The organism is Metabacillus sp. SLBN-84 (assembly GCF_053629595.1).
In genome coordinates, this window is the sequence record NZ_JBRJIP010000001.1 from 1952232 (window position 1) to 2182917 (window position 230686).

General features: G+C 43.2%; 232 protein-coding genes, 2 pseudogenes, 1 riboswitch and 1 other annotated feature (1 of these 236 running past the window's edge). Of the genes and pseudogenes, 193 read left to right on the forward strand and 41 right to left on the reverse strand.

Annotated features, from left to right (window positions below):
* The first annotated feature begins 838 nt into the window (after positions 1-838).
* The 3 genes from RKD52_RS10050 to RKD52_RS10060 all read left to right on the forward strand — a co-directional run bounded on the left by RKD52_RS10050 (position 839) and on the right by RKD52_RS10060 (position 3302).
* Entirely contained in the window at positions 839-2032 is a 1194-nt protein-coding gene (locus RKD52_RS10050) for a processed acidic surface protein (protein WP_454099605.1), read from the forward strand.
* Positions 2029-2634 carry a class D sortase gene (locus tag RKD52_RS10055; RefSeq protein WP_454099606.1) on the forward strand — a complete coding sequence of 202 codons (606 nt, stop codon included), beginning with the start codon at positions 2029-2031 and terminating at the stop codon, positions 2632-2634. Before RKD52_RS10050 ends, RKD52_RS10055 begins: the two co-directional genes overlap by 4 nt.
* 272 nt (positions 2635-2906) lie before the next feature.
* Positions 2907-3302: a hypothetical protein gene (locus RKD52_RS10060; RefSeq protein WP_454099607.1), complete on the forward strand. Its 396-nt coding sequence runs from the start codon at positions 2907-2909 to the stop codon at positions 3300-3302.
* A gap of 10 nt (positions 3303-3312) precedes the next feature.
* Here the strand turns inward: RKD52_RS10060 and RKD52_RS10065 are convergent, their stop codons facing one another.
* A complete protein-coding gene (locus RKD52_RS10065; RefSeq protein ID WP_454101184.1) occupies positions 3313-3888 on the reverse strand; it encodes a citrate/2-methylcitrate synthase in 576 nt (191 codons plus the stop codon).
* A 22-nt stretch (positions 3889-3910) separates the two neighbouring features.
* Here RKD52_RS10065 and RKD52_RS10070 point away from each other — a divergent pair.
* The 7 genes and pseudogenes from RKD52_RS10070 to RKD52_RS10100 all read left to right on the forward strand — a co-directional run bounded on the left by RKD52_RS10070 (position 3911) and on the right by RKD52_RS10100 (position 8918).
* A pseudogene (locus RKD52_RS10070) lies at positions 3911-4597 on the forward strand (substrate-binding domain-containing protein).
* A gap of 14 nt (positions 4598-4611) precedes the next feature.
* Positions 4612-5676: an undecaprenyldiphospho-muramoylpentapeptide beta-N-acetylglucosaminyltransferase gene (locus RKD52_RS10075; protein ID WP_454101185.1), complete on the forward strand. Its 1065-nt coding sequence runs from the start codon at positions 4612-4614 to the stop codon at positions 5674-5676.
* A gap of 57 nt (positions 5677-5733) precedes the next feature.
* On the forward strand, positions 5734-5979 hold the full coding sequence (locus tag RKD52_RS10080; RefSeq protein WP_454099608.1) for a hypothetical protein: 246 nt from the start codon (positions 5734-5736) through the stop codon (positions 5977-5979).
* Between the two features lie 176 nt (positions 5980-6155).
* Positions 6156-6692 carry a sigma-70 family RNA polymerase sigma factor gene (locus RKD52_RS10085; protein ID WP_454099609.1) on the forward strand — a complete coding sequence of 179 codons (537 nt, stop codon included), beginning with the start codon at positions 6156-6158 and terminating at the stop codon, positions 6690-6692.
* Positions 6693-7100 carry a PadR family transcriptional regulator gene (locus RKD52_RS10090; RefSeq protein WP_454099610.1) on the forward strand — a complete coding sequence of 136 codons (408 nt, stop codon included), beginning with the start codon at positions 6693-6695 and terminating at the stop codon, positions 7098-7100.
* A gap of 4 nt (positions 7101-7104) precedes the next feature.
* Positions 7105-8364 (forward strand): FtsW/RodA/SpoVE family cell cycle protein, encoded by a 1260-nt coding sequence (locus RKD52_RS10095; protein ID WP_454099611.1) that lies wholly within the window; start codon positions 7105-7107, stop codon positions 8362-8364.
* 425 nt (positions 8365-8789) lie between these two features.
* Entirely contained in the window at positions 8790-8918 is a 129-nt protein-coding gene (locus tag RKD52_RS10100; protein WP_267881646.1) for a hypothetical protein, read from the forward strand.
* Positions 8919-9115: 197 nt separating this feature from the next.
* Here the strand turns inward: RKD52_RS10100 and RKD52_RS10105 are convergent, their stop codons facing one another.
* Complete coding sequence (locus RKD52_RS10105) at positions 9116-9445, reverse strand: cyclic-phosphate processing receiver domain-containing protein (protein WP_454099612.1); 330 nt, start codon at positions 9443-9445, stop codon at positions 9116-9118.
* 226 nt (positions 9446-9671) lie between these two features.
* On the opposite strand from RKD52_RS10105, the gene RKD52_RS10110 reads away from it, so the two are divergent.
* The 5 genes from RKD52_RS10110 to brnQ all read left to right on the forward strand — a co-directional run bounded on the left by RKD52_RS10110 (position 9672) and on the right by brnQ (position 15740).
* Positions 9672-10718 carry an ArsR/SmtB family transcription factor gene (locus tag RKD52_RS10110; RefSeq protein ID WP_454099613.1) on the forward strand — a complete coding sequence of 349 codons (1047 nt, stop codon included), beginning with the start codon at positions 9672-9674 and terminating at the stop codon, positions 10716-10718.
* Positions 10715-11947, forward strand: a complete 1233-nt coding sequence (locus RKD52_RS10115) for an MFS transporter (RefSeq protein WP_454099614.1) — start codon at positions 10715-10717, stop codon at positions 11945-11947. Before RKD52_RS10110 ends, RKD52_RS10115 begins: the two co-directional genes overlap by 4 nt.
* Before the next feature lie 110 nt (positions 11948-12057).
* Entirely contained in the window at positions 12058-13458 is a 1401-nt protein-coding gene (locus RKD52_RS10120) for an alkaline phosphatase (RefSeq protein WP_454099615.1), read from the forward strand.
* A gap of 47 nt (positions 13459-13505) precedes the next feature.
* A complete protein-coding gene (locus RKD52_RS10125) occupies positions 13506-14219 on the forward strand; it encodes a DUF4352 domain-containing protein (protein ID WP_454099616.1) in 714 nt (237 codons plus the stop codon).
* 201 nt (positions 14220-14420) lie between these two features.
* Positions 14421-15740 carry a branched-chain amino acid transport system II carrier protein gene (gene brnQ, locus RKD52_RS10130; protein WP_454099617.1) on the forward strand — a complete coding sequence of 440 codons (1320 nt, stop codon included), beginning with the start codon at positions 14421-14423 and terminating at the stop codon, positions 15738-15740.
* Here the strand turns inward: brnQ and RKD52_RS10135 are convergent.
* Complete coding sequence (locus RKD52_RS10135; protein WP_454099618.1) at positions 15737-16948, reverse strand: phospholipase D-like domain-containing protein; 1212 nt, start codon at positions 16946-16948, stop codon at positions 15737-15739. The two genes, brnQ and RKD52_RS10135, sit on opposite strands and share 4 nt — an antisense overlap.
* Before the next feature lie 182 nt (positions 16949-17130).
* On the opposite strand from RKD52_RS10135, the gene RKD52_RS10140 reads away from it, so the two are divergent.
* Entirely contained in the window at positions 17131-18021 is an 891-nt protein-coding gene (locus RKD52_RS10140; RefSeq protein WP_454099619.1) for a foldase protein PrsA, read from the forward strand.
* Positions 18022-18046: 25 nt separating this feature from the next.
* Here the strand turns inward: RKD52_RS10140 and RKD52_RS10145 are convergent, their stop codons facing one another.
* Entirely contained in the window at positions 18047-18538 is a 492-nt protein-coding gene (locus RKD52_RS10145; protein ID WP_454099620.1) for a hypothetical protein, read from the reverse strand.
* Between the two features lie 181 nt (positions 18539-18719).
* On the opposite strand from RKD52_RS10145, the gene bioB reads away from it, so the two are divergent.
* Positions 18720-19718 (forward strand): biotin synthase BioB, encoded by a 999-nt coding sequence (gene bioB, locus RKD52_RS10150; protein WP_454099621.1) that lies wholly within the window; start codon positions 18720-18722, stop codon positions 19716-19718.
* Between the two features lie 211 nt (positions 19719-19929).
* Here bioB and RKD52_RS10155 read toward each other — a convergent pair whose 3' ends face one another.
* Complete coding sequence (locus RKD52_RS10155) at positions 19930-21072, reverse strand: M14 family zinc carboxypeptidase (RefSeq protein ID WP_454101186.1); 1143 nt, start codon at positions 21070-21072, stop codon at positions 19930-19932.
* 364 nt (positions 21073-21436) lie between these two features.
* Here RKD52_RS10155 and RKD52_RS10160 point away from each other — a divergent pair, with 364 nt between their 5' ends.
* Positions 21437-22306, forward strand: a complete 870-nt coding sequence (locus RKD52_RS10160) for a cation diffusion facilitator family transporter (RefSeq protein ID WP_454099622.1) — start codon at positions 21437-21439, stop codon at positions 22304-22306.
* Between the two features lie 19 nt (positions 22307-22325).
* Positions 22326-22610 (forward strand): hypothetical protein, encoded by a 285-nt coding sequence (locus tag RKD52_RS10165; protein WP_454099623.1) that lies wholly within the window; start codon positions 22326-22328, stop codon positions 22608-22610.
* A 35-nt stretch (positions 22611-22645) separates the two neighbouring features.
* Here the strand turns inward: RKD52_RS10165 and RKD52_RS10170 are convergent, their stop codons facing one another.
* Both RKD52_RS10170 and RKD52_RS10175 read right to left on the reverse strand, forming a co-directional pair.
* Positions 22646-23227 carry a DUF6944 family repetitive protein gene (locus RKD52_RS10170; protein ID WP_454099624.1) on the reverse strand — a complete coding sequence of 194 codons (582 nt, stop codon included), beginning with the start codon at positions 23225-23227 and terminating at the stop codon, positions 22646-22648.
* Positions 23228-23334: 107 nt separating this feature from the next.
* Positions 23335-24249, reverse strand: coding sequence for a LysR family transcriptional regulator (locus RKD52_RS10175; RefSeq protein ID WP_454099625.1), 915 nt, complete (start codon positions 24247-24249; stop codon positions 23335-23337).
* A gap of 195 nt (positions 24250-24444) precedes the next feature.
* Here RKD52_RS10175 and RKD52_RS10180 point away from each other — a divergent pair, with 195 nt between their 5' ends.
* Together RKD52_RS10180 and cysI are read left to right on the forward strand one after the other, a co-directional pair.
* Complete coding sequence (locus RKD52_RS10180; protein ID WP_454099626.1) at positions 24445-26265, forward strand: assimilatory sulfite reductase (NADPH) flavoprotein subunit; 1821 nt, start codon at positions 24445-24447, stop codon at positions 26263-26265.
* Between the two features lie 25 nt (positions 26266-26290).
* A complete protein-coding gene (gene cysI, locus RKD52_RS10185) occupies positions 26291-28009 on the forward strand; it encodes an assimilatory sulfite reductase (NADPH) hemoprotein subunit (protein ID WP_454099627.1) in 1719 nt (572 codons plus the stop codon).
* Positions 28010-28310: 301 nt separating this feature from the next.
* On the opposite strand, the gene RKD52_RS10190 is transcribed toward cysI, so the two are convergent.
* Complete coding sequence (locus RKD52_RS10190; RefSeq protein WP_454099628.1) at positions 28311-28589, reverse strand: hypothetical protein; 279 nt, start codon at positions 28587-28589, stop codon at positions 28311-28313.
* A 159-nt stretch (positions 28590-28748) separates the two neighbouring features.
* On the opposite strand from RKD52_RS10190, the gene RKD52_RS10195 reads away from it, so the two are divergent.
* The 4 genes from RKD52_RS10195 (at position 28749) to RKD52_RS10210 (ending at position 32103) form a co-directional block, all read left to right on the forward strand.
* The gene (locus RKD52_RS10195; protein WP_454099629.1) at positions 28749-28973 is read left to right on the forward strand and encodes a helix-turn-helix domain-containing protein; all 225 of its coding nucleotides are present in this window, start codon (positions 28749-28751) and stop codon (positions 28971-28973) included.
* A gap of 119 nt (positions 28974-29092) precedes the next feature.
* Positions 29093-30511 (forward strand): PstS family phosphate ABC transporter substrate-binding protein, encoded by a 1419-nt coding sequence (locus RKD52_RS10200; RefSeq protein WP_454099630.1) that lies wholly within the window; start codon positions 29093-29095, stop codon positions 30509-30511.
* Between the two features lie 169 nt (positions 30512-30680).
* Positions 30681-31724 (forward strand): serine hydrolase domain-containing protein, encoded by a 1044-nt coding sequence (locus RKD52_RS10205; RefSeq protein WP_454099631.1) that lies wholly within the window; start codon positions 30681-30683, stop codon positions 31722-31724.
* A 64-nt stretch (positions 31725-31788) separates the two neighbouring features.
* Positions 31789-32103, forward strand: coding sequence for a hypothetical protein (locus RKD52_RS10210; RefSeq protein ID WP_454099632.1), 315 nt, complete (start codon positions 31789-31791; stop codon positions 32101-32103).
* Between the two features lie 48 nt (positions 32104-32151).
* On the opposite strand, the gene RKD52_RS10215 is transcribed toward RKD52_RS10210, so the two are convergent.
* Positions 32152-33117, reverse strand: coding sequence for a DMT family transporter (locus tag RKD52_RS10215; RefSeq protein WP_454099633.1), 966 nt, complete (start codon positions 33115-33117; stop codon positions 32152-32154).
* A gap of 114 nt (positions 33118-33231) precedes the next feature.
* Between RKD52_RS10215 and RKD52_RS10220 the strand changes: the two genes are divergently transcribed.
* The 12 genes from RKD52_RS10220 to RKD52_RS10275 all read left to right on the forward strand — a co-directional run bounded on the left by RKD52_RS10220 (position 33232) and on the right by RKD52_RS10275 (position 41221).
* Positions 33232-33591 (forward strand): n-acetylglutamate synthase, encoded by a 360-nt coding sequence (locus tag RKD52_RS10220; protein WP_454099634.1) that lies wholly within the window; start codon positions 33232-33234, stop codon positions 33589-33591.
* A gap of 69 nt (positions 33592-33660) precedes the next feature.
* Positions 33661-33912, forward strand: coding sequence for a DUF2164 domain-containing protein (locus tag RKD52_RS10225; protein WP_454099635.1), 252 nt, complete (start codon positions 33661-33663; stop codon positions 33910-33912).
* A 141-nt stretch (positions 33913-34053) separates the two neighbouring features.
* Positions 34054-34839 carry a transporter substrate-binding domain-containing protein gene (locus RKD52_RS10230; RefSeq protein WP_454101187.1) on the forward strand — a complete coding sequence of 262 codons (786 nt, stop codon included), beginning with the start codon at positions 34054-34056 and terminating at the stop codon, positions 34837-34839.
* A 15-nt stretch (positions 34840-34854) separates the two neighbouring features.
* Positions 34855-35532: an amino acid ABC transporter permease gene (locus RKD52_RS10235; protein ID WP_454099636.1), complete on the forward strand. Its 678-nt coding sequence runs from the start codon at positions 34855-34857 to the stop codon at positions 35530-35532.
* Between the two features lie 131 nt (positions 35533-35663).
* On the forward strand, positions 35664-36512 hold the full coding sequence (locus tag RKD52_RS10240; RefSeq protein ID WP_454099637.1) for a GAF domain-containing protein: 849 nt from the start codon (positions 35664-35666) through the stop codon (positions 36510-36512).
* A 37-nt stretch (positions 36513-36549) separates the two neighbouring features.
* Positions 36550-36993, forward strand: a complete 444-nt coding sequence (locus tag RKD52_RS10245) for an NUDIX hydrolase (protein ID WP_454099638.1) — start codon at positions 36550-36552, stop codon at positions 36991-36993.
* Between the two features lie 38 nt (positions 36994-37031).
* A complete protein-coding gene (locus RKD52_RS10250) occupies positions 37032-38522 on the forward strand; it encodes an amidase (RefSeq protein ID WP_454101188.1) in 1491 nt (496 codons plus the stop codon).
* Positions 38523-38683: 161 nt separating this feature from the next.
* Positions 38684-39274, forward strand: a complete 591-nt coding sequence (locus RKD52_RS10255) for a GNAT family N-acetyltransferase (protein ID WP_454099639.1) — start codon at positions 38684-38686, stop codon at positions 39272-39274.
* Positions 39275-39294: 20 nt separating this feature from the next.
* The gene (locus tag RKD52_RS10260) at positions 39295-39465 is read left to right on the forward strand and encodes a hypothetical protein (RefSeq protein ID WP_454099640.1); all 171 of its coding nucleotides are present in this window, start codon (positions 39295-39297) and stop codon (positions 39463-39465) included.
* Positions 39466-39611: 146 nt separating this feature from the next.
* Positions 39612-40019, forward strand: coding sequence for a transcriptional regulator Spx (gene spx / locus RKD52_RS10265; RefSeq protein WP_369733472.1), 408 nt, complete (start codon positions 39612-39614; stop codon positions 40017-40019).
* A 41-nt stretch (positions 40020-40060) separates the two neighbouring features.
* Positions 40061-40771 (forward strand): GTP pyrophosphokinase, encoded by a 711-nt coding sequence (locus RKD52_RS10270; RefSeq protein ID WP_454101189.1) that lies wholly within the window; start codon positions 40061-40063, stop codon positions 40769-40771.
* A 21-nt stretch (positions 40772-40792) separates the two neighbouring features.
* Entirely contained in the window at positions 40793-41221 is a 429-nt protein-coding gene (locus tag RKD52_RS10275) for a MarR family winged helix-turn-helix transcriptional regulator (protein ID WP_369733471.1), read from the forward strand.
* A 424-nt stretch (positions 41222-41645) separates the two neighbouring features.
* Here RKD52_RS10275 and RKD52_RS10280 read toward each other — a convergent pair whose 3' ends face one another.
* Complete coding sequence (locus RKD52_RS10280; RefSeq protein WP_454099641.1) at positions 41646-42305, reverse strand: phosphatase PAP2 family protein; 660 nt, start codon at positions 42303-42305, stop codon at positions 41646-41648.
* Positions 42306-42505: 200 nt separating this feature from the next.
* Between RKD52_RS10280 and RKD52_RS10285 the strand changes: the two genes are divergently transcribed.
* Positions 42506-43216: a nucleotidyltransferase domain-containing protein gene (locus RKD52_RS10285; protein WP_454099642.1), complete on the forward strand. Its 711-nt coding sequence runs from the start codon at positions 42506-42508 to the stop codon at positions 43214-43216.
* A 17-nt stretch (positions 43217-43233) separates the two neighbouring features.
* Complete coding sequence (locus RKD52_RS10290) at positions 43234-43677, forward strand: N-acetyltransferase family protein (protein WP_454099643.1); 444 nt, start codon at positions 43234-43236, stop codon at positions 43675-43677.
* A gap of 37 nt (positions 43678-43714) precedes the next feature.
* Here the strand turns inward: RKD52_RS10290 and RKD52_RS10295 are convergent, their stop codons facing one another.
* Positions 43715-43909 (reverse strand): DUF6954 family protein, encoded by a 195-nt coding sequence (locus RKD52_RS10295; RefSeq protein ID WP_029280706.1) that lies wholly within the window; start codon positions 43907-43909, stop codon positions 43715-43717.
* A gap of 224 nt (positions 43910-44133) precedes the next feature.
* Between RKD52_RS10295 and RKD52_RS10300 the strand changes: the two genes are divergently transcribed.
* The 17 genes from RKD52_RS10300 (at position 44134) to RKD52_RS10380 (ending at position 61131) form a co-directional block, all read left to right on the forward strand.
* Positions 44134-45474: an aspartate aminotransferase family protein gene (locus tag RKD52_RS10300; RefSeq protein WP_454101190.1), complete on the forward strand. Its 1341-nt coding sequence runs from the start codon at positions 44134-44136 to the stop codon at positions 45472-45474.
* Between the two features lie 6 nt (positions 45475-45480).
* Positions 45481-46188, forward strand: a complete 708-nt coding sequence (locus RKD52_RS10305) for a CoA transferase subunit A (protein WP_454099644.1) — start codon at positions 45481-45483, stop codon at positions 46186-46188.
* Positions 46167-46805, forward strand: coding sequence for a 3-oxoacid CoA-transferase subunit B (locus RKD52_RS10310; protein WP_454099645.1), 639 nt, complete (start codon positions 46167-46169; stop codon positions 46803-46805). Before RKD52_RS10305 ends, RKD52_RS10310 begins: the two co-directional genes overlap by 22 nt.
* 22 nt (positions 46806-46827) lie before the next feature.
* On the forward strand, positions 46828-48096 hold the full coding sequence (locus tag RKD52_RS10315; RefSeq protein ID WP_454099646.1) for a peptidase: 1269 nt from the start codon (positions 46828-46830) through the stop codon (positions 48094-48096).
* A gap of 66 nt (positions 48097-48162) precedes the next feature.
* Positions 48163-49593, forward strand: coding sequence for an aldehyde dehydrogenase family protein (locus tag RKD52_RS10320; protein ID WP_454099647.1), 1431 nt, complete (start codon positions 48163-48165; stop codon positions 49591-49593).
* 75 nt (positions 49594-49668) lie between these two features.
* Positions 49669-50523 (forward strand): putative beta-lysine N-acetyltransferase, encoded by an 855-nt coding sequence (gene ablB / locus RKD52_RS10325; protein WP_454099648.1) that lies wholly within the window; start codon positions 49669-49671, stop codon positions 50521-50523.
* A gap of 39 nt (positions 50524-50562) precedes the next feature.
* The gene (locus tag RKD52_RS10330; protein ID WP_454099649.1) at positions 50563-51963 is read left to right on the forward strand and encodes a sigma-54 interaction domain-containing protein; all 1401 of its coding nucleotides are present in this window, start codon (positions 50563-50565) and stop codon (positions 51961-51963) included.
* Between the two features lies 1 nt (position 51964).
* Positions 51965-52129 carry a hypothetical protein gene (locus RKD52_RS10335; RefSeq protein WP_454099650.1) on the forward strand — a complete coding sequence of 55 codons (165 nt, stop codon included), beginning with the start codon at positions 51965-51967 and terminating at the stop codon, positions 52127-52129.
* Between the two features lie 378 nt (positions 52130-52507).
* A complete protein-coding gene (gene kamA / locus RKD52_RS10340; protein WP_369733459.1) occupies positions 52508-53920 on the forward strand; it encodes a lysine 2,3-aminomutase in 1413 nt (470 codons plus the stop codon).
* Positions 53913-54194: a YokU family protein gene (locus RKD52_RS10345; protein WP_454099651.1), complete on the forward strand. Its 282-nt coding sequence runs from the start codon at positions 53913-53915 to the stop codon at positions 54192-54194. Before kamA ends, RKD52_RS10345 begins: the two co-directional genes overlap by 8 nt.
* An 84-nt stretch (positions 54195-54278) precedes the next feature.
* A complete protein-coding gene (locus RKD52_RS10350) occupies positions 54279-54512 on the forward strand; it encodes a YozE family protein (protein WP_369733457.1) in 234 nt (77 codons plus the stop codon).
* Between the two features lie 522 nt (positions 54513-55034).
* A complete protein-coding gene (locus RKD52_RS10355; RefSeq protein ID WP_454099652.1) occupies positions 55035-55460 on the forward strand; it encodes a MarR family winged helix-turn-helix transcriptional regulator in 426 nt (141 codons plus the stop codon).
* 10 nt (positions 55461-55470) lie between these two features.
* Positions 55471-57099, forward strand: a complete 1629-nt coding sequence (locus RKD52_RS10360; protein WP_454099653.1) for an MDR family MFS transporter — start codon at positions 55471-55473, stop codon at positions 57097-57099.
* A 169-nt stretch (positions 57100-57268) separates the two neighbouring features.
* On the forward strand, positions 57269-57562 hold the full coding sequence (locus RKD52_RS10365) for a DUF3817 domain-containing protein (RefSeq protein ID WP_454099654.1): 294 nt from the start codon (positions 57269-57271) through the stop codon (positions 57560-57562).
* 136 nt (positions 57563-57698) lie between these two features.
* Positions 57699-59222, forward strand: coding sequence for an alpha/beta hydrolase (locus RKD52_RS10370; protein ID WP_454099655.1), 1524 nt, complete (start codon positions 57699-57701; stop codon positions 59220-59222).
* Between the two features lie 61 nt (positions 59223-59283).
* Positions 59284-59751, forward strand: coding sequence for a GNAT family N-acetyltransferase (locus tag RKD52_RS10375; RefSeq protein ID WP_454099656.1), 468 nt, complete (start codon positions 59284-59286; stop codon positions 59749-59751).
* 222 nt (positions 59752-59973) lie between these two features.
* Positions 59974-61131, forward strand: coding sequence for an MFS transporter (locus RKD52_RS10380; protein ID WP_454101191.1), 1158 nt, complete (start codon positions 59974-59976; stop codon positions 61129-61131).
* A 46-nt stretch (positions 61132-61177) separates the two neighbouring features.
* Here the strand turns inward: RKD52_RS10380 and RKD52_RS10385 are convergent, their stop codons facing one another.
* Together RKD52_RS10385 and RKD52_RS10390 are read right to left on the reverse strand one after the other, a co-directional pair.
* A complete protein-coding gene (locus tag RKD52_RS10385; protein WP_454099657.1) occupies positions 61178-61726 on the reverse strand; it encodes a GNAT family N-acetyltransferase in 549 nt (182 codons plus the stop codon).
* A gap of 80 nt (positions 61727-61806) precedes the next feature.
* Positions 61807-64869, reverse strand: coding sequence for an efflux RND transporter permease subunit (locus RKD52_RS10390; RefSeq protein WP_454099658.1), 3063 nt, complete (start codon positions 64867-64869; stop codon positions 61807-61809).
* Positions 64870-65132: 263 nt separating this feature from the next.
* Here RKD52_RS10390 and RKD52_RS10395 point away from each other — a divergent pair, with 263 nt between their 5' ends.
* The 5 genes from RKD52_RS10395 to RKD52_RS10415 all read left to right on the forward strand — a co-directional run bounded on the left by RKD52_RS10395 (position 65133) and on the right by RKD52_RS10415 (position 71043).
* The gene (locus RKD52_RS10395; RefSeq protein ID WP_454099659.1) at positions 65133-66974 is read left to right on the forward strand and encodes an LTA synthase family protein; all 1842 of its coding nucleotides are present in this window, start codon (positions 65133-65135) and stop codon (positions 66972-66974) included.
* A 228-nt stretch (positions 66975-67202) separates the two neighbouring features.
* A complete protein-coding gene (locus RKD52_RS10400; RefSeq protein ID WP_454099660.1) occupies positions 67203-68198 on the forward strand; it encodes an ABC transporter ATP-binding protein in 996 nt (331 codons plus the stop codon).
* Positions 68199-68211: 13 nt separating this feature from the next.
* A complete protein-coding gene (locus RKD52_RS10405; RefSeq protein WP_369733447.1) occupies positions 68212-69000 on the forward strand; it encodes an ABC transporter permease in 789 nt (262 codons plus the stop codon).
* Between the two features lie 12 nt (positions 69001-69012).
* Positions 69013-69807, forward strand: a complete 795-nt coding sequence (locus RKD52_RS10410) for an ABC transporter permease (protein ID WP_454099661.1) — start codon at positions 69013-69015, stop codon at positions 69805-69807.
* Between the two features lie 516 nt (positions 69808-70323).
* Positions 70324-71043: a YwaF family protein gene (locus RKD52_RS10415; RefSeq protein WP_454099662.1), complete on the forward strand. Its 720-nt coding sequence runs from the start codon at positions 70324-70326 to the stop codon at positions 71041-71043.
* A gap of 274 nt (positions 71044-71317) precedes the next feature.
* On the opposite strand, the gene RKD52_RS10420 is transcribed toward RKD52_RS10415, so the two are convergent.
* Complete coding sequence (locus tag RKD52_RS10420; protein WP_029280747.1) at positions 71318-71440, reverse strand: DUF4023 family protein; 123 nt, start codon at positions 71438-71440, stop codon at positions 71318-71320.
* Positions 71441-71602: 162 nt separating this feature from the next.
* Between RKD52_RS10420 and RKD52_RS10425 the strand changes: the two genes are divergently transcribed.
* Positions 71603-72277 (forward strand): hypothetical protein, encoded by a 675-nt coding sequence (locus tag RKD52_RS10425; RefSeq protein ID WP_454099663.1) that lies wholly within the window; start codon positions 71603-71605, stop codon positions 72275-72277.
* Here RKD52_RS10425 and RKD52_RS10430 read toward each other — a convergent pair.
* Positions 72274-72444, reverse strand: a complete 171-nt coding sequence (locus RKD52_RS10430; protein ID WP_454099664.1) for a hypothetical protein — start codon at positions 72442-72444, stop codon at positions 72274-72276. The two genes, RKD52_RS10425 and RKD52_RS10430, sit on opposite strands and share 4 nt — an antisense overlap.
* Before the next feature lie 141 nt (positions 72445-72585).
* On the opposite strand from RKD52_RS10430, the gene RKD52_RS10435 reads away from it, so the two are divergent.
* Positions 72586-72762, forward strand: a complete 177-nt coding sequence (locus tag RKD52_RS10435; RefSeq protein WP_081414131.1) for a YozD family protein — start codon at positions 72586-72588, stop codon at positions 72760-72762.
* Between the two features lie 23 nt (positions 72763-72785).
* Here the strand turns inward: RKD52_RS10435 and RKD52_RS10440 are convergent, their stop codons facing one another.
* Positions 72786-73877, reverse strand: a complete 1092-nt coding sequence (locus RKD52_RS10440; protein ID WP_454099665.1) for a DUF2515 family protein — start codon at positions 73875-73877, stop codon at positions 72786-72788.
* 111 nt (positions 73878-73988) lie between these two features.
* Between RKD52_RS10440 and RKD52_RS10445 the strand changes: the two genes are divergently transcribed.
* The 10 genes from RKD52_RS10445 to RKD52_RS10490 all read left to right on the forward strand — a co-directional run bounded on the left by RKD52_RS10445 (position 73989) and on the right by RKD52_RS10490 (position 80543).
* Positions 73989-74153 carry a hypothetical protein gene (locus tag RKD52_RS10445; protein WP_454099666.1) on the forward strand — a complete coding sequence of 55 codons (165 nt, stop codon included), beginning with the start codon at positions 73989-73991 and terminating at the stop codon, positions 74151-74153.
* Positions 74153-74968, forward strand: coding sequence for a serine/threonine protein kinase (locus RKD52_RS10450; protein ID WP_454099667.1), 816 nt, complete (start codon positions 74153-74155; stop codon positions 74966-74968). Before RKD52_RS10445 ends, RKD52_RS10450 begins: the two co-directional genes overlap by 1 nt.
* Complete coding sequence (locus RKD52_RS10455) at positions 74955-75725, forward strand: sporulation protein (protein WP_454099668.1); 771 nt, start codon at positions 74955-74957, stop codon at positions 75723-75725. Before RKD52_RS10450 ends, RKD52_RS10455 begins: the two co-directional genes overlap by 14 nt.
* A gap of 173 nt (positions 75726-75898) precedes the next feature.
* Positions 75899-76189: a hypothetical protein gene (locus RKD52_RS10460; protein WP_454099669.1), complete on the forward strand. Its 291-nt coding sequence runs from the start codon at positions 75899-75901 to the stop codon at positions 76187-76189.
* 37 nt (positions 76190-76226) lie between these two features.
* Positions 76227-76448 carry a hypothetical protein gene (locus tag RKD52_RS10465; protein ID WP_454099670.1) on the forward strand — a complete coding sequence of 74 codons (222 nt, stop codon included), beginning with the start codon at positions 76227-76229 and terminating at the stop codon, positions 76446-76448.
* 782 nt (positions 76449-77230) lie between these two features.
* Positions 77231-78265: a class I SAM-dependent methyltransferase gene (locus RKD52_RS10470; protein WP_454099671.1), complete on the forward strand. Its 1035-nt coding sequence runs from the start codon at positions 77231-77233 to the stop codon at positions 78263-78265.
* 88 nt (positions 78266-78353) lie between these two features.
* Positions 78354-79223: a sulfite exporter TauE/SafE family protein gene (locus RKD52_RS10475; RefSeq protein ID WP_454099672.1), complete on the forward strand. Its 870-nt coding sequence runs from the start codon at positions 78354-78356 to the stop codon at positions 79221-79223.
* Positions 79224-79387: 164 nt separating this feature from the next.
* Complete coding sequence (locus RKD52_RS10480; RefSeq protein ID WP_454099673.1) at positions 79388-79534, forward strand: hypothetical protein; 147 nt, start codon at positions 79388-79390, stop codon at positions 79532-79534.
* A gap of 24 nt (positions 79535-79558) precedes the next feature.
* Positions 79559-80182, forward strand: coding sequence for a phosphatase PAP2 family protein (locus tag RKD52_RS10485; protein WP_454099674.1), 624 nt, complete (start codon positions 79559-79561; stop codon positions 80180-80182).
* Between the two features lie 52 nt (positions 80183-80234).
* Positions 80235-80543 carry a hypothetical protein gene (locus tag RKD52_RS10490; protein ID WP_454099675.1) on the forward strand — a complete coding sequence of 103 codons (309 nt, stop codon included), beginning with the start codon at positions 80235-80237 and terminating at the stop codon, positions 80541-80543.
* 38 nt (positions 80544-80581) lie between these two features.
* Here RKD52_RS10490 and RKD52_RS10495 read toward each other — a convergent pair whose 3' ends face one another.
* A complete protein-coding gene (locus tag RKD52_RS10495) occupies positions 80582-80725 on the reverse strand; it encodes a hypothetical protein (protein ID WP_454099676.1) in 144 nt (47 codons plus the stop codon).
* 180 nt (positions 80726-80905) lie between these two features.
* Between RKD52_RS10495 and deoD the strand changes: the two genes are divergently transcribed.
* The 3 genes from deoD to RKD52_RS10510 all read left to right on the forward strand — a co-directional run bounded on the left by deoD (position 80906) and on the right by RKD52_RS10510 (position 83113).
* Entirely contained in the window at positions 80906-81610 is a 705-nt protein-coding gene (deoD, locus tag RKD52_RS10500; RefSeq protein WP_029280764.1) for a purine-nucleoside phosphorylase, read from the forward strand.
* A gap of 151 nt (positions 81611-81761) precedes the next feature.
* The gene (locus tag RKD52_RS10505) at positions 81762-82583 is read left to right on the forward strand and encodes a M15 family metallopeptidase (protein ID WP_454099677.1); all 822 of its coding nucleotides are present in this window, start codon (positions 81762-81764) and stop codon (positions 82581-82583) included.
* Positions 82583-83113, forward strand: coding sequence for a mismatch-specific DNA-glycosylase (locus RKD52_RS10510; RefSeq protein WP_454099678.1), 531 nt, complete (start codon positions 82583-82585; stop codon positions 83111-83113). The genes RKD52_RS10505 and RKD52_RS10510 overlap by 1 nt, the downstream gene beginning before the upstream one ends.
* Positions 83114-83143: 30 nt before the next feature.
* Here RKD52_RS10510 and RKD52_RS10515 read toward each other — a convergent pair whose 3' ends face one another.
* Together RKD52_RS10515 and RKD52_RS10520 are read right to left on the reverse strand one after the other, a co-directional pair.
* Positions 83144-83404 (reverse strand): hypothetical protein, encoded by a 261-nt coding sequence (locus RKD52_RS10515; RefSeq protein ID WP_454099679.1) that lies wholly within the window; start codon positions 83402-83404, stop codon positions 83144-83146.
* A gap of 79 nt (positions 83405-83483) precedes the next feature.
* The gene (locus RKD52_RS10520; protein WP_454101192.1) at positions 83484-84263 is read right to left on the reverse strand and encodes a class I SAM-dependent methyltransferase; all 780 of its coding nucleotides are present in this window, start codon (positions 84261-84263) and stop codon (positions 83484-83486) included.
* Positions 84264-84360: 97 nt separating this feature from the next.
* On the opposite strand from RKD52_RS10520, the gene RKD52_RS10525 reads away from it, so the two are divergent.
* From RKD52_RS10525 to RKD52_RS10535, 3 genes are all read left to right on the forward strand, one after another.
* Complete coding sequence (locus tag RKD52_RS10525) at positions 84361-85764, forward strand: S41 family peptidase (protein WP_454099680.1); 1404 nt, start codon at positions 84361-84363, stop codon at positions 85762-85764.
* Positions 85765-86534: 770 nt separating this feature from the next.
* On the forward strand, positions 86535-87146 hold the full coding sequence (gene wrbA, locus RKD52_RS10530) for an NAD(P)H:quinone oxidoreductase (protein ID WP_029566379.1): 612 nt from the start codon (positions 86535-86537) through the stop codon (positions 87144-87146).
* 61 nt (positions 87147-87207) lie between these two features.
* The gene (locus RKD52_RS10535) at positions 87208-87813 is read left to right on the forward strand and encodes an alpha/beta hydrolase (RefSeq protein ID WP_454099681.1); all 606 of its coding nucleotides are present in this window, start codon (positions 87208-87210) and stop codon (positions 87811-87813) included.
* Positions 87814-87854: 41 nt separating this feature from the next.
* Here the strand turns inward: RKD52_RS10535 and RKD52_RS10540 are convergent, their stop codons facing one another.
* From RKD52_RS10540 to RKD52_RS10550, 3 genes are all read right to left on the reverse strand, one after another.
* A complete protein-coding gene (locus tag RKD52_RS10540; RefSeq protein ID WP_454099682.1) occupies positions 87855-88631 on the reverse strand; it encodes a 3-hydroxybutyrate dehydrogenase in 777 nt (258 codons plus the stop codon).
* Positions 88632-88652: 21 nt separating this feature from the next.
* Positions 88653-89939 (reverse strand): GntP family permease, encoded by a 1287-nt coding sequence (locus RKD52_RS10545; protein WP_454099683.1) that lies wholly within the window; start codon positions 89937-89939, stop codon positions 88653-88655.
* A 102-nt stretch (positions 89940-90041) separates the two neighbouring features.
* Positions 90042-90665: a nitroreductase family protein gene (locus tag RKD52_RS10550; protein WP_454099684.1), complete on the reverse strand. Its 624-nt coding sequence runs from the start codon at positions 90663-90665 to the stop codon at positions 90042-90044.
* Between the two features lie 147 nt (positions 90666-90812).
* Here RKD52_RS10550 and RKD52_RS10555 point away from each other — a divergent pair, with 147 nt between their 5' ends.
* The 4 genes from RKD52_RS10555 to RKD52_RS10570 all read left to right on the forward strand — a co-directional run bounded on the left by RKD52_RS10555 (position 90813) and on the right by RKD52_RS10570 (position 92693).
* Positions 90813-91136 carry a winged helix-turn-helix transcriptional regulator gene (locus RKD52_RS10555; protein WP_369733415.1) on the forward strand — a complete coding sequence of 108 codons (324 nt, stop codon included), beginning with the start codon at positions 90813-90815 and terminating at the stop codon, positions 91134-91136.
* The gene (locus RKD52_RS10560) at positions 91133-91861 is read left to right on the forward strand and encodes an SDR family NAD(P)-dependent oxidoreductase (RefSeq protein ID WP_454099685.1); all 729 of its coding nucleotides are present in this window, start codon (positions 91133-91135) and stop codon (positions 91859-91861) included. The genes RKD52_RS10555 and RKD52_RS10560 overlap by 4 nt, the downstream gene beginning before the upstream one ends.
* A gap of 122 nt (positions 91862-91983) precedes the next feature.
* Complete coding sequence (locus tag RKD52_RS10565) at positions 91984-92364, forward strand: DUF2188 domain-containing protein (protein ID WP_454099686.1); 381 nt, start codon at positions 91984-91986, stop codon at positions 92362-92364.
* An 89-nt stretch (positions 92365-92453) separates the two neighbouring features.
* Entirely contained in the window at positions 92454-92693 is a 240-nt protein-coding gene (locus RKD52_RS10570; RefSeq protein ID WP_029280784.1) for a hypothetical protein, read from the forward strand.
* Between the two features lie 71 nt (positions 92694-92764).
* Here the strand turns inward: RKD52_RS10570 and RKD52_RS10575 are convergent, their stop codons facing one another.
* A complete protein-coding gene (locus RKD52_RS10575; RefSeq protein WP_454099687.1) occupies positions 92765-93232 on the reverse strand; it encodes a spore gernimation protein GerT in 468 nt (155 codons plus the stop codon).
* A 106-nt stretch (positions 93233-93338) separates the two neighbouring features.
* On the opposite strand from RKD52_RS10575, the gene rarD reads away from it, so the two are divergent.
* From rarD to bshB2, 4 genes are all read left to right on the forward strand, one after another.
* Positions 93339-94301 carry an EamA family transporter RarD gene (gene rarD / locus RKD52_RS10580; protein ID WP_454099688.1) on the forward strand — a complete coding sequence of 321 codons (963 nt, stop codon included), beginning with the start codon at positions 93339-93341 and terminating at the stop codon, positions 94299-94301.
* A gap of 86 nt (positions 94302-94387) precedes the next feature.
* Complete coding sequence (locus RKD52_RS10585) at positions 94388-94660, forward strand: hypothetical protein (RefSeq protein ID WP_454099689.1); 273 nt, start codon at positions 94388-94390, stop codon at positions 94658-94660.
* Between the two features lie 12 nt (positions 94661-94672).
* Positions 94673-95023 carry a YojF family protein gene (locus RKD52_RS10590; RefSeq protein ID WP_454099690.1) on the forward strand — a complete coding sequence of 117 codons (351 nt, stop codon included), beginning with the start codon at positions 94673-94675 and terminating at the stop codon, positions 95021-95023.
* Positions 95024-95039: 16 nt separating this feature from the next.
* Positions 95040-95705 (forward strand): bacillithiol biosynthesis deacetylase BshB2, encoded by a 666-nt coding sequence (bshB2, locus tag RKD52_RS10595; protein ID WP_454099691.1) that lies wholly within the window; start codon positions 95040-95042, stop codon positions 95703-95705.
* A gap of 40 nt (positions 95706-95745) precedes the next feature.
* Here bshB2 and RKD52_RS10600 read toward each other — a convergent pair whose 3' ends face one another.
* Positions 95746-96504, reverse strand: a complete 759-nt coding sequence (locus RKD52_RS10600; protein WP_454099692.1) for an MBL fold metallo-hydrolase — start codon at positions 96502-96504, stop codon at positions 95746-95748.
* 116 nt (positions 96505-96620) lie between these two features.
* On the opposite strand from RKD52_RS10600, the gene RKD52_RS10605 reads away from it, so the two are divergent.
* The gene (locus RKD52_RS10605; protein ID WP_454099693.1) at positions 96621-97028 is read left to right on the forward strand and encodes an Lrp/AsnC family transcriptional regulator; all 408 of its coding nucleotides are present in this window, start codon (positions 96621-96623) and stop codon (positions 97026-97028) included.
* Positions 97029-97106: 78 nt separating this feature from the next.
* On the opposite strand, the gene RKD52_RS10610 is transcribed toward RKD52_RS10605, so the two are convergent.
* Positions 97107-98468 carry an MATE family efflux transporter gene (locus RKD52_RS10610; protein ID WP_454099694.1) on the reverse strand — a complete coding sequence of 454 codons (1362 nt, stop codon included), beginning with the start codon at positions 98466-98468 and terminating at the stop codon, positions 97107-97109.
* Between the two features lie 299 nt (positions 98469-98767).
* On the opposite strand from RKD52_RS10610, the gene cdaS reads away from it, so the two are divergent.
* The 5 genes from cdaS (at position 98768) to RKD52_RS10635 (ending at position 104747) form a co-directional block, all read left to right on the forward strand.
* Positions 98768-99370, forward strand: a complete 603-nt coding sequence (cdaS, locus tag RKD52_RS10615) for a sporulation-specific diadenylate cyclase CdaS (protein WP_454099695.1) — start codon at positions 98768-98770, stop codon at positions 99368-99370.
* Between the two features lie 126 nt (positions 99371-99496).
* The gene (locus RKD52_RS10620) at positions 99497-100831 is read left to right on the forward strand and encodes an NCS2 family permease (RefSeq protein ID WP_369733403.1); all 1335 of its coding nucleotides are present in this window, start codon (positions 99497-99499) and stop codon (positions 100829-100831) included.
* A gap of 131 nt (positions 100832-100962) precedes the next feature.
* On the forward strand, positions 100963-102159 hold the full coding sequence (locus tag RKD52_RS10625) for an MFS transporter (protein WP_454101193.1): 1197 nt from the start codon (positions 100963-100965) through the stop codon (positions 102157-102159).
* A gap of 412 nt (positions 102160-102571) precedes the next feature.
* A complete protein-coding gene (locus RKD52_RS10630) occupies positions 102572-103600 on the forward strand; it encodes a LysM peptidoglycan-binding domain-containing protein (protein WP_454099696.1) in 1029 nt (342 codons plus the stop codon).
* A gap of 592 nt (positions 103601-104192) precedes the next feature.
* On the forward strand, positions 104193-104747 hold the full coding sequence (locus RKD52_RS10635; protein WP_454099697.1) for a superoxide dismutase family protein: 555 nt from the start codon (positions 104193-104195) through the stop codon (positions 104745-104747).
* Between the two features lie 42 nt (positions 104748-104789).
* Here the strand turns inward: RKD52_RS10635 and RKD52_RS10640 are convergent, their stop codons facing one another.
* Positions 104790-106724: an LTA synthase family protein gene (locus tag RKD52_RS10640; RefSeq protein ID WP_454099698.1), complete on the reverse strand. Its 1935-nt coding sequence runs from the start codon at positions 106722-106724 to the stop codon at positions 104790-104792.
* Positions 106725-106963: 239 nt separating this feature from the next.
* Here RKD52_RS10640 and RKD52_RS10645 point away from each other — a divergent pair, with 239 nt between their 5' ends.
* The 4 genes from RKD52_RS10645 to RKD52_RS10660 all read left to right on the forward strand — a co-directional run bounded on the left by RKD52_RS10645 (position 106964) and on the right by RKD52_RS10660 (position 110777).
* Entirely contained in the window at positions 106964-107836 is an 873-nt protein-coding gene (locus RKD52_RS10645) for a VanW family protein (protein WP_454099699.1), read from the forward strand.
* Between the two features lie 96 nt (positions 107837-107932).
* Positions 107933-108505, forward strand: a complete 573-nt coding sequence (locus tag RKD52_RS10650; protein ID WP_029566368.1) for a YitT family protein — start codon at positions 107933-107935, stop codon at positions 108503-108505.
* 143 nt (positions 108506-108648) lie between these two features.
* The gene (locus RKD52_RS10655; RefSeq protein WP_454099700.1) at positions 108649-109671 is read left to right on the forward strand and encodes an LLM class flavin-dependent oxidoreductase; all 1023 of its coding nucleotides are present in this window, start codon (positions 108649-108651) and stop codon (positions 109669-109671) included.
* 107 nt (positions 109672-109778) lie between these two features.
* A complete protein-coding gene (locus RKD52_RS10660) occupies positions 109779-110777 on the forward strand; it encodes an LLM class flavin-dependent oxidoreductase (RefSeq protein ID WP_454099701.1) in 999 nt (332 codons plus the stop codon).
* A gap of 39 nt (positions 110778-110816) precedes the next feature.
* Here RKD52_RS10660 and RKD52_RS10665 read toward each other — a convergent pair whose 3' ends face one another.
* On the reverse strand, positions 110817-111410 hold the full coding sequence (locus RKD52_RS10665; RefSeq protein ID WP_454099702.1) for a hypothetical protein: 594 nt from the start codon (positions 111408-111410) through the stop codon (positions 110817-110819).
* Between the two features lie 170 nt (positions 111411-111580).
* Between RKD52_RS10665 and RKD52_RS10670 the strand changes: the two genes are divergently transcribed.
* The 4 genes from RKD52_RS10670 (at position 111581) to odhB (ending at position 118971) form a co-directional block, all read left to right on the forward strand.
* The gene (locus RKD52_RS10670; protein ID WP_454099703.1) at positions 111581-112471 is read left to right on the forward strand and encodes an ATP-binding protein; all 891 of its coding nucleotides are present in this window, start codon (positions 111581-111583) and stop codon (positions 112469-112471) included.
* 12 nt (positions 112472-112483) lie between these two features.
* Positions 112484-114409 (forward strand): vWA domain-containing protein, encoded by a 1926-nt coding sequence (locus RKD52_RS10675; RefSeq protein ID WP_454099704.1) that lies wholly within the window; start codon positions 112484-112486, stop codon positions 114407-114409.
* Between the two features lie 453 nt (positions 114410-114862).
* On the forward strand, positions 114863-117703 hold the full coding sequence (gene sucA / locus RKD52_RS10680; protein ID WP_454099705.1) for a 2-oxoglutarate dehydrogenase E1 component: 2841 nt from the start codon (positions 114863-114865) through the stop codon (positions 117701-117703).
* Positions 117704-117705: 2 nt separating this feature from the next.
* Positions 117706-118971: a 2-oxoglutarate dehydrogenase complex dihydrolipoyllysine-residue succinyltransferase gene (odhB, locus tag RKD52_RS10685; RefSeq protein WP_454099706.1), complete on the forward strand. Its 1266-nt coding sequence runs from the start codon at positions 117706-117708 to the stop codon at positions 118969-118971.
* 347 nt (positions 118972-119318) lie between these two features.
* Here odhB and RKD52_RS10690 read toward each other — a convergent pair whose 3' ends face one another.
* Positions 119319-120455, reverse strand: coding sequence for an NADH-dependent flavin oxidoreductase (locus RKD52_RS10690; protein ID WP_454099707.1), 1137 nt, complete (start codon positions 120453-120455; stop codon positions 119319-119321).
* Between the two features lie 134 nt (positions 120456-120589).
* Between RKD52_RS10690 and RKD52_RS10695 the strand changes: the two genes are divergently transcribed.
* From RKD52_RS10695 to RKD52_RS10720, 6 genes are all read left to right on the forward strand, one after another.
* On the forward strand, positions 120590-121633 hold the full coding sequence (locus tag RKD52_RS10695; RefSeq protein ID WP_454099708.1) for a C45 family autoproteolytic acyltransferase/hydolase: 1044 nt from the start codon (positions 120590-120592) through the stop codon (positions 121631-121633).
* Between the two features lie 76 nt (positions 121634-121709).
* Positions 121710-122465, forward strand: coding sequence for an STAS domain-containing protein (locus RKD52_RS10700; RefSeq protein ID WP_454099709.1), 756 nt, complete (start codon positions 121710-121712; stop codon positions 122463-122465).
* 130 nt (positions 122466-122595) lie between these two features.
* Positions 122596-124383, forward strand: coding sequence for a S9 family peptidase (locus RKD52_RS10705; RefSeq protein WP_454099710.1), 1788 nt, complete (start codon positions 122596-122598; stop codon positions 124381-124383).
* Positions 124384-124398: 15 nt separating this feature from the next.
* Positions 124399-125169: an SDR family oxidoreductase gene (locus tag RKD52_RS10710; RefSeq protein ID WP_454099711.1), complete on the forward strand. Its 771-nt coding sequence runs from the start codon at positions 124399-124401 to the stop codon at positions 125167-125169.
* A gap of 17 nt (positions 125170-125186) precedes the next feature.
* A complete protein-coding gene (locus tag RKD52_RS10715; protein ID WP_454099712.1) occupies positions 125187-126338 on the forward strand; it encodes a GNAT family N-acetyltransferase in 1152 nt (383 codons plus the stop codon).
* A gap of 29 nt (positions 126339-126367) precedes the next feature.
* On the forward strand, positions 126368-126682 hold the full coding sequence (locus RKD52_RS10720) for an RNA polymerase alpha subunit C-terminal domain-containing protein (RefSeq protein ID WP_454099713.1): 315 nt from the start codon (positions 126368-126370) through the stop codon (positions 126680-126682).
* A 72-nt stretch (positions 126683-126754) separates the two neighbouring features.
* On the opposite strand, the gene RKD52_RS10725 is transcribed toward RKD52_RS10720, so the two are convergent.
* A complete protein-coding gene (locus RKD52_RS10725; protein ID WP_454099714.1) occupies positions 126755-128629 on the reverse strand; it encodes a terpene cyclase/mutase family protein in 1875 nt (624 codons plus the stop codon).
* 117 nt (positions 128630-128746) lie between these two features.
* Here RKD52_RS10725 and RKD52_RS10730 point away from each other — a divergent pair, with 117 nt between their 5' ends.
* On the forward strand, positions 128747-128950 hold the full coding sequence (locus RKD52_RS10730) for a DUF6501 family protein (protein WP_029280830.1): 204 nt from the start codon (positions 128747-128749) through the stop codon (positions 128948-128950).
* 121 nt (positions 128951-129071) lie between these two features.
* Here RKD52_RS10730 and RKD52_RS10735 read toward each other — a convergent pair whose 3' ends face one another.
* Positions 129072-130559 (reverse strand): aldehyde dehydrogenase family protein, encoded by a 1488-nt coding sequence (locus RKD52_RS10735; protein ID WP_369733380.1) that lies wholly within the window; start codon positions 130557-130559, stop codon positions 129072-129074.
* A 212-nt stretch (positions 130560-130771) separates the two neighbouring features.
* Positions 130772-130975 carry a hypothetical protein gene (locus RKD52_RS10740; protein ID WP_454099715.1) on the reverse strand — a complete coding sequence of 68 codons (204 nt, stop codon included), beginning with the start codon at positions 130973-130975 and terminating at the stop codon, positions 130772-130774.
* 183 nt (positions 130976-131158) lie between these two features.
* Here RKD52_RS10740 and RKD52_RS10745 point away from each other — a divergent pair, with 183 nt between their 5' ends.
* The 9 genes from RKD52_RS10745 (at position 131159) to RKD52_RS10785 (ending at position 140398) form a co-directional block, all read left to right on the forward strand.
* The gene (locus RKD52_RS10745; protein WP_454101194.1) at positions 131159-132010 is read left to right on the forward strand and encodes a GRP family sugar transporter; all 852 of its coding nucleotides are present in this window, start codon (positions 131159-131161) and stop codon (positions 132008-132010) included.
* Positions 132011-132025: 15 nt separating this feature from the next.
* Entirely contained in the window at positions 132026-132811 is a 786-nt protein-coding gene (locus RKD52_RS10750; protein WP_029280834.1) for a glucose-1-dehydrogenase, read from the forward strand.
* A gap of 143 nt (positions 132812-132954) precedes the next feature.
* Positions 132955-133746, forward strand: coding sequence for an STAS domain-containing protein (locus RKD52_RS10755; RefSeq protein ID WP_454099716.1), 792 nt, complete (start codon positions 132955-132957; stop codon positions 133744-133746).
* A gap of 106 nt (positions 133747-133852) precedes the next feature.
* Positions 133853-134344, forward strand: a complete 492-nt coding sequence (locus RKD52_RS10760; RefSeq protein WP_454099717.1) for a YhcN/YlaJ family sporulation lipoprotein — start codon at positions 133853-133855, stop codon at positions 134342-134344.
* Positions 134345-134456: 112 nt separating this feature from the next.
* Entirely contained in the window at positions 134457-135896 is a 1440-nt protein-coding gene (locus RKD52_RS10765; protein WP_454099718.1) for a phospholipase D family protein, read from the forward strand.
* Between the two features lie 102 nt (positions 135897-135998).
* On the forward strand, positions 135999-136859 hold the full coding sequence (locus RKD52_RS10770; RefSeq protein ID WP_454099719.1) for a GNAT family N-acetyltransferase: 861 nt from the start codon (positions 135999-136001) through the stop codon (positions 136857-136859).
* Positions 136860-137159: 300 nt separating this feature from the next.
* The gene (locus tag RKD52_RS10775) at positions 137160-138485 is read left to right on the forward strand and encodes an FAD-dependent oxidoreductase (RefSeq protein WP_454099720.1); all 1326 of its coding nucleotides are present in this window, start codon (positions 137160-137162) and stop codon (positions 138483-138485) included.
* The gene (locus tag RKD52_RS10780; protein ID WP_454101195.1) at positions 138485-139492 is read left to right on the forward strand and encodes a class I SAM-dependent methyltransferase; all 1008 of its coding nucleotides are present in this window, start codon (positions 138485-138487) and stop codon (positions 139490-139492) included. Before RKD52_RS10775 ends, RKD52_RS10780 begins: the two co-directional genes overlap by 1 nt.
* Positions 139493-139660: 168 nt before the next feature.
* The gene (locus RKD52_RS10785; protein WP_454099721.1) at positions 139661-140398 is read left to right on the forward strand and encodes an SDR family NAD(P)-dependent oxidoreductase; all 738 of its coding nucleotides are present in this window, start codon (positions 139661-139663) and stop codon (positions 140396-140398) included.
* Here RKD52_RS10785 and RKD52_RS10790 read toward each other — a convergent pair.
* Positions 140395-141585: an alanyl-tRNA editing protein gene (locus RKD52_RS10790; RefSeq protein ID WP_454099722.1), complete on the reverse strand. Its 1191-nt coding sequence runs from the start codon at positions 141583-141585 to the stop codon at positions 140395-140397. The genes RKD52_RS10785 and RKD52_RS10790 overlap by 4 nt on opposite strands.
* Before the next feature lie 226 nt (positions 141586-141811).
* Here RKD52_RS10790 and RKD52_RS10795 point away from each other — a divergent pair, with 226 nt between their 5' ends.
* From RKD52_RS10795 to recQ, 5 genes are all read left to right on the forward strand, one after another.
* A complete protein-coding gene (locus tag RKD52_RS10795; protein ID WP_454099723.1) occupies positions 141812-142504 on the forward strand; it encodes a cobalamin B12-binding domain-containing protein in 693 nt (230 codons plus the stop codon).
* Positions 142479-143588: an ATP-binding protein gene (locus RKD52_RS10800; RefSeq protein WP_454099724.1), complete on the forward strand. Its 1110-nt coding sequence runs from the start codon at positions 142479-142481 to the stop codon at positions 143586-143588. The genes RKD52_RS10795 and RKD52_RS10800 overlap by 26 nt, the downstream gene beginning before the upstream one ends.
* Positions 143589-143711: 123 nt before the next feature.
* Entirely contained in the window at positions 143712-143921 is a 210-nt protein-coding gene (locus tag RKD52_RS10805; RefSeq protein WP_029280847.1) for a cold-inducible protein YdjO-related protein, read from the forward strand.
* Between the two features lie 256 nt (positions 143922-144177).
* The gene (locus RKD52_RS10810) at positions 144178-144375 is read left to right on the forward strand and encodes a cold-inducible protein YdjO-related protein (RefSeq protein ID WP_029280848.1); all 198 of its coding nucleotides are present in this window, start codon (positions 144178-144180) and stop codon (positions 144373-144375) included.
* Between the two features lie 119 nt (positions 144376-144494).
* Entirely contained in the window at positions 144495-146612 is a 2118-nt protein-coding gene (recQ, locus tag RKD52_RS10815) for a DNA helicase RecQ (protein WP_454099725.1), read from the forward strand.
* 40 nt (positions 146613-146652) lie between these two features.
* On the opposite strand, the gene pepF is transcribed toward recQ, so the two are convergent.
* A complete protein-coding gene (pepF, locus tag RKD52_RS10820; RefSeq protein WP_454099726.1) occupies positions 146653-148470 on the reverse strand; it encodes an oligoendopeptidase F in 1818 nt (605 codons plus the stop codon).
* A gap of 168 nt (positions 148471-148638) precedes the next feature.
* On the opposite strand from pepF, the gene RKD52_RS10825 reads away from it, so the two are divergent.
* From RKD52_RS10825 to thiE, 15 genes are all read left to right on the forward strand, one after another.
* Positions 148639-149208: a YtxH domain-containing protein gene (locus RKD52_RS10825; protein WP_454099727.1), complete on the forward strand. Its 570-nt coding sequence runs from the start codon at positions 148639-148641 to the stop codon at positions 149206-149208.
* A gap of 158 nt (positions 149209-149366) precedes the next feature.
* Complete coding sequence (locus RKD52_RS10830) at positions 149367-150140, forward strand: SDR family NAD(P)-dependent oxidoreductase (RefSeq protein WP_454099728.1); 774 nt, start codon at positions 149367-149369, stop codon at positions 150138-150140.
* Between the two features lie 141 nt (positions 150141-150281).
* Entirely contained in the window at positions 150282-151568 is a 1287-nt protein-coding gene (locus RKD52_RS10835; RefSeq protein ID WP_454099729.1) for a MerR family transcriptional regulator, read from the forward strand.
* Positions 151569-151590: 22 nt separating this feature from the next.
* Complete coding sequence (locus RKD52_RS10840) at positions 151591-152049, forward strand: DinB family protein (protein WP_454099730.1); 459 nt, start codon at positions 151591-151593, stop codon at positions 152047-152049.
* 132 nt (positions 152050-152181) lie between these two features.
* Positions 152182-152544 carry a hypothetical protein gene (locus tag RKD52_RS10845; protein WP_454099731.1) on the forward strand — a complete coding sequence of 121 codons (363 nt, stop codon included), beginning with the start codon at positions 152182-152184 and terminating at the stop codon, positions 152542-152544.
* Positions 152487-153317, forward strand: a complete 831-nt coding sequence (gene yidC, locus RKD52_RS10850; protein WP_454099732.1) for a membrane protein insertase YidC — start codon at positions 152487-152489, stop codon at positions 153315-153317. Before RKD52_RS10845 ends, yidC begins: the two co-directional genes overlap by 58 nt.
* Before the next feature lie 134 nt (positions 153318-153451).
* Positions 153452-154114 (forward strand): carboxylesterase family protein, encoded by a 663-nt coding sequence (locus RKD52_RS10855; RefSeq protein WP_454099733.1) that lies wholly within the window; start codon positions 153452-153454, stop codon positions 154112-154114.
* 205 nt (positions 154115-154319) lie between these two features.
* Positions 154320-154586, forward strand: coding sequence for a hypothetical protein (locus tag RKD52_RS10860; RefSeq protein ID WP_029565796.1), 267 nt, complete (start codon positions 154320-154322; stop codon positions 154584-154586).
* A 73-nt stretch (positions 154587-154659) separates the two neighbouring features.
* Positions 154660-154879 (forward strand) — a binding site (T-box leader).
* A 61-nt stretch (positions 154880-154940) separates the two neighbouring features.
* The gene (locus RKD52_RS10865; RefSeq protein ID WP_454099734.1) at positions 154941-156293 is read left to right on the forward strand and encodes a sodium-dependent transporter; all 1353 of its coding nucleotides are present in this window, start codon (positions 154941-154943) and stop codon (positions 156291-156293) included.
* 102 nt (positions 156294-156395) lie between these two features.
* Complete coding sequence (locus RKD52_RS10870; protein WP_454099735.1) at positions 156396-157874, forward strand: spore germination protein; 1479 nt, start codon at positions 156396-156398, stop codon at positions 157872-157874.
* 10 nt (positions 157875-157884) lie between these two features.
* A complete protein-coding gene (locus RKD52_RS10875) occupies positions 157885-159063 on the forward strand; it encodes a Ger(x)C family spore germination protein (RefSeq protein ID WP_454099736.1) in 1179 nt (392 codons plus the stop codon).
* A gap of 23 nt (positions 159064-159086) precedes the next feature.
* Positions 159087-160208, forward strand: a complete 1122-nt coding sequence (locus RKD52_RS10880; protein WP_454099737.1) for a GerAB/ArcD/ProY family transporter — start codon at positions 159087-159089, stop codon at positions 160206-160208.
* 201 nt (positions 160209-160409) lie between these two features.
* On the forward strand, positions 160410-161222 hold the full coding sequence (gene thiM / locus RKD52_RS10885; RefSeq protein ID WP_454099738.1) for a hydroxyethylthiazole kinase: 813 nt from the start codon (positions 160410-160412) through the stop codon (positions 161220-161222).
* Positions 161219-162046: a bifunctional hydroxymethylpyrimidine kinase/phosphomethylpyrimidine kinase gene (thiD, locus tag RKD52_RS10890; RefSeq protein WP_454099739.1), complete on the forward strand. Its 828-nt coding sequence runs from the start codon at positions 161219-161221 to the stop codon at positions 162044-162046. Before thiM ends, thiD begins: the two co-directional genes overlap by 4 nt.
* Entirely contained in the window at positions 162027-162668 is a 642-nt protein-coding gene (gene thiE, locus RKD52_RS10895; RefSeq protein ID WP_454099740.1) for a thiamine phosphate synthase, read from the forward strand. The genes thiD and thiE overlap by 20 nt, the downstream gene beginning before the upstream one ends.
* 43 nt (positions 162669-162711) lie before the next feature.
* Here thiE and RKD52_RS10900 read toward each other — a convergent pair whose 3' ends face one another.
* Positions 162712-164361, reverse strand: a complete 1650-nt coding sequence (locus tag RKD52_RS10900; RefSeq protein WP_454099741.1) for an alkaline phosphatase — start codon at positions 164359-164361, stop codon at positions 162712-162714.
* Positions 164362-164813: 452 nt separating this feature from the next.
* On the opposite strand from RKD52_RS10900, the gene RKD52_RS10905 reads away from it, so the two are divergent.
* The 9 genes from RKD52_RS10905 to RKD52_RS10945 all read left to right on the forward strand — a co-directional run bounded on the left by RKD52_RS10905 (position 164814) and on the right by RKD52_RS10945 (position 174944).
* Positions 164814-166166, forward strand: coding sequence for a diaminobutyrate--2-oxoglutarate transaminase (locus RKD52_RS10905; protein WP_454099742.1), 1353 nt, complete (start codon positions 164814-164816; stop codon positions 166164-166166).
* An 11-nt stretch (positions 166167-166177) separates the two neighbouring features.
* A complete protein-coding gene (locus RKD52_RS10910) occupies positions 166178-167689 on the forward strand; it encodes a pyridoxal phosphate-dependent decarboxylase family protein (RefSeq protein ID WP_454099743.1) in 1512 nt (503 codons plus the stop codon).
* Entirely contained in the window at positions 167670-167957 is a 288-nt protein-coding gene (locus RKD52_RS10915; RefSeq protein ID WP_454099744.1) for a hypothetical protein, read from the forward strand. Before RKD52_RS10910 ends, RKD52_RS10915 begins: the two co-directional genes overlap by 20 nt.
* Positions 167893-169452, forward strand: a complete 1560-nt coding sequence (locus RKD52_RS10920; protein ID WP_454099745.1) for an IucA/IucC family protein — start codon at positions 167893-167895, stop codon at positions 169450-169452. The genes RKD52_RS10915 and RKD52_RS10920 overlap by 65 nt, the downstream gene beginning before the upstream one ends.
* Positions 169449-170000 (forward strand): GNAT family N-acetyltransferase, encoded by a 552-nt coding sequence (locus tag RKD52_RS10925; RefSeq protein WP_454099746.1) that lies wholly within the window; start codon positions 169449-169451, stop codon positions 169998-170000. Before RKD52_RS10920 ends, RKD52_RS10925 begins: the two co-directional genes overlap by 4 nt.
* 37 nt (positions 170001-170037) lie before the next feature.
* Complete coding sequence (locus RKD52_RS10930; protein WP_454101196.1) at positions 170038-171297, forward strand: lysine N(6)-hydroxylase/L-ornithine N(5)-oxygenase family protein; 1260 nt, start codon at positions 170038-170040, stop codon at positions 171295-171297.
* Between the two features lie 13 nt (positions 171298-171310).
* Complete coding sequence (locus RKD52_RS10935) at positions 171311-173095, forward strand: IucA/IucC family protein (RefSeq protein ID WP_454099747.1); 1785 nt, start codon at positions 171311-171313, stop codon at positions 173093-173095.
* A 215-nt stretch (positions 173096-173310) separates the two neighbouring features.
* Positions 173311-174081: a DeoR/GlpR family DNA-binding transcription regulator gene (locus RKD52_RS10940; RefSeq protein ID WP_454099748.1), complete on the forward strand. Its 771-nt coding sequence runs from the start codon at positions 173311-173313 to the stop codon at positions 174079-174081.
* Entirely contained in the window at positions 174078-174944 is an 867-nt protein-coding gene (locus RKD52_RS10945) for a Cof-type HAD-IIB family hydrolase (protein ID WP_454099749.1), read from the forward strand. The genes RKD52_RS10940 and RKD52_RS10945 overlap by 4 nt, the downstream gene beginning before the upstream one ends.
* Before the next feature lie 438 nt (positions 174945-175382).
* Here the strand turns inward: RKD52_RS10945 and RKD52_RS10950 are convergent, their stop codons facing one another.
* Entirely contained in the window at positions 175383-176630 is a 1248-nt protein-coding gene (locus RKD52_RS10950; RefSeq protein WP_454099750.1) for an ATP-binding protein, read from the reverse strand.
* A 120-nt stretch (positions 176631-176750) separates the two neighbouring features.
* Here RKD52_RS10950 and RKD52_RS10955 point away from each other — a divergent pair, with 120 nt between their 5' ends.
* Both RKD52_RS10955 and metE read left to right on the forward strand, forming a co-directional pair.
* Complete coding sequence (locus RKD52_RS10955; protein ID WP_454099751.1) at positions 176751-177530, forward strand: GNAT family N-acetyltransferase; 780 nt, start codon at positions 176751-176753, stop codon at positions 177528-177530.
* A gap of 70 nt (positions 177531-177600) precedes the next feature.
* A riboswitch (cobalamin riboswitch) is annotated at positions 177601-177791 on the forward strand.
* A 147-nt stretch (positions 177792-177938) separates the two neighbouring features.
* The gene (gene metE / locus RKD52_RS10960) at positions 177939-180203 is read left to right on the forward strand and encodes a 5-methyltetrahydropteroyltriglutamate--homocysteine S-methyltransferase (RefSeq protein WP_454099752.1); all 2265 of its coding nucleotides are present in this window, start codon (positions 177939-177941) and stop codon (positions 180201-180203) included.
* A gap of 43 nt (positions 180204-180246) precedes the next feature.
* Here metE and RKD52_RS10965 read toward each other — a convergent pair whose 3' ends face one another.
* Positions 180247-181740, reverse strand: coding sequence for a peptide MFS transporter (locus RKD52_RS10965; protein ID WP_454099753.1), 1494 nt, complete (start codon positions 181738-181740; stop codon positions 180247-180249).
* Positions 181741-182175: 435 nt separating this feature from the next.
* Here RKD52_RS10965 and RKD52_RS10970 point away from each other — a divergent pair, with 435 nt between their 5' ends.
* Positions 182176-182787 (forward strand): TetR family transcriptional regulator, encoded by a 612-nt coding sequence (locus tag RKD52_RS10970; protein WP_454099754.1) that lies wholly within the window; start codon positions 182176-182178, stop codon positions 182785-182787.
* 72 nt (positions 182788-182859) lie between these two features.
* Here RKD52_RS10970 and RKD52_RS10975 read toward each other — a convergent pair whose 3' ends face one another.
* Both RKD52_RS10975 and RKD52_RS10980 read right to left on the reverse strand, forming a co-directional pair.
* Positions 182860-184116 carry a 3D domain-containing protein gene (locus RKD52_RS10975; protein ID WP_454099755.1) on the reverse strand — a complete coding sequence of 419 codons (1257 nt, stop codon included), beginning with the start codon at positions 184114-184116 and terminating at the stop codon, positions 182860-182862.
* Positions 184117-184245: 129 nt separating this feature from the next.
* Positions 184246-185472 (reverse strand): MFS transporter, encoded by a 1227-nt coding sequence (locus tag RKD52_RS10980; RefSeq protein ID WP_454099756.1) that lies wholly within the window; start codon positions 185470-185472, stop codon positions 184246-184248.
* A 212-nt stretch (positions 185473-185684) separates the two neighbouring features.
* Here RKD52_RS10980 and RKD52_RS10985 point away from each other — a divergent pair, with 212 nt between their 5' ends.
* Entirely contained in the window at positions 185685-187046 is a 1362-nt protein-coding gene (locus RKD52_RS10985; protein WP_454099757.1) for an aspartate kinase, read from the forward strand.
* 224 nt (positions 187047-187270) lie between these two features.
* Here RKD52_RS10985 and RKD52_RS10990 read toward each other — a convergent pair whose 3' ends face one another.
* Entirely contained in the window at positions 187271-187645 is a 375-nt protein-coding gene (locus RKD52_RS10990) for a hypothetical protein (RefSeq protein WP_454099758.1), read from the reverse strand.
* Between the two features lie 285 nt (positions 187646-187930).
* Here RKD52_RS10990 and RKD52_RS10995 point away from each other — a divergent pair, with 285 nt between their 5' ends.
* The 7 genes from RKD52_RS10995 (at position 187931) to RKD52_RS11025 (ending at position 194395) form a co-directional block, all read left to right on the forward strand.
* Positions 187931-190144: an AAA domain-containing protein gene (locus tag RKD52_RS10995; RefSeq protein WP_454099759.1), complete on the forward strand. Its 2214-nt coding sequence runs from the start codon at positions 187931-187933 to the stop codon at positions 190142-190144.
* A gap of 51 nt (positions 190145-190195) precedes the next feature.
* Positions 190196-190687: a GNAT family N-acetyltransferase gene (locus RKD52_RS11000; RefSeq protein WP_454099760.1), complete on the forward strand. Its 492-nt coding sequence runs from the start codon at positions 190196-190198 to the stop codon at positions 190685-190687.
* On the forward strand, positions 190684-191886 hold the full coding sequence (locus RKD52_RS11005) for an iron-containing alcohol dehydrogenase (protein ID WP_454099761.1): 1203 nt from the start codon (positions 190684-190686) through the stop codon (positions 191884-191886). Before RKD52_RS11000 ends, RKD52_RS11005 begins: the two co-directional genes overlap by 4 nt.
* The gene (locus tag RKD52_RS11010; protein ID WP_454099762.1) at positions 191867-192262 is read left to right on the forward strand and encodes an acyl-CoA thioesterase; all 396 of its coding nucleotides are present in this window, start codon (positions 191867-191869) and stop codon (positions 192260-192262) included. The genes RKD52_RS11005 and RKD52_RS11010 overlap by 20 nt, the downstream gene beginning before the upstream one ends.
* Before the next feature lie 98 nt (positions 192263-192360).
* A complete protein-coding gene (locus RKD52_RS11015) occupies positions 192361-193536 on the forward strand; it encodes an acyl-CoA dehydrogenase family protein (RefSeq protein WP_454099763.1) in 1176 nt (391 codons plus the stop codon).
* 14 nt (positions 193537-193550) lie between these two features.
* Positions 193551-194000 carry a MaoC family dehydratase N-terminal domain-containing protein gene (locus tag RKD52_RS11020; RefSeq protein WP_454099764.1) on the forward strand — a complete coding sequence of 150 codons (450 nt, stop codon included), beginning with the start codon at positions 193551-193553 and terminating at the stop codon, positions 193998-194000.
* Positions 193997-194395 (forward strand): MaoC/PaaZ C-terminal domain-containing protein, encoded by a 399-nt coding sequence (locus tag RKD52_RS11025; RefSeq protein ID WP_454099765.1) that lies wholly within the window; start codon positions 193997-193999, stop codon positions 194393-194395. Before RKD52_RS11020 ends, RKD52_RS11025 begins: the two co-directional genes overlap by 4 nt.
* A gap of 38 nt (positions 194396-194433) precedes the next feature.
* On the opposite strand, the pseudogene RKD52_RS11030 reads toward RKD52_RS11025, so the two are convergent.
* Positions 194434-194806, reverse strand: a pseudogene (locus tag RKD52_RS11030) (helix-turn-helix domain-containing protein).
* Positions 194807-195151: 345 nt separating this feature from the next.
* On the opposite strand from RKD52_RS11030, the gene RKD52_RS11035 reads away from it, so the two are divergent.
* The 36 genes from RKD52_RS11035 to RKD52_RS11210 all read left to right on the forward strand — a co-directional run bounded on the left by RKD52_RS11035 (position 195152) and on the right by RKD52_RS11210 (position 230477).
* Positions 195152-195889 (forward strand): YveK family protein, encoded by a 738-nt coding sequence (locus RKD52_RS11035; protein ID WP_454099766.1) that lies wholly within the window; start codon positions 195152-195154, stop codon positions 195887-195889.
* Positions 195873-196529, forward strand: a complete 657-nt coding sequence (locus tag RKD52_RS11040) for a CpsD/CapB family tyrosine-protein kinase (RefSeq protein ID WP_454101197.1) — start codon at positions 195873-195875, stop codon at positions 196527-196529. Before RKD52_RS11035 ends, RKD52_RS11040 begins: the two co-directional genes overlap by 17 nt.
* Positions 196530-196751: 222 nt before the next feature.
* Positions 196752-196889, forward strand: a complete 138-nt coding sequence (locus tag RKD52_RS11045) for a hypothetical protein (RefSeq protein ID WP_454099767.1) — start codon at positions 196752-196754, stop codon at positions 196887-196889.
* A gap of 3 nt (positions 196890-196892) precedes the next feature.
* Positions 196893-198713, forward strand: coding sequence for a polysaccharide biosynthesis protein (locus RKD52_RS11050; RefSeq protein WP_454099768.1), 1821 nt, complete (start codon positions 196893-196895; stop codon positions 198711-198713).
* A gap of 56 nt (positions 198714-198769) precedes the next feature.
* Complete coding sequence (locus tag RKD52_RS11055; RefSeq protein WP_454099769.1) at positions 198770-199936, forward strand: glycosyltransferase family 4 protein; 1167 nt, start codon at positions 198770-198772, stop codon at positions 199934-199936.
* Complete coding sequence (locus tag RKD52_RS11060; RefSeq protein ID WP_454099770.1) at positions 199899-200966, forward strand: glycosyltransferase family 2 protein; 1068 nt, start codon at positions 199899-199901, stop codon at positions 200964-200966. Before RKD52_RS11055 ends, RKD52_RS11060 begins: the two co-directional genes overlap by 38 nt.
* Positions 200967-200976: 10 nt before the next feature.
* Positions 200977-202092 (forward strand): glycosyltransferase family 1 protein, encoded by a 1116-nt coding sequence (locus RKD52_RS11065; protein WP_454099771.1) that lies wholly within the window; start codon positions 200977-200979, stop codon positions 202090-202092.
* The gene (locus RKD52_RS11070; protein ID WP_454099772.1) at positions 202089-202970 is read left to right on the forward strand and encodes a glycosyltransferase family 2 protein; all 882 of its coding nucleotides are present in this window, start codon (positions 202089-202091) and stop codon (positions 202968-202970) included. The genes RKD52_RS11065 and RKD52_RS11070 overlap by 4 nt, the downstream gene beginning before the upstream one ends.
* Positions 202971-203012: 42 nt before the next feature.
* Entirely contained in the window at positions 203013-204080 is a 1068-nt protein-coding gene (locus RKD52_RS11075; RefSeq protein WP_454099773.1) for an EpsG family protein, read from the forward strand.
* A 37-nt stretch (positions 204081-204117) separates the two neighbouring features.
* Positions 204118-204870 carry a glycosyltransferase family 32 protein gene (locus RKD52_RS11080; protein WP_454099774.1) on the forward strand — a complete coding sequence of 251 codons (753 nt, stop codon included), beginning with the start codon at positions 204118-204120 and terminating at the stop codon, positions 204868-204870.
* Positions 204871-204884: 14 nt separating this feature from the next.
* Positions 204885-206081, forward strand: a complete 1197-nt coding sequence (locus tag RKD52_RS11085) for a glycosyltransferase (protein WP_454099775.1) — start codon at positions 204885-204887, stop codon at positions 206079-206081.
* 18 nt (positions 206082-206099) lie between these two features.
* Positions 206100-207065 carry a glycosyltransferase family 2 protein gene (locus RKD52_RS11090; RefSeq protein WP_454099776.1) on the forward strand — a complete coding sequence of 322 codons (966 nt, stop codon included), beginning with the start codon at positions 206100-206102 and terminating at the stop codon, positions 207063-207065.
* A gap of 79 nt (positions 207066-207144) precedes the next feature.
* A complete protein-coding gene (locus RKD52_RS11095) occupies positions 207145-207786 on the forward strand; it encodes a lipopolysaccharide biosynthesis protein (RefSeq protein WP_454099777.1) in 642 nt (213 codons plus the stop codon).
* 109 nt (positions 207787-207895) lie between these two features.
* On the forward strand, positions 207896-208696 hold the full coding sequence (locus tag RKD52_RS11100; protein ID WP_454099778.1) for a lipopolysaccharide biosynthesis protein: 801 nt from the start codon (positions 207896-207898) through the stop codon (positions 208694-208696).
* A 116-nt stretch (positions 208697-208812) separates the two neighbouring features.
* The gene (locus tag RKD52_RS11105) at positions 208813-209409 is read left to right on the forward strand and encodes a sugar transferase (protein WP_454099779.1); all 597 of its coding nucleotides are present in this window, start codon (positions 208813-208815) and stop codon (positions 209407-209409) included.
* Positions 209402-210100, forward strand: coding sequence for an acetyltransferase (locus tag RKD52_RS11110; protein WP_454099780.1), 699 nt, complete (start codon positions 209402-209404; stop codon positions 210098-210100). Before RKD52_RS11105 ends, RKD52_RS11110 begins: the two co-directional genes overlap by 8 nt.
* Positions 210054-211214 (forward strand): aminotransferase class I/II-fold pyridoxal phosphate-dependent enzyme, encoded by a 1161-nt coding sequence (locus RKD52_RS11115; protein ID WP_454099781.1) that lies wholly within the window; start codon positions 210054-210056, stop codon positions 211212-211214. The genes RKD52_RS11110 and RKD52_RS11115 overlap by 47 nt, the downstream gene beginning before the upstream one ends.
* Before the next feature lie 192 nt (positions 211215-211406).
* Complete coding sequence (locus tag RKD52_RS11120; protein ID WP_454099782.1) at positions 211407-213743, forward strand: right-handed parallel beta-helix repeat-containing protein; 2337 nt, start codon at positions 211407-211409, stop codon at positions 213741-213743.
* Between the two features lie 188 nt (positions 213744-213931).
* Positions 213932-214963 carry a UDP-glucose 4-epimerase GalE gene (galE, locus tag RKD52_RS11125; RefSeq protein ID WP_454099783.1) on the forward strand — a complete coding sequence of 344 codons (1032 nt, stop codon included), beginning with the start codon at positions 213932-213934 and terminating at the stop codon, positions 214961-214963.
* A gap of 113 nt (positions 214964-215076) precedes the next feature.
* The gene (locus tag RKD52_RS11130) at positions 215077-217014 is read left to right on the forward strand and encodes an asparagine synthase-related protein (RefSeq protein WP_454099784.1); all 1938 of its coding nucleotides are present in this window, start codon (positions 215077-215079) and stop codon (positions 217012-217014) included.
* Between the two features lie 4 nt (positions 217015-217018).
* Positions 217019-217141 (forward strand): paeninodin family lasso peptide, encoded by a 123-nt coding sequence (locus RKD52_RS11135; RefSeq protein WP_454099785.1) that lies wholly within the window; start codon positions 217019-217021, stop codon positions 217139-217141.
* A 96-nt stretch (positions 217142-217237) separates the two neighbouring features.
* Positions 217238-218173: an aldolase gene (locus RKD52_RS11140; RefSeq protein WP_454099786.1), complete on the forward strand. Its 936-nt coding sequence runs from the start codon at positions 217238-217240 to the stop codon at positions 218171-218173.
* Entirely contained in the window at positions 218170-218466 is a 297-nt protein-coding gene (locus RKD52_RS11145; protein ID WP_454099787.1) for a lasso peptide biosynthesis PqqD family chaperone, read from the forward strand. Before RKD52_RS11140 ends, RKD52_RS11145 begins: the two co-directional genes overlap by 4 nt.
* A 45-nt stretch (positions 218467-218511) precedes the next feature.
* The gene (locus RKD52_RS11150; protein ID WP_454101198.1) at positions 218512-218985 is read left to right on the forward strand and encodes a lasso peptide biosynthesis B2 protein; all 474 of its coding nucleotides are present in this window, start codon (positions 218512-218514) and stop codon (positions 218983-218985) included.
* Positions 218933-220129, forward strand: a complete 1197-nt coding sequence (locus tag RKD52_RS11155) for a nucleotidyltransferase domain-containing protein (RefSeq protein WP_454099788.1) — start codon at positions 218933-218935, stop codon at positions 220127-220129. The genes RKD52_RS11150 and RKD52_RS11155 overlap by 53 nt, the downstream gene beginning before the upstream one ends.
* Positions 220126-221928: an ABC transporter ATP-binding protein gene (locus tag RKD52_RS11160; RefSeq protein WP_454099789.1), complete on the forward strand. Its 1803-nt coding sequence runs from the start codon at positions 220126-220128 to the stop codon at positions 221926-221928. Before RKD52_RS11155 ends, RKD52_RS11160 begins: the two co-directional genes overlap by 4 nt.
* A gap of 27 nt (positions 221929-221955) precedes the next feature.
* Positions 221956-222072: a paeninodin family lasso peptide gene (locus RKD52_RS11165; protein ID WP_454099790.1), complete on the forward strand. Its 117-nt coding sequence runs from the start codon at positions 221956-221958 to the stop codon at positions 222070-222072.
* Between the two features lie 78 nt (positions 222073-222150).
* Positions 222151-222801 carry a GNAT family N-acyltransferase gene (locus RKD52_RS11170; protein ID WP_454099791.1) on the forward strand — a complete coding sequence of 217 codons (651 nt, stop codon included), beginning with the start codon at positions 222151-222153 and terminating at the stop codon, positions 222799-222801.
* A gap of 165 nt (positions 222802-222966) precedes the next feature.
* Positions 222967-223725: a hypothetical protein gene (locus RKD52_RS11175; protein ID WP_454099792.1), complete on the forward strand. Its 759-nt coding sequence runs from the start codon at positions 222967-222969 to the stop codon at positions 223723-223725.
* Positions 223722-224579 (forward strand): DUF3307 domain-containing protein, encoded by an 858-nt coding sequence (locus RKD52_RS11180; RefSeq protein ID WP_454099793.1) that lies wholly within the window; start codon positions 223722-223724, stop codon positions 224577-224579. Before RKD52_RS11175 ends, RKD52_RS11180 begins: the two co-directional genes overlap by 4 nt.
* A gap of 16 nt (positions 224580-224595) precedes the next feature.
* Positions 224596-225300, forward strand: coding sequence for a Type 1 glutamine amidotransferase-like domain-containing protein (locus RKD52_RS11185; RefSeq protein ID WP_454099794.1), 705 nt, complete (start codon positions 224596-224598; stop codon positions 225298-225300).
* Between the two features lie 116 nt (positions 225301-225416).
* On the forward strand, positions 225417-225902 hold the full coding sequence (locus RKD52_RS11190) for a CBO0543 family protein (protein WP_454099795.1): 486 nt from the start codon (positions 225417-225419) through the stop codon (positions 225900-225902).
* A 201-nt stretch (positions 225903-226103) separates the two neighbouring features.
* A complete protein-coding gene (locus tag RKD52_RS11195) occupies positions 226104-226787 on the forward strand; it encodes a FadR/GntR family transcriptional regulator (RefSeq protein WP_454099796.1) in 684 nt (227 codons plus the stop codon).
* Positions 226788-226804: 17 nt separating this feature from the next.
* Positions 226805-228118, forward strand: a complete 1314-nt coding sequence (locus RKD52_RS11200; protein WP_454099797.1) for an MFS transporter — start codon at positions 226805-226807, stop codon at positions 228116-228118.
* Between the two features lie 26 nt (positions 228119-228144).
* Positions 228145-229128 (forward strand): ornithine cyclodeaminase family protein, encoded by a 984-nt coding sequence (locus RKD52_RS11205; protein WP_454099798.1) that lies wholly within the window; start codon positions 228145-228147, stop codon positions 229126-229128.
* 239 nt (positions 229129-229367) lie between these two features.
* Complete coding sequence (locus RKD52_RS11210; RefSeq protein WP_454099799.1) at positions 229368-230477, forward strand: histidine kinase N-terminal domain-containing protein; 1110 nt, start codon at positions 229368-229370, stop codon at positions 230475-230477.
* A 21-nt stretch (positions 230478-230498) separates the two neighbouring features.
* On the opposite strand, the gene RKD52_RS11215 is transcribed toward RKD52_RS11210, so the two are convergent.
* Positions 230499-230686: the 3' portion of a hypothetical protein gene (locus tag RKD52_RS11215; RefSeq protein WP_454099800.1), read on the reverse strand. It continues 325 nt past the right edge of the window; only the last 188 of its 513 coding nucleotides appear in the window; its start codon lies beyond the right edge, outside the window — the gene reads right to left on this strand; its stop codon occupies positions 230499-230501.

Consider the following 230686-nt stretch of genomic DNA (forward strand, 5'->3'; position numbering starts at 1 on the left):
GTTTTGGGAAAGCAAGGGCAGGGAGGTGTGATTGTGTAAACCTTTGCAAGCCGCAGTGAACAGAAAGTAAACGGGAGAAGCGTAGCCTTTAGAACGTGAAAAAGAACCATGCCTATTATAACGAGCTGTTTTTAAAATTTTAGATGTATCCGAAGTAAAGATTGTTTGGGAGAGGCGCGATTCTGTGGAATCGCGTTTTATCTAGTGGATTCGTTGATGAATACCTCTTTTTCTAGCAAGATCTTAGGCATTTGTAAGGTGATTTGCGGTCCTGGACTATGTAAGTCAATTATATCCGTAACGGCACGGATGCGCTTATCCTGACGGGGTTCGTTACTACCGACAATCCGGCGAATACATCCAGCTTCAATCGAATTACAACCAACAATTCTTGCGTTACAACCAACTTTCCTTGTTTTACTACCAACCCCCTTTTTAACACATAAATACCTCTTTTTCTAGCAAGATCCTGAGCATTTGTCAGTTAATTTGCGGTCCTGGATTATGTAAGTCAACTAAATTCGTGACGGCACGAATCCGCACATCCGGGCAGGGTGCGTTACTACCGGTAATCCGACGAATACATCCAGCTTCATTCGATTTACTACGAACTATCATTGCATAACTACCAACCCCTCTTTTCAGTATTAGAGGGCAGTGAAAATGCATCCCTATAAAACAGAGTTCGTGAATTACAGGTGAAAAAAGTCACAAGAAGTCCATGTAACATGAAAAAGCAACCAGTTAAGGGAAATTATACAGATACTCTTTTTCATCTGCTGAGATTATACTATTCTAGTTGATCTCATACTATTTTACTAGGACTGGGGAAGAAGCCATGAAAATCATATTATCGTTCTTATTGACTATAGCTGCAAGCTTTTTTCTGGTGCCGGCAGGAGCATTTGCGATAGAACCGGATGAACCTGATTTCGAAGCGCATTTGAAAGAGATCGGATGGGAGAAAAAGGACTACTTAAACTATCTTCAAGGCAAAGGGTGGTCACTTGCTGATTTTGAATCGGCTGATGAACTGGGGACACCTCTTACTGTAGAATCAATTTTGGAAATGATGGATACATATGAATTGACCCGCGGGCAGCTGAACGAGCTGCTTAGTGAAAACGGTGACATCGAAGAGGGGCAGGATGTTCTGGAAGGGACGTATCTTATTTTTGCTGAAGATGTGGACATGTATGTTGATTTTTACATGAATGGATGGGAAGGAACGCCTATAGATGAGAAGAATCTGGCAGAACTTCTGGGCGTTTACGGATTCCAATCAAGAGAAGAACTTGAGCAGTTTTTAAGAGAACATGATGACTCAATCGAACACTATGAGTACATTGAAGATCTTGATTATTCGCTTGATTTTTATATTAACGGTTCCGAAGCGGAGGATGCCATTTCGGATCTGTTTTCTGAAATAGGGTTGACCCATGAAGAGATAGAAGCGATTTTCAACTTTCTTTCTACGTTGGAACTTGATGATCCTGTGATTGAAGAGGAAATGATTGAGCTCAGCGAGAGAATGATGGAATTTGAAGAGTTTGAGTCATTGAACGATCTGTCGGCTGAGCAAATGGCGGAGCTTCTGGACATTTTTAAAAGCATGCTTGATCTTCTGCAGATCAATTCAGATTATTATATAGTGAAGGACGGCAACATGAAGCCGGTATCTTTAAAAAGCATTCTTACAGTTAATGTAGAGAAAGGCTCCCGTCTGCTTATTAAACTTTCAAACCTGCAGGAGGAATTACTGGCAGATATTCTTGTAACGGCTGAAATGTTCGGTTCAGATTTGATTCAGGAAACAGGGGAAGATTTAATGAAAGCCAATCAAATCGTAAATGAACATCCAGCATATTCAAAACCTGTCAGTGAAAACAAGCCAATAAGCAAGACCGTAAAAGGCGGAGAGCTCCCTGAAACCTCAACCGGTGCTGCAGGATACGTACTTGCAGGTATGGCGCTGATTCTTGCAGGAAGCTGGTTTTTACGCAAATACAACATGCAATCCAGGCAGTCATGAAAAAAAGAAATCTCTTCCTGCTTGTTTCTGCTCTTCTAATAAGCAGCGGAATATGGCTTATGACCACAAATGCCGGCACCATGGCAAAGGGGTATTTTCTTTATAGAACCAGTTTAGAACCAAAGGCAGAGAATTTCCCGAAAAACAAAGCTGAAAAACAGACAGCTGCAGCTGAGAATCTTCTCTATCCCAAAAGACCTGAAGCAGGCGAGCAGATAGGTAATCTTTCCATTCCAAAGCTTGAAGCAAATCTCCCCATTTACCACGGAACAGCTGAAGAAGAATTAGAACAGGGAGTTGGTCACTACGCCGGAAGTGTACTGCCTGGTGAAAAGGACAACTCTGTTCTATCCGGCCACAGGGATACTGTCTTTCGAAATCTCGGAGAAGTTGGAAAAGGGGATCTTCTCATTGTGACCACATCTGCAGGAGAATTCACTTATAAAGTGAGGCAGGTCCGGATTGTTGACAAAGATGACCGCACCGTCATTGTGCCGAAACCAAAAGCAGTCCTTACGCTTTCAACCTGCTATCCGTTTGCCTTTACAGGTCCAGCACCTGAGCGTTATATCCTAATTGCAGACCTGCTTGCTGCAAAATAACATGTGAATGGCGCGCCTCCACGAAAAGGCGCGTCTTTTTTGCATTCCAACTGAACATAAAAGCTGAATGTATGGTATTGTTTAGGAGAATAAGGAGCAAAGGAGAATCCTCATGCTTACTATAAAAAAAATTCTCCGTTACTTAAAGGGCTCTGGGAGAGGGCGCTGACGAACGTCACCCGGAACTATGGAAATAAGAATTATATATTTTCTGCCTGCTAATTTGTAACGATATCCTTCTTAAAAACGTCATATGTTTGAGGGGGATTTACATGAAGAAACTCTTATTGGCAATTGTTTTGTTTCTATCCGGCTGCTCTATGGAGCCAAAATATCTGACCGAATTTTATACAGGAACGCTGGATGAAGTAACAAAAGCCGTCATCACAGACGGCAGTTCAGGATATAGAAAAACCATCAGCGATCAAAAAGAGATAAAAGAATTGATGAACAGGATGCAAAATGTCACCTTCATTCAAGAAGAGAATCAGGAGGACCGCTCAGGATTCAGGTATGCCATTGCATTCTTTGAAGGCGAAACACAAACGTTTCATTTCTCTTTAAATGAAGTAGATGGAACCTATTATCAAACAGAGCCTGATCTCTATCCTCTTATTGATGATTTTTATAAAAAGCTTCCAGAAGAAGAGGAAACTATTTTCCACTAGAACTTCAGAATTAGGGTGAAGATTGCCCGTTCGGCACACGCCAAGGACCAGTATACTGCGCTTCCGGTCTGAACAAAGTGTTGTTGTCTGCCTGCTCAAGAATATGTGCAGTCCAGCCGGTCATCCGGGCAGCAGTGAAGACCGGCGTAAAAAGATCAGCCTTCATGTTCATGGATTTCATGATGGCTGCAGCATAAAATTCAACATTTGTATATAACGCTCTTCCTGGTTTCAGCTCCGACAGAATGTTTATCGATGCTTCCTCCACTTTCAAAGAAAGATTCAGCCATTCATCATCTCCCGCTTCTGAAAGCAAAACCGCTTTCAGTGCTTCTGCCCGGGGATCCCGGGTTTTATAGCCTCTGTGCCCAAACCCCATTAACCGTTCTCCTCTGCACACTTTCTGCCTGATTAATTCTTCAATATCGCTGCTATTTGCCGCTTCAGCCAAAAAGGATAGAACCTCAGAAGGCGCTCCTCCGTGAAGAGGCCCTTTCATCGTGCCGATTGCAGATGTTACGGCTGAATGGAAGTCTGACATCGTTGATGCCGTGACCCTGGCAGAGAAAGCTGATGCTTGTTTCAGCTGCCGTTACTCCTTTTAAACCATGATAAATCATGAATATCTCCCCGCTGTTTATCAGGAGGGTATCCTCAAGCTTAACTCGTTTCAGCAGGGATATACTTCACACCTTTCACTTGCGATATCTCCCTTGATTGCAGATACGATTCTGCCGTTTGTATTAAAAAGATATACTTCCACGTATCCACAGGTCGAAATTTCCGTTAAAATAGTAGAATCGGCAGAAATTGAACATGCAGTGCTGAGTGAGAGCGCAGATCTTGGCCTGTTCTGCATGGACAGCTATCACAGTGAAATCACTTCGCAGATCCTTTACAGAGACAGGGTTATTCTTGCAGCTCCTCATGACGGTGCGGATTCAGAGAGTGCGCTGCCGCTTGACCCGGAAGAGCTCTTGACATCAAATTACCTACTCACACATAATCATCCTGTATACTGGGATTCTCTGTGCCGAGCCGTTAACATGATATTTCCCGGAGTACGGATGATGGAAGTCACTCAGATCCACATCCCATAACGTTTTATTGCAGAAGGGCTTGGCGTTTCCTTTCTTCCTGCCTCAATGGTGCGCAGAGAATTGCTTGAAGGAAGACTGCTTGAAGTGGACTGTCCATTTCTTCCATTGCCTGAAGCCTGTACATATGCCATTATGAAAGACGTTCATAAAAAACAAAAAGAATTTCTTGCTTTTTTAGCGCAATTCAGAATTTGAAGGAGGGCTTACGCCTGATGAAAAAAACGATTGTCTTTACAGGAGGCGGCTCTGCAGGCCACGTGACACCGAATATGGCCATTATTGATGAGCTTGACCGCAGTGCCTGGGACATCCAGTACATTGGTTCAAAAAAAGGAATCGAGAAGGAACTGATTGAAAATATCCAGATTCCGTACCACGGCATTTCAAGCGGGAAATTAAGACGCTACATTGACCTTGAAAACGTGAAGGACATCTTCCGGGTTATGAAGGGCTGCCTTGATGCCAGAAGAGTCTTAAAAAAGCTGAAGCCGACAGTTGTCTTCTCTAAAGGCGGCTTTGTTACCGTTCCGGTCATTATTGCAGCGAAATCTCTCAACATCCCGGTTTTCATCCACGAAAGTGATATGACACCAGGTCTAGCCAATAAAATTGCCCAGCGCTTTGCGACAAAAATTTTCACATCATTTGAAGAAACACTGGCCTATTTCCCTAAAGAAAAAACCGTATCGATCGGCTCTCCGATTCGCCGCGAAATGTTAAAGGGATCACCTGGCAAGGGAAGAGAACTTCTCGGCTTTGATGGAAGAAGACCAGTTCTAACAATCATGGGCGGAAGCCTTGGCGCCAGAAAAATCAACGAAACGGTAAGAGCGGCACTGCCTAAGCTGAAAGACTATCAGATCATCCATCTATGCGGAAAAGGAAACGTGGACGAATCCCTGATCGGCAACAAGGATTACAGACAGTTTGAATATGTACACGGCGAGCTTTCCCACTATCTTGCAGCCACTGACTACGTCATCACAAGAGGCGGCTCTAACTCAATCTTTGAGTTTTTGGCACTGAAGATCCCGATGCTGATCATCCCGCTGACAAGAAGCCAGAGCAGAGGAGACCAGATCATGAACGCCAAATCGTTTGAGAAAAAAGGCTATGCGATGATGCTCGAAGAAGAAAACCTGACAGAAGAATCTCTTCTTACCCATCTGGCCGATCTGAAAACGAACAAAGTTGACATGAAAGATACGATGAACAGGCTGAATAAAAAAGATGCGATCGGCATCCTTGTGGAAGAAATCAATAAGATTGGATAGCTGAACAAACACGTCATACAAATGGCGTGTTTTTTAACAGGGACGAGGGATGTTTTCATGAGTGAAAAAAAGCAAACCGGCGTTGACAAGCACAATCAGCTGGATAAACTCCCATTCAGCTTCAGCAGTACGAAAAACGGCAGCGTGTTTATAAACTATTTTCACAAGCAGGTAAAAACCTTAAAAGGAAAAGAAGCAGAGCAATTCCTGAAAAAGGTGGAGGCTGCAGCAGATGAAAAAGCAAAGCAGCTGATCATGGCTAAAATAACAGGGAATTTTAAACGGGGAAATGAAAAGGGGTAAGCCAAAAAAGGCCAAAGCCGTTTGATTTCAAAAAATTTTTTTACAGAGTAATTGAATGCTCAGCGAGGCAGCTGAGCATTTTTTTTCGGTTTCAGGCAAATGCGGCCACTATTTTTACATGATCAAAAACCAAGTCGCATCCAGAATCGTCTAAGTAAAGGAAAGGAGGGGGATAAATGGAAGAGTGGGCAGCAGATTTCATAGAAACAAAAGACTATGAAACTCTCATAGATGAAATTATGCACGAATACGGAACTGAAATTCTGAAGCTTGTTTACACTTACGTCCGAAATCAGCAGACAGCTGAAGACCTGACTCAGGACATATTTGTTAAATGCTACAGGTCGCTTCATACATATAACGGAAAATCGAAGCTCAGAACATGGTTATGGAGGATTGCAATCAATAAGTGCAAGGATTATTTAAAGAGCTGGGATTATAAACATATAACTCCGTCAAATGATCACTGGACAGATGCACCTTCAAGTGAGGAAACAGAATACGCCGTCATAAAAAAAGAAGAAGAGTCTGAGCTCTTTTCTGCTGTAATGAACCTTCCTGTAAATTACCGGGAGGTCATCTATCTTTATTATTTTGAAGAGCTTTCCATAGATGAAATCGCCAGGATAACAAGCTGTGCGCCAGGCACGGTAAAAACAAGAATGCGACGTTCAAAACAGCTTTTAAAAGCGGGCCTGAAGGAGGAATTGTAGGTGGAAGAACAATTAAGAAAGCTGAGTAAAAGTTCCGGGAACCAGAATTTTGACAAATTGACGTTTACAGAAAAACACAGAGCAGGCGTATGGAAACGCATCAGCAAACAGGAGAAATCACCATCCTGTCTCCTGAAAGATGTTCTGCAGCTTCTGATTCATGAGAAAACAGGGTATGAACTGAGCGTTCTTCTAAGAGCAAGAGGCAATTCTGTTTTTGATGAAAATGAGGGAGCCATCTACACCTTTCTTCACGAGCTTGAAAAAAAAGAATGGATTCAGGCGTCCTGGCATGGAAACCAATCAAAATTTTATGTGATTACTTCCCGGGGAAAGAAGATATTAAAGCGTGAAGAAAGAAAAGCCGCAGGTACTGAAATTTCCCTCAGTGAACTATTGGAGGGATAAAAATATGATAGAGACAAGGGATTCTTACCTTAGTAAAGTAAAAGAACAAATAAAGTCAAAAGATGCAAGAATGATGGTTGAAATGGAATTAAATGCTCATATAGAAAGCATAAAGGAAGACTGGGTGAAGAATGGTCTCACCGCAGATGAAGCAGAAACAAAAGCAATTGCTCAAATGGGGAATCCTGTAGGAATCGGAAAAGATATGAATAAAATTCACCGGCCAAAAACAGATTGGGTCCTGATTCTTTTATTCACATTTTGTATGGGAGCAGGATTTCTTCCGGTTTTTATTGGAGAGCAGGTTATGCTTATTAATAAAATCCTAATCTCTATAATCGGAGCAATCACTCTATTCGCGTTTATGATGGTCGACTACCGCAGATTGGAAAGGGTTGGCTGGGTTTTTTACATACTGGGAATAGGTTTTTTACTTGTGATACCACCTTTTGCAAACCAAATTATTAATGGGAGTTTATCCATACAGATTGGTTTCTTCAATTTGGAAAGTCTTATAAGCATCCCATTTCTTTTAGTGGGGTGGGCGTCTTTTCTGAATAACCTCAGATTAAAAGTTTGGCAAGCCATTCTTTTGTATATCGTGCCAATACTTCTTTTAGCCCAGCTGCCTGCTGTATCAACCGCTGTATTATATACGGTCATGGTCAGTGCAATGATTTGCTTCAGCAAGTTTTCAAAAAAGGTCATACTATCATTATTGACAGCGGGGAGTGTTCTCGCAGGCCTTTTACTTTTTTCCGTATTTGTCTTCTCATCACCTGAACGAAAAAGCCGTCTTGACGCTTTTCTTAATCCGGAAAAGCATTCACATGAAGGAGGTTTTCCCATCCTTTATATCAGAGACTTGATTCGGGATGCAGGCTGGTTTGGTCAGCCGCAAAATGAATTTCTAATGGGTGATTCACTGACAAATCTTGTCTTTGTTTCCATTACAGCAAGCTTCGGCTGGCTGGTTGCCGGCGCAATTGTCATCCTGCTCTTCCTTTTCAGCTTCCGTCTTGCGGTTTATGTGCCGAGGATGAAACATTCATTTGGAAGATTGCTGTTGGCAGGAGCAATCTCACTTTTTACGATGCAGGTTGCCGTCAATATTGGTATGGCTCTAGGGCTCCTTCCATTGATGACAATGTCTCTTCCGTTTATCAGCTATGGACTGATGCCTGTCCTTTTAAATTCAGCTCTAACCGGGATTGTGCTTAGTGTATATCGGCGAAAAGATCTTATAGGTTTCGAATCCAGGTAATTTAAAGAAAAGAATAAATCGATCGTGCGAAAAAATTCCAGTTGAAGAAACTGGAATTTTTTTATTGGGAAAATAGGCATAGCTGCAGTGCGGCTTTTTCAAATTAAAATATGTTCTAAAAGCAAATAGAGTGAATTCTATTCAAATTGAAGGCATGTTACTTTAAATAAACTATGTTCTAACGAAAACATTCTCTAAAAACTTGAATGCTGATTTAAAACACTAAGTTCAAAATAATGAACTAAAAAAACTATGTTCCAAATAATCATATTAGAAAGAAACAAACCAGTTGCCAAGAAAAGTTAAATCTATCACTTTCAACAAATTGGTTTACATAAGAAGGATACAATCAACAAGGGGATATTTTAATGAATCTCTACCAAGGAGTATGAGCATCATACTCTTTAGAGGGGAGGTGGAGACACATGCCAAACCGCAATGACAATAAGTTCAGAAAGATTGAGTCAGAAAGCCAGAAACAAGGAAAAACGCAGGAAGAATATGCTGCTGAGCTTGACAGCAACCGTGCAAAAAGCCAGCAAAAGAAGAAATAAGCTTTGGAAGGACTGCTGATGGCAGTCTTTTTTTATGGAGCGCTTACGGTTTGTTTTAAAGCGTTGAATGCCCAAAACCTTCTTCGAACAGTGCACCTTTCTATCAAAAAGGCAGCTGGAAGCTTTCTTGAGACAAAACAAAAGAGGCACCCCGGAGGGTCCCTCAATAATTTAGTATGTTATCGCATTTTTCTATCCTAAGCATGGAGAGGCATGGGTTTGAGAATCACTTTTATTGATTTTGGCATTTCGAAGTCTTCCTGTGCCTGTTTAAAATACCTGTACATCGCCTTGCTTCCGGCTGCATTGGCCGAGTGGATGGTAATGCGGTTTGCATAAAGATGATGCCTGACCATGTAATGTACCAGCATGAGCCCGTTTCTGGTCTTGCTGACCAGATCGTGATCAAGGGACAGATGGTCTACGCGATTAGTTTCTAAAAGCGCAATGCATTGGTCTATATCTTCCGCCAAAACATATCCGCTGGGGCAGGTCCGGTAATCATCCATAAAGACACTGATTGTCATGATGATTTCCTCCGATCTCATGTGACCTGACTTCAGTGTAACATACTTGCGTCTATTTAACAGGAGAAGAATTTCCATTCGAGTGAAAGAGACAAAGAAAGTCAAAAAGCCCGCCAATCTGCAGTAAAAGGTATAGTATCACCTTTTTTGCAAGGGAATTTATTCAAAATATATTGAATTATACATTCTAATTATTTAGAATGATAAGAAAGGAGTTGGAAAAAATATGAATCTGTTGAATACTTCATTTGAACGGTCATCATACGGTGTTCAGATTAAAACATCATTGCTGTTTGAAAGTGCTCTTGGCATCGCCATGATTACCTATCCAAAGCTTCATGATCAGCTTGAAATGAAGAGGGTGGAACTGGATGAGCTCAAGAAAAGCCTTTCGATTGAACTGACAGCAGAGCTGGACTACTGCCACGAGCACAACACGTGGAAAATGCTGCTTCAGCTGCTTCATGTTAAGGATTTCTCAAGTCCCGGTGAATTTTATCAGTTTTTAAGGTCACTTTCAGAGAGTGAGCTTAAGTATTACGCACTGCCTTTTGTGGATATCATGCAGGAAAATAACCGTCTTGCAGCTTCTAAAGGGGATAAGGAAGCTGAAAATGATTTGGTTCTGGCCTGCAAGGGACATGCCTTTTTTCCGCAAATGATTCATTTTGTATGCAGCAGCAGGCAAGCTGAACTGCTAAAACATCTTCATGCGCTATTGGATGGGTGGTATAACGAAGTCATTCTCCCTAAAAAAGAATGGACCAGCGGTGTTCTGGAACGGGATGTTTTTGAAAAGAGGCGCATCAGCAAATTGGAAAGTCCTCATAAAACGGTCCTGAAAGCTGCTGGAATTGATTATAAACCCGAACAGGGGATTGCCGATGTGATCTTAATTCCTCACGTGGCTTACAGACCCTGGACGATACAGGCAGACCTGCCTGCTGCAAAAGTTTTTTACTATCCTGTAAGCGACAGCAGTTTGATGAAGAGCACGGATCCTTTTGAACCGTCAGGGCAGCTTGTGCAGAAGCTGAAAGCAATTGGGGATGAAAAAAGGCTCAGGATCCTCAAACTTCTTGTTAAGAAAGAGCTGACTTTAAAAGAAGTGACAGCTCTTGTCGGAATGGGGAAAACGACCGTCCATCATCATTTGACCCTCTTAAAAGCAGCTGGACTTGTTCACGTAAAAGGCAGTGTTTATAAAGCAGCTGAAGACTCAATTAAAGGGATAGAAAAGGAAATCTTCACTTTTCTGCACAAGGAAACATGAAAGGGGTCAAGCTGCTTTTTTATAATCAGCTTCTGTCGGTCTTTGCAAGTACGTTCGGAACGTTCCTCCTGTCGTGGATTTTATATGAAGAGACCGGTTCAAAGCTTGCGATGGGAACCTTGTGGCTCGTCAGTATTTCGGGCCAGCTGATCGTTCAGTTTATAGCCGGACCCTATATAGACCGGTTTAAAAGAACATCAGTAATGAGAGGGTCAGAGGCGTTGAGAGCTTCCGTATACTTGATGCTTCTGATTTTAATTTCAGCAGGATTCAATGAAGAGGCCCTGCTATATGCGGCTGCTTTCTTAACCTCCATTACTGCATATGATCCTGCTGCTGCAGCTTTTGTTCCAAAGCTTGTGCAAAAGGAGGATTTGGTAAAAATAAATGCAGGAATTTCAGGCGGCGTGCAATTCATGAGGTTCTTGGCGCTTCCCGCATCAGGGTTTCTGGTATCTGTTTTAAATGATAAAAGTTCTCTTATTCTTGTTGTCAGTGCATTTTCTGTTTCCTTTATCATGATAGGTTTCTTAAGAGAAAAGCCTGCAGAATTTGAGAATAAATCACCATGGATAAAGAAATTCAAAGAAGGCACGCTCATTTACCGGAAACATAAAATACTCCTGTTCCTCGGCGGGCTTGTTTCCATCACTAGCTTTGGCGTGTTTGCTGCCCAGACCATGTATATTCCATTTGTCGCAGAGGTTCTGGGAGGGTCATCTTTTGAGTATGGCCTGTTTGCCGCTTCTTTTCCTCTTGGTTACATAGCCGGCAGTTTTGCGGCGTCCAGGATAAAAGTAAAGGAAACATCCATCTATCAAATCATGATGCTGGCACTGTTTATCGGAGGCTCTACTTACTTGGCACTTGGTGCTGCAGAGTCACTGGCAGCGGCGATGGTCATTGAAATCGCAGCAGGTGCAGCTATGCCGTTTTGGAATGTTTACAGCACTACGCTTTATCAAAAGCTTGTGCCGCAGTCCATTCTTGGGCAGGTTTTCTCAGTCAGGTTCCTCCTGACAAAAGGCAGCTGCGCCGCTTGGAATTGTTTACGGTACGGCATGTGCGTCCCAATTTGGCATAGAGGCACTCTTTCTTTCGATTGGTGCCATCATTTGCACAGTTTCGGGGGGAGGACTTCTTTATCTGGTATTCAGAAGGCGGTCAGCTCCACCACAAACTATAATAAAAGATTAATTATGCAACCGTTTTGTATTTATTTGTTGTAAAAAAACTGTAAACAACGGACAGACATACTTTACAATCTCTCAAAACTTCCTTAAAACTCATCCCATAGACTAGTACTTGTAAACAAAACATTCTATAGGAGGTTTTTTGATTGTTTAATAGGAAGATTGGAAAAATTGCTGTTCCGGTTGCAGTACTTTCAGCTGTAGTTGCGGCAAGTGTCATTGGAAATTTTCCAAATGCTAAGGCAAGTGAAGCGGAAGCTGCTGGAAAAAAACCGAATGAAATAAAAAACGTTATTTTCCTGGTCGGAGACGGAATGGGCGTATCCTATACATCAGCATACCGCTATCTAAAAGACGACCCTTCTACACCGCAGGCTGAGCGTACAGAATTTGATCAGCACCTTGTCGGCAATCAAATGACCTACCCTGAAGATCCTAAGGAAAATGTAACAGATTCAGCATCGGCTGCAACAGCGATGTCAACAGGATACAAGACATTCAACGCTGCAATTGGCGTAGACAATGACGGTACAGAGCTGAAAACCGTTTTAGAATCGGCAAAAGAAAAAGGAAAGGCGACAGGTCTTGTTGCTACGTCGGAAATCACTCATGCTACACCTGCTTCATTCGGTGCACATGATATGAACCGAAAAAACATGAACGCTATTGCAGATGATTATTACGATGAACTGATCAACGGCAAACATAAAGTGGATGTCATGCTGGGCGGAGGCTTAAGCAATTTTGAGCGAGCTGACCGCAATCTTGCAGAAGAATTCCAGAAAGACGGGTACAGCTATGTGACATCCAAAGAAGAAATGATGAAGGATAAAAATCAGCAGGTTCTTGGATTGTTTGCTGATGGAGGCCTTCCAAAAATGATTGACCGCGAAAAAGAAACACCTTCTCTTGAAGACATGACAAGTTCAGCTCTTTCAAGACTGAATCAAGATAAAGACGGGTTTTTCCTGATGGTCGAGGGAAGCCAGGTTGACTGGGCTGGACATGACAACGATATTGTAGGAGCTATGAGTGAAATGCAGGATTTTGAAAAAGCCTACAAAGCAGCGATTGAATTTGCCAAAAAGGACAAGCATACACTTGTTGTGGCTACTGCAGACCATTCAACAGGCGGTTATTCAATAGGAGCTGACGGCGATTACAACTGGTTTGGAGAGCCGATCAAAGCTGCAAAGCGCACACCTGACTTTATGGCAGCCCAAATCGTTGAAGAAGGCGCAGATCCTGAAAAAACGTTAAAGCAGTATATCGATCTTGAATTAACGGCTGAAGAAATCAATTCTGTCAAAGATGCAGCAGAAAAAGGCAAAGCAGACAAAGATAAAGGAATTCTCCGTGTTGATAATGCGATAGAAGCCATCTTTAATAAGCGCTCCAATACTGGCTGGACAACAGACGGACATACAGGTGAAGACGTTCCTGTCTTTGCTTACGGACCAGGGAAAGAATTGTTCGCAGGTCATAAAGACAACACAGATCACGCAGAAATCATCTTTGATATATTAGAAAAAAGCAAAAAGAAATAACCAGGCTGTATCATGACTCTGCTGCGAAAGCGGCGGAGTCTGTGATCATGCCGGCAGATTGGCAAATAGAGAAAGGGGACAACATGATGAAACATGCATGGCTTATGCTATCTTTGACAATCGTACTTTCTGCTTGTTCTGCACAGGCGACAGAACCTGACCAAAACGAGAAGAAACAGGAACAGAAGACTGAAACATCGGCATCATCACCCTCAAATCAAAATGCCACTGAAGACAGCTACGTGCCAAATCCCCAGATAACGGATGACCGTTCACTCCTTGAACCGGGTCAAACCGTGAAAGATGACAAAGGCGCAGCTGAGCTGAAAGCCATCAGCAGCCTGAATCAAACCTACAAAGCAGGGGATGTAGAACTGACGATAAAAGATGTGAAAATGATCGAGCATACACCTGCCTACAGCATGATTGATTTTTTTCACACATTCACCCATGAAGAAACGTTTGACATCATCAAAGCTGAGGTAGAGGTGAAAAACACGTCAGATCAGCCCGTCTACTTCTCTCCTGTTGCTATGCTAGAGACAGACAATGGTCAGCGAATTGACTGGGAATCAGATATTTACCTTGAGGATTTGAATGGAGAACTAGGCGCGAATCAGACAAAAAAGGGTAATATCGGATTTATTCTGAAACATTCCGAAGAGCCTGTTAAAAGTGTCACGCTGCTGACAAGCGATGTGCTGAATGCCGAACAGAAAACAGAGAGCAAAGCTCAGAAAATAACGGTTCCATTCAAATGAGACAATACGATGATGTATTGTCTCATTTGAATGGAAAAAAATTAATGAATGGTTGGTAAACGCATTCATTGCCTTTAGAACAGGGTTTGAAAAAACGTGCTTAAAAATGCTGAAAAAAGGAACTAGTCAATCAATTTTTTAGCTGTTATACTTTGAACTATTATTTTCATCATAGAACCTTCATTCTAAAGGAGTTTTTGTATGGCAAAGGAATTTTCGTCAAAACAGATCATGTTAATCAGTCTTATGCTCTTTTCCATGTTTTTTGGAGCAGGGAACTTAATCTTCCCGGCTTTTCTCGGACAGGCAGCAGGGGACAATCTCTGGCCTTCTCTTGCAGGCTTTATTCTTTCCGCGGTTGGTCTTCCGATTCTCGGGGTTATCGCGGTTGCTAAAGCAGGGAGCTTTCATGAATTAAATTCAAGGGTCCATCCGGTATTTGCTCTTATTTTTCCGTTTATAATTTACGTTTCGATCGGACCAGGACTCGCGATTCCAAGAGCCGGGAGCCTGGCCTTTGAAATGGGGGCAGCGCCTTTTCTTCCCGCTGAGGCTGCGGGTTCTCCTGCAGCGCTGTTCATTTATACAGCGGTCTTTTTTGGCTTAGTGTATTGGCTCAGCATGTCCCCGTCTAAGCTTGTAGACTTATTCGGCAAACTGCTTACGCCAATTGTGCTTACGCTGATTCTGGTTATTTTTGTGAAGTCTTTGATTACACCAATTGGAGAAAGTGGGCAGGCATCAGGCAATTATGGAACGAGTCCTGCTTTTCAGGGGTTTCTTGATGGATACTTGACGATGGACGCACTTGCAGCGCTTGCTTTCGGAATTGTAATTGCAACTGCTATCAGATCACAGGGTGTAACAAATGAAAAAGCACTGTCCCGTTATATGATGTATGCAGGAATTGGAGCAGGCTTGCTTTTAACCATTATCTACATTCTTCTTGGCACAATGGGTGCAGCGAGCGCATCTCTTGGAACATCTGAAAACGGCGCCCAGATTCTGACAAACATTATGACGAGCCTCTTCGGTACAAGCGGGAGCGTCATCCTTGGGCTTGTCTTTACATTGGCTTGTTTTTGCGTATCCATTGGCCTTGTTATATCGTGCAGCCAGTTTTTTGCAGGGGCTGTGCCTAGAGTGCCGTATAAGGTCTGGGTATTGATTTTATGTCTGGCAAGTACAGCCGTTGCAAATCTTGGACTAACGCAGATTTTGACGGTTTCTGTGCCGATACTGGGCATGATTTACCCAATCGCCATCGTCCTGATTATTCTTGCATTGGTTCATTCTTTCATCCAAAATAGCCCATACATTTATGCAACTTCGGTTCTTTTTACCGGCCTTTTCAGTCTGGCAGATACGATAAATAAAACGTTCCTCAGTGAAGCACTGACACCTGCCCTGAGCTTCCTTCCGCTTTACGGGGAAGGCATCGGCTGGCTTGTTCCGGCATTACTTGGAGCTGCTGCGGGGCTTGCTTTTGGAAAAAGAAAACCATCACGTGTTCCGGCTTAAAAATAATAATAAATCCATTCTGGGGTCTTCATAAATGAACGCTCCCAGGATGGAATTTCTTTTATAATCGCTTCATTCAGCTTCCGGCTGTTTTTTTTATCCTCTTCAATTTCAGCTGAAATGGTCTTGATGACTTCTGTGTCATAGATCAGGCAGCTTGCTTCATCATTTAAATAAAAGCTCCGCGGATCCCAGTTTGCTGTGCTGATATTCGCCGTTTCACCATCAATCAGCATCACTTTCCCATGAAAAAATCCTTTTGTATACAAATAAATATCAACGCCGCGTTTTAATAGTTTTTCCGTTTTCGGATAGCTAGGAGGCTTTGTAAACCATGCATCTGTGTGGTCAGGGACGAGGATCTCAACTTTGACGCCATTTTTCCGCGCATCAATAAGCGCATCCATCATCTCATTGTTTGGTATGAAATAGGGAGTTGCAATAACCAGCCGCTTTCTTGCACTTCTTATTAAAGATAGGAGTTCTTTTTCCCATTCTCCTCCGGTTGAGAAAAACAGCTGATATTCAGAACCGTCCGTTCGTAGAGGCTGATGTTTTTCAGGAAGCCTTTTCTGCCCGGTGTCTTCTTCCCAGTCCTTCAGAAATTGTTCCTCCACTTCATACGCTCCTTCACCGGCAATCCGCAGGTGATAGTCCCGCCAGTATCCAAAGCGTTTATCCTGGCCCAGATACTCTTCTCCCATATTAAATCCGCCTAAATAAGACACCTTGCCGTCAATGATGGCGAGCTTTCTGTGATTCCGGTGATTCATTCTGTAAAAAGGATGAGTGATGCCGTTTTTTCTGCTGAACGTGAAGTGCACACCGCTCGCTTCTAGACGTTTAATGAGTTTTCTTTTGATCTCTTTTCCGCCGATACGGTCGACTGAAAGCATAACATCTGTTCCGCTTTCGGCCTTTTTTTGAAGAAGGGACAAAAAATTCAGGCTGACAGGGTCGTCCCGAATGATAAAGAAATGAATATAAATGTAGTCTTGAGCTTCTTTAATATCTTGAAAGAGTGATTTATATAGGCTGTCACCTTCGGGAAACAGGGTCAAATCCCCGTGGTAGACGGGGGTCTTAATCATGCCGTGTTCATTGGTGTAATCTTTATATCCGCTTTTTACATCCCACTGCAGAACCAAAAGCGTGCAGATCATCAGTGTCATGCATAATCCAAACAAAATGATCATTTTTCTCAGCATAGAAAAACTCCCGGAACGTTATTATCTCTTAGGGTTTGATACTCTCCTGCTAAATAAAGAAGGGAATCTTTGGAATGTTCCTTTCATATCTTCTTCTCGCTTTGTTCATAGTTTATTCATATCTGCCCGTTATACTGGAATGTGTTCAGCAAAAGAAGGAAGAAAAAAAGTCAGGAGTTTTGATGATGAAAAATATACTTGCAAATAAACTTACTTATGCTTTTTTAATGACCGGTCTCCTCAGCGGCGGAATCGGCTGGGCAGTCGGTTCAGCAGAAAATGATGGGGCAGTAGCCAGTGTGAATGGCGAAAAAATCAGTCAGGACAGGCTTTTCGGCCTGCTTGCAGATCAGGGCGGAACGGAGCTTGTAGACTATTTAATTACAGAAGAAATCATTAATCAGGAGTCAGAAAAAAAGAAAATAACAGTATCTGATGCAGATGTTGACAAAGAGTATCAATCAATCGCGGAATCATACGGAGGGGAAGAGGCTTTTATCCAGCAGATCGAGGCTTCCGGCGGTTCAGCTGAGGCAGTCAAAGACGAATTGAAAACAAATTTAAAAATTGAAAAGCTGCTTGAACCTGAGATTGACATTACAGAAGAAGAGATGAAAACCTATTTTGAAGAAAACAAAGAAAGTCTTTCTGAGCCAGAACAGGTTAAAGCCAGTCATATCTTAGTGGAGGATGAGGCGACGGCAAAAGAAGTCAAAGGAAAGCTTGATGGAGGAGCTGATTTTGCAGAGCTTGCCAAAGAATATTCAACAGATACATCTAACAGCGGGAACGGCGGAGAGCTTGGCTACTTTGGAAAAGGTGAGATGACTGCCGCATTTGAAGAAAAAGCGTTCTCAATGAAAGAAGGGGAAATCAGCGATCCCGTAAAAACAGAATTTGGATATCACATAATCAAATTCGAAGACAAAAAAGCGGCAGTTCCGGCTGTATATGCTGAGAAAAAAGAGGAAATCAAAGAAGCTCTTTTTGATCAGAAAATGCAGACAGCCTACACCGGATGGATGGAAGAGAAAAAAGAAGAATATGAAATTGAGACTTCAATGGAGAGCTGAAAGAGAGGGGGGAAACCTCTCTTTTTTATGCATTTTTAATAAGTAAATAAAGCAGTACATGAATAAGCACAGCCGAGGCGATCATGTTTTTCCAATTAATGATGTAGCGGCTCCCTGAGGGCTGAATAACACCCATTGCTGCAATGGTCCAAAACCATTTACTGTCCCGCCATCTTTTTTTAGTCGAAACATCCTGATTCTCATCCATTCGTCTGTTTTCTCTTCTTGCCCACCATAAAACAACCAGGATATCTGCAATTGCTCCAGCTGTAACGGCGATAATGGCTGTTCGATCAGAGACTTCCCAAAGCGGCTTTTCCTCCCGCTTTTTTTCTTCTTCTCTTTTAGCTTCTTGTACCTTGATTTGCTCTGCAAATTCTCGTGCAAAATCAGTCTTCTGTTCTTTGACTGTGGTGAAATTAACGGCCATAATAATCAGGCATGCCATCAGAACTGCGTATAGAGCAAAAAAAGCTGCCGTTTTTTTCTTTGGAGTATCCATCATTCTTTTTAGCACGATCTTCTTCCTCCTAATGACTGGCTGTTTTAATCGTACCATTTAAATAAATGTAATAATTTGTATGAAATGAACATTTCGAGAACGTTTACACCAATTTGTTAACCTCAATAAAAATAAGTTGACATAAATCCTTGCTATTCTTTACCATGGAAGAGAACGACGAGATGGAGGGAATGCAATGAAATGGTCCGCACTGGCAAATGAAGTCATAAACGGCAAGGTATTAACAGAGGAAGAGTCACTTGAAATTTTAACAAGCGAAGATGATGAGATTCTGAGTCTTCTTCATGGAGCATTTTTGATCAGAAAGCATTATTACGGGAAAAAAGTAAAACTGAACATGATCGTAAACACGAAATCAGGACTTTGTCCTGAAAACTGCGGCTATTGCTCTCAGTCAAGCATATCAACCGCCCCTATTGAAAAGTACCGGATGATGAACAAGGAAAGCATTTTAGAAGGAGCAGAACGCGCCTATAATCTCAAGGTCGGAACCTATTGCATAGTTGCAAGCGGAAGAGGTCCTTCTGAAAAAGAACTGGACACAGTTGTATCTGCCGTAAAAGACATTAAAGATCAATTCGGTCTGAAGGTGTGTGCGTGCCTAGGGCTGTTGAAACCGGGACAGGCTGAACGGCTCAAAGAAGCCGGAGTCGACCGCTATAACCACAACATAAATACATCAAAAGAGCACCACGAATCGATTACAACATCGCATACATACGATAACCGCGTACAAACCATCGAAGCTGTAAAGGCGTCCGGCATTTCTCCATGTTCGGGCGTAATCATCGGCATGAGAGAAACAAAAAAAGATGTCGTCAATATGGCATTCAGCCTGCGCGCACTTGACGCAGACAGTATCCCTGTAAACTTTCTTCACGCCATTGACGGTACTCCGCTTGAAGGGACGGACGAACTTGACCCAAGGTATTGCCTGAAGGTGCTTGCACTCTTCCGCTACATCAATCCGACTAAAGAAATCCGTATTTCAGGCGGAAGAGAGGTCAATTTAAGATCCCTTCAGCCGCTTGGACTCTATGCAGCCAACTCAATCTTTGTGGGAGACTATTTAACGACCAGGGGACAAGAAAGCACGAGGGACCATGACATGCTGAAAGACCTCGGTTTTGAAGTGGAATTTGACTTTGGGAATCAGGAGGCTGTGACGGTCTGATTGCTGACTATTGGGCATGGGTGCTGAGAAAGAGCCATTCATGCAGGGCTGAGTGAGCTGAAGGGTCATAAGCATGCGTGAAATAACCCTTTACGCAGGGCAGAGTAAGCTTGAAGGGTCATAAACATACAACGCGGGAATCAAAACCCCGTTTTCAAATAAAAAAATCCGAACTTCATAACGAAAAGTTCGGATTTTTCTTTTGCATATATTAATAAGTGGATTCCGGAATTTCTTCATATTTTTCAGGATCGAGAGAGTAAACGGTGCCGTCAGTTACGCCGTTAATTACACCCATTAATCCGGTTTCAACTGTTTTAACTAGCATGCCTTTTTGTTTTTGACCAAAGTTTTGTGTTTGGCCTTTGACTTCAAAAAGAACGGTTCCGCTTCCGTTTAATGCAAAGGAGCCAAGTGCTGTTCCAGGAAGGTCGAGATCCTGCTGGTAGAGTGAAATGTTTGTAAATACGGAATCTCCTTTTGCCTGCAGGGCATCATAGACGGCAACATTCAGCTGTCTTGAAAAATCATAATCGTACCCATTAGCATATTGGGCATATTTTTCTCCTTCAGGAGTTGCCGGATCTGGTACAAATTGCGCGGAAATGGACATTGTAGCTACTTCACCTGTATCCCCGACATACGGGAATCCCTGATGATGCATGTCCATAAAGACATCCACTTTTCCGAATTCCGCCATCAGATCTTTATATACGTCTCTGACAGTTTGAGCCTCTGGCGTGATGTACCAGCCGGGTTTGTTGGAAGCTCCGGGAAAGTCTGAAGCAGCAGGTACATAATCTAAATCCGGGTGGAAGTCCCGGTTTACATCGAATCCCGGATTCGCTCCATAGTCATCACCCTGGAGAACCCTTGTATAGTAATTCCAGGAAGGGGTTGCTGAGCTTAATTGCGGGAAGCGCTCCGTCACCTCCGACCAGCTCAGGTCATTTCCGCGGCGGTCGAGCTCAGATGCATCTGCATTCATCATCGGAATGGCAACAATCGTAACCTCTTCACGTATTTTCTTAGCTGCCTCCGAATTGCTTGAGCCGATTTTTTGAAGGATGTTCAAAAGCGCTACTGTACCGGTCTTTTCATTGCCGTGAATTTCACTTTGAACAAGAAGCACTTTCTCTCCGGTGCCAACCCTGGCTGTGTAGATTTCACGTCCCTGGTTGGTATATCCGGCAACATCAACTGAAATTTTTCCTCCGCTTGTCTGTTCTAACTGTCTCAGTTTTTTCTGGAGCTCTGCATAGCTAATAAATCCTTGTGTCTCAAGCGTTTCTGCTGCAGCTGGTGAAGGCGGTGCGAAACTGCCTGGCTGCGGAAATAGGAGTGCAGCCGCCATCAATGCTGTACCTGCTGCTTTAACGAATGTTCTCTTCTTCAAATACGCTCACCTCTTCATTTTTTTGGTTCAACAATCAGAATTTTCTGCAATAAAAGAGGGGATTCCTTGTTTTTTGACAGAAATGGCGCTATAGGTTCAGAAAAATAGTGGATTTAAAAGGGATTGACAACCTTTTGCCTAGATTTGAGAAAGTTCTTTCGGCTTACGAAATAAATAGATGCGTACAAGAAGAAAAGTTTGTCTGAGCAAACTTTTTTAGACATTTGTTACTCTTGTTGAACCGCGAAAAAAGGTTGCTGTAGACTCACTCAAACCTTGACTGGTAAGATGTTCAAGGAATGAAAACGCGGAGGTTCAATAGATGGAACAACAAAAATATGCGGACTTAAAAAAAGGCGAGCGTGGAGCAATCATCAGCATTGCTGCATACCTGTGCTTATCGGCTCTTAAATTGCTTATTGGATATTCAGCGAACTCCGAGGCACTTAAAGCGGACGGGTTAAATAATGCGACAGACATCGTTGCTTCAGTCGCTGTGCTGATAGGGCTGCGGCTGTCACAAAAGCCTGCCGACAAGGATCATCCATACGGCCACTGGAAAGCGGAGACCGTTGCGTCGCTTGTCGCATCCTTCATCATGATGGCTGTCGGACTTCAAGTATTATACGGGGCTGTTTTGTCTGTGTTTGAAGGGAAACAGGAATCACCTGACATGATCTCGGCATGGACCGGTTTATTCTGTGCTGCCGTTATGTATCTTGTTTACCGCTACAATAAACGGCTTGGAGAAAAAATTAACAGCCAGGCAGTGACTGCGGCTGCGAAAGATAATTTGTCAGATGCATGGGTCAGTATCGGCATTGCTGTCGGCATTATCGGCTCGCAATTCTCCCTTCCATGGCTGGATCCGGCTGCAGCCGTCATCGTCGGATTACTGATCTGCAAAACGGCATGGGATATTTTCAGGGAAGCTTCGCACCATTTAACGGATGGATTTGACGAAGAGGAAATAGAAGCTTTTAAAGAAACGGCCCTCTCTCTGTACGGGGTAAAGGGGGTAAAGGAAATTAAGGCAAGAAATTATGGGAACAATACAGTTGTAGACATTGTGATCCTGGTGAATTCCACCCTTGATATCCGTGATGCCCATGATATTTCAACTAAAGTCGAAACGATTTTAATGAAGAAGCATGAAGTGTACAATGTACATGTACACGTTGAACCTAATTAACTGAAAGGAGGGTGTACAAGTGGATTCTGAACTCATGTCAAATTTTATACGCATAGGCCTTCCGCTTGTGGTGATGGCGGCTTCGGTCTTTCTTACAATGAAACTGCCTTATACCAGAAGATTTATACCGCCTGTGACACTCGCCATTTTAGCAGCTCTTGTATACGTCATTCCAACCTTTTTGCAGGGAAATGACAAGGATCTGAATGATGTGCTGGTGACGCTTTATTTTACAATGACACTTATGCTCAGCTGTGTGCTGAGTCTTATAGCTGCTTTGTTTTTCAAGAAAAAGAAGAAGTAGCGAAAAAGGCTCAGACATGCTGGGCCTTTTTTTGTTTACGGTTGTTTCAGTGCAGACCCATGTTCTTCTGTTTCCTCCAGCACCTGCCCAATAAAAGAAATGACAGAGCCGGCTGCTTGTATCCAGCTTCCAATCGCATCTAGAGACACTCCGTCAATGTCTGCACTTCGATTTTTATACTCCTGTATTCCGCTGACAGCCTGAAGGGAGTTGCCGGTAATCTGCAGTATGTTGCCGATAATCAGATAGATTTCAAACTGATTTGACGTATCCTGCAGCTCATCTCCAAGTGCAGTCGCCCCGCCAAGTGCCTGTATGAAATTTCCGTCAATGATCAGTTTCTGGCGAATTTCTTCTGAAGTGTTTAATAAAAGACCTGCGATGACTGTAACGTTCCCGGCAGACTGGATTTCGTTCCCTATTTTTTCAAGGGAGATCTCACCCTGACCATCTGCTTCAAGTGCATTGCCTGTCGCCTGCAGGACATTTCCCCATAAACTTAAATCGTTTCTTCTGTTTTCACTTAAAAAAGGAAATGGCGTGCTGCCTACAGCTGCAGTCACAGTTCCGATTGCGGCTATCGCCGCTCCGGTTATTTCTTTTATTTGATTTTCCACAAGAAATCAATCCTGTCATAAAGTTAAAGGCTTTCGTCTGAAGTTTTACCTTATCATATGCCATTAAAGAACTTTGGTCACATGCCTATATTCGAAGCAGTGCCCTGTCATTTCAGCTTTTTTGCCAGACTCATCTCATCCGGCCACTTTTTCTTAAGTGAATCAATAAACGTTTTCACAATCTTCTTATCTTCAATGACCGGCGAGTACAGGTAGGAAAGGGTCCTTGTAAACCGCTGATTTTCCATATGAATAATCGAAAGGTCTTTATTGGCAACATCCCGTTCAATGACGCTTTTTGAAAGAAAGGACAGGCCCGTTCCGTGCATAAGCGTTTCTTTTATTCCCTGATTGCTGCTGATGGTAAGCAGTGATTTTACTTTGAGGCCGTTCGTCCGTATAACATGGTTTAAATACTCTCGTGTACCGGAACCGACTTCGCGGGTAACCCACGGCTGATTGTGCAAATCAGCAAAAGTGACCTCTTTCTTTGAAGCGAGCTCATGATCCAGGGAGGCAACGATAAAAAGCTCATCCTGCATAAACGGGTGGACCGAAAGTTCACTCTCGTTCGTTTGACCTTCAATGAGACCAATATCGACACCATGCATGCGCACACTCTGTACAATTTCCTCTGTATTGCCGATCAGGACCTCCAGTTCAAGTTCCGGATAATCTTTTTGCAGATCAAGCAGCAGGGAAGGGAGGATATACTCTCCAATCGTAAAGCTTGCGCCAATCTTCAATTCCCCGCGGATGGCATTCTGGTGTTCGAGAATATCCTGTTTGGATTGTTCATATAAAGAAATCATTCGTTTTGCACGGTCATACAGGATTTCACCGGTTGGGGTAATCTGCAGAAACTTGGGAGACCGAAGAAAAAGCTTTGTCTGAAATTCTTTTTCAAGATTTTTGATATGTAGACTAACGCTCGGCTGGGACATGCGGAGCGTTTCTGCCGTTTTCGTAAAGTTTTTCACCTCTGCAAGAGTGACAAATGTTTTCAAAGCATCATAGGACAAAATAGAAAGCCACCTTATCATTAGAAATCTTAATAATCGTCATAAATTAAATGTATTTTACTAATTTTCTGTTTTCAGGTAAAGTAGAAATAGTATTTTTATCTATAGGTTTATTAAAGCAGAGTCATAAAACCGACTTTGCGTATAGGGTTAATTATATTGGCAGTTCTAAATTCGTTTGCGAGGTGGGTATCGTTGCAACTTCAGGTAAGTAACAGTCCGTTTAATCAGGAGCAGGCAGAGCTTCTTAACCGCCTTCTGCCAACATTATCAGAAACCCAGAAGATCTGGCTGACGGGATATTTGACAGCCGTACAGGCTGCTGGACCTATTGGCGTTCTGGCGCCCAAGGCAGGAGAGGCGGCACCTGTTCAAAGCGCATCCGTTTCAAAAGAAATAACGGTTCTCTATGGCTCACAGACGGGAAATGCTCAGAGTCTTGCTGAAAACGCAGCAAAAACACTGTCCGAACAAGGCTTTCAGGTAACCATTTCTTCTATGAACGATTATAAACCGAATCTACTGAAAAAAGAAAAAAACCTCTTGATTGTCGTCAGCACCCATGGTGAGGGAACACCTCCTGACAATGCTCTCTCATTCTATGAGTTTTTACATGGAAGAAGGGCACCTAAGCTTGAGGGCATGAATTTTTCCGTCCTGTCCCTGGGTGACAGTTCATATGAATTTTTCTGCCAGACCGGCAAAGATTTTGATCAGAAGCTTGAAGAACTGGGCGGAACGAGAATCTATCCGCGTACCGACTGCGATCTTGATTTTGATGAGCAGGCTGCAGAATGGATCAGCGGTGTGATTACTAGTTTAAAAGAGACGCAGGGGGACAATACGGCTCCTGCTGCTGAAGTGTCTGCTGAGTCAGCGCAGCCGTCTTCCTACTCGCGCACAAATCCATTCCGTGCTGAAGTCCTTGAAAACATCAATTTAAATGGCCGGGGGTCAAATAAAGAAACCCGTCACCTTGAATTGTCCCTTGAAGGCTCAGGTCTTACATATGAACCGGGAGACAGCCTTGGCATTTTCCCAGAAAATGATCCGGTGCTTGTTGATCTTTTGCTTGAAAAAACAGGATGGGATCCTGAAAGCAGTGTGACGATCAATAAACATGGAGATCGTCTGTCTTTGCGGAACGCCCTTTTGACTCATTTTGAAATTACCGTGCTTTCTAAGCCGCTGTTGGAAAAACTGGCAGGAATATCGGATCACAGCGGGCTTAAGGAACTTGTTTCACCTGGTAAAGAAGATCAGCTGAAAGTGTACATTGAAGGCCGCGACCTTGTTGATCTGATTGAAGACTTTGGCCCTTGGAGTGCTTCGGCAGAGGAGTTTGTTCATAACCTCCGCAAAATGCCGGCGCGCCTTTATTCTATTGCGAGCAGTCTGACGGCAAATCCAGATGAAGTGCACTTGACCATCGGGGCAGTCAGATATGAAACTCACGGACGAAAGCGCAGCGGGGTTTGCTCCATTTTAACAGCCGAGCGGCTTCAGCCCGGCGACACCCTGCCTGTTTACATACAGAAGAACCAGAATTTTAAGCTGTCTGAAAATCCTGACGTTCCAATCATTATGGTTGGACCCGGAACAGGCATCGCCCCGTTTCGTTCATTCATTCAAGAAAGAGAAGAAACAGGAGCAGGCGGGAAGTCATGGCTATTCTTTGGCGATCAGCACTTCGTCACAGACTTCCTTTATCAGACCGAATGGCAGAAGGCCCTTGAGAATGGAAGTTTGACACGGATGGATGTCGCTTTTTCAAGGGATACGGCAGAAAAAGTGTATGTTCAGCACCGTATGCTTGAGCAAAGCAAAGAGCTGTACGAATGGATTAAAGAAGGGGCTTATGTCTACATCTGCGGAGATGAAAAACACATGGCCCATGATGTTCACAGCACGCTTATCAGCATTATTGAAAATGAGGGCGGCATGAGCCGCGCGGCAGCGGAAGAAGTTCTTGCCGGCATGCAGCAGCAAAAACGCTATCAGCGTGACGTCTATTGAGAACGATTGAAAGGGGTATACCATCATGTCAAATAAAGTACTGAGTGCGCCTGAAGGCCCTCCAAGTGATGTAGAAGATATTAAACAGCGAAGCAATTATCTGCGCGGGACACTTTCAGAAGTGATGCAGGAACGCATTTCCGCCGGCATTCCTGACGATGATAATCGCCTGATGAAGCATCACGGCAGCTATCTTCAGGATGACCGCGATCTTCGGAACGAACGCCAGAAGCAAAAGCTTGAGCCTGCCTATCAGTTTATGCTCCGCGTCCGCATGGCAGGGGGAGTTGCAAGGCCGGATCAATGGCTGGTGATGGATGAGCTTGCCCAAAAATACGGAAACGGCACGCTTAAGCTGACAACACGCCAGACATTCCAGATGCACGGGATTCTGAAATGGAACATGAAAAAGACGATTCAGGAAATCCATGCTTCCATGCTGGATACGATTGCAGCCTGCGGAGATGTAAACAGAAACGTCATGTGCAATGTCAACCCTTATCAATCTGATCTTCATGCCGAGGTGTATGAACTTTCAAGAAAACTGAGCGATGATCTTCTGCCGCGCACAAGAGCCTATCATGAGATCTGGCTTGATGAAGAAAAGGTGGCAGGCACACCGGATGCAGAAGAAGTCGAGCCGATGTATGGCCCGCTTTATCTCCCGAGAAAATTTAAAATCGGGATTGCAGTACCGCCGTCAAATGATATTGATGTCTATTCGCAGGATCTTGGATTTATCGCGATTGTTGAAGATAATAAGCTTTCAGGCTTCAATGTTGTCATTGGCGGCGGCATGGGGATGTCACATGGTGATAAAGCAACCTACCCGCAGCTTGGAAAAGTAATCGGTTTTGTTGCACCGGATAGAATTGTTGATGTGGCTGAAAAGATTATTACCATTCAGCGTGATTACGGAAACAGGTCTGTCAGAAAATATGCCCGTTTCAAATATACGGTCGACCGCTTAGGTCTTCAAAATGTAAAAGAAGAACTTGAGAGCCGTCTTGGCTACAGTCTCGGCGCAGCAAAAGATTTCCGTTTTAACAGCAATGGCGACAGCTACGGCTGGGTAAAAGGCGGGAACGGCAAATGGCATTTCACGCTGTTTGTAGAAGGGGGCCGCATCGCAGACTTCGACGGATACCCGCTGATGACGGGCCTGCGCGAAATTGCAAAAGTGCTTAAAGGCGACATTCGTCTGACGCCAAATCAAAACCTGATCATTTCAAACGTTTCATCTCAGCAGAAGAAAAAAATAAATGACCTGATTGAAATGTACAACTTAACAGACGGCAAACACTATTCTGCACTGCGCCGCAGCTCCATTGCCTGCGTGGCCCTTCCAACTTGCGGACTTGCCATGGCAGAAGCAGAGCGATATTTGCCGAGATTGATTGATAAAATTGAAGAAATCGTGGATGAAAACGGACTGCGCAACGAAGAAATTACGATCCGCATGACAGGCTGCCCAAATGGATGTGCCCGCCATGCCCTAGGTGAAATTGCCTTTATCGGAAAAGCGCCAGGAAAATACAATATGTATCTCGGTGCCGCATTCGACGGCAGCCGCCTGAGCAAATTATACCGGGAAAACATCGGAGAAGAAGAAATTCTCAGCGAGCTTCGCGTCCTGATTGCACAATTTGCAAAAGAGCGGGAGCCGGGAGAACACTTTGGAGACTTTGTTGTCCGGACCGGCGTTGTACGTGCTGTGACAGACGGAACCAATTTTCACGATTGATGAAAAGACAGGGGAGACCCTGTCTTTTTTGCGTGAAAGAGGATGGAGCAGAGAGTTTTGGTGGGTCATCAAAATGGAAATAGAACCCAATAATTCAGTTGGACGGAAATACAGAGCACCAAAGAGGGTGAAATGCTGTCTTATAAATCGACCGGACTGAAATACAGGGCCACAAAAAGAGAAAATGCTGTCCTATAAATCGACCATACCAAACTAAAAGGCACCAAAAGAACATTTCCACAGTTGATCATCCCAAAATCAGCCACCAAAAAAAGCCTTCAGCAGAAGGCTTTTGCCAGACTCAGTCGTCTTTGCGGTCTTTATCGTTCATATCTTCCGGATCTTCAATTGGATCTTCAGGATCCGGATCTGCGTCTTTTTCATCGTCTTTCATCATTGTGTCGTCTTCTTCCATGCCTGGTGCAGGTTCATCTTCGTTGTTTTCATCCATTTGATTCTGCTCTTCTTCCTGCTGGTTTTCTGGCGGTGCCGGATCCTGGTCGTCATTTGCATTGCAGCCTGCCATCATAAACGCTGAAAAAAGGACACCCATGATGAGAATTAGCCATTTGTTTTTCATCGTAAACCTCCTGTATTGTTTATTCCCAAATAGATTGCCCCTAAAGCGGAATATTATTAGTGCATTTTAGTAACATAATGTTCACGTTTACAATGGTGCAAATGGCTGCAGCAGTGATACACTAAAAGTATAAAATTGGATGATTTTAGGGAGGAATGGATGATGGCTGCTTTTCACCAGCAATTAAAGCATTACCGCGAACAGAAGAATATGAGTCAGGAGGAGCTTGCTATTAAAGCGAGACTTGGGCGGCAGACCATTGAAAAGTATGAAGCAGGAGAAAAAATCCCTGACACGCAAACCATCTTAAAACTCTCTACCGTGCTGGATGTACCGGCTTCGGAATTAATCAGCAAAGAAGAACTTGCAAAAAAACAAAGCTGAAATACTATGACGGTGTCCTTCAAAATGAAGGACATTTTTTATATTCTGAAAAAAGATATTGTAAAAATTAGGATTAAAGTGTAAAATTACACTAAATACAGGAAGGTGAGGAGAAAAGATTGAAAGCTGCAAAGCTGATTTTGTATTTTGGGCTTATCCCATTTAGTTTATCACTGCTGGTGGTCATTTCCATGATGGCCATCGCTGTTTTTTCAATTGGAGGACTCGTCTTTGGGTATAGGTGGTTTAAAAATCGAGTGCAAGGACAAGAATTTCTCGCCTTTGTTCCGCTTGCTTATACAGCTTTGCTTTGGGCAATCTTTATGTGGATCAGCGGAGGCTTTTACGGACATGACAGCTGGGTAATCTATGGGATTTTGCACTTGCCGTATGCACCGGGATTTTTCATGTCAGCTTTTGCTGGTGAACTGAGTACTCTTTTTTGGGCTCCAATTGCATACGGATCGGCATTCAGCATCCCATGCATTCTTTTGATGCTGCGGAATCATCAAAACAATTTGCTTCCTGCTGCAAAAAAAGCATTTACTCTGTTTGCCGTTATTGTAATCAGCTTAAGTGCAGGCACTTACATAGATGCCGAAAGAAGCAAAAAAGTGCTTCCTACATACGGGTATGAACATGGAGGGGGCTATTCGACTACAGATTTGACGCCTTATGAAGTAACCAATCCTTATCACAAACTGCCTACTTTAAAAGGTGAGTCAACGTTCATCATTGAGAACTCAGATGAAATGCCGGTTCTTGACGGAGCTGAGGCAGCTTTTCCGGTTTATTCTGCTTTTGCGAACGCAGTCTACAAAAATGTCAGCAGCGTCATGACATCTGAGAAAGAGGTTGTCAGCTTTACGAACACGATCTATGCATATGAGCGGCTGCTTTCCGGAGAAGCTGATATTTACTTTGGTGCCGAGCCTTCTAAAGAGCAGCAGATGATGGCTGAAAAGGCCGGTAAAGAGCTTGTCATGACACCAATTGGGAAAGAAGCATTTGTTTTCTTTGTTCATCCAGACAATCCGGTGGAAAACCTGGATGTTGAACAAATACAGAAAATCTACTCAGGTGAAATCAACAATTGGGAAGACGCAGGAGGCAATAAGGAAGAAATCATGCCCTTTCAGCGCCCGAAAAATTCAGGAAGCCAAACGTTGCTTGAGAAAATTATGGGCAACACTCCCATTCAAAAACCGCTGAAAGAAGAGGTTGTACAGGGGATGGGGGGGATTATCGAACAAGTGGCAGATTACAGAAATGTTGAAAATGCCATCGGCTTTTCCTTCCGCTATTTTGCGACAGGGATGAGGAAAAATGAAGGTATCAAGCTCCTTGGAGTAAACGGGATCAAGCCGGATCCTGAAAACATCAGCAATGAAACCTATCCATTTACCGCTTCCCTTTATGCCATCACTCTTAAATCCAATCAGAGCAAACAGATTGAGCCATTCCTCCAATGGATGCAGGGGCCGCAGGGACAGGAACTGGTTAAAGAGGTTGGGTATGTAAAACTTACGGAACAATAAAGGTCAAAAAAGGGCATCTCCATGTAAAGGAGGTGCCTGCTGTGATATTGGCATCGTTTGCATGTCTCCCGGACAAGGAAAGAACCATCTTACAGCACGGTAAGGACATGTATTTACGATAGTATTGTATAATTGGGAATTAGAGGTATTTTCTATCGGGGGGATTATTGTGAAGCCGCTAAGTGTCAACATTAAAAATCGTATGGTTGATTATCAGATAACTGGATTAAGCTTGGCATCTATTGATCAGGGCCGTATAAGCAGCACCGAATGCTTCGGTTTGCTTGAAGCCGGAACAGATAAAATGGTCAAAAGGAATACGATTTTCAGTGCTTGTTCCATCAGTAAATTTGTGACATCAATGCTTGCGATGATCCTGACAGAACAAGGCATACTTGATTTAGATGAGGATGTAAATGACAGACTTGCTTCATGGAAAGTTCCTGGAAATAAATTTAATAATAAGAAAAAAGTGACGTTAAGAAATTTACTTTGTCACCAGTCTGGCGTGATTGATCCTCCAGATAGTTTTTCCGAACGAAATTCGATGACAGGCAGCCCTGAGACAGCAGAATTATTGGCAGGAAGGACTCCCTATTGTAAAGCTCCAATTGAACTGAAGTATGAACCTTGGAGCGACTTCAGCTATTCGGACGCAGGTTACTGCATTATACAGCTCGTAATAGAGGACGCTGCCGGCATACCTTTCACAAAGCTGGTACATGATTTTATTTTCCGTCCATTAAATATGTCTGACAGCACATTTGATCTACCTGTATCATCCGCAGATAAAGGGAATTTCTCATGCGGTCACAGCAAAAGCGGTGATCTTGTTGATGGGAAATATCCTGTTTATCCTTTTCCTGCAGCTTCAGGGCTGTGGACAACACCTGCAGATTTAGCTCTTTTAGTGATAGAACTAATGAACTCCATTAAAGGTGAAAGCAGCCTTAAGCTTTCTGCAAATAAAGCAATGGAAGTGATTGAATCCCAGGGATGCAAGGAATGGACTGGGCTTGGTGTTTTCCTGGATAAAAACCAAACGGGAATTGAAATCTCATCACTTGGCTGGGGAGCAGGTTTTCAATGTGTGATGGTGGCATATCCGTTACTAGGAAAAGGTTTAGTGATTATGACTAATACGGATACCGGTATACATCAACTGGAAGGGATAATCGGAGAAATCTGCAGGGATTGGGCTGTGAATTTTTAGAAAAATGAAACTTTTAATAAATCCGCTTCGTATATAAAGTCATTCAAAGACTGCGGGGTGCAAAATGAAAAAATACCTGTTTTTTGTTCTGTTGACAGTGATCATCGAGTCTTTATTGATAACCGGCACAATTGTTATATGGAACACCGCTTTTCCTGAAACCATGTTTTTCGGCTCCTTCATATTTCTGTTTATTTCTTTCATCATAAGCTCTTCGGGTGGATTCCTGTCCAATAACGCTGAGTTCTCCGTTTTTACAGCGATGGCAGGAAGCTATCAGCCAAGGCGCGAGGAAAGTTATTTGATTGTCAGCCCGTTCTTAGTAGGTTCTGGCCTGTTCTTTATTAGTTATTTTGTCATTTATTATTTTGTTTATTGAGTCAAAAAAACACCGCAAAAAGCGGTGCAAAGTGAATTTCTATTCAGCTTAAAGGTTTTTAGCTGCACGTGAGTAGAAGGTTTTTTTCAAACGGCCTTCATTAAAGTAACTGTGCATAAACATTCCGGCTATAATCAGGCCGATGCCGGCGAGGGTAATGCCTCCGGGAAAAGGACTTGAAAAAAGAACCATTTCTCCTGCAAGAACGAAGAGGACCTGGGTTGATTGGGTAGCTTCAACAGATGCAAGCTTGCCTTCATCATGGCGTGACCTGTCCGTAGCAATGAAAAAAAGTGTCGTTGCGATTACACCTGAACTGACGGCCACGATAAAGGATTGTACGACCTGAACGGATGAGGGAGGGCCGGTGAAAACATACCCGCATACAGCCAGGATGACCCAAAATGGAGTGCTTGCGAGTGTCATCCCGAGCACTCTTTGAAATGTATCCAGCCTACCTCCGCAAACCTCCATCATCTTCCTGTTCCCGAGCGGATAAGCAATCGCTGCTGCAGCCACCGGAAGAACACCCGCCAAAAGGGCCCAGCCTCCAGCTCCCGATGCATGCTTCATTTGGATGAGAACGACTCCTGAAAAAATGATGACAGAAAAGAGCAGAGCAGGCAGAGGGATTTTCCTCCTGCTTTTCACACCTCCCGTGCTTTCATAAAAAAGCGGGGCAAGCAATGTGCCGGCTACGATGGTCAGCTGCCATGTACCCGCTACAAGCCAGCCGGGCCCGTATGCAGCCGCAAATGTGATGGGTGCATAAAAAAGGACAAACCCTGTGAAGCTCCAAAGAACCCACTTAGAAGGCTGAGCCTTCATTTCAGTGAAAAGCTGTCTGCTGTTTTTTCTCAGAAAAACGATCAGAGCCAAAAACGGAATCATAAATAAAAACCTCAGCGATGAACTCCAGAGCCAGCTGCCGCCCGCAAGCTCCATGGACCTGTTCAAGATAAACGTTACAGCAAAAAACATGGAGGCAATGATGCCTGTTCCAATTTCTTTCATAGCTTCCCCCTATTAAAACGTGTGCCTCTATTATACAAATATCCAGACGGAAAATTCAGTTAATACGAAAGAAATATGTTACGATAGCAAAAACATGCTGAAAGGATGCTTCTAATGATAAATTACAATAACCGCCGTTTTGCGGCTGTATCAAACTCTGATAATGGGGAAGTTTCATCAAAGACGATTTTTATTTACAAGCAGGAAGGAAACATTCTGTCAGGGTCATATGAGGGAGGGGAAATCCTGAAAGGGTCGCTGATGGGGCTCGTAAAGGAAGACGGATCCCTTGAGTTCAGCTATCATCATATTAATGATAAGAATCAGATCAGGGGAGGCCGCTGCTTTTCTGCACCTGAAAAGCTGGCTGACGGAAGAATCCGTCTTATGGAAAGATGGCAGTGGACGGATGAGGAGCGGACTGAGGGAGAGTCTGTCATTGAAGAATTCCTTCCTTGTACACAAAATTTCTGAAAAATACAGTCTGACAATCTGCTTTATTTTCTGATATCCTCAGGCTTGAATCTATAACAGGAAAGGCTGATGAACGTGTTTATTCAATTTACGAAAGAACAGAAGATGATGATGATTGAAGATATACAGCGTTATTATTATCAGGAAAATGGAGATGAAATTGGTGAACTAGCAGCTGAAAATCTGCTCGAATTCATTAAAGAATCCATCGGTCCCCATTTTTATAATCATGCTGTCAAAGATGCGAAAAATCTTGTCGAACAGAGAATGCAGTCTATGGAGGAGGATTTGTACGCTCTTGAACGGTCTGTGAAAAGGTAGACGTTCAATCATAAATATTGCGAATTTCATCCTGTAATGCTATCTTTTATAGGATTATAGAAAAAAAGGTGGATTTGCATGAAGAATATTTTTTCACTAAATAAAACAGGCGCCATTTTCGCCATAATGGCATTTGCATTTATGCTTGCCGGCTGCGGCAGTTCTCAGGATAAACAGGAAGAAAAAACAGCCTGGGACACAATTAAAGAAGAAGGCAAGCTGAAAGTAGCAACTTCCGGCACTCTTTATCCTGCTTCCTATCATGATTCAGAAACAAATGAGCTGACTGGATTTGAAGTGGAAGTGGTCAAAGAAATGGCGAAACGCATGGATCTCGAAGCTGAATTTTCAGAAATGGCGTTTGACGGTATGCTGACTTCTGTTCAAAGCGGCAAAGTTGATCTTGCTGCAAATGATATTACGATGACTGATGAGCGGAAAGAAAAGTTCGACTTCTCAGTACCTTATAAACACTCATACGGGACAGCTATGGTACGGAAGGATGACCTTTCCGGCATAAAATCGCTAGAGGACCTGAAAGGGAAAAAAGCAGCAGGAGAAGCAACAACAACTTATATGGCTGTAGCCCGCGAGTACGGAGCTGAGGAAGTCATTTATGACAATGCAACAAATGATCAGTACTTGCGTGATGTGTCAACCGGAAGAACGGATGTCATTTTAAATGATTACTATCTCCAGCGCCTGGCTGTTGCTGCTTTTCCGGATTTGAACATCACCATTCATCCTGACATCAAATTCAATCCTGTAAGCCAGGGCATCATTATGAAAAAAGACAGTGACGAGCTGAAAAAAGAGATAGATGCCGTTCTGAACGAAATGCTTGAGGACGGAACGATCGCCAAAATCTCGAAGCAATTTTTTGATGGAGCAGATGTTTCAAAAGAAACAGATGCTGATTTTAAGTAGCGGCAGGTGACGGCAATGGATGCGATCCAATGGGAATACCTCTTTGACTGGGAGCTTGCCGTCAAGTCCTTTCCTTTTGTTATAAAAGGAATCTGGAACACGCTGCTTATTTCCCTTCTCAGCATGGGCATTGGCTTGGTGCTCGGTTTTTTTCTCGCATTAGGAAGAACGTCCAAGTCTCCTGTCCTAAGCTTGCCTGCGAGAATCTACATTTCATTTATGCGCGGCGTTCCGATTCTGGTGATTCTGTTTATCCTGTATTTCGGATTTCCGATTATCGGAATTGAATTTACAGCAGTAACCGCAGCGCTGATCGGCTTCAGTCTGAACAGTGCTGCCTATATGGCTGAAATCAATCGCTCAGCACTTGCATCTGTGGACAAGGGGCAGTGGGAAGCAGCTAGTTCTCTTGGAATGTCGTACTGGCAGACAATGAGAGGCATCATTCTCCCTCAAGCGTTTAGAATAGCGCTTCCGCCTCTGTCGAATGTGCTCCTCGATTTAACAAAAGCCTCATCTTTAGCAGCTATGATTACGGTGCCTGAGCTGTTCCAGCAGGCAAAAATTGTAGGAGGAAGAGAGCTTGATTATATGACGATGTATATTCTCGTCGCATTCATCTACTGGGGGATTTGCTCCCTGCTTACTCTGTTTCAAAATTATCTTGAGAGAAGATATGAATACCTGCTTTAATCAGAAACCAGATTGCTGCAAATGCGGCATCTGGTTTTTCTTTTTTTTTACATTCCTGAAAATGTTGAGCAGAGGTTTTCCATGCTATACTTATCGAAAGAGTCCACATTGTATCCTTTAGGAGGGTTTATTTGAAAACTGGCAAAGATCAATTGAAGTCAGGCTATTCTTCTCTCGGCACTGTCTCAAAAAAAATGTTTGCAATGATTTGTGACCGGCTGAATGTACCTGTTGCTTATGTGACGAAAAGAGGGCATACAGCTATAACCGTCCTTAGCTCCTACAACCATACAGAAGAAATTATTCCAGAAGGATACATTGTAGAATACAGCAGCACCTATTGCAGGCACATTATTGAAAATGGGATGATGACGACATCAAATCTCATGCAATACGGCATGACAAAGGACCTTTCTGTTACTGGGGACCTTAAGATGAAAGGGTTTTTAGGTGTCACCCTGAAAGATGTGAACGGAAACGTATTTGGGACGCTGTGTGTTATGGACAGGAATGAAAAAGAGTTCTCAAAAGAAGATGCTGAATACCTTTCTTCGATGGCTGAATTGCTCTCGCACATCATTGAGCTTGACCGAGCGAAATATGACCTTGGTTTTTTAAGTGTCCCCATTATCCCAATAACAGATGGTGTATCTATTCTCTCCCTCCAGGGAACGGTGGATGAAATCCGCTCAGAAAAAATCATCTCGGATGTGCTTGAAAATGCTTCTATTCACAGCATTTCCTGCTTCATCATTGATTTGTCAAAACTCTTCGTTCAGGACGATTTATTTTCAAATCTTCTTTTTACTCTGACAGAGGCATTAAAGTTAATTGGTACCGACACAATTATAACCGGAGTAACTGCCGATTTTGCAATCGAGCAGTACAGACACAGAAGCTTTGATCAGATCAAAGCTTCATTTGCAAAGGATATTAGCACTGCGCTTGAATCCATCGGGTATCAATTGACAGAAAAATAGGACCCGGCTTGGAATTTAAAAAGAATGGGGGATCGGGATGCAGCCGCCAAAACATATTGTTTCCGCAGCGACTATTGTACTTAATGAAAAGAGAGAAATCTTACTTATAAAAGGTCCGAAAAGAGGGTGGGAGATTCCCGGGGGACAAGTAGAAGAAGGCGAATCACTGAAAGCAGCAGCCATCAGAGAAACACAGGAAGAATCGGGAATCATCATCGAAGTGACGAAATTCTGCGGAATTTTTCAAAATGTAGACCGTTCAATCTGCAATACACTTTTTATGGGTAAGCCGGTTGGAGGAAAGCCCGAGACAAGTCCTGAGAGTTTAGAAGTGGGGTATTTTCCAATTGAGCAGGCCCTTGAAATGGTCACCTGGAAAAATTTCAGGCAGAGAATTGAATATTGTTTAAACGATGAAATACAGCCTTTTTATGTTGAATTTAAAGGAAGCGAGACAGAAGAGCTGATTGGAAAACTATGAGAGTCGGACAGCTGAAAAGACAGGAGATGAAAAAAATGATGGATTTGCATACATACGCGTCCTTCGATGCAACCGGTCTTGCAGAATTGGTTAAAAAAAGAGAGGTTTCCCCTCAGGAACTGGCAGATGCTGCATTTAAGCAGATTGAAAATGTCAATCCGCTAGTAAACGGTGTTGTCCGAACCAGGCAGGAGAAAGCACTGAAGGAAATACAGGAGCTGAAAGTGGATTCCCAGCCGTTTGCAGGAGTTCCGATGCTGCTGAAAGACATTTCACAGGCTGTTGAAGGAGAACCTCTGACTGCGGGTTCAAAGCTTTTGACAAACAATACAGCGAAAAGAGATTCCCATTTTGTCACGCGTTTAAGAAAAGCAGGTTTTACTTTGATCGGCCACACAAACACACCGGAATTCGGTTTGAGAAACATTACGGAACCTGAACTGCACGGTGCGACTAAAAATCCGTGGAACACAAAGTTTTCAGCCGGCGGTTCAAGCGGCGGTTCAGCGGCCGCTGTGGCATCAGGAATGGTGCCGATAGCCGGTGCCAGCGACGGCGGAGGCTCCATCCGGATTCCGGCCTCTTTTACCGGCCTTTTCGGATTAAAACCTACAAGAGGAAGAACTCCAGTCGGGCCAAGTGTGGGCAGGCAATGGCACGGGGCATCCATTGATTTTGTCCTGACAAAATCAGTGCGGGACAGTGCTGCGATGCTTGATCTTCTGCAGGTGATCCAGCCGGAAGCAGCCTTTCATACGCCTTTGTTTGAAGGGAAATATACGGACACTCTTAAATCAGGAATGAAAAAGCCGCTGCGGATTGCTTTTCAGACCCAGTCACCAGTTGGGACAAAAGTAAGCAGCGAAGCAGAAGAGGCCGTTCATCGCATGGCCGGCTGGCTTGAAAGTCAGGGGCACCAAGTAGAGGAACGCGGAAATGGTATAGACGGAGTCAGACTGATGGAGAATTATTATACGATGAACAATGGAGAGATGTCGGCAACGATTCTTGACTTGGAGAAGATGCTTGGGCGGCCGATTGCGGCAAATGACGTGGACATTGTGACCTGGGTTCTGAGTACGGCCGGGCATTCTGTAACAGCTGCCGAATTTTCTAAGAGTCTTGCAGAGTGGGATTTTGCAGCAGCTCAGATGGCCGCTTTCCATGAGACGTTTGATTTGTATCTGACACCTGCGACTGCCTTTGCCGCACCGGAAATTGGAGAATTAATGCAAAAGGAAGAAGAAATTCAGACGCTGCTGAAAATCAGCGAACGCCATAAGGACGAGCATCTTCCATTTGTCTATGACATGTTCCTGAAAAGCCTGACGTACACGCCGTTTACCCAGCTGGCCAATTTGACGGGACAGCCGGCAATGAGTGTGCCGACGCATATGACAAAACAAGGACTCCCGCTTGGAGTTCAGTTTATAGCGCCTAAAGGAAGAGAAGACTTGCTTGTTTCACTTGCAGGAGACATTGAACAAACGCAATTGTGGATTGGGATGGAAGGGAATCCGTTTTTTTGACCAGCAGAACTTAGAAATAGAGAGAAAAAGAAGGATAATTGTAAAAACATGGCGAATAATTCCGTATCAAAGAGACTGCTGTATGTCTGAATGCTGAAAAAACCTTTTAATATCCGCTCTGCCGGCATTTGTGAACAGTTAGAAAATGGAGATGCATCACAGTGGAAACATCATTTCCTGTTATTGAAACAGAGAGATTGCTTTTGAGAAAGGCTGTTCAAGAAGATGCAGCGGACATGCTCCGCTATTTGTCTGATGAAGAAGTTGTCCGGCATATGGGTCTGAATCCATTTACATCTTTACAGGACGTTTACGGCGAATTGGATTGGTACCGGGAAATTTTTCAAGAAGGCACTGGCATCAGATGGGCAATCTCTCTTAAAGAATCAGGCATCATGATTGGAAGCTGCGGCTTCTTAAACAGAAAACCAAACCATTTCCGCGCTGAAATTGGCTATGAATTAAGCCGAGAGTGTTGGAGAAAAGGGATTGCGGCTGAAGCTCTTCAGGCCATTATCAGCTACGGGTTTGATCATTTAAAGCTTGAACGAATCGAAGCCTTAATTGAACCTTCCAATTCACCTTCCATAAAGCTCGCGGAAAGGCAAGGGTTCATCAGGGAAGGCCTGCTTAGACATTATGAATACACTTGCGGGAAATTTGATGATTTGTATATGTATTCACTTTTAAAAATGGATTGGCGCAGTAAAGAAAATAGAACATCAGCCGATAATACCAAGAAAGATATCTAAGCAGGAGGGAAGCATATCCTATGGAAGAACAAAAGCATTGTCCTAAATGCAAGTGTGAGCAGCAGCACGAAGACAGCAAGTGTCTGGTGTGCGGACACAGCGTGATGGATTCCATTCTGGCTCTATACCCGGATAAACCCCTTAGAACAAGCAGCCGCAGAAGGCCTGTAAAGTCATCCCTTTTTAAGTGATGGCTTTTTTCTTGCATAAAAACACATAAAACAAGAAAAAGCATATTAGTTGATTTATATATATCTTACTTGTAAGATATATATATCGTACATGTTTTACAAACAGGTGGGACTTATGATCAATCTTTGAAGGAGAGGAATCATTTATGGCCATTACGTTGTTTACATCATGCAGCTGCTCATCCTGCAGAAAGACAAAGCTTTGGATGGAAGAGCACGATATTTTATATACAGAAAGAAATCTTTTAACTGAACCTCTGACAATGAAGGAACTTAAACAGATATTGCGTATGACAGAAGAAGGGACAGATGAAATTCTTTCAACCCGGTCGAAGCAGTTTCAGGAGCTTGACGTTAACCTCGATTCTTTGCACATGCACGAATTGCTTGAGCTTCTTAAGTCTAAACCAGGGTTGCTGCGGTGCCCGATTGTCATGGATGAAAAAAAATTTCTTGTAGGATTTAATGAAGATGAAATCCGCAAGTTTTTGCCAAGAAATATCAGGGCATACTTACTTAGACTGCTTGAAGCAAAAACGATGCTTCCAAATTAACTGGAGGAGTTTATACGGTGGAAGATTTTAAAGTGCCGGAAATGAGTGCAGAGAAGCTTAAGACAATCAAGAGAGAACTCACGCGCTTTATGATGTCCTACAAGTTTGCACTTGAAGAAATGAATACGAAAATAAATATTTTAAAACAGGAATTTCAGTATATTCACGATTACAGCCCTATTGAGCACGTAAGCTCGAGGCTAAAGTCGCCTGAAAGCATCATGAAAAAAATGCATCGTAAAAACTATGTTTTTTCACTGGAAGAAATCAGAAAAAATATGAAAGATATAGCGGGAATTCGTATAACATGCTCGTTTTTATCTGATATTTATCAGATCAGCGATATGATTCAAAACCAGAAAGACATCCATATCGTCGAATGCAAGGATTATATTAAGAACCCAAAGCCGAATGGCTACCAAAGCCGTCATTTATTGGCAGAAATTCCTGTTTTCATGTCTGACAGACAGGAGAATGTGATGGTTGAGGTTCAAATCCGAACGATAGCCATGGATTTCTGGGCAAGTCTTGAACATAAAATTTATTATAAATATAACCAGGCGATACCTGAACATTTGACTGATGAACTCAGAGAAGCGGCATTATCGGCAGCCGAGCTTGACCGGAAGATGGAAAGGCTGCACAATGAGATCACCGATTTGAAAAAAAACGGAGAAGAACAGCATCCTCTTGAGGAACAAATGCTGCTTCCTTTAGAACTGCTCGCTAAACTTAGGCAGACAAGAGTATAACGCATGCTGGAGATGACCCCTATGAATACGAAAAGAAACGAAAATATCGTCTCCCTGTTTGAGATTTTTGTTTCTCTGGAACGCAAATGGATGAATGACTGGAACCATGTGAATCAGGTGGGACTTTCCAAAACCCATATTCTGATTCTGCAGATTCTCGAGACAGAAGGGCTCAAGCGTCCTTCGCTGCTTGCAGAGCAGCTTCAGATAACGACGGGCGGAGTCACCGTACTGACAAGCAAGCTGATTAAAGACGGCTTTGTGCAAAAGTGCCAGAGCGAAAGGGACCGCAGAGCTTATAACCTTGAAATAACAGAGACAGGAAAGGAACTGCTCCATTCCGCAAGAAAGCAGATCAACCAGCAGATTGAAAACATGTTCGGCATGCTTTCAGATGAGGAAATTCAAAATTTGCGGGACATTTTCCACAAATGTCTGATGGGTCAATAAACAAAAAGCCGGAAAATTCCGGCTTTTTTGTTTATTATTCTTCCGATGCGCAGGATTCACACAGCCATAACTCTTCTTTTTCTGAAAACGTCAGCTTTTTGTGAAAAGAACACTCATCACAAAGGTCTTCTCTTTCATTTTCGTTAGTCATCCTAAAAGCCTCCTTCATTCAAAGTCCCCATCCGAGCAGAAGCCATATTAATACCTATGATTATGATGGTAAATATACCCCTCCTTAATGGAATGGAAACCTTCCCACATTTGTCCCTGTGCCGCTTTGCAGTGTACTAATAAGTGATGGATAGTAATTCGACAGATGAGATGTAAATGCCTTTCTTCAGAAAAAAATTTTTTTCAATCATCTGGATTGATTAAAAAAAATAGACAGCTTATATAAAAAAAGAACCCATTCAGGTTCTTTAAGTCAGCCGGCATTCCTTTCAGACACTCTTTCTTTGATAACGGAAGGCAAACGTGCCGGAGCGCGCTTTAATTCAAAAAGAATATACCAGAGTGAGAGGCCAAGGGCAATCGATGCAATCACATCATAGATCACATGCTGTTTTACAAACAACGTTGACAGAATAATCAAAACCCCCGTCAGCTGAGAGATAAATGCAACCATTCTGCCAAGCTTGAATTTTGGAAGAACGAGCATAATGATGAAGGTAGTCAGTACATGAATGCTTGGGAAGCAGTTAAACGGCTGGTCGTTCTGATAAATCACCGAAACAAGATGGATAAGGAAACCGTCTCCCGTCAGCTCTGGTCTCGGAACAGTTGACTGGAAGAAAAAATAAACACCGAAGCAGATTAATTCTCCTGCTGTCAGGGCAATTACAGTTTTCCAGTAAACAGCTGAATCTTTCCACCAGAAAAACAGGAGAAACCCAAACATATACACATACCAGATGATATAAGGAAGAATGAAAACCGGGACAAATGGAATATAAGCATCTGCCGGAGCGGTCATGTCAACCGCATCTGTCTGCCTTTCATTTAAAAATTCATACATCAGTCCGAGAAGGGGGAATACGAGAAACCCGGATAAGTCTCTTATTTTAAGAAAATAGTTTTTTGTCATAAGAAAACGCTCCTGCAATAAGTTTGATAAAAATGTTATACCCGGCCAAACGTCAAGTTAATCTGTCTCTAATTGGAAATCACAATCTTACTTTCTGCCAGATTATGAGTATAATGGAAGAAAGACAGAACATTCCTACTATACCTGCTGCGGTGAAAAAAAGGAATCTATTTTTTAAAAAGAGAGAGGGGGGAAACAAAATGAGGCTTCAGCCTGCAGAGGCAGCAATGAAAATTGTTGAAAAAAGGTTTCCTTCATGTTCCGCAGCTGTGCTTGCGGGAAGTGTAGTGAGAGGGGAAGGCACTCATACATCAGACTTGGATCTTGTCATATTTGACGCGAGCATTGAAGAGTCTTACAGAGAATCGTTTGTCGATTTCGGCTGGCCTGTAGAGGCATTTGTACATAATTTTTCATCTTATCGTTATTTTTTTGAGGAAGACTGCAAACGCGGAACACCATCAATGCCGAGAATGACAGCAGAAGGAATTGTGCTGAGGGGTGAGGAACTGCTTGCCCCGATTAAAAAGGAAGCATCAGCTCTGCTTGAAAAGGGTCCTGAGCCCCTGACACAAGAGGAAATTGACAGCAGACGCTATTTCATTACCGATGCTTTGGACGACTTTACCGGCTGTACAATTCGTGCGGAGGGCATTCATGTTGCAGGGAATCTTGCTGAACTCCTCCATCAATTTGTTTTGCTTACAAACGGAAGATTTATAGGCAAATCAAAATGGATACATAGATCGTTAAAACAATTTGACGACCAGATGGCTGAATCATTTTTTGACGCATTTGAGGATTACTACCGCCTTGGAGAAAAAGAGAGCGTAATCCGTCTGGCCGAGGACATTTTAAAGCCGTATGGAGGAAGATTTTTTGAAGGGTTTTCATTAGGGAAAAACGAATAAGAAGGGGATGGATCATTTTGAAGACCATCGTAAGGCATCCGGAGAAGAAAGACACAGAAGCATTAATGGGGCTGATGTATGAGTACATTGTAGATTTTTATCAATGTGAAAAACCTGCTGAAGACAAGCTGACAAAGCTCATTGAAACGCTTTTTAAAGGAGAAAGAGGTATTCAGTTTGTTGCAGAAGCAGGAAATAAACTTGTCGGGTTTGCAACCCTTTATTTCACGTACAGCACAACAAGAGCAAGCGAGATTGCAGTAATGAATGATCTATATGTAAAGGAAGAATTCAGGGGGAAAGGTGCTGCTGAACAGCTTTTTAAAAGCTGCCATACATACTCGGTGGAGCATCATTTTGCTGCGATGACGTGGGAGACCGCTGAAAGCAATATAAGGGCTCAGCGTTTTTATGCCAGAATGGGCGGGAAAAAAGGTGAATTCCTGACCTATTCCATATAAAAGTGCAGATAAAAACGCTTGGAGGATTTCCAAGCGTTTATTTGAAAAAATGCCTGCAAAGAGAATGGTAGACCATTCCGAGAAAAGCTGCTGTCATTATGACAAAAAAAGCCGTAACGACGCGTTCCCCTGTCTCCCCGTCTGCAAACAGGACTGATCCGCCTCCAAAATAGGCAAGCAGAATAAACATCGCGAAAAAGACACCGTGAAACAGCCACTTCAGCACAACCATCACCTGACCCTTCAATAAGATATGGTATGCAGGTGAGAAGAAATTTGTTTATGAACTAATGATAGCGCTTACAAAAAATACAGCCTTCTTTTGTGTGGATACTGAAGGCATCAGGCAGAAACAGGTTTGTCGATGGCTTTGATCGCTAATGAGAAATAACCGCTTTGTCTTCCACATATGTATTAATGAGCAAGATACATTAGAAGGTTGGGGTGAATGGCGGGGTGGAGAGGGACTATTTAATCAAACCCATGCTTGATGAGAGCTATAAAATAGTCAGCCATGGACAAGGTGTTTATCTCTTTGATACTGAAGGAAAAAAATACATGGACGCTTCTTCAGGAGCAGTTACATGTTCAATAGGCCACGGGGTACCGGAAATCATTGATAAAATGGGTAAGCAGGCAAATGCCGTTTCTTTTGTATACAGATCCCAGTTTTCAAGCCATGCAGCAGAAGGACTTGCAAAAAAGCTTTCAGAAATCACGCCGGGTGACCTTAACTGGACATTTCTTGTTAACAGCGGGTCAGAGGCAATTGAGACGGCTATGAAGACAGCCATTCAGTATTTTCAGGAGCAGAACCGTCCTCAAAAAACGAGGATCATATCGAGATGGATGAGCTACCACGGAATTACGTTAGGAGCCTTATCCCTTTCAGGCCATCCTGAAAGGCGGTTCCGCTTTCAGCAGCTGCTTGAGTCAAATCCGGAAGTTTCCCCGCCATACTGCTACCGGTGTCCATTTGGACTAAAGCCCGCATCCTGCAAAGCAAAATGTACAGGCGAACTTGAAACAGCAATCAGAAGGACCGGAGCAGAACATATAGCCGCATTTGTGGCAGAGCCTCTTGTAGGTGCAGCAGGAGCGGCGCTAACTCCCCCTGAAGGCTACTATGAGAAAATCCGGGATATTTGTGACAGGTATGATATCCTCCTGATTGCGGATGAAGTCATGACCGGCATTGGAAGAACAGGGAAAACTCTGGCAATAGAGCATTGGGGAGTATTACCGGATATTGTGGCCCTCGGCAAAGGAATGAGCGCAGGGTATGCCCCGATAGCGGCAACCCTTGTAAGCGACAAAGTGATGAGGCCGATTCAGCAGGGATCTAAACTGATCATGAGCGGACATACCTACAGTGCCAATCCACAATCTGCGGCAGCAAGTCTTGCTGTTTTGCATTACATCGAAAAAAACAGCCTGAATGACGCATCGGCGGAAAAAGGGAAAATACTGATGAAACAGCTTCAGAAATTGCAAAAAAAGACTTCCATCATTGGGGATGTCAGAGGGATGGGACTTATGATCGGCATTGAGTTTGTAGCAGACAAAGCGACAAAGAAGCCTTTTTCAAAAGCCTATCACCTGACAAGCCGCATTATTAAGAAAGCCCAGGCAAATGGACTTCTTGTTTATCCCGCTGCGGCAGGAATCGAAGGGGGAGACGGAGACGCCATTTTAATTGCTCCTCCGCTTACGATCAGTGAGGAAGAACTAAACGAGCTGGTCCGGCTATTTTCCAAAACCATTTCGGAGATAGAGGCTGAAGTCCTCCCGGTATAAAGGAGAATGTGTATGATTTCAAACGCTTTTCAGAAGATCAGGCAAATAGACGAAGTACTGTCCAAAGTAAAGGATGGCTGCACTCTCATGGCCGGAGGATTTGGAGGAGTAGGCACTCCTCCTACACTTGTAGATGCCATTCTTGAAAAAGGGGTTCGGGACCTTGAAATCATCTGTAATGATGCCGGTTTCCCCCATATCGGCATTGGAAGAATCGTCTCTTCGGGAAGAGTCCGAAAGCTGATTGCTTCACATATAGGATCAAATCCTATTGCAGGGGCTCTGATGTCAGAAGGGAAGCTGCATGTTGAGTTTTCTCCTCAAGGGACGCTTGCAGAGAGAATCCGCGCAGGAGGGATGGGCCTTGGCGGGATCCTGTGTGATGTGGGCATAGGCAGCGAGATTGCGGAAAGAGGAAAAGAAAAGTTAACCGTAAACGGGAAGACCTATTTGCTTGAAACGGCCCTGACGGCAGATGTAGCGATTATCTGCGGCAGGACAGCGGATGAGTTTGGGAATATTGTCTATGAAAAGAGTGCCCGAAACATGAATCCTTTGATGGCGATGGCAGGCGATTATACGATAGCAGAGGTGGACCAGATCGTAAGCTCAGGAGAACTCGACCCGGAAACGATTATTACGCAGGGCGTTTTTGTTCAGGCAATAGTCCAAAGTGAAGGGGTGAACTGGAAATGGGTATGGGAGCCGAAGTGAGAGAGAAAATTGCCAGAAGGGCTGCACTGGAAATTGAAAACGGCATGATTGTCAACCTCGGAATTGGCATTCCTTCGCTTGTACCAAATTTTTTAACAGGAAAGCCCCAGGTCATGATTCAGGCTGAAAACGGAATACTCGGTATAGGCCCGACACCTGCAGCGGGTGAAGAAGATGGCACTCTGTGCAATGCAGCAGGCTATCCGGTCACTGCAGGCAATTGGGCCTCTTACTTTGATTCTGCAGCGGCATTCGGCATGATCCGCAGGGGCTGCGTGGATATGACGATTTTAGGCTCTCTTCAAGTAAGCGGAAAAGGGGATCTTGCAAACTGGATTGTACCGGGAAAAAGAGTGCCTGGAATGGGAGGAGCCATGGAGCTTGCTGCAAAAGCCAAAAAAGTCATCGTTGTGATGAACCATGTGAATAAAAACGGTGAACCGAAAATACTTGAAGAGTGTACGCTGCCTCTCACTTCAAAACGATGTGTCAATATGATCATTACGGACATGGCCGTGCTCGAAGTGCAGCCGGGTGGTCTGAAGCTGCTTGAGGTCATGCCTCCTTTCACAGTGGAGGATGTGATCAAACACACAGGGGTGAAGCTTGAAACCTGAAATTTAGTGAAGAGGTGATGGAATGGAAGACTCACAAAAGCTAGTTTGCGCCTGGATCAATGACAACCGGCACCGCCACGTTAAGCTGCTGAAGAAAATGGTGGAACAGCGGAGTGTTCAGGGGAATGAAGCATCAGCACAGGCTGTCGTCCTTGAGAAGTGCCGGCAGCTCAGCCTGGACATCGATTTATGGGAACCCGGGGGGAAAGCATTAAAGCAGCATCCCCATTTTGTTGCGACAAGAACATCCTTTAAGGACAGCCCGAATATCGTTGGGGTGATGAAAGGAAAGGGCGGCGGCAAGTCTGTTATTTTAAACGGCCATGTAGATGTTGTTCCGGAAGGAGATCTGAAGCAGTGGGAAGTTGATCCGTATCAGGCAGCTGTTAAGGATAACCGTCTTTACGGGAGAGGGTCAACGGATATGAAAGGAGGGAATGTCTGTCTGTTAATGGCAATAGAAGCCATTAAAGCATCAGGCATTTCACTGAAGGGAGATGTGATTTTTCAAAGTGTGATAGAGGAAGAAAGCGGAGGAGCAGGAACACTTGCAGCTATACTGCGGGGCTATAAAGCGGATGCTGCGATTGTTCCGGAGCCTACTAAAATGAAAATCTTTCAAAAACAGCAGGGGTCCATGTGGTTCAGGCTTAAGATTAAAGGCCGCTCAGCACATGGCGGAACAAGATATGAAGGCGTGAGTGCCATTGAGAAGACCAGCCTCGTTGTTCAGCATGTGCTTGAGCTTGAACAAAAAAGAAATAAACGGATTACAGATCCTCTCTATCAGAAAATTCCCATTCCAGTTCCTATTAATATCGGTAAAATAGAAGGAGGCACATGGCCTTCATCGGTAGCTGATCTTGTGACACTTGAAGGCAGATGCGGAATTGCACCGAATGAGAACATTGAGGATGTACAGGCCGAATTTCAAGGATGGATAGACGAATTGTCATCTAAAGATGAATGGTTTAAAGAACATCCTGCTGAGCTTGAATGGTTCGGGGCAAGATGGCTGCCGAATGAAATTGACGGAACGCATCCGCTGACAGAGGCTTTGTCAAAAGCATATGTCGACATTCTGGAAAGAGAGCCTGTGGTTGAAGCATCCCCATGGGGGACGGATGCCGGTCTCCTTTCGCACGCCGGCGGCATACCCTCAATTGTCTTTGGTCCCGGAGAAACAGAAATGGCGCATTTTCCAAATGAATATATCGACATCGATCAGATGATCTCCTGCACAAAAGTGATTGCTGCGTTCTTATTAGACTGGTGCGAAGTGTCTGAGTGATGTTTTCAGGGCTTAGGAGAGGGGAAACAAGTACAGGAAAAGACTTACTAATAGAGGTGACCGGAAATGAAGCAGCATTTGTGGATCAATGGTAAATACGAAGAATCAGAAACATATGTGGAACTGACATCTCCCTACTCAAAAGAGAGGCTTGCAGAAGTCGCCATCGCAGACGGCAGCATGGTGAAAGCAGCCGTGGATGCTGCATTTGAAGCATTCTTTGAAATGAAGGAGCTTCCTGCGCACAAACGGGCAGATATTCTTAAACGAACAGCCGAGCTTCTAGCGGAACGGAAAGAGGAAGCGGCACAAATTATCTCAAAAGAGGCGGCAAAGCCGATCAAAACGGCACGGGCAGAGGTAGACCGCACAGTCATGACCTATACATTTGCGGCAGAAGAGGCAAGAAGACTCGACGGTGAGACGATCAGAATGGATGCAGCACCCGGAGGGGAAAACCGCACAGCCTATACGGTGCGGGAACCAATTGGCGTCATTGGTGCCATCACACCGTTTAACTTCCCAATGAATCTAGTGGCTCACAAGCTGGGTCCTGCATTTGCCTCAGGAAATACGGTTGTTTTAAAACCCGCAACCCAAACCCCTTTAAGTTCCTATTTTATTGGAGAACTTTTTCATGAAGCGGGTCTGCCTGCGGGCGCACTGAACATTGTCACAGGCAAGGGCAGCGAGGTAGGGAAGCATTTTACATCAGATGACCGGATAAAAGCCCTGACATTTACAGGCAGCCCAGAGGTAGGAAAAAAGCTGAAGCAGGAAGCCGGCATGAGAAAAACCCTTCTTGAGCTTGGCTCTAACTCGGCAGTAATCGTAAATGAAGATGCAAATGTTTCTGAAGTGGCAGCAAGATGCGTCACTGGAGCATTTGCATTTGCAGGGCAGGTATGTATCTCGGTGCAGCGTATTTATGTGCATGAGGACATATTTGATGAATTCGTGTCCCAGGCTGTTGAACAAACACGGAAATTGAAAGTCGGGAATCCGCTTGATGAGCAGACGGATGTATCCTCACTCATTTCAGGAGATGATGTGGATCGCGCCATCGCCTGGATTGAGGAAGCCGAAGCAGCAGGTGCAACGCGTGCGTGCGGAGGAAAAGAGTCAGAGAATCAGACAATCGAACCGGCCATTTTGCTGAATGTGCCTTCTGACACCAGTCTTTCCTGCCAGGAGGCATTCGCACCTGTTGCCATCATCAATTCCTTTCGGACATTTGATGAAGCCATTGAAGAAGTCAATAACTCCCGGTACGGACTTCAGGCAGGCGTATTTACAAACAGAGTGGACCTTGCATTTAAAGCGGCAAAAGATCTCCATGTCGGCGGGGTGATGATCAATGACATCCCGACGTTCCGCGTTGATCATATGCCGTACGGCGGCGTTAAAGACAGCGGGTTTGGAAGAGAAGGCATCAAATATGCAATGGAAGAACTGACCGAGTTGAAACTGATTTCATTCAATCATGCAAACATGTAATACAGCTGGGAAAAAAGAGTGAGTGCAATTCCTGCACTCTTTTTTTCTGGATTGAACAAAAGGGGGAGGAAAAGTGTGAACGAATATAAAACAGAGGAAAAAGAACTGAAAGGCAGGTCGTACAGGGCGACTGCGGTTTTTGACCATTTTAACAGCCGGATGAGAATTGATGATTACCGGGGAAATATGGAAGAACTACTCGCTGGTGCAGAAAAAGCAGCATTGGACAGCGGTTTCACCAAGCTCATTATTAAGGGGAAAAGCTCGGATATTCATGAGCTTTTAAAAAGACAGTATCAGCTTGAAGCAGTCATTAAAGGGTATTTCCACGGTGATCATGCCTGCTTCTTTACAAAATACTTCAGCGAGGACAGAAGAACGACGACTGAGTGGACGGAGCAGGACAGAATGATCAATGCCATTTATGAGAAAGAAAAAACGGCCTTTCCGGATACTTCAGGTTTTACCTTCCGAAAAGCAGAAAGAACAGATGCAGAAGGGCTTGCGTCTCTTTACAAAAAGGTATTTGAAGTGTATCCGACGCCGCTTCATTCTTCAGATTATATTGTGGAAACGATGAAAGAAGGGACGGTTTACTTTCTGGCTGAAAAAGATCAACAAATCGTCAGTGCAGCATCAGCGGAAATAAATTATTCCTATCATAATGCAGAGCTGACAGACTGTGCAACGCTTCCTGAAGCTAGACAGCACCGGCTGATGAGAACACTTTTGCTGAAGCTTGAAGACGTGCTCAGGAAAGAAGGCATTTACTGTGCCTATTCCATTGCAAGGGCAGCCTCTTTTGGGATGAATGCAGTTCTTTATCAGCTTGATTATGAATATACCGGCAGACTCACAAATAACTGCATCATCAGTACAAATCTTGAAAATATGAATGTCTGGTGCAAAGATTTGTCTGCCGAAAAGTGAGCGTTTGCTGCTGGAAAACCGGCACTAAGGGGGATTGCTATGGCGGACCAAACTAGAGATAAGCTCATCCATCATATTTTAGAGACAATTGATGAAGGCATTCATGCGGTTGATGAAAACGGGATGACGGTGTTCTACAATGAGATTGCAGCTTATCACGACGGACTGAAACCGGAAGAAGTCCTGGGAAAACATTTATTTGACGCCTTTCCATCTCTGTCAGAAGACACAAGCACACTTCTTAAGGCGATCAGGACGAAAAAGCCGATTTACCATCACACGCAGACCTACATAAATGTAAAAGGCGAAAAAATTGAAACGGTGAATACGAGTCTTCCTATTTTATCAGGAAACACTGTCATCGGAGCAGTCGAAATTGCAAAGGATTTTTCTGCCATCAAGCAGCTGACAGAGAGACTTGCAGACCTGCAGTCAAGAATATCGTCACCAGCTAAAGCAAAAGCGGTCAATGGAACCGTCTACAGGCTTGAGGACATTCTCACAGTCAGCAGCAATCTGCTTCATGTGAAAGAGCTGATAAAAAAGGTAGCAAGAACTTCTTCCAATCTGCTGGTCTACGGGGAAACGGGTACAGGGAAAGAACTTGTTGTTCAGGCGGTGCATAACGAATCTGCGAGAAGACAGGCGCCGTTCATTGCCCAAAACTGTGCCGCCCTTCCGGAAGCCCTTCTTGAAAGCCTTCTGTTTGGCACGGTGAAAGGAAGCTATACAGGCGCCGCAGACCGGGCAGGTTTATTTGAACTTTCCCACGGCGGCACTCTCTTTTTGGATGAACTTCAGTCGATGCCCATTAACCTTCAGGCAAAGCTTCTTCGCGTCATTGACGACGGGGCAATCAGAAGAATCGGCAGCAGCCGGGCGGTAAACGTTGATGTCAGAGTGGTTGCCGCCATGAATATCCTGCCTGAGCAATGTTTAAAAGAACATAAGATAAGAGAAGATCTTTATTTCAGGCTCAATGTGTTCGGGCTCAGCCTTCCTCCTCTCCGGGAAAGACCAGCTGACATCCCGCTCCTTGCGGCTGCTTTTATCAAAAAATACAATCAGGAATTTGGCAAACGGGTAACCGGCCTTTCAAAAGAGACTGAGAGCCTGCTGAGCAGTAAGCGCTGGCGGGGGAATGTGCGGGAACTCAAGCATTGCCTGGAATTTGCCATGAACATGTGTGATGAAGGGCAGATTCTGCCGAGCCACCTTCCTCCGTACTTAATGAATGAGGAAGAATCAGATGAAAGGGGCGGTTCCCTGCAAAGCAGGCTGTCAAAATATGAACGCGAGCTGATCCTTGATGCTATGCAGCAAACAAAAGGAAATGTCCTGAAAGCTGCAAAGCTTCTCGGCATTCCAAGACAAACCCTGCAGTACAAGCTCAAAAAATATCGTACTGACCAATATTCGGCACTGGAGTCAGAAGGATAGGGTGGGATTTGGATGGTTTATTCTTGACAGGTCAAAAAAACCGAAAAGAACAAAGCCGGATTTTCCGTGGATTTACTATCTGACTGAAAGGGTTGAACAGTCGGCTCCGCTTTTCTGGATTGTCCAGCTCCATCAGCCAACTCCTCTGTCAGAACAAAATCCCTGAAAAAGTCAAAACCGGACTATTCCGGGGATTTCTTATCTGACTGAAAGGGTTGAACAGTCGGCTCCGCTTTTCGAATTGTCTAGCTCCAGCGCTCAACTCCTCTGTCAGAACGGAACTGTCGGTAAAGGCAAAAAGCGCCTTTTCCGCCATTTCCTTATCTGACTCCCGGAGCTAAACGAGCGCTTCCGCTTTTCTAGATTGTCCAGCTCCATCAGCCAACTCCTCTGTCAGAACAAAATCGCCCAAAAAGGCAAACCCGGCCTTTCTGGTCGATTTCTTTTCTGCCTATCGGAGCTAAACGGCTGATTCCGCTTTTCTAGTCACCTTGGCACGCTTTTTGCATGTAATAGTGGTAAAGACCGAAATGGGGGAACTGCTGTGAAATACAACTTGTATAAGCCGAAACGCCATTGGAAAGATATTGAGCTGTGGAAAGATGTGACGGAAGAGCAATGGAATGACTGGCTGTGGCAGCTGACGAACACAATCCGGACACTCGGAGATTTGAAAAAAGTTGTGAACTTGACACCAGATGAAGAAGAAGGCGTCAAAATCTCTACGAAAACCATTCCTTTGAATATAACTCCATACTACGCGTGGCTGATGAACGAAGATGATCCGAGGTGCCCGATCCGCATGCAGTCGGTGCCGATTTCACAGGAGCTGAATAAAACCAAGTATGACCTGGAAGATCCGCTGCATGAAGATGAAGATTCTCCTGTACCCGGCCTGACCCACCGCTATCCGGACCGCGTTCTTTTCCTGGTGACAAATCAATGCTCCATGTATTGCCGTTACTGTACAAGAAGACGCTTTTCAGGACAAATCGGCATGGGAGTGCCAAAGAAGCAGCTTGACGATGCGATCGCTTATATTGCTCAAACACCGGAAGTGAGGGATGTTCTCATTTCAGGCGGTGACGGGCTTTTAATCAATGACACCATTTTAGAGTATATTTTAAAAAACTTGAGAGCTATTGATCATGTTGAAATTATCCGGATTGGAACGCGTGCTCCGGTCGTATTTCCGCAGCGCATTACTGAAAATCTCTGCAATATCCTGAAAAAATACCATCCGATCTGGCTGAATACCCATTTCAATACATCCATCGAAATTACAGAAGAGTCCAAAAAGGCCTGTGAGATGCTCGCTAATGCAGGTGTGCCTGTCGGCAATCAGGCAGTTATCCTTGCCGGCATCAATGACAGCGTTCAAATTATGAAAAAACTCATGCACGACCTCGTAAAAATCAGAGTCCGTCCGTATTACATTTACCAGTGTGATCTATCTGAAGGCATCGGCCATTTCCGTGCACCTGTTTCAAAAGGACTCGAAATTATTGAAGGCCTAAGAGGTCATACAAGCGGTTATGCCGTACCGACATTCGTAGTGGATGCACCGGGAGGCGGAGGGAAAATCGCTCTGCAGCCAAACTATCTGATTTCCCAAAGTCCGGGGAAAGTGGTTCTTCGAAATTTCGAGGGTGTGATCACAACGTATCCGGAGCCGGAGAATTATGTCCCGGGACTTGCTGAAGATTATTTCAATGAAATCTATCCGGACTCAGATTCGAAAAAATCATTGTCAGGCATTGCAGGTTTATATGAAGATGCACAGTTTAACCTGATTCCTGAGGGCATCGGACGCATCAGCCGAAGAAAAACGTTTGAAACCAATCCAGAGCATGCGAGCTTAAAGAACAAGCGGGAAAAGCGGGACGAATTAAAAGAGAAGAAATACCGTGCCCAGCTTTTAAAATCCGAAGATAAGAAGGCGGCGGAAAATGAGTGAGCGCTGCGAGTGGTGTGAATCGCAAAATGCCGTAAAAACAAGCAACCTTGTTCACTGGGAGCTGCCGGATGGATCACGCGCCATCGAAATTTCTGAAACGCCCTGTACGGAATGTCCGGATTGCGGCATCAGCTATCAGAGTGAGGATACAATCAATGAAATCGAAAATCAGCTCCTTCTGATCAATGTTAAAGAACTGCCAAACCGAGTGAATTTTGATGAGCTCATGAAATGGAAGCGCCATTTAAAGCGAAACTATTTTGACTTTACGTGAAACCTCAGACGATTCTGAGGTTTTCTTCTTGTCCAATCCGCGTTATAATAGGGGCACTTTACAAACCCAACGGAGGGGACCCGCATGAAATCTTTTTATCACTACCTGATGAAATACCGTCATCCGAAGCCTCAGGATGACATCAGCCGTTTTGCCAATGATGCTTACGATGATCACAGTTTCCCAAAATCATCCGACGATTACCATGAAATCAGCTCATATCTTGAGCTCAACGGCTCGTACTTGCCGGGTCTTGTCGTATTTGATGATGCCTGGGACTTGTATGAAATGGAAATCTTAAAAAAATCAGCACTTTGAGAGCAGTCCTGGCCAGGGCTGTTTTTTTGTTTTTTTATCTCAGAGAGAGGTGCTTTAACTTATATGCAGTGTAATTAAATATGGCATCTCTTAGCAGCGTATTGCCATATTTAGGTGATAATACGGGCAATAAATGGCGTCACTAAGGAGAGAAACACCACTTCATGATGCTGGCGGGATGGAAAAGTGGCGTCACTAAGGAGAGAAGCGCCACATCTTGATGCTGGCGGGGTAAAAAAGTGGCGTCACTAAGGACAGAAGCACCACTTTTTTATGCTGGCGGTGTGAAAAAGTGGCGTCATTAAGGAGAGAAGCGCCACATCTTGATGATGGCGGGACGAAAAAGTGGCATCACTCAAGGGAATTCGTTCACAATCGTGCTAGAAATAATAGGGGATGCATCTTTCTCCTTTGCAAGTATGCTTTATTCCTTGACAACTTTTCACCTCCGTCATATAGTTAATAAAGTTAATAGTTAAGTAAGTTAAGTATTAAATTGATTTGGAAAAACGGGAGGGGAACATGAATACACGTCAGGAGCTCACCTACGAATTTCTCTCGAATTACAGAAAGCTGAACAAGATGACCAGGGCACATTTGAATGAAATGCTTGAACCGATGCTGCCGTTTAATGAATTTATGGTGCTTAGGCTCGTGCATGAACAGGATCATCCGAATGTCAGCCGGATTGCAGATCTGCTGAGCGTTTCGTGCAGCCATATTACTTCAGTAAGTGAACGGCTGATAAAAAAAGGCTACTTAACACGTGGCAGGGCAAGCGACGACAGACGAGTTGTCCTTCTCCAGCTGACGGAAGAAGGCGAGAGAGTGGCGAAAACAGTAGAGGCGACCATCACAGAATACTTTCACCGGAAACTGGAAAACGTAACCGATGATGAAATGATTGTATTTAATCGCCTTTTAAAAAAATTATTAGAAGAAAACTAGAGGTGGAATCATGGAACATTTAAGTCACAAAGAAAAAATAACCATTATGATTGCCATCATTGCAGCAATGTTTTTTGCGGCAGTTAATCAGACAATTGTAGGGAATGCTCTTCCAAAAATCATTTCTGATCTTGGGGGGCTTGATTATTACAGCTGGGTATTTACGATTTACATGCTGACAAGTGCGATTACAACCATTCTTGTCGGAAAGCTTTCAGATATGTATGGAAGGAAACCGTTCATTATTATCGGGATCATCATTTTCTCTATTGGTGCCTTTCTTGCAGGTACATCAACTGACATTATTCAGCTGATCAGCTACCGCGGTATCCAGGGCTTTGGAGCAGGTATGATCATGTCGACTGCCTTTACGGCTGTAGGGGATTTATTTGCTCCAAGAGAACGGGGAAAATGGCAGGGAGCCATGAGTGCCGTGTTCGGGGTTTCAAGTGTATTCGGACCGACGCTCGGCGGATACATTGTCGATAACCTTGAATGGAAGTGGGTATTCTGGGTTTTCCTTCCGCTCGGAATTGTCGCGCTCGTACTTATCTGGAAGCTTTTCCCGTCCACGGAGAAAAAGCCTGGCCAAAAAGTTGATTACCTGGGATCGTTATTTCTTTCATCAGCCATTGTTGCAGCGCTTCTCGCGTTCTCCTGGGCAGGAACGAAATATGACTGGGGTTCAGCACAAATCCTTTCTCTTTTCGCGGCTGCAGCTGTGTCAGTGATCATTTTTATTTTAGTTGAAAGAAAAGCTGTTAGCCCGATTCTGCCGCTTGATCTGTTTAAAAACAGCATCTTTACCATTTCAAATATCATAGGGTTTGTCATTGGGGTCTCCATGTTCGGCGGTGTCATGTATGTTCCTTATTTCATTCAGGGCGTGCTCGGCTACTCGGCTACTCATTCAAGCTTCCTGACAATGTCCATGACGCTGGGCCTTGTGTTTGCAAGTGCTCTTGGCGGACAGATTATCTCTAAAACAGGGAAGTACAAATTGCAGGCGATCATCGGACTGTGCATTTCTGCAGCGGGCCTTTATCTGCTGTCAACCATGACGGTAGACACCTCGCAGTATTTGCTCGTATTTTACCTGACACTTGTCGGCTTTGGAATCGGAATCGGCATGACCGTGTTTACACTTACTGTGCAAAATGCAGTAGAACAGAAACTGCTTGGTGTTGCAACCGCATCCTCGCAGCTGTTCCGTTCAGTAGGGGGAACAGTTGGTGTTGCCATCATGGGCACACTTCTTAATTCTCGCATGCAGGATAAGATGGCTTCTATGGGCAGCGCAGGTGACACAAATCAGATGGCTGCATCGCCTGAACTTGCGGGAAAACTGGAATCTCTGCAAAACCCTCAGCTGCTGCTTGATCATGAGAAGCTTGACGGCTTAAAGAACACACTTCCTCCTGAAGCGGTGCCTTTCTTTGAAAATGTCATCCGTCAGCTGCAGGATTCACTCAGCTACGCATTATCCGGTGTTTTCATCTTTGTGACGATTACAATGGCGCTTGCGATTCTCTTAACCTTCTTTATTAAAGAAATTCCATTAAGAAGTGCAAAGGATCAGCCTTCAGTAAAAAAGGAAAAAACATTAAAAACCGGAGAACTGCAGGGCAGCGAAAACTAATGTAAACCAAGGTGCATGAGCACCTTGGTTTTTCCTGCGTGAAAAGGTATAAAACGGGGCAGTGGACATACATATAGAATTGAACATTCTATGACGTCTGTCCGCGAAGAGTGGTTTTTGCTAAAATCCTGCATTATAATGAAGAAAAAAGCTGATGGAGGAACACCTTATGCCTCAAACACCGATTGACCGTTTCAGATTTATGGGATTCATTGAAGGAGCTTCACTGCTTATCCTTCTGTTTATTGCCGTGCCGCTGAAGCACTTGGCGGGTATTCCAATGGCCGTTACGATTGTCGGCTCATTGCACGGATTCTTTTTTATTGCCTACCTCCTGATCATTGCATATACCACGTATAAAATCAGATGGTCTTTTGCCTGGGTATTCAGTGCAGTCGCTGTTGCATTCATTCCATTTGGAAATTTAGTTCTAGATTCAAGACTTAAAAAAGCTAATTTATAATCCAAAAAATAACCCAGTCACGGGTTATTTTTTTTGATCTTTCATAGTTGCATCTTTCGTCCCATGCCGGGAGATTTCAAAAGGAGTAAACTGAAAATGTTTAGTTTGCAGAAAATTCTAATAAAGGTGTGATTTCGTGAAGAGAAAAATGTTAACGGTTACATTGGCGGCATCACTGCTTGCCCCTGTTGTCCCTGTGACCAGCGAGCATGGAAGAGTGACGGCCGAACAAGAAGTTTCTATTCCTGGTGCACACGATTTAAAAGAGGTTTATTTTGACGGCGTAAATGAACATTTTTTAACAACTAAGAATCCTGTCCAGTATCAGCAGGCCACTCTTTTTGGGAATCTCGGACTGACGCCTTATCTTTGGGGCAGTGCGGCAGAGGAAACAGGCTGGCACCAAATGTACAATCCGGCCCCGGTCACAGGAACTCAGGTTACTGGAGCATTTGAGGATGCGAAGTTTGTGATTCGTATACCCGATTACTGGAACGGGAAACTGGTATCTGCGGGAATTCCGGCAACGCGCAATGAAACCTCGACAGATTTGCTCTTCAGTGATTTTGTATTAGAAAAAGGATACGCTTTTGCGGCCATTGATAAGGGAACTCAGGGGACAGCAGATCCTGCTGATCCATTTGCAAAAGCGAAAAATGCTCTCGCCAAAGAGGATGATTCAGTTGCCGAGTGGCACAAAAGGTACAGGCAGATAACGGCGGCAGCTCAAGCCTACCTCCAAACAAATTATGCGGACAAGCTCATCTCTCCTGAAGACAAGTCAAATGCTGCACATCACCTGATTAGAAAAAATCACCGCGTGCCTACATATGCAATCGGAATTTCAAATGGAGGGTATGTGGTCAGGTACGCGCTTGAGCATGACGGACGGCAGAAAAAAGAAGACAGGCTTTTTGATGGCGGCGTAGACTGGGAAGGCGTACTGTGGACAGAAAAGCAGCCCAACCTGATTTCCTCTTTGACAGCGGTTGTCAACCATGCCGAGCCTGCCATATACGGCAGCGGAAAAGAGAAAGAAAAAGCGGTTAAAGAGCTGTATAAAGCAGGGGTTCCAAAAGGATCCGAAGCATTGTGGAGCTATCATGACCAGGTGTACTGGTTTATTACCGCAAATATTTACCGCGACCACTTTGATCCCAATGCACCTGAACGCATTGACTGGAGAAATTACTTGAATTTTGTAAGCGAAATAAGGGACCGCAGCTATGACTCTATTTTTGAAAACTACCGCTACCCATCCCGCCCTAAAAGCGTGAAAGAAAACATTAAAGAGGTTGCAAATACGGGAGATATAGATGTTCCGCTTATCAGTTTCACGGGTACCCTTGACGCTCTGATTTTCCCTGACATTCATGCAAAGGGTTATGAGAAGCTTGTTAAAAAAGCAGGCAAGGAAAAGCTGCACCGCATGTACTACATCGAAAACGGCAATCACGTGGACAGCCTTGTCTGGAATGGTGCAACGGATCCAGATAAAAACCTCCAGCCGCTCTTGCCGTATGCCCATCAATCCTTTGATTTGCTTGTAGACTGGGTAGAGAATGGTGCAAAGCCTCCAGAAAGCAAGGACATTCAGACACCTGATAATCCAATAAAAGTGATTGATATCAAGACCGGAAAAGAGATAGATCCGTTTTAAAAATGAGAAATCCCGTTTCAGTACGGGATTTTTTTGATTTAATAGATAAGAGGTGAAAACAATGGCGTTTATTTTAGTTAAAGCTGTAATCGAGGATTCGGAAATGCTCCACAGTGGACAAGTCAGTGCTTTCAAACCGCTGCTCGAGAGATACAGGGACTTTGACACAAGCCCTGCGAATGAACCGATCTCTAAAGTTCGAAGCCGAATAAGGGAAGGACACTTTTATAAGGTGATGGCAGACGGCCAGTTTGCAGGAGCCATCAGAATTAAACGTGGTGAAGAAACTGAGAGCCATTGGATCAGCCCGATGTTTATTCTGCCGGAGTGGCAGGGACGCGGATTTGCCGCCAGGACCATTCAGCTTGCAGCAGAAAAATATCCAGAGGCAGGTAAATGGGAACTTGCGACTATTCTTGAGGAAGAGAAGAATTGCCGTGTTTATGAAAAAGCAGGTTTTACGCGAACTGGAGTAAAGAAAAAGCTGAATGATGCAGCCACACTGGTGTACTTTGAAAAAAAACGGTGAGCGTGCCTGATTCTTTTTCCGATGTATGAATAGCTGTGGATCATTTCTTTCTTTCCGTTCTAAATTTTCTGTCTTTAATTTACGGTGCCAAATCAGTATAATCCTGGTGTTGTCTGTGCTATTATTTAGGAATGCGAAATATATTGACAGATACACAGATAACTTAGGAGAGATAAAGTGAGTACATTAGTAAAAGCACCGCTGTGGACAAAGTCGTTTGTGATGCTCATGGTTGGAAATTTGTTTATTTTTATGTCGTTTCAGATGCTGATTCCGACGCTTCCGCCCTACATAAAGTCTCTTGGGGCCTCAGGTCTTGAAATCGGGCTTGTGACTGCACTGTTTTCAATAGGAGCTGTATTAAGCAGGCCGTTTATAGGTTATATGCTCGAATACAGGACACGCAAGCCGCTCGTGCTTGCCGGAGCTTTAGCCCTTCTTGCCATTACCATCGTATATCCGTTATCAAGCATGATTTTCATTTTTCTGCTTTTTCGGTTTGTTCATGGTCTTGCCTGGGGGTTTTCTACAACAGTAAACGGTACGGCTGCCGTAGATGTGATTCCGAAATCGCGTCTTGGTGAAGGCATGGGCTATTTTGGCCTGTCCGTTACGCTTGGAATGATTATTGCGCCAAGCCTTGGGATTTATCTTTTTGGCGTTACTTCATTTAACAACTTAATTTATATTTCATGTGCTCTTGGCCTGATTGCGTTTGGGCTGCTTGCAGCAGTCCGGTATCACACGCCCGAGTCGGTAAAAACGACTAAAAAGGAAGACTTGTCTTTTTCATATATGGGATCTCTAGTTGAAAAGTCTAGCTGGTATCCTGCATTCATTACGATGATTGCAACTTTTGGATATGGTTCAGTTGTCACATTCATCGTGATATTCGGTGAGGAGCGGGGGATAGACCAGATTTTTCTTTTTTACTTGTTTAATGCCATTATGGCATCTGTTTCAAGGCCGGTTTCAGGGAAATGGTTTGATCAGAATGGACCTAAGGGTTTAATTATTGTATGTTCGGCCTTAACCTTTGCAGGACTCTGGGTTCTGTCACTCTCCCATACAAATGCAGGAATAGCTGCCGCCGGAATTCTGTTTGGAATCGGCTTTGGTTCCCTGCTTCCGACGCTTCAGTCTTGGACGCTCTCCATGACCCCTGACAACAGAAGGGGAGTAGCGAACGGCATGTACTTTTCTGCGATCGATTTTGGAATCGGATTAAGCGGAATTGTCTTCGGAATTCTCGCCCAGTTTGTTGAAACGGCTGTGCTCTTCCAAATTTCGAGCATTTTTCTGCTTATTCCGGTGGTGTTGACGCTTCTTGAAGGAAAACTAAGCAAAAGAGAGCATTTGGTTTTAAAAGAGAATACGTGATAAAAAAGCAGGTCTGACCATCCAATCAGACCTGCTTTTTCGTCGATTATTTTTTTTGCTTCCATTCACGTGCAAGCATTCCGTAAACAGCATGATCCACAAAATGATCATAAAGCCATTCTGCCTCTCGGATAGTGCCTTCATGTTTATAACCGAGGCGTTCTGGAATGCTTCTGCTCTTCGTGTTTTCTGCTGCCGCCCTGATTTCAACTTTGTTCAGTCCGTATTCATTAAAAGCAATCTCTGTCAGTGCTTCGGCGACTTTTGTCATAATGCCGTTTCCTTGAAAATCTTTACCGAGCCAGTATCCGATATAGGCGGTTTTGTTTGGCCAGCTGATGGAATTGAATCCTGCTGTACCCGCTATTTTTCCTTTGTAAAGAATGACTGTGCTTAAGCTTTTATTATCGGCAAATCCACGGAGAGTGCCTTCAATAAATGCCTTTGTATCTTCTTCCTTGACTGTGAAATCAAGCCAGGGAAGCCATTCTTTCAGATGACTTCTGGATGAATCAGTGAGTTCGAACAATTCCTTTGAATCTCTGATTTCCGTTAATTTAAGTGAGAGTTCATCATTAATCTTATGTATAAACATTGAAATTCCCCCAATCTTTGTCTATTTATCTACTATACAGAAAAAGAAAAAGGCTGCCAATCCCGGCAGCCTTACTTAAATTACGCTTTTTTCTTTCTTGAACGGAGTTTATCAACCGTTATAAACAGGGCAGGCACAATCAGCAGGGTCAGGATCGTCGAGAAGAGAACCCCAGAAACGATGCTGATGGCGAGCGGTTTAAAGAGCGGATCGTTGCTGAATGCAACAGGCAGAAGGGCAACAAGCGCCGTGAATGCTGTCAGCAAAATCGGGCGGATTCTTGCGCGTCCGGCTTCAATAACAGCTTCGGCACGGTCGTAACCTGCTCTCATGCGCTGTTCGATAAATTCAAAGAGAACAACAGAGTTCCGGACGACGATTCCAGCAAGAGAAACGATTCCCATTGTGGCCATGAAGCTGAACGGTGTCTGAGTGACGAATAATCCTGCAACAGCACCGGCAACTGCAAGATAGACTGTTCCAAGCACCAGCATTGGAAGAGAAAGAGAGTTAAACTGAAAGGCAATCGTGATGTAGATCAGAACAAGTACAACTAAGAACAGAAGACTGATTTCAATGAAGAATTTCGTCTGATCGTCGTTTTCTCCGCCGAGAATCAGCGTATATCCTTCACTTGAATAGTTCTCCTTATAGTCATCTACGATGGATGCGACATCCTCTTTGAACGTTTCTGATTCACCAGGATATGCTTTAAGTGTAATCGTGCGTTCCCCGTTTTCACGCGGAATGGTCTGATACTGCTCTACTGTTTCTGTTTCAATAAATTGACTTAGAGGAGCCGTCTGAGGCACGGGACCTTCAGATTGAAGAGGAACCAGAATTTCATCCAGCTTGATGCCTTCTTCATGTACAGCAGGATCCTGTTTGATCAATAAGTCTATATTTTCACTGTTATTTTTGAAGGTTCCCATAGGTACGCCTTCAGTTACTAAACGAATCTGATCACTTACAAATTTCGGATCAAGGCCGCTTTCTGTTAATGCTGTGCGGTCAAGCTTATATTGAACAGAAGCAACAGGCTCTTTCACATTATCAATGATCAGTCCGCTGTCTGCATTTTTAATGTCAGAAGCGAGTTCGTTTTTAATCTCGTTCAGTTTGTTGAAATCCTCGCCGCTTAATTTCACGGTAACAGGTGCACCAGTTGGAGGACCCTGAACAATCGTTGTTAAGAAAATTTCGGCTTCAGGATATTTTTCCCTGAGTGTATCTGTATGTTCTTCAATAAATCCATCAGCTGTAACGGCTTCGTTGTCGATGCGTGTGACAATCTGTCCGGTATTTGGACCTGCATTTTCAACCGTTTCACTAAAGAGACCGGGTACTCCCGAGCCTGTAAAAATAGCTGTCTCTTCTGTTTCTTCAATAGCGAGAAGATCGGTTTCCATTTCTTCAAGGACAGTATTCGTTTCTTCGAGGGTATAATCTGTCGGCATTGTAACCGTAACAGTAATTTCTTTCTTGTTTGCTGACGGGAAAAACTCGAACGGGACAAAGAACGCCAGCAGGAAGATAAGCGTCGTTCCGATAATACCGGTTATTCCTATTAAAACCGGACGCTTAACAATTTTTTTAAGCAGCGTGTCAGCATAAAAATCAGACAGCTTCTTCAGTGGGCCTCCCAAAAAACCAGGCTCCTTTTCACTGACGCGGATTTTCCGCTTGTTCACGGCGTACTGGTAAACAGGCACCAGTGTAAGCGAAATAATCATGGAAGCGGCAACGGTCAGGATCAGCACAGATGGCAAAGAACGGATAAACGAACCATTTGCACCTGACAAAAGAGTAAGCGGCAGGAAAGCAAAGATTACGGCGAGTGTAGAAGTCACAATGGATCCCCAAACCTCTTTTACGCCATCTTTGGTTGCCTGCAGGGCATTTCCATTTTTCTGAAGCTTATATTGTCTTAAAATATTGTCATTGACGACAATCGCGTCATCAACAAGAATTCCCAGGGCAATGATCAGCCCAATGACCGAAATCTGATTCAAATCCACATCCAGAAACGGCAGCGGAAGGGTTCCGAGCGTAATGGAAAGCGGAATAGCAAGAGATACGATAAAGGCTCCGCTCAGAGTAAGCCCGAGGGTAGTAATTAGGATAACTGCAAGTACAGCAATGGCAGCCTCTTTGATCAATTCATCAAATATTTTATCTACATCCGCTTTTTGCGAGTAGTAGGTTTTCAGTTCCACATTGTCAGGAAGGCTGAGCTCGTCTTTTAATTCCTTATCGACCTTTTTAAAAGTGGCAGGAATATCAAGACCGGATTCGATGTTTACGGTGAATGAATAGGCAGGTTTGCCTTCAAAAGAAACGATATCTTCCTGCTTTTTTTCCGTCAGCACAAGGTTTGCCGCATCTCCGATTTTGACAGCTTCCTTAGTGATTGGAGACAGTACAGTTAGGTCTTCGATTTGATCAATATCCTTGAACTGATCGAGAGTCAGACGGATCGTTTCACCGTTTTGTGACGTTTCGCCAAGCGGTGTTGTCTTGTATTCGTTGTTGATGGCTTCAATAATGTTAGAAACATTCAGGCCATTTTCTGCAAGAGCTTCACTGTCAAGTTCCAGGACAGCCTCTTTTTCTTTGAATCCTTTTATGGTGACGCCTGATACGCCATCAAGGTCCTGAATCTTCTCTTTTAAACGGAGTATTTCTTCTTGGCTCTGTTTAAGTGTATCTGTGCTTTCTGCTGTAAACATGTACGATGCTACAGGCAGCCCTGTCTGAGCCTGTTTGACCTCAGGATCAAATGCTTGCTCAGGAAGTTTGGAAGCGGCATCCGATACTTTTTGCTTTAGGTCGGATGTGATTTTTTCTATATCCTCGTCATCTTCAACTTCAACTATGACATTTGAGAATTCTTTTGCCGAAACAGAATTCAGGCTCGCAACGCCATCAGAGTTATTAATGGCATCTTCAAGCACTTCTGTTACATCACTTTCAACGACCGCTGCTTCTGCACCCGGATAAACCGTTGAAATGGTTACGATGTTGGCCGAGAACTCGGGCAGTTCGCGTTTAGGAAGCTGATAAAATAAATAGCCTCCGACAAGAATAATAACGAAAAATAAAATGATGATTAATTTTCCGCGTTTGAGAAAGCTCTCGAACATAAATAAGTTCCTCCTTCAATTAGGTCAAATTTGACTATTTAAACTATAGCACACTTGAAGCGTGATTTTCATTTCCGAATGTGTTAAAAATTTGTGAACGGAAAGAAAGAAGATAAATGTAAACTTAAGATTACAAAAATTAATTTTTTGTAAATTTTTTTGTTGTTTCTAGCAGTCATTTTGATATGATGGAGTGAACATTATGTAATTATTTGATAAAGGTGAGTGTAGGATTGTCATATTTTAATAGGAATAAAAAAAGCATGTTTCTCTTTTTTACCATTGTCTTTACAATCAGCGGATTCTGGTTTTTGAAATCATTGTATTTCGTACATGAACTGGGAATGTCCCCGCACAAAAAGTTTATTCTCACAGCATCGGCTGGTCTGGCATTATGTCTGGCTGCCCTCCTTTCCACAGGCAGATCCATTGTAAAATTCACATCTGTCTTTCTCATTTATTTTTTACTCTCGCTTTTGCTGTATGCAGACGTGCTGTATGAACGTTATTATGACGGTATTCTGAATTTAAAGCTTGCAGGGCAGGCGGGTCAGCTTGGAGATGTTAAAGACTCTATTCTATCTTTGGTTTATCAGACCGACTATCTTTACTGGGCTGATGTTCCGGCAGTTGCTTCAGTTCTGATATTCTGTTACTGGCTGAAAACAGAGGAAGTGCGGAAATGGCAAAGCAGGGCAATTTTTGCAGCTGGTGCAGCTGCCCTTATTTTTACTTCTTTCTTCCCGTTTAAAGACACTTTTTCAGATCAGTACAAAGTTTCACTGACTGGAATTCTGCCTGCACATATTTATGACTTTAAACAAATGACTGTAAACGAAGCATTTGCCTATGAAACGTTTATTGGGGATAAAAAGAAGACTGAAAAGCTTCAGGCATATTTCAGGAAGAACTACGAACTGCAGAAGAAGTCACCTTATTTCGGCAGATTCAAAGGCAAAAATGTCATTATGGTCCAGGCAGAATCCCTTAACGTATTTCCCGTGGGACTGACCATTGACGGGGCAGAAATTACACCTAATTTGAATAAGCTGATTAAGGAGAGTCAGTATTATCCCAATACGTATCTTCAAATTGGCCGCGGAAATACGTCGGACGCCGAATTTGTAGCCAACAATTCAATCTACCCGATGGCGCCAAAAGGAGTTTACAATGCTTTTCCTGAAAACAAATTTCTTTCGCTTGGAAACATTCTGAAAAGCGGAGGCTATACAACAAGTGCCACCCACGGCAATATCCCGGCCTTCTGGAACAGGGAAGCAGCCTATGACAATCAAGGCTACGAAACGTTTTATCATAAAAATCATTCAAACATAGAATCTGATGAAATCATCGGAATGGGCATATCAGACGAGAGTATCTTCAGACAAATGACCGAAATCTATGCAAATGAAACGAAGCCATTCTATAGTTTTATTGTTTCCCTCACGAACCACAGACCGTTTGTTATGCCAGAGAAATACCGAGAACTTGAACTTCCGGCCAGATTTGACGGGACCAATACAGGGCATTATCTGCAGTCTGTCCATTATTTTGACAAAGCATTGGGTCTCTTTATTCAAGACCTCAAAGAAAAGGGGCTTTGGGACGAGTCCATTTTTGTCGTCTATGGTGACCATTACGGACCTCTCCCGATGGATGAAAAAGAGATTAATAACCTGCTTGGAGTTCCGTTTGATGAAAAAGCACAATTTAATATCCCTTTGATTATTCATCATCCGGATCAAAAAGAAGGCACTGTCAATGAAGTGACTGCCAGTCAGATGGATATTGCCCCGACAATCACTTCGCTTCTTGGAATTGAACAGCCGTTAATTCAATTCGGCAGGCCGCTGGACTCAGTTACAGAAGGCTTTGCGGGCTTTGCATATGAAACAACGAGATATTCATTTTATTCCGATAAGTATGATTATGCAGCTTCGCATACCGGCAACTTTAAATCAGGAAAATGCATAGATAACAGTTCAGGAAAAGTAACGGATGTTGAAGCATGCAGAGAAAACTATGAAAAACTTGTCCAGGATATTGAGTGGTCATCTATGTTCCTTGAAAATGACCTCCTTTTAGAGCTTTTCAATAACTATTGACTGTGACGCCAGATTGATGGGCAGCAAGAGGCCTTGAGCCGTCCAAAAACCGTGTATCCAAACAGATGCACGGTTTTTTATTTGAAAGGACGTTTTTAATAAAGGAAGGCTGAAATGCTTGAATGAATTTTTTTGAAAGCGCATTAAAAAGTGATTTACAAAATTTTCTATCAGTTTTATAATTTTATAGTTGCAAAAAAATACAGACAGCAAAGGGGGAACATCAGATTGATCGAAGTGCGGGATTTAAAAAAGGAATACAAGCTGGTAAAGAGAGATCCAGGTTTAAGAGGAGCAGTGAGAGCACTCTTTAAACGTACATACGTGACGAAAACAGCTGTCAAAGGAGTTACTTTCAAAATTGACCGCGGGGAAATGATTGGGTACATCGGTGCAAATGGTGCCGGAAAGTCAACAACCATCAAAATGCTGACGGGAATTTTGACACCATCTTCTGGGGAAGTAAAGGTTGGCGGAATTGTTCCCTATAAAAACAGAAAACAAAATGCAAAACAGATCGGTGCGGTTTTTGGCCAGCGGACACAGCTGTTCTGGGACATACCGGTATCTGAGTCGTTTGATCTGCTCAAACATATTTATGAAGTGCCTGAAGAGCAGTTTAAAGAAACACTTGATTTGTTCACAGAGGTCCTGCAGCTGAAACCGCTCCTTTCGATACCGGTAAGGCAGCTTTCGCTGGGGCAGAAAATGAGATGTGAGCTTGCAGCAGCATTTCTCCACAGACCGAATGTCGTCTATTTAGATGAACCGACAATCGGGCTTGATGTGGCAGTGAAGGTGCGGATCCGGAAATTTATCAAAGAGATGAATGCCCGGTTTGGAACGACGGTGCTTTTGACAACGCATGATATGCAGGATATTGAAGAGATCTGCAGCCGGATCATCATCATTGACAATGGTTCCATCTTATATGACGGCGGCCTTCATGAAATAAAAGACACGTTCGCGGCCAAGCGGGAAATCCACTTTGAAGTCGAAAATGTGCAATCGTTCTCATACCCGGCCGCTATAAAGGCCAGAACAGAGCTTAAAGTAGTCGATGAAGACCAGCAGCAAAAGGTCATCCTTGCATTTTCTCAAAAGGATGTGGCTGCTTCAGAAGTGATTTCTGCGGTTTTATCTGAAAATGACATTATTGATTTATCTTTAAACGATCCAAAAATCGAAACCATTGTAGAAGAAATTTATAACCGCGGACTATAGGGGGTTTTAGGAAATGACGAAATACCTGATGTTTGCAAAATCCCAAATGCAGATCAACACTGCATACTCCGCGTGGTATTGGGCTGGAACAGCATCATCCATCATGCGTCTGATGATCATGTTTTATTTTTGGCATGCCGTTTACGACGGAAAGGACACCATTCAGAACCTTACTCTGCAGGATATGCTGACGTATATTGTGGTGGCCATGTTTATTCAGGGGTATGTTTCCGGTGTTGGGAATGAGCTGGCACACGATATCAGGGACGGGAACATTGCCATTGAACTGATGAGGCCTTATGATGTGATTTTTAAACTGATATTCATGGATTTTGGCGGAAAGATCACACATTTTTTCAGGGAAACCCTGCCTTTGATGGTGATTGCCTTTTTGTTCATCGATCTGTCTCTTCCCGGCTCGGCGGAAGCGGCACTCCTGTTTATCATCAGCGCGGCACTTGGAGTCTGGATTGGCACGTTCTTTGATTTGATGATAGGCATCATTGCTTTTTGGACGGTAAACGTCTGGGGTCTGAGAGTCCTGAAAGAGGGAGTCATCACGTTTTTCTCCGGAGCTCTTGTTCCGATTACGCTTTTTCCCGGATGGCTTGAAACATTGAGCTCTTATTTGCCGTTTCAGGCGATGGTATTTACGCCTGTTTCTATATATACAGGTATTCTGAAAGGCAGTGATGCATATCTTGCTCTGCTGATTCAGCTTGGCTGGTGCTTCGGAATGTTTCTTATCATGAAACTGATTTGGTCCCAGGCGATCAAAAAAGTGACCATTTTCGGCGGGTAAGGGGGTAATACAATGCTCAAACGGTATACAAAGCTGTATTATATTTTTGCGAAAAATCACATTAAGGTCATGATGGAATACAGGGTGGATTTTTTCATTGGGGTGATCAGCGTGATGCTTCAGCAGTTCGCAAGCATCTTTTTTGTTAAAGTAGTGTTTGATCACATTGAGCAAATTAATGGCTGGACGTTTTATGAAATTCTTTTTATTTACGGAATTGCCGCAACGGGAAGGTCCCTGCATCATATATTCTTTGATAATTTATGGACGCTGGGGTGGCAATATGTAAGGCCGGGGCAGATGGACCGGCTTCTTATCAGGCCGATCAATCCCCTGTTTCATGTATGCGCAGACAGGCTGCAGCAGGATGGACTGGGTCAGCTTGTGATCGGGATACTTATTCTTGCAGCAGCCTTTCCGCAGCTGGATCTGGCATTCGGATTTGCCGATTGGCTGATGCTCGTTGTGATGATTGTTTCGAGCGGTTTGATTTACATTGCCATAAACCTGTTTTTTGCCACATTCTCCTTTTGGATGATCGACAGCCTGCCTATTGTATACGCTGTTTTTAATCTGAGTGAGTTTGCTAAATACCCGATGACGATCTACAACAAAACCATTCGTGTCTTTTTAACGTGGGTCATTCCGTACGGGTTTACGGCCTTTTATCCGGCGGCATGGTTCCTTGACAGAGAAGGGTATGCTTTTGTCGGGATTCTGTCCCCATTAGTCGGTTTAGTCAGCATCGCTCTTGCCTATGTTTTCTGGCTGTATGGATTGCGGGCTTACGCAAGTACCGGAACGTAAGGAAGGAAGCCGCCGGCACAGAAATACAGGGTGAATTTGACCACGTGCGGATCAAATTCACCCTTTTTTTGTCATCTGTTTGTTTTATAGCTGCTTTGTACGGTATAAAAGCGGCCGGTGTTCAGATAGCATAAGATTCACGTGTTATCGTACGTTATAATCTCCGGCATGTGTTCAAATAGCATAAGAATCACGCGTTATCGTACGTTATAATCTCCAACATGTGTTCAAATAGCATAAGAATCACGCGTTATCGTACGTTATAATCTCCGACAGGTGTTCAAATAGCATAAGAATCACGCGTTATCGTACGTTATAATCTCCAGCACGTGTTCAGGTAGCATAAGATTCACGCTCTTTCGAACGATACAATCAGCGGAGGCATTAATTTAGCGTATGGAGCATCTCAGTATAATTTTAAGATTCAACGCTCTCATGTATTGTCCGCGCCTCTTTTTTTCGCGGATAGACTTTCTATTAAAGTGAAATCTAATAAAAAACATGAGAGGTGAGGGCGTGGAAGAGTACCTTCAGTATCGTCCAGGTGGAGACAAATTTAGTCTGTTTTCTGCAGAGCACATATGGACGCTAGTTATCATATCTGTATTTATTCTTGGAATAATGCTGTTAAAAAAGAGCTGGATGCCTCATCAGCATCCCATCAGGCTGGCTCTGGCAGCTGTGCTGTTTATTGCGCTGATCACTCACCAGATATGGCTGCTGAGTGAACATGCGTGGTCTGCAGCATCTGCCCTGCCTTTGCATTTAAGTGATCTGTCCGTCATACTCGCTTTCATCATGCTCATAAACGGGCCGGAAAAACTCTTCCAGTTATTATATTTTGCAGGAATTGCAAGCTCTGTGCAGGCTCTTTTGACTCCGGACCTCGGCACCTATCATTTTCCGCACTTTCAGTACCTTGTCTTTTTTATCTCGCATGGGACTGTTATTCTGGCAGTGCTGGTCATGCTGATGGCTTTTTCCTATAAAATAACATTCCGGACAGTATGGGTATGCGTTCTGATTGTTAATTTGTATGCTGCCATCATTTTAGCCGTAAACAAGTGGCTGGGGTCAAACTATATGTTCCTTATGAAAAAGCCTGAGGGTGTGTCTTTGCTTAACGTGCTTGGCAAATGGCCGTGGTATTTAATCTGGGCGGAGCTCATCATGATTGTCAGTTTTCTGCTGCTGTTTTGGATGTATAAGAGAGGAAGACTGTATGACCAATCATAAGAAAAGCGGAGCCTAAAGGCTCCGCTTTTCTTATTGTCCAGCTGCGCCTCCTAGTCCTTCTGTCAGAACAAAATCCCCGAAAAAGTCAAAATCGGACTTTCCCGGTGATTTCTTATCTGACTGAAAGGATTGAACAGTCGGCTCCGCATTTCTTATTGTCTAGCTTCACCGCTCAGCTCCTCTGTCAGAACGGAACCGTCGGCAAAGGCAAAAAGCGCCTTTACCGCCGTTTCCTTATCTGACTCCCGGAGCTAAACGAGCGCTTCCGCTTTTCTTACTTATTCGTCTTATTAGGCTTCTTCTTCCCCGGGTTGCTGCTGCCCTGGTGCTCGCGGTTGTATTCGTCTTTTTGCTGTTTTTGCTGCAGGCTGTTCACGAAGTTTGATGTGTTTTCCACGGTGAGTCCTCCTTGAATTGATTTTTAGGTTCTTACTATTTCCTTCTTGATGAACATTCATGAGTCCAACTCGGAATCCTTTGCTGTTTTGCCCATTACTTATTTTGCGCTCCGGCATATACTATTTTATCTTTTATGAATCGCGGCAAAGGAGGATCAATCGTGAACAAAAAAATACCAAAGTACAAAGTCGGGGATATTGTCGTGATTGTTATGTACAGTACGGTCGGGACAGTGACGAACGTTCATCAGATCGATCAGCATTATCTTTACGAAGTGAACCACAGCGAGATTTTGTACTTTGAAAACGCGATACAGCTATACTCTGAGTACACCGGGAAGGTGATTGATTCAGAGAAGATTGAAATTGAGTTTCAATACCATATCGGGGATATTGTTCAAGTGAAGGGTTATGAAGAAGAGCTTTTCAAGGTGGTTGGATTCCGGACTGAAATCTGGAGATACACAGAAGATGGCTGGGAAGACATCATTTATGAACTGATGAGAATCAACGACGGGGAATGGCTTGAAGCATCCGAAGAAGAGCTTGTTTTCGTCATGGGGAAAAAGCAGGCAGGCACATTTGTCCAGCAGCTTAGCCTGATGCATATTGTTTCGCAGGAAACAAATGGGATTGAGCAGCTTCTGGCAAAAGAAAAGCTGCCTAAGCAGGAACTCCCCGCCAAGAAAGTCAAGCGCAGCAAACGTGATATCGTTGATGAACTTTTAGATATCTATAATGACTATTTATTTATGTATGAACTGTTTGGTGATCTGGAATACAAGGAAATGATGGATTTTATCATCGACAGTTTAAGAAAATATACGAACACTTAATGAAAAAGAGATATGAGAACGTAAATAAAAAACGGAATACATCCATAAAGCATGATCGTTTGAAGACATGCAATTATCTGTTTGTGAACGCATTCAAATCCTTCTCCGTCTAAAAATACAAGAATTTTATTCGTTTCCTGTTTTGCAGCAGCTTGTCCATTTTTCATTTTCAGCATCTCCTTTTCCTGTTGATCTATTTATTCCATCGTATGCACCGTGAAAAAAGAATATGAAAAGAAAAATGTTTGATTTGCAAGACATAGATGATACAAGTTGGACATATAAACAATTACTAAGGGGGCGATGTTGTGAAAGAAATTGAAGTAATCATTGATACCGAAGAAATGGCTGAATTCTTTTACAATGAGCTGACAAAGCGGGGATATGTTCCCTCGGAATCGGAGCTTGATACGATCGCGGATATTGCATTTGATTATCTTCTTGAAAAGTGCATTATTGACGAAGACCTGGAAGACGTTGATTAAACGGCGAGATTTCTCGCCGTTTTTTACATGCCGCGTTTTAAGAATGGTTTTGTCAGAAGCTTCATCGACCCCATTTTCAGGAGATCCATTTTTACGTTTTTTGTCATGTCCCTGTACGTTTTCTTCTTATCAAAGCAGTCAAAGCCAGACACCATCTCCGGATCCTTCAGCCAGTCAGGCCACAGGTAATATTTATGGGATACATCATTCCACACATCTGTCAGCTTCGGGCTGTATATTTTTTGACGTGGATCAGATGCAAACAGGTTCGGCCAGTAATCCTCCCGTGAGCCGGAATGGGGAAATGTTTTTGCAAATAAAAAAGCTGACGGGAAAACCGCAGGATGAAACAAGGTGCTGTAAAGGGATTTGCCAATGCTGATCCTTTCTTTCGGATCGATAAACTGTCCTATTTCAATTCCTGCCAGTGAAAAATGCTGATCATACCCTCTTTTTTTAAAGGGGAAAATAACGTTTGTAAAACCGCATCTTTCTTGAAGCAGATAAGGAATGGACTTTAATATGTCTGATGATTTTGATACAAGCTGCTGCTCAACATACTGCTGTTCATTCGTAATCAGCGCAAGGGTAAGCAAATCCGATTGCTTCGTTTCATAAAACTGCGCCCAGACTGGCTCCATAAATTTCGAAACATGTAAGGCGGGGAGCAGCCGGAACAAAGACTTTCCGCTTTTCTTGCTCTCCTCATAAAGCAGTAGCTGAGGATAAGCATCGTGGAAAATCAGGGCATTTGCAGATTCAAGAAAATGAAACAGAGAGTTTCGTTCATTTTCGGATAGAAAGTGGCTCACCAGACTGTTTTTCAAATCAGTCATGCTGTAGCCGCCGTTACGGGAAACCATGTGGGCTAAAAAAGCCCAATGAATCTCCGGATGTTTTATATAGAAGGAAAGATAAGCTTTTGTCCTCGTTACATTATTCAGGTTGTAAGATGCCGTAACAGCCCGGATGTTCCGGATGATCTTCGATTCTTCACCGTACACAATAGATGGACCCGGCTGATCAGCCATCAAGTAATCTTTAAATGCTTTTTTCTCTGCGTGATTCATAAGAGATGCGATCGTTGGTTTTTTAAATAGGGGGAGGAATGTCATTTGTGCCAGCTCCTAAAACCTTGCCTCTTACTTACATATGAAAAACCTGAAACTTTTGTTCTCGCGGAACGTATGAAAAGAGCAGGAACTTTTAACGAAAGAGGGATTGTCATGCTGAAAAAATTGATTAAATCGTTTCTCGGAAAAAAATCGCACCGCAGATACAGCAGCAGCGACCGAAGAAGCAGACCATACGGAAATCCTTCAAAATACGGCTATAAGCACTACAAACGCAAATCAAAATCGAGCAGATTTTCAGGATCCTACAGCAGCTGATGAAGAACCTTCTCCTAAAATACGGAGAGCGGCCACTAAAGGCCGGTGATGTAATTGATCATCGATATACCATACAGAAAGTTCTTGGAAAAGGAAGCTACGGCATCACATATCTTGCTTTAACAAAAAGAGATGAGCCGCTTGTGCTCAAACAGCTTAGGGCATATAAGGCTGCAACATACAGCGGCCTGTTGTCATTCAGGCTTGAAAAAGAACTGCTGGCAGAACTCAGCAGTCGGTATTTTCCGGCTTATTCAGGCTCATTTTTTTGGAACAACAAGCATTTCATTGCAATGGAGTATATGGGGGGAGATACGTTTGAAGATTTAATCTTCCTGAAAAAAGAATCATTCGGAGAGAAGGAATCTTTCCGTATTTTGTTGAAAGTAATAGAGGCTGTAGAGGTTCTTCATGCAAAAGGGATTGTGCACAGGGACTTGAGGATTCCAAATATCCTCTTGAAGCATGACTCCATCAGAATCATTGATTTCGGACTTGCGGCAAGAATTGGTGAGGGACCGGATCCGGCAGAATTGGGAAAGTCTTTTTCCCGTGAAAAAAGACTTTACAGAGAACGTTCTTTTCAAAGCGACTTTTATGCGCTTGGCCACTTTGTTCTTTTTCTGCTGTATTCGCAATATGTTCCTGTTACGAAAAAGAACAGAAGCTGGGAAGAAGAACTTGCAATAACTCAGCACTCAAAAGATACGATTAAACGGATGCTCAAGCTTCAGCAGCCATATGACAGGATTGAAGACCTGAAAGCTGATGTTTTGAAGTGTGCAGATGGGGGAGAAGAAAATGTCATTTTTTAATAAAATTTTATCAAGTGTAGGAATTGGGGCTGCAAAAGTGGATGCAAGACTTGCATCTGACAGGATTGCTCTTATGGATGAAGTAAAAGGCATCATTCATGTTCAGGGGGGAAATGTTGAACAGCAGATTGATGAGATTTATCTGTCCCTCCAAACAAGTTACTTAAAAGAGACAGATGATAAAAAGTATTATCAAAACGCCACAATCACCAAAATCAAAATCAATGAGCCATTTGTCATCATGGCAAATGAAGTGAAAGAAATACCGTTTGCGTTTCAGCTTCCTTCGGATACGCCGATTACTCTCGGTTCATCAAAAGTGTGGCTCGAAACAGGGCTGGATATTAAAGGGGCCGTTGATCCAAGTGATAAAGACCGGATTGAAGTCCTTCCACCCGCTATTGTTCAAACCGTATTTGCCGCTTTAAGAGATCTCGGATTCAATTTGCGCAAAGCAGAAAACGAGGCAGCTCCATATCATTTGAGAAAAAGGCTGCCGTTCATACAGGAATTTGAATTTTATCCGACTGCAGGTCCGTTCAGAGGGAAATTAGATGAACTGGAGGTCGTGATTTCAAATATCAGTCCGCAGGGAGTAGAGCTAATGCTTGAGATCGACAGGAGAGCAAGAGGTCTGGGAGGATTTTTGTCAGAAGCGCTTGAAATGGATGAGTCTCTTGTTAAAGTGATGATTCCAAATGCGGATCAGCAGGCCATCCGCAGAACATTGGAAGATGTTATCCATAGATACAGCTGATTTTAAAAGCGGCAAGTTCATCTTGCTGCTTTTTTTATTTGATGAAGACATTTTTTAACCAGACAGGTATCAGTTACTGCATAAGGTTTCAGGACAGTCAGAAAATGACCATGCCCGTTCGAATAGTATAGCGAAAAATCGGTCAGAAAAGAGAGAAATGAGGAGGATGCAGCATGATTTACGAAATAGAAATAGGCACGGATAAGGGAAAACTGTCATTAATAACCCTTGGAAAAGAAAAAGAAGAAGTCATTGAATGTCTGCAGACAGACCGCTTCTTTATCGGATACACCTATACTGGCCTTACATTCGGCCTTAATGCAAATGAAATCGTTTCATTTGATATTCAAAAGCGGGAAACACTGCCGTCAATGCTAGTTGAAGCATTAAAAGATGAGTACGGAGAAGGAATGACTGAAAAGTTTCCATTTTTGACTTCTTTGCTTTATGAAGAAGTGAACTAAACATATTGGCTAAGAAAGAGGGAAGGGATGGATAGATATGAACGAGAATCTCTGGATAAAAAAGTATACAGTCCTGGATAAAACAAGAGAGCAGCTGATTCAAGATCTGGAAATACCGGCTTCTTATTTTCCATACATAGATGCTGCAAAATTAAGGATTCAGGAAACGGGAAATAATGGACCCGTTTATGATGCAGGAGATCAATTTCTGCAGTTTTTGAAGGATGAGTATTATTCTTCGGAGGGCACAGCAGGCTGAGAGCACAGAAAGGCGTTTCCTATGAAGCGTCTTTTTGTATAAAAGAGGCCGGAACACAACAAAACGCTGTCTATGTATACCGGACATAAACAGCGTCTTATTTCAATCCAAACATATTCACTTTTAAGTTCGATCCTTTCTTACTAAAACCCATTCGCTGCTTTCCATCAATTGATTTGTTTCAATTAACATAGTGCACGATGAATCAGTTTATTCCCATTGCTCTTTAACTCAAGTCTAACGAATTGCGTTACCATCACACTTTTGAATCAGATTTCTTTTCTTACTAACTCATCCTGTTATATTGCTTTCCTGCTCTGGCTTCCCCGCATATCCACATGCGCCGAAAATAGTTTTCACCGGCTATTTTCCTGCGGCAGCATGATTACAATATGCTTCGCTAACGGCAGTCATTGGAATCATCCCCTTTAATAAGTCGGATTCACTGATATCCCGCATATCCACACATCTCAAAATCAGTTTTCACGGACTGATTTTTTCCGAGATGGGCTACTGATATGCTTCGCTGACCGTCTTCATTGGAATCACGCCTTCCCTTGATTGAGTAAATTCATCTTAACAAAGTCTTTACATAATTTAAAGATTCAGAATTATCTGTATAAGGCTTAATATAGTCATTTTACCTACCTCATCTCTCTCTCACTCGTTTTTTCGAAGTATTTCAGCTTTTTTCAAAAAAGCATAATTGGACAAAGTGATTGATTCAGCAGATAATCGTTGTTAGAATGAATGTAAAATTCTGACTAAAAAGAGGTGCTGCAATGATCACCGCACATCGGCCGTTTACAGAAGAGGATCTGGGTAAAACAGCTTTAACAGAAAGCTTTAAAATTGACTTGCGCACATATACAGATGAAGAGAAAGATGCGTTCTTTACGTCAAATGTCGTAAGTGACTGGTCGCAGCTCTCCTGGAAAGAGACAGGAAAACCTTATGAAGTTAAAACCGTATCAAAGGACCGGAAGGAATGGGAAAAAGAAAACGGGTTGTCCATGCCGGTGCACACATCTTGGGAATATTTCAATAAATCATTTCACGAGTGGTTCATAAAAGATGTGCCGGGAGAAATGGAGGAGCTCAGCCGGGAATTAAGGATGCATTTTTCTGCTTTTCGTCCTGCAGAGGTCAGGGAAGTACTCGGCCGGTCATTTAAACTAAGGCTCTGGAATTACATCCACAGGATGGAGGACGGCATTTGGGATCCTCGGGGAAAACGCGCATTGTTTGAAGGGCTGGATGTAAGCAAACCAAAAATACTGTTTCTCGGCGCGGCAGAAGGGTATGAGGGTATGCAGCTTGCAGCCATGTATCCTGGTGCAGAAGTGGTTATGGTGGATTATGATGCGTACTGCAGGGACAGCAGGTTTGCCGAATTTCCGGAGCATTATCCTTTTTTAGGTCAAAACCCTCAGACGGGCAGCCACAGAGTCTATTACAAAAATGACTTTAACATCACCTATTTGGTCGATGATATCCGCAATCTTTCCTTCGGCAAAGAATTCGACATTGTGATCAGCGTTGGAATGATTGAGCATTTCCCCGATGAGCAAAAGCCAGAAGCCATCGACTGGCACAGGAAGTTTTTAAAGGACGGCGGTTATGCCATTCTGACAACGCCAAGGGCACAGGCTAAATCAAAACTGTACTATCAGATTATGGCGGATGTCATGAATCATACGTACAGAGAATTAATGACGATTCAGCAAATGGGACTGTATATTTATGAAAGCGGTTTCGATATCCTGCGCCACGGCTTTATTAAAGTTCATAATGGTATAATCGCACGGCCAAGGTGAAGTTGAAAGATTCTGATTACAAGGCATACCTTTTATTTTCTCCCCAGGACCGATAAAATAGGAATTGACGGCTATTTTTACCAGAGGTGTGATTCTTATTTTTATCTTATACGCAGGACTCGGTTTACTGATTGGTGTTTTGTCTGGGTTCTTCGGCGTTGGAGGCGGATTTATCCTTACTCCGGTACTCCTGCTGCTCTCAGTTGATCCGATTACTGCCATCACCATAAGTTTGATGTATACAATCGGAACATCGGTTTCCGGTGTATTCGCACATTTGAAAATGAAAAATGTCAAATGGAAGGAGGCAGCCCTGATTGGCGCGAGCGGAGCGGCAGCTACACAGGCTGCCAATCCATTTGTTTTCTTTTTAAGTGATCATCAGTTGGATGAAACAGTGATTCCGCTTGCTTATGTTATTCTCCTTGGTTATTTTTCATGGAGTCTACTTCTCAGGAAGGATAAGAAAGCACCATCAGGCAGAAAAAAGGGCATGAAATTGCTGATTCTGGTGTTTACAGGCGCGACCGGAGGTTTTGTTTCAACTCTTCTAGGGGTTGGAGGGGGCTTTATACTTGTGCCGCTTTTGATTTCACTGTCCGGATTTAAACCGAGGGAAGCAGTGGGGACAAGTCTTATGAGTGTTCTTTTCATTGTTACGGCCGGTTTTATCACATATTTCGCAAAATCACCGATTAACCTGTCAGTTGGTGCCATGCTGATAGCAGGGGGACTTGCAGGTGCGCAGGCTGGAGCATACTTGACATCGAGGTTTGAACAGGCGGAGATCAGGACGCTTCTTGGAAGTTTGTACATCATTACCGCAATGAGCACCGGATTGAAGCTTGCTGGCCTTGAATATGTGGGGATGATTGTTCTTATTGTTTTTATAGGAGGACTCTATGTGAAAATGGGTCTTAAAATTGGAAAACAGCTTAAGGAAATCCGTTCAAGGTGAACGGATTTATTTGCTGTATGAAAAAGGAAAATCAGAATGACCCGCGTCTTTTTGAGAGACAGGCAGCATATTTATGGAAAGAATGGCTCCGGAACATATGAATGGATGCCCTTTTTTTCAGTAAAAATAAGAAGGCATCTATTTATGATATGGAGGAATGATTCATGGCACATAAACATCAGAACAGCGCTGAGCAAAAAGCAAAAAAACAAGCTCCGGGTCAATATAAAGAAGAATTCTCAACCGAAGTCGCACATAAACCCCAGCCTGCTCCAGGGCATAAGGAACATAAAAGAAACAAAATGAATTAAGCAGTCCGTGGGAGGGGAGAAGCCGTGAAAAAGATAGCCGCCTTTTTTCTCCTGTTTCTTTTACTTGCATGTATTTACAGGATAGATGGTGTTCAGCATGCTGAAAACTTCGTCGTCCAAAAGGCTGAAACATGGCGGTCAGAACCGGCAACTGCTGTATTTCTGGCAGTCAGCGATGCCGGTTCCATAAAAGCCGAATACCCTGTGCTTTTATTTGCAACCTTTCTTCTTTTGCTGAATAAAAACGTTCTAGCTCCTGTCTTTTTATGGATTGCGTTTTATTCTGCACGCTATCTCAACATCGGGCTTAAAGATCTGTTTGAAAGGGAAAGACCATCCTTTCATGCGGTCATTGATGCAGCACATTACAGTTTTCCAAGCGGCCATGCAATGAATTCCACCGTTTTCTATGGATTTATTTGCTACCTTTTGCTGGCAAACACATCAGCAGCGAGCCGTACAAAAAAGAAAAGGTTTTGGGCGGCTGTTTTTTTTATAGGATTTATTGGGTTAAGCAGAGTGTATTTAGGCGTTCATTATGCCATTGATGTAGCAGCAGGATTTTCTGCAGGCATTGTGGTGCTCTTAATACTGATCAGGCTGTATGAATGGATTAAAATGTTAATCGACAAAACTAGTGCAGCTTAGACGAAGGAATTAAGGCAGCAGTCACCTAATATGTAATATGGGGGTGGCATGTATGGGATTAAGTCTTTTTGCAGCGAGGCCTCAGACATATGAGGTTACCATCTTTCAAACGCCGGAATATGGACAAAAAAATGGATACAAAGAAGTATACAGGATGAATCTGGAGGCAGCGGGCCACATTGATGCCATGCATCACATCTTTTGCATGTTTAATGTGAAAGACAGAGTCCCAAAAGACTACAGGGCAAGGTTTATTGCCACAGGGGATATTTTGCTGATTGATGAGCCAAAGAGGGGACAGACCTTTTATAAGCTGTTTTCAGGCGGCTGGAAGAAAATAAGCAGAATGCAGGTAAGGTAAGGGCAGCGACAGTGGCTGCCCTTTCTTATTGATTTTCTTTATATGTGGTTTCCAGGACCGTTTTTGCGTTTTTTGGGGGAAGCTTCTTTTCCATGTGCATTATGCTCAGCTTCAATAGCTTCGGCCGGAATATGATTGTTTTTTTTCTGTCCATTGACTCTGTTTCGATGTTTTTTGCCCATCAGTATCCCTCCTTTTCCCACCTATTTTTCTCGAAATAAGCCGTTTTCACACCAGTAAATAAGTATCATGTATAGAATTGATAGGAATCCCGAAAAATGTAGAAAGGGAAAAGATTTTTTCAGCAGGATTATGGTATATTGAAAAAGCACCTTTTTTACATAGAAACTGGAGGTATGAAAATGAGTGTTCATATAGGAGCAAAACCAAATGAGATTGCGGAATCTATTCTGCTGCCTGGAGATCCGCTGCGCGCAAAATATATTGCGGAAACGTTTTTAGAAGATGCTGTCTGCTACAATGAAGTGCGCGGTATGTTAGGATACACAGGAACTTACAAAGGCGAAAGAATTTCCGTCCAGGGTACTGGCATGGGCGTGCCATCCATCGCGATTTATGTAAACGAACTGATTCAAAGCTATAACGTGCAAAAGCTGATCCGCGTTGGAACTTGCGGTGCGATTCAGCAGGATGTAAAGGTCCGTGACGTTATTCTTGCGATGAGCGCATCAACAGATTCGCAAATGAACAGATTGACATTTGGCGGAGTTGATTATGCTCCGACGGCTGACTTTGACCTTCTGCGCTTTGCTTATGAAGCAGGAAATGAAAAAGGCTTGAAATTGAAAGTAGGCAACGTGTTCACCGCCGATATGTTCTACAACGACAATTCAGAGCTTGAGAAATGGGCGAAATACGGCGTACTGGCCATCGAAATGGAATCCGCCGCCCTTTACACACTTGCTGCTAAATTTGGCCGCCAGGCACTTTCTGTTCTTACAGTAAGCGATCACATTCTTACTGGGGAAGAAACGACATCTGAAGAGCGTCAAACAACATTCAATGAAATGATGGAAATTGCGCTTGAAGCAGCGATCAAAAAGTAAAATAAATGTACAAAAAAAACGCGCGAAATTTTTTCGTGCGTTTTTCTCATTTTTCGACAAAATCTGTCACAAATGACAGATATAGTTTTCCTCATTTTAGGCAATAGTGATAAAATAAAAACTATGAAATGTCAAAATGCAGGTAAGGTGAATGAAATTGAGTGCAACTAAAAAAACAATGGCTGCTGTTTTGCCGCTGACACTGATGCTTTCAGCATGTTCCGGCTTGGATTTTTCCAAAAGCCTGAACCCTTTTAAAGAAGGACAGGCAAAGACACAGGAGCATCAAGAAAAAATAGAGCCGGAAAAAGAAGTTAAAGAAGAAATTATGACATTAGAAGAGCCGTTTTTCAATCAAATTAAGGAGGTTAATGGAAAGCAAACGATTGCGAACCCCGAGAACAGGATGGTACTCGTAAATAAAGAGTTCTCCCTGCCGGCTGACTACGAGCCTGCTGATCTGGTCTCCCCGAATGTTCCATTTTCTTTTGGCGATGCAGAGGTTCCGCAGCGCTATATTCGAAAAGAAGCAGCTGCAGCCCTTGAACGATTGTTCGCACAGGCAGCTTCAGAGGGAGTAGAATTATTTGCAGTCTCCGGTTACCGGTCATATGAACGCCAGACCGGCATCTTAAATGTAGAAAAGGAACGAAAAGGAGACACAACAGCACTTGAGACGGTTGCGCTTCCGGGCCAAAGCGAACATCAAACAGGACTTGCGATGGATATTACAAGCAAAAGCGCCGATATGGATATTACGGAAAAATTCGGAGATACTCCCGAAGGAAAATGGGTACAGGCGAACGCGCATAAATTCGGATTTATCATCCGCTATCAAAAAGGCAAAGAAGAGATCACAAAGTTCTCATATGAACCTTGGCATCTGCGTTATGTAGGGGTAAAAGAAGCGACAGAAATAGTTGAAAACCAGCTGACTCTTGAAGAATACTTTAAAAAAGTGAAGAAAATCTGATGAGCGGGCCTGAGCTCGACCGAATCAGACACGGACTGGATCTTTTGTTCATTGGCTTCAATCCAAGTCTGTATTCAGCAGAGGTCATGCATCATTATGCGGGCAAAAACAACCGTTTCTACCGGATTCTATATGAGGCGGGAATTACAGACAGACTGTTTTCCCCTTTTGAAGACAAGGATCTGCTTGACCAGGGAATCGGTTTCACAAACATTGTTCACCGTCCGACTAAAACGGCTGCTGAAATTACTCCAGGCGAATACAGAGCAGGCAGAGTGCAGCTGCTTAATAAGCTCCAAACCTATCAGCCCAAGCTTGCCTGTTTTGTTGGAAAAGGAGTTTACCTCGCATACAGCGGCAAGAAAAAAGCCGCTTGGGGCCTCCAGCCCGATCCGCTTGCCGTGGGTGTACTTGAATTTGCGGCACCATCTTCCAGCGGACTTGTCAGGATGAAAAACAGCGAAATTGTTGAAATATACAATGAAATCCCAATCATTATGAAGAAAAAGCAGGCCATCTCTGAAATGTGATGAACTGCTTTTTTAATTACCTTAATTTGTTTACCAGAACAGCAAACCGCCAAGAACAACACCTGTTACAAATGCCAGACCGATCCCGTATGGGTATCCGTAGCCTGGTCCGTATCCGCCATAATAGCCCATGCCGAAGCCGCCGCGTCCGCGTCCGCCAAGCGGCTGGATAAATACACGCTGTCTTGTAACATTTGTAATTCTTCCAACGTGCTGTCTGCCGAAACGATCGCTGATGCGTACTACCTGCCCGTTATATTGGCAGCATAGATTATAATGATTTTGCGACATTTTTTTTCCTCCCTTCACCTGCTTCACCATAAACTATGAAAAAACAGCAGGAAGGGTTTGTACGAATACCCCGGTGCCTTTATTTTACGCACCTGAAAATGCGAAATTGGACGGCGCGGTGAAAGATTTCCCTGAGGCTTTCATGCTTTGCAAGCATATCAAAATAGGTTTCTGGAATATTCTCCGACATATCAAATTCGGTTGTTGGTTCATTCTCTTCTATTAAAAAGTCTTCTTGAGATTTTACGGTTATGCTTGTGAATCCTGTGTTTTTAAAAAGATTGATCCACTCATTTTCAGTTAACAGCGATTTGAATCCATAAAACGCTTCAATTTCTTCTGCCATCAGCTTCTCGGCACTTTCCGATTTTACAATTTCAATGGCAAGAAGAATGCCTTCTTCTTTTAAAGCCCTGTATGCTTCCTTGATGGAAGTTTCTGCATCAGTAAAGCTTAAAACCGATTCGCAAAAAACATAATCAAATTTGCGGCTCTTAAAAGGCAGCTCCTCGAGCGATCCTTTGATGAGGCAGGAAGAATCGTTTAACCTTTTTGCTGCTTTTTGAAGCATGACAGGATCAGGATCAAGTCCTTTAACATCCTTAATCATGGACTTTAAAAACTGCATGGTCTGCCCCGTTCCGCATCCGGCATCAAGAACAGCTGCTGATTCGGGAATTATCTCAAGTTCAATGATTTCCTTTGTCAGCAAAAAACCCCCTGGGTGGGCGCCGCCAACGCCGAGCTGTGCTAGCAGATCCAGATAAGTCGGCATCTTCAACCACTCCTTTCTGATTAGGATATGATGGCTTTGCTTTTGGTGTGAGAAGGCATGCCGAAAGAATGGATTTTCATATATAGAGCATACTGTTTGAGGGAATCTGTTTCATGGTGATTTTAGTTGACGTTTTTCTCTCTGTTACTCATAATGATTACATAACGAGGGTGGTGTTACTTTGTCCAATAACAAACTGAAATTTTTGTTCGCAATCCTGCTGACGGCTGTCATCAGTGCCGGAATTACGTTTGCCGTAGTTCAAAAAGGCACAGGAGTAAGCGGGGCTGAGAGAACCGGCGATGATCCGTTTGAAAAGCTCTATTCTACATACGACACGCTTCAGGGCGAATTTTATCAGAATACTAATGAAGAAAAGCTTGTAGACGGAGCCATTAAAGGAATGCTTCAGTCACTTGGAGATCCATACTCAGCCTATATGGATCAGGAAGAAGCAAAAGGCTTCAATGAAAACATTTCATCCTCTTTTGAAGGAATCGGGGCAGAGGTTCAGGAATCTGACGGCAAAATCATGATTGTTTCCCCAATTAAAGGTTCCCCTGCTGAAAAGGCGGGACTTAAGCCAAAAGATAAAATTCTTAAAGTGGATGATAAAAGTGTGGAAGGAATGACAGTCAATGAAGCTGTCATGCTGATCCGCGGCGAAAAAGGGTCAAAGGTTCAGCTTGTCATTGAACGCGACGGAGTCGGACAGCTTGATTTTAATTTGACGAGAGATACCATTCCGCTCGAAACGGTTTACACGGAAGTAGAAGATGGTATCGGGAAAGTTCAGATTACCAAGTTTTCTGAAACAACCGGAAAAGAGCTCGCAGATGCATTAAACGAATTAAATGACCAAAACGTTAAGGGTCTTGTTCTCGATTTGCGTCAGAATCCTGGCGGACTGCTTGATCAAGCCATTGCCATGAGCGATATTTTCGTTCCAAAAGGCAAAACGATTATGCAGATTGAAAATAAGGATGGAACAAAAGAGGTTCAAAAATCACAAAACGATTCAGCCGTTAACGTACCTGTTGTCGTAGTCGTCGATAATGGAACAGCAAGTGCAGCTGAAATTATGGCAGGAGCCCTTAATCAGTCTGCAGGCATCCCGATTGTCGGAGAAAAAACGTTCGGCAAAGGAACGATTCAGACTGCCAAAAGCTTTGAAGACGGATCTTCTATTAAATACACGATCGCAAAATGGCTGACGCCGGATGGGTCCTGGATTCATGAAAAAGGGATAGAGCCCCAGCACAAAGCATCACTTCCGGCTTACGCCAATCTCCCATATCTAAATCCTGAAAAAGAACTGAAACAGGGAGACTCATCAGCAGAAGTAAAAGCAGCACAGCAGATGCTGCAGGCACTGGGCTATGAGGACATTAAAACAGAAGGATTCTTTGAGGAAACAACCAAAAAAGCAGTTACCAGGTTCCAGACTGAAAACAACCTCAGCCAAACAGGAACAATAAAAGGAGAAACCACCATTAAAATGCTGGAACTCCTGCAGGCAAAACTGAAGGAAAACGACACGCAGATGTCTAAAGCGCTTGAAGTGCTGAATGAACAAATGAAGTAAAGAAACGAATATGAAAAAGAGAAACCGGACTATTCATTAGTTCGGTTTTTTCTATGTGAAGAATTTTGCTGACTGACAGGGGTTGTGCTTCACTTGATGAAGGGGAGAAAGTGTTAAAGGAGGGGTTAACAGCATTTCGTCATGGTTTAGAACAGGAGAAAGTGTTCTGAGAAGGAGTTAGCAGCACTAAGTTATGGATTCGGCCAGCAGAAAGTGTTCTTAACTTGAGTTAGTAGCATTTTGTCAAGGCTCTGAACAAGAGAAAATGTTCTAAACCTGAGTTAGCAACACTTAGTTATGGATTCGGCCGGCAGAAAGTGTTCTTAACTTGAGTTAGCAGCACTTTGTCAGGCATTTGAAAAGCAGAAAGTGTTCTAAACTTGAGTTAGCAGCATTTAGTAATGGATTCTATCGGCAGAAAATGCTCTTAACCGAAGTTAGCAGCACTTTGTCAGGCATTTGAACACGAGAAAATGTTCTAAACCAGAGTTAACAACATTTAGTTATGTATTCTGCCGGCAGAAAGTGTTCTAAACCGAAGTTAGCAGCACTTTGTCAGGAATCCCAACCTCAGAAAGTGTTTTAAACCATAGCTCGCCAACTTAACCCTAACAAACTGCAAAAAACACGTTTTCTCCCTGTATTCATGGGTATATTACCTATAGAAACTGTTAATTGTTGACTTTTTTATGCGGTCAGCATATAATTAATTCGACTTCGAGATATATTACTTAAAGATAAAAATCGAACCGAAATGAGGAGAGACCGGAATGTCAAATGTAAAATTAGCCGTCATCTACTACAGTTCTACAGGTACAAATTACAAGCTTGCTTCATGGGCTGAAGAGGGAGCAAAGGAAGCGGGAGCAGAAGTAAAAGTGTTAAAAGTTCCTGAACTGGCTCCGCAGTCTGCGATTGAGTCCAATGAAGCATGGAAAGCGCATCTCGAAGCTACTCAGCATGTACCTGAAGTTACGCTTGACGATCTTGAATGGGCAGATGCCATCATCTTCAGCGTTCCGACCCGGTTTGGAAACGTACCTGCTCAAATGAAGCAGTTTCTTGATACAACTGGAGGACTATGGTTCCAGGGGAAGCTTGCTAATAAAGTAGTAAGTGCAATGGCATCGGCAAGTAATCCTCATGGCGGTCAGGAAGCAACCATCTTAAGCCTTTATACAACGATGTACCATTGGGGTGCAATTGTTGCTGCTCCGGGATACACAGACCAGGTTCTGTTCGAGGCTGGAGGAAATCCGTACGGCACTTCTGTTACAGCAGATCAGGACGGGAATTTAAAAGAGAATGTTGAACCGGCCGTTAAGCATCAGGCTAAGCGGACAGTTATGGTAGCTGATTCTATTAAAAAAGGAATGCAATAATTTTCAAAAATAAGGGGTTTGGCGTGCAGCCAGACCCTGTCATCATGGAAGGGGACACATCATGAAACATCTTTTTGAAAAAGGAAAGAACCGAAACAGAACTCTTCTGCTGCTTCACGGCACTGGCGGAGATGAAAATGATCTTATTCCGCTCGCCAAACATATTGATTCTGATGCAAATATACTCAGTGTAAGGGGAAACGTGCTCGAAAATGGCATGCCGAGGTTTTTTAAAAGACTGGCAGAAGGTGTATTTGATGAAGAAGATTTGATTTTCAGAACGAACGAACTGAATGCCTTTTTATCTGAAGCAGCAGAAACATATTCATTTGACCGTGCAGAAGTAACAGCAATCGGGTATTCGAATGGGGCAAATATAGCAGGGAGCCTGTTATTTCACTTTGAAAAGCCGTTAAAAGCTGCGATCCTCCATCATCCGATGGTGCCAAGACGTGGCGTAGCCATTCCTGAACTGAATGATATGCCAATTTTTATCGGGGCAGGCATGAACGATCCGATCTGCCGTCCTGAAGAAACAGAAGAGCTTTCGGATCTCTTGAAAGGTGCAGGGGGAAATGTCTTGGTGCACTGGGAAAACCACGGCCATCAGCTGACATCTTCTGAGGTGGAAGCAGCGGCTGCATGGTATAAGGAAAACTTGAAATGAAAAATGCCTGGATTCAAACAGAATCCAGGCATTTTTTCTTGTTACTGAGCCGTATAACCGCCATCAAGAAGCACGGCCTGTCCGGTCACGCCTTTCGCTTTATCACTTGCCAGGAAGACGGCATAATCGGCAATTTCATCAACTGAAAGCAGACGTTTTTGAGGAACGAGAGGGTAGATGACTTCTTCCAGCACCTTTTCCAGTTCCACGTTTCTTGTTTTGGCAAGATCCTGAAGCTGGTTGCGTACGAGAGGAGTGTCAACATATCCTGGGCAAAGGGCATTGACGGTAATGCCATCTGCAGCTCCTTCAAGCGCTGAAACCTTTGTAAGTCCGATGACTCCGTGTTTGGCTGAGTTGTAGGCAGCTTTTCCGGCAAATCCGATGACTCCGTTAATGGATGCCATGTTAATGATGCGTCCGTATTTTTGTTTTTTCATATGCGGAAAAACATGCTTTGTAGCAAGAAACGGTGCCGTCAGCATAATTTTGATCAACAGCTCAAATTTTTCTGTAGGGAATTCCTCAATTGGTGATACATATTGAAGACCTGCATTATTAATAAGGATGTGAAATGCGCCAAAATGGGCAACGGTGTCATCAATAGCCTTTTTGATTTCGTCTTCGTTTGTCACATCACATTTCAGGCCGAGTGTTTCATAGCCTTTTTGCGCAAGCTGTTCGGCCGCTTTTTTTACGCCTTCTTCATTTACATCTGTTAAAACAACTTTTGCTCCGTTTTCAGCAAATCGCTCGCCAACCTCATAGCCGATTCCCTGTGCAGCTCCTGTAATAAATACAACTTTATCCTTTAACATAGTCAACCGCTCCTTTATTCTTTAATATAATCCCATGGATGCAAGTGCAATTGCTGCAATGACAGCTATGATCGGAATGATTAGTCCTACTACGGCAACATCCAGGTAGGTTTGTTTGTGTTTGAGTCCTGTAACCGCAAGGAGTGTAAGCAGAGCTCCATTATGCGGAAGGATTGAGGCGCCGGAAGCAACTGCTGCAACCCTGTGAAAAGCTTCAGGGGAAATACCTGTGCTTTTGGCAAGTTCCATATATTGACTTCCCAGAGCCTCAAGAGCAATTCCCATTCCTCCGGAGGCTGAACCGGTTATACTGGCCAAAAGCTGAACGGCAATTGCCTCTGAAATAAGCGGATTCCCTTTCACTCCAAGAATTAGATCAGTAAGCTGTTCAAAGCTCGGTACAGCTGTCACTACTGCTCCGAAACCAACTGCAGCGCTTGTGTTGACAATGGCCATCACAGAACCTGCAGCTCCGCCGTTAATTGATTTGATAAACATCTTAAATTTAGTAATGGAAAGAAGCATGATGGATAAAATCCCAATGACAAGTGCAAGCAGAATATCCAATTTAAACACATTCAGAACGACTACAACAACAATCAGGGGGATAATCGAAAGATAGGCGTTTGGAAGCTGTGACGGATCAATGTCCTTTACTTCGTCGCCGCCATTGGGCTCTGTAAATTTCTCACCTTTGTTTTGGAGCTTTTTGCCTCGCCAGGCTAAATAGAAATAGCCTCCCGCAGCCATGATGAGACCGGAAACAATCCCCATAATCGGACCTGCGGTCGGAGTTGTGCCGAAATAATCGGTTGGAATGATATTTTGAATCTGCGGTGTTCCCGGCAGGGCAGTCATCGTAAAGGTAAATGCACCTAACACAATCGTTGCAGGTATCAGGTTTCTGGACACATCTGCAGAACGGAAAAGGGCGATTGCAAGCGGGTAGATGGCAAAAACGACGACAAACAGACTGACACCGCCGTATGTAAGAACGGCTGCTCCGACTAAAACGCCTAACACAGCTCGTTTCTTTCCGATGAACTGCGTGATTTTAAAGGCGACAGACTGCGCCATGCCGGTTTCTTCCATCAGTTTTCCGAATATAGCCCCAAGCAGGAAAATAGGAAACCATTTAAAGGTAAAATCGACAAACCCTTTCATATACGTTTCCGTATAGGCAGGAAGCAGGTCAACTCCTTCAAGGCCGGCTACAACTAAAGCAATAAGCGGCGCAATCCAGATGATGGACCAGCCAAGATAGGCAAGCGCCATCAGCAAAACCAATCCGATGATGATGTTTATCATGCTGCATTAGCTCCTTAAGTAGATTTATCTGACCTTACTTTCCCCAAAAGAAGCTGAAAAAAACGAAAAACCGGCAAGTTTTTATAACCGCCGGTCTTTTCCTTATAAAAATGTGCTTAGTTCATCAATGCTGATTCGCGAGCTTTGGTGAGCTGGCTTAGCTGCTTTTCCGATTGTAATCAGCATAACAGGAACGTAACGATCCTCAATTTTAAATGTTTCTGAAAGCTGAGATGCATTAAAGCCTCCGATAGCACAAGTGTCATACCCTTTTGCTTTAGCCGTCAGCATGAGCTGCATGGCTGCAAGAGACGCGTTGCTGAACGCTGCATCGCGTGCGAATACAGGATTTTGATATGCTCCGTGAATCTGCCCTGCCAATGTATCTTTAATTTCTTCTTTCATGAAACCTGCTGATACAAGAGGATTATATACTTTATCTGTGTTTTTGTTTGCTTCAAGGTCGCCGAGAATGGCAACTACAGCAGACGCTTCTGTGATCTGGCTTTGATTGTATGCAATTGGAAGAAGTCTTTCTTTCGATTCATCGCTGTGGAAAACCATGAACTTCCAGTGCTGCAGGTTCCATGCAGATGGAGCTTTTCCCGTCAGTTCCAGAATTTCTTTTAACTCGTCCTTGCTGATTTTTGCGGATGGATCATATTTGCGCACAGAACTGCGTTCAGACATAATAGATAAGATGCTTTCAGTTGTTGCTGCTGTCATGTGAAAAACCTCCAAAGTTGAATAAGTATTTTAAATAAGGTATAATATACAAAAAGTTACAAACTAACTTTTAGTAAGTGTTGATAGTAAAATCATAATATGGTGATGAATAGATGTCAAGAAATAAGCTGGTAAAGGAGATTCGCTATGGAATCTAACTTGTGCCCAAAAATGGAAAAAGCTTTCGGTTTTTTAGGCAAGCGGTGGACAGGCTTAATTGTCCACGTGCTGCTTGACGGACCTAAACGGTTTAAAGATCTGACAGATACTATTCCTAGTATTAGTCAAAAAATGCTTGTTGAAAGGCTGAAAGAACTGGAATCGGCTGGCATTGTCGAGAGAGTTGTCATCCCCGATACTCCTGTAAAAGTGACATATAAGCTCACAGAAATGGGCTATTCTCTTGAAAAGGTTATGGATGAGGTAAAAGAATGGGCGGATAAATACTGTCTTGGGGAGGAAATGAAATGAGCCGAACTGTTATCATTACCGGTGGAGCAAATGGAATTGGCGAGGAGCTTGTCAGGCAATATGCAGAAAAAGGAGACCGCGTTTTTCTGGCAGATTTTGACGCAGCAAAAGGGAAAGCCATTTCCGACAGCTCTGATAACATTCACTTTGTTCAAACAGATGTCAGAAAGATTGAAGATATTCAGATACTGGTGAAAACGGCTGTCCGTGAAACCGGCAAAATCGATATCCTTATAAACAATGCCGGTGTCTCCCGTTTTAAGCCATTTTACGAATTAACCATTGAAGACTGGGATGATGTGCTGAATACAAATTTAAGAAGTGTTTTTCTCGCTTCTCAGGAAGCTGCCAGAGTGATGAAAAAAAATGAAGCTGGCGGGTTTATTGTGAACATAGCATCGACAAGAGCGCAAATGTCTGAGCCGAATTCAGAGGCATATGCAGCGACAAAAGGAGGCATCGTGGCCATTACTCATGCGCTTGCCGCCTCGCTTGGCGATGACCGTATCAAAGTAAACTGCATCTCACCCGGCTGGATTGAGACAAAGGAATACGATCAGCTGAGATCTGTTGACCACGAGCAGCATTTATCTAAAAGGGTAGGAAAGCCTGCGGATATTGCGAAAGCCTGCTTTTATCTGACAGACCCCGAAAATGATTTCGTCACAGGAGCAAACCTGGTGGTCGACGGGGGCATGACCCGAAAAATGATCTATGAGCATTAAGGGACTGTGTTAAACAGTCTTTTTTTTATGTTCTTTTATAGAGAGTGAAATTGAAGGACTCTGTTTGCAATCAAGCAGGGCGGGTAATAGATAAGAAAAAATAACAGAAAGGAATGAAGAATATGCCATGGACAAAAGAGGATTATCCTCAATCAATGAAAAATTTACCCGCAAAGACGCGTGATAAAGCAATTGAAATTGGAAATGCACTGGTAGATGACGGGTACGATGAGGGCCGCGCCATACCGATTGCCGTGTCGCAGGCTGAAAAATGGGCTGACGGCAGCAGTTCGGATAATAGCAATTCAAAAGAAGAATATCATGTTGTTTCAGACGAACAAGGATGGATGGTTAAAAAAGAAGGCAGCAAGAGGGCAAGCTACAGATTTGACACCAAGCAGGAAGCTGTTGAAAAAGGCAGGGAGCTTGTTAAGAACAACGACTGTTCATTGGTTGTACACAAAATGGACGGCTCTGTTGAAAACACCGTAAACAGCAGATGATTATTTTCGTTTTTTTAAGACATGCGCCCACTCCAAAACCTTTTAGGTGAATACCCTTATAAGGTAAGCAATAAAGAGGAGGGGAATGCATGTACCCGTACTATCCAGCCAGAGGCTACCGAGGCGGAGGCAACAGAGGACCATTCTTTTTTGGATTTGGAGCGCCGCTTGTAGGAGGATTGCTAGGAGGATTTCTTGGCAGTGCCTTGTTTAACTATCCTAGACCCTATTATTATCCGCCACCGCCGCCGCCATTTTATGGAGGATACCCAGGACCGGGCGGCTATCCAGGCTATCCGGGAGGACCTTACCCGGGAGGGCCATACTGACGAAATCGATTCTGCAGATAAATAATGGACCAGAGAGCCTGTATTCTCTGGTCCATTATTGTGCAGTGATTTTAGTTTTCTGGCACAACATCAATTTCCGACATTTGAAGATCTTCATTTTTTTGCAGACGGATCTCCAGAACACCGTTTTTGTAGGAGGCTTTTGTGCCTTTTCTCCTGACAAGTGACGGCAGGATAATTTTCTCCTGCTTTCCATTCTCCGGGTAGTTCATAATAAAGAGCTGATTGCTGTTGTGCTGTATTCTGAGGGTTGAAGCCTGTTCTTCAGATGCGCTGATTTTTACAAAAATGTGATCGTTCGTTTCAAACAGTTCAGGCTTCCGGGAGACAGTCTGCTGTGTTTTTGCCGGCGCTACATTGCCCTGATAGGGAAATTGAGTTTGAAATCCTTCGCCAAAAACGTTGCCCATAATGGTTTGAATATAATCCTCCACATTTTTCGGGTTCATGTTTTTAAAGGCATCCGGCATCTGTCCGTCTGACTGATTGAAGGGGAATTTCTTATTCCAGGGAAACATGCTTGTCACGCCCTTTTTTGCAGGTATAGTTCACTATATGAATGATTCAGGGCAACGGTTAAGATTTTTTTCTTGTCGCAATCCTTGTTTCAGGATTATAATGGGCATGTTGCTTGTAAAGGAAGGTGCTGTAAAAATGAAGCAAAAACAATATGATGCATACCACACAGGCTTGATGCATACGGCACTCGCCTATTTTTTATGGGGGATTCTCCCTGTTTACTGGAAGCTGATTGAGCATGTTGGATCTGAGGAAATTCTGGCACACCGTGTTTTCTGGTCGTTCTTGTTCATGATGTTCCTCATTCAGATGAAAAAGCAGTGGGGACAGCTCGCAGATGTGATCAAACGCATGCTGAGAAAACCGCTCCTGCTCCTGTCTCTCGTTCTTTCGTCTGTACTGATCAGCATAAACTGGTATCTCTATATTTGGGCTGTGAACCACAACCATATTCTTGAAACGAGCCTCGGTTATTATATTAATCCTTTAATAAGCGTCCTCCTCGGAATGATTTTCCTGAAAGAGCGACTGAATAAGTGGCAATATGCTTCATTTGGCCTTGCAGCGGCAGGAGTGCTGTTTATGACGCTTCAGTACGGGAAGTTTCCATTTGTTGCTATTGTACTCGCTTTAAGTTTTGGTTTTTACGGCCTGACGAAAAAAGTAACCAAGCTTGATGCGTCGATCGGGCTTACACTTGAAACAATGATGGTGATGCCGGCAGCTCTGATCTATATTTTCTCGATTGCGGCAAAAGGCAATTCAGCCTTTTTTGACTGGTCGCCTGCAACAAATGCCTTTTTAATTGGAGCGGGCATCGTCACGGCTGTTCCGCTTTTGCTGTTTGCAAAAGGAGCACAGCACATTCCTTTATTCATGGTCGGTATTCTGCAGTATATCGCCCCGACAATTACACTGCTTCTCGGGGTGCTTGTTTACAATGAATCATTTTCTGGAACGGAAATGATTACTTTCTCACTCATTTGGTCTGCGCTTGTTCTGTTCTCTTTTTCACACGTGAAGGGAAGCGCATGGAAATGGAAGAAAAAGAAAACAATGGGATTGTAGGAAAGCCTGCCCTTGTGCGAGGCTTTTTTCTTTCATTGAAATGATTTTTAGGTATACAATAAGACATGCAGGAAGGGTTGAAGAAGATGAGTTTTGACAGAAGCTTGCTTGAAGCATACAGAAACCTTTGGTCAAACCGGAGTCTTGAGGCGTCATCAGACGAAATGAAGACTCTTTGTGACGCCATTGAAAGAGACCTTAAGGATGAACACACTCATCCCAGGCTCCGCAAAAAGCCGGAGCAGAAATTCTTTTCTGCTATGAAGCGCATTTCAGCATCCGGACTCAGTGATCAGGAGAAAATCGCCCTGATGGACCTGCATGTAAAAGTAGCAGAAGAACGGATAGTACTTACATAAAGGAGCAATCACATGGTCCCAATTTCCAAAGAAGATATTCAGAAATACCTGGATGTTTTAGTAAACAAAGAAGTTTATGTGCATCTTGAAACAACAACCGGCGCATATTCTGCCCATATGAATGAAAATAACATGACGGTCGTTGCTTTTATCCGAAATGCAAAAGTCTCGTTTAACCAGGCAAAAATTACAGGACAGGGCCCATACCGGGTCGGACTTAAAATGGATAATGGCTGGATTTATGCAGAAGGCCTGACAGACTGGGTATACAATGAAAACAATCAGCTGCTGATGGCTGGGCATGACCGCGACGGAAAGCTTGCCATCGCGCTTCAGATCAGCGAAACACCGTTTGCTGAGTAGAAGGAGAGAAGAAAAGATGAGAGAACATGTATTAGTTGTCCTGCCTCATCCCGATGATGAATCATTCGGCGTAGGGGGATTAATGTCGTTAAAACGAAAAGAAGGAATTCCGGTTACTTATGCTTGTGCAACACTCGGGCAAATGGGCCGGAATATGGGAAGTCCTCTCTTTGCCAACAGAGAAGTGCTGCCAGAGATCCGCAAAAAAGAATTGAAGGATGCATGTGATGCACTCAATGTGCAGGATTTAAGAATGCTTGGCCTTCGCGATAAAACGCTTGAATTTGAAGATATTGACACTTTTGCTGATATCATTGAAAACATTATCGATGAAGTAAAACCGACGCTTGTTGTGACATTTTATCCCGGTCATGGGGTTCATCCGGATCATGATGCAACTGGGGAAGCAGTCATTCATGCCCTGAAGAGAAAGCCGATTGAAGAAAGGCCGGAAACTTACTGCATCGCCATAACCCGCAACCGTACGGAGGTTCTTGGCGAGCATGATGTGACAATCGATATTACAAGTGTTGCTGACATGAAGCTGAACGCGCTGCGTGCTCACCGCAGCCAGACAGAGGGTATGCTGAAGCAAATGGAAGAGAAATTCAAAAACAAAGATCCTGAAGTTTCACAATGGATTGAGAAGGAAATCTTCTGGACATATAAATGGAATGACTAAAAACGAGTGCGGATTTCATTCCGCACTCGTTTTTCTGTACTTAGAATTTCAGAGTTTTCCCGTCCTCCGGCACAAAAACAGTGCTGCTGAGGTTTTTCTCTGTAATCAAACGGTTAAGCTCTCTTCGGGATAAAAGGCAGTGATTTAAAGACTCCATGTGCGAAACGACGATCTCAGCCTGAGGAGCTGCTTCCTTAACGGTAAAAATGTCCTCAGCTGTCATTGTAATCGGACCGCCTTCAAGGAACCTCGCTGCGCCACCGTTTACAACCACAACATCCGGCTGATGGAGATCAAGCGCTTCTTCAACCTCGCTGCACCAGACTGTATCTCCGGCAACATATAATGTCGGCTCTTTATCATTTTTAAAGACAATCCCCGAAACGGGTCCTGTCATTTTGGTGATGTCTCCTCTTCCGTGCTGTCCTGATGTCCGTATCAGCCTGATGCCTTCGAAAAGCTGAACATCATCAAACGCTGAACAATCAGTAAAGCCATATTTACGGATTTCTTCTGCATCTTCCGTACTCTGCGCGAGAATGGTCATGTCTTTAGACAAAGCTTCCGCAGCAGCTTGATCAAAATGATCAGGGTGCAAATGTGTAACAATAACGGCATCGGCTTGAGTGAGTTCTTCAACCGGTACAGGAAGATCAACAAGCGGATTTCTCACATCCTGATTTGGTGTGTCAGGGAACGGCGGCATTGCATGTTTTTCTGCGAAAAATGGGTCAATCAAAAAGGTTTTACCCGCATATTGGACTTTTAAAGTGGCGTTTCGTATTTGCTGAATGTACATTGTGTTCCTCCTTCTCAACTTTTCTTTCTTAGTATAAAATACATGCAGAAGGTAATACATAGATGAAATCAAGTCTTAAAGCCATTTGGCTTGATTATTGAAAGGATGTTTGCCGCATGCCGGATGCAACAGACCTTAAGATTATTGAGGAGCTAAGAAATAACGGAAGAATGACCATGAAAGAACTGGGCAAAAAAGTCCATTTGACTGGTCAGGCAGCATCAGCCAGAGTACTCAAGCTTGAAGAAGAGGGCATTATTGAAGGGTATACCATCAATGTAAATGACCAGAAAACAGGAAAAATGATTCATGCATTTATCAATGTTTTCACAAGAAACCATAACCATAAACCTCTGCTTGAGTTTATAGAAAAAAAGAATGTCGCCAAGCTGTATAAAATAAGCGGGGAAAGCTGTTACTTAATTGAATGCAAGTTCGATAAAAATGAGGACCTGGATGAATTTTTAAATGACTTGAATTTATATGCGAACTATAAACTTTCAATCGTCATCAGGTCCAGCTGATAAAAATGGTTTCCTGAAGATAGACAAAAACCCCCGGTGCACCCGGGGGTTTTGTTTTTTGTATAAGAGCTGTAATGTTCAGCCCCGCTGTCTTTTACCATAAACTCTGTTTTGAATGAACCATAGTCTGGCGGAGAGTGCTGCAGCAGCAGCTGCAAGTCCCGCAATCAGTCCAATCCAGTATCCGAAAGCCATGAAATCTGTGTTGTTTGCAAGGTAGTATCCCGTTGGCAGCCCTATCACCCAGTAAGAGACAAGAGCCATGATAAGCGTGACATTTACATCTTTATATCCCCTCAAGGCTCCCTGAATTGGAGCAGCAATCGCATCAGAAAGCTGAAAGAAGATGGCGTAGATTAAAAACTGCGCAGACAGGCCAACGACAATCCCGTCATTTGTGTAAATTCCGGCAATTTCACTTCTGAAGAAGTAGATGACTGCTGCTGTAAGCAATGACAGGATAACAGCAAGCACAATCCCGAGGTAACTGTATATTTTTGCATCTTTATAGCGTTTGGCGCCAACCTCAAACCCGACTACAATGGTAAGGGCCATTGAGATGCTGAGCGGCAGCATATACAGAAGGGAGGCAAAATTAATAGCGATTTGGTGAGAAGCAATGGTCACCGTGTCATAGTTGCTCATGAGCAGAGTGACAGCAGCGAAAATGCTTGTTTCAAAGAAAATCGCAATGCCGATAGGGATCCCGATTTTAAGCAGATCGAGCCATGCCTTGACAGAAGCCTTATACCACCTGCTGAAAATGCCGTAGTCTGCAAAGGGAACTTTTTTATAAACGACATAAACCGAGATCAGCATAATCGACCAGTACGTTATCGCTGATGCTACCCCTGCCCCCACACCTCCGAGAGCGGGAAATCCAAATTTACCGAAGATAAGCAGATAGTTAAAAACAACATTAATAGGAAGGGAAAGCAGAGTAATAAACATAGAGACTCTCGTAAAGCCAAGTGCGTCTATGAAGCAGCGCAGAACATTATATGAAAAAAGAGGAAGTATTCCAAAAGCCAGCGCTGCAAGATAGTACTTGGCTGTTTCCCGGACATGGTTTTCCAGGTTCATGGAATTCAGAATCGGATCAAGAGCAAAGAATCCCGCTATTGCAACTGCCGAGGCAAGGAGAACCGACAAATAGAGGCCCTGAATGACCGTGAAAGGAATTTTATCCTTTTGTTTGGCTCCTGCATACTGAGAGACGATAGGAGTGACAGCAAGCAAGATTCCGCTCAGTCCTGTATATACCGGAACCCATACGCTTGAACCGATTGCAACGCCTGCAAGATCTCCCGGGCTGACCTTTCCGGACATCGTCGTATCAAAAAAATTCATCGAATAAAGCGCTACTTGTGTAATTAAAATTGGAAGAAGAATATGGAAGAACTGTTTGCTTTTATCCCATAACGTATATGTTTGTTTCATGGCTGCTTTCTCCGTTTCTGTAGAGTAACGAAAGAATTATACCACGAAAAGAGAATGGCAAGTCACTATTTCGGTTTCTGTTCCACCTCTTTTTTTTGCGGCTTAAACATTTGATAGTAGAAGAAACTTAAAATGACAATACCCATTCCAGAGAACAAATATTGAACGATTTTCATTACAGTCACTATAGACCCTCCCAGAAAATTTTTATTAGTATTAACCGTTTTTGGGAATTTCTTGCATGAGATGACTCTTCGTTTCAAACACTAAAAAAGATTTGCCGGAGAGGAGAGTGCGGAGTGGAACAAGAACCGCTGGACCCGATTAAAAATCATATTTATCATCAGCTTGGCATGATCATAAAAGAATCAGAGCAGCTTATGTCATCGCTGCATGTGAAAAATTATTGCCTTCTTTGCGAACTCGATGAGCTGCATAAAACCTTCCAGCAGCTGCAGGCACAGGCATCGTCCTATTATCTACAGGCCTACTTGTCAGCATACACGCCGCACTATGAGGTGCTTTCCAAAGTCATCCAGGAGCTTGCAAAGCACAAGCACGGCGGATTAATCGTAATTGAACGGGAAAATCCGCTGCAGGGGCTTCTCCAAAACGGAGTTCAGATAAATGCAGAGCTCACAGCGTCACTTCTTGAGAGCATTTTTTATCCCGGAAATCCTCTTCATGACGGGGCAGTGCTTATTTCGGGCACAAGGATCGTTTCAGCAGCAAATGTGCTCCCTCTATCCATTAAAAATTCCGGAACAAAGATTGGGACAAGACACCGTGCGGCAATCGGCATAACAGAAAAAACAGATGCCATCGCTTTAGTTGTATCAGAGGAAACGGGGAAAATGTCCTTTGCGATTGACGGGGGGCTGTATCCGTTCAGCTCGGATTAAGGCTTTTCTTTTTTCAGAAAAAAGCATATAATATAGTTTTTAATTGACGAGCTTTGCCTTTATTCTTTGATTGAACTTTCATCATAGTAAGACAGCGCTCTTCAAAATTTGAGGAGGAGAATAGACATGAAAGACAGCAGCAAATCCCGTTCACTCCTGAATGATTACTTCAAGCTTGATGAACGGAATACATCCGTTAAGACGGAATTTCTGGCAGCTTTGACTACTTTTATGACTGTCAGTTATATCATTTTAGTCAACCCGATTATTCTGTCAGAAGCGGGGATGCCGAAAGAGGCAGCACTTGCGGGTACCATTTTGGCTATCGTCTTAACAACAATGCTCATGGGTCTATGGGCTAATTTGCCGATCGTCATCGGCCCGGGGATGGGGCTCAACGCCTTTTTTACATACACGGTGGTGCTTGGACAGGGCCTGTCGTGGGAAACAGCACTTGGCGCTGTGTTTATATCGGGACTCGTTTTCTTTTTGCTTTCGGTTACCGGGGTAAGTTCTAAAGTCGTTTCGGCTATCCCAAAAACGCTAAAAGCATCGATAACAGCCGGAATCGGCCTTTTTGTCGCGTTTATAGGCCTGAAAAACGGAGGAATTATTGTACCTGATGAATCTACTTATGTTGCACTGGGAAACATCGCGGATAAAGGTACATGGCTTTCACTTCTTGGACTTATTCTCGCTGCCGCTCTCGTTTCGAGAAACATTAAAGGCGGTTTGATCTTGAGCATTTTTGTCATTACCATTCTTTCAATGGCAACCGGCCACTCGCCTGTTCCGGCATCAGCTGGCGACATTTTTTCGACGGACTGGCCCTCTGTTGAACTGACGTTTTTAAAGCTCGATATTATGGCAGCCATCGGATACGGCATTTTCTCTGTCATTTTTTCATTCACGATTGTTGAACTTTTTGACACGCTCGCTACGTTAATCGGGCTGACGAAAAAAGCCGATCTGAACGATGAAAACGGTGAAACACCGCATATGAAGCGTGCCCTTACAACTGGTGCACTCGGCACAATGATAAGCGCCGTTTTCGGCAGCACAGCCATGAACACCTATATTGAAAATGCGACCGGAATCGCTGAAGGCGGAAGAACGGGTCTGAAAGCAGTCTTTGCCGCGCTGCTGTTTTTGCTGACACTGCTGTTCACACCGCTTATTCAGTTCATTCCAAATGCGGCAACTGCTCCTGTACTTGTCATCATCGGTGCCTTCATGCTGACAGAGCTAAAGGAAATTCGCTTTGATGATCTGACAGAATTGATACCTGCATTTTTAACAATTATTATGATGCCTCTTACATTCAGCATCGCAGAAGGGGTGGCTTTCGGATTTATTTCCTATACGCTGCTTAAAGTATTTACAGGCAGGGTGAGAGAGCTTCACTGGATGATGTATGTCATTACGGCTGCGTTCCTAATCAACTTTTATACAATGATTTAAAGGAGACCGAATAAGGTCTCTTTTTTTCGTATGAAAAGCAGCTTTTTTCGTGTGGCGAAATAAATCAGCCGGTGCTATAGTATAGATAGAGAAAATTCAGCTGGTTCAGCTAAGAAAACGGGGACAATATGATGTGGAAAAATAAAAATGTCTGGATTGTGCTCAGCGGGGAGTTCGTTGCCGGACTTGGACTTTGGTTCGGAATTATTGGAAACCTTGAATTCATGCAGAAAAATGTGCCATCCGACTTTATGAAATCGCTTATTCTGTTTACTGGTCTGCTTGCCGGAGTGCTGGTCGGTCCTTTGGCGGGAAGGCTGATTGACAGCTGTTCAAAAAAAACGGTGCTGATCTACTCCGGACTTGGGCGAATGGTAAGTGTCGTGTTTATGTTTATCGCAATCGGGCTTGATTCTCTTTTGTTTATGGTTCTGTTTATGATCAGCATTCAGCTGTCGGCTGCTTTTTATTTTCCTGCTTTGCAGGCTGTTATTCCGATTATCGTCAAGGATCAGGATCTGATACAGATGAACGGGGTGCATATGAACGTTGCGACCATTGCAAGGGTCATTGGAACGGCACTGGCAGGGGCACTGCTCGTCTTTATGAGTTTAACATCCATCTATGCTCTTTCTATGGCTGCCTATGCCATACTATTCGGAGCAACGTTCCTGCTTGATTTCGAGGAAGAGAAAAAAGAAAAGAACGGTACGGGAAGTTCGGGTTCCTTCAGAGAAGTGCTTCCGGTGCTGAAGGCCGCGCCTATAGCGATCACAGCGCTTGTCCTGACAATCATTCCAGTGTTATTTATCGGCGGTTTTAATCTAATGGTCATCAACATCAGCGAACTGCAGGACAGTACATCCATTAAAGGACTGCTGTATACGGTAGAGGGGATTGCTTTTATGATCGGCGCTTTTTTCGTGAAGAAAATTACGCACCTCTTTTCATCTGTTCACATGCTGTTTGTCTTTGCGCTCATCATCTCCATTGCTCATTTAAGTTTATTTTTCAGCGATATCATGTGGATGTCACTTGTTTCGTTTGGGGTATTCGGACTTGGTGTCGGCTGTTTCTTCCCGATTGTTTCAACCATCTTTCAGACAAAAATACCAAAAGAGTATCATGGACGCTTCTTTTCATTCAGGAATATGCTCGACCGGGTCATGTTTCAGATCGTATTGCTCGGTACTGGGCTGTTTCTTGATACGATTGGACTGCAATTTATGGTCCTTATATTCGGCACGCTCTCGCTCCTGCTCGTCATTTTGTACGGTATGAAGTATTTTCAGAGAAACGAGATTGCTGGTTTAAGTGAAAGCAAGTAAAAAGAGAGGGGATACCTCTCTTTTTTTTTCGGTTTATTTATTTCTGCATTTTTTGCAGACTGTTACCTTCTGCCCGTCCTGAAGGCTCGGGTAAAGGAGCTTTATACGCTGTGTTCCGCATACAGGACACGTTCCTCTGGCCCGTGATGCCATTCTCCATAAAGTCTTGCCTCTTGATCTTTTCGCCATCCAAAACACCCTGTTTCCTTTTAAATAGTATATGTACTTGAGACAGAAGGTGCTCCAGGGAAAAAAGCATCAGTATGTCATTTTACGGGGATTTTTCGGGATAAAATTGACATTTTCCGTCGTAAAAAGTAAGAAAATCATACTATTTTTAGAAATTTGTAGTAATTAATGCCCTAATCTATTAAAATAGTGAAGTAAGAAAAAAGGAGGTACATAGCAGAAGATGAAAAAGAAGATTCTCGGGTTGACTGCTTCAGCTGTCATAGGCTCAGGCCTCATTGGTTCTGCAGCTTCAGCAGCAAGTGTAACCATACAAAAAGGCGATTCGCTGTGGAAATTGTCACGTGACTATAAAACAACGATTCAAACAATTAAACAAACAAATAAATTAACGAGTGAAGTGATTTACCCTGGACAAGTCCTTCAAATCTCAGGTGCTCAAAATGCAAAACCGTCAGCCCCAAAACCTGCATCAGTAAAAAAGCCAGCGTCTGCCGCTGCATACACTGTGAAGTCAGGTGATTCACTCTGGGTTATTGCGTCAAAACATAAAGTATCGGTAAATGAACTAAAAAGCTGGAACAGCCTTAAATCAGATTTGATCCGGCCGGGTCAGGTTTTAAAAGTCAGCAAAGCATCATCAGCACCTGCACCGCAAGCTCCTGTGCAAAGTCCAAAACCAGCAGCCCAGACACCTCAAACGTCTACATATAAGGTTCAGCTTGGCGACTATCTTGGGAAAATTGCGAATAAGTTTGATTTAACGGTCTCTGAACTGAAAGCAATGAATAATCTGAAATCTGATACCATATATGCAGGACAGGTTCTCAAAGTTAAAGGTTCAGGAGCACAGCCGCCTAAAGAAGTGGAAGAAACAAAGCCATCTGCAAGCAGTAAAATAGATACAATGATTGCCGAAGCTAAAAAACACATCGGAGTTCCGTACCGCTGGGGCGGAAATACCCCGTCAGGTTTTGACTGCAGCGGCTATATGTACTATGTACTGAACAAAGTAACGTCCGTATCCCGCTTGAGCACTGCAGGCTACTGGGATATTATGACGTCTGTAAGCTCTCCGCAAAAAGGTGACTTCGTTTATTTCACTACTTATAAAGCAGGTCCATCCCATATGGGGATCTACCTTGGCAATGGTGAATTTATTCACGCAAGCTCATCGGGTGTAACGGTTTCGAAGATGGACAACTCCTACTGGAAAGCAAGGTACCTGGGAGCTAAAAGATATTTGAAATAAGAAGCCGCTGTGGTTCATGAAATCCGTTCCTTTTAAAAGAGGGAGCGGATTTTTTGTTTTTATTAATGTGATGTTTACAAAAGATGTTATATTTATGCATTTCAGCAATAAATTATGACCCTTCAGTATGGGGGAGAGTGTGTGAAGGGTCAAAAGCAGCCGTGATATGACCCTTTAGCATGGGGGAGAGCGAGTGAAGGGTCATAAGCAGCCGTGATATGACCCTTCAACATGAAAGAGAGTGAGTGAAAGGTCATAAATAGCCGTGATATGACCCTTTAGCATGAGGGAGAGCGAGTGAAGGGTCATAAGCAGCCGTGATATGACCCTTCAATATGGAAGAGAGTGAGTGAAAGGTCATAAGCAGCCGTGATATGACCCTTCAGTATGAAAGAGAGCGAGTGAAAGGTCATAAGCAGGCGATACATAACCCTCCAGCATAAAAGAAGCCATACAAAAGGTTCTCTCTATAACCCCGCACATCTCCAAAAAGAAAAAGCAAACACTTATGTTCACATAATCACTTCCTCCGTTTTAAATTTCCTCCATTATGCACAACCTACTAGAGAATTTTTGAAATGGAGGCTGAATCATGAAAAAACATATTGTATCAGCGGTTATACTGTCTGCTGTCACGGCGCTTAGCGGCTGCACAGCTTCAAGTGAAGAGTCAGCACCGGCGAGCGGGAGTGCTGCTGCTCCGGTTACAGCAGAAATGATTAACAGCGAGGGAATTAAAATTGGAACGGCTGTATTTACTGACACGGGAAAAGGCGTATCAATCAGGCTGAAGGCCGAAGGGCTGCCGCCCGGCATAAAAGCCATTCATATCCATGAAACCGGAAAGTGCGATAAACCGGATTTTAAAACTGCAGGAGGACATTTTAATCCGAAGAAAAAACAGCATGGATTCGATAATCCGAAAGGTTATCATGCAGGGGATCTTCCTAACATTGAAGTTAACGAGAAGGGGAAGGTGGATGTGGAACTGCAGACTGCAGATGTTACCTTGGTGCAGGGGAAAAAGAATTCCCTGCTTGATGAGGATGGAAGTTCGCTGATTATCCACGAGTCGAAAGACGATTATCAGACGGATCCGGCTGGAAATGCAGGAAACCGGATTGCCTGCGGAGCTATCGTGAACTGAATACAAAAAAGCTGATGAGAAAAAGTTCTCATCAGCTTTTGATTATTCTTCTTTTTCATCAGGACCCATGTAGCGGTACTGATTAGGATCAACTTTTTTAAAGCCTTCAGGAGTGTGGAAACGGAGAAGGTCACCGTAGACGATTTTATCTGAGATCGTCAGCTTTTTGTCTACCATTTCTTCCGTTTGTTTAATTTCTTCGTTCTCTTTTACAAGATCTCCTGTTTTTGTATCATAAAACTTGCCGTCAACAGAAGTGAATTCAGGAGTAACGAAATCACCGTTCCTGAACGGTACTACTTGCTGGTGGTCTTTTGACATCAAGTCTGTACCCATTTGGATATAGTCTTTTGTATCAACGCCAAGCAAGTTCAGAACAGTAGGACGAATATCAACTGTGCCGCCAAATTGGTGCTGCTGTCCGCCTTTTAAGCCAGGGGCATGAATGAAGAGCGGAACTCTCTGCAGCTGAGCGTGCTCAAAGCCGTTGATTTCTTTTCCCATTACTTGAGACATCGCTTTGTTATGATTTTCTGAAATTCCGTAGTGGTCACCGTACATGACGATCATTGTATTGTCATACATACCTGATTTCTTCAGGTCTTCAAAGAACTGCTGAAGAGATTCATCCATGTAGCGTGCCGTCTGGAAGTAGCGGTCAACTGACCCGTCTCCGGTTGTATGAGGGTCAATGGTAGCCTCATCTTCTTCAATCGGATAAGGGAAATGGTTCGTTAATGAAATGAACTTCGTGTAAAACGGCTGCTCCATTGATTTTAGGAGCGGAATGGACTCTTCAAAGAATGGTTTGTCTTTTAATCCGTAGTTCACAACATCTTCTTCTTTCATTGAGTAATACTCAGCGTCGAAGAATTGTTCATATCCCAGTGATTTATACATGACATCGCGATTCCAGAACGATTTGTAGTTGCCGTGGAATACGCCGGTTGAATAACCCTTTTGATCCATGATTGCCGGTGCTGCCTGATACGTGTTTTCAGCTTTTGTTGTAAAAACAGCTCCCTGCGGAAGAGGGTATAATGAGTTTTCTACCATAAACTCGGCGTCAGATGTTTTACCCTGGCCGGTTTGATGGAAGAAGTTATCAAAGTAAAGAGTATTTTTGTCTTTCGTCAGTGAGTTTAAGAACGGCGTTACTTCTTCGCCGTTAATTTTATAATCGATCGCAAAAGTCTGCAGCGATTCAAGTGAAATATAGATGACGTTCATGCCTTCAGCTTTGCCGAAATATTCAGGGTTTGGCTTGGCCTGTGTTGCTTTCGTATAGTTCAGTACTTCTGTAACGTCATTGCTGTCAGCAAGTGCGCGCTGAGCGGAAGACTTAGAACTTTGAATCGCATCATAAATTGTGTAGTTGTACATTCCAAGGTATTTCACAAGGTAGTTTCGGTCAAAAGTGCGTGTCAGCAATTGTGGACGGTCCATTTCAGCAAGAGCAAGATTTGCTCCGAACAGAACAAAAGCTGAAACGATCACGGTCGCTACTCTTTTGCCTTTCATTCGAACATTTTCAGGCTTAACAAATTTCCCGAATACTAGAACCATCAAAATGACAACATCCAGGAAGTACAGGACATCATATGGTTTAACAAGAGCTCCAAGACTTTGTCCAAGGTCGCCTGCATTCTTCGTCTGCGTCAAAGTTGGAACCGTAATAAAGTCATTAAAGAAACGGTAGTAGACAAGGTTCGCATATAAAAGGAAGGACATAAGGAAATCAATAATGATGATCCAGATAAACGCCTTTTTTCCTTTTGCAAAAAGTGCTAATCCAAGAAACAGCACAGCAGAGCTGATCGGGTTAACAAACAGCAGAAATTGCTGAATGGCATTATCAATGCCTAATGAAAATTCAGTTTGATAAGCAGCATAGGTTTTAATCCACAGCAGGACTACAGCGAAAATAAAAAAGCCAAGATGCTTATTTAAAAAACCCTTAGCAAATAATTTGTTCAATTTTTTTCACCTCTAGTAATCAAGTACTATCATTTTTAAAAATCGTTAGCAGTCGGTTTGAAAATGTTGAATTTGTTCAGCAAAAGATAAGAAAAATCATAACGCATTCCCTGTATAAAAGTCAACTTTCTTATAATTCAATCAATCTGAAATTCTATCATGTTTTATTTCAAAAATGTTTATAAATCATACATAAAGTCATACTGTGCAGCCAATAGTAAGCAGGGGAGTGATGGTGTATGAAAATGGCTTTTTTCGCTTTGCTGATTGCGCTGACTCAGCAGCCCGATCATGACAGTCTGATGATCAAAGACCAGACGGAGAGTATCGGGACAATTTCAAAGGAAGATCTGGCGCAGCTTACTGAAGAAATGTACATAATGGACGATGAAAAAATAAATCAGCTGTCAACGCGAATTGACAACGTGATGTACAAGCCCCCTGTAAATGCCCATCTAAGTAAATCAGGCGCGATTATACAGGAAAAAAAAGGCTACAGGCTGCACAAAGAAAAATTTCGTGAACTTTTATATTCCTTTTTTTACGGGAAAGGGCCGATGACGGTCCAGGCGCCAAAAATGGATTTATACCCCAGGGTGGACAGTGATCTTTTAAAAAGCATCCGTTCAGCACGGATCGGCAGCTATGCTACTTTTTTTAACAAACGAAATGTACAAAGATCAACAAACATAATCCTTGCTGCAGACGCCATTAATAATACAGTTGTTTTTCCGGGAGAAACCTTCTCGTTTAATGGTGTTGTAGGGAACAGAACGGCTGCAAAAGGCTATATGAAAGCTCCGATTATCATTAGAGGCGAGCTTGCGGAAGGAATTGGCGGCGGAATCTGCCAGGTTTCTTCTACCTTATTTAATGCGACAGACAATGCAGGCCTAAAAATAATTGAACGGTTTTCCCATTCCAGAAATGTTCCCTATGTGCCTAAGGGAAGGGATGCGACGGTCAGCTGGTATGGTCCTGATTTCAAGTTCACCAACAAGTACAGCGAGCCTGTTCTCATCATGGCTGCTGTTTACAGCTCAAGTGTGACGGTGACGATTTATTCCACAAAGGAAGTGCTCTACGAAAAGAGTGCAGAAAGGAAGAAGTAACGATTTGCGGCGGTTGATTTTGCCGGTCTGAAAAAGATGCTTCTGAAAGAATATGCCTGGACATATAGTTAGAAGACTCTTTTCTTAGGCAAGGTGATGCTTATCACACAGAAGATAGCCGCCATTATAATAGGAAGTTTGCTGATCGGCATAGGCATTAACGGGTTTCTTGTCCCTCACCATCTGATTGACGGCGGTGTGGATGGTGCGGCGCTTATTATGCATTATTACTTTGATTTTAAGACTGGATTATGCATTTTATTGTTCAGCATTCCGCTATGCATGTATGCCTGGTTTTATAAGCCGGCGTATTTTTACAGCAGCTTTCATGGTTTGCTCGTTTCCGCGTTCTTTATTGATCTGCTTGATCCTCTGAGGACGTCTTTTGATCTGCCAATCTTTTTAAGTTCATTAATAGGCGGATGCGTTATAGGAATAGGAATCGGGATTATGCTCAGAAATGATACAAGCACCGGGGGGACAGATCTGCTTGCACGGCTGATTTCAGACTATACTAGCTTAAATATCGGCATCGCAATCCTTTTAGTAGACGGGCTTGTCGTTCTTGCGGGATATAAAACACTGGAATTGAGGAGTTTTGTTTTTTCCTGTATAACCATCGCTGTGGTTGGGCTTGTTACTTCGATTGTCATGAAGCCGGAAGAATAGCAGAAAGCAGGTCCTGAGGGATCTGTTTTTGTTTTCAGACAGTTCAAATGTTTGATTTTTAAAGACCGCTGCGGTAAATCTATTGAGAGGGATGCATTTTCTTCAGCATAAGCGAAATTACACCAGTGGGAGGAGCAGATGCAATGAAACTTAGTATATTAGACCAGTCACCCATTTCAGAAGGGTTTACAGCCAAAGATGCGCTTGCACAATCCCTTCACCTTGTAAAAGAGGCTGAAAAGCTGGGCTATTGCCGGTATTGGTTTGCAGAACATCACAACACGAGCGGTCTTGCAAGCACAGCGCCGGAAATTTTGATGGCACATGCTGCCTCTCATACGGAACGGATAAAAGTCGGATCCGGGGGTGTGCTGCTCCCTCAGTACAGTCCGCTGAAAGTAGCTGAAACGTTTCGTACTCTTGAAACGCTTTTTCCAAACAGGATTGACCTTGGCATTGGACGTTCTCCGGGAGGCTCGGCAGAAACACGTCTTGCACTGACAGACGGCCTTCGAAAGAGCATGAACGAATTTCCAAGACAGCTAAAGGACTTACGGGGTTACTTAAGCAACGGCCTGCCGGAGGATCATGCTTTTTCTGGTGTACAGGCGATGCCGGATCCGCTGTCGCCCTCTCCGGATTTATGGCTGCTCGGAATATCGCACAGAGGAGCCAGAGTGGCAGCTGAACACGGGATGGCTTTTACATACGGGCACTTTATCAACCCGGTCGGCGGGAAAAAAGCTATGGAAGATTACAGAAAGCAGTTTAAGCCAGTGGGCCATTTAAAAGAACCGAAGACAAATTTCTGCATTTTTGCAGTCTGTGCTGAATCTCAGGAGAAGGCAGAGTATCTGGCAAGCAGTCAGGATGCCTGGCTGCTCCAGGTTGAAAGCGGGGGAGACACAAGAATCATTTCTCCGGATCAAGCCCGAAAGATAACGTTTGATGAGGATCAAAAGAGCAAAATACGAATGAACCGCAAGCGAATGCTGATCGGCACTCCGGAAAGGATAAAGGAGGACCTTCTGCGGATAGCGGATGACTATAATACAGATGAAGCCCTTATCCTGACCAACATTTACGATTTCAAAGAAAAACGTGAGTCGTACAGGCTGCTTGCAGAAGCATTTCAAACCGGAAGCTGCCGACTGGAGTCGAATTAGTTTCTTTTATCCTTCTTCCTTGTTAAAATAGAAACCAATCACACGCGCTTACTTTTTGTAAGTTTCTATAAATTCGTCTTTAAGATGTACTAGAAGGAGGACTTTTTATGTCCAATACAAAAAAAGATGTAAAGCTTTCAATTCTGGATCTTGCTCCTGTTGTAGAAGGGAGCACGCCATCAGGTGCTTTTAAAAACACACTGGATCTTGCCCAGCACGCGGAGAAGTGGGGATATAACCGTTTCTGGCTGGCAGAGCATCATAATATGGAAGGAATCGCAAGCTCTGCAACTGCTGTGCTGATCGGCCATGTTGCCGGAGGAACCTCGACCATACGTGTTGGGTCAGGCGGGATTATGCTGCCGAATCATTCGCCTCTTGTCATCGCAGAGCAATTTGGAACGCTTGAATCGCTTTACCCTGGAAGAATTGATCTTGGGCTTGGACGGGCTCCGGGAACTGACCAGTTAACAGCACGGGCACTGCGTAGAGAAAACATGAGCAATGGGGAAGATTTCCCTGAACAGCTTGATGAATTAAGAGAATACTTTAATCCGACAGAGGCAGCTCATGTTAAAGCTGTGCCGGGAAAAGGCCTGAATGTGCCAATTTGGCTTTTGGGTTCAAGCGGCTTCAGCGCACAGCTTGCAGGGAGACTTGGCCTGCCGTTTGCTTTTGCCAGTCATTTTTCTCCAGAGCAAACGGTGCCCGCAATGAATTTGTATAGAAGCAGCTTCAGGCCGTCAGAAGTCCTTGACGAACCTTACGCAATGGTGGGCGCCAACATCATCGCTGCTGATACAGATGAAAGAGCAGCCTATCTGGCGACTTCCATGCAGCAGCAGTTTTTGAATCTTGTCCGCAATCGTCCCGGAAAAATGCAGCCGCCGGTTGAAAATATGGAAGAGCTGTGGACGCCATATGAAAAAGCTGCCATTCATCAGCAGCTTGGTTCATCCATTGTCGGCAGTGAAAGCACGGTAAAAGAGAAACTTGAAACATTCATAGAAGTAACCGGCGCAAACGAAATTATGGTCAATGCCTCTATTTACGACCATCACGAACGCCTGCGGTCATTCGAGATTGTATCCGGACTGTTTCGCTGAATAAGCTTTTTTGAAACGAGGGTGAAGGGGTCTTCACCCTTATTTTTTTTCTTTTAGAAGCAGCAAACAAAGCGGACCCAGAACGGGAATAAAAGAATAGAAGGCTCTTCTGCCCATTTTGTATTCATGTTTAAGCACAAACCACGAAAGCCATGTTAAAACAAACAGGTCAGCTGTCATCACACTGACAAGCTGCGAAGATTGAAAGGCCTCTGAATATCTCTCTATTGACCCCATAAAGATGCCGAAAAGGTATAGACCGGCAGTAAGCACGGCAAGAATCAAAATCACCAACTTTGAATCACGAAGCCTTTTCGTTTTTTCTGAGAATTTCCTTTCTATATGCTTACGCTCTTTTCTCAAAAAGAAGTAAGGAAGCAGCGAAAAAGCTCCAAGGACAAATGAACCGAGAACAAACGGCCAGGCCGGAAGCTTACGGGTATCATTCGGCAAAATCAAAAGAGCAAAGATCATTGGGAAAATCCCTAAAAATGAAAACACCATAACAACGAGCGGATCTGCCTGTTCAAAAGAACCAGTCAAAAGGTGTTTCATGATATCATCTTCCTCGCCGCTCTTTCCCGGCGCAAAAAATACAGCATAAGCTATAAGAGCTGCCCACAAACTAAACATAGATTCACCTCTTTTTTATCATTTAATGTAGCACTTCCGACCAGCAATCCACCAGTTATAATCGGTTTTTTCTTTGAACGCGCTTGCAAAAGACAATCCCTTTGAGTCATGCGTTTTTTTCTAGTATACTGGGGCAGAGAAATTTGAACGAGAGAAGGGAACAACCTACAATGACCTTACAATTAGAAGCCATGAACCTTCCGCAGCAGCTTTTGGCAGTTATCAGGAAGCGGGCAGAATCCTATAAAAACAGCGGGGACTCATACTTGATCGGAACAGGAGGCTATATGCCTTCAGAGGATGCGGTCCTCTTTGATGCGATGATTGCCCTCTCGCTTGGGAAAAATGTTCTATTAAAAGGACCTACAGGCTCTGGAAAAACCAAGCTTGCCGAAACCCTTTCCAATTTGTTCGGACAGCCGATGCACAGCATCAACTGCAGTGTCGACCTTGATGCCGAGGCGCTCCTTGGCTATAAAACCATTTCGCAGGAGGGGGCGAAAACATCAATTGAGTTTATAGAGGGGCCTGTCATCCATGCGATGAAAAAAGGCCATCTACTTTATATAGATGAAATCAATATGGCGAAGCCTGAAACGCTTCCTATCTTAAACGGAGTGCTTGATTACCGTAAGATGATCACGAACCCGTTTACCGGGGAAGTCATCCGGGCCTCAGAAGGCTTTGGCACAGTTGCTGCCATTAATGAAGGGTATGTCGGCACGGTACCTCTGAATGAAGCACTCAAAAACCGTTTTGTTGTCATAGAAGTTCCGTATATTCAGGGAGACCAGCTGAAATCCGTTCTTCGCACACAGTCGAAATTGAAAGATGAAAAACTTCTGTCCCAATTTGTCACTTTGTCATCTGATTTACTCTTACAGGTGCAAAACGGACAAATTTCAGAAGAAGCCGCTTCAGTACGGGCCTTGATTGATACATGCGACCTTGCCGTCTATCTTCCGCCTTTGCGTGCGATCTCACGCGGAATTACTGAGAAACTTGAAGATGACAGGGAAAAGGCAGCGATCCGTAATATTGCAGAAACGCTGTTTGCATAAAGGGGATCTGTCATGAAATACATTAAATTCAATGATAAACGGGTAGATTCCTTTCTTTTTATGGAGCTGTCGGATCTTGCAAAAACACTGACACGCAGCGATGAGACAGAAGTTGAATTTGCCGTGCAGTCCTATTTTGACCCGTTCACTAAAAAAGTGCATATCAGCCATTTCTGGGACAATCGTCCCCGCAAGGATATGGTGAACGGACTGAAAAGCGATGTGTTTCTCCGGAGCATCGGCAGCAGCAGGTATACGGATTATCAAGCTGTTGATTCCTTTGTAAAAGCTGCACAGAACCTTTCGCTTTCAAGCTTTGCCAAGCAGCTTTTCGTCATGCTTGAGGATTTGCGCCTCGAGGAAGCCTGCAAAAGAGAAAGACCCGGCACTGTGCGTGTATTCGCGGCAAGAAGGGAAATGTACAGGCGGTTTTTTAAAAGCCAGCTGATTATAAATCAGGAACGGACCATTTTAACAGATGCACTTTACAACGCTTTCTATTTAAAAGCTACATCGGATTCACCCCTGGAGGTTTTTCCGTCACTAAGTGAGTCCATTGACCTTGCCGTTCCTTTTTTAGAAAGAGAGATCTTATCTTTTTACGAGGCAAAAGAAACAGCAGCCATCAGCAAAATTGTTCTCTCTGTCACAGAGGTGCTTGAGGATCTTCTCGAGGCTGATATGCTGAACATGTATTTTCATCTTCCGGTTCTTGACTATGCGGCGGCCGATGAGGCTATGACATTTGATGAAATGAAAAGAAAATCAAAACTTAAAAATGATGATATTCTCAAGCAAAAAAGAGAAGATGATGATGAGGATGTCTATGAAGACAAGCTTCCAACATGGCACCGGGAAACAAGCGAGGCAACGAAAAGTTTTCTTCAGTTTGATCTTGAGCAGGGAACGAAAACTGACCTGCTGGGTGAAGGTGTAAGGGAGGGGGATGATGGAGATCAGGCACTGGGAATGGTGCAGGGGTCATCCAAAAAGACAGCCCGAAACGATTATTCGCAGCTCGAAGCCCTGGAGAATGCAGAAAACAGGGAGGAAAAAGGCGGAAATGAAGCATTTGGCAAAGAAAACAAATATGCCTTTCCTGTTTTTACAGTTCCGGACTTGCCTTCTGCTGATGAACAGGTCTCCTACCGCGAGAAAAAAGAAATCATCGCTCCTTATCAAAAAAAATTAAAGCAAATGATTGAAAAAACCCTGGAACATAAAAAAATTTCCCCAAGAAGCGATTTGCATACAGGGAGATTGAGCAAGAAACTGCTGAAGCTTTTAACAGATGATAATCCTCGTCTGTTCTATAAGAAAAATCAGCCTTCGGCGCAGATTGATGCTGCCTTCTGCCTGCTCGTTGACTGCTCTGCTTCTATGTTTGACAAAATGGAGCAGACGAAGCTCGGGATTACACTGTTTCATGAAGCCCTTAAATCTGTATCTGTCGTCCATCAAGTAACCGGTTTTTGGGAAGATACAAATGAAGCCACCGAAACAAGCCAGCCAAACCACTTTAAGACGGTCATTGACTTTGGTTCGTCTCTTCAAAAAAAGAGGGGGCCGGAGATCCTCCAGCTGCAGCCGGAAGAGGATAATCGCGACGGCTATGCGATTCGCCATATGACCAAACAGCTGATGCAAAGAAGTGAGAGCCAAAAATTTATGCTAGTTTTCTCAGACGGTGAACCGGCCGCTTCAGGATATGAGCAGAACGGGATCATCGACACACATGAAGCGGTGCTTGAAGCCAGAAAGCGCGGAATTGAAGTGATAAATATTTTCCTTTCAAACGGCGAAATTGATGAGGGACAGCAGAAAACAATCCAGAACATATATGGAAAGTTCAGCATTGTTGTTCCTGATATTGACACGCTTCCGGAAGTCTTGTTTCCTGTTTTGAAAAAATTGCTTCAAAAAAGTATTCATGCCTGATAAGCGTCTCGCGATGAGGCGCTTTTTTCTTTCAAATATTATTATGAAATACTCAAATCTAAACAATATTCATCCTTGTATGGAGGGTCTGATCTGACGGGAAAGCATACAAAAGAAAGAACAGTCCAAAAATGCGGGTGCGGTTGGCTGTAAGAAAAGAAAATTGGTAAGAATATGGGGATTTTTGTCGGATGACAAGCTATTTTTTGGCAGTCAGTCGAAATTAAGGGCTGCGGTCTCATGAAGAATCATTATTAATTTTTGTTTTTCACTATTATTTTTAATTTTCTTATGATACTCCTTTGATAAAAAAGCCAGGGAGTGTTAAAATGGAAATGGAAGCGTTTTAATCCAAACCTATCATTCTTTGAATGAAAGGATAGTATATTACAATAATATCCAATTGGATCTGCGTGAAAGCAGATTCACTACCATTGCTGGGGGTAATGTAAGATGTCAGGAACAACAACAAAGCGCAAGATTCGACTTGAAGATTTTCATGGCCCGAACCTTGGCTATGTCCTGGAACTGTTTGATCAGTATAAACAGGATCCGGAATCGGTTGACGCCGAATTGCGAGAAATGTTTAACGGCTGGGATGAATCACCGCAGCAGGCAGCATCAGAGGCTGTTCCGGCTGCAGGGGGCGTGCCTAGTGCGGACAAGATGAAGAAGATTGCCTATGCAGTCAAGCTCGCTGATGATATCCGCACTTACGGACACTTAAACGCTTCTATTTATCCTTTTGAAAACCCTGGAAAAGAGTTTCTTAAGCTGAAGGATTACGGGCTTACAGAAGCAGATCTTGAAGAAATTCCAGCGTCGATTCTGTGTGCGGATGCACCGCAGGATGTGACGAACGGACTTCAGGCAATTACTTACTTAAAAGAAGTTTATACAAAAACCATTGCTTTTGAATTTTCCCATGTTCACCGTTTTGAAGAAAAATACTGGCTGAAAAAAATGGTTGAATCAGGAGAAATCTTCAAAAGCCACACAAACGAAAAGCGTCTTTCCATACTTCGCCGTCTTTCTGAAGTTGAAGGATTTGAAAAATTCCTTCACCGCACGTTTGTCGGACAGAAGCGGTTCTCAATTGAAGGGCTTGATATGCTTGTTCCGATGCTTGATGAACTTATCTCCAATGCAGTTCACGCAGGCACACACAATGTAAACATCGGAATGGCGCACAGAGGACGTCTGAATGTTCTTGCCCATGTCCTTAAAAAACCGTATGAAATTATTTTTTCGGAATTTCAGCATTCTCCAAACAAGGAGCTTGTGCCATCTGAAGGTTCTGTAGGCATTAACTATGGCTGGAGCGGAGATGTAAAATATCATCTTGGTGCTGACAGACAGATTACAGATGAAAGCACGAAGAGGGCGAGACTGACTCTAGCAAACAACCCAAGCCATCTGGAGTATGTTGATCCTATTGTCATGGGATATACGCGTGCCGCACAGGATAACCGCAAAACAGCCGGCTACCCAGAGCATGACGTAAAAGAATCTATGGCAATTATCATTCATGGGGATGCAGCGTTTCCTGGAGAAGGAATTGTAGCGGAGACACTGAACCTGAACTCGCTGAAAGGCTACCAGACAGGCGGATCCATTCACATTATTGCAAATAACATGATCGGCTTTACGACAGAAAGCATGGATTCAAGGTCGACTAAGTATGCAAGTGACCTTGCCAAAGGGTATGAAATTCCGATCGTTCACGTTAATGCAGATGATCCAGAGGCTTGCCTTGCAGCTGTTCTAATGGCGATTGAATACCGCAAACTGTTTAACCGCGACTTCCTGATTGACCTGATCGGCTACCGCCGCTTCGGCCACAACGAGATGGATGAGCCGATGACGACGCAGCCGCAGCTTTACGAAAAAATCCGCAAGCATCCTACTGCACGGGCTCTTTATGCGAAGAAGCTTGAAGAAGCAGGATATGCAACGAAAGAAAAAATTGAAGAAATTGATCAGCAAGTACTGGATAAATTCGATGCAGCGTACCAAAAAGTACCTTCTAAAAAAGTTACTCAGGTACATGATATAGAACTTCCTGAAATCGTTATCAACGGGCTGCCGGCTATTGAAACGGCTGTTGAGAAAGAAGCGCTGCTCAGAATTAATGATGAACTTGTAAAATGGCCGGAAGATTTTCATGTGTTTGATAAGCTTAAGCGCATTTTAGAGCGCCGGGCGAACATCTTTGCAGGTGAGCAAAAGGCTGACTGGGCTCTTGCTGAAACGCTTGCGTTTGCAACGATCCTTGAAGACGGAACACCGATCCGCCTCTCAGGACAGGATTCAGAGCGCGGCACATTCTCCCAAAGACATCTTGTCCTGCATGACAGCGAGACAGGCAATGTTTATGCACCGCTGCATAAACTAAGTAAATCAAACGTATCATTTGCCGTTCATAATAGTCCGCTTTCTGAGGGGTCTGTGCTCGGATTTGAATACGGATATAACGTCTTTGCTCCAGAAACACTTGTGCTCTGGGAAGCACAGTACGGAGATTTTGCCAATGCCGCCCAGGTATTCTTTGACCAGTTCATCTCTGCAGGCCGCGCAAAATGGGGACAAAAATCAGGTCTTGTGATGCTTCTTCCGCACGGGTACGAAGGACAGGGACCGGAGCATTCAAGTGCGAGACTTGAGCGCTATCTTCAGCTTGCAGCAGAAAACAACTGGACAGTTGCCAACCTGACTAGCGCAGCGCAATATTTCCATATTTTAAGAAGACAGGCAGCTCTGCTTAAACGCGAGGAAGTGCGTCCGCTTGTCATCATGACGCCAAAGAGCCTGCTGCGAAACGCACAGACTATTTCAACTATCGATGAAATGAGCGCTGGTGGATTCCGTTCGGTTATTGAACAGCCCGGACTCGGCCTGAACCATTCAGAAGTGAAGCGAATTGTCCTTTGCAGCGGAAAAATCGCGACAGACTTAACGGACAAACTGAACGCAATGGAAAACAAAGCTGACAGTATTCACCTTGTAAGAGTGGAAGAACTGTATCCTTTCCCGAAAAAAGAAATAGCAGCTATTTTGGGAAGATATGAAGCTCTTGAAGAGATTGTATGGGTACAGGAAGAGCCAATGAACATGGGTGCATGGACATACATTGAACCGGAACTCCGGGAAGTTTCGCCAGTACAGACAAAAGTGAAGTATATCGGCAGAAAGAGAAGATCTTCAACCGCAGAGGGAGATCCAAACGTTCATAAAAAAGATCAGGAACGCATCGTGACTGAAGCATTGACGTGGAAAAACGAAGGGAGAATTTAATCATGGCACAAGTAATCGTACCAGAATTAGCTGAATCCATCTCAGAAGGAACCATCGCACAATGGCTGAAACAGCCGGGAGACTACGTTGAAAAAGGGGAATATCTGGTTGAACTTGAAACCGATAAAGTAAACGTTGAACTGACAGCTGATTATTCTGGTGTGCTGAAAGATGTTGTTAAAGATTCAGGAGACACTGTTCAAGTGGGTGAAGTGATCGCTGAAATTGATGAAAACGGCGGAGCTTCTTCTGGCGAGGAACAAAAAACTCCTGAGGCAAAACCTGAAGAACCTAAACAAGAAGCGAAAACGGAAGAGCAGCCGAAACCGTCTGCACCTGTAAAGCAAGAACAGCAGGAAGCGAAGTCACAGCGTCCGATTGCTTCTCCGTCTGCCCGCAAGCTTGCGAGGGAAAAAGGGATTGACCTTTCCCAGGTTCCATCAGGAGATCCGCTTGGAAGATTGCGCAAGCATGATGTAGAGGCCTATTCGCCTGAAGCTAAGCCGCAGGCGCCAGCTGCTCCTAAACCTGAAGCGAAACCTGCTGTTACAGCAGATTCTTATGACAAGCCGGTAGAAATTGAGCGCATGTCAAGACGCAGACAAACGATCGCAAAACGTCTTGTAGAAGTTCAGCAGACAGCAGCGATGCTGACTACGTTTAATGAAGTGGACATGACTGCTGTTATGGACATCCGCAAGCGCCGTAAAGACAAATTCTTCGAACAGCACGATGTGCGTCTTGGATTTATGTCATTCTTTACAAAGGCAGTAATCGCAGCTCTTAAAAAATACCCGCTTCTCAACGCTGAGATTCAGGGAGATCAGCTGATCATCAAAAAATTCTATGATATCGGCATTGCTGTCTCTGCTCCTGAAGGCCTTGTCGTGCCTGTTGTCCGCGATGCAGACCGCAAATCATTCGCCCAAATCGAAGGGGATATCAGTGATCTTGCCGGTAAAGCACAGAAAAACAAGCTGACAATTGCTGACCTTTCAGGCGGCACATTCACGATTACAAACGGAGGCGTTTTCGGCTCCCTGATGTCGACACCAATTCTTAACGGACCGCAGGTTGGAATTTTGGGCATGCATAAAATCCAGCTTCGCCCTGTGGCAATCGATAAGGATACAATGGAAAACCGCCCAATGATGTACATTGCACTTTCCTACGATCACCGCATCGTTGACGGAAAAGAAGCCGTAAGCTTCCTTGCGACAATCAAAGACCTTCTTGAAGATCCAGAGTCGCTGCTGATTGAAGGGTAAAAAGAAAAGTGGAATCGCCCGGTTAGCTCCGGGAGTCAGATAAAGAAAATCCTCGAAGGCGCACTTTGCCTTTGGGGATTTTCTGTTCTGGCAGAGGAGTTGGGCGATGGAACTGGACACTAGAAAAGTGGAATCAGCCGTTTAGCTCCGATAGGCAGATAAGAAATCTCCGGAAAAGTCCGGTTTTGACTTTTTCGGGGATTTTGTTCTGACAGAGGAGTTGGCTGATGGAACTGGACACCAGAAAAGCGAAATCGCCTGTTCAGCACCATGCTGAACCCTGAAAATAAGGCATATAGACTCCACAAAAAAGAGCATCTGCAAAAGATGCTCTTTTTGTGTTCATTCTATTCTTTAACAGGAAACCAGCCAGGCGTGTTGATAATCGCCTGCCACAGCGGATCAGGAACAACAAGACGATCCTGCGCCTGTTTATCAAGCTGGGTTTCAATTTTATCTTCCTGTCCTTCTTCAATCTTTTGTACCCAGTCAGGGTCGATAATCAGCTCTCTGCCAAGTGCAACAAGAGGAACCCCGGTATTCATTGCTTTTACCGCGTCATCAGGGGTGTAAATGGACCCTACGCCAATAAGGGGAACGCTGTCGCCAACCCGTTCCTGAATAATTTCAAGCCTTGAGCGGGTATCATCAATTCCTCTTCTTGAAGCTGACCAGTATTCCATTAATGAAATATGAAGATAATCAAGATTCTTCTCTTTCAGGGCATCAACCAGTGCGAGCGTATCTTCCATCGTAATCCCAGGCGTTTCCGGTTCTTCAGGAGAAAATCTGTATCCTACAAGAAAGTTCTCTTTACCAAATTCGGCTGCTGCTTTTTTAACAGAATCAACTACAGCCAAAGGAAAGGCAAGTCTCTTCTCAAGTGAACCTCCGAATTCGTCTTCGCGCCGATTGCTGTGAGGCGATACGAACTGCTGAATCAGGTATCCATTTGCGCCGTGAATTTCAACGCCGTCAAATCCTGCCTGAATGGCGCGGCGTGTTGATTCTCCAAAGTCATCGATGATGGAGCGAATCTCATCTATTGTTAAAGCACGCGGCACAGGCGCCTCGCCAGATGGGTGTCCCTGCTCGGCCGGCACATCGCTTGCGCTCACAACATCTCCTCCTGGAACCAGTTCAGCGGGGACCATTCGTCCTCCGTGGAAGATTTGCATGATGGCTTTTGCGCCTTTTTCTTTAATGGCTGCAGCCAGCTGTTTTAAGGAAGGAATCATATCGTCAGTGTCACTTCCGAACTCTCCCGGGAAGCCCTTTCCGCTTGGAGTCACATACGCGCATGCAGTAATGACCATCCCGGGTCCGCCTGAACGGCGGCTGTAGTAATCCGTTTCTGCTTTTGTCACAGTGCCGTCATCGTTTGAGGAAAAATTTGTCATGGGGGCCATGACAATCCTGTTCTTTAACTGAACGCCATTCTTAAATGAAAATGGCTGAAGGAGCTGCTTATACTCTGAATTCATTATTCTCAACCTCCGTATGTTTTCGTTCATCTATCATCATACTTCCGCTTTCGCACAAAATCATTAAATCTGCTCATTAGAATTTGTTTCTGCCGATAAAATCATTCATGATAGAGTAACGGAGAGTGATCGTTATGACAAAAATCGAAGTGGAAATTATCCAGGGAAGAGGCACTTATTTTGACCTTGGCGTGAAGCAGGGAAAGATCCACAGGGGATCAAACCTTTTTGAAAATCATAAAAAGAGACGCGTGAAATCTGCAAAGTCCTACAGCACAGAATTAAAGGAGGCAAAACGCCTTATGGAATCTTTTTCCCCGGGTTTGTGGACGGAGCTTGAAGGGCTTTCAGAGGGAATGGAGTGGCCTCTTGCGGATGTCATCCATGAATACAGCGGCTATCAGGGAGACTGGAAAAAATCAGGTTGCAGCGCACTGATGCAGGATGGAATTTACGCGAGAAACTACGATTATCACCCAAAGACGTATGAAGGCAGGTTTTTAATCTGGCAGCCTGAAACCGCCTATGCAAGCATAGGGTTTGCGACGCGGATGATCGGACGCATGGACGGAATGAATGAAAAGGGTCTTGCAGTCGGCTATCACTTTGTGAACCGTCTCAAGCCGGGCGACGGGTTTATTTGCTGCAGCATTGCAAGAATGCTGCTCGATACGTGCAAATCAACCGAAGAAGCCATTTGGCTGCTGAAAGAAATCCCTCACCGCCACGCATTCAACTACTCCCTCTATGACTCGTCAGGGCATGGGGCTATTGCTGAAGCGTCAAGCAAAGGCGTTCAGGTGAAAAGAGGGCAAAAGCTTGCCTGCACCAATCATTTTGAATTGGGTGATAAACGTTCTGAAAATAGGAATCGTCTTGAAGAAACCATGCAAAGAAAGAAGAGGATAGAGGGGCGATTTCATACAGAGCTGAACCCGAAAGACGCTTTTGCTTTTTTCAACCGGACAGATGGTGCCATATTCAAAAAAGAGTACGGCAACTGGGCTGGAACTCTTCATACAGCTGTATATGTACCTGAAACACTCCAAGTCCTTATAGGCGCAGGGGGAGACAGGGAGCCGGTTTCAATTGACTTCAAAGATTGGCTGAACGGAAAGGACAGCTTCCTGAAAAGAATAAAAGGAACAATAGAGTCAGATTTAGAATTTCCCTACTAAAAAGCTTGTACACAGCGTTTGAGAGAGATGCTCCAGAGGGTACGGTACAAGAGCAAAGAAAGTTGGGGGAATGTATATGCAGCAAGTAATTGACATGATGAACCGGAACGAGGAGCTGCTTTTTCAGAGATGGGAAGGAAAGGTAGCCAGCCCGAATTTTTTAACGGAAGAGGATAAGCGGAGAACGTTCCAGATCATTTTCAGTCAAATCAGCCAATCGGAAAATGAGGCTGTTCATTTCTTTAAAGAATGGATTGACAGGCACTTCAGCGAAGAAGAGTGTTTAAAGTATTTGGTCACGTCCATTCAGCAGTTTAAACGAACAATTATTGATGCAATGGAGGATTCGGCCAGTGCAGATGAGCTTTATGAGAAAACGGACAGCTGGTTTGATCCGATGATTGCAGAGCTCGTTAAGATCTGCACGGACTGCTGGAATAAAGCATACAGAAAACAGGACAGCATGATTAATGAGCTTTCGGCACCGATTATCCCTATATCAAAAGATGTTTGCATCCTACCGTTAATCGGTGCGGTTCATGATGAACGCGCTGCCGTTATTACCGAAAATCTGCTGCACAGTGTGGAAACCTATCAATGCCGTTACGTCATTATTGAGATAACAGGGGTTCCCGTTGTTGATACATATGTGGCGAATCATCTGATTCAGGCAGCTGAAGCGGTAAAACTCCTCGGTGCACAGTGCATGATTGTCGGGATCAGGCCGGAGATCGCCCAGACCCTTATCAATCTTGGTGTTTCAATGGACAGTATTCAGACGTTTTCCAATTTGCAGACCGGCTTAAGATTCATTCAGATGAAAGAAAAATAAGGTCCTGGAAGGGGCCTTTAAATACGCCTTTAAGTTTACATAATAAAATTATTTTGCACTAATACGATGAAGGAATTTATTTCTTTTTGTCGAATAAGAACACGAAATGATTTTTTGAGGGGTGTACATAATGATTACTTTTAATCAGCCGGATGTCGAGCAATTTTTGAACGTGCTGTCCATTCAGGATTTCATCGTTTCACCTGATGGCAATCAGCTCGTTTTCAGTACAAATATCGGAGGCCATTACAATCTGTGGGCGATGGATCTTCCAAACCACTATCCATATCCTCTGACAACCGTAAATCAGGCATGCGGCAGTCTGGCTTATAACAGCCGGGCGGATTTTATCCTTGCAGGCTTTGACAGGGACGGGGATGAAAATACGCAGCTTTATGCCTTGTCCAAAAAGGGAGGTGCCCAGAGCCCGCTGCGTCTGGCTGAAGGCGAACGCCATATGCAGCCGTTTTTTTCAAAGGACGAAAAATCGCTGTATTACACATCAACTAAAAATGGCCATGAAAAAAACCTTGCAGTATACCGCTATGAAATTGATAGCGGAAAAGAGGAACTGATGCTCAAGGGCACAGATGCGCCCATTTATTTGCTTGCTGTGTCACCGCAAGAAACAAGCTTTGCCTTTATAAAGAATTTCAGCAATACGTCATCTCTCCTCTATGTTGGAAAAGACGGAGAAAACATACTAGCTGCACCGGAAAGCGAAGTCTCTTACACGCAGAATGATGCTGTATACATATCAGAGGATGACCTCTATTTTCTGACGAACTATGAATCAGACTTTTCCTATCTGGCAAAGTTTCACCTTCCGTCAAAGAGTTTTGCAAAGGTTCTGCAGCTTGAAGGCAAAGACTTCAGTACTCTGAAATATGATTCTTTTTCCGGCAAATTTTATATTATTGCAGAAAAAGGGGTCAAGGATGAGCTCTATAGCTTTGATCTGTCGGATCAGTCCTATGAGCAGCTTAACGTACCTGCCGACCGCATCAGCAAACTGCAAATCACAAAGGAAGGCAAGCTCTTCCTACTTGGACAGTCTGCCATTATGCCGCTGAATATCTTCAGCAGAACACCGTCACACTCATGGCAGCAAGTAACCAATCACGGTGTGCCTGGACTCTCACCGGAGGATCTGGTAAATCCGGAGACCGTAACATATCCTTCTTTCGACGGGATGGCCATTGAAGCTTCTCTTTACAGGGCACATTCTGAAGTAAGCAACCACCACATGATTATCTGGCCTCATGGCGGTCCTCAATCTGCTGAGACCAATGCATTCAGGGCTTTGTTTCAATATCTTCTGAAAAGCGGCTACAGCATTTTTGCACCCAATTTCAGAGGATCAACACGATATGGCCTTTCTTTTTCAAAATTGGTTGAAGGAGACTGGGGAAATGGGCCACGATTTGACATGACGGCCGGAATTGACTGGCTGATTGGGGAAGGGCTTGCTGATAAAGAGAAAATCTTTCTGATGGGCGGAAGCTATGGCGGCTATATGGCTCTGCTGCTGCACGGACGTCACGCTGACTACTTCAAAGCGGTAGTGGATATTTTCGGGCCGAGCGATCTTTTTTCGTTTATTGAGAGTGTACCGGAATTCTGGAAGCCGGCAATGGATCAGTGGGTAGGCAATCCTGAACGCGACCGTGAAAAACTGATTGATTTTTCACCGATTACTCATATTGACGGCATGACAAAGCCGATGCTCGTGATCCAAGGGGCAAACGATCCCCGTGTTGTCAAAGCAGAGTCTGATAAGATTGTAGAAGCATTGCGGCAAAAAGGAAGAAAGACAGAATATATAGTGCTTGAAAACGAAGGACATGGATTTTCAAAAAAAGAAAATGAGATTCTTGTATACAAAGCAATTGCTGATTTCTTGAATCAGCATCTCTAAAAAGCAGGTGTAGGAATGAATAACAGAAAAATGGCGATTGTCACCGGAGCAAGCAGACAATCAGGCATCGGGGCAGCCATATGCGTTGAGCTTGCTGAGGCAGGCATCGATATCTTTTTTACTTACTACAGACCCTATGATTCCGAGCAGCCGTGGGGTTCTTTGAAGGAAGACATAGAAAAACTGGAAGAGAGCATCGTTCAAAAGGGAGTCCGCTGCGCCAGCATGGAGCTTGATTTAACAGATCCAGCATCTTTTTCCATGCTGTTTGACAAGGCGGAGAGAACGCTTGGCGAGGCTGCCGTTCTTATTAACAATGCAGCCTATTCTGTCTATAGCGATGCAGAAACACTTACATCTGCTATTCTGGATCGTCACTATCTACTAAATGTGCGGGCTCCAATCATGCTGAGCACCGAGTTTGCGAAGAGATTTACAAGAGGACGGGGAGGAAGAGTGATCACCCTCACTTCCGGACAGTCGCTTGGCCCGATGCCCGGTGAGCTTGCTTATGCGGCAACAAAAGCATGTATACCAGACATGACAAAAACGCTGGCAGCTGAAATCGGCCATAAGGGGATCACAGTCAATGCCGTGAATCCCGGTCCGACAGATACTGGCTGGATGACGGATGAAATAAAGGCTTCTCTGCTTTTGAAATTTCCGGCGGGGAGAATCGGCAAGCCTGAGGATGCTGCCAGGCTTATTGCCTTTTTGGCAAGTGAGCAAAGCGAGTGGATCACCGGCCAGACGATACATTCAGAAGGCGGATTTATCCGATCATGAAAGAGGGGACTATCAAGATGACAGTCGTGAAACTGACAAAAGAGCATTACAAAGAAGCAATGAAACTATCAGAATATGCTTTTCAGTACAAAGTACCTGAGGAGAAGGTGGAAGAACGGCTGGATTTGATGGATAAACATCATCAGCTGTATGGTGTTTTTTCAGGAGAAGAGCTTGCAGCAAAGCTTCATTTGCTGCCTTTAGAGGTGTATATCGGAGGACGGACAGTAAAAATGGGCGGAGTCGCCGGTGTAGCGACATATCCTGAATACCGCAGAAGCGGGTTTGTCCGGGAAATGCTGACGGATCTGCTGGAAACGATGAAAAATGAAGGCTGTACGATTTCCATGCTTCATCCCTTTTCTGTTCCTTTTTACCGGAAATACGGGTGGGAACTTTTCAGCAGCCATTTAAAAGCATCTTTAAAATCTGAGAGTCTTGTCATGAAAAAACAGGTTCCTGGAACTGTAAAGCGTCATGCCGGAAAGGATGGTCATTCCGAAGAAATTGAGAAGGTTTATGATCAGTTTGCTTCGAGATTTTCAGGCATGCTGAAAAGGGAAACGAGATGGTGGCAGCAATCCATATACAGCGAAGATACCTATGCAGCAGTCTATTACAATGAAAGCGGTACGGCAGAAGGGTATCTCCTATATGAAGTGAAGGATTCCAAAATGACCGTGGAAGAGTTTGTTCCGCTGACACCTTCAGCGAGAACGGGTTTATGGAATTTTATCTGCCAGCATGACTCGATGATCAAAGACCTTGAAATCACCACGTTTGAAAGCGATCCTCTTTTCTATTCATTAAAAGAGCCAAGAATCAAAGCAGAAGTGACTCCTTACTTTATGGCAAGAATTGTAGATGCTGAAGCCTTTTTAAAAGACTATGAATTTGCTTCACAAGAACGCACAGTCCTTACGATCAAGGATGAACATGCTCCGTGGAATAATGGGACGTACGAGATCAGCGATGGAAACGTGACGAAAACAGACGCTGAGAAAGGCGAAATCAGCCTTTCCATTAATGCGCTGACAGCAGCATTACTTGGATATAAGCGGCCGTCGGATTTATATGAAATTGGGGAAATGGAAGGCAGTGAAGAGGCTGCAATCCGTCTCGAACGGCTGATTCCGGAGAGAAAATCGTTTTTCTATGATTTCTTTTAACAGGCACGACTCTGTAATAAAGGATTCTCATGAAAAGAAGGTCAACGACGCTGGCGGATAAAACATTGAGGACTTGTAAAAATGGCCACAATTATGTTAAAAGCTCGGATTGCCCAATTTGCCCTGTGTGCGAATCGGAGAGAGAGATTGAGAGTGATTTTCTTTCAAAGATAGGTGCACCTGCCAGAAGAGCTCTCGAACGGAACAATATTACCTCACTTCAGCGCCTGTCAGAGTATAGTGAATCGGATATTTTGAAACTGCATGGAGTGGGTCCGAGTACAATTCCAAAGTTAAGAGCCGCTTTGGAAGAGGCTGGTTTATCATTTAAGAGTACGAAATAACATATAGGTCAAGTGAAGTCTGACAGCGTAAGCAGCGTGCAAAAGAGGAGCCTTAAGGAAAAGGCTCCTTTTCTAATTCATTTTCAGGTAACGACTTAAAGCAAGCAGCGGAAAAATTCTGCCATAGCTGTGATAGCGAATGTAAAATTGTTTTGGCAGACCGATTCCGGTTGGATGTTCATCGCTTTGTTGATCAAATGGCAGCAGCAGACGGTTCACGGCAAGCTGAACGGCCTCATGCTCTTTATCGAGAACGGTGAGAAGGGCATCAAGTGCCCACGCAGTTTGAGATGGTGTGCTGTACCCAAGAGACACATAGGATTTAACCTCGCAGCTTCTGCAGGATTCTCCAAATCCTCCATCCTCATTTTGAATGCTGAGCAGCCAGGCCACGGCCTTCTGAATGGAGGCGTTGTTAGTAGATACACCTGCAGCTCTCATTCCTGTAATGGCTGCCCATGTGCCGTAAATGTAGCAGACTCCCCAGCGTCCATACCAGGAACCGTCTTTTTCCTGATTGCTTTTGAGCCAGTTGATTGCAGCTTTTGCTGAGGGATGATTTTTTTTAAGTCCGGCAAACGATCCCAAGTATTCAAGCACGCGCCCTGTGAGATCTGCTGTAGAAGGATCGGCTGCAGCATCGCCTGCATTTTCAAGAGGAAGCATGGCAGCCAAGGCACTGTCCGTATTTTTTTCAAATGCAGCAAAACCTCCGTCACGGTTTTGCATGGAAAGCAGCCAGGAGGTTCCTCTGTTCCAGCTGGAAAACATGATGGGATCATATACCGCTGCAGGTGTTAAGGCCCGGAGAGCTGCTGCGGTGTCATCGTTATCAGGATGATTGGTGTTGATGTCAGAAAATCCCCATCCGCCAGCTTCTGATTTAGAATTATGAACTGCCCAGTCAGCTTTTTTGGCGTGCTGTCTTTTCAGCAAGAAACGAGAAGCCGCAGCAATCATCGGATCCCGGCAGCTTACACCAGAAGCTTGAAGGCTGTAGCTGAGAAGGGCTGTGTCCCATAGAGTAGATGTCGAGTTTTCAAGAGTGGCAAGGCCGTCCTGTTCATAAATTAGTGATTTTAATCCTGATATGGCACGCTGGATTTGCGACGATTGCTCTTTATATCCGGTGGCAAGCAATCCGTAAATCATAAAAAAAGTGGCGCTTGCATAGCTGAAAAGGGTTCCGTCTGCTTCAACCCGGTCAAGGATGTATCTTTCTGCTGCCTGATATCCTGATTTGTGAAGATAGGCTGGATAGGCTGCGATAGAGCGGATCATCTGCAGGAAAAGATTTGGACGGGACCGCTCATCACGTTGAAGGGACAGCCAGTCGATTGATTTGGGTTTAGATGCATAAAGGTGTGAAAAGTCAGCTGTTTCAAGTCCCTTATGAATATACTTTTTATTCATGGCGAGAATCATCGGCATAAAATGAATTCTTGCATAAGAACTTAACTGGTACATACTGAAGGGGGAAGATGCCGGGAGCAGCAAATATGACAGCGGAAACCTGAATCGCTTCGGCCACGGATAAAGACCGTTGACTGCAAGCATCCATTTTGTCATAAAATGAACGTCAGACAGGCCGCCGTTTGCGAGAATGAATGTTTCTGCACGCTGAAGTTCAGGGCTTGCAGCGGTAAAGTGCCCTGAAATAACAAGCGCCGTGTAGGCCTGAACAGTTGCTGTCAGATTTCCTTCCTTTTCATCCTCATACAGTCTCCATACCCCGTCATGAGATTGAATCTTTATAAGCCTTCGGACAAGTTTTTCTATCAGCTGTTCATCCTGATCTCCAAGGGATCTGAGCGTAATAATCATAAAAGCATCAGTCATAGGTCCGCCCTCAAAACAGTAGCGAAAGGAACCATCCGTCCTTTGAACGCCTCTGAGTTCTGCAATCCGCTTTTGTACTTCATCTTCTGTCCGTCTAAATAGGTTCACATGTTTCACCTCATCTTCACCAGTCTATTCGGGGAAGTGAAGGTTATTACTCAGCGGGTGGCGGCACTTACATTTCTATAGTATAATGAGGTCAAAATGCGCAAAGGAGAATCACGGATGATTCATCAGGACTGGCTTAACAGAGAAACAATCAAAACGGTTACCTGCAAACATACAAATGCCGAGAAGTATATGGTCAACAGAGTGTTAACGGCGGGAAATACATATGAAGTGAAAAATGAAACAGAAGAATTTTACTTTGTGATCGACAATAATGGGAAAGTAAGCGGTTTTTACAAAGATTATTTCGAGGAAAAGTAAGAAGCAGCACCGTCTGGCTTGATCAGGCGGTGTTTTTTTATTGGCTTTTAACTTGAGTGCAAAATAAAAAACTGCCCGCTGAGGCAAAATGGCCTCAAGCGGGCAGGGGAGGATGAAAGCATTAACGCTGCAGATTGATCCAGACACTCTTTACTTCAGTATAATTATCAAGTGCATACGAGCCCATTTCCCGTCCAAGACCGGATTGTTTGTAGCCTCCAAAAGGAGAAGCGGCATCAAATGCGTTGTAGCAGTTAACCCAGACCGTTCCGGCTTTCAGTTTGCCTGCCACATAATGCGCGTTTGCAATGTCGCGCGTCCAGAGTCCTGCTGCCAGGCCGTATTCGCTCTGGTTGGCACGGTTGATCACTTCATCAAGATCATCATAAGGCATAGCAGCGATAACCGGACCGAAAATCTCTTCTCTTGCAATCGTCATTTCATCTTTCACGGCAGAGAAGATCGTTGGGGATACAAAGTATCCATTTTCAGATGGCGAGCTTCCGCCGGTCAGGATTTCGGCTCCTTCTTCGACGCCGCGCTGGATGTAGTTCAGCACGCGGTTCTGCTGTTCGTCAGATACGAGCGGCCCGATTTGCGTTTCCGGCTCGATTCCTGCTCCCTGACGGATGTTTTTCGCGTGCGACACCATATCTGCCACGACATTATCATAATGTTTTTTCTGAATAAAGACGCGGGATCCTGCGCAGCAGACTTGTCCCTGGTTAAACATAACGCCAGTCAGCGCACCTGGAACCGCTGCTGACAGGTCAGCATCCGGAAGAATGATGTTTGGAGATTTCCCTCCAAGCTCAAGTGTAACGCGCTTTAAGGATTTTGCCGCTTTTTCCATGATCATTTTTCCGACAGGGGTCGATCCAGTGAAGGCAATCTTATCAACATCAGGATGCATGACAAGAGCATCTCCTGCAGTCTCGCCGAATCCAGGTACAATATTCACAACACCTTCAGGGAAGCCGGCTTCTGCAATGAGCTCTGCCAGATACAAGGCAGAAAGCGGTGTTTGTTCAGCAGGCTTCAGGACCACTGTACATCCGGTTGCAAGAGCAGCACCAAGCTTCCACATCGCCATGAGCAGCGGGAAATTCCACGGGATGATCTGTCCGACAACCCCTAATGCCTCATGTCTTGTATAGTTGAAATATTGACCGCTGACAGGAATCGTCTGTCCGACAATTTTTGTTGACCAGCCGGCATAATAGCGCATATGCTCAATCGCGAGCGGAACATCAGCGTTAGTTGTTTCATTAATCGGTTTCCCGTTATCGAGTGTTTCAAGCTGGGCCAGCTCTTCTTTATTGGCTTCCATGAGATCAGCAAGCTTGTACATTAATCGGCTGCGCTCAGCCGCGCTCATTTTTGACCATGGACCGCTGTCAAATGCTTTTCTTGCGGCTTTAACAGCAAGATCGATGTCGGCTTTATCTCCTTCATACACGGAAGCAAGCGTTTCACCGGTTGCCGGGTTAGGTGTATTAAATGTCTTTTTAGAAACGCTTTCTACAAATTCCCCGTTTATAAACAGCTTTTTGTTTCCCTGCAGAAATTTCTCCAGTTTTTCTCCAGCCTTCAGTGTAGCTTGACTCATTTCATCAGCCTCCTAAATATTTGTGGTGAAAACCTATGTAGAAAATCGTGCTGAAGACCCGCCAACAAGATGCAGGTCATTGCCTGCTGTTGTGTAAGCGGTTACAAATAGAATAATATATCAAAAATTCAAAATTTACAATAAATAAGGGTTTTGTATTCGAATTTTTTTGAGTTTGAAAGTTATAAATAAATAGAAGAACCGGCATCTTATCAAAATTGCCGGTTCTTCTTTCTGAGAAATAAATAGAGCGGAAAGAGGGTTGAAAACTGTTCATATGATTCGTACTCAAACGTTTCAAAGAAGCCTCTGAGCTCATCTTCTTCAGCATCTTTGAGTATCCCGGATTTTTCAAGAGGGTATCTGTCTCTAAGATAGAGATCCCACACACCGTATTCAGCAAAAACATCTTCCATATATGACCCTCCTTTTTCTATCCAGTATAAAAAAGCGGCGCTATTTATAAACATGCTGTTTCAATCTTTCTTATTAGTGGAATGAACTAAGGCAGGCTGTGTTATTTTCTGCATAAGGGGAAATAATACTTTCAAATGTCCAAATAGCTGCACGACTACATAGTAGAAAGGGATATCATCATGATTGGAATTTTGCTTGCTTTAATTCCCGCCGTTGCGTGGGGAAGTCTTGTGCTTGTTAGTGTAAAACTTGGCGGTAATGCATACAGCCAAACACTTGGTATTACAATAGGAGCGTTTTTGTTTTCGGTTGTTATGTTCTTTTTTTCAAATCCTGATCTCACTCCGGTTGTATGGTCAATCGGAATTATCTCGGGTATTTTCTGGACGGTCGGGCAGCTGAATCAGCTTGCCAGTGTCAAGCATATCGGCGTATCCAAAACCGTGCCGATCTCAACAGGCATGCAGCTTATGGGGACGACACTGTTCGGCGTTCTGCTTTTTAAAGAATGGGATACAAAAATGACGGTTATCCTTGGAAGCCTAGCCATCCTCCTCATCATTACAGGAGTAGTGTTTACATCCATTGGCCAGAAGAATGAAGAAGGAGCCGGAAAGAGCCTGAAGCGTGGACTATTCATTCTGTTTATTTCCTCAATCGGGTACATCGGCTACGTTATTATTATCCGCTACTTTGAGATTGACGGCTGGGCAGCCATTTTGCCGCAGGCGATTGGGATGGTGCTTGCCGCTATTATTCTTACCGCGAGACATAAGCCTTTTGATAAATATGCACTGCGGAACATTCTGACAGGATTAATGTGGGCGGCAGGAAACCTGGGGCTGCTTCTCTCCCTTCCGAAAATCGGAGTTGCGACAAGCTTTTCTTTATCCCAGACAGGTATCATCATTTCAACACTGGGCGGAATCTTTCTGCTTGGTGAAAAAAAGACAAAAAAACAGATTGTGCTCGTTATTATCGGCTGTGTGCTGATTATCGGAGGCGGAGTGCTGCTTGGCTATACAAAAAGGTAAATGGAGGAATGCTGAATGTATGAAAGCTTAAAAGGAAAAGTTGCTGCTGTTACCGGTGCTTCATCCGGACTTGGAAAAGCCATTGCACAGCGCTTTGCAAAAGAGGGCGTAAAAGTCGTTGTCAACTACTTAACAGAAGACGATAAGCCCGACCTTGTCATCGAAGAGATCAAGGCAAACGGCGGTGAAGCTTCAAAAATCCAGGGTGACGTCTCACAGGAGCATGATGTGAAGCGTATTGTCCAGTTTGCAGTGGATACTTACGGCACACTTGATATAATGGTCAATAACGCAGGAATACAGGCTGAGATTCCCACTGAAGAACTGAGCCTTGAAAACTGGAATAAAGTCATACAGACAAACCTGACAGGATGCTTTTTAGGAAGCAGAGAAGCGATCAGGCATATGCTTGATCATAACATTAAAGGCTCTGTCATCAATATGTCATCTGTGCATCAGCAGATTCCCTGGCCACATTTTGCCCACTATGCAGCAAGCAAAGGCGGAATCAAGCTTTTAACTGAAACCCTTGCACTCGAATATGCTTCATCCGGCATCCGCGTCAACAATATCGCGCCGGGAGCAATAGATACACCAATCAATGCAGAAAAATTTGCGGATCCTGAGATTAAAAAAGATGTCATTGACCTCATCCCAATGGGATACATCGGCAAACCGGAAGAAATCGCTGCATGTGTGGCATTCCTTGCTTCATCAGAGGCAAGCTACGTAACAGGAATCACCCTCTATGCAGACGGCGGAATGACAAAATACCCGAGCTTTCAGGCTGGAAAAGGATAAAGGAGGGGTCAGTCCCCGCTGTGCATTAACGCACAGCGGGACTGACCCCTCAGCACGTTTATTCTTTTCAAAATGGTGGAAAAGGATATAATTGTGGAATACATACAGAAAAATAGTCTTCTAGGGGGAAGAGGCAAGTGAAGATGAGTTCATCGATTTTAGAGGATATGAATGTTTATTCTCTGCTGGACCGGATAGGGGAAGGGCTTATTTTTGCAGATGATGAGTACCGCATCATCTGGATGAATCATGCTGCAAAAGAGATTCTGTCAAAAGTGGGGCCGCTTGCAGGAATTACTGATCCGGAAGCATTTATCGGGTTTGATATCCGGCGCTTTCACGGGAAAAAACAAAATGACATCCTAAAAAACGGTCCGTTTCCGCACAGTGCCCAGATCAGGCTGTTTAACCGGTTCACAGCTAAAATCGTTGTGGACAAACTGAGCAATCTTCAAGGGGAACAGACAGGATTTGTCCTGACGTGGCGTGATGTAACAGAATATGAAGATGTGATAGAAGAGGGAAAAGCGCTGCTTGAGGAAATGTATACGCCAATCATCGGCACCGCACTCGACTCTGCTCTTTTGATCGCTCTGACAGGAACCCTGACAGAAGAAAGAATGGAAAAAATGAAAGAGAAGATCCTGAAGGAAGCCGCCGAGCGGAGAGCTGAATATATGATTTTTGACTTTACAGGCATTAGCGAGACATTTGATGAAACAATTGCTTTTCATCTTAATCAAATCGCAGAAGGCCTGCGGCTTATGGGGACCGTATCCATCTTTGCAGGGATGAACCCAAAGCTTGTGCAGCATATCACTCATCAGGGCTATATTTTGAATGTAAAAACGTTTCAGTCATTTAAGCAGGGGATTTTTTATATCTGGAAAGAAAAAGGGTACGCACTTCAAAAAATCACGAGCCAGCCTTCTTGATGGGGCTGATTTTCTCATTGTCTCCCACAAGTATTTTTGTTCATCCTGCATAATCAGTTCTCAATTGCAGAAAATAAAGGGAATAAAAATTTGGGAGGCATGCTGAATGAATAAGTTTCTAATGACAGGAACAGCCATTTTTTTCTCTGTTTTGATTGCCGCCGGCTGTGGAATGGATAATAACGCACGTGAAAACGACAACATCATGAACAATGAGCTTAAGAATGTCACTTATGATGAACAAACGAATGAAAACCGCGATAACCGCATGAATGTAGCTGACGATGCTGCAAAAAAAGTGGCAGATTTAGAAGAAATCAAATATGCGAATGTCATTGTTCTTGATAATACGGCTTATGCAGCAGTTATGCTTGAGGGAAATCCTAAAGGCAAACTGTCTGATGAATTAAAGAACAGAGTAGCTGATCAGGTACGATCAACAGACCGCAATTTGGACAATGTGTTTGTTTCGGAAAATCCTGACTTTTTTGACCGTGTAAAAGACTACGGCGATAAAATCCGAAACGGCGAACCGGTTTCAGGACTGGCAGATGAGTTCGGTGAAATGGTGAAGCGTATGTTTCCCCAGTCGAAATAACTAATTGTACGGGCCGCAGCCAGTCTGCGGTCTATTTTTTTGATAAAGGTTTTTATATCAATGAAACAGGGGATATAAAGAAAGCCATTATTCTGTTGTAGGGGGAGTTTTATTGTCAAGGTTTTCGTTTGCAGGCTATAAAAAGAAACGCCTGTTTGTCATCCTGCTAATTTTTATTATTTTAACAGGTACTGTTATGTATCAAAGCTATAAGCCTCTTCCCGAAGGTCTTTCATATGAAGGGGAAGTACGCAAGGTGGAGGATGTCGATTTTTTATATGACCTGACGTATCAGAAAGAAAACAGGGTCAAATCAGATCGGATGATATTTGATGCTGTGCTTAAAGCGATTGATGAAGCTGAAGAATTTGTTGTGATTGACTTATTTTTGTTTAACGGCTATTACAACAAGGGAGAATCCTATCCCGATATCAGTGCTCAGCTGACGGAGGCGCTGCTTCAAAAAAAGAAAGAAAACCCTGACATGCCGATTGTCTTTATTACAGACGAAATCAATACCTCATACGGGTCACACGAATCAAAGGAGCTTGAAGCTTTTAAGGATGCAGGCATAGATGTCGTTCTGTCGGATATGGAGCCTCTGCGAGATTCTAATCCGCTGTATTCCAGTGTCTGGAGAACGTTTTTTCAGTGGTTCGGCCAGTCAGGAAAAGGCTGGGTGGCCAATCCGTTTGGGGATACTGCCCCTGGTATGACGGTAAGGTCTTATTTAAAGCTTTTTAATGTAAAGGCAAATCACAGAAAAGCAGTCGCTACGGAGAAGACAGCCATTGTCTCATCCGCTAATCCTCACGATGCAAGCGGGTTTCATTCCAATACTGCTTTTCAGGTAAGCGGAAATGTCATTGCAGACGTGCTCGAATCTGAACAGGCTGTATCGGACTACTCCGGCGGACCCAAACTTCCTGAGTACACTGAAACGGAAAATGAGAAAGGGAATATCGGCGTGCAGGTGCTGACTGAAGGGAAAATTTACGAGCATTTGCTGTCGTCGATCAGGGCTGCAGAAAAACAGGATGTCATCTGGATGGGAATGTTTTATTTAGCTGACAGAAAAGTGATCAACTCACTCGTTGACGCATCTAACCGCGGTGTTGAGGTGAATATGATTCTTGATCCGAATCAAAATGCTTTCGGCCAGGAGAAAATAGGCCTGCCTAACCGTCCGGTTGCTGAAGAATTGATGGAAGATACGAAAAAGAAAGCGAAAATCAGATGGTATAACACAACAAATGAACAGTATCATCCGAAGCTTCTTTATATTAAAGGGAAAAATGAATCCACGATCATCAGCGGTTCGGCGAATTTCACCAAACGGAACCTTGATGACCTTAATCTTGAGAACGACTTGAAAATTACCGCCCCTCAGGATGAGGACGTTATGAAAGAAGTCGAAGCGTATTTCACAAAACTCTGGACGAATGACGGAGCTGAATATACCCTGAATGTTGAAAAATACAGAGATGACATGCCGGTATTCAAAAGGGGCATATATGCTCTGCAGAAATTTTTCAGGTTTACAACCTTCTAAACTCCGGGATTTGCCTCGGAGTTTTTTTTTTGCGAAAAAAATAATTATTTTAAAGGGAAAGTGAGGGGGTGAATCTAATACAAAGATTAGAGGTGATAATGGATGATGCTTAAAGAATACAAAGACCGTCGCACGTACATTGAAAAATCAGAACCGCTGCTTATGAAGCAGGAAGCGGAAAATAATTTGGCGCTGGGACTCCTGTCTGTTTTTAAAAAGACGGTTCCGGCTTCAGACGTATATACCGCTCTGATGGAAACAGAAGGGGCACCTGCGGCAGCGCTGCTTATGACGCCCCCTCACAATTTAATTCTTACATATAATAACGAACTAATCAGTGAAACGTTGATTGCTGAAATGGTCAGACAGCTGATATCAGCAGGGGTTTCTGTGCCGGGTGCTGTCGGTGAGAGGTACTGGACAGAAAGATTTGCCAAAGAGTGGGCCGAACAGGCGGGGATTAGAGCCGACATTGTGATGGAGCAAAAAATCTATCAGCTTCATGAGGTGCAGCCTGTCGCTGTCAGTGAAGGGACCTTTCAAAAAGCAAAACTTGAACACCTGCCGCTTTTAACAGAGTGGATGGCGGACTTTATGACGTTTACAAATGAGCCCCCTATCACGACTCTACAGGCAGCAGAAAGAATGAAGAAATTTCTCGCTGAGGACTCTATTTACATCTGGTCGGTTGACGGAATACCTGTTTCGATGGCAAAAAAATCGCGGTCAACTCAAAACGGCATAACGGTATCCCTTGTATACACTCCGGAAAAATTCAGGGGAAGAGGATATGCGAGCAGCTGCGTGTCCGCACTCAGCAGTGAGCTCTTGAAGGATTATTCATTCTGCACTCTATATACAGACTTATCAAATCCTACGTCAAACAGCATCTATCAGAAAATAGGCTACAAGCCGATCCAGGATTCTGTGATGATTTCATTTTCAAATCAAGGGGCAGTTTAAATGTTCCCGGTTCACTTTTATACTCAAGACTGCTTCTAAACAGCAGTCTTGGGTTTTTTTTGTTGGTGTGGAACGATGCCCAGTGTATCCCCGGATGCCAGCAGTAAAATGGATTCCTATAAATTGTTGTTGCAAAAATAGAGGGTACCATTTTAGTGAAATGCATCCATATTCAAAGTGCCAATAACGCGCTTCCCTATCTGCCTGCCAGGCCTGAACAGTCGGCTCCGCTTTTCTGGCGCATTCCATGGTTTCAATGTTTCCCAAATGTGGAAATGAAAGGTGAAAGGCGGTGGGAGGATGAAAACACAGGTTTTAGTCATTGGCGGGGGAGTTGGAGGGTTGACCGCTGCTTTAAAGCTTGCCAAGTGCGGGGTAGATGTCTGCGTGGTAGAACAGACAAAAGGCTCCCCGCATTTGTATAAAGGGGAGCTGCTTCAGCCGAAAAGTCTTGAAATCTTTGACGCTCTCGGTTTATCAGAGCCTGTTCTAAGATCAGGACACCGGATCAATGAAATTGAAATGAATGAAATGAAACGTAAGAAAGGTTCATATAGATTGCTTGGATCAGCTGTAATGCGTTACGGAATCATTGAGAGCAAGTTCAATTTTGCTTTGATGATCCCCCATGAAAAATTAAAGGAACTCCTGCTTGAAGAAGCCAAAAAGTTTCCTTCTTTCCATTACATACAGCCCGCGCGATTCAAGGCATTCAGTGATGATTCAACAGCGATTGTATCAATGGGAAAAGAGGAAGTGGAAATTCAGGCAGATTATTTTATCGGTGCTGAAGGAAGAAAATCAAGCGTCAGAAAAGCGATGAATGTCAGCCTGAATGAGCATGAATATGATCATCACTTTTTAACCGTCACATTCAAAAGGCCGGCTGACATGACGGAAGGAAAAATCATCTCTACACCTCATGCTTTTCTCGGACTCTTTCCCCTTCCTGACAATGAAGTCAGAACGGTCTACCTCATTCAGTCAGGTGCCTATCAGTCCCTTAAGGCAAAAGGCATTGAACATTTTCACAAGAAGTATATCGACTTGTGTCCTGAACTTGATGGCTATGTGACCGAACTTACGGAGTGGAAGAAGATCCAGCTGATGATTCCCGTTCATTTCCACGCAGATTCATATGTGTCGGGGAACATGGCGATTCTCGGAGATTCTGCGCACAGCGTGCATCCGATGGCAGGGGAAGGCATGAATCTTGCCATACAGGACGGAGATGTGCTCGGCGAACTGCTGTGCTGGATGTACAGGCATAATGAACTCAGTCAGGATAATTTAAAGTGGTATGAAAAAGTCCGCAAGTCAAGGGTGGATTTTATTTTAAGCCTCAGCCACCTGTCCGCGCTAGCGTATTCAAAGCCTTTCAGGTACTTTGGTTCACTCAGAAACAGAAGCCTCAAACAGATGACAGATGATGAAAAGCTTCATACAAAGCAAATGCTTAATATTTCGGGGCTTGGAATATGGAAGGAATCGTTTGTGGACAGGCTGATTCAGATCGGCCTGATGCCGGCGAGATCGATCCAGAATATTGAATTTTTGCATACCCGCTACATGTTCACGTATGAAAATGATTATCCGTGGGAAGCGAAAGGGAGGTACAGCCGTTGATGATTGCTGAATATGTAAGGCTTTACAAAGCGAGAAGCTGGATGAAGAAGAATTTGCCGTTTTTATACAGCTGGCACGCATATGTCGGGTATGAACTTGATCTGTTTGAAATTTTTAAATCTCCAAAAACGATCGAAGAGGTTGCAGCCAGTCATTCATTAGAAACAGAGATTCTTGAACGCTGGGTGGAAGTTGGGGTCTCTATTAAGTACCTTAAAAAGGTTTCAAGAAATAAATTTAAAACCTCAAGAAGCTTTATGCTGCCTGACAGCAAACGTGATCCAAAGTCTGTCGGCATTTTGCTGAAAGAAATGATGGAGCTGCACATCCCCGCGCTTTTGACATACCCGTCCATTATGAAAACAGACGAACGCCAGACCTTTGATCACAAACAGCACGGAGCGACTGTTGCAGAAACCTCTGCTATGCTGGAACAGCTTGCTTATCCTAAGCTTGTGCAGATTCTAAAGAAAAACAGCATCCATACGGTTGTGGATGTAGGCTGCGGACATGGGGGCTACATGCAGAAGCTGTCCAAGTCGTTTCCAGGTTTAAAATTAACAGGTGTTGAAGTGAACAAGGAAGTGGCTGAGGAAGCGGCCAATCGATGCAGTGAGCTTAAAAACATTTCAATTGATTGTATGGATATTGAAGAATGGTCGCCCGAAAATAAAGCAGACCTGATCATGATGAATAATCTGCTTCACTATCTCTCTCCAGAAAAACGTCCGAAAGTCATCAGCAGATTAAGCAGCTCTCTTTCTGCAAATGGAATGATTACGATTATAACGCCAATTCGAAAGCCAAAGCATGGAAAGCAATTTTCAAGTGTCTTTAATAGTTTTTTTACCGCTTTTGATAATTTGTACGCTCTTCCCACAAAAAGAGAACTGGATGCTCTTGCAAAACAGTCCGGCATGAAACTTCAAAGCCTGAAACCAATCATTCGTGAAGGCGGCTGGTATTTTGCCACTCTGGTCAATCATGCGGGCACAAAAGCCGACTAAATATGTTCGTTTAAAAAGGCCAACTGCTTTAAAGTTGGCCTTTTTTATCGAACCGAGAGGATGCAAGCGATATTGATTGATACTAATAGTTTTTGAGATTATACTTGGGATTGGATGTGATTACCACTTATCATACATATTAGTGACCATTTTATTTGGAGGTTTTTTATGAAATTAGCGAATAAGGCAGCACTTGTAACAGGAGCTTCCCGGGGTCTGGGAAAAGCTATTGCTATGGAGCTCGCTCGCCAGGGAGCTGAGGTTTACATAAATTATTCATCGTCTGAGCAGCAGGCGCTGGATGTGCTTTCACAGATAAGAGAGCAGGGGGGCAAAGCATTTCTTGCCCAGGGAGATCTTACTTCCGAGCAAGGGATTAAAAAGGCAGCCGCAGAAAGGACGTATGACATTCTGGTTAATAATGCCACAGGTCCCCAGCCGGAGCTGTCCTTGGAAGAGGCAACATGGAAAGACTACGAAGACCAGCTTGTTTTCTTTGTGAAAGCTCCGCTCCTTCTGCTTAAAGAGGTCCTTCCTGGAATGAAGCAAAAAAGAAACGGTTCAGTCATAAACATAGGCAGTGAAGTCATAGCTCTTGGAAACTCGCATTTTTCCAGTTATGTTACAGCAAAATCAGCCATGCTGGGGATGACCCGGTCATGGGCAAGTGAACTCGGAGAATACGGTATCCGGGTTAATTTAGTCAATCCGGGCTTTATTCCGGTAGAGCGTCATCGTGATGTAGGTGCAAAGGATATCGCTGCCTATCAATCAGGCGTTCCCCTGAATAGGATGGGAACACCTGAGGAGCTTGCGAGGACAGTTGCCTTTCTTGCGTCAGATGATTCAGCCTATATAACGGGACAAACGATTACAGTGAATGGCGGGAACACATTTGGCATTTAATCACGCAGATGTTTTTCTGTCATTCTGTCGATTTCCATTTTCACAGCTTGAAAGAACGCTTCAGTTTCGCTGACGTCTGCTAATTTGGCCTGCGCCAGTTTTTCGCTTCCTCCGCCTTTGCCGCTGAAATCTTTCAGGCACTCTCTAATGGTATTGCCGGCATGGATGCTGTTTTGTTGACTGAATAAAACAGCATGCTCACTCATAGAGCCAAGCAGAACAAATTCTTTTCCGCTACCATGGAATTTTGCTGCCAGTAATTGAAGATCTTTCAGTGATGCCCTTTCTTTTAGGACTGCTGCCAGTTTTCCAGGCTGGTCAGTGTTTATTTTTTCTGTAAGCAGTAAAGTATTCTCAGTTTTCAAAAATTCCAGTTCTTTATTAATCTGCTTCAGTTCTTGATTGATTGAATGGAGCTGCTCAGGGATTTCTTCCTGTGATGATTGAAAAAAGCGCGCTGTACGTTTAACAAGTTTATGTACTTCCTGAAACTCTGACAGGGCTCGTATGCCGCATTTAAAATGAAGTCTGATCCTGCCTTTTTGCTTTTCCGTTTTTATCAGCTTCATCAGGCCGATTTCACCTGTACCTGCGGTGTGTGTACCGCAGCACGCTGAGGTATCGATTCCGTCGATCTGTACAATGCGAAGGGGTCCATCCACGTCCGGAATCTTTCTTAACGGCAGGTTTTTAAGGTCATCTGCACCGGCAAAAAAGGTATGGATCTTTCGATTTTCAAAAATATAGTGATTGGCTTTGTTTTCAATTTCGGTCATTTGATCTTCAGATAGGTGCGGTGTATTCAGATCGATTGTGACGGTCTCTGCACCAAGATGGAAGCTTTCAGTTTCATAACCGTACAGCTCAAGGCAGACTGCCGACAGAAGGTGCTGTCCTGAGTGATGCTGCATGTGATCCATTCTGCGGGCGGCGTCAAGCAGGCAGTTTACAGACATGCCTTCAGGGTATTCAGAAACTATATGGTAAAGTTCATTCTCTACTTCTATTAAATCAAGAACTGGAATCGTTCCAATCGTTCCGCTATCTGAAGGCTGGCCGCCGCCTTCGGGATAAAAAGCAGTCTCTTTGAGGATAACAGCTCTTTGACCGTTTATTTTTGTGAAGCGGACAATCTCTGTCTGCCATTCAAATGTTTTTGGGGAAGTATAATAGAGTTTTTCAGTCATAAGCGTTAGTCCTTTCATCGTGGAATGTCTTACATTCTATCAAAAGCGGAGTGATTTTGCGTAAAGATTGTTAAGATTTCAGAAAAATTAGCTTTACGAAGGAATTGTTGTATCTACTTAACACGTTATGTGTTACGCTTAACCTAACAATCTCATATTGCGCAATCCCTTTTTCCGCTGTCCTTAGGCTGATAAAAACATACAAACGATTGGTAGGTGATTTATAATGAATCCCGTAGAAGAAATGAGTCAATTGTTTATTGATGGGGAACTTGGCCTTTCGTGGAGCTTATTGAACAGTCTGCTTGAAACGGATACGACAAGCACTGAGGTGTATGGCTTTTTATCAGATACTATGGACAATGTACTGGAACTCTGGGAGATGAATCGCGCAACAGTAGCAGATGAATATGTTGCAGCGGCTGTCTGCAAATCGATGATTGCAACCTATTACTACCAAAAAGTCGAAAAAATACATACAAACTCCTTTTTATCACTGCCTGCAGCAGTTAAGCCGCGTGTTATGCTGCTTTCTATGAGAAATGAAGATCATGCGGTCGGAAGCATTATGACTTCATTCTTGTTTAGAGAATTTGGCTGGGAAGCATGCTGCATCGAATCCAATGTGACCATTGATTACATTTGCCAGTATGCCGAACGCTGGAAGCCTGATGTGATTGCCTTCACAACTAGTCTTGTTTCAAATATTCCAGCGGTTATTGAATACGTCTCGCAATTGCAGAATCTGACTTTTTCTCCAACTGTCATGCTTGGAGGAAAACAGACAAGTGATTTTGATGTCGATTATTACTGCCCTCCAAACACCGTGGTGATTCAAAACATAGTTCAGCTTAAAAGCTGGCTTCAAAATACTAATTCAAGGACTGAACGCCATGGAAATGCAATTAATCGCAAGTAAATATGACAAAATCCCATTTCCTTACTTTCTGGTGGACAGAAAGCTGAATATTGTTTCAGTATCAAGATGCACGTTTACGATTTTCGATGAAGAATTAAACTTTCTTGATGTTGTAGGGATCGGAAGCAAGAAAAAAGCGGCTAAATTTATTCTCGACACGCCGTCGATTACGAAAATAGAGCTGAATTTAAAAACAAAGTCAAATCCGATGACACTTTTTGATGTCTATATTCAATATGAAGGGAAAAATTTCATTCATATTTTCTGCATAGACAAAGAGGAAAGTGTAGATCAGATTTATCAGGCAGTCAAAACGCTTGAAGGTGATTTGCTGTATGCGAACCTGAATCTTCTTGAAAAACAGGAACAGCTCGAAAAGTCCCTTCAGCAAATGAAGGAAATAGCCATCAAGCAGGACAGTCTGGCAACGGTAGGCCAGATAGCTGCAAGCATCGCCCATGAAATCCGAAATCCGCTCACGAGCGTGAAAGGTTTTCTGCAGCTCCTTAAGCCTCATTTAATTGAGATTGGAAAAGGACACTATGCGGACGTTGCCCTGGAAGAACTGAACCGCGCAAATGAGATTATCTATGAATTTCTTAATAATTCAAAAGCGCCGATAGAATCGAAACAGCCTGTGCTATTGAGCAAACTTCTCAATGATATTGTCCTGATCTGCAAAAGCGAAGCGATACTGGCAAATTGTGAATTAACGTGCAGCATCATTGATGAGGAAGTCTATCTGCATGTTGATATTAAACAGATGAAGCAAGTACTCCTGAACATGATGCGAAATGCAATGGAAGCTATTCAGATCAGCAAGCAGAAAAAAAGCGGTAACATATCTATTACGACGAGGCTTGACAGCGGCAAAATTGTGATTCAGGTGAAAGATAACGGAATCGGCATGAACCAGGATACCCTTAATTCTCTTTTTAAACCTTTCTTTACTACAAAAGAACAGGGAACCGGCATCGGACTCTCTGTCTGCATGGAAATCGTCAAAGCCAATAACGGGAATATTGATGTCATCAGCGAGGAAGGGTATGGATCTGCTTTCAGCATTACCCTGCCTGTTAAATAAGCAAAAACCGGATTGCGCCGCAATCCGGTTTTTTCGCACAACAAAACAAAGTGCATGATCAGTCAAAAAAAGAAATAAAATTCTATTTTAAGCGTATACTAGTTAAAAAAAGGAGTTATGCGCATGTACTTTGCTAAAAAGGGTGCTGAAGAGCCCGTTACGATCATCGAAGATACAACTGTATACGCTTGCGAATCCGAGTCCTGCAACGGCTGGATGAGAAAAGATTTTTCAACGGAAGATCTGTCATGTCCGATGTGCGGAAGCACGATGGCAGAAGAAGTGCGTGAACTTCCTCAAATTAAAATGGATTATAATCCTTTCAGTAAATAAGTGCAGGCTGCCTTTAACGGCAGCCTATTACTTTTGGTAAAGGTCAGGCAGGCAGTTTATCTTGCACGAAAGCAGAGCTGCAGCAAGATGGTCTGTTGACGAAAACTGCAAAAATTTGTTATAATGAAAAGACGCTATTCACTGGGTATAAAGAGTCATCACGTCAAGGGTACTTTTTATAAGCAGTGAATTTTTTTTTGTCATCACGTTTATGATTTTCTGTAAACATTGATAAGATCAGAGAGGAGAGTCATGAATGTACAGGAAAAAGCCTGAAGAAATTATTACCGAAGAAACGAAGGTGTGGATCTGCACATCAGACAGCTGTAAAGGATGGGTCAGAGACAACTTCAAAAGCAGCGAAAGCGAGATTCCGGTCTGCCCGCTTTGCAAGAGCGAAATGAAATCAAGCACGAAAGAACTTGAAGTCATTAATAACCATAAAAAATATTAAGAACTCCATAACGGAGTTTTTTTTATTTCAGCAAAAGTTGATTTTCACCAATTTCATAGCCAGAAAGAATGATCCCATGTAAAATAATAAGAAAAAACGTTAACTGGAGTGAGTTTAAGGTGCTAGATCAGGCAAAAGAACACTTGAAGCATTATTTCGGCTATTCCGCATTCAGGCCGGGACAGGAAGAAATCATTACAAATGTCCTTAATGGAAGGCATGCAGCAGGCATTATGCCCACTGGAGGCGGAAAGTCGATCTGCTACCAGATTCCGGCTCTGATCCTGCCGGGAATTACCCTCGTCATTTCTCCGCTTATCTCCTTAATGAAAGATCAAGTTGATTCACTTGAACAAGCAGGCATTAAAGCGACCTTCCTGAACAGCACCCTATCCCATTCGGAAACATCATCAAGGCTTGCAGACTTAAAAAATGGCCTCTATACCATTCTTTATATTGCTCCTGAAAGGCTCGAATCGCCGGTTTTTATGGAGCAGCTCGCGTCGATGGACGTTTCGCTTGTCGCTGTAGACGAAGCTCATTGTATTTCTCAGTGGGGCCATGATTTCCGCCCAAGCTATTTAAAAATAACGGATTTGAAAACATCCCTTCCTTCAAACCCTGTTTTTCTTGCGCTGACTGCAACCGCCACACCTCAGGTAAGGGAAGACATCTGCAGCACTCTCGGCATATTGAGTGAGCATACTACTGTAACTGGATTTGAAAGAGAAAACCTTTCGTTTCGCGTAAGCAGAGACGGGGACAGGCTTCCCTTTTTAGAGAAGTACATTGCCGGCCGCAGTGAAGATACAGGCATTATTTATACGGCCACTCGAAAGGTTGCAGATCAGCTGTATGAACGTCTCCTAAAGAAGGGCATCAGAGCGGGGAAATATCATGGAGGAATGAGCGATGCAAATAGGAGCATTGCCCAGGATCTATTTCTAAATGACGACGTTCAGGTCATGATTGCAACAAATGCATTCGGCATGGGCATCAATAAATCAAATGTGCGCTATGTCATCCACTTTCAAATGCCGAAAAATATGGAAAGCTACTACCAGGAAGCGGGAAGGGCAGGCCGTGACGGGCTTGAAAGTGAATGCATTCTTTTATTCTCTGCACAAGATGTTCAGGTTCAGCGCTATTTGATCGATCAGTCATCCTTTCATAAGGAAAGACAGCATTCTGAGCTCGTTAAACTGCATCAAATGCGTGATTTTTGCTACACGGAAGGCTGTCTTCAATCCTACATACTGACCTATTTCGGGGACGAAGCAGCTGAGCCATGCGGAAAATGCAGCAACTGCAAAGATGAGCGGACAAGCGAGGATGTATCAAAAGAAGCCCAAATGGTTTTATCTTGTATGATCCGCATGGGGCAGAAATTCGGGAAAACGATGATCAGCCAGGTGCTGACTGGTTCATCCAGCAAAAAAATCAGGGATTTTAACTTTCATGAACTGTCCACCTACGGGATCCTGAAACATAAAACAGCAAAAGAAGTCAGTGAATTTATTGATTTTCTGACCTCTGAACAGTATATTTCGATAACAGGCGGACAGTTTCCGGTGCTTATCATCGAGGAGAAGGGGCTGCAGGTTTTAAAAGGCCTGGAAACCGTTACTAGAAAAGAGCAAACTCGGATTGTTCAAAAGGCTCCTGATGACGAGCTTTTCCTTGTGCTCAAGGCTGTAAGGAAGCAGCTGGCTGAAGAAGAAAATGTTCCTCCGTTTGTCATCTTTTCAGATAAAACGCTGAAGGATATGAGTCTTCAGAAACCGGAAACGCCGGAAGCATTCCTCTCTGTCCAGGGAGTAGGAGAAGTGAAACAACAAAAATACGGCCGTATTTTTACAGATGCGATTTCAGCCTTTTTGAAGGATCTTCCTGAAAAAGAAGAGCCCGTGCGAGTAAAGAAAGAGCGGAAAGAATCTTCGCATCTTGATACATTGAAGCTTTATCAGGAAGGCTTATCTGTCAAAGAAATAGCCGGAAAAAGGGATTTGTCGCCATTAACAGTTGAAAATCATCTGCTGCGCTGCGCGAAGGAAGGTCTGGATATAGACACGGAAAGCTGGGTGCCCGATGAATATGCTGGCGAGATAGAAGCGGCGATTAACGAACACGGGACAGCTGTGCTGAAACCTATAAAAGAAAGTCTCCCAAGTGATGTGACCTATTTTATGATTAAAGCTGCCATTGTAAAAAGAGAGAGCATGAAAGAAGTGCAATGATCAAAAAAAGCTGACACCAGTCAGCTTTTTTTTGATCTATTTAAGAGAGAAAACTTTCTTCAAGTTCTTCAATCAGGGAACCTGCATAAGCGACTGCCTGTCTGATTGAGTCAGGGCTGGTCATGTCGACGCCTGCTTCTTTAAGGAGCTCAACCGGTTTTTTGCTTCCGCCGGATTTCAGGACGTTCAACCATCTGTCGACAGCAGGCTTTCCTTCATCCTCAATGAGTTGAGAGACAAGTGTTGAGGCTGTCAATCCTGCCGAATACGTGTACGGATATAAGCCCATGTAATAATGCGGCTGCCTCATCCATGTAAGCGATGCCCCCTCATCAAGTGTGACAGAATCTCCCCAGAAGGAGGAAAGGACATCTCTTTTATGGTTTGAAAGCATGTTCGCTGTAATTGGCTGTCCTTTTTCAGCGGCGTCATAAACCCGGCGCTGAAATTCGCCTTCCAGAAGGTGAGTCACAAAATTATGATAATAAGTCCCGAGAAGCTGCAGGATCACCCATCTTCTCATCCGCTTATCCTGAGTCTTTTTCAGCAGGTGTCTTCCAAGCAGCATTTCATTAAGGGTTGACGGCGCCTCGACGAAATACGTGGAAGGACGTGTATTCATGATCCGCTGATGCTTATTGGCCAGGTAGAAATGACCTGCATGGCCAAGCTCATGGGCAAGCACAAAAGCGCCTCTCATCGTATCCTGCCACGTCATTAAAATATAAGGGTGAACGCCATATGGACTTGAACAGAACGCGCCGGTTGATTTTCCGACGTTATCAGCAAGATCGACCCATCTCTCAGACAGCGCTTTTTTCATAATCTGAGTGTACTCAGGCCCCATCACTTCAAGTGCTTCAAGAATCAAGTCGCTTGCTTCCTGATAGGTTGTTTTTGGGCTGAATTCAGTGTCAAGAGGTGCCTTTAAGTCGCAAAAGCGCAGTTCATCAAGCTTCAGAACGCGCTTTTTAAGCGCAGCGAATCTCCTCATATGAGGTGCGAGTTCTGTCTGAATGATATCAAGCTGATTGTGGTACATCTCATTTGTGACATGCTGAGGTTTAAGCAGCATGTCGGTGACAGACGGATAGTTTCTGAGACGTGTTAAAGCTACCTGTTTTTTTACTTCTGCCGCATAGGCGGATGCGACTGTGTTTTTGTAGTTTTTAAGAGTAGAAACAAACGAGTCGTATGCCTTTCTCCTCACGTATGTATTAGATGAAAATTCATATCTGTCTTCATAAAGAGCGAATGAATTCGAAAGCAGATTGCCGTCTTCATCTTCGACAGATTCAAATGTCATATCTGCAAGCTTGGCATTCTGATAGATTTTGTACGGTGCCCCGTGTATCTCTCCGAGTGAAGCAAGAACTCTTTCTGTTTCTTCTGAAAGACGATGGGGTCTTAATTCGCCTAATTCCTGCAGTTTTCTTGAAAATGGCTGGAGCCTGTTTTCTTCTTTCATAAAAGCTTCAATTGTTTCTTCCGGAAGGCTGAGAAGTTCTGACTCAATGAAGGATGTTTTTCCCTGTACTCCTGACAGCAAGGCTGCAAACAGCGAGGAGTTTGCCTGGTTGTCAGGGCAGGTTCCATCTGCCGATTGAAGGAGGCTGATGTAGGTTCCCGCTCTGACAAGTTTTTTTGACAGATGTTCCTCTGCTTCAAGGCAGGCAAGAAGGGAGGCGGCTGAATTTCCCAGAGTGCCCTTATAAGCTGCAAGTTCAGCTGCATCATGTTCGATTGCGGCGAGTTCCTTTTCCCAGTCAGCCTGAGAATCATATAAATCTTCCAGATTCCAAGTCAGTGCTTCCGGCACTTCTGTTCTGGATAATCTTTTTTCGATCACTTTTTCCATATGGGTTCCTCCAATTTCCATCAACTTATTTCGTGCTACTAAATAAGTATACTGATTATTTTTAAAAATGAACAGATTATTCTGAATAAACAGAAGGAAAAAGGATGTTTCATAAAGAAATCATTAAGGGTATGTACGCAATATGACATTAATCTACAGGGAGGAATCATGATGACGATTCAAAGCACAAACGAAAACACGCTTCAACCAACAAACACAGCAGTTAAACCGGCTGTCACAGCAGCACCGGAAGTTAAAACAAAGTCGAAAGGCAGCAAGCTTGCTGCGGGTATTCTCGCTGGAGCAGTAATCGGCGGATTGGTCACATTGTTTGATAAAAATACGCGGAATCAAGTGAAAAAGTCAGCTGCCGGCATTAAAGATTCCTCTTCAGAGGTTTTCACACAAGTGAAAGAAAATCCAGGCGAAGTTAAAAATCAGGTTGTCACGCAGTTTAAATCCGCAGCAGATTCACTTAAAGATGCGATTAACGAGGCGAAACGCCTGTATGACCGCTTAAACGAAGACGTTCGGGGCAATGTCAACGATGTCATTCAAGCTTCGAACGAAACGCTGGCAACTGCCAAGGATGCCCAGCAGGATCTTGCATCCATCGGCTCCAAGGTAAAAGAAGCAGGTGCTGAACTGACAGGCGGGAATGAGTCTGATACAGAAAAAGCTCCTGAAACACCGCAAAACCAAACGTCAATCCCCGGCACAAATGCAGGGAAATTTTAAATAGACATGAGCTGCCTGATTTCAGGCAGTTCTTTTTTATGTAAAAACCCTTACCGCAAAGTTTGTTGCGGCAGAAGGTAACCTCCCTCAGCATCATTTCCTGAAAACTCAAACTTCTATGATAAAATATAAGAAAAAAGAGAAAGAAGGCATCAAACATGTATCTGCCATCATTTGATCTGAAAAATAAAACAGCATTGATTACCGGTGCAGGAAGGGGAATCGGCCGCGCACTTGCACTTGGGTATGCCGAGGCGGGGGCTGATGTGATTCTCCTCTCCAGAACAGAAGATGAGCTGCAGGCTGTTGCAGAAGAAATCAGGGCAAAAGGCCGAAAAGCCTATCCGCTTCCTGCAGACGTGACGAGCACGCAGAGTATTAAGAATGTATTTGCTGAGATTGAAGCACAGCAGCTGAATGTTGATATTCTCATAAACAACGCCGGTATGAATATCCGTTCAAAAGCGCTTGATGTGACAGAGTCTGAGTGGGAAACGATTGTAAATACAAATATGAAATCGGCTTTTTTTATGTCGCAAAAGGCAGCAGAATGGATGAAGAAAAACGGGAAAGGCGGAAGAATTATCAATATTTCATCCGTCGCAGGCAAGACAGCCCTCAGAACAGGTGTTGTGTATGCACAGACAAAAGCAGCCATGATTCAGATGACTAAGGTGCTTGCATTTGAATGGGGGCAGGATAACATCCAGGTGAACTCTATCGGGCCATGGTATTTCGAAACGCCCCTGACTGAAAAAATTCTGCACGATAAAGCGTATGTAGCTGATATTCTTGCAGTAACACCGCTGAAGCGGATCGGTCAGCTGCCTGAACTTGTGGGACCTGCCGTGTTCCTCGGCTCCGATGCAGCAAGCTACATAACCGGCCAGACGCTGTTCGTCGATGGTGGCATGACGATTCACGGTTTCTAATCATTTGCGGAAAATGCCGAAATTCAACTCAATTCATGAGATGTTGACTTTATTTTGGAACCTTTGTCGACTTGCAGGATTTTCCTTATCCCCGCCTCGAAAACGTAGGCAACAAAAAAATGAGAAAAGGCGGGGTTTTATATGTCTAAAAAGGTAAGTATTTCAAAGGTAGCTTCCATGCTGGGGGAATCCTCCTATATTTTGAAAATGTGGGAAGAAGAGTTTACATCCATTCTAGAAATAGAAAGGGATCATAAAAATGCCCGGGTGTACTCGCCTGAAAATATTGAAATGCTGAGAAAAATTAAACATATGAAGGATAGCCAGCTCGATCATGAGACAATCGTCCAAATGCTTGCTATGAACGGAAAAGGCGAAGCCGCTGCAGCCTCAGCTGCCGTTATGGATCCGGATGCAGAACTTTCTGCAAAGAAAAATATTAAAGTGGCGCTTGAAGAGATTTTCAGTTTGATTGAAGAAAAAGGAAAACAGGACATCAACATACTTGAACTGAAAATGGACCAGCTGGAGCTCTCATTAATCGAACAGCTCAAGAAAACGGTCAAGCAGGAGTTTGGCGAGCAGACAAAAACACAGTTTCAAACGTCAAAAGGCCAGTTTGCTGCCCTGCATCACAGATTGAATGAACAGTCCAAAACGCAGCTGAGTGCTGCCAAAGAGCAGATGGAAGAGCTGCAGCAAAAGCTCGAAGAACAGACGGATCTGCAGCTGAATGCCGCTAAAAACCAGTTTACGGCGATCCACCATAAGCTGAATGAGCAGTCTAAAGCACAAATGAAAACGGCCAAAACCCACTTCACAGCCCTCCAGAGCAAACTGAATGATCAGGCTAAATCCCAGCAGCAGACATCAAAAGGCCAGTTTGCTGCGCTGCAGACAAAGCTTGACGAGCAGAAGGAAGCTCAGTTCAATGCCGTAAAAGGCCAGTTTGCTGCTTTGAACACTAAGCTTAATGAACAGGCCAAAATACAGCTCCAGGCAGCAAAAGAACAATATGCTTCGCTTCATTCAAAGATGGATGAACAGACGAAAGTGCAGTTAGGCCAATTCTCCGGCCTTCAGAATAAAGTAAACGAACATGCAAAAACGCAGCTGACCATGTCAAAAAGCCAGTTTTCGGCCCTGAAGGAAAAACTCAGCGAAATGAAGGAAGTGCAGTTGCATGCTGCGGAAGGACATTATGCATCCCTTCATGATAAACTGAACGTAATCCATGAATCTGCCAGCAGCGAACGGGAAATGTTCCACGATGAGGTCAAGTATGAACGGGAGCTTGCCAAGCAGTACATTGAACAGAGAGAACAAAAATTTCTTGCGTTCGTACAGCAGCAAAAAGAAAAAGAGGAACGTGCAGACCGCAAATATGGCCTTTCGATGCTGAAGCAGTTTATGGGATTTGCTAAATAACCTTAACCTGCGGAGGATAACGATGAACACGAAATTAATCAGTCATTTTATGTCACACAGAGCTGTTACACTCGAACTGCTTTCCATTATGAGAAACGATGACCCGGACTTCAAGCCTTCCGAATCGTCTATGTCAACTGCAAAACTGGCTGTTCATATGGCAACTTCCATGTACAAATTTACGGCTGTTGCCAAAGCGGGAAGCTCTGAACCGCTTATGGAAAAAGAGGATGTCAGGGAACCAGACCCGCTTAAGGCTGTTAAGCTTTACACGGAGAAAACCGTCCAGCTCCTGGAATCCCTTACTGATGATGATCTTTCACGCGAGATTGATCTGACAAATGTTTTTGGATTCAAGACTACTGGTGCATCTCTTGTAAAGATGGGAATTGAGCACGAGGTAAACCACAAAGGCAACTTGTTTGTATATGCCCGTCTCCTCGGGCATACTGAACTTCCGCTGTATGTAAAAAAAGGATAACCAGAGCCTGCCGGCCAATTTCCAGCCGGCGGGCTCTTTTATTGCCTGCTCCCTGCAATGGACAGACATCCGCTTTCTTTTTCTGTTTCTGAGGTTTATACTTAGTGTAATAAAAGGAGGTGAATGCAGCACATGATGATGGAGTTTTCACACGAACTGACACCTTATTTGACCCTGATCAGCCTTTTCTTTACAGTAGCTGCGATCTTTGCCTGCGGCTATCTGCTGGATCAGTCCTTTAAAAAACACCCGTCTATGAAAATGGCAGAAAGACATGAGCATAAAGACAGACTGATTTCACAGCGGAGACAAAATGAAACAAATGCGGTCATTGTCTGGATCATCAGGCAGATGAGGCGGTATGATGCAGGAGATGATACTCCGTCAGGTTTCCTTCTTGAATCTTTCATAATCAATGAAAAACAAGGAGGATTTACATGGAAAAGAAATCTGCATTCATCTCTCGGAACGTATTCCTTGCACTGCTTGGATTAGGCCTGCTCATTATTCTTAGCGGCTGCCAGCAGGCAGGCTCAGGAGGCATACAGGAAATATCAAGCGTTACTCCGGGGTTTTTTAATCACTATTTTGTCTATCCATTTTCACTGCTATTAAAAACGTTTGCCGAATGGTTTCAGGGAAGCTACGGGCTTTCAATTATTCTCGTAACGTTAATGATCCGGTTCGTTCTTCTTCCATTTGCACTCAAACAGTCTAAAGATCAAATGCAAATGAAGGGGAAAATGGCAAAGGCTCAGCCTGAGCTGTCTGTCATTCAGGAAAAAATGAAAAAAGCAAAAGATGCCGAGACGAAAACGAAACTTCAGCAGGAGACGATGAAAGTGTATCAGAAGCACCAGATCAATCCGCTTGCTGCACTTGGCGGATGTCTGCCGCTTCTCATTCAGCTTCCGTTTTTGACAGGATTTTATTATGCCATTCAGAGAACGCCTGAAATCGCCCAGCATTCCTTTTTATGGTTTAACCTCGGCAGCCCGAATCTTGTCCTGACACTTCTCGCAGCAGGCATCTATTTTCTTCAGGCAAGAGTGTCGCTCGTCGGGCTTGAAGAAGCGCAGAAAAAACAAATGGCCATGTTCAGCTATCTGTCGCCTGTCATGATCGGCATGTTCTCGCTGACAGCACCGGCAGCTCTTCCGCTGTACTGGACCATCGGAGGGATGTTTGTGATTTTGCAGACTCTCCTGACAAAAAAATTGTTTCATGCGGACAGTACCAGAAACAGTAAAGCAGAAGCACCCGTTTAAACCTAAAACGACTATTCCTTCATGATAAAGACCGGAGACTTTGATCTCCGGTCTTTTTTCATCTTTTCAAAAAAGGATTTGGCCTTGAAAAGAAGAATGTATGTAGAAGACGATTAAAAAAGGGGTTATAGCAGATGAAGTCCGGCGTATTTGAAAAAACCATCACGAAAAAAATAGAGGCAAAGCTCTCTTATTTACTGAAGCTTCCTGAAGGATATGAAGAAGGGACCGGAGAAGTGCCGCTTGTTCTGTTTCTTCACGGGGCAGGCGAACGGGGCACAAATCCTGAAGACGTCAGAAAGATAGGGCTCCCGGAGGTGGCAGACCGAGAAGATTTTCCCTTCATCCTGCTCGCTCCTCAATGCCCGGTATCCACGGCAAGAAGGTCGAACTGGATCATGGAGCTCGACGGTGCTGCCGCTTTGCTGGAAGAGGTTGTGGAAAGCTACAGAGTCAATAAGAACCGGATTTATTTGACTGGCATGAGCATGGGGGCATATGGAGCTTTTGAACTCGCAGGAAGAATGCCGGAAACATTCGCAGCCCTTGCTGCTGTATGCGGAGGCGGCTGTCCGGAGAAAGCAGGCTTGCTGAAAGAGATTCCTGTCTGGATTTTTCACGGAGAAGACGATGATGTCATTCCAATTAAGGAAAGCCTGGATATGGTTAATGCCTTAAAGCAGGCAGGCGGCAATGTAGCATTCACATCTTATCCAGGAGTCAGGCATGATTCATGGGTCCAGGCATACAATGATCCTGAACTGTACAACTGGATGCTGAGCAAGAGCAAGGCTTAAATGAAATAGAAAAGGAGACGCTGGTAAACCAGTCGTCTCCTTGCGTATTGAGGCGAAGAACCACATGCCACATTCATGTGTGCGGGAATCCGCATGTTCTCCGGCTTACACAATTCAGCTCATCGCTTTAGTAATATACCATGCATAAGGAAAAGAAACAAGCATGATTTTTAAAAACACATCAGTGCAGGGGAGGCAGGGCTTCATGAATTTGAAAAAGTTCACTAAGGATTTTAAGGAATTTCCGCTGAGCGACGGCTGGAAGCTTGTGATGCACAAGGATTTCGAGTTGTTCAAAAGCAGGGAAAATTATGCAATTATCGATGCCGAAGCTGACGTCCTCTTAAAGTTTTACCTTGAGAGCCCGGAGGTCATGTGCTTTAAAAAAACCGTCTGGAACCTCGACTGCAAGCTGAATTGTGCATCAAAAGTACTGACTGTATTTAATGAGCCTGATCTATTTGATGAGTGAAGATAGGTGCCATTTAAAAAAACAGGTTGACATCAGCAGTCCTGAGATGTTTAAATTATCTATAAATTAATGGAGCGTAACGTTGATGGGAAACACAGTAATCACATTGTCCCTGTTTTAGAGAGCTGACGGAAGGTGAAAGTCAGTACACACAATGCGGATGAATTTCGGTCCCTGAGTTTTTGTTTCGACCTGACGGAAGGAATGAACGGGTTGTTCCGATATCGACTTAAGAGCCGGAGAGTATTGTATTCTCAACTAGGGTGGTACCGCGATGAACAGTCGCCCCTACATTCAGGGGGCGGCTTTTTTGCGTTTTCATTAATATAAAGACACAATCATGAGAGGTGCATAATGAGAGAACATCAGCAGTGGTCTTCAAAACTGGGATTTATATTAGCTGCAGCAGGTTCGGCAATCGGACTTGGGGCAATATGGAAATTCCCGTATATAGCGGGAGTCAGCGGCGGGGGAGCCTTCTTTTTTATATTCCTTCTCTTCACGTTATTGCTTGGCCTGCCATTGCTCCTGGCAGAATTTGCGGTTGGAAGAAGCACTCAGAAAGATGCGATCCAATCATATAAAGCAATCGCGCCGGGAACAAAATGGTTTTCTGTCGGGTATTTAGGAATGATCACCTGTTTTATTCTGCTGTCATTCTACAGTGTCATTGGAGGATGGATTCTTCTCTACCTCTTAAAAACACTGACAGGTGATTTAAACGGACTCAGTCAGGAGCAATATGGACAGCTGTTCGGCGAAACGATCACTGACCCTGTTTTAAGCGTCGGTGCACACCTTGTCTTCATGGCAATCACCATTGCGGTTGTAGCAAAAGGGGTACAAAAAGGGATTGAGCGCACTAGTAAATTTATGATGCCGGTCTTATTTCTTTTGTTTATCGTGCTGATTTTCCGATCGCTTACGCTCGACGGGGCGATGGAAGGAGTCCGCTTTTTGTTTCAGCCGGACTTTTCAAAATTAACGTCGGAAACCATTCTGGCAGCACTGGGACAATCCTTTTTCACCCTGAGTGTCGGTGTTTCCGTTATGGTAACGTACAGCTCTTATCTATCGAAAGAGTCCAATCTGCCTCAATCTGCGTTTTCGATTGTCGGAATGAACATTTTTATTGTTGTTCTTGCGGGACTTGCGATCTTTCCGGCCGTGTTTTCATTTGGCCTGAAGCCAGATGCCGGTCCGGTGCTGCTCTTTAACGTATTGCCGACCGTTTTTAATCAAATGGCATTTGGCATGGTATTTTTTGCAGCATTCCTCCTGCTTTTCCTGTTTGCATCTTTAACTTCGGCATTTTCCATGCTTGAAATTATTGTCTCTGTATTATCAAAAGGAGACGCTGAAAAACGGACGAAATGGTCCTGGACGATTGGACTTCTTATCTTTTTAGTAGGCATACCATCAGCTTTATCATTTGGAGTTTGGAGTGACGTAAGCATTTTCGGCAAAACCATTTTTGATGCGGCGGATTATCTGGTCAGTAATATTCTGATGCCTGTGGGGGCCCTGCATATTTCTATTTTTGTTCCGCTGAAAATGAAAAAATCAGCTCTTTATGAAGAGCTCTCTAAAGGATCTTCTTTATCCAAAGGACTGTTCAATGTGTGGTTCCTGCTCATGAGATACGTGGCGCCAATTGCCATTTTCCTGGTTTTGCTTGACGTAATGGGAGTTTGGAAGCTCTTATAAGTAATGGAAAGGACTCCGCTGCTGCGGGGTCCTTTTTGCGTATACTCAAGGGGAATTTAAGGAATATTAATCCATGACTAAATTGAAATTGAGGGACTGCGCATGTCGAAAATGGTTGCTCCTGAAAAAATTCCCCAATCTCTGCATGCCGGCAAATCGCTGATTTGTGAGAAGCTGGGTAACAGTTCGGATTTGAAATTTAAAGAAATGAAAAATAACGGATTTACTTTTTTAATCGTATATATCAGCACGATTGTTGAAAACAAACAGCTGGAGGAGCTGATTCTTCCATCACTTGCTTCATTTGATGCAGAAAAGGCCGAGGCAGCAGAGGATACCGTTGATTTCCTCATGGATCATGTTATTGCTCTGAAGGACACCAGGAAAATAACAAACATGAATGACGCGGTAAATGAGTTGCTTTTTGGCAATACGGTCATTCTTTTTGAAGGTCAGTCGAGCTGTATTACAGCCGGAACGGACAAGTTTCCTGAAAGGAGTATTTCAAATCCGAAAGCTCAGCGGACACTGAAAGGTCCAGACATTGGATTCAATGAAGATCTTTCTTCGAATACGGCTTTGATCAGAAAAATAATCAGAAATCCGGCACTCAGAATAGAGTCTCCAGAGATTGATTCAACTACTAAGATTTGCATCATTTACATGGAAGGAAAAGCTGACAAGGAAATTTTAAAAGAGCTGAAAAAGATGCTTTCCTCTATTAAAATGGACGTCATTCTTGATTCCAACTACCTTGAAGAGACCATGCAAAAGTCTTCAAACTCCATCTTCCCGCTAACACTTTCAACGGACAGACCGGACGTTGTCTGCAGTGAAATTATGGAAGGGAGAATTGCTCTCATCGTTGACGGGACACCGTTTGTGGTCACTTTGCCGACTGTGTTTGTGCAGCTGTTTCAGTCACCGGATGATTATTATTTTTTGACAAAAAAGATTATGGCAAAGAGACTTTCACGTATGTTAATCTACTGCGTTTCCATTCTTCTCCCAGCCCTTTATATTGCTTTTACGATTTATCATCCCGGTCTGATCCCGACAAATCTGCTTGTTGGAATTGTCACACAGAGGGAACTTGTGCCTGCTCCAACAGTTGTTGAGACGATCGTTTTTTATTTTCTGATCCTGATTATTACCGAAAGTTCGCTCAGGCTTCCTCAATCCGTTGTGTTTACGGTCACTGTTTTTGCAGCCATTGTACTCGGACAATCGGCAGTGGAAGCTTACCTTGTTCAGCCTTTTACGCTTGTTGTATTAAGTGCCTCTTACATCTTTTCAAGCATCATTCCGGTCTATTCTCTTGCGACCGTTTCTCAAAAGCTGACTGTTGTATTTATGTTTCTGGCATCCGTTTTAGGATTTTTCGGCATTATTGCAGGGATTTTGTATTACCTGCTTCAGTTATCTTCATCAAGATCATTCGGGGTGCCGTATCTTGCACCGTTTGCTCCTTTTAAGCCAGGAGATCAAAAGGATGCTGCATTCAGGGTTCCCATGTATGAACAGCTGAACAATAAGAAGACCTTTACTAAAGAAGAAAAAGATCAGCTGAAAAACAAGTAAGGAGGACACGATGAAGAAAAAAGCATGGGGACTTATATTTTTCGTCATTCTTACTCTTGGTTCCAGTGTGGTTATTTCAAAGAATGTAGAGGATACCCTGATTAAATCAATTTCCATCGTCAGTGCGATAGGAATTGATTCCAGTGAGGAAGGGTATGAAGTAACACTTCAGATGATCAATACCGCAGCTAAACCTGATTCAGTGGGAGAAGTTCCGGGTTCAATTATCTACCAGCAATCAGGCAGAACAATTTCTCAGGCAGTCAAAAATATCTTAAACCGTAATCCAAAGAAAATTTTTCTCGACAGCGCCGATTTGATTGTCATTGGAGAACAAACAGCAAGAGAAAAAGGAATTCATGAGATACTGGCCTTGTTTCTGACAGAATCTGAAATTTCCTCAAGCATAAAAATTATGGTGACAAAAGATTATCCGGCAAGCAAAATTATTAAGACTATTACCCCGGCTGAAAAGGTCTCATCTAAAAGAATCAATGACATTGTACACAGCAATGAATTAAATCTTGGATCTGTGGCAAGTGTATATCCTGTTAAAGTAATGAACGATCTTCTCAGAAATATAAAAGCAACAGCTCTTCCTTATGTTACGCTGAGCAGTGATCAGGAGATAGGTTCCTCACAAGAGAATATTTCTTCTCCTGAGCCGGAGGTTCTTTTAATCCTGAACGGAATGGCTTATTTCAAAAAGGACAAGCTTGCTGGTTATTTAAGCAGGGATGAGAGCAAGATTTTTCTTGGTATTACGAACGGTACAAAAAAAACGACGATTGAGGCGCAATGCGGAGCTGATGATCCAGGTTTTTTTACCGTACACATTAAAAAGTCAAAAACCAGTGTAAAGCCAGTCTACAGCAATGAAATGGTTTCATTTCAAGTCGAACGGAAGATGAAAGGGGAATTATTTGAAAGCACATGCAGACAGGATGATCTTCCTAATTTAGAATCTAAGACTGAAGAAGTCTTAAAAAGGGAGATGGCTGGACTGATTGCCAGAAGTCAGGAAGAAAACAATGACTTTCTTGGCTTTCTAAAAGAAGTCTACTTGAGAAACCCATATAAATTTCAGGAAATCAACAAGAAATGGAAAGAACTATATCCTGAGGTTCCGGTAGAAATAGAAGTGAACTTGGAGATTGAAGATATTGGAGATGTGAACCGGATACCGTAACCCTTTCAGGCAAAGGATGATGAATGATGAATCAGCAGATTACACCTTATCAAGTTTTTTCCTTAATGGTTCTTTTTCTATTAGGCAGTACAGTGGTAGTAGGGCTCAGCTTGGATGCTGAAGAAGAAGCCTGGCTTGTAAATATGATAGCCACGGCGGCAGGTATCGTCATTTATTTTTTGTATATATGGATTCTTCGCATCGATCCCAGGAGAAAAACCTTTACAGAGCTTTTGAAGACAAGTTTCGGCAAGTGGATAGGGACATGTTTCATTTGCCTGTACGCGGTCTACTTTCTTTATATCGGGATGAGAGTTGTGAAAGATTTTGAGTTTTTCATCAGCACGGTCCTTTTTTACAACATTGAAACATGGGTCATTGGTTTTGTCTTCATTCTGCTGGCAGGGTATGCGTGCATATTAGGATTAGAGGCGATTGCAAGAGTATCGGAATTGCTTTTTTTCGGAAGTATTATGATGATTGCGCTGACCACACTCATAACCATTTTGAACCCAATGTTCGAATGGACAAACGTTCTGCCTCTTATAAAGCCTGACTGGAGGTCTGTGATAGGATCTGTTTTTCCGGCAAAAATAACGTTTCCGTTCGGAGAACTCATTACATTCCTCATGATTTTTCCCGCTGTGAATGACCAGTCCTACTTGCTTAAAAGAGGATGGATGGCTGTTGTATTCAGCGGTCTCATTATCATTGCCATTACAGAATCCATTATCGGCATGCTCGGGGCGAAAATCGCGGTCTATTTTTCCTATCCCCTCATTAAATCAATTGAAACGATTGATTTGCTGGATTTTTTTCAGCACATCGAAATCCTGTCTGTCATTGTTTTTTTCTTTGTAGGTTTTATAAAAGTGGTGCTTCTCTGCTATGCCTCTATAAAAAGCCTGTCTGAGATTATGCCCCGGGTTAAAAATAATTATCTCGTATACGGGGTCCTTTCAGCTGGATTTGCATCCACCTTTTTTATGGATTCAAGTATAGTCGAGCATACGAAAACCGGTCTTGAAATCGTTCCAAAATATATACATCTGCCATTTCAATTCGGAATTCCGCTGCTGCTGCTTGCAATCCTTCTTCTCAAGATGATGCTTAAGAAAAAGAAGACGGCTGAACAAGAGAAATAGTTGCAAAATCTTCCTTGGAAGAGTAGACTTTGAAACAAAGTACATAACATAACGGGAGCTTGTGGAATCAGGCTGAGAGTGCGGCTAACTGCTGCAGACCGGATGAACCTGTTGGATAATGCCAGCGCAGGGAAATTATAGGGATACCTGTAAGCACTTTGCCGCGGCATAGTGCTTATTTATATTGGAGGGGAAACGATCATGTCCATTCAAGCAGAATTAATTTTGGAGAAAGTGAGAGAACAAAATCCGCTTGTGCACAACATAACAAATACAGTTGTCACAAATTTTACGGCAAACGGGCTTTTGGCTCTTGGGGCTTCTCCCGTCATGGCCTATGCCAAAGAAGAAGTGGCGGATATGGCTAAAATAGCGGGTGCAGTCGTACTGAACATCGGTACTTTGGATGAGAGAATAGTAGAGTCGATGCTGATTGCAGGGGCATCTGCCAATAAGCATGGCGTTCCGGTTATTTTAGATCCGGTTGGAGCAGGGGCAACACCTTACAGGACGGAAACGGTCAAAATGCTTGCCGAAACGCTGGACATTGCAGTGATCCGGGGCAATGCTGCAGAGGTAGCAAGTCTTGCCGGTGAAAACTGGGAGATAAAAGGGGTCGACTCAGGTGCAGGAGGGGCAGGAGATGCTTCATCACTTGCCGTTAAAGCTGCAAAGCAGCTGAACACCGTTGTTGTGATTACCGGAAAAACGGACTTTATTTCAGACGGTGAACGGCTTTTCAGCTGCAATAACGGCCACAAGCTTCAGACTAAAGTGACTGGAACAGGATGTTTGTTAAGCTCAGTTGTCGGAGCGTTTTGTGCAGTTGAAAAAGAGTATGTTTTTGCCGCTGCTGCCGCTGCCGCTGTCTATGGATGTGCTGCAGAAGCAGCAGTGGAAAGGCTGAACAGACATGAACCTGGCAGCTTTCAAATCGAGTTTTTAAATAAGCTTTATTATCTTGAGCCAAAAGCTTTGAGAGAACGCATGAAGCTTGAGGAGGTGCTTGCATGAGTGTTGCAAGAGCATTAACTATAGCAGGTTCTGACAGCGGCGGGGGCGCAGGAATACAGGCTGATTTAAAAACATTTCAGGAGCTCCGTGCATTTGGCATGTCGGCTATAACAGCAGTGACAGCTCAAAATACCCTTGGCGTGCACGGCGTGTACCCGCTTTCGGCAGAAGCGGTCATTAAGCAAATAGAAGCGATAGGTACAGATCTTGGAACAGATGCACTGAAAACAGGCATGCTTTTCAGCAGTGAAATCATTGAAGCTGTTTCTGCCCAGATTAAACGATTCGGCTGGGAAAAGGTTGTCGTTGATCCTGTTATGATTGCAAAAGGAGGTGCGTCACTCCTGCAGCAGGAAGCGATTGACTCTTTGATCACTCATCTCCTGCCTATCGCACTCGTTGTTACCCCGAACATTCCGGAGGCAGAGGTTCTCTCAGGCATAAAAATTGAAACGATTGAAGATCGGAAACGTGCTGCAGAAAAGCTGCATGCATTTGGAGCAGGATATGTGGTGATTAAAGGCGGGCACGCAGAGGAGACTGAGCAATTAATCGACATGCTCTATGACGGCAACGAATTTTTCTTTTTTGAGAACGAACGGATTCAAACTGTAAACACACATGGGACAGGGTGTACGTTTGCCGCTGCGATTACTGCCGAGCTTGCTAAGGGGAGCAGTGTTCCGGCTGCAGTTCAGCTTGCAGCCGATTTTATTCATGCCGCGATAAAAAAAGATCTCAAGCTTGGTAACGGACACGGTCCAACGAATCATTGGGCCTATCAGGAAAAAAGGACGGGACGATATGGAAAGCAGCATACTTAGGCAGAAACTGAACCTGTATTTTATCATGGGAAGCACCAATTGCCTGAAAGAACCTGAAGACGTGCTGCTCCAAACTATAAAAGGCGGAATCACGATGTTTCAATACCGTGAAAAAGGAAAAAATGCACGCACAGGAATGGATAAACGCGAACTTGCACGAAGTCTCCAAAAGATTTGCGCTTTGCATGCCGTTCCCTTTATTGTCAATGACGATATTGACCTTGCAGTCGAACTTGATGCTGACGGGGTGCATATTGGACAGGACGACGCTGATGCGGGGGAGGTGCGAAAAAGAATCGGGAGCAGGATTCTCGGCGTTTCTGCCCATACGATGGCAGAGGTGAAAAAGGCAATGAAAGATGGTGCGGATTACATTGGGGCAGGGCCCATATATCCAACTGCAACGAAGGAAGATGCTGAACCTGTAAAAGGGACCCTTTTGATTGAAGAAGTAAGAAAGGCGGGGATTTCCATTCCCATTGTCGGCATCGGCGGAATAACATCAGCCAATGCCCGTGCTGTTATAGAAGCAGGAGGGGACGGAGTTTCCGTGATTTCAGCTATTAGCCTGTCCGAAGATCCATGCAGAGCAGCGGAGAAATTACTAAAATCTGTTCATTAAAAAAACATCGGGCACATTCAATTTGATGTGCCCGATGTTTTGCTTATTTGGACTTTTTAACTAGTTGGACAGCATCCTTGGAAAGATAGAATCTGTCTTTCGTTTGAACCGTTACACTGTCGAGCTCAATTTCTTTGCCGTTCACAATGGCAAGATCTTTATTCACTGGAAATTCAGCTGTAGTTTTTCCTTTTTTCACTACTAGAACAGGGTTGTTTTTATCCTGAGCATTTACAAATACTTTTGCACCCATTGCTTCAAATGCCGTTTTTGCGTCAACAAACAGTTTTTTGTCGAGCTCTTTTAAATCAAAGCCCATGGCTGAAGCTGTAATATGGGCAATGTCAGTGTTCTCAACAAAGCCAATCGGTTTACCTGGTCCATACGAATACATGAATAAGTCTTCTCCAGTATGCCCGCCTGACGTAAAGCCAATGTTTGCACGTTCAGCAAGGAGCTCAACGAGCGTTTTTGCAAGATTCTTGCTGTCATTAATCGCTTGTGTTTCTTCAGCAGTCGGGTTCTTAATTCCGTAAAGTGCTGCCACTTCCAATTTGTTTGACTGATCAGGCTTTAACTGCTTCATAGCTCCTTCAAGAGTCAATTCTGCTTCTTTCAAAGGATCTATATACTCAGACACCGGGATGGAAGGGTAGTCTGCACTGGTATTCTGGTTGCCGATTGAAATACCGCTGTTGCCGTGATCAGAAAGAGCGATAACCATTGTATTTTTATCTTTTTTTGCAAAATCCAGCGCTTCTTTAACTGCTGCATCAAATGCCAGCGTATCGCTGATCATGCCGATCGGATCATTTGCATGGGCAGCCCAGTCCGGTTTGCTTCCTTCTACCATCAGGAAGAAACCGTCTTTATCTTTAGAAAGCGTGGAGATTCCCTTTTTCGTCATTTCTGCAAGAGTGGGCTCATTCGGATTTGTAGTCTCACGGTCCATATCATAGGCTAGAGCAGCTGGTGCGAACGCACCCCAAAGCTTGCTTGATCTCGAATTTAAAAGCTCCTCGCGGGATTCAATGATGTCATAGCCTCTGTCTTCTGCAACTTCAACCAGATTTTCTCCATCTTTCCGGCTGTTTTTGGCCGTTCCTGTTGTCAGAGAATCTTTTCCTCCTCCTAAAACAACATCAATATCCTGATAGATTTGCTGTTCGGCAATATTGTCATACTCTCCCCGGTGGGAAGCATGAGATGAAAAAGCAGCAGGTGTGGCGTGCTGAATTTCAGAAGTGGAGATAATTCCTGTTGCTTTGCCGCTTAACTTAGCACCTTCAAGCACATTCGCAACAGGCTTGTGGGGCTGATCGGCAATTGAACTGTCAAGTCCGGGCGATGAAACTGTTTCAGGCAGAACACCGACAAACTTATCATTTGATTTATTTCCGGTTGCCATAGCAGTGCCTGCTGGAGCAGAATCTGTAATCGCTGATTCTGCCGAATATGTACGAACCCCTCCGGTTAAGATTTCATCCATAGCAAGAGGACCGCCTTTATACCATCTTGATAGAGTAGTAGTCGATGAACTCACGCCATCCATGACAAGAACAATCACATTTTGCGCTTGCGGTTTAGCTTTCTTTGCTTCTGCTTTTTCATTGGCTGCCGTGAATCCCAGGGATCCCGCTGCGAGCGTGCCGGCAAGAGTGATGCCGAGGATTTTTTTGTTTAAAGTCATCATTTAGCCTCCCGAATATTTGATCTAACTTAAGAATATCGATAATACGTTAACCACGTATGAAAGGTTTGTAAAAGGAAAATAAACACATGATTACGGGAATGTAAAGGTGATGCATAAGGAGGGGGAGGAATCTCATAGGTTAAATAAAAAAAGATAATAATAATATTATGTTAACTAAACAGGATCATCTATAAGGCATCAGCCATGGGGGGCTATATTGTCCTAATGAAATATACAAACCAGAGTATTTGCAGGAAAATAGCTCCATTTTAAAAAATCAGCAAATCCTGCAATCTGGGCAGGATGAACTGAATCATCTAAACTCCATTGACATTGATAATCATTTTCAATTAATATTCACTTGTAATCAGATATTTTGAAGCGGCGGTCATGCCGTTTTTATTTTTAAATGAGAATGAGAATTATTATCATGTTGAAAAGGGTGATTATTTATGCTGACCAATGAGTTTTATTTAAACAGCCAAAACAAAAGAGAATCAAATGCAAGATCGTATCCGCGGAGAATACCAATCGCCATCAGTGAAGCGGAGGGGATTTATATAAAAGATGTTGAAAATAAAACTTACATAGACTGTCTGGCAGGGGCAGGAACGCTTGCCATTGGACATAATCATCCGGTAGTGATCCAAGCAATGGAGAACGTGATTAAAGGAAAACGGCCACTTCATACACTGGATCTGACAACTCCCATGAAGGAAGAGTTTGTTGAAGAGCTTTACAATACATTGCCGCCTTCATTTGCAGAACATGCAAAGATACAGTTTTGCGGACCTTCTGGATCAGATGCGATTGAAGCTGCGATGAAGCTTGTTAAAACAGCAACAGGCAGAGGAGGCATGCTTTCTTTTCAGGGCGGATACCACGGCATGACAAATGGCTCTCTCAGCCTGATGGGAAATCTTGGACCGAAATCCAGTATTCAAAATTTAATGCCTGATGTGCACTTCCTGCCGTATCCGTACTCTTACCGCTGTCCATTTGGCATTGGAGGAGAAGAAGGGGCCGCCGTTGGTTCAACCTTTATTGACCGGACGCTGAATGATCCTGAATCTGGAATTGTTAAGCCGGCCGGGATGGTCATGGAGATTGTGCAGGGGGAAGGCGGAGCCATACCTGCACCTGACGAATGGGTAAGAGAAGTGCGGAGGATTACTGCTGAACAGCAAATACCGCTTATTGTAGATGAAGTTCAGACAGGCTTTGGAAGAACCGGAAAAATGTTTGCTTTTGAGCATTCAGGGATTACACCAGATGCGGTGGTCTTGTCAAAAGCGATTGGCGGAACGCTTCCTTTAGCAGTGGTCGTCTATCATAAAGATCTGGATCAATGGGGCCCTGGCGCTCACTCCGGCACATTCCGCGGAAATCAGCTGGCCATTGCTGCAGGTACCGCAACGATGAAGTTTATCAAACAGGAAAAACTTGATGAACAGGCAGCCATACTTGGAGAATTTCTGATGCTTCGGTTAAAACAGATGAAACAGGAGCTCTCAAGTATTGGCGACGTGCGCGGTCTTGGACTCATGGTTGGTGCGGAAATCGTGGATAAAACGGATTCTGCTGATGCTTTGGGAAGCTATCCTGCACATCCTGAGCTTGCTAAACGAATTCAGGAGGAATGCTTTAAACGCGGACTGATCCTCGAGCTTGGCGGGCGCCACGGCAGCACTGTCAGATTCCTTCCGCCGCTGATTATCACAAAAGAACAGCTTGAGACGGTTTGCGGGCTTTTCTATGAAGCCGCTCTTGCAGCAGAAAAAGAATTCATTCCAAGTTTCGTATAAGGAGTACACCAATGACAACGATCTTACAAACTGCATTTGACCGGTATTTCCTGACCAACTCAAAGGAGAGTCTTGAAGAATATCAGTCAGTCATGAATCAAGCGATGGAAACACTGAAATCGGTTGTTCTTGAACAACCGCCTTTTAGTGGAGCAGAGCCGCAGCGAATAAAAGAGACACTTCAATCTCACTTTCCAAATGTGCATCCTAACGAGGCAATGAACTCTGAACTGCTTTTTCAGAAGCTTAACGCAGCTGTCGGGAAGCACAGTATTTCGGTCCATCATCCGTCATGTGCCGCCCACCTTCACTGTCCGCCCATGCTGCCGGGGCTTGCAGCAGAAGTGCTGATCTCAGGGTTAAACGTTTCGATGGATTCCTGGGATCAAAGCGGAGCCGCAACAATGGTGGAGCAAATGATGATGGATGGGCTGTGCCGCCTGTTTGGACTTCCAGAAGGGGACGGGGTCATGACAAGCGGGGGAACACAATCCAATCTGATGGGACTGATGCTTGCCAGAGAGCATGCCTGCATGAAGCTGTGGAACTGGGATGTCAAAAGGCAGGGCCTTCCGCCGGAACAGCACAGGCTGAAAATTCTCTGTTCAGATGCGGCACATTTCTCTGTGCAGCAGTCCGCCGCCGTTTTAGGACTCGGAGAAGATGCGGTCGTTCCGGTTAAAACCGATCATGCCCACAGAATGTGCATGAAGGACTTAGTCGAAAAACTCCAGGAGATGAGGACAGCAGGGGAGTATCCATTTGTCCTATTCGCAACAGCAGGAACAACGGATTTTGGAGCAATCGATCCTCTAAGGGAAATGAGCCGTGCCGCAAAACAATACGGCCTTTGGTTTCATGTGGATGCAGCTTATGGGGGAGGCCTCATCATGACAGAGCTGCATAAGCATAAATTAACCGGAATAGAAGAGGCCGACTCCATAACGGTCGATTTTCATAAAATGTTCTACCAGCCAATCAGCTGCGGAGCGTTTCTCGTCAAAGAACGAAGCTCATTTGCATATATGAAACGCCATGCAGACTACCTTAATCCAGAGGAAGACGATGTGCCGAACCTGGTCGGGAAATCTCTGCAGACGACAAGAAGGTTTGACGCCTTAAAACCATTTTTATCGTTTCAGCTTATCGGTAAAAACGAGTGGTCAGATATCATTTGCCGCACACTTTACCTTGCAAAAGAGGCATACTCGATGCTTAAGAGCGACGGAGCATTCACACCTGTGCATGAACCGGAGCTGAGCACGGTTGTTTTCAGATATACGGGTGAGGGCAGGTTTTCAAATGAAATAGAGGATCTCCTTAACAGCCGGATCAGGGACAGGCTGCTGAATGACGGCGAGGCGATTATTGCCCGTACAAAAGTGAATAACCGCGTCTGTCTCAAATTTACGCTATTAAACCCTCTATTAAAGACAAATCATCTCTCGCATTTACTGCAGCGAATAAAAGAAATTGGAAGATATGAATCGGGGAGGCTGAAGGATGAACAGAATAGAAGCTAGGAAAGCTGCAGAACAGGCTGCACTGCAAAGCTACTTGAATTGCTACATAAGAGAAACCGGAATGGGAAGATTCACAGAAGATGCACCATCAGAACTTGCAAATGTTCATTCAGGAAAATGGCTGCATCTTCCTCTCAAAAAGAGGCAGGAGGATTTGTACATACCTGCTGTTTATGTTTCAGAGACTGGCAGACATCTATTTCATGCTGTTTACTATCAATCTGAAAAAATGGACTTTCCTGCTTTTGCAGAAAAAAACGCTGGATGAATTGACCACAGGCGAGCAGGACGGGAAAAAGAACGATCTGCTTGAGCGTATTTCACAGAGCTGCAAGCTGATGACGGAATTTATTTACGAAAGATCTGCGGATGAAAAAGAGTTGTACAAGACTGATTTTCAATTTCTTGAGGCCGAGCAGGCACTGCTTTTCGGACACCTCCTGCACCCTGCGCCAAAAAGCAGGGAAGGAATGAACGATGAGGATATCAGGACCTATTCACCTGAACTGAAGGGGGCATTCCCGCTTCACTATTTCAGGGTTCCTGCCGATTTAATCTATTCCAGATCCCTGCTTCCGCATTCAGCCATTCGGCAAATAAAGAAGATGGTGAACGATGATCCGGAAATCTCAGAGGCGTTCAAAAGCAAGTACGCACAGGAAGACGGGCATGCTTTAATTCCGCTTCATCCATGGCAGGCTCACTATGTTATGGGGGATGCTAAAATTAGAAAGCTAGCAGATCAGGGCATTTTAGAAAATCTTGGGCAGCACGGCCGTTCTTACTTTGCAACTTCCTCATTAAGAACGGTTTATCATCCGGATGTCCCGTTCATGCTGAAGTTTTCACTGAACATCAAAATTACAAATTCAGTCCGAACTAATTTAATGAAGGAACTGGAACGGGGGGCTGAGGTGAAAGAATTGATGGAAACACGCCTCGGGCAGGAAATGGCCGATAAGTTTCCAAATTTCAGCTTTGTGCATGATCCTGCCTTTTTAACATTAAAACTGCCGGACAGAAACGAATCCGGTTTTGAGGTCATTCTTCGGGAAAATCCTTTTTACGGCGGGGACGCAAATCAGGCAGCTGCCGTTGTATCGTTATGCCAGGATGGACTGAAAAGAGGCTCATCCAGACTCTCAAGTGTAATCAGGAAAATGGCTGCCGAAGAAAACCGTCCGACAAACGAAGTGAGTGAAGACTGGCTGAAGAAATACCTCGCGATTTCCATGAAGCCTGTCCTGTGGCTGTATCTGGAGAAAGGCATTGCGCTTGAAGCTCATCAGCAAAACAGCATTGTGAAGCTGAAGGGAGGATATCCAGAGAGATTCTATTACAGGGATAATCAAGGGTTTTACTTCTGCGAATCCAAAAAAGAGATTCTTGAATCCTATCTTGCCGGAGCAGGGAAAAGAAGTGAAACCGTTTGTTCAGATGCAGTGGCAGATGAGAGGCTGAGCTATTATTTCTTTTTCAATCATTTGTTTGGTCTGGTCAATGCTTTCGGTACGGCGGGACTCGCAGACGAACGAAGACTGCTGAAGATCATTCGGGAGGAAATGGAAGACTGGGCTGTTCCAGAGGGCCATCCATCACAGCTGATCAAGAACTTTCTCGGAAAAGAAAATCTGCCATGCAAGGCGAACCTCATGACAGGCTACCACGATTTAGATGAGCTTGTCGGCCCGCTTGAAACGCAGTCTGTTTATGTGAAGGTACAGAATCCTCTTTTTACTAAGGAGGCAGTCGCATCACTATGATTGAGCAAATAACAGATACAGAGATAACATTCAGAGAAGCTGAATTTGAAACAGATACCGTCATGCTGCACAGATGGCATCATGAGCCGCACGTCATCCCTTACTGGAAGCAGAATTTTCCCTTCAGTCAGTATGCAAAGCATCTGAAGGCCCTGCTTTCTGATGAGCATCAAACGCTGTGGATCGGCGCAGTGAACGGGAACGAAATGAGCTACTTTGAAACATACTGGGCAATGGAAGATCCGATCAGCGAGTACTATGAGGCAGCTCCCTTTGACCAGGGCGTGCATCTGCTCTTTGGCGACCCTGCCTATCTTGGCAGGGGGCTCGCAGCGCCAATGCTTATGAACATCATGCAGAGAATGTTTTCAGACATGAGAACGGCTCGTATTGTCGCAGAGCCTGACATCCGCAACGAAAAAATGATTCATATTTTCGAAAAGTGCGGGTTTTCAGCCGAAAGAAAGCTTGATTTGCCTGATAAACAGGCGTTGTTTATGGTATGTACAAGAGAAGAATTTGAACGGAGGGTGAACGGTGATTTATGACGTAATTGGTGCAGGGCTGGGGCCGTTCAATCTTGGGATGGCAGCCCTGCTTGATGAAACAGAGGGTATTGAGGCCTTGTTTTTTGATCAAAAGCCCGGATTTTCATGGCATCAAGGTATGTTAATTGAAGGAACGACTCTGCAGGTCCCGTTCATGGCTGATGCCGTGACGATGGTGAATCCTGCAAGCAAATACAGTTTTCTGAATTACCTGCATGAGCAGAAACGCTTGTATCATTTTTACTTCCTGGAGTCATTTCATATTCCCCGCAGAGAATACAACCACTATCTTAAGTGGTTGTCGGAACAGCTTTCTTCCTGCCGGTTCGGCAAAAGAGTGATGGATGCAGCTGAACATCCTGCAGGCTATGAAGTGGTTGTTGAGGATGTTTTAACTGGAGAAAGAGAAACATTTTTAACAAAACATGTGGTGCTTGGAATGGGGAGTGCTCCTTCTATTCCGGACTGGACAGCTTCTGGAAACAGAAATCTTTATCATTCTTCTGAATTCATGGACAGACGAAAAGAAGACTTGGGAGCATCGGTTGCTGTAATCGGATCAGGCCAAAGCGCTGCTGAGATTTTTCTGGAGCTTCTGAGAGGTCAGGAAACCGGCGGATATAAGCTGAACTGGCTGACGAGAACGGATGGATTTTTCCCGATGGAGTACTCAAAACTCGGTCTTGAACATTTTTCTCCGGACTACACGGATTATTTTTATCAGCTGCCGCAGAATCTCAAGGATCAAATTGTGCCAGCGCAAGATTCTCTTTACAAAGGGATAAGCGCTGATACGATTGCAGAAATATATAACCTCCTGTATGAAAGGACAATTGCCGGAAGTAAGCCTGACGTACAGTTGCTTGCCAAAACGGCTGTGATGGATATTTCATGCAATGGGGAAGAACTCGAGCTTGCCTGCTATCAGCGCGAGCAGGCTGAATCGTTTGTTCTTTCAGCAGATACCGTTATTGCAGCCACAGGCTACAAAACCGTCTGGCCAAAAGCATTCAGCAGGCTTGCCGGAGCTATGAAATGGGACGAGGCCGGGCGCCCGGTCATTTCAAGGGACTATCAGGCTGAGATGAACACGCCTCGGGCTCTGCACAGTGTATTTATTCAAAACGGAGAGCTTCACACGCACGGAGTAGGAGCGCCTGACCTTGGCCTCGGAGCTTACAGAAACGCACATATCATTAATACCATCGCTGGAAAAGCCGTTTTTGATCTGTCTGACAAAAATGTGTTTCAGCACTTTGGAACAAAACATGTTGCCGGAAAAAAACAACTGGTTTAGGAGAGTGAGAGATATGGAAGCGAACATCAATAAGAAACATTGGTTAAAGGCCAATAAACGGCTGACCGCCAAAATGATTGCTGAGTTTTTATATGAAGATATGATTTCTGCTGTTCAATCGGAAGACTATTATTATCTTGAATGTTCAGGCGCCAAGAAAATCAGATTCAAAGCTGAAAAAAGATTAATGGACAGCTACTGGGTGAATCCGGAATCCATACAAGTCCAATCGGGTAATCAATGGCTTGGTGAGGTAAGTGCTGTTGAATTCCTGCTGCTGATCCAGCAGGATATTGGAATTAAGCCGTTTACGGCTGCTTATCTGATTGAGGAATACAAACGTACACTTCTTGCCGATGTTCACATAATGGCAAAGCAGGAACACCGGTCGACGGAATCCCTTCTTGAGCTGGGATATGCTGAACTGGAAGGAGAAATGACGGGCCATCCGTGGATTACATACAACAAAGGGCGAATCGGTTTTTCCTACTCTGATTACCTCCAATATGCCCCGGAACAAAAAAAGGCCGTGCAGCTGGACTGGATCGCTGTTTCCAAAGACAAAGGCACGTTTCATTCTATTGAAGAAGTTGACTATGAGCAATTAATAAAAGATGAAATTGGTTTGAATGCATGGGAAATGTTTAACCAGAATCTGAGCAGGGCAGGTGTTGAACCTGAAGAATATTTCTTCATGCCGGTGCACGAATGGCAGTGGAACCATATGATCGTGGCGCAGTTTGCTGAAGAGCTGGCTGAACAGAACATCATTTATCTCGGAAAAGGGGAGGTCGAATACCTGCCGCAGCAATCAATCCGTACCTTTGTCAACATGAATGACGAAAAAAAGCACCATGTAAAGCTGCCTATGAGTATATTAAATACTCTCGTATACAGAGGGCTCCCGTCAGAGAGAGTGGTTCTGGCTCCAGAGATCACCAAGCATATTAAGGGAATAAGGGATAATGACCCTTTTCTTCGGGATGTGTGCAGAGTGGTTCTGCCCGGTGAGATCGCAAGCATGAATTACGATCATCCGGATTATTCGACTGTGAACGGGGCACCTTATCAATTTCTTGAAATGCTCGGGGTGATCTGGAGAGAAAATCTCTGCTCATTTCTTGAAGAAGGGGAGCAGGCCATCACTCTTGCGGCCCTTTTATATGTCGGCGAAGACGGTAAATCTTATGCCCTTGAACTTGCTAAAAAGGCCGGCCTCACTGCAGAAGATTGGATCAAACAGCTGTTTGATGTGATCCTTCCGCCGCTGCTTCATTATTTGTATCAGTACGGAACCGTATTTTCACCTCACGGACAGAATACAGTGCTCATCCTTAAAGACAGTAAGCCGCACCGTGTGGCCGTAAAAGATTTTGTAGATGATGTAAACATCAGTGACCAGAAGCTGCCTGAACTGCAGCACATATCAGAAGAACTTAGAAGTGTATTAAGGAGCGAAGCTCCTGAAGGGCTCTGTCAGTTTATCTTTACCGGACTGTTCGTTTGCCACTTCAGATATCTTGCAGACATTCTTCACAGAAGCGGCAAGCTGAATGAATCCGATTTCTGGAGAATGCTCAGAGATGCCATTCTAGAGTATCAGGCAAAATTCCCTGAACTAAACGATCGGTTTGAATTGTTTGATCTTCTGAGGCCATCTTTTAAAAAACTTTGTCTGAATCGGAACCGCATGATTGATTATGGATACGGCGACGGCGACGACAGGCCTCACGCTTCTGAATTCGGCAGGGTAAATAATCCGCTTGCTTCAGGCAAACTTGCAGCAATTAAAAATTAACGAGAAGACGGCAGCATCAGTAAAAGATGTTGCCGTCTTTTTGTATACCTGCTTGAACACCCTCTTAAAACTTGCATAACACTTACAATTACATAAAATCACTTGTATAAACTTATAAATACTTGAATTTTTAATGCATAAAACTTATAATCACTTATATAAGGTGTAAGTGCAGTGTTATTTTACAAACATTTCTGAAAAGTGAGGTGTGTCATTTGTACCAGGAAGAACGCTTGATTTCGATATTGGACTATTTAAAAGAGCATAAGCGGATCACGGCTGATCAGATTTGTTCGCTTTATGATGTTTCAAAAGACACGGCAAGGCGCGATCTCGTGAAGCTTGAGGAGCAAAAGCTGATTATCCGGACGCGGGGCGGAGCCATCCTGCCGAGCTCTCATACTGAAATTAAAGATTATCAAAACCGCCTTGAAACGGTTTCTTACGAAAAAGAGCTGATCGGCAGAAAAGCAGCAAGCCTCATCCGGGAAGGAGACCGGATTATCCTTGACGCTTCCACTACTGTTCAGGCGTGCGCAGAATATATGGATGTCACGAATGCAGCTGTTATTACAAACTCAATCAATCAGGCAGATATTCTTTCAACAAAGCCCGGGATTCAAATTCATCTGCTTGGAGGAGAACTGCAGAAGGAGCACCGTTTTCTGTACGGATCATCTGTCGTTGAAAAACTTTCTAAATATCATGTGGATAAAGTATTTATTGGGGTCGTCGGCATTTCTGAAAGAGGCTTGTCTATAGCCCACGAGGAGGATGGAATGGTAAAGAGGAAGATGATCAGCCAGGCAAATCAGGTGATTGCCCTTGCCGATCATTCAAAGCTTGGAGTGACCGATTTTTTCCTCTATGCCGATCTGCATGAGATCGACCTTCTGATTACAGACAAAGAGCCGGATAAATCGTTTAGAGATCTGCTTGATAAAAACAATGTAGAGCTGCTTGTAGCAGAGGAGGAAACAACATGACAAAATTAATTGCGATTGACCTTGACGGTACACTTCTGAACAGTGAAAACAAAGTAAGTGCGGAAAATCTGAATGCGCTGAAAAAAGCGCAGGAAGAAGGGATAGAAGTGGTCATTGCAACAGGGAGAGCCCATTTTGATGTGATGGAAATTTTCAAAACGGCGAATGTGAAAACCTGGGTGATTGCTGCGAACGGCGCGACGATCCACCAGCCGGACGGAACCCTGTTTCATTCCCAGCCTATGGAAAAGGAATTGGCTGCAGAAGCATTGCAGTTTCTTGAAGAAAACGGCTATTACTACGAAGTTTTCGGAAATAAAGCGATCTTCACCCCGCAGCATGGAAGGGAGCTGCTGTCGATTGAAATAGACCGGATCAAAAGTGCAAATCCAGAAGCTGACCGCACAAAGCTTCTTCATGCTGCTTCCAAACAGTACAGCCAGTCGGGGTTTGTCTTTATTGAGAATTGCAAAGAAATTTTATATGAAGACATTTATAATATCCTTGCCTTTTCATTCCACCAGGAGAAGCTCGATGCTGGATGGGAGAGGTTTAAAGACCGTGAAAACCTCACCTTGGTCACGTCGGCAGACCATAACTTTGAACTTGAACATAAACTGGCCTCAAAAGGCATTGCTCTGAAGAAACTCGCCGGCCATTTAGGGATTGACCTTGCAAAAACCGCTGCAATTGGGGACAGCATGAATGATCAGTCGATGCTTGAGGCAGCAGGTAAAAGCATTGCTATGGGCAATGCGCGGCCTGAAATTAAAGCAATCTGTTCAGATATCACCCTCACGAATGATCAGGACGGAGTAGAGCTTGCAATTCGCCGGATATTGGCTAGACAAACGGTGAAATAAAAAGGGTCTTCATAGGATATAAGAAAAAGGAGTTCTTCAGGGAAGTGAAGAGCTCCTTTTCTAATTAAGCATAAAAACATGCTGAGGTATCTCATACTTGAACATTAGCCACCTGAATATGGTTTATATTTCTAAATTAAAGGGCATAAATTACTATTCTTCATAAGGGAGGAAAGTAGGGTGAGAGACCATCAGCTGCTGGCTTTAATTATTCAAAAGGAACAGGCCGCTTTGGAAGTTTTGTATGCCAGGTATGAAAAAATTCTTCTCAGAATCATTTATTCAGCAACCGACAATGCTGATGCGGCTGAACGAATACTCACAGACCTTTTTAGGGAAATATGGCAGTCTCCCCAGACATTTACCAGATCTCCGTTCGTCTCAACGGCTCTTATACAAGCCTGTAAAAGATTGCTGTACAGTTGCGACGGCAGGAAATCAGGCTGACAGAGAAGGAAGGTAGATTTGAAAAACAGACCCTTGACCAGGACCGCTTTTCACTTTGATGTACCCGTTCATCGAATGGACAATGCTGTAGGTTACCATCATCCCAAGACCTGTACCGTTTGATTTTGTTGAAAAGTAAGGTTCACCAAGACGCAGCACCTGATCCTCAGTCATGCCCTTTCCATGGTCTGTTATTGTGACTTTTACATATGAACCTTCTTTTTGCGTAGAAATATGAACCTGTCCTCCGTTGCTGTATGACTCAATGCTGTTTTTCAGCATGTTGATAAAGGATTGCTTTAACTTGAGGGAATCCCCGAGAACATACAGCTCTTCTTTGCTGAAATCTTCCTCTAACTGTACATTTTCCATCTGAGCGAGGGGTGTCAGTACATTCATGCAGTTCTTTAGTTCACTGTGTATAGAAATTGGGTGCTGATGCTCAGCCTCCGGTCTTGCAAAGGTTAAATAATCTTTAATGATATTTGTAGCACGGTCCAGTTCATCTAATGAGATTTTAATGTATTCGTCTCTTTTCTCCCTGCTGATTTCATCATCTCTGAGCAGCTGAAGAAAACCCTTTGTTGTTGTCAGGGGATTGCGCACTTCATGTGAAATGCTTGCTGCAAGATGGCTGACAACTTCCAGCTTTTCTGCTTTAATGACCCTTTTCAGCAGATGAAAATTCTGAATGATCGTTTCAAACAAAATCGTTCCAATAACCGCTGCAAAAATATGAAAGATGATCAGTTCCACATAATGCGACGGATGAAAAGCCGTTTTATACATCATCTCAATTTGGATAATGGAGAACAGCAGAGAGACCAGAACTAATGCAGCTACTAGACAGAGCTTTATTCTAAGCCTGCTTTTCAGATAATATGAAGACAGCATCGGGACTAACAGAACAAGTATTCCTGCCATGACAATTGTCGGATATATGCCGCTGCCGCCAATTATCACCCTTGTTCCGACTGTGACGATAAATAAAAAGATTCCAAGTGGGTATCCTCCATACAAAAGCCCCATAACATATGGAATTCGCCTGAAATCAAAGAAAAATTCTCCATCAATCATAAAGGGATACTGCATGCTGAAGACAATGGCAAGCGCAGGAAGAAGGGCAAACAGCCGCTTTTTCATTTTCTTGTTCGTTTCTTTTCTCATATACAATAATTGAATGATGAGAAGCGGAGACAAAACGAGCAAAAGATTTAACAATACATCCTTCATTTCCATGGGCACACACCTAATTCTCCAAATAGTGAAATTTCCTCTCTATTAAAATATATATCAAACGGAAAGAAAATGTTAGAATATTCTAATAGACTGGCTAAAATTTTTCCCGGGAGATGAGAAATGGCGATAAAGTTGCTGAAACAAGACCAGCTTCCACAGGCTGCCGCTTTTTTAGATAAAGATTATGATGTACACGCTTTGATTGCGGAGGATCTTAAAGATGAACAAATCCGGGTTTACGGTCAGTATTCAAGTGCTGAATTAACGGCTTTGCTTATCGTTTATCCTGAAAAAATATACTTCTGCAGTTCCGTCATTCCTCCGGATATTGAAGCTATTATTCCTTTCATTCAGGAAACCGGCATAAGGAGAATTTTTGGGAAACGAGAACTTATTGAGACATTTAAAAAGATTGTCAAAACCGAGATTGAAAGTGACTCTGTTATGATGAAATACGATAATAAAGCAGCCGGCAGCGTATCCGGCGAAGTCTGCAAGATCACAAGTCTTGAAGAATGCCGCAGACTATATCATCTGTTCATGCAGGTGGAAGAATATAAAATGGCTGGTCCAACTGAAGCTTTTTTTGCCGGTGAACAGTATGAAAGCATCCTCTCTGGAAAGCTTAGTGTGTATTACGTCGAGGAAAATGGCACGATGGCAGCAACTGCAGGAATTTATACAGAACACGAAAAGACTGCTGTTATTGCCGGCGTAGCCACTCCGCCAATATTCAGAAGAAAGGGATATGCATCAAAAGTCATAGAGAGAATCTGCCGTGATTACGGAACTGAAAGAGAGCTCTATTTATTTTACAATAATCCGGATGCAGAAAACCTTTATAAAAAGCTTGGATTTTATGAGACTGCCAAATGGAAAGTGATCGGAATTTCTTTCTGAATAATAAGAAATGTCTTGCAAGATTGAGAAACATCAGCTATTGTTAAAAACAATCACAAAAATATTCTGAATATGTTGACAAGCGATGGGTGCTGACGCGTTTACGCGGAAGCTTAAAAGGGAAGCCGGTGAAAATCCGGTGCGGTCGCGCCACTGTAATGGGGAGCATTCTGCACAAAGCCACTGTTCTGAAATGGAATGGGAAGGCAGCAGCATGCAGTGAACCAGAGCCAGGAGACCTGCCTTTCGTATGCACTTTAAGCCTACGCGCAATAGGGAGGGTGATGCGGTATGTTGAAACCTTTGTTGTGTCTCAACTCTAGTTAGCTGTGTCCATTAAACTCTCTTTTAAAAAGGAGAGTTTTTTTGCGTTTAGAGCTGAGAAACTATGAAAACGGGGGAACCGCAATGAAAATTAGAAATTCAAACCTTGGCTATCCGAGAATCGGCGAAAAAAGAGAATGGAAAAAGCTTCTTGAGGCGTTTTGGAGAGGAGATCTGACGGAGCAGGAGTTTCATTTGGATATGAAGAAAATCAGGCTCTCTCATTTGGTGAAACAGCGTGAGGCGGGGATTGACCTTGTGCCGGTCGGCGACTTCAGCTATTACGATCATGTACTTGATACGGCTGTTATGTTCGGCCTGATCCCGGAAAGATTCAGGGATCAGGACCCCTCATCACTTGAGACGTATTTTGCGATTGCCAGGGGCAGCAAAGACAAAGTCGCATCAGAGATGACAAAATGGTTTAACACAAACTACCATTACATCGTGCCTGAGCTTGACGGAACAGAGCCTCGCCTTATCCACAACCGCTTGCTTGAGCTATATAAAGAAGCAAGGGATGAGGCCGGGATTACGGGGAAACCGGTACTTATCGGGCCGCTTACTCTCACAGCCCTTTCAAAAGGAGAAAAGAAAGAAGAAATTCTTGAAAAACTCATCCCTTTATATGTTCAGGTTTTCAAGGAGCTTGAAGAAGAAGGAGCAGAGTGGATACAAATAGACGAACCAATTTTCGTTACATCAGCAGCGGATGCTGCCTTTATGAAAAAAACGAAGAAAATCTATGAAGCAATAAAAGAAGGCTTAGGCAGGGTAAAACTTCTGCTGCAAACCTACTTTGAATGTCCTGAACAATATGAACAGCTCATTCAGCTGCCTGTTGACGGCATAGGCCTGGATTTTGTTCATGACAGCGGCAAAACGCTGGAGCATTTGAGTGCATTCGGTTTTCCAAAGGACAAGGTGCTTGCGGCAGGAGTCATCGACGGTCGCAATATCTGGAAGGCAGAGCTTCAGAAAACAGTCAAACTGGTAAACCGAATTCTGGATGAGGTCGGAAGAGACCGGCTGATTCTTCAGCCTTCATGCAGTCTTATTCATGTGCCTGTAACAGCAGAGAGTGAAGGGAAGCTGCATCCCCTTGTTAAAAACGCACTGGCATTTGCAGATGAAAAGCTCCATGAAAACACCCTGCTGACAAAATTTTTAAATTTTGAAGAAGAGACCCTTTCAGCCTATGATAAGGGGATAGCAGATCTTGAGGCTTCAGACTTGAGAAACCGGCATTCTGTACATGCTTCTTATGATGAGTACAGCACTGTCAGAGTTGGAGCAGTTCAAAGAAAAGAGGCGCAGCAAAGAAAATTCAGCCTTCCGCTGCTTCCGACGACAACCATCGGAAGTTTTCCTCAAACGAAAGAAGTGCGTGCTGCAAGGCTGAAGTATAAAAAAGGAACTCTCTCAGAAGAGGACTATTATCAGTTTATTGAAGGTGAAATAAAAAAGTGGATTGATATCCAGGAAAACCTGGGGCTTGATGTCCTCGTTCACGGTGAGTTCGAGCGGACAGACATGGTCGAATATTTCGGTGAAAAGCTTGGAGGGATGACTGTCACCTCAAATGGGTGGGTGCAGTCATACGGTTCACGCTGCGTAAGGCCTCCTCTCATTTACGGGGACGTGTTTTTTAAGGAGCCGATGACATTAAAAGAAACCCTTTTTGCCCAAAAGCTGACTGACAAGCCTGTAAAAGGAATGCTGACCGGACCGGTTACAATCGTAAATTGGTCTTTTGTAAGATCTGACGTACCTGGAGCAGCCGTGTTAAATCAGCTCTCTCTCGCCGTGAGAGAAGAGGTTGAGGCATTAGAGAGCGCAGGAATCGGCATGATCCAGGTAGATGAACCCGCGCTTAGAGAAGGTCTTCCGCTTAAACAGGAAAAGAAGAAACAGTATTTGGACGAGGCCGTCACTGCTTTTAAAAGGTCAACAGCTTCTGTGAAACCTGAGACGCAAATCCATACACATATGTGTTATTCAAGCTTTGAAGACATGATCGAAGCAATTGATGCACTTGATGCAGATGTCATTTCCATTGAGACTTCAAGAAGCCACGGGGAACTGATTCGTTCTTTTGAAACATTCTCCTACAGTAAGGGAATTGGCCTCGGCGTATATGATATTCACAGTCCGCGCATCCCTTCAGAAAAGGAAATGATCCGAAATATTGAAAGGGCACTGCAGGTGCTCGATTCTGCCCAATTTTGGGTGAATCCTGACTGCGGCCTCAAAACAAGAGGGGAAAAAGAGGCCGTTGAGGCATTGAAGATTATGGTGAGAGCTGCGAAGGTCTGCAGAGAGAAAGCCGTTCAAGAGACAACCGTTTAATGAAAAAAGCCTGTCCAGTTTAAGGACAGGCTTTTTCTGCGTATTATCTTACACCTTTCATGTACGCTTGAATCTTTGGTGAAAGAATCAGCATGATTGCCCCTAAAAGAATGGCGAGTCCGCCGATAATTCCGAAGTAGGCAATTTCGGTTTCAGGTGTGTAATATTTTACGATTTGTGCGTTGATTGCTTGAGCCGATGCATTTGTCAGAAACCATAAACTCATGGTCTGCGCTGAGAAAGCAGCCGGAGCAAGCTTGGTTGTTGCTGATAATCCTACTGGGGACAGGCAAAGCTCTCCAAGAACAACAAGGAAGAAGCTGAGCACAAGCCACATTGGGTGAACAAGTGTATCTGTGCCGTTTGTATAAGCTGGAATAATCATGACCAGGAATGATAACCCGGCGAAGAAAAGTCCAAAAGCAAACTTTTTGGATGTCGACGGCTGACGGTTTCCAAGCTTAATCCAAAGCCACGCAAAAATCGGAGCCAATAGAACAACAAACAGCGGATTCAGCGACTGGAACCAGGATGACTGAATTTCAAAGTTTCCGAACGTCAGCTGTGTGCGTTTATCAGCATAAGCACCAAGAATGGTTGCACCCTGTTCCTGGATTGCCCAGAACATCATAGCAGCAATAAACAGAGGAATATATGCGATCAGGCGTGATCGCTCAACATCTGTTGATTTCGGGCTGCGGTACATCACAATAAAGTATGCTGCAGGAATCAAAATACCAAGAATACTGATCAAGAATGTAAAGCGGTCAATCGTCAGGTAACCTGTAGAAATGGATACAGCACCTAAAACAAGAATGACGGCAAGTCCAATCGCCAATCTGCCGAAAACGCTTTTTCTTTCAGCTGGAGTAAGCGGATTTGGAACACCCGTTCCGGCAAGTCCAAGGTTTTTCTTTTTCGTAAGCATGAACACAACAAGTCCAAGGAACATACCGACTGCTGCTACTCCGAATCCAAGGTGGAAATTGTATTTCTGTCCGAGAGTACCAACGATAAGCGGTGCAAGCAGACCGCCAAGGTTGATTCCCATGTAGAAAATACTGAAACCGGAATCGCGTCGGTTATCTTCTTTGCTGTAGAGATCACCCACAATATTCGAAATATTCGGCTTAAGCAAACCTGTTCCGATTACGATAAAGAACATAGAAACAAAAAATGCCGGAATGCTTCCTGGCAGAGCAAGAATAATATGGCCAAGCATAATGAGAACGCCGCCGTAAAAAACGGTTCTCGTATTGCCGAGCAACCGGTCGGAAATCCATCCTCCGATGATTCCAGACATATAAACCAATGATCCATAAATGGACATGATCGAAAGGGCAGTCGGCTGATCAAGACCCAGGCCGCCGTCTTTCATCGAGTAGTACATATAATACAGAAGTATTGCTCTCATCCCGTAGTAGGAAAAACGCTCCCAGAATTCTGTGAAGAAAAGGGTGAATAATCCTTTAGGATGACCGAAAAAACCTTTTTGCGGTACACTTTGTACAATTTTGTCTTTGTCAAGTGATGACATGTTACAAGAAGCCTCCTTTTTACCATGTATAATAATACTACTATTAAAATTGAATTGTCAAAAAAAATCGGCAAAATTGCTATTTATACTATTTTTCTGAAATAACTTAACATTCATGTCATTTGCGACAATTTTTTGTTTCATATAAAAATTGCGTAATCCTTCTATCATGTGAATATATGCACAAAACTCCAGTGGATTGCAGCGGAAGGAACTTGACTCCTGCGGGATGAAGAGGGCACTGAAGATCCCGCAAGTGCAGCGAGGAAGCTTCAGGCACTCCCCGCGGAAAGCAACGGGTAAAGTGCAAAAACAACAAATCTTGCGGAAGTAATAGTTAAAAAGATGCAATGACAAAAACAATCAAAAGAAGACAGAAAACTACTTTACAAACCGTCGGTCTGTTTTTATGATGAGTAAAGGGGGTGTCGGAAAATGAAGCAATTTGAAAGAAGATTACGCTCTGAAAAAGCTCTGCTCCATGCCGCATCAGAGCTTATAGACGAAGTCGGCTGCTCAAAAACGACTTTGTCCATGATTATGAACAGGACAGGCTTGTCCAAGGGGGCAATCTACCATTACATAAAAAGCAAAGATGATCTTCTGGCGATGGTGCTGGAGGAAAAAATACAAGAAACAAATGAAACCTTTTTAAAAAGAATGGGCAGCAGCGGGGAGGATATGATGGATCCGGCAAATGTCCTGGCTGAAAGTTTTTCTGCGATGAACGATCCCTCGGGCATTGTCAATCAGATTTTGCTGTACTTTACTGGACGGAACGACACTAAGACAGCACGGAATGCACTAAGAGCATTTGATCATTATATGGTAGAATTCTCAAGGTTCTGGATTCTGTCCGGACAAAAAAACGGCGTTATCTCTTCAGGAGTGGACGCCGGTCAGACAGCGGAGGTCCTTGTGGTCATGGCATCCGGTTTGAGAATGAGAAATATACACGGCGGCTCAGACTATGTATTTGAATTCGAACAGTTTCATGCCATGATGAAAAGGCTGTTTAAAGGGGAACCTGTTCTTGTCCATAAATAGAATGAGTATAATAATTTGCTATTTAAATAGAATATTTATAACACAAAAAAGAGAACCCGCGGGTTCTCTTTTTTAATTGAGAATTTCAATTTTTACCGTTTTACGGCCCCATTTGCGTGCTTCAGCACTGTTAGGCATCAGTACATCAATTTTATGATTTTTGATGGCGCCGCCTGTATCGCCTGCGATGGCTACCCCGTATCCTTCCACCCAGACTTTGCTGCCAAGCGGAATGATTTTCGGATCAACTGCAATCAGCTTCATATTGGCATTTTCTTTAATGTTAATGCCGATTGCCGTGAAGTCGCTTGCAGTATCTTCATGACTGTAAGCAGTAGCTGTAACATAGAAAACCTTGCTTTCATCCTGAACAGGCTTTTCCTGCACAGGTTTTTCAGCAGGCTTGGACACTGCCGGGACTGCTGCGGTCTGCTTCTTTGCCGGAGCAGCCTTTGCTGCTCTCGCTTTGCGCGCTTTCTCGGCTTCCGCACGTGCACTTGCTTCAGCTGCCTGTGCAGCCTCTTCTTTTTTCCGTTCTGCAAGGGCTTTAGCCGCACGTGCTTTTGCTGCATCCTGTTCTTTTTTAATGTTTGTCTCAATCGCTTTCACCTGTGACTGCAGGACGCTTTTTTCCTGCTCTGCAAGGGTTACCTCGGCTGAGATTTTTTCATATTCGCTTTTAAGTGAAGCCATTTGCGTCTGTCTTTGAAGGAGAGCTTCCTCAAGCTTGGCGCCGCTTGATGCAAGTGCCAGCTGCTGTTCTTTCAGCAGGGCTTCCTGCTTGTCGATCTCTTTTTTGTCTTCCTCAATTTGCTTCAGGTCGGCTTCCTGCTGTTCAAGAATATCATTGTCTGCATGCAAGAGTGTTGCAACAGCACCGATGCGCTCGAAAAAGTTTGAAAAACTTTCTGCATTTACAAGCGTATGTATAACGATATCGGCATGATCATTTTCCTGAAGAGCAGTAAGCCTGGCGTACATGATTTCTTCGCGGTTTATTACTTTATCCTGAAGTGCGACAATTTCTATTTTCTTTTCCTCAATTAATTCGTTTGTTTCCTGGATTTTTTTCTGGATGGAAGCGTAATCGTTCTCATTTTTTTTGACTAAAGCTTCCGTATTTGCAAGTTCGTGTTCCATTTTCTGTACAGCGGTATGTACTGCTTGCTTTTGTTTCTCTTTCCTGTCAAGAGCTTCACTGTTTTCATTCAGCTGCTTTTCAGCCTGTTTAAGTGAACCCCCGCTTGTTTGCGCAAAGGCAGGGCTATAGGATGATAAAGCGACAAATCCTGCAGAAAGCGCGGCAATCATACGTATCGAGACTTTCATAAAACAACCCCTTTCTGTTTATAGTTATATCATAAAATCGGGGTCTTTTAGATTACAAATCTGTTAAATCATTCATAATGCGACAAAAACAAGAAAAAAACCTCCGGCGAAATCGCCAAAGGCTGTCGATTATTTCTGCCATGCAAGGAGAGTCTGATCCTTTGGAAGAAGGAATGCGAGAATCCCCAAAAGAGGCAGGGCTGCGGTGCCTGTCATGACAGAAGCTAACGAAAATGCATCGATTAATGAGCCTAAAGCCACTGACCCAATGGCACCCATTCCAAAAGCAAGACCTACAGTCAGCCCCGACATCGTACCGATCTTACCGGGCACAAGCTCCTGGGCATAAACAACCGTAACTGAAAAACTCGAGCTGAGTATAAACCCGATCAGCGCAATGAGCACATAGGCTGTTTTTGGACCGGCAAATGGCAGCAGCAAAGCAAACGGAGCAGAGGCAATCAGTGAGCAAAGGATAATGTTCCGTTTGCCGAACCTGTCAGCGAGAGGACCCCCTGCAAATGTTCCGAGTGCTCCCATGACGAGAAAAACAAAAATATAAACCTGTGATTCTGCAATACTTAAATGGTATTTCTCAATAGCATAGAACGTATAGAAGTTTGATATGGCACTTCCATACCAGGATCTTGCAAAAACAAGAAAAACGATAACGGCCAAAGCTGAGAGGACGCCTTTTGACAGCCGGCCACTATTTTTCGCCGTTCCATTTTTCTTCTCAGCTTTTCGAATGAAGGCAAGCTTTGCCGAATACCAGCGTGCAATATAAAGGAGAAACAGGACGGCAAGAGCAGCAGCAATGGTAAACCAGATGGCGCCAAACTGGCCGAAGGGAACCAGAATCAAAGCGGTAATGAGCGGTGCTGCAGAAGAGCCTGTGTTGCCTCCCACCTGATAAATAGACTGGGCAAGACCTCTGCGCTCTCCTGCTGCCAAATAAGCAACTCTCGAGCCTTCAGGGTGGAAGACAGCAGAACCGAGTCCAATAAAGAAAACGCTGAGCAGAATAAGCGGAAAAGAAGGAGCAAATGCAAGCCCCAGAATTCCGAGCAAACTGCATGCTAACCCTGCCGGCAGGGCATAAGGCATCGGCTTTTTATCTGTGTACCAGCCGACCACAGGCTGCAGAACAGAAGATACCATGTTAAGGGTAAACGCGATCAGGCCGAGCTGAGTAAAGGTAAGGCCCATTGATTTTTCAAGCACCGGGAACATCGCGGGGATAACAGACTGAATGGCGTCATTCAGCAGGTGACATAAGCCGATGATGAACAAAATGTTGTAAACAGTCGTTGAAGGTTTAGGTGCGTGTTTATTTACAGCAGCAGCGCTTTGCATGTTACAAGTCCCTTCTTTGTAAAATAGTTCGATTGACGAAATGTATTTTACCATATACAGCAGGGATTGATATCAAAAAATTGAAAAGAATCAAAAGAAATCCTTGATTGTTCGCTTAAAAGGAGTAAAATAGATTTAAAATTCAGGCAGTTATGGATTCTATAGAAGTATGATCAGCACAGCTGAACTATAAAACTTTAGGGGATGTTCGCGTGAAAGTAGTGAAGTTTGGAGGCAGCTCGCTTGCATCAGGCGAGCAGGTGAAAAAGGTTTTTGACATTGTGTTGTCGGATGCAGACCGAAAGATTGTAGTTGTATCTGCGCCGGGAAAACGTTTTGCAGATGACCGCAAAGTGACGGATCTATTGATTGAGCTTGGAGACAGACATCTGAAGGGGCTTGAAACAGCAGAAATTCTTGCTGCGGTTGTTCTAAGGTATGCTCAAATTGCTGAGGAGCTGGGACTCTCAGGTGAAATCGTTTCCAGCATCAAAACTCATTTGCTTGAACTTCTTCATAATGACCATATAAATGAAGCGAGATACATAGATGCCATTAAAGCGAGCGGGGAGGACTGCAATGCCAGGCTGATTGCTGCTTATTTTCAGAGCAGGGGAGTGCAGGCAGCATATGTAGATCCAAAAGTTGCGGGTCTTCTTGTCGAAGAAACGAAAGGAACAGCTCTTGTTCTAAAAGAGGCCTACACTAATCTCAGGTCGCTTTCTGAATGGCCCGGCATTCTTATTTTCCCGGGATTTTTCGGCTTCAACGAGGCAGGCGAAGTTGTTACTTTCTCCCGCAGCGGCTCGGATATAACAGGTTCTATCCTTGCAAACGGAACCGGAGCAGCCTTGTATGAAAATTTCACAGATGTGGATGCAGTATACTCTGTTAACCCGAATACCGTTCCAAACCCAAAGGAGATCCGCGAGCTGACATACAGGGAGATGCGCGAACTGTCCTATGCGGGATTTTCCGTATTTCATGACGAAGCATTAATTCCTGCCTTTGAAGCCGGCATTCCGGTTCAAATCAAGAATACAAACAATCCTGCTGCTCCGGGCACACGCATCGTAAATGAGCGCAAAAATACGAACGGGCCTGTTATCGGAATAGCAAGCGATGATGATTTTTGCAGTATTTATGTGAACAAATATTTAATGAACAAAGAAATCGGTTTTGGCCGGAAACTGCTCTCAATCCTGGAAGACTTTGGCCTTACCTATGAACACAGTCCGTCCGGCATTGATGATTTAAGTATTATCCTGAGGCAAAAGCAGATGACTCCGGACACTGAAAAACAAATTCTCGAACGGATCCAGGCAGATCTTCTGCCAGACGAAGTGAAGGTTGAACACAATCTGTCCCTGATCATGATGGTAGGGGAAGGCATGCGCCGCAATATCGGCACTGCGGCACGAGCTTCAAAGGCTCTTGCTGATGCAGGCGTCAATATTGAAATGATCAATCAGGGATCGTCTGAGGTCAGCATGATGTTCGGTGTAAAAGAAGCGCAGGAAAAAAGGGCTGTCCAGGCTCTGTATGAAGAATTTTTTGCAAGGGTATTAGCTTAGCAAAGAAAGCACTGCACAGTTTCGGGCAGTGCTTTTCACTGTGCGCGTAGCATCTTTCAAAAAGGCTGTTTTCGTAAAGATTGTTGCTATACCATAAGGCTATAACAAATAAAACTCGCATAAGAAAACTGCGAGTTTTTGTTGTTTAAGGAATTGCTTATTCCTAAAGCACCCCTTTAGTTTAAGTGTAATTTTTCACAAACTTATTAATTAAATAGTTACATCTATTTTTTTTCAATCGCCATACGCAAGTTCGAGATAACTCCAATAAGCAAAACTAACGAACAAACCATTTTTTCAAAAGGTGTTCCAAACAATTGTTGTATAAAGCCAAAAGACCAAAGTACAACAAAAAACCAGTATATAACGGTTATTCCTCTTTTGTATTTATATAGTTTAATTCTACCAACAATCAACGTAAAAACTACTCCAATAATAGAAATAACGATATTTATAACAGTTATTGGCAGCTGTTCAGCGAATGATTCAGACCTTCCACCATTAACCCATGTGAATGGAACACTTTTGCTTATAATAAGAAAGTGGATCAAGATCGTCAAAGAGTAAAAAATAATTCCCATAAATACAGCAGTTTTCATATTAAGTTTCCTGAGCTTTTCTAAAATGAAATCACCTCATTTTTATTCCTTTTTCAATTTTATTAATCCAGTAGTATACTATTCCTATATCTTTTACCATTTGACAGGTAGCTGAAAGTAAGATTTCGAAGAGTTATCAAAAAACACCATGCATCTTCCTGATGAATTTCTGGAAATACACCCACTCTCCATGACGAAAAATGAAAAATCATGTATAGTTAATAGTTCACACAGGCAGGCTCAAAATAGAGTCCTGCTTCTTTGTATGAACGGAGAGAAACAAACATGATGACAACAAAACAGTACATAAAAGAATGGCTTCAGGCCATCGGGATTGAAATCGGCTACCTGAAAAAATACGGCAGTACAAAATACAGAGTCATAAACGGGCATCTGCTTTCTTCCGGAGATGCTTTTACTTATTATTTTGAAGGTACAGGGAAAATCAATGCTCCCGTCGGCTCGTCGGTAAAACTTGAATGGGACGGCGTGAAACATAACGGACGTGTACTCTCTTCTGAAGGAACAAGCATCATTCTTTCATTTGAACGGACATTCGGCGACCTGATTCCGGAAGCTTTTCTTTTTCACGACCCGTGGGAGCTGCTTGAAGAACTCGCAGGTCGAGTTGAAGAGATGAAAAAAAGCAAGCAAAAGCGCGCTAGAATAAAAAAACTTATGGATCCTTCCATGCCCGCAAATCATCCTGAAACGGCCAAAAATGCGGTTCATGAGCTGCTGCAACGGGCAATCTGCAACCCCATTACGTTCGTCTGGGGGCCTCCGGGAACAGGAAAAACCTATACGCTTGCGAGAACAGCGGCGAATCTCTATTTTAAAGGCAAACGAATACTGATTTTGTCCCACAGCAATAATGCTGTTGACGTTCTGATGAATGAGCTTGCACAATTCGTCCTGAAGCGGGAAAAATTTAAAGCGGGAGAAATTGTCCGCTACGGATCCGGAAGCGGCTATGCATTTAAAGTCCCTCTGACAGTAAGTGACCTGCTTGCAGAACAATCTCCGGCCATTGCGGCGGAACGGCAGAACCTTCTCAGCGAAAGGAAACTTTTAAAATCGGATTTGTCCCATTCTTTCAGTAAAAGAGATTCAAATGCTCTTCTTGATCTGGAAACGAAAATCAGCAGGGTGCTTGAGAAGATCCGCAGACAGGAAACCGAGTTTGCAAAAGAAGCCAAAATTATCGGCACCACGTTTGCCAAAGCAGCAAGTGACCCTGCCATTTATGAAACCGACTATGATGCAGTGTTTGTTGATGAAGCGAGTATGGCATATGTTCCGCAGGCTGCATTTGCTGCTTCCCTTGGAAAACGGACGATTCTGTGCGGAGACTTTAAACAGCTTCCGCCAATCGCTTCATCGCGCCACGAACTGACTGAAAAATGGCTAAAAGAAGATATCTTTGTTAGATCCGGTGTTTCAGACATAAGCGGTGGCCTTCATCCCCATATGCTGCTCTTGAACGAACAGAGAAGAATGCATCCGGAAATATCATCGTTTACAAACAGGTATATTTATCAGAATAAAGTAGGAGACCATTCCGATGTACTAAACAGGCGGAGCAGTCTTTCAGAACTTGCTCCGTTCCCGGGAAGGGCATCGATCCTCCTTGATGCCAGCTTCACAGGGCAATATTGTCTAAAAGAACGGACATCTCACTCAAAATTTAACCTCTGGCATCTTCTGCTTTCTTTTCAAAGCATTCATGAAGCCGTCCTATCGGGAGCAAAGTCAGTCGGATACGCAGCTCCATATAGAGCCCAGACCCATTTGATGCAGCTGCTTCTTGATGATCTTTATCAGGCTGAAGTGCAGCATGCGGATATTTTGGCAGCTACCGTTCATAAATTTCAGGGCAGCGAGCGGGATGTGATGATTTTTGACAGTGTCGACAGCTTTCCTGAAAAGAAAGCTGGCATGCTGCTGACCGGCAAAGACAGCTCGAGACTGATAAACGTTGCCATTACAAGGACAAAAGGAAAGTTTATTCATGTAAGTGACACACAATTTCTTCGCGAAAAAGTGTATACAGGAAAGACCATTAGACAGCTTATGGATCATCAAATAAAAGAAGGACAGACTGTTGCCCATCAGCAAATCGGAACCTGGATCAAAAACCAGCACCCCATGCTCAGGTGGATACACGCTCTGAAACTCCAACCTGTTTTTACGGATATTCAGAAAGCCCGCAGAAAAATTGTGCTCAGCATTCCTGCATCGGTAAGGGTAAACGCAGACTGGGAAGAACAGCTGAACAAGACCGATGCTGCTGTCACATTCATTTCTTCTGTAAAACAGCCGATAAAAGGGAACTGGGTTCAGGAAGACCTCCCGTTTCCGTTCATAGCCATTGATGACACGGTTATGTGGATTGGACAGCCTTTTGAAGGTGCCGGACGCATAAAGCCGCCATATGTAGCTGCAAGACTTCAATCTGAAAAAACAGTCAGGCAAATACTTGCGCAATTGCCGCTCTGAAGCAGGAACAACGCTGTTTGAATAGAATTTCACCTAACAAGGGGTGAAGCTATGTCTTATCAACTATCATTGGCAGATGTTTCGAAAAAACCAGTATTTGAAAATCTGTTGCAGTTTTACTTATACGATTTCAGCAAGTTTAACGATGCGGCAGTCAATCATAACGGATTATTTAATCCGTATGCCTATTTGGAGAAGTACTGGGTTGAAGAAGGAAGATTTCCGTATTTGATCCGGCAAAACGGCGAGTATGCCGGATTTGCCCTCGTAAGATTTGATGTGTCCGATAACGTGTTTTCGATAGCGGAATTTTTCATTTTAAAAAAGTTCAGAAGAAATTCCCTGGGTACGGCTGTTGCACATAACTTATTCAGGATTCATCAGGGGAAATGGGAAGTTACTCAGATCGAAAGAAACGTGCCGGCCAGGAGATTTTGGGAAAAGACCATTTCCATGTCAGCGGACGGAGAGTATACAAACATTTCTTCAGATGGCCTGCAGATTCAAACCTTTTACTCCGGCCACAAGGAGGGGGCACAGTGAATACGTTCAGATCCCCGTCAATCATCATTACAGGTGAAGGATCCTTTCAAAAGGTCATTGAACTGGTTCAACAGCATCAGGCGGAGAAAGTGCATCTCTTTGCAGATCCGGTGCTGATCAGGTTAAATGTGCTGAAACCACTCGCGGAGGCATTTGAAGAAAAAAAGATTGAACTTGAAATCTTTTCTGACATTCAGCCTGAACCGACTGCTGCAGCCGGAAACCGGGCAAAAGCAGCACTTGCTGCCTCAAGCGCTGACCTTGTTATCGGAATAGGGGGCGGCAGCTGTCTTGATCTTGCCAAAGCGGCTGCGGTTTTATCAAGCCATGAAGGTGCCGTCGAGGATTACCTGAATCTGACGGGAACAAAATCACTGTCAAATAAAGGACTTCCTAAACTATTAATTCCTACGACTTCAGGAACCGGGGCGGAAATGACGGACATTGCCGTTTTCTCCCTTGAAGATTCAAAGGATGTCATCTCACATCCTTATCTCCTTGCAGATGCAGTCATCATTGATCCCGAGCTCACCTACAGTCTCCCGCCAAGGGCCACGGCTTCAAGCGGGATTGATGCCCTTACACATGCCATAGAATCGTATCTGTCCGTCCATGCTGATGTTCTGACAGATACTCTTGCGCTGGAGGCTGCAGGTAAAATTGCTGCGAGTCTTCGGAAAGCTGTGCTTAATGGTTCTGATCAAGAAGCAAGAAACAGCATGTCCTGGGGAAGCATGCTTGCCGGGTTAAGCTTTTTTAATGCAGGTGTAGCAGGAGTGCACGCGCTGGCTTATCCTTTAGGCGGACTTTTTAAAATGCCCCACGGAGAATCAAATGCCGTCCTTCTGCCATATGTAATGGATGAGATCAGGGACTCCTGCTGCGGAAAAATGGCCATTTTAGCAGGGAGACTCGGAATTGAAAAAAACGGCCGGACAGATGAAGAACTTGCCCGCCTTGCTGTTCTTGAAATGAAGCACCTGATACAGGACACAGGTCTTCCTCTGAGCTTAAGAGAGTATGGAATAAAAGAAGAAGATCTTGACAGACTTGCTGACAATGGAGCCAAACAGACGAGACTGCTTTCTAGAAGTCCAAAGCCATTGTCACGTGATGACATTAAGCGGATTTATACCGCTGCCTTTCATGGTAATCTTAAAGCAGAAGGGGTGTCAGGACGTGTTTCATACAGTGATTGAACCGAGAGTATCGGAAACCGACGGTGTAGGGCATATCAACAATACCGTCATACCTGTGTGGTTTGAAGCGGGGAGAAACGGCCTTTTCCAGTTATTCAATCCTGGTCATTCTTTCAGCGACTGGAAAATGATTATAATCAACATGAATGTTGAATTTAAAAACCAGCTTTATTTTGGAAAAAAGGCAGACGTATGCTGCTGGATCAAACGGATCGGAAACTCAAGCCTGGAATTATATGAAGAAATCCACCAGGATGGTACACTTTGCGCAAAAGGAACCGCTGTTTATGTCCACTACAATTTGAATGAAAAACAATCTGAATCCATTCCAAGTGACATCAGATATGCTCTTGAGAAGCACCTCTATGAAAATTAGAGGGCTTTTTTTGAATTCAGACTTGTTTTTTCTGAAATTTCAAAATAAACTAGTAACATACCAACTGGTTAGTATTTTTAAGAAACGGAGTGAATGGCATGCATTTGCGTTTAACAGAAGAGCAGCGAATGGTTCAGAAAACAATCAGGAAATTTGTAGAGAATGAATTAATGCCTCTTGAGAATACGGTTTTAAGAAATGAACTGGAAGGACGCCCAAGCTTATCGAGAGAACAATTGGAAGAGCTTCAGCAAAAAGCCAAAAAGGCGGGGTTCTGGGGGATTAACACACCGGAAGAGTACGGCGGTGTCAACCTAGGCCAAATGATGCTTGCCATCGTTCAAATGGAAGTTTCAAAAACGTTCGTTCCTTTCAGATTCGGAGGATCAGCCGATAATATTCTTTACTACGCAAACGAAGAACAAAAAGAAAAATACCTGCTTCCAACGATTAATGGCGATAAAAAATCATGTTTTGCGATGACCGAACCTGCAGCAGGCTCTGACACCCGCAATATCCGCATGACGGCCGTCAAAGACGGAAACGAATGGGTGCTGAACGGAGAAAAAACGTTCATCACAGGCGGAAATGAAGCCGACTTTGTCATGGTTATTGCGATTACCGACAAAGAAAAACACTGTGCAACAGGCCGTGATGGGGTGACTTGCTTTATTGTTGACAGAGATATGGGATGGAAGTCTGAATACATTCACACAATGGGTGAGTGGGGACCTGCAGCCCTGATCTTTGACAACGTGCGCGTTCCGGAAGAAAACATTCTGGGAGAACTTCATGGGGGCTATAAGCTCGGCCTAGAATGGATTGGATTTGCAAGATGGATTGTAGGCGCGACGGCAGTAGGCGCAGCAGAACGGCTGCTGCAAATGGCCATCGACTATTCAAAAGAGCGCGAAACCTTCGGACGCCCGATCGCAGACCGCCAGGCAATCCAGTGGCAAATCGCGGACTCAGCAACTGAAATCGAAGCAGCCAAATGGCTCGTGCTCAATGCTGCGTTCACACTGGATCAGGGCGAAGACAACAGGCACCTGGCATCCATGGCTAAACTCTACGGCTCCAACATGGGCAACAGAGTTGTCGACCGCGTCCTTCAAATCCACGGCGGAATGGGCTACACACGAGAGCTGCCGATCGAACGCTGGTACCGCGAAGCCCGACTTTGGAGAATCTATGACGGAACAGATGAAATCCAGCGCCTGATCCTCTCAAGGAACCTGATCAAAGGAAACGTAAAGATCGGCCAATTCATTTAAAAGGAGACGGTCAAATGTATAAACACTTAATTGGAAGCGCTTCCGATAAAGTGAATAACACGGTCGAATCTGGAGCCATACGCAGATTTGCCCTGGCAATCGGCGATGACAATCCGCTTTATACTGACACTGATGCAGGTGAAAAGTCAGCTTTCAAACGGAATATCGCACCGGTAACCTTTCCCGTCACCCTGAACTACGGCACAATCGAAGACTTGAATTTGCCTTCAAAAGGTTTGATCCACGGTGAACAGACCTTTCACTACGAGCGCCCTCTTTACGCCGGCGAAAAAATCTGGTGCTCTTCCAAACTATCAAACTGCAAAGAACGGTCTGGCAGTGGAGGAAGCATGGTCATCCTTACATTTGAAAGAACGGGAGAAACGGAAAAAGGAGAAGTCATCTTCACAATGACGCAGTCAGTCATCATGACGGAAGCTGCCAGAAAGGGGATGACCGTATGACAATCGCTGAACTCCGGCCGGGCGCAAAAATAGGAAGCATCACACTTCCTCCCGTCGACAGACTCACTCTCATAAAATATGCCGGCGCATCCGGCGACTACAATCCCATCCACACCATTGACGAAGAAGCAGAAAAAGCAGGACTCCCGGGGATTATAGCCCACGGCATGTGGACAATGGGCAGCCTCGGGAAGCTGTTCTCGCCATACCTCGGAGAATGGTTTATGGAGGATTATTCGGTCCGCTTTAAGGGGATGGTGTTTTTGGGGGATGTGCTTACTTTGGAAGCAGCTGCAGAAGAAATGAATGGAGATACTGCTTCATTTTTAGTAAGTGCGAGGAATCAGAACGGGGAGGAGGTTGTGAGCGGGAAGGTGAGGATGAAGAAATGGTAGACAGGAGGCCTCTTATCAAACCGGATAAGAGGCTCTTTTTAATCAGGTTTTTTTTCATCCATAAAATCAAGGATCTGCTTTTTTCCATTTTTCCACTTTTGAAATTTGACATACTCCTGAAAATCCTTGAATTGTTCTTTGCTTAAACCTTCAGCGATGGCTTTATTGAGCAGTTCTTTCCATTCATCGTCAATATCGTTTGCATCATTTTCCTTATCCTGACCGAGGAAATATTCTGTTTCAACCTCCAGTGTTGCAGCAATTTTTTGCAGAAACTGCAAAGAGGGGTTCTTTTGAATATTCCTTTCAATATAGCTCAGATAGGACTTTGATACACCTGCAAAGATCGGCCAACTCACTTATTGAATACCCTTTTTGCAGTCTGAGTTCTCTAATTTGATCACCAAGCATTACATATCTCCTTAATCAGTCTCGGCTGATAGATTCAGAATCCGACTTTTTCTTTATAGAAAACGAATTTGTTCTATATAAAAGATTATAGTTCTATGATAGAATGAGTTTTATAGAGAAAGCAAGTGAATTTTGTTCTTTTTAACGAAAATAAGCATATTTGCTCCTCTACTTCACCGAATGCAGGAGAAAAGAAAGAGTCTCGAACGGAGCTGATAAAAATACAGCCATATGCTTGACATGTTCTTTATAAAGAACTACAATGAGAGCATAAATCAGACAAACGTACATTATCCATATTCTTTGTTCATTATTTAGAACTCATAAGGCTGAAAGGTGGAACCCATGAAAAATCACACTTTCCATGATGAACCTCTTAAAACAGGGAAAGAGAAAGAAATTGATTTAAAGGAAATTTTCAATGTGATGAAAAGAAGGATTTGGATGATTGCTGTAGTAACGGCTCTGACTACTTTTCTTGGGGCATTTTACAGTCTTTTTTATACGAATCCGCTTTATGCAACGTCAACCCGTATAGCTGTTAATACGACTCCTGATACACTTAACACCCTGAATGTTATTATCAGGGACCCCGCCGTTCTGGAAAAGGTTTCTGCGAAACTTGGTCTGGACCGTTCCGGGGAAGCTCTCAGCGGACAAATCAATGTGGAGACAATCGGCGCCTCACAGGTTATTAATCTTTCAGTTGTAGATCCTGATCCTGATACTGCCGCAAAAATCGCCAATACAACAGCTGTCACTTTCAAGGATGAAATTCCTGATTTCCTAGTTATCGACGGAATGAAAGTTTTGGCTGAAGCTAAGCCGAACTATTATCCGATTAATGAAGATCATTCCCGCTACATCCTGCTCGGTGCAGCTGCTGGTTTAATTCTTTCGGTAGGACTTGTTTTTCTGCTCGATTCACTTGATGACAGCATACGAAGCAAAAAGGATGCAGAGGAAATATTTGATGCGCCGGTTCTCGGCGCTGTCTCAATAATTTCAAAGCGCAATACAGCAAAAAGTAATGTAAAGAAGAAGCAGGCAAGGAGTGAAGGCTTTGGTGCAAAATCTTTTTAACAGGGTTTCCAAACGAAAAAAAAGCTTGATTGCATACATGAATCCAAACAGTGTGATCGCAGATCAGTACAGAACCATTATCACTAACCTGCAGTTTTCATCCATCGACGAGTCTTTCCGGTCTTTGCTGTTTACATCTCCAGGTTACGGCGAAGGTAAAACAACGACCGTCGCAAACGTGGCGGTTTCACTTGCCCTGCAAGGTGAGAAGGTAGTGCTTGTAGACGGGGATTTAAGGAAACCTTCCATGCACGAATTATTTAAATTAGACAATGATAAAGGGCTGTCAAACGTCCTGATTGGAAATGCAGTCCTGAAAGAAACCATTCACCATACAGAAATTGGCCGTCTCGATGTATTAACAAGCGGCACAGTTCCGCATAATCCGTCTGAACTGATTGCTTCTCAGGCAATGAGAGATCTGATGACAGCTTTGCTCAAACAGTACGACTATCTTTTAATAGACTGCCCGCCTCTGCTGGATGCGGTTGATGGTAAAATACTGGCTAATGAATGCGACGGCGTGGTGCTGATTGTGCACAACGGGAAAACCCATAAAGAAAAAGCAGCCGAAGCAAATAAAATTCTTACATCAGCAAGAGCGACTTTGCTGGGCATCGTTTTAAATGAATGCAAGTAAATTTTTTTAATCTCCATGTTCTTTATAAAGAATGCGGTGATGTCTCCTGGCCGTTATCAACGGAGGCACTCGGTTACGCTGTGGGCTGATAAGCCTTAGACGCGAGTCGTCGCTGGCGTGATGTGAGGAGGGGTTAAATGCCCCAATTATGTAGATTTAACCGGAGTGTACCCTTTGGGAACGCTCCGCTTAAATCTATATGACCGAAAAGGAGAGGTTCAAATGGAATCAATTGAACTCCAGCCTGAATTTGTCATTAAGCCAATGCTGAATGGAGATGGGACTATCAAAGCTCCTGTTATGAAAAAAGCGAACAGCATTCATCTCATTCTCGCTAAAAAAAATCAAAAGGAGGAGTAGCGGATGACCTATCATAGAAGATTATCTCTTATGGTGTTTATTGATTCTTTGATTGTCCTTTCTGCCGTTTTTTTCAGCAGATTCCTCCTAGACATGTTCGTGTGGACACTGCCGCTGGTTTTAAGTTCACTGACCCTGTTTGTCTGCCATCATCTCTTTTCATTCCGTTTCAAGCTTTATAACAAAGCATGGGAATATGCAAGCGTAGGGGAACTGAACATAATTTTTAAGACTGTTACACTTTCGGTCGCTGCAGCAGGAATGGTGCAGGTGACTGCTGAAGCTGGTATTGATTTCAGACTCCTCGCAGCAACATGGATGATCCATTTGCTTCTTATTGGAGGTTCAAGGTTTTTGTGGAGAATGCTCAGAGATACATACATTTTTAAAACGAGTACTAGAAAAAGAACGATGATCATTGGAGCCGGTTCAGCCGGTACAATGGTAGCAAGGCAATTGCTGAAAAACCCGGAATCTGAGCTATATCCTGCAGCATTTATTGATGATAATGCGGTAAAACACAAACTCGACATTATGGGGATTCCGGTTGTAGGAAATGTAGCGTCAATTGAACAGAAAGTAATGGAACTTCAAATTGACACCATTGTAATAGCAATCCCGTCATTAAAGAAAAAAGAACTGAGAAACATTTTCAATGAATGTCTTAAGACAAAGGCAGAAACACAAATCATCCCAATGCTTGAGGATTTGATTTCCGGGAAGGTATCTGTGAATCAAATCAGGGAAGTGAGAGTGGAAGACTTACTTGGCAGAAAGCCGGTTGAGCTGAATATTGAAAGTATTTCAGAGAAGGTATCAGGAAAAACAGTCCTGGTTACAGGAGCAGGGGGGTCGATTGGATCCGAAATCTGCAGACAGATCCTTCCTTTTAAACCGGAAAAACTGGTGCTTTTAGGACACGGGGAAAATAGCATCTATACGATTGAAATGGAATTGCTCAATGAAGCTGAAGCAAACGGAATTGTAATTGCCACTGAAATTGCAGACCTTCAGGATGAAAAGAAAATGCATGACATCATGATGGCTCATAAACCGAATATCGTTTACCACGCTGCCGCTCATAAACACGTACCTCTTATGGAACGCAATCCTGACGAAGCAGTGAAAAATAACATAATAGGAACCAGAAATGCTGCAAATGCCGCAAGCTGGGCCAACGTCGATACCTTTGTTATGGTTTCAACGGATAAAGCAGTCAATCCAACCAGTGTAATGGGAGCAACAAAAAAGCTGGCAGAAATGCTTGTTCAGCATTTCGACCGCATTAGCAGCACAAAATTTGTAGCCGTCCGGTTTGGAAATGTACTTGGAAGCAGAGGGAGTGTTATTCCCCTTTTTAAAAAGCAGATTGAAAGAGGGGGGCCAGTCACAATCACGCACCCCGACATGGTCAGATATTTCATGACAATCCCTGAAGCGTCAAGACTTGTGCTTCAGGCCGGAGCTCTTGCTAAGGGGGGAGAAATCTTTGTACTGGATATGGGCGAGCCAGTAAAAATTATTGACCTGGCAAAAAACCTCATAAAAATGTCCGGGCATTCTTTAGATGATATTGAAATCGAGATAACGGGGATGAGACCTGGAGAAAAATTATTTGAAGAGCTTTTGAAAGATGAGGAAGTTCACGAGCAGCAGGTCTATCCTAAAATCTACATTGGAAAAACAGCAGCTCTGTATATCGATGAGATCAATGAAATCATTTGCTCATATTCAGATATGACAAAAGAAGATCTTCGGATGAAACTGCTGGAACTTGCAAACAGCCCTGTGAAACCAGAAACACTGCTGCCAATATCCAGCTGAATGAACTTGAGGAAAGACCTGTATGTTGGTTCTATGTCTAAACAGGTGGTGATGAAATGCATCATAAAATACTGTTCACTGCAACTGTAGATTATCATTTTAAGAGCTTCCATCTTCCTGTATTGAAATGGTTCAGGGATATGGGATGGGAAGTACATGTAGCAGCTAACGGAAACATAAATCTTCCCTATACGGAAAAAAAATTCAATCTTCCCATTCAGAGATCACCATTTAACAGAATGAATATGGAAGCATACAAACAGTTAAAACAGCTGATTGATACTCAGCAATACTCAATTGTTCACTGCCATACTCCTGTGGGCGGTGTTTTAACAAGACTTGCAGCCATGGAAGCCAGAAAAAAAGGGACCAAAGTGATTTACACGGCGCACGGATTCCATTTCTGTAAAGGGGCCCCACTCTTAAACTGGCTCACATATTATCCAGTCGAAAAATGGCTTTCCTCTAAAACAGACTGCCTCCTCACAATTAATGAAGAAGATCACAGACTTGCTCGTGAGCATAAATTTAAAGCAGAAGCAATCGAGCATATTCATGGAGTGGGGGTTGATATTGAAAAATACAGCCCTCTTTCCTCTGCAGATAAAGAGATCAGGAGACAGGCGTACAGGTACAAAAAAAACGACTTTCTTCTCTTCTACGCTGCAGAATTCAATAAAAACAAAAATCAAAAGCTTCTCCTAAAGGCGATGTGTCTACTCAAAGACAAACTTCCGAATGCAAAGCTGCTGCTTGCAGGGGAAGGAAGTCTTTTAGAAGAATGCAAACAGTTCGCTGCTGCAAATGGCATACAGGAAATGGTTCATTTCCTGGGATTCAGAAAAGACATTGCAGACATCCTCCCCATGTGTGATGTGGGAGTAGCTTCCAGCTTGCGGGAGGGTCTTCCTGTCAACATTATGGAGGCAATGGCATGCGGCCTGCCAATTGTCGCAACGGATAACAGAGGGCATCGAGAGCTTGTGGAGAGCGGGGTGAATGGATTTACCATTTCTGACCAAAATGAGTTTTCATTTTTTGAAAGATTGGCTGAACTAAGCAACAGCAAAGTCCTGAGAGATCAATTTGGAGAAATGAGCAGAATGAAGCTTATGAAATATGATACATCATCTGTGATCCGTGAGCTTGAGTTAATCTATAACACTTACATTCAGAGGGAAAAAAATGAATCCGAAAATCAGTATAATCGTGCCTATATATAATGTAGAAAAATATCTGTCAAGGTGTCTTGAAAGCTTGCTAAATCAAATGTTTACAGATGCAGAGATTATTTGCATCAATGATGGTTCGACAGATCTAAGCGGGAAGATTCTAGATGATTTTCAAAACAAACATCCTGAGCTGATCGTCATGAACAAAAGAAACAACGGTGTTTCAGAAGCAAGGAATGATGGATTGAGGATAGCTAAAGGAGAATATATTGGATTTGTTGATCCAGATGACTGGATTCATCCCTCAATGTATCACGAACTTTACCAAACGGCTGTAAAAGAAAATGCTGACATTGTGATGTGTTCGTATGTGCGGGAATTTGGAACTCACTCGAATGTGAAAAAATTCCCATGTCAGCCAGTCGTCGCATATCGGGACTCTGAGGTTCAGTCGATTTTTCTGAAGCGACTTATAGGCCCCACGGATAAAGAGGCTGCTTATCCTGAGAATCTTGATTCATGGGGAACTGTTTGGTCCAAATTGTACAAAGCTGAGCTGATAAAAAACCACCATCTTTATTTTACAGATTTAAAGCTAATCGGCAGCAATGAAGATACTCTTTTTAACATGCATGCTGTCTATCACGCTGATTCTATCGTCTTTTTCAATAAACCGCTGTATCACTATTGGCGTGCAAATGAATCTTCAGTTACCACTAAGTATAATTCTAAATTAACCGGACAGTTTCTAACTCTTTATCAAATAATGGAAAATTTTATTGAAGAAAAAGAGTTGGGGAACGAGTACACAGCTGTTCTGAAAAATCGAATCAGCTTAAATACTCTTGGACTAGGCTTAAATACAATCAGCAAATCGAACAAAAGTTCATTTGCTGAAAGATCAGGCCAGCTGAAAGAAATCATAAGCAATGATCAGATTAAACGTGCGCTATGGCAATTCAACACTTCACACTGTTCCGCTGCCTGGAAGACGTTTTTTTTCTTTGCCAAAAATGGATTTGTTCCAGGTTTATTCTTGATGCTTACATCAATAGAATTTTTGAGGAAAACGGTGCGATAGGGGGAGAAGAATGAATCCGATGAGAGTGCTTCAAGTGGTGACCATCATGAATCGCGGCGGGCTTGAAACCATGCTGATGAATTACTATCGAAAGATGGACCGAAGTAAAATCCAATTTGATTTTATGGTCCACCGCACAGAAAGAGGGCACTACGATGATGAAATAGAAGAGCTTGGGGGACAGATTTTCAGGATGCCGGCAATAAAGCCAGGCAATTACAGCACCTATTTCCTTCTATTAAAAAATTTTTTTTCAAAACAGAGAGACTACAAGGTCGTTCACGCCCACAATAATGAAAACAGCAGTTTTGTCCTCAAGGCTGCCAAAGAGGTGAATATTCCCTGCAGAATCGCTCATAGCCATTTAAGCGATCTTGGATTCGACTATAAATTTCCTTTTAGACTATATGCAAGATACTGCATGAAAGAGGCACCTACACATTACTTTGCTTGTTCTAAGAAAGCCGGAAGCTGGCTTTTCGGTGAAAGAGATGATATCACGGTCATGAATAATGCAGTGGATGCAGAGGATTTTAAATTTGATCCTGATAAAAGAAAAAAAATAAGAGAAGATCTGAATTTGAAAAATGAAATGGTAATTGGACACATAGGAAGGTTCAACAGACAGAAAAATCATCCATTTCTTATCGATATATTCAAAGAGATCTGCAGGAAAGAGCCGGATGTCGTTTTACTGCTTGCGGGTGAAGGCGGTTTAAGAAAAGAAATGGAAGAGAAAGTTTTGAAACTTGGCCTGTCTAAAAACGTTCTGTTTCTTGGTGTAAGGGAGGACATATCTTCATTAATGCAGGCAATGGACATTTTTCTGTTTCCTTCACTTTTTGAAGGTCTCCCTGTTGTACTGATTGAAGCCCAGGCCTCCGGACTGCCTGTCATTGCATCCTCTGCTATTACGAAAGAGACAAATGTCACGGGCAAAATTTCTTTTGCCGACTTGAAAGAATCAGCTGAAAAGTGGGCAGATAAGATACTTACATCGAATCTGGATCGTGGTGATTGTACTTCTATACTTCGAGAAAAAGGCTATGACACATCAAGCATGTCCATTTGGCTGGCAGATTTCTATGCGGATAAATCCAAAAGAACCGCGGGGGTATTACTTTGAAGCCGTTATTAACAGTTTTTACGCCTTCTTTTAATCGTGCTTATATTCTTCATAAATGCTATGAAAGTTTAAAAAGGCAAACATGCAAAGATTTTATCTGGATGATCATAGATGACGGATCTACAGACGAAACAAGAGATTTGGTGAAAGGGTGGATGGAAGAGGGGCCGGTTCCGATTACGTATCACTATCAAAAAAATCTCGGCATGCATGGTGCACATAATGCAGCATACGAAAGAATTGAAACAGAGTTAAATGTTTGTATAGACTCTGATGACTATATGTCTGATGACGCTGTGGAACGAATTGTTTCTTTTTGGAAGGAACATGGGAACAGCGGTTTTGCCGGAATCGTCGGCCTGGACGCTGCACCGTCCGGGGACATTATCGGAACAGTCATGCCGATGGGGCTGCACCATTCGACATTGATTGATCTTTACTCCAAATATAAGGTGAAAGGAGATAAAAAACTCGTATACAGAACTGATTTAATGAAGAAAACACCTCCATATCCTATTTTTGCAGGAGAAACATATTGCCCGCTAAGCTATAAATATTTGCTGATTGACCAGATGCATCCCTTGCTGGTGATGAACGAAGTATTGTGCCATGTAGAGTATTTACCCGATGGCTCTAGTCTGAACATGATAAAGCAATACAAAAAAAATCCCCATGGATTTGCTTTTTTCCGGAAAGCCGGCATGAAGTATTCCCGGAATTTTAAAGATAGGTTTAGAGAATCAGTGCATTATGTATCAAGCAGCCTGCTGATTAAAAACAAGAAATTCTTGCAGGAATCACCAAGAAAAATGACAACATTAGCAGCCATACCGGCTGGTATAGGTTTGTTTTTGTTCCTGAAATCTTCTGACCGTTAAAAAGCTGTCAAAACGTACAAGCTGAGTGAAAGGAATATAAGTATGACTGTTATGTGGTTGAATTTGGGGGTTGTCTATCTATTCTCGTTTTTTGGACGATATTTCGGTACGCCGGCAAAGGTGGACTATACGTACATTAGACCCAACAGAATCTTCGTTGCTCTGGCAGCCATTTCTTTAATTGCAGTAGCAGGTCTTCAAAATAATATTGGAGACACCTTTTTTTATATGAATTCATTCGAAGAAAATGAGTTATCCTGGAGCACGATTGATTACAGCGGAGATTTTGGGTTTAATATTTATCAAATGTTTTTACAGCAACTTTCATCAGATCCTCAAATTCTTATCTTTACAACTGCACTCATTACAAATCTTTTGATTGTAATCGTTCTATTAAATTACTCGAGAATGATTGAGTTGAGCATATACGTGTATATAGCTTCAGGAATGTTTACAACATCTATGAACGGAATAAGACAATTTCTTGCAGCTGCAGTTGTTTTCACTGCAACGAAATACATTTTAAACGGACAATTTAAAAAATTTCTTTTTATCATTCTCTTTGCTTCAACAGTCCATAAAAGTGCACTGATCATGGTTCCTATTTACTTTATCGTCAGAAGAGAAGCCTGGACACAGGTAACATTCATCCTGCTTGGTGCTGCAGTAATGATTGTTGTGGGGTTTAACGAATTTTCAACTCTTCTTTTTTCTGCCATCAGCAATACACAATACGCACAATACAGCGAGTTTCAAGAGGGCGGTGCTAGCATCGTACGTGTATTTGTTAATGCTGTACCTGTTATGATTGCTTTTTTGGGCAGGGATAAATTGCGGAAAATCTGGCCGTACAGTGACATAATCGTCAATTTATCCATTATCAGCGTTCTTTTTATGATTATCGCTACTCAAAACTGGATATTCGCAAGGTTTAATATATACTTTGGTCTTTATAATTTAATTTTGCTGTCCTGGCTCGTGAAATTGTTTAAAAGAAAATACGAAAGAGTTATCTATTATGGAATTCTCATTTGCTATATGCTGTACTTCTACTATGAGCACGTGATAGGGCTTGGCTTAAATTACGGCAGTGATTATTTAAACTTCTAACCTTTGGATTGCCGCATTGGCAGAGAGGAGTATGGAGATGATAGGCGATGAAGCAGGACAAACGGTTTTTATTCCTAGGCTGATTCACTATTGCTGGTTTGGAAAAAAAGAAAAACCTGGAATTGTGAGAAAATGCATACAAAGCTGGAAAAAGAATTTGATTGGTTATGAAATAAAAGAATGGAATGAAGAGACCTTTGACATACAGGCAAATTTGTATGTGAAAGAAGCTTATGAAGCCGGGAAGTATGCGTTTGTCAGCGATTATGTGAGAGTATTTGCTCTGTATCATCATGGGGGAATTTATTTGGATACAGATGTTGAAGTCATCAAGCCGTTTGATGAGAAAATGCTTTCCCATACATCATTCTGGGGTTTTGAGCAGGAAAATTTTATAGCTACCAGTACAATTGGGGCTGTAAGGGGAAACCAGTTTATAAAAGAATTTTTAGACTCATACGAAAATAAATTGTTTCTTAAGAAAGACGGGTCTTATGACAGTTTAACAAACGTAGCAGCAGTCACCGAGTTATTGAAAAGAAAAAGCCTCCTGCTGAACGGTGAATTTCAAATCATTGAGGATATTGGTGCTTTTTATCCGCAGACTTATTTTTCACCATACGATTATATTAACAGCAGAAAATTCATCACTGGGAACACGTATACAATCCATTACTTCTATAAGAGCTGGCTCCCGTTCAGAGCGCGGATGAAAAGTTATTTAAAAGTATGTGCATCTAAACTGATCGGCGGAAATAATATTGCCAGAATAAGAGACGTCATGAAATGAAAGGGGGGATCTGTATGGATAACGTCCTGATAGCCAATTATGATATGGAAATTGGGGGCGTAGAAAGAAGTTTAATTAATTTACTGAATCATTTTGATTATACAAGGTTTAATGTTGACCTGATGCTATACAGCCACAAAGGCGATTTACTGGATTCACTTCCTGATAAAGTGAACTTATTAAGTGAAATGCCTGATTACACTTCCTTTCGAAAACCAGTCAAACATTTAATAAATGAAAGGAAATATCTTCTGGCAGCAGGCAGAGTTAAGGCAAAACTAATTGCCGATTTAAGACGCAGGACGAAAAAAATGAGTGAATCAGGATATATTCAAATGCAGCTTATGTGGAAATATTCATTAAAACACCTTCCTAAACTAGATAAATACTATGATACGGCTATCAGCTATCTATGGCCGCATGATTTCGTGGCATTTAAAGTAAATGCCCGAAAAAAAGTAGCTTGGATCCATACAGATTATTCTAAGATTGACACAGATATTGAAGAAGACTTAAAGGTGTGGAAAGAATTTGATCACCTTGTGGCTGTTTCTGCAGAATGTAAAAATGCCTTCTTATCTAAATATCCTCAGCTATCACGTAGAGTGATGGTCGTCGAAAATACAAATTCTCCTGATTTTATTAAACATATGTCCAAAGAAGAAGTAGTCAACCCGCTGCTGACCGATCCCCGCTTTAAAATTGTTACGGTTGCCAGACTGTCCTATGCCAAGGGCATCGACTTGGCGGTAGAAACGCTAAGAGTGCTAAGGGAAAAGGGAAATCGGAATATTTCCTGGTATATTGTCGGTTACGGAGGCGAGGAAGAAAAACTGAAGAAATTGATTCAGTTGTACGATTTAGGAGATTCATTTATTTTGCTCGGAAAGAAATGCAATCCATATCCCTACATTCGATCAGCTGATTTATATGTTCAGCCCTCTCGTTATGAAGGAAAAGCGGTGACTGTGCTTGAGGCTCAAATCTTATCAAAGCCTGTGATGATATCAAATTATCCTACTGCAGCGGCTCAGTTGACAGATGGCGAAGATGGATATATTACGGAGGCCTCCATTAAAGGACTTGTTAAAGGAATTGAAAGACTAATAGATGACCAGCCTTTGAGAGAACGCCTGTCAGCGAACTGCATGACTAGGGACTACAGTAAAAAGGAAGAAGTAGAAAAGCTCTATAAAATGATGTCTCAATAATAAGTTGAGGAGTACGAAATGATCTCAATAATCATGCCGGTATACAATGTAGAATCTTATCTCGACTCATGTCTGCAAAGCATATTCAGCCAGTCTTACAGTAATATTGAAGTGATCGTTGTGAACGACGGATCAACCGATCAATCCCTGAAGATAATTAATGATTACAAATCCGCCCATAATAATTTGATCCTGATTAATCAGAACAATCAGGGAATTTCTGTAGCGAGAAATGCGGCACTTGAAATTGCGAAGGGCGACTACATTTTGTTTATAGACTCAGATGATTTTCTTGAAAAAGATATGCTTGAATTAATGATAAAGAAAATATCGGAAGATAAGAGTGATATGGTGATTTGCGGTCACAGCGAAGTAACCACTTCACATCCCAAAAAGATAAATAACGTATCTTTAAAGGTAAAACCTGAAAGGGTATATTCGGGGATGGAAGTAGCGGATATGATCATAAATTGCCAATTGATGGGTGTGGTTTGGAATAAGCTAATAAAAAAGTCCGTCATTGAACAGCATAAACTGTACTTTGAACCGAATAGGTATACTCAGGACTGGTTCCCAATCTTCAGGCTGATTACAAAATGCACTGCAATCTCTTTTGTAAATAAACCTCTATATAACTATTTAATTAGAAATGGCTCCATTACGTCTAAAAAAGGATGGAAACGTCTCGAAGATTATTCCTACGCTGTCCTTACAATTTTAAACTATATTGATCGCAAACAGCTGCCTCTCAGCAATAAGAGCCTCAATACGTTCAAAGTGATTACAATGGAAAAAATCATAAAAATGTATTTCAATGCACATTTGACCAAAGAAAAGCGCATTTACAGTGAATTTGCAGCGAGCAGATATTCCTTTATCCATGCCACATTATTAAGTATTTTTTATAGCAATCGAATGGATGTCAGAAGCAAGCTCAATCTATTGCTGTGGAAAACAAAATTGTTTCACCACATCCATTTTTAGGGGCAAAAAAGAGGATCTAAACACAAGTCGCTTATTCTTCAAAACACACCTATAAAAAGATAGATGGAAGGGTAGTTGAATGTCTGCGAACAAAAAAAACGTGAAGATTGGAATCATTTCTTCATATGGAATTTTACTTTTAGAATTAGCTGCTGGTGTATTGTTTACACCTTATATTATTAAATCATTAGGGCAGTCGGAATATGGTATCTATTCTTTAATCGGAGCACTTATTGCCAGTATAGCCGTTTTGGATTTCGGTTTTGGGAATGCTGTTACAAGATATGTCTCGCAGTACTTAGCTGAGAAAAAAAAGGAAAAGGTTGACCGTTTCATCAGTCTTTCGTTTTATATATATACGGCACTGGCCTTGATTGTCTGTTTAGCAGGAACTGTGATGTATTTTATGTTTGATGGAATCTTTGGAAACTCACTTTCTGCCGAGGAATTAAATACGGCGAAACTATTGTTGGCAGTTCTGCTGTTTAACATCTTTATCTCCTTCTATATTGGAGCCATCAATGCCTACATACAGGCATTTGAGAGGTTCCCCTTTATTAACTTGATCAGTTTCTTCAGAATAATAGCCAGATTGGTAGTTGTCTTTGTGTTACTGAACTTGGGGTATAAATCAGTTGCAATTGTCATCGTTGATACGGTCTTAAATATATGTTACCGGCTTGATCTATTTTTATTTCTCAAGAAAACACTTAAACTTTAAGATTAAATTATCATCTATTAATAAAGATCTGTTAAAAGAGGTTTTAAGTTATTCCGTGTTCATTTTCGTAGGGAATCTGGCTGACATGATGATTTGGAGAGTTGGTTTGTTGATAATAGGGGCAACTCTTGGCTCAAAAGAAGTGGCTGTCTTTGCAGTTGGCATTACAATCATCAGTTACTTTCAGTATATATCAGGGGTGATAAACAGCAAACTGTTTCCGATGGTAACAAAGATGGTGACAAATGGTGCCGATAACAATGAACTAACACACTTTTCAATTAGGATTGGCAGATTACAATTTTATTTAATGGGAGCCATCCTGTCGTTATATTATGTTTACGGAAAAGACTTTATTCAGCTTTGGGTTGGGCCTGATTACGTGATGTCATGGAATATTAGTTTTATCTTGATGTTTGCGATGATTGTTCAAACTGTTCAGTACAGCTGTGTATTAATACTAAGAGCAAAAAAAGCAGATGGAATCAGGGCATTTCTCCAACTGGGAATTTTCGGATTGGGAGCGCTCGGAGGCTTTTTCCTGATTCAAAACTATGGTGTAGTCGGAATGGCTTATGGATTAGCTATTGCCATGATTGTATTAAATTGGATTATCGTTAACATAATTTACATTCACGTATTTAAATTCAAATTCAGGACATACGTTGCGAGGGTCTCACCCGTTGCAGTCATTCATTTTCTTATGATTACGATAGGCATTGTATTGAAAGATTTCCTTCCAGCTGCCTCATGGTTTTCTTTTTTAATGAATGTGACTGTTCTTTTATCTTTATATATCCTGTCATTTTGGGTGTTCGGTCTGAGCCGCAGGGAAAGGGAAAAATGGAAAATCCGCGCAGGAAGCCTGTTCACAGGAAAACGAAAGATTTCAGCAGGTGAAAACCTGTAATACGGCAGCCTCTCTTAACCATTTTCCATTAGGAATGACTGTCAGTTTCCTGTAAATGTCAGTCAATAAAAGCAAGTTAGAAATAAATATATGACTTCACAATAGAGGGTGATCTAATGAAACGATTCACAGATATCATAGCTTCAATAATATTGCTCCTTTTATTTTTATTTCCACTATTGATTATTTCCATCGGTGTCAAAGTTGATTTGGGTTCACCTGTCATATTAAAGCAAAAAAGACCTGGTTTTCGAAACAAGCCATTTTCTCTTTTAAAGTTCCGTACTATGACGGAACAGAAAGATGAAAATGGCTTTTTATTATCAGATGATGAAAGGTTAACCTCTTTTGGAAGGTTTTTGAGGAAATACAGCCTTGACGAATTGCCGCAGCTTTTCAATGTGCTTAAAGGAGAACTGAGTCTGGTCGGTCCGAGACCATTGCTGATGGAATATTTGCCTCTATATACAGATGAGCAGGCAAAAAGGCACTTAGTTAAACCAGGTATCACTGGATGGGCTCAGGTGAATGGACGAAATGCCCTTTCATGGGAGCAGAAATTTGAACTTGATGTTTGGTATGTTAATAATCGCACATACCTGCTGGATGTCAAAATTATACTGATGACGCTAAAAAAAGTACTTAAATCAGAAGGAATTAATCAGCCCGGTTTTGCAACTGCGCAGAAATTCAAGGGTGCCGGCAGTGAATAAACCAATTCTTACAGTAATTGGTGACGGGGGACACAGCAGAGTGATACGTGACATCATTCAAAAACTGAATACCTATCAGCTTGGCGGTGTTTTAGATGATAAAACGGAAGATAGAAAGGAAATTGATGGGGTGTATTACGGGAAACTATCCGATTACGCATACCTCACAAAAAAATTTCCTGAAGGGTATTTTTTTGTTGCTGTTGGAGATAACCGTGTGCGGGCAAAAATCGTAAATCACTTAGCCATTGATCATAATCAATATGCTACACTGATCCATCCCTCTGCATTAATTAGCCCAACTTCAGAGATAGGGCCCGGAACTGTTGTGATGCCTGGCAGCATTATCAATGCCAATACGAAAATAGGAAGTCACTGCATTGCAAATTCAGGCACTATTATTGAGCATGACAACCATATTCAAGACTTTGTTCATGTCTCTCCCAATGCGACTCTGACTGGCGGTGTAACAATAAAAACCGGTGCGCATATAGGGGCCTCAGCTACTATTATTCCTAATAGGACTGTAGGAGAATGGGCCATAATCGGGGCGGGGTCTGTTGTAATTCATGATATTGAGAGCAATACAAAAGCAGCAGGCAATCCGGCTAGGTATCTATCGAAAGATAAGAAGGAGAACTGTCATGAAAAAAAGAATATTTTTGTCACCTCCTCACATGAGCGGGAATGAACTGAAATACATTAACGATGCATTTGAAAGCAATTGGCTTGCACCGCTCGGTCCGAACGTAGATTTTTTTGAACAGGAAATCGCAGATTATTCCGGCTCTAAAGGAGCGGTAGCTTTAAGCTCAGGAACTGCGGCTATTCACCTTGCTCTCAAATTACTCGGAGTTGAAAAAAACGATACAGTCTTCTGCTCCTCGCTTACTTTTGTAGCCAGTGCAAATCCTATTTTGTACGAAGGTGCTCATCCTGTGTTTATAGATTCAGAACCTGAAAGCTGGAATATGTCTCCGAAGGCATTAGCACAAGCTTTCAAAGTAGCAGAAAAGACCATGAACATCCCAAAAGCTGTCATTGTTGTTAATTTATATGGCCAAAGTGCAAAAATGGACGAGATCAGCACGATATGCAACTATTATGATGTTCCAATAATCGAAGACGCAGCAGAGTCCCTCGGTTCAAGTTATAAAGGGAAAAAAAGCGGCACGTTCGGACACTTTGGCATTTATTCATTTAATGGCAATAAAATCATCAGCACTTCCGGAGGCGGCATGCTTGTCTCCAATCACACTGAGCAGCTTGAAAAAGCCAGGTTTTTTGCCTCTCAGGCCAGAGATGAAGCTCCCTATTACGAACACAGCCACATTGGATATAATTACCGCATGAGCAATCTTTTAGCCGGGGTGGGGCGTGGTCAGCTTGAAGTATTGGATGATCGGGTCAGGTCGCGAAGAGAAATTTTTTCAGCATACAGAGACCAGCTGCAAAGTCTTCCGGGTATTCAGTTTATGCCAGAATTAGCCGACTCTGTCTCAAATAGATGGCTGACGGCGCTGACACTGGATAAACAGGAATTCGGCCTGAATTCGTCGGAACTGATTCAGCTTCTGGAGAAGGAAAACATAGAGGCTCGACACGTATGGAAGCCGCTTCATATGCAGCCGTTGTTTAAGGACGCTCCATTTTATTCCCACCATGAAGACAAAGCAGTATCTGAAGATTTATTCTTAAGAGGAGTATGTCTTCCATCGGGTTCGAGTATGACACATGATGAACAGGAAATGATTATCACCTGCATTAAATCAGCTGTTCGAACAGCTGATTCAATAGCCGGCTGAAAAACGACTAGATTTGAACCTCTGGATCTGCATCCAATACCTGTATAAAAGTGTTTTTAATGATTCTTTTGACTCTGTTAGAATAGGACCTTTTTATTATAAAAATCCCTGATATACATTGTTTCGTCCAATCAGCTTGAAATAGTCAAACATAGTTTATACAAACTACACTATTTTGAAAGGATAGTTTGTATGTATACTATTGAACTTGCCAGGTGGAATATCAGCCAGGGATTGCCCGTTAAACCATATACAAATGCCGATTATTTAAAAGCAGATGCAAATATACTGGGGATAAACAATGCATTGGCGTTCGCAAAAAACAATGGATACAGCGGTGCGGTTTTACCTAAAGGAAACTACGCTATCTGTTATCCGAGAGTCATTAAGATGATCAGCAATTTCATCTTCGATTTAAATGGATCAACTCTTAAAGTGATTTTTGATTCAGACCGAAAATCACCTTTTGATTCCAGAAAAAGTGCCGATTTTTATAACTTCAAGGGAAACAGCATTGAATTTGAAAACGTAACAGATGCTCATCTAAAAGGCGGCACGATCATCGGATGCAGGGAAGACCGCAGTTTTGTAAATCCTGAGGAAAGAAGGATGGAGCATTCGTACGGAGTGGTATTCGCCAAGAGTACTAAATATTCTTCATTAAAAAACTGCACAGTAAGAGATTATATGGGTGACAATGTTACTTTTACTAGTTCATCATTCAAAGAGCTGGCAGGTATTAATTTTGGATTCACGTTAAATAGTTTAGAGTACACGACAGGAAAGCCTGTTGCATCAGCGGATTCTTTGACGTCAGCTTTTATTCCCATCCCAACGGATGTAACTTTCAGTTCATTTCTTATTGCAGGAGCTGGATATACGAGATTGACAGCTTTAGCCACTAAGGAAGCAGACGTCTTTTTCTACAGGGCAGACAATTCCTTTATTGGAGTGCTGAAAAGAAGAAAGATTTATCAGGACATCTCGATTCCGGCAGCTGCATCAAAGATGAGATTCGTCTTTTTCAATGAAACGAATCCAGCAAAAAATATGCAAATTACGCTGAAATTCGGCTTGATCCCCCATCACAATCTAGTTGAACAAAATGAAATTTTTAACGGGCATAGAGGCGGGATTACACTGGGGGGAAGCTATAATGCTATTCAATACAATACGATTCGGGATAATGGAAAGGCAAGCAGCAGCTTCCTGGACGGCAAACCGACCTTTAATGACTCTACGAGATATGGAATCAACCAGGAAGATTCATACGGAGACAGCAATTACATTAGAAATAATTTAATTTATGGTAGCAATAACGGGATCTTGGCTGGCTGTTATACCATTTTTATAGAAAACAACCACATCTACAATATGGATGGAATCGGCATCAATCTGTACAGTTTATCATTTGCAAATATCAAGGGGAACTTTATTTATAATTGTTCCACAAATATAGGATTAATGTCGTCCAATTTTGATCATGCGTTTGTTAATATTCTGGAGAACAGTTTCAAGGGAGGCAATTTTTCTTTTGGCAACAACTCTTCCTATCAAATAAATTTTACAGACAATAATTTAGTAGACGTTCCTGCTATTCATATGGGAACGAGCAGGGTGAACAATACTTTTAAAAACAATCGATTAAAGTATGTGCATATGGCAGGTGCTTTTTCGATCACTGCATATAAACTTGAAGATTGCATAATTGATTCGGCGATATTAAGAGATTGTACGTCTAAAGTATATGAGTTCAAAAATTGTACTTTTAATAACTTGAAAATTACGATTCAGACAATAAATGGAACATCTGAAGATGAGGCAGCAAACATTCAAGAATCATCCTTTTTCAACTGTCTATTGACTAATTTGATTTTCGGCACAAAAAATAGAGAGCTGAATCTGTACAATTGCAAATTAGTTGATACTGTCACGAAGGTAGGAAATATAAACACTCCCGGCTATAAAGCAGATATTTATTTGGAAAACTGCGAGATCAGTTCAAACTCACTGACTTACTTTTTTGCGACAGACCTCAACCAGCCAAGCGGATCAATAAAGGTGACTAACAGTAAAATTTCAATTAAAAACCCTTCTTTTTCCTATTTAACTCATCATGACAAACCGGTTGTTGCTTCAGTGTTCACATTGTTCCTCAAAAATTTGAATATAACCTACTCAGGCGGAGGAACAAAGACGATTGCCTACTACAATAATGTGAAACCTATAAAAAATATGATCTTTTCAGAGAACAAAGTCTCTAATATTCTATTTCCTGCTGCAGACCCTGGCATCTTCGTTAGCTATGATATAGAGAATACCTTTAAAACAACAGTAAATCTCACACCAGAAGGAAATAGCTACACTGCTGCAATAAACCATAATTTAGGTTCATCAGAGTTATTCATTCAGTGTATAGCTCAGGGTAACCAGCTTGTTCATCCAGTTATAACAATTGTATCACCAAATGTGCTGCAAATAAAATATCACCTACAGACTCCTTTGTTTGTAACTGTAAAAAAAATCTGATCAGTAACAGCAAACTCACATTAAAAAGGTGAGTTTTTTTCTGTTGGATGTTGAAAAAACATTCACTAATAATTGAATAAATAGAGATTATTCAGGTAAGATGGATGAAAATGTTCTTTATAAAGAACTATTTCACTAAGCAGTCTTCCTGTTTTTATTTAAAAAGCATAATCTAAAGGAGCGATACAATGAAAATTCTTGTTTCAGGCGGCGCAGGCTATATAGGGTCGCATACCTGTGTAGAACTGCTGCTTTCAGGTCACGAAATTGTAGTAGTAGATAATTTAAGTAACTCCAATGAGAGCTCACTAGAAAGAGTAAAGGATATTACAGGAAAAGATTTGATTTTTATCAAAGAAGATATAACGGATGAGACTAGGATGGAAAAAATATTTCTCGAGCATCATTTTGATGCTGTCATTCACTTTGCAGGGCATAAAGCAGTCGGTGAATCTGTATCTGTGCCTTTAAATTACTACCATAATAATATCTCAGGATCCTTAACTTTATTTAAATTGATGAAGAAATACGAGATCAGAAAACTAGTTTTCAGTTCTTCAGCCACTGTATACGGATCCAATAATAAAGTTCCTTTGAAGGAGGATATGCCGCTGAGTGCTTCAAATCCCTATGGAAGAACAAAGCTGTTTATTGAAGAAATGCTTAGAGATATTTATTCAGCGGATCATAAATGGAGCATTGCTATACTTCGCTATTTTAATCCTGTAGGAGCACATCCAAGCGGCTTGCTCGGTGAGAATCCAAAAGGTACTCCCAACAATCTATTTCCTTATGTGACCCAGGTTGCGGCAGGTAAAAGAGAGTCTCTGTCCATTTTCGGAAGTGATTATGATACTAAGGACGGTACAGGTATCAGAGATTATATTCATGTAGCTGACCTTGCTGCAGGACATTTAAATGCTTTGGAAGCTGTTGCTTCTTCAAATGGACTAGAGGTGTTTAATCTTGGGACTGGACAGGGCTACAGTGTTCTTGATATTGTTCAGATGTTTGAAAAGGTTTCAGGCAAAAAGATACCTTTCCAATTGTCGGAACGCAGAAAGGGAGACGCTGCTGTCAGCTACGCTGATTGTTCTAAAGCAAGCATCTTACTCCAATGGAATGCAAAAAAAAGCTTAGAAGATATGTGCAGAGATTCATGGAACTGGCAAATGAACCAGACAGAAACGTATCTGGATAAAGAATTGCAAATAATTTGATTAATCCTGTAAAATCTTGTTGCAATTAGACCATTAGTAATGTATCGTTCTTAATATAGAATGATTTCATGTGACTGTTCGCTTAGAAGAGGCATATTCGTAGGAGTGACGCTATGAGCGCCATAGTTGGAATAGTGGACCTTCATAACAAGGGTGTTCGTTATGAAGAAGCGGAAAAGATGATGAATGTACTCAGCAAATTCCCTTCTGATGATATCAGGCTCTGGCATAAGGAACATGTATTCTTTGGCTGTCATGCACAATGGATTACACCTGAAGCAGCCGGAGAGGTACTTCCTTTTTATGATTCTGTTTCCGGATTAGCCATAACGGCCGATGCCATCATCGACAACAGAACAGAATTAATTGAGATGCTGTCTGAAGATCGGACTTCTACAGGCATAACAGACAGCCAGCTGATCCTGATGGCGTATAGAAAATGGGGAGAAGACGCCCCTAAGTACATAATTGGAGACTTCGCATTCGTCATATGGGATGCTCATAAAAACAAGGTATTCGCTGCACGTGATTTCTCCGGTTCCAGAACATTGTATTACTTCAATAATTCGAGGAAATTTGTTTTCAGCACGATTATTGAACCTTTGTTCTCAGCTGGGCAGAAAAAAGAAGTGAACGAGAAGTGGATGGCAGAATTTGTCGCGATACCTGTGACCAGCGATTCAAGCACTGCAGAAGAGACGGTTTACAAGGAAGTGTTTCAAGTTCCTCCGGGCCATTCTTTATCTATAAAAAACGGTGTGATGAAGGTGAAGAGGTATCATTGGTTTGACTACTCTCATAAATTACACTTAGCTTCAAATGGTGAATATGAAGAAGCGTTCAGAGACGTGTTCAAGCGGGCGGTAGTAGACAGGACCAGAACAAGAAAGGGTGTAGGGGCACAGCTGAGCGGGGGACTGGACTCAGGAACGGTCGTCAGTTTTGCAGCACGTGCTCTACTTGAAAAAAAGCAGACTTTGCAGACATTCAGCTATGTTCCTGTTGATGGATTCTCTGACTGGACGCACAGGTACAGAGTTGCCGATGAACGGCCTCATATAAAATCGACGGTCGATTACGTCGGCAATATAAATGATCAATATTTAAGTTTTCCGCAAAGCAATCCGTACTCAGAAATAGATGAATGGCTGGATATTATGGAGATGCCGTACAAATTTTTTGAGAATTCGTTTTGGCTTAAAGGAATCTATGAACAGGCAGCTTCCCAGAATATTGGGATCCTGCTGAATGGGCAGAGAGGGAATTGGACCATATCGTTTGGGCCTGCCCTGGATCATTATGCAAGACTGTTAAAAAAATTTAACTTTTTCGTTCTTTATAAAGAAATAAAAATGTACAGCCAGTATATCGGCGTCAATCAAAAAAGAATAATGAAATTCGTTAGAAAAAAAGCGTTTCCTTCTGTTTCAAAATGGATTGATCGTGATGCTGCTGAAGGTTTTCCCATTTGGATTAATCCGCAGTTTGCAGAAAAAAATGATGTTTTCAGCCATTTAAATGAAAAAGGAATCGATGTTACTGGAGTCGGAATTACAGATGCCTATCAAATGAAAAGGCTTCAATTTGAGCAGTCTCATATTTGGGCCTTAAACGGCACCATCGGCACGAAATTGTCGCTCAGACATGCTCTATGGGAGAGAGATCCCACGAATGATCTTCGGGTTGTTCAGTTTTGTCTTTCTGTTCCTGATAATCAATATGTTCAAAATGGACGGGACAGATCATTGGTGCGCCGTGCAACAAACGGCTGGCTTCCCGATGAGATCAGACTGAATCAAAAATCAAGAGGTGTGCAGGGCGCCGACGGTGTGCACCGTATGGAAGCTGAATGGGAGAGCTTCATTCAAGAAGTAAATCATGCCCTTAATGCACCTATGATTGTGTCGATGCTAAACCAGCCTTTATTGAAGGACTATCTTAAGAAAATTTCCAGTGAATTTAAGCCGGGCTTAATTTTCGAATTTGAGTTCAGGGTCCTTATGAGATGTCTGATTCTATACCGGTTTCTTACACGATTTGAAGGGAGGTGATTGTATGAAAACTTGGCAGACTCCGGCACTTGAAGTGCTTGATGTAAGTCTGACGATGGCAGGACCAGGTCTGAAAACGCCTGATGCTGTTCAGCCGGATACAGATGAAACAGTTCACTACAGTTAATTCCAATACTTAAATTGAAAAGATACCCTTATCTAATCAAAATGGGGGTATCTTTTTAAAAATATACCATTTATTTCATTTTTGGGAGTTGTTTGCTTGACTACAATTCAAATAAAAACCAGCAGGTACAGCGGTTTCGGCTTTATTATCCAGTCTGATATACAATTGAGGGAGCTCACCGTATTCCCGGATTCTGAACCATCCTTCCACATTCTGATTGAAAAAAGAGAGTTGAGCTCTTTATGGCAAGAGCATTCTGTCAGCGGCCGTTCTTTTGTTATCAATGAGAATTTTGTCATGTTTCATATTAAAACGGTAGGAATCTTCTTTGTTTCTAAGGGGAACGAGATTTTCTATTCGCCTGAAAATGATGCAGATGATGATCTGATCAGACTGTATTTGCTCGGTTCATGCATGGGGGCCATTCTGTTGCAAAGAAGGATTCTTCCGCTTCATGGAAGTGCGTTTGCTTCTGAAGGAAAAGCATATGCCATAGTCGGGGATTCCGGTGCGGGAAAATCCACGCTTGCTTCCGCTTTAATAAATAGAGGCTGCACATTGCTGACAGATGATGTTATTCCTGTAACGTTTCATTCAAATGGAATTCCATATGTAACCCCAGCTTATCCCCATCAGAAGCTCTGGCTTAACAGCCTGGATGCTTTCGGCATGAATGCAGAAAAATACAGAAAGATTTTCAACAGAGAAACAAAATATTCTGTTCCCGTGGTGGATCAATTTGAATCGGCTTCGCTGCCTTTGGCCGGGGTATTTGAGTTAACTAAAACAGAAGGCACAGAGATCCTGATCAGGCCACTGAGTAAATTGCACTGTCTGCAAACTTTATTTAAGCATACGTACCGGAACTTTTATCTTGCCAGCATGAATCTAACAGAATGGCATTTTGCCACATCGGCATCTTTAGCCGAAAAAATAATGATGTTTCAGCTTGAAAGGCCTGAGAATCCATTTACAGCACCTGAGCTTGCTGATCAAATTTTAGTCGAAATTACTGGAGGCGTTTCGTTATGAGTACAGCTGCAATTACTACTACCCATTTTACAGTAAGCCAGACTGAGGGAAACTTAGTAAGCAATATGAATGGTGAGAAAGTCATGTTAAGCGTTAAAAATGGGAGATATTATAATTTAGGGGAAATGGGCGGCATCATCTGGGATCTTATCAAAAAACCAATCCCGTTTTCGAATCTGATCGAACTGCTGACAGCGCAATACCAGGTAGAGAAGGAACTTTGCGAGAATCAGGTTTTATCATTTTTAGAGGAATTAAACAAAGAAAATCTGGTGAAGATTAATCTGGATTAAGAAAGGATCAGAGAATAGTTGAGAAAGTTATTGCTTTTTCATGGTATGGACAGAAAAACAAAATTCCTGCTTGCGGAGTCTTTTTATTATTTGGGAATCGGACGCCTCCTGAAGTGCCTGCCGTTTGCAAAGGTGGCTCCATCACTTGGAAATCACATGGAAGAAACCGGCTATGAATCAATTGATTCTCATCAAAAGACAGTCAAGCACATATCTCATGCAATTTACTTGATGAGCAACTATACATTTTGGGAAAGCCAGTGTCTTGTTAAAGCCATTGCTGCAATGAAAATGCTGGAAAAGCGGGGGATTGGCAGCACAATGTATCTTGGAACGGGCAGGGATGAAAACGGCAAACTTTCAGCCCACGCATGGTTGAGAAGCGGTCCATACATCGTAACGGGTGCAGAAGGAATGGAAAAATTTACTGTAGTCGCTAAATTTGCAAAGAACATGGAGGGATTGAATGATGAAACTGGAATTATCGAAAGTACCGAGAGAGTTAAAAGTCATTCTTGAACTCTTAAAAGATCAGGAGGAGGGGCAATTAGCAGAAAAAAGCATCAATTTATTTCATAAGCTGGATTGGTCTGTTTTTGTAAGTTTATGTGTACATCATCGAGTATACCCGCTAATCTATCCCCGTCTCAAAGAGCTTCCAAGCACGATTGTGCCGGAGGATGTTCTTTCATTCTTTGAAATAAAATTCAGGAACAACACTTTTCATATGCTTTATCTATCTTCGGTAATGGAAGAATTGAGCCAAAATCTGCTGGATGAGAAAATACGTGTTCTTTTCCTGAAGGGACCTGTTATCGCACATGACCTGTATGGTGATCTCTCCCTGAGAACATCGAGTGACCTTGATTTTATTGTACCGTTTGACAAACTGGGCCAGACAGAAACAGTACTGCAGCGGATGGGCTTTGTAAAGGACGAATACATTAAAACGATTCTGGGTGATTGGAAATGGAGGCATCATCATTTCACTTATTTTCATCCCGATAAGAAAATTAAAGCAGAAATTCACTGGCGACTGCACCCGGGACCAGGGCGGGAACCAGGATTTGAACACCTTTGGATGAATAAAAGAAGAAGTTCATTATCTGAATCTCAGCTGTACTTTTTAGGAAAAGAAGACTTATTTTCATTCCTTGTCAAACATGGCGGAAGACATGGGTGGTCAAGGCTGAGGTGGCTGACAGACATTCAGCGGATTCTAAAACAGGATGTAAACTGGAAAGCGGCGGAAGGCTTGCTCAATTCATTTCATTCTTTAAAAGAAGGGAAGCAGGCAGTATTGTTAGCTGTACATTTACTGGATGCATCCATACCTGCTGACCTTGATGTCAGGGTGGATGCAGGAAGAGAACTTAAGAGTGCCCAATCAGCCATTTTTTATCTGGAAAACAAAGTTAATCTTCATACCTGTCCATTACCTGAGGAAATCAGTTCTTATCACGCTGCGTATTTATTTTCGCTGATGTCTTGGGAGCAAAAATTCATGCATCTCGCAAGTTTTTTATTTCCATTTCCAGAAGATGCAGAAACATTGCGGCTGCCTTTAAAATATCATTCCCTTTATTATATTCTGCATCCTTTTCTTTGGACATGGAGGAAAGCGGTAAAAGAAACAGGTTATCTCAAGGGGCAGAAATCATGAATCTTATCCTCTATTTTTTAATGCAAATTCACTCTTTCTCAGGCAGGCGTCTTTATATCAATTTGCTTGCAACCGTGCTAATCAGTTTACTGGACGGAATCGGTGTTTTGCTGCTGATCCCAATGATCAGCTTTACCGGTCTTATAGAGCTTAATCTCAAAAACACGCCATTCACTTCATTTTTTTCGTATTTCAGCAATTTGCCGGACAACACAGGGTTACCACTCGTTCTCTTTCTGTTTGTGACAATCTCTGTGCTGCAGAATCTCCTGCACAGAAAGATTTCCATTGAAAATGTGAAAATTCAGCATGGATTCTTTCGGCATTTGAGAATAAAAACGTACCAGTCTTTGCTTCGGGCAAACTGGAGCTTTTTTCTGAAAAACAGAAAATCAGACTTGATAAACATTCTTACTGCCGAGATCGCCCGCTCTAACGCAGGCACCCACTCGCTGCTGCAATTTTTGGCCTCTCTCTTTTTTACGATGATACAAATTGGTTTTGCTCTTATCCTTTCCCCAAGCATTACTGTCTTTTTATTAATTTGCGGTGCAGCGGTAGTCTTTTTAAACCGGAGATTTTTAAAATCTTCACTGGCTCTTGGCAGAAAAAATTACACGCTTGGAAAAGAATATTTGGCAGGGATTACAGACCAGATCAACGGGATAAAGGACATAAAAAGCAATACGCTTGAACATGCAAAAATGAACTGGTTCAGCTCAATTACACTTGGTATGAAGAATGAACAAATTGAGTATTCCACACTTAAGGCAACTTCACAATTTTATTACAAAGCAGCATCTTCAATCTTAATTGCAGCTTTCATTTTTATTTCAGTAAACCTGTTTCATGCACAGGCAGGACAGCTCATGCTCATTATAGTGATTTTTTCAAGGTTGTGGCCAAGAGTTGCGGGAATCCAAAGTTCGCTTGAACAAATTGCAGCAATGCTTCCTGCCTTTCAAGCTGTCAAAAATCTTCAGGATGAGTGTGCAAAAGCGGAAGAACAACCAGATCCAGCTAGTGAGCTGAACAATCCCATGATATTAAGAAATGAGATGGAACTAAGGGAGGTATCCTTCCGTTATTCAGGCAGCAGAGAGTACGCATTGAAAAACATCTCCTTGACGATTCCCATCAATAAAATGACAGCTGTTGCCGGAAGGTCAGGTGCAGGGAAAAGTACGTTAATTGATATTCTTATGGGCTTGAATACTCCTGAACACGGGGAATTTTTGGTGGACGGAACGAAGCTGACACCTTCAAATGCCAAAGCTTTGCGCAAGTCTGTAAGTTATGTGCCGCAGGAGCCGTTTTTATTTAATGGCTCCATCCGGGAAAATCTGCAGATGGTGGCAGAAAATGCCGGGGACAGCGAGCTTTGGGACGCACTTCGTTTTTCATCTGCGGCCGATTTTGTCAAAAATCTTCCCAACGGCCTTGATACGGAATTAGGTGACAGAGGAGTCAGGCTTTCAGGGGGAGAGAGACAGAGAATCGTATTGGCGAGAGCCATTTTAAGAAAACCGTCTATTTTAGTTTTAGATGAAGCAACCAGTGCGCTTGATACAGAAAATGAAGCAAGCATTCAGGAAGCTATTGATCGTCTTAAAGGACAAATGACCATTGTGGTGATTGCTCACAGACTCTCAACAATCAGAAATGCAGATCAAGTAATTGTATTGGAAGATGGGGAGGTTGTTCAGCAAGGCTCGTATCAACAACTTGCAAATGACAAAAAAACGATTTTTGGGAACCTTGTCAACCGTCAGCAGGAAGCTACGCTTTCAGTCAAATAACATTATAGTTGAAAGGAGGTGATACTTATGAAAGAACTATGGAAAATCCCAGCTTTAGAGATGCTCGATGTTTCTAATACATTTAAAGGGTGGGAACCGCCTGATAAGGGTGATCCAGATTGCCCACCGGAATTAGACAGCTGAAATAAGATAGAAAAAGCCCTGATTCTGAGAGGACAAGGGCTTTTTTTGCCAGTACATTTACTATTTTGAGGTGATGAGTTGAAACGTCCTATCATAGAAAAAGTCAATAATGAAACACAGCAGCAAGAGTTTGAGAACACGTGGGAGTTTCTCTGTTCAAAGATGGGATGGTTTAACGATCCTTATTCTGATCAGGGTGTGAGGTATTTAATTGTTCTAGAGGAAAACAATAACCGTGAAATTATTGGAACCATTGAGTTTATACCCTATCACCCCAATAATCCCTATAGCACGGTAGAAGGAAAGACCGAAAAATCCTTTTCAGTTATACCTGAGTTTAATAACAACTACAAGAGAATTTGGGAGATTGATAAACTTTGTATAAAACAAGAGTATCAAAGAAAGGGTTATTTTCATTTACTTTTATATGTTTTTTACTATCATGCCAGGCAGTACAGCCCAAGGTACTATATTGCTCTGATCGAAAAGAAGTTTTTTAGGATGTTAAAAATCTCCTTTGGACTTCACATAGTCAAAGTCGGGGAGGAGCTAATTGGACCAGATACCTCACTTGTTCCAGTAACATTTAATATAGAGAGACTAATGAATAACAAGATGATAGTTGACGGCCTTTTAAAAAATGACAAGGTACCAGTCTATAAACCCCCTACAAGTTTTTTGCATTTACTTAGAATTACCTCAAAAAAGTTCGCTGCATATTTAAGATGAAGGGATTGTATTAGAAGATAATCAATCTCTTTTTCCATTCAAAAAATCTCCTTTGGATTCCCCATGTGAAATTCTACTAAATAATAAAACTCCACAAAAGTTTGACCATTCAATCGAACATCTGCTACATTAGATCATATAATCGAATCTTTGGAGGCATGTTCCTTGAATCGTTACCCGTGCTCTGTGTTTATTATGGATATTAGAAATTCTTCTTTAGAAGGCAAAGGAAATGAACTATCTGCTTATTTGAGTAAAATCACTTCCTGGCTGATGCAATGGACCGGAAATCAGGCGATTGTCAAGCATCGAAGGGGAGATGAGGTGATTTTTATATCGGAGGGATATGCTGCGGCGTACGCGGCTGCACACTTTCTAAGTATCTGCTGGACGAAGGTTGAGCACCCGCCATACTTTGGTCTGTCGTTTGGCGAGATTGACAGCAATGTTGCGGATCTTAATGTAGAAACGTGGATACATCCGCTGATGAAGCAAGCCAGAGAGGCGAATGATGATCTGAAACGTGAAGGTGCAGGGAGAGCCCAGTTTGCATTCCGCTTACGTGATGATCTGTATGAAACACAGCTGCTACTCAATTCTCTGCTGGAAGTCAGGCATACGCTCGTTAAGGACCAGACGGACCTCCAGAAACAAGTGTATGCACTTGTGGAAATTTACCGTCAGCAGCGGAAGGCTGCGTCGATGCTGAGCAAGTCGCCATCGACAATTTCAAGCCATTTTAAGAAGGGAAAAGGGGATGAGCTGGTAATGATATTCAATACTATTACCGCCGTTCTTGATTCTCTTCAGCAAAAGGGATTCGATGAGCAGTCCAGTGACAAGCTGATTGCATTGATTCGCTCAAGCTTGCAGAGTTCGTCAGCCGAATGGTTTTCGAAAAGGGAGGGAGATGGGAGCGTATGATTGTACTTAGTCTTATTCTGGCCCATTTAACGGCTGACTTTCTGCTTCAGACTGATGAAATGGTCAGGGAAAAGCGGAAGTATTTAAAAAAGCATTTGCTTCATCATGCGTTTATCCTCCTGGCTGTTTTGCTTTGTTTCTGGCTGACCGAATTCGAGATGGTAAATCCGCTGAAAAATGTTGTTCTGCCATTGGTTTTCATAATTGGAACTCATGGTGTGATAGATTTTCTTAAGCTGAAACTGCTGGATAGGACGACTGACAAGCAAAATATGAAAAACCTTCTCTATTTTCTTGGTGATCAGTTTTTGCATCTTGTTATGATTGTGTTAGCATGCCACTTCTTTTTAAATGTATCGTACAGCGCAATTGCCCAAAAAGGAATCATGCTGATAACGGAGAAATCTTCACTCAGTGTACCGAATGCCCTTTTATTTATTGCCATTATCCTAATTGTTACTACTAGTGTAAGCGGGCATGTCATCCGTATGGTGCTAGGGACACTTCCGGCGCAGCTGCTTTCGTTTGAAGGGCGCTATGCATTCAAGAATGAGAGAAAAGAAGACAAGATGAATGCAGCAGGCGGACTGACGGAGGAGTATACGTATTTCACATTTAATAAACATGATCTGTCCAGAGGAAAGCTGATCGGATATATTGAAAGGCTGCTTGTACTGATTTTGACGTTTTACAGTGCATATCCCGCCATCGGTTTCATTGTGACGGCGAAATCGATCGCCCGCTTTAAGCAGATGGATGACCGAAACTGGGCGGAGTATTTTCTTCTCGGGACTTTAACTTCGATGTTTCTGGGCATAGCTTTGGGGCTGCTTTTGAGGGAAGTGCTGCTTTAAAACGAGGGGGGAAAAGATGAAACAGATTATTGCGATGGGCGGGGGTGGGTTTTCCATGGAGCCTGATAATTTGTTGTTGGATCACTATATTCTGAATCAGTCACTGAAGCCGAATCCGAAAATATGTTTCGTGTCCACAGCAAGTGGAGATCAGGATGGATATATTCAACGGTTTTATCATGCTTTTCATTCTATGGCATGTAAACCTGATCACTTGGCATTATTTGATCCGCACTTTAAGGATATTGAGGATTTCGTCATGTCCCAGGATATCTTGTACGTGGGCGGGGGAAGTACCCGGAATCTGCTTGTTTTATGGAAAGAATGGGGACTCGATCTTCTATTTAAAAGAGCATATGAAAACGGCACGGTCCTTGCAGGGCTTAGTGCTGGAGCGAATTGCTGGTTTGAAGAGGGATTGACTGATCCTTTAAATGCTCCGCTGTACAAAATAAATGGACTGGGATTTATCAAAGGGAGTATTTGTCCTCATTATGATGGCGAGGAAAAGAGAAGACCGTCATTTCATAAACTTGTACGTTCTGGCAGTATGATAGCTGGGTTTGGCATGGAAGATGGGGCAGCCGTGCATTTTAAAGACGGACAAGTTTATAAATGCATCAGTTCGAGGCCTAATGCCAAGGTCTATTTTTTGGAGGAAAACGCAGGCAGAATCCATGAGGAACCTCTGCAAATGATGTACCTGGGCGGTCTGCCATGATTAACCCGATTGCAGAGTTCCGGATTTAATGAGGATTTTTAGTAAGCAGGAAATAGATGCATCTTTTTTAAAGCTGTGCTAATACTAACCAAAAAGAGCAAGGGCAGGGTTATTTAATGGAAAAAAAGTTGCTGAAAGGCCTTTTTGGTTTGTGCGTGGTATTATTTCCTTTTGCAATGAAACGATCAGCTCTAAAAGAAGTGCTGATTATCTTTCTCGGGAAAGGCGTCATCTCGACACTAATGGATGTGTTTTATGTCAGGACAAAGCGAATTGCCTATCCTGTCAGGCCATTACCGCATATTTATAAAACCAATATTTTATATGATTTTCTCTTTTTCCCGCTGCTGAGTGTTTTTTGGATCAGACAGTGCTATAAAGACAGGCTGCCGATGGTTCTGCTGAAAAGCCTTACTTGGAGTGTGCCGATGTCTATAGGACAGTGGTATTTGGAAAAGACGACGAACCTATTTCACTGGAAAAGGTGGACGATTTTTCATACGTTCGGCTGTGTAACTTTTACACTTCTTGCAATTCGGGGACTTATTGAAATGGTGAAACGAAACGAACATAAATCTCCAATAGAAGAAATGGGATCTTAAGACCCTGTTTTCTTAAAGCTAAAAACATCTGTGATGACACAGATGTTTTTTATATGCATCAATAGTACATATATATACTTGATAACTATTTAATGATAGGTTTTTTTTGAATAAAAATTCATTTTCTTTTAACTAGTAGTTGTAAAATTCAGAATTTATCTTATAATTACCTATATGATAGGTATACAGGATTGAAAGGGGATGAAGGCGTTTATTAAAAAACAGCTTGTACATGAATTGGTTGCTGATGAAATTAAGCAATATATTAGAACTCACAGCATCCAAAAAGGGGATAAGCTCCCATCAATGGGAGAGCTTGCAGAAATGTTCAGAGTAAGCCGGACGAGTATCAGAGAAGCTCTGAGACAGCTTGAAGCCGTTCACTTCGTTGAGATTATCAATGGAAAAGGAATTTTAGTAAAAGATGCTGATTTTCATCACCTTCAGACACGAATTAAAATTGAATGCGATCTGGAGTATCTATTGAATCTATGTGATGTGAGAAGGGGGCTTGAGGGCAGGGCAATTGAACTTGCAGTCAAAAAGATAACAGAAGTGCAGCTGGAGAAAATGGAACATAATCTCATGATCTTTAAAAAAGTCAAAATCCTGACTGCTGAATCTGTTCAGGCTGATTATCTTTTTCATCAAACTTTATATGAAGCTTCACATAATCCTGTCCTGACAAAAATGATCATTACTGTATACAATGATTTTTACGAATTTTGGGAAAAGCATGCAGACTTGTCGTCTTTTTTTGAAGATACCTATCAGTTTCATGAAGACCTATTTCATTGGATAAGAGAGAAGGATGGATATAGAGCTAAGGAAGCCTTTCAACTTATGGTGGATGTGCTGGAAGCAAAGATAAGAGAACTACTATAGAGAAACGGGGTAGAGGGATGGGACAAAACAGGGATAATCAAAAGGTTGCAAAAAAAGCGTTAGTTGCAAGTTTAATAGGAAGTTCAATTGAATGGTACGATTATTTTCTTTATGGAACAATCGCAGCTCTGATTTTCAGCAAGCTGTATTTTCCGTCTGGAGATCCGGTTGTCGGTTTGATGCTTGCGTATACGTCATTTGCATTGCCATTCTTTATCCGTCCGCTTGGAGGAATAATTTTCAGTCATATAGGGGATAAAATTGGACGGAAAAAGACACTCGTTATGACACTGTCACTTATGGGCGGTGCCACAGTTCTTATTGGCCTTCTGCCTACATATGAATCAATCGGTATTTGGGCTCCAATCTTATTAATCCTTCTTCGCCTTGTTCAGGGGCTTGGTATTGGAGGCGAGTGGGGTGGTGCATTGCTGCTTGCAACCGAATATGCACCTCCAAAAAAGAGAGGGTTTTTCGGAAGTATTCCTCAAATGGGTGTTACAATCGGCCTTCTTCTTGGTACGCTCTCGATTTCAGTCATGACGCTTCTGCCTAATGATCAATTTGAAGCCTGGGGATGGCGGGTACCATTTGTTCTAAGTGCCTTATTAGTACTTCTTGGTTTATGGATCCGAAACGGCATAGATGAAACACCTGCATTTAAAGAAGCTAAAGAGTCAGGCACCATTTCGAAAGTTCCTCTGGTTGACACGTTTAAATATCATTGGAAGGAAGTTTTAATTGCTGTAGGTGCTAAGGTTGTCGAAACAGCTCCGTTTTATATATTCGGCACGTTCATCATTTCATATGCAACATCGAATTTGAATTTTGACCGAAGTGATACCTTAAATGCTGTCACAATTGCAACGTTCGTCACAACGATTATGATTCCTTTTATGGGCAAGCTTTCTGACAAAGTTGGTCGAAAACCTCTATATATTGGGGGCACTATTGGTATGATTCTATATGCATTCCCATATTTTTACTTATTGTCACTTGATTCAGTATTCTGGTTGACAGTGGCTACTGTTATCGGCCTTGGCATTATATGGGCTCCTATTACTGCTGTTTTAGGTACGATGTTTTCTGAAATCTTCTCAACAAGCGTGCGCTATACAGGAGTAACAGTCGGTTATCAGCTGGGTGCAGCCCTTGCCGGAGGAACAGCGCCTCTGATTGCAACTGCCTTACTCAGCGCTTATAACAATTCATTTATTCCTGTTGCCATCTATATGATTGCGGCTGCAATTATCTCACTTACAGCTGTTTTGTTTACCAAGGAAACAAGACCTGTGGAAACGGATGGAGAACCTCAATCAAAGGCAGTATAAATGGAAAATCAGGGAGGCAATCATCCATGCTTGTGCTAAATGAAGCGTCAATAAAGAAAATTTATTCTATGAAGGATTGTTTAAAGGATACGGAGCAGGCATTTAGATACTATCAATCAAAGCAGACAAAAGCTCCTGTCAGGATGTCAGTTTCATATCCGGAAGCGGAGGCAGAAACTCTTTACATGCCGTCATTCATTGAAGCAGAGAAATACATGTCTGTAAAAGTGGTCAGTATTTTCCCGAAAAATGCAGAGGAAGGCAGAGATGTGCTACAAAGCGTGATTTTGCTTACAGATGCGGTAACTGGAGAACATAAAGCCATAATGGGAGCGAGTTACCTTACAGTACTGCGGACAGGTGCATCAAGCGGTGCAGCCACTAAATATCTGTCAAGAAAGAACTCGAAAATTCTGGCGGTTATTGGATGCGGCGCACAGTCAATTGGACAGATTCAAGCTGTTATGTCTGTCAGGGAGATCAATGAAATCATTCTTTATAACCGGACGTCTGGCAAAGCTGAAGCATTAAGAGAAATCCTGCTTGAGCTTTATCCTGATTGTCAGGTTTATATTGAAGGAAATCCAGATGCAGCTGTTCATAGAGCTGATATTGTTAATTGCAGTACAAAATCCTCTGTGCCGCTGTTCAACGGAGACATCATTAAACCTGGTACTCACATCAATGCGATAGGCTCCTACCTCCCTCATATGCAGGAAGTAGACTCTAAGACATTAAATAAGAGCAGTAAAATTGTTGTTGATACAATTGAAGGGGTTTTACAAGAAGCGGGTGATTTTCTTATTCCTATAGCAAATAATGAGTGGCAGCCCCAGTCGATTTATGGAGAAATCAGTGAAATCATCTGCAGTGAAAAACCGGGCCGGACAGATGAGGATGAGATCACATTTTATAAATCAGTTGGAATTGGCTATTTAGATACGATGGCTGCTATCAGCATTTATAAAAAAGCAATAAAATCCGGATTAGGCCAAGAGATAAATTTATAGAGAGCATGAAAATAGACCCTTGTACAACAAGGGTCTATTTACTGTTTACTGGTTACCGCCCTTTTTTTCTCTCCCAGTCATACAAAAGTAAAATTCGGATTAACTGAATGATTTCATCTTATGATAGAATGTAAATTGTAAAGATTTAAGAATAGTAGAAACTTTAGCCCTGTTTTTTTATAGTCAAAGGGATGGAGATCTTACATATGATTTTTTGCAAGAATCAGGGGTGCTTTTACATGACAGCTACAGATGAATTAATCCGGTTTCTCGATGAAAACATCTCAACTTTTATTTCTGCATGGCGGCAGAAAATTACCATTTCAGATGATGATCTGCATCAGGAAGAGGTAGAAAAAAACGGGATGAAAATGTACGAGCTTGTGAAAAAGACGATTGTTCAGCCGCTGAGTTCGGATGAAATCGATGTTCTTGCCAGCAAGGTCGCACTTGAAAGAGTAGAAGCTAATGTTAATATCGGCGATTTTATCAATAATGTTAACCTTGGCCGCCGCGAGGTTATCCGCTACATTGTGAGTTCCGGCATTTCCAGGGAAGAACTTCAGCCTTTTATCGAAGAAATTAACATCCTTTTTGATCAATTTTCGTATTTTTCCGTAAAGAAGTACACGGAGGTAAAAGAAGAAATTCTGCAGGATAAGATCTCATTTATCGATCAGAGCCATAAAGAGCGCCTGACGATTCTCGGGCAGATGTCTTCAAGTTTTGTACATGAGTTCCGTAATCCGCTGACGGCTGTAAAAGGATTTATTAAACTAATGCAAAGCGATCATCCGAATCTGAAATACCTTGACATCATCAGCCATGAAGTTGACCAGCTGAACTTCCGCGTGTCTCAGTTTCTGCATGCTTCCAAAAAAGAAACGATTGAAAGCAAGCGCGAAAAGTTAAAACTTGGAGAGCTTTTTGATGAGGTGCTCGCCTTTATGTATCCCAGTCTGCTGGACGGGAGCGTTAAAGTGCAGGAGGGTCCTAAGAAAAATTCTTCTATTTATGCAAGCAGAGATGAACTGAGACAGGTGTTTTTAAATCTGATGCTCAATTCCATTGACGCTCTTCAGAAGGTTAACGCCAACAGAACGATAACCATTGATTTTAAAGAAGACAGCAGCACGGCATACGTACATATTTCAAATAACGGACCGATGATTCCCCAAAAACAGATTGAAACGATTTTTGAGCCCTTTTTTACAACGAAAGAACTGGGCACAGGGATCGGCCTGTATATTTGCAGGAAAATCATCGAAAGCCACGGCGGCACCATTTCTTGCCTGTCGGATGAGAGGACGACAACCTTTACGATTGCTCTCCCTATAAGTACTTCATAATTGGCCTGAATCTCTTCAGGCTTATTTTAGGTTTGTGACGAGCTTCGATGTAATGACTGCCATGAACAAAGTGCTTGCAATAAAACCCGTCAGCATTTCAGAAGCAGCGGCTATGTTTGAGATAAGACCAATGGAGGAAATATCCCCAAAGCCAGTGGTTGTAAAGGTCGTTATGCTGTAATATAAAAAATCATTGCCGGACAAATGGT

Excerpts from the sequence above, each read along its gene's own strand:
- RKD52_RS10230 (WP_454101187.1), top strand. The coding sequence starts at position 34,054 with ATGCTTGCCGGCTGCGGCAGTTCTCAGGATAAACAGGAAGAAAAAACA.
- RKD52_RS10735 (WP_369733380.1), bottom strand. The coding sequence starts at position 130,559 with ATGAGTCAAGCTACACTGAAGGCTGGAGAAAAACTGGAGAAATTTCTG.
- RKD52_RS11085 (WP_454099775.1), top strand. The coding sequence starts at position 204,885 with ATGGATAACGTCCTGATAGCCAATTATGATATGGAAATTGGGGGCGTA.
- bshB2 (WP_454099691.1), top strand. The coding sequence starts at position 95,040 with ATGAGAGAACATGTATTAGTTGTCCTGCCTCATCCCGATGATGAATCA.
- RKD52_RS10455 (WP_454099668.1), top strand. The coding sequence starts at position 74,955 with ATGTCATTTTTTAATAAAATTTTATCAAGTGTAGGAATTGGGGCTGCA.
- RKD52_RS11205 (WP_454099798.1), top strand. The coding sequence starts at position 228,145 with ATGCTTGTGCTAAATGAAGCGTCAATAAAGAAAATTTATTCTATGAAG.
- RKD52_RS11185 (WP_454099794.1), top strand. The coding sequence starts at position 224,596 with ATGAAACAGATTATTGCGATGGGCGGGGGTGGGTTTTCCATGGAGCCT.
- RKD52_RS10900 (WP_454099741.1), bottom strand. The coding sequence starts at position 164,361 with ATGATGACTTTAAACAAAAAAATCCTCGGCATCACTCTTGCCGGCACG.
- cysI (WP_454099627.1), top strand. The coding sequence starts at position 26,291 with ATGTCAAATAAAGTACTGAGTGCGCCTGAAGGCCCTCCAAGTGATGTA.
- RKD52_RS10555 (WP_369733415.1), top strand. The coding sequence starts at position 90,813 with ATGGAATCTAACTTGTGCCCAAAAATGGAAAAAGCTTTCGGTTTTTTA.
- pepF (WP_454099726.1), bottom strand. The coding sequence starts at position 148,470 with ATGGAAAAAGTGATCGAAAAAAGATTATCCAGAACAGAAGTGCCGGAA.
- RKD52_RS10440 (WP_454099665.1), bottom strand. The coding sequence starts at position 73,877 with ATGACATTCCTCCCCCTATTTAAAAAACCAACGATCGCATCTCTTATG.
- RKD52_RS10705 (WP_454099710.1), top strand. The coding sequence starts at position 122,596 with ATGATTACTTTTAATCAGCCGGATGTCGAGCAATTTTTGAACGTGCTG.
- RKD52_RS11145 (WP_454099787.1), top strand. The coding sequence starts at position 218,170 with ATGAGTACAGCTGCAATTACTACTACCCATTTTACAGTAAGCCAGACT.
- RKD52_RS11155 (WP_454099788.1), top strand. The coding sequence starts at position 218,933 with ATGATGAAACTGGAATTATCGAAAGTACCGAGAGAGTTAAAAGTCATT.
- RKD52_RS10220 (WP_454099634.1), top strand. The coding sequence starts at position 33,232 with ATGATAAATTACAATAACCGCCGTTTTGCGGCTGTATCAAACTCTGAT.
- RKD52_RS10565 (WP_454099686.1), top strand. The coding sequence starts at position 91,984 with ATGCCATGGACAAAAGAGGATTATCCTCAATCAATGAAAAATTTACCC.
- RKD52_RS10085 (WP_454099609.1), top strand. The coding sequence starts at position 6,156 with ATGGAAGAGTGGGCAGCAGATTTCATAGAAACAAAAGACTATGAAACT.
- RKD52_RS10460 (WP_454099669.1), top strand. The coding sequence starts at position 75,899 with ATGATTTACGAAATAGAAATAGGCACGGATAAGGGAAAACTGTCATTA.
- RKD52_RS10110 (WP_454099613.1), top strand. The coding sequence starts at position 9,672 with ATGAATCTGTTGAATACTTCATTTGAACGGTCATCATACGGTGTTCAG.
- RKD52_RS11115 (WP_454099781.1), top strand. The coding sequence starts at position 210,054 with ATGAAAAAAAGAATATTTTTGTCACCTCCTCACATGAGCGGGAATGAA.
- RKD52_RS10670 (WP_454099703.1), top strand. The coding sequence starts at position 111,581 with ATGACCTTACAATTAGAAGCCATGAACCTTCCGCAGCAGCTTTTGGCA.
- RKD52_RS10590 (WP_454099690.1), top strand. The coding sequence starts at position 94,673 with ATGGTCCCAATTTCCAAAGAAGATATTCAGAAATACCTGGATGTTTTA.
- RKD52_RS10535 (WP_454099681.1), top strand. The coding sequence starts at position 87,208 with ATGAAACATCTTTTTGAAAAAGGAAAGAACCGAAACAGAACTCTTCTG.
- RKD52_RS10715 (WP_454099712.1), top strand. The coding sequence starts at position 125,187 with ATGACAGTCGTGAAACTGACAAAAGAGCATTACAAAGAAGCAATGAAA.
- RKD52_RS10780 (WP_454101195.1), top strand. The coding sequence starts at position 138,485 with ATGATTGCTGAATATGTAAGGCTTTACAAAGCGAGAAGCTGGATGAAG.
- RKD52_RS10645 (WP_454099699.1), top strand. The coding sequence starts at position 106,964 with ATGAAAATGGCTTTTTTCGCTTTGCTGATTGCGCTGACTCAGCAGCCC.
- bioB (WP_454099621.1), top strand. The coding sequence starts at position 18,720 with ATGAAATGGTCCGCACTGGCAAATGAAGTCATAAACGGCAAGGTATTA.
- RKD52_RS10545 (WP_454099683.1), bottom strand. The coding sequence starts at position 89,939 with ATGATAAACATCATCATCGGATTGGTTTTGCTGATGGCGCTTGCCTAT.
- RKD52_RS10790 (WP_454099722.1), bottom strand. The coding sequence starts at position 141,585 with ATGACTGAAAAACTCTATTATACTTCCCCAAAAACATTTGAATGGCAG.
- RKD52_RS10825 (WP_454099727.1), top strand. The coding sequence starts at position 148,639 with ATGATGACGATTCAAAGCACAAACGAAAACACGCTTCAACCAACAAAC.
- RKD52_RS10260 (WP_454099640.1), top strand. The coding sequence starts at position 39,295 with ATGGAAGAACAAAAGCATTGTCCTAAATGCAAGTGTGAGCAGCAGCAC.
- RKD52_RS11195 (WP_454099796.1), top strand. The coding sequence starts at position 226,104 with ATGAAGGCGTTTATTAAAAAACAGCTTGTACATGAATTGGTTGCTGAT.
- RKD52_RS10770 (WP_454099719.1), top strand. The coding sequence starts at position 135,999 with ATGATGCTTAAAGAATACAAAGACCGTCGCACGTACATTGAAAAATCA.
- RKD52_RS10445 (WP_454099666.1), top strand. The coding sequence starts at position 73,989 with ATGCTGAAAAAATTGATTAAATCGTTTCTCGGAAAAAAATCGCACCGC.
- RKD52_RS10995 (WP_454099759.1), top strand. The coding sequence starts at position 187,931 with ATGATGACAACAAAACAGTACATAAAAGAATGGCTTCAGGCCATCGGG.
- RKD52_RS10800 (WP_454099724.1), top strand. The coding sequence starts at position 142,479 with ATGGAAATGCAATTAATCGCAAGTAAATATGACAAAATCCCATTTCCT.
- RKD52_RS10215 (WP_454099633.1), bottom strand. The coding sequence starts at position 33,117 with ATGAAAGAAATTGGAACAGGCATCATTGCCTCCATGTTTTTTGCTGTA.
- RKD52_RS10350 (WP_369733457.1), top strand. The coding sequence starts at position 54,279 with ATGAAATCTTTTTATCACTACCTGATGAAATACCGTCATCCGAAGCCT.
- RKD52_RS10295 (WP_029280706.1), bottom strand. The coding sequence starts at position 43,909 with ATGGTTGTGCTGAAGTGGCTGTTTCACGGTGTCTTTTTCGCGATGTTT.
- RKD52_RS10055 (WP_454099606.1), top strand. The coding sequence starts at position 2,029 with ATGAAAAAAAGAAATCTCTTCCTGCTTGTTTCTGCTCTTCTAATAAGC.
- RKD52_RS10310 (WP_454099645.1), top strand. The coding sequence starts at position 46,167 with ATGGGTATGGGAGCCGAAGTGAGAGAGAAAATTGCCAGAAGGGCTGCA.
- RKD52_RS10945 (WP_454099749.1), top strand. The coding sequence starts at position 174,078 with ATGACAAAATTAATTGCGATTGACCTTGACGGTACACTTCTGAACAGT.
- RKD52_RS10675 (WP_454099704.1), top strand. The coding sequence starts at position 112,484 with ATGAAATACATTAAATTCAATGATAAACGGGTAGATTCCTTTCTTTTT.
- RKD52_RS10575 (WP_454099687.1), bottom strand. The coding sequence starts at position 93,232 with ATGTTTCCCTGGAATAAGAAATTCCCCTTCAATCAGTCAGACGGACAG.
- RKD52_RS10915 (WP_454099744.1), top strand. The coding sequence starts at position 167,670 with ATGAACAGAATAGAAGCTAGGAAAGCTGCAGAACAGGCTGCACTGCAA.
- RKD52_RS10360 (WP_454099653.1), top strand. The coding sequence starts at position 55,471 with ATGGAACATTTAAGTCACAAAGAAAAAATAACCATTATGATTGCCATC.
- RKD52_RS10925 (WP_454099746.1), top strand. The coding sequence starts at position 169,449 with ATGATTGAGCAAATAACAGATACAGAGATAACATTCAGAGAAGCTGAA.
- RKD52_RS10365 (WP_454099654.1), top strand. The coding sequence starts at position 57,269 with ATGCCTCAAACACCGATTGACCGTTTCAGATTTATGGGATTCATTGAA.
- RKD52_RS10380 (WP_454101191.1), top strand. The coding sequence starts at position 59,974 with ATGCTCATGGTTGGAAATTTGTTTATTTTTATGTCGTTTCAGATGCTG.
- RKD52_RS10870 (WP_454099735.1), top strand. The coding sequence starts at position 156,396 with ATGTCGAAAATGGTTGCTCCTGAAAAAATTCCCCAATCTCTGCATGCC.
- RKD52_RS10570 (WP_029280784.1), top strand. The coding sequence starts at position 92,454 with ATGTACCCGTACTATCCAGCCAGAGGCTACCGAGGCGGAGGCAACAGA.
- RKD52_RS10405 (WP_369733447.1), top strand. The coding sequence starts at position 68,212 with ATGACGAAATACCTGATGTTTGCAAAATCCCAAATGCAGATCAACACT.
- RKD52_RS10135 (WP_454099618.1), bottom strand. The coding sequence starts at position 16,948 with ATGCTGAGAAAAATGATCATTTTGTTTGGATTATGCATGACACTGATG.
- RKD52_RS10990 (WP_454099758.1), bottom strand. The coding sequence starts at position 187,645 with ATGAAAACTGCTGTATTTATGGGAATTATTTTTTACTCTTTGACGATC.
- RKD52_RS10650 (WP_029566368.1), top strand. The coding sequence starts at position 107,933 with ATGCTTATCACACAGAAGATAGCCGCCATTATAATAGGAAGTTTGCTG.
- RKD52_RS10515 (WP_454099679.1), bottom strand. The coding sequence starts at position 83,404 with ATGTCGCAAAATCATTATAATCTATGCTGCCAATATAACGGGCAGGTA.
- RKD52_RS11080 (WP_454099774.1), top strand. The coding sequence starts at position 204,118 with ATGATAGGCGATGAAGCAGGACAAACGGTTTTTATTCCTAGGCTGATT.
- RKD52_RS10610 (WP_454099694.1), bottom strand. The coding sequence starts at position 98,468 with ATGAAACAAACATATACGTTATGGGATAAAAGCAAACAGTTCTTCCAT.
- RKD52_RS10950 (WP_454099750.1), bottom strand. The coding sequence starts at position 176,630 with ATGGAAATGAAGGATGTATTGTTAAATCTTTTGCTCGTTTTGTCTCCG.
- RKD52_RS10080 (WP_454099608.1), top strand. The coding sequence starts at position 5,734 with ATGAGTGAAAAAAAGCAAACCGGCGTTGACAAGCACAATCAGCTGGAT.
- RKD52_RS10755 (WP_454099716.1), top strand. The coding sequence starts at position 132,955 with ATGAGTTCATCGATTTTAGAGGATATGAATGTTTATTCTCTGCTGGAC.
- RKD52_RS10875 (WP_454099736.1), top strand. The coding sequence starts at position 157,885 with ATGAAGAAAAAAGCATGGGGACTTATATTTTTCGTCATTCTTACTCTT.
- RKD52_RS10880 (WP_454099737.1), top strand. The coding sequence starts at position 159,087 with ATGATGAATCAGCAGATTACACCTTATCAAGTTTTTTCCTTAATGGTT.
- RKD52_RS10700 (WP_454099709.1), top strand. The coding sequence starts at position 121,710 with ATGCAGCAAGTAATTGACATGATGAACCGGAACGAGGAGCTGCTTTTT.
- RKD52_RS11210 (WP_454099799.1), top strand. The coding sequence starts at position 229,368 with ATGACAGCTACAGATGAATTAATCCGGTTTCTCGATGAAAACATCTCA.
- RKD52_RS10805 (WP_029280847.1), top strand. The coding sequence starts at position 143,712 with ATGTACTTTGCTAAAAAGGGTGCTGAAGAGCCCGTTACGATCATCGAA.
- RKD52_RS10510 (WP_454099678.1), top strand. The coding sequence starts at position 82,583 with ATGAGCGGGCCTGAGCTCGACCGAATCAGACACGGACTGGATCTTTTG.
- RKD52_RS10280 (WP_454099641.1), bottom strand. The coding sequence starts at position 42,305 with ATGACAAAAAACTATTTTCTTAAAATAAGAGACTTATCCGGGTTTCTC.
- deoD (WP_029280764.1), top strand. The coding sequence starts at position 80,906 with ATGAGTGTTCATATAGGAGCAAAACCAAATGAGATTGCGGAATCTATT.
- RKD52_RS11055 (WP_454099769.1), top strand. The coding sequence starts at position 198,770 with ATGCATCATAAAATACTGTTCACTGCAACTGTAGATTATCATTTTAAG.
- RKD52_RS10250 (WP_454101188.1), top strand. The coding sequence starts at position 37,032 with ATGGATTTGCATACATACGCGTCCTTCGATGCAACCGGTCTTGCAGAA.
- RKD52_RS11015 (WP_454099763.1), top strand. The coding sequence starts at position 192,361 with ATGCATTTGCGTTTAACAGAAGAGCAGCGAATGGTTCAGAAAACAATC.
- RKD52_RS10100 (WP_267881646.1), top strand. The coding sequence starts at position 8,790 with ATGCCAAACCGCAATGACAATAAGTTCAGAAAGATTGAGTCAGAAAGC.
- brnQ (WP_454099617.1), top strand. The coding sequence starts at position 14,421 with ATGGCAAAGGAATTTTCGTCAAAACAGATCATGTTAATCAGTCTTATG.
- RKD52_RS11050 (WP_454099768.1), top strand. The coding sequence starts at position 196,893 with ATGACCTATCATAGAAGATTATCTCTTATGGTGTTTATTGATTCTTTG.
- RKD52_RS11200 (WP_454099797.1), top strand. The coding sequence starts at position 226,805 with ATGGGACAAAACAGGGATAATCAAAAGGTTGCAAAAAAAGCGTTAGTT.
- RKD52_RS10060 (WP_454099607.1), top strand. The coding sequence starts at position 2,907 with ATGAAGAAACTCTTATTGGCAATTGTTTTGTTTCTATCCGGCTGCTCT.
- sucA (WP_454099705.1), top strand. The coding sequence starts at position 114,863 with ATGTCAGGAACAACAACAAAGCGCAAGATTCGACTTGAAGATTTTCAT.
- RKD52_RS11075 (WP_454099773.1), top strand. The coding sequence starts at position 203,013 with ATGACTGTTATGTGGTTGAATTTGGGGGTTGTCTATCTATTCTCGTTT.
- RKD52_RS10620 (WP_369733403.1), top strand. The coding sequence starts at position 99,497 with ATGAAAGACAGCAGCAAATCCCGTTCACTCCTGAATGATTACTTCAAG.
- RKD52_RS10155 (WP_454101186.1), bottom strand. The coding sequence starts at position 21,072 with ATGGCGGCTGCACTCCTATTTCCGCAGCCAGGCAGTTTCGCACCGCCT.
- RKD52_RS10930 (WP_454101196.1), top strand. The coding sequence starts at position 170,038 with ATGGCAGCCCTGCTTGATGAAACAGAGGGTATTGAGGCCTTGTTTTTT.
- RKD52_RS10840 (WP_454099730.1), top strand. The coding sequence starts at position 151,591 with ATGAACACGAAATTAATCAGTCATTTTATGTCACACAGAGCTGTTACA.
- RKD52_RS11090 (WP_454099776.1), top strand. The coding sequence starts at position 206,100 with ATGATCTCAATAATCATGCCGGTATACAATGTAGAATCTTATCTCGAC.
- RKD52_RS10835 (WP_454099729.1), top strand. The coding sequence starts at position 150,282 with ATGTCTAAAAAGGTAAGTATTTCAAAGGTAGCTTCCATGCTGGGGGAA.
- RKD52_RS10695 (WP_454099708.1), top strand. The coding sequence starts at position 120,590 with ATGACAAAAATCGAAGTGGAAATTATCCAGGGAAGAGGCACTTATTTT.
- RKD52_RS10495 (WP_454099676.1), bottom strand. The coding sequence starts at position 80,725 with ATGGGCAAAAAACATCGAAACAGAGTCAATGGACAGAAAAAAAACAAT.
- RKD52_RS10975 (WP_454099755.1), bottom strand. The coding sequence starts at position 184,116 with ATGAAAGTCTCGATACGTATGATTGCCGCGCTTTCTGCAGGATTTGTC.
- RKD52_RS10795 (WP_454099723.1), top strand. The coding sequence starts at position 141,812 with ATGAATCCCGTAGAAGAAATGAGTCAATTGTTTATTGATGGGGAACTT.
- RKD52_RS10625 (WP_454101193.1), top strand. The coding sequence starts at position 100,963 with ATGTGGAAAAATAAAAATGTCTGGATTGTGCTCAGCGGGGAGTTCGTT.
- RKD52_RS10920 (WP_454099745.1), top strand. The coding sequence starts at position 167,893 with ATGCTGTTTACTATCAATCTGAAAAAATGGACTTTCCTGCTTTTGCAG.
- RKD52_RS11135 (WP_454099785.1), top strand. The coding sequence starts at position 217,019 with ATGAAAACTTGGCAGACTCCGGCACTTGAAGTGCTTGATGTAAGTCTG.
- RKD52_RS10505 (WP_454099677.1), top strand. The coding sequence starts at position 81,762 with ATGAAATTGAGTGCAACTAAAAAAACAATGGCTGCTGTTTTGCCGCTG.
- RKD52_RS11045 (WP_454099767.1), top strand. The coding sequence starts at position 196,752 with ATGGAATCAATTGAACTCCAGCCTGAATTTGTCATTAAGCCAATGCTG.
- RKD52_RS11000 (WP_454099760.1), top strand. The coding sequence starts at position 190,196 with ATGTCTTATCAACTATCATTGGCAGATGTTTCGAAAAAACCAGTATTT.
- RKD52_RS10750 (WP_029280834.1), top strand. The coding sequence starts at position 132,026 with ATGTATGAAAGCTTAAAAGGAAAAGTTGCTGCTGTTACCGGTGCTTCA.
- RKD52_RS10095 (WP_454099611.1), top strand. The coding sequence starts at position 7,105 with ATGATAGAGACAAGGGATTCTTACCTTAGTAAAGTAAAAGAACAAATA.
- RKD52_RS10210 (WP_454099632.1), top strand. The coding sequence starts at position 31,789 with ATGAAAAAATACCTGTTTTTTGTTCTGTTGACAGTGATCATCGAGTCT.
- RKD52_RS10905 (WP_454099742.1), top strand. The coding sequence starts at position 164,814 with ATGCTGACCAATGAGTTTTATTTAAACAGCCAAAACAAAAGAGAATCA.
- RKD52_RS10395 (WP_454099659.1), top strand. The coding sequence starts at position 65,133 with ATGTTTCTCTTTTTTACCATTGTCTTTACAATCAGCGGATTCTGGTTT.
- RKD52_RS10910 (WP_454099743.1), top strand. The coding sequence starts at position 166,178 with ATGACAACGATCTTACAAACTGCATTTGACCGGTATTTCCTGACCAAC.
- RKD52_RS10560 (WP_454099685.1), top strand. The coding sequence starts at position 91,133 with ATGAGCCGAACTGTTATCATTACCGGTGGAGCAAATGGAATTGGCGAG.
- RKD52_RS10275 (WP_369733471.1), top strand. The coding sequence starts at position 40,793 with ATGAATACGAAAAGAAACGAAAATATCGTCTCCCTGTTTGAGATTTTT.
- galE (WP_454099783.1), top strand. The coding sequence starts at position 213,932 with ATGAAAATTCTTGTTTCAGGCGGCGCAGGCTATATAGGGTCGCATACC.
- spx (WP_369733472.1), top strand. The coding sequence starts at position 39,612 with ATGGCCATTACGTTGTTTACATCATGCAGCTGCTCATCCTGCAGAAAG.
- metE (WP_454099752.1), top strand. The coding sequence starts at position 177,939 with ATGAAAATTAGAAATTCAAACCTTGGCTATCCGAGAATCGGCGAAAAA.
- RKD52_RS10740 (WP_454099715.1), bottom strand. The coding sequence starts at position 130,975 with ATGGAAGATGTTTTTGCTGAATACGGTGTGTGGGATCTCTATCTTAGA.
- RKD52_RS10245 (WP_454099638.1), top strand. The coding sequence starts at position 36,550 with ATGCAGCCGCCAAAACATATTGTTTCCGCAGCGACTATTGTACTTAAT.
- RKD52_RS11160 (WP_454099789.1), top strand. The coding sequence starts at position 220,126 with ATGAATCTTATCCTCTATTTTTTAATGCAAATTCACTCTTTCTCAGGC.
- RKD52_RS10285 (WP_454099642.1), top strand. The coding sequence starts at position 42,506 with ATGAGGCTTCAGCCTGCAGAGGCAGCAATGAAAATTGTTGAAAAAAGG.
- RKD52_RS10320 (WP_454099647.1), top strand. The coding sequence starts at position 48,163 with ATGAAGCAGCATTTGTGGATCAATGGTAAATACGAAGAATCAGAAACA.
- RKD52_RS11165 (WP_454099790.1), top strand. The coding sequence starts at position 221,956 with ATGAAAGAACTATGGAAAATCCCAGCTTTAGAGATGCTCGATGTTTCT.
- RKD52_RS10760 (WP_454099717.1), top strand. The coding sequence starts at position 133,853 with ATGAATAAGTTTCTAATGACAGGAACAGCCATTTTTTTCTCTGTTTTG.
- RKD52_RS11060 (WP_454099770.1), top strand. The coding sequence starts at position 199,899 with ATGAATCCGAAAATCAGTATAATCGTGCCTATATATAATGTAGAAAAA.
- RKD52_RS10690 (WP_454099707.1), bottom strand. The coding sequence starts at position 120,455 with ATGAATTCAGAGTATAAGCAGCTCCTTCAGCCATTTTCATTTAAGAAT.
- RKD52_RS10345 (WP_454099651.1), top strand. The coding sequence starts at position 53,913 with ATGAGTGAGCGCTGCGAGTGGTGTGAATCGCAAAATGCCGTAAAAACA.
- RKD52_RS10410 (WP_454099661.1), top strand. The coding sequence starts at position 69,013 with ATGCTCAAACGGTATACAAAGCTGTATTATATTTTTGCGAAAAATCAC.
- yidC (WP_454099732.1), top strand. The coding sequence starts at position 152,487 with ATGGAAAAGAAATCTGCATTCATCTCTCGGAACGTATTCCTTGCACTG.
- RKD52_RS11150 (WP_454101198.1), top strand. The coding sequence starts at position 218,512 with ATGGACAGAAAAACAAAATTCCTGCTTGCGGAGTCTTTTTATTATTTG.
- RKD52_RS11105 (WP_454099779.1), top strand. The coding sequence starts at position 208,813 with ATGAAACGATTCACAGATATCATAGCTTCAATAATATTGCTCCTTTTA.
- RKD52_RS10635 (WP_454099697.1), top strand. The coding sequence starts at position 104,193 with ATGAAAAAACATATTGTATCAGCGGTTATACTGTCTGCTGTCACGGCG.
- RKD52_RS10655 (WP_454099700.1), top strand. The coding sequence starts at position 108,649 with ATGAAACTTAGTATATTAGACCAGTCACCCATTTCAGAAGGGTTTACA.
- RKD52_RS10490 (WP_454099675.1), top strand. The coding sequence starts at position 80,235 with ATGGGATTAAGTCTTTTTGCAGCGAGGCCTCAGACATATGAGGTTACC.
- RKD52_RS10385 (WP_454099657.1), bottom strand. The coding sequence starts at position 61,726 with ATGTTTATACATAAGATTAATGATGAACTCTCACTTAAATTAACGGAA.
- RKD52_RS10935 (WP_454099747.1), top strand. The coding sequence starts at position 171,311 with ATGGAAGCGAACATCAATAAGAAACATTGGTTAAAGGCCAATAAACGG.
- RKD52_RS10115 (WP_454099614.1), top strand. The coding sequence starts at position 10,715 with ATGAAAGGGGTCAAGCTGCTTTTTTATAATCAGCTTCTGTCGGTCTTT.
- RKD52_RS10140 (WP_454099619.1), top strand. The coding sequence starts at position 17,131 with ATGATGAAAAATATACTTGCAAATAAACTTACTTATGCTTTTTTAATG.
- RKD52_RS11180 (WP_454099793.1), top strand. The coding sequence starts at position 223,722 with ATGATTGTACTTAGTCTTATTCTGGCCCATTTAACGGCTGACTTTCTG.
- RKD52_RS10160 (WP_454099622.1), top strand. The coding sequence starts at position 21,437 with ATGGAACAACAAAAATATGCGGACTTAAAAAAAGGCGAGCGTGGAGCA.
- RKD52_RS10375 (WP_454099656.1), top strand. The coding sequence starts at position 59,284 with ATGGCGTTTATTTTAGTTAAAGCTGTAATCGAGGATTCGGAAATGCTC.
- RKD52_RS10390 (WP_454099658.1), bottom strand. The coding sequence starts at position 64,869 with ATGTTCGAGAGCTTTCTCAAACGCGGAAAATTAATCATCATTTTATTT.
- RKD52_RS11095 (WP_454099777.1), top strand. The coding sequence starts at position 207,145 with ATGTCTGCGAACAAAAAAAACGTGAAGATTGGAATCATTTCTTCATAT.
- RKD52_RS10450 (WP_454099667.1), top strand. The coding sequence starts at position 74,153 with ATGAAGAACCTTCTCCTAAAATACGGAGAGCGGCCACTAAAGGCCGGT.
- RKD52_RS10785 (WP_454099721.1), top strand. The coding sequence starts at position 139,661 with ATGAAATTAGCGAATAAGGCAGCACTTGTAACAGGAGCTTCCCGGGGT.
- RKD52_RS10865 (WP_454099734.1), top strand. The coding sequence starts at position 154,941 with ATGAGAGAACATCAGCAGTGGTCTTCAAAACTGGGATTTATATTAGCT.
- RKD52_RS10585 (WP_454099689.1), top strand. The coding sequence starts at position 94,388 with ATGAGTTTTGACAGAAGCTTGCTTGAAGCATACAGAAACCTTTGGTCA.
- RKD52_RS10775 (WP_454099720.1), top strand. The coding sequence starts at position 137,160 with ATGAAAACACAGGTTTTAGTCATTGGCGGGGGAGTTGGAGGGTTGACC.
- RKD52_RS10050 (WP_454099605.1), top strand. The coding sequence starts at position 839 with ATGAAAATCATATTATCGTTCTTATTGACTATAGCTGCAAGCTTTTTT.
- thiE (WP_454099740.1), top strand. The coding sequence starts at position 162,027 with ATGGAAAGCAGCATACTTAGGCAGAAACTGAACCTGTATTTTATCATG.
- RKD52_RS11020 (WP_454099764.1), top strand. The coding sequence starts at position 193,551 with ATGTATAAACACTTAATTGGAAGCGCTTCCGATAAAGTGAATAACACG.
- RKD52_RS11190 (WP_454099795.1), top strand. The coding sequence starts at position 225,417 with ATGGAAAAAAAGTTGCTGAAAGGCCTTTTTGGTTTGTGCGTGGTATTA.
- RKD52_RS10235 (WP_454099636.1), top strand. The coding sequence starts at position 34,855 with ATGGATGCGATCCAATGGGAATACCTCTTTGACTGGGAGCTTGCCGTC.
- RKD52_RS10955 (WP_454099751.1), top strand. The coding sequence starts at position 176,751 with ATGGCGATAAAGTTGCTGAAACAAGACCAGCTTCCACAGGCTGCCGCT.
- RKD52_RS10730 (WP_029280830.1), top strand. The coding sequence starts at position 128,747 with ATGATTCATCAGGACTGGCTTAACAGAGAAACAATCAAAACGGTTACC.
- RKD52_RS11120 (WP_454099782.1), top strand. The coding sequence starts at position 211,407 with ATGTATACTATTGAACTTGCCAGGTGGAATATCAGCCAGGGATTGCCC.
- RKD52_RS10710 (WP_454099711.1), top strand. The coding sequence starts at position 124,399 with ATGAATAACAGAAAAATGGCGATTGTCACCGGAGCAAGCAGACAATCA.
- RKD52_RS10855 (WP_454099733.1), top strand. The coding sequence starts at position 153,452 with ATGAAGTCCGGCGTATTTGAAAAAACCATCACGAAAAAAATAGAGGCA.
- RKD52_RS11035 (WP_454099766.1), top strand. The coding sequence starts at position 195,152 with ATGAAAAATCACACTTTCCATGATGAACCTCTTAAAACAGGGAAAGAG.
- RKD52_RS10600 (WP_454099692.1), bottom strand. The coding sequence starts at position 96,504 with ATGTACATTCAGCAAATACGAAACGCCACTTTAAAAGTCCAATATGCG.
- RKD52_RS10980 (WP_454099756.1), bottom strand. The coding sequence starts at position 185,472 with ATGCAAAGCGCTGCTGCTGTAAATAAACACGCACCTAAACCTTCAACG.
- RKD52_RS10430 (WP_454099664.1), bottom strand. The coding sequence starts at position 72,444 with ATGAAAAATGGACAAGCTGCTGCAAAACAGGAAACGAATAAAATTCTT.
- RKD52_RS10225 (WP_454099635.1), top strand. The coding sequence starts at position 33,661 with ATGAACGTGTTTATTCAATTTACGAAAGAACAGAAGATGATGATGATT.
- thiD (WP_454099739.1), top strand. The coding sequence starts at position 161,219 with ATGAGTGTTGCAAGAGCATTAACTATAGCAGGTTCTGACAGCGGCGGG.
- RKD52_RS10810 (WP_029280848.1), top strand. The coding sequence starts at position 144,178 with ATGTACAGGAAAAAGCCTGAAGAAATTATTACCGAAGAAACGAAGGTG.
- RKD52_RS11025 (WP_454099765.1), top strand. The coding sequence starts at position 193,997 with ATGACAATCGCTGAACTCCGGCCGGGCGCAAAAATAGGAAGCATCACA.
- RKD52_RS10270 (WP_454101189.1), top strand. The coding sequence starts at position 40,061 with ATGAGTGCAGAGAAGCTTAAGACAATCAAGAGAGAACTCACGCGCTTT.
- RKD52_RS10660 (WP_454099701.1), top strand. The coding sequence starts at position 109,779 with ATGTCCAATACAAAAAAAGATGTAAAGCTTTCAATTCTGGATCTTGCT.
- RKD52_RS10630 (WP_454099696.1), top strand. The coding sequence starts at position 102,572 with ATGAAAAAGAAGATTCTCGGGTTGACTGCTTCAGCTGTCATAGGCTCA.
- rarD (WP_454099688.1), top strand. The coding sequence starts at position 93,339 with ATGTTGCTTGTAAAGGAAGGTGCTGTAAAAATGAAGCAAAAACAATAT.
- RKD52_RS10190 (WP_454099628.1), bottom strand. The coding sequence starts at position 28,589 with ATGAAAAACAAATGGCTAATTCTCATCATGGGTGTCCTTTTTTCAGCG.
- RKD52_RS10540 (WP_454099682.1), bottom strand. The coding sequence starts at position 88,631 with ATGTTAAAGGATAAAGTTGTATTTATTACAGGAGCTGCACAGGGAATC.
- thiM (WP_454099738.1), top strand. The coding sequence starts at position 160,410 with ATGTCCATTCAAGCAGAATTAATTTTGGAGAAAGTGAGAGAACAAAAT.
- RKD52_RS10605 (WP_454099693.1), top strand. The coding sequence starts at position 96,621 with ATGCCGGATGCAACAGACCTTAAGATTATTGAGGAGCTAAGAAATAAC.
- RKD52_RS10720 (WP_454099713.1), top strand. The coding sequence starts at position 126,368 with ATGAAAAGAAGGTCAACGACGCTGGCGGATAAAACATTGAGGACTTGT.
- RKD52_RS10860 (WP_029565796.1), top strand. The coding sequence starts at position 154,320 with ATGAATTTGAAAAAGTTCACTAAGGATTTTAAGGAATTTCCGCTGAGC.
- RKD52_RS10470 (WP_454099671.1), top strand. The coding sequence starts at position 77,231 with ATGATCACCGCACATCGGCCGTTTACAGAAGAGGATCTGGGTAAAACA.
- RKD52_RS10480 (WP_454099673.1), top strand. The coding sequence starts at position 79,388 with ATGGCACATAAACATCAGAACAGCGCTGAGCAAAAAGCAAAAAAACAA.
- RKD52_RS10830 (WP_454099728.1), top strand. The coding sequence starts at position 149,367 with ATGTATCTGCCATCATTTGATCTGAAAAATAAAACAGCATTGATTACC.
- RKD52_RS10355 (WP_454099652.1), top strand. The coding sequence starts at position 55,035 with ATGAATACACGTCAGGAGCTCACCTACGAATTTCTCTCGAATTACAGA.
- odhB (WP_454099706.1), top strand. The coding sequence starts at position 117,706 with ATGGCACAAGTAATCGTACCAGAATTAGCTGAATCCATCTCAGAAGGA.
- RKD52_RS10330 (WP_454099649.1), top strand. The coding sequence starts at position 50,563 with ATGGCGGACCAAACTAGAGATAAGCTCATCCATCATATTTTAGAGACA.
- RKD52_RS10965 (WP_454099753.1), bottom strand. The coding sequence starts at position 181,740 with ATGTCATCACTTGACAAAGACAAAATTGTACAAAGTGTACCGCAAAAA.
- RKD52_RS10845 (WP_454099731.1), top strand. The coding sequence starts at position 152,182 with ATGATGATGGAGTTTTCACACGAACTGACACCTTATTTGACCCTGATC.
- RKD52_RS10970 (WP_454099754.1), top strand. The coding sequence starts at position 182,176 with ATGAAGCAATTTGAAAGAAGATTACGCTCTGAAAAAGCTCTGCTCCAT.
- RKD52_RS10315 (WP_454099646.1), top strand. The coding sequence starts at position 46,828 with ATGGAAGACTCACAAAAGCTAGTTTGCGCCTGGATCAATGACAACCGG.
- wrbA (WP_029566379.1), top strand. The coding sequence starts at position 86,535 with ATGTCAAATGTAAAATTAGCCGTCATCTACTACAGTTCTACAGGTACA.
- RKD52_RS10550 (WP_454099684.1), bottom strand. The coding sequence starts at position 90,665 with ATGACAGCAGCAACAACTGAAAGCATCTTATCTATTATGTCTGAACGC.
- RKD52_RS10105 (WP_454099612.1), bottom strand. The coding sequence starts at position 9,445 with ATGACAATCAGTGTCTTTATGGATGATTACCGGACCTGCCCCAGCGGA.
- RKD52_RS11130 (WP_454099784.1), top strand. The coding sequence starts at position 215,077 with ATGAGCGCCATAGTTGGAATAGTGGACCTTCATAACAAGGGTGTTCGT.
- RKD52_RS10125 (WP_454099616.1), top strand. The coding sequence starts at position 13,506 with ATGCCGGCAGATTGGCAAATAGAGAAAGGGGACAACATGATGAAACAT.
- RKD52_RS10305 (WP_454099644.1), top strand. The coding sequence starts at position 45,481 with ATGTGTATGATTTCAAACGCTTTTCAGAAGATCAGGCAAATAGACGAA.
- RKD52_RS10665 (WP_454099702.1), bottom strand. The coding sequence starts at position 111,410 with ATGTTTAGTTTGTGGGCAGCTCTTATAGCTTATGCTGTATTTTTTGCG.
- RKD52_RS10195 (WP_454099629.1), top strand. The coding sequence starts at position 28,749 with ATGATGGCTGCTTTTCACCAGCAATTAAAGCATTACCGCGAACAGAAG.
- RKD52_RS10465 (WP_454099670.1), top strand. The coding sequence starts at position 76,227 with ATGAACGAGAATCTCTGGATAAAAAAGTATACAGTCCTGGATAAAACA.
- RKD52_RS11065 (WP_454099771.1), top strand. The coding sequence starts at position 200,977 with ATGAATCCGATGAGAGTGCTTCAAGTGGTGACCATCATGAATCGCGGC.